General features: G+C 66.2%; 209 protein-coding genes and 2 tRNA genes (2 of these 211 cut by a window edge). 117 read left to right on the forward strand and 94 right to left on the reverse strand.

The window, feature by feature from the left end; genetic code table 11:
- The 7 genes from ACQR0W_RS08825 to ACQR0W_RS08855 form a co-directional block, all read right to left on the reverse strand.
- Positions 1-330, reverse strand: partial view of an HlyD family secretion protein gene (locus ACQR0W_RS08825; protein ID WP_316186534.1) — the 5' end (the start) only. It extends 768 nt beyond the left edge of the window; 330 of the gene's 1098 nt are visible here — the first part of the coding sequence; the start codon lies at positions 328-330; the stop codon falls past the left edge of the window.
- Positions 331-482: 152 nt separating this feature from the next.
- On the reverse strand, positions 483-2429 hold the full coding sequence (locus ACQR0W_RS08830) for a tetratricopeptide repeat protein (protein WP_316186533.1): 1947 nt from the start codon (positions 2427-2429) through the stop codon (positions 483-485).
- Positions 2430-2498: 69 nt separating this feature from the next.
- On the reverse strand, positions 2499-3242 hold the full coding sequence (locus tag ACQR0W_RS08835) for a di-trans,poly-cis-decaprenylcistransferase (protein WP_315751826.1): 744 nt from the start codon (positions 3240-3242) through the stop codon (positions 2499-2501).
- Positions 3243-3278: 36 nt separating this feature from the next.
- Positions 3279-3659, reverse strand: a complete 381-nt coding sequence (locus ACQR0W_RS08840) for a winged helix-turn-helix domain-containing protein (RefSeq protein ID WP_315715043.1) — start codon at positions 3657-3659, stop codon at positions 3279-3281.
- A complete protein-coding gene (locus ACQR0W_RS08845) occupies positions 3646-4263 on the reverse strand; it encodes a hypothetical protein (RefSeq protein WP_315715042.1) in 618 nt (205 codons plus the stop codon). Before ACQR0W_RS08845 ends, ACQR0W_RS08840 begins: the two co-directional genes overlap by 14 nt.
- Before the next feature lie 144 nt (positions 4264-4407).
- Positions 4408-4701, reverse strand: a complete 294-nt coding sequence (locus tag ACQR0W_RS08850; RefSeq protein ID WP_315715041.1) for a DUF3551 domain-containing protein — start codon at positions 4699-4701, stop codon at positions 4408-4410.
- A 208-nt stretch (positions 4702-4909) separates the two neighbouring features.
- Entirely contained in the window at positions 4910-5884 is a 975-nt protein-coding gene (locus ACQR0W_RS08855) for a Bug family tripartite tricarboxylate transporter substrate binding protein (protein WP_315715040.1), read from the reverse strand.
- A 112-nt stretch (positions 5885-5996) separates the two neighbouring features.
- Between ACQR0W_RS08855 and ACQR0W_RS08860 the strand changes: the two genes are divergently transcribed.
- Complete coding sequence (locus ACQR0W_RS08860) at positions 5997-6407, forward strand: VOC family protein (protein ID WP_315751825.1); 411 nt, start codon at positions 5997-5999, stop codon at positions 6405-6407.
- A gap of 18 nt (positions 6408-6425) precedes the next feature.
- Here ACQR0W_RS08860 and ACQR0W_RS08865 read toward each other — a convergent pair whose 3' ends face one another.
- Positions 6426-7751 (reverse strand): DUF2330 domain-containing protein, encoded by a 1326-nt coding sequence (locus ACQR0W_RS08865; protein WP_316170059.1) that lies wholly within the window; start codon positions 7749-7751, stop codon positions 6426-6428.
- Entirely contained in the window at positions 7748-8572 is an 825-nt protein-coding gene (locus ACQR0W_RS08870; protein WP_316186532.1) for an RnfABCDGE type electron transport complex subunit D, read from the reverse strand. Before ACQR0W_RS08870 ends, ACQR0W_RS08865 begins: the two co-directional genes overlap by 4 nt.
- A gap of 155 nt (positions 8573-8727) precedes the next feature.
- Here ACQR0W_RS08870 and ACQR0W_RS08875 point away from each other — a divergent pair, with 155 nt between their 5' ends.
- Positions 8728-10302, forward strand: a complete 1575-nt coding sequence (locus ACQR0W_RS08875) for an AMP-binding protein (RefSeq protein WP_316186530.1) — start codon at positions 8728-8730, stop codon at positions 10300-10302.
- An 8-nt stretch (positions 10303-10310) separates the two neighbouring features.
- On the opposite strand, the gene ACQR0W_RS08880 is transcribed toward ACQR0W_RS08875, so the two are convergent.
- The 4 genes from ACQR0W_RS08880 to ACQR0W_RS08895 form a co-directional block, all read right to left on the reverse strand.
- Entirely contained in the window at positions 10311-11612 is a 1302-nt protein-coding gene (locus tag ACQR0W_RS08880; protein ID WP_316186529.1) for a cytochrome P450, read from the reverse strand.
- A gap of 112 nt (positions 11613-11724) precedes the next feature.
- A complete protein-coding gene (locus tag ACQR0W_RS08885; protein ID WP_315715034.1) occupies positions 11725-12834 on the reverse strand; it encodes an HD-GYP domain-containing protein in 1110 nt (369 codons plus the stop codon).
- Between the two features lie 218 nt (positions 12835-13052).
- Positions 13053-15335, reverse strand: coding sequence for a xanthine dehydrogenase family protein molybdopterin-binding subunit (locus ACQR0W_RS08890; RefSeq protein WP_316166332.1), 2283 nt, complete (start codon positions 15333-15335; stop codon positions 13053-13055).
- On the reverse strand, positions 15332-15820 hold the full coding sequence (locus ACQR0W_RS08895) for a (2Fe-2S)-binding protein (RefSeq protein ID WP_315715032.1): 489 nt from the start codon (positions 15818-15820) through the stop codon (positions 15332-15334). Before ACQR0W_RS08895 ends, ACQR0W_RS08890 begins: the two co-directional genes overlap by 4 nt.
- Before the next feature lie 298 nt (positions 15821-16118).
- Here ACQR0W_RS08895 and ACQR0W_RS08900 point away from each other — a divergent pair, with 298 nt between their 5' ends.
- Positions 16119-16433 (forward strand): hypothetical protein, encoded by a 315-nt coding sequence (locus ACQR0W_RS08900; protein WP_410051220.1) that lies wholly within the window; start codon positions 16119-16121, stop codon positions 16431-16433.
- A 31-nt stretch (positions 16434-16464) separates the two neighbouring features.
- A complete protein-coding gene (locus ACQR0W_RS08905) occupies positions 16465-17136 on the forward strand; it encodes a dienelactone hydrolase family protein (protein WP_316186526.1) in 672 nt (223 codons plus the stop codon).
- A 99-nt stretch (positions 17137-17235) separates the two neighbouring features.
- Here the strand turns inward: ACQR0W_RS08905 and ACQR0W_RS08910 are convergent, their stop codons facing one another.
- The 3 genes from ACQR0W_RS08910 to ACQR0W_RS08920 form a co-directional block, all read right to left on the reverse strand.
- Positions 17236-17952, reverse strand: coding sequence for a polysaccharide biosynthesis/export family protein (locus tag ACQR0W_RS08910; protein ID WP_315715029.1), 717 nt, complete (start codon positions 17950-17952; stop codon positions 17236-17238).
- 177 nt (positions 17953-18129) lie between these two features.
- Positions 18130-18786, reverse strand: a complete 657-nt coding sequence (msrA, locus tag ACQR0W_RS08915) for a peptide-methionine (S)-S-oxide reductase MsrA (protein ID WP_315751818.1) — start codon at positions 18784-18786, stop codon at positions 18130-18132.
- 184 nt (positions 18787-18970) lie between these two features.
- A complete protein-coding gene (locus ACQR0W_RS08920; RefSeq protein ID WP_315715027.1) occupies positions 18971-19288 on the reverse strand; it encodes a hypothetical protein in 318 nt (105 codons plus the stop codon).
- 358 nt (positions 19289-19646) lie between these two features.
- Between ACQR0W_RS08920 and rpsT the strand changes: the two genes are divergently transcribed.
- On the forward strand, positions 19647-19913 hold the full coding sequence (rpsT, locus tag ACQR0W_RS08925; RefSeq protein ID WP_315715026.1) for a 30S ribosomal protein S20: 267 nt from the start codon (positions 19647-19649) through the stop codon (positions 19911-19913).
- Between the two features lie 539 nt (positions 19914-20452).
- Here rpsT and ACQR0W_RS08930 read toward each other — a convergent pair.
- Positions 20453-20773 carry a hypothetical protein gene (locus ACQR0W_RS08930; protein WP_315715025.1) on the reverse strand — a complete coding sequence of 107 codons (321 nt, stop codon included), beginning with the start codon at positions 20771-20773 and terminating at the stop codon, positions 20453-20455.
- Between the two features lie 490 nt (positions 20774-21263).
- Between ACQR0W_RS08930 and dnaA the strand changes: the two genes are divergently transcribed.
- From dnaA to ACQR0W_RS08975, 9 genes are all read left to right on the forward strand, one after another.
- The gene (dnaA, locus tag ACQR0W_RS08935) at positions 21264-22703 is read left to right on the forward strand and encodes a chromosomal replication initiator protein DnaA (protein WP_315715023.1); all 1440 of its coding nucleotides are present in this window, start codon (positions 21264-21266) and stop codon (positions 22701-22703) included.
- 311 nt (positions 22704-23014) lie between these two features.
- Positions 23015-24133, forward strand: coding sequence for a DNA polymerase III subunit beta (gene dnaN / locus ACQR0W_RS08940; RefSeq protein ID WP_315751817.1), 1119 nt, complete (start codon positions 23015-23017; stop codon positions 24131-24133).
- Between the two features lie 69 nt (positions 24134-24202).
- Entirely contained in the window at positions 24203-24490 is a 288-nt protein-coding gene (locus ACQR0W_RS08945; RefSeq protein WP_316170053.1) for a GIY-YIG nuclease family protein, read from the forward strand.
- A 63-nt stretch (positions 24491-24553) separates the two neighbouring features.
- The gene (gene recF / locus ACQR0W_RS08950) at positions 24554-25690 is read left to right on the forward strand and encodes a DNA replication/repair protein RecF (protein ID WP_316170052.1); all 1137 of its coding nucleotides are present in this window, start codon (positions 24554-24556) and stop codon (positions 25688-25690) included.
- A gap of 131 nt (positions 25691-25821) precedes the next feature.
- On the forward strand, positions 25822-27963 hold the full coding sequence (locus ACQR0W_RS08955) for a hypothetical protein (protein ID WP_434840626.1): 2142 nt from the start codon (positions 25822-25824) through the stop codon (positions 27961-27963).
- Positions 27964-28245: 282 nt separating this feature from the next.
- Entirely contained in the window at positions 28246-30681 is a 2436-nt protein-coding gene (gene gyrB, locus ACQR0W_RS08960) for a DNA topoisomerase (ATP-hydrolyzing) subunit B (RefSeq protein ID WP_315751813.1), read from the forward strand.
- A 173-nt stretch (positions 30682-30854) separates the two neighbouring features.
- Positions 30855-32150 (forward strand): UDP-N-acetylglucosamine 1-carboxyvinyltransferase, encoded by a 1296-nt coding sequence (gene murA / locus ACQR0W_RS08965; RefSeq protein ID WP_316170050.1) that lies wholly within the window; start codon positions 30855-30857, stop codon positions 32148-32150.
- A 142-nt stretch (positions 32151-32292) separates the two neighbouring features.
- Positions 32293-32772 (forward strand): DUF2867 domain-containing protein, encoded by a 480-nt coding sequence (locus ACQR0W_RS08970; protein ID WP_315751811.1) that lies wholly within the window; start codon positions 32293-32295, stop codon positions 32770-32772.
- A gap of 767 nt (positions 32773-33539) precedes the next feature.
- Positions 33540-34925 carry an MATE family efflux transporter gene (locus ACQR0W_RS08975; protein WP_316170049.1) on the forward strand — a complete coding sequence of 462 codons (1386 nt, stop codon included), beginning with the start codon at positions 33540-33542 and terminating at the stop codon, positions 34923-34925.
- 5 nt (positions 34926-34930) lie between these two features.
- Here ACQR0W_RS08975 and ACQR0W_RS08980 read toward each other — a convergent pair whose 3' ends face one another.
- On the reverse strand, positions 34931-36073 hold the full coding sequence (locus ACQR0W_RS08980; RefSeq protein ID WP_315751809.1) for an FUSC family protein: 1143 nt from the start codon (positions 36071-36073) through the stop codon (positions 34931-34933).
- A 121-nt stretch (positions 36074-36194) separates the two neighbouring features.
- Here ACQR0W_RS08980 and ACQR0W_RS08985 point away from each other — a divergent pair, with 121 nt between their 5' ends.
- Positions 36195-37565 carry an MmgE/PrpD family protein gene (locus tag ACQR0W_RS08985; protein WP_315825638.1) on the forward strand — a complete coding sequence of 457 codons (1371 nt, stop codon included), beginning with the start codon at positions 36195-36197 and terminating at the stop codon, positions 37563-37565.
- 8 nt (positions 37566-37573) lie between these two features.
- Here the strand turns inward: ACQR0W_RS08985 and ACQR0W_RS08990 are convergent, their stop codons facing one another.
- Positions 37574-38980 carry a serine hydrolase domain-containing protein gene (locus tag ACQR0W_RS08990; RefSeq protein WP_316170048.1) on the reverse strand — a complete coding sequence of 469 codons (1407 nt, stop codon included), beginning with the start codon at positions 38978-38980 and terminating at the stop codon, positions 37574-37576.
- 141 nt (positions 38981-39121) lie between these two features.
- Positions 39122-40174 carry a helix-turn-helix domain-containing protein gene (locus ACQR0W_RS08995; RefSeq protein WP_316170047.1) on the reverse strand — a complete coding sequence of 351 codons (1053 nt, stop codon included), beginning with the start codon at positions 40172-40174 and terminating at the stop codon, positions 39122-39124.
- A gap of 140 nt (positions 40175-40314) precedes the next feature.
- On the opposite strand from ACQR0W_RS08995, the gene ACQR0W_RS09000 reads away from it, so the two are divergent.
- Together ACQR0W_RS09000 and ACQR0W_RS09005 are read left to right on the forward strand one after the other, a co-directional pair.
- A complete protein-coding gene (locus ACQR0W_RS09000; RefSeq protein WP_315715008.1) occupies positions 40315-41232 on the forward strand; it encodes a pirin family protein in 918 nt (305 codons plus the stop codon).
- A 42-nt stretch (positions 41233-41274) separates the two neighbouring features.
- On the forward strand, positions 41275-42189 hold the full coding sequence (locus ACQR0W_RS09005) for a phosphoribosylaminoimidazolesuccinocarboxamide synthase (RefSeq protein WP_315715007.1): 915 nt from the start codon (positions 41275-41277) through the stop codon (positions 42187-42189).
- 1177 nt (positions 42190-43366) lie between these two features.
- Here ACQR0W_RS09005 and ACQR0W_RS09010 read toward each other — a convergent pair.
- The 4 genes from ACQR0W_RS09010 to ACQR0W_RS09025 form a co-directional block, all read right to left on the reverse strand.
- Positions 43367-44044 carry a nitroreductase gene (locus tag ACQR0W_RS09010; RefSeq protein WP_315751798.1) on the reverse strand — a complete coding sequence of 226 codons (678 nt, stop codon included), beginning with the start codon at positions 44042-44044 and terminating at the stop codon, positions 43367-43369.
- 121 nt (positions 44045-44165) lie between these two features.
- Positions 44166-44834, reverse strand: a complete 669-nt coding sequence (locus tag ACQR0W_RS09015) for an HAD hydrolase-like protein (protein ID WP_316166344.1) — start codon at positions 44832-44834, stop codon at positions 44166-44168.
- Positions 44835-44838: 4 nt separating this feature from the next.
- Complete coding sequence (locus ACQR0W_RS09020) at positions 44839-45468, reverse strand: glutathione S-transferase family protein (RefSeq protein WP_316170046.1); 630 nt, start codon at positions 45466-45468, stop codon at positions 44839-44841.
- 58 nt (positions 45469-45526) lie between these two features.
- Positions 45527-46210, reverse strand: a complete 684-nt coding sequence (locus ACQR0W_RS09025) for a phytanoyl-CoA dioxygenase family protein (protein ID WP_315825642.1) — start codon at positions 46208-46210, stop codon at positions 45527-45529.
- A 298-nt stretch (positions 46211-46508) separates the two neighbouring features.
- Between ACQR0W_RS09025 and ACQR0W_RS09030 the strand changes: the two genes are divergently transcribed.
- Entirely contained in the window at positions 46509-47111 is a 603-nt protein-coding gene (locus tag ACQR0W_RS09030) for a hypothetical protein (protein WP_315751795.1), read from the forward strand.
- A gap of 28 nt (positions 47112-47139) precedes the next feature.
- Here the strand turns inward: ACQR0W_RS09030 and ACQR0W_RS09035 are convergent, their stop codons facing one another.
- Together ACQR0W_RS09035 and ACQR0W_RS09040 are read right to left on the reverse strand one after the other, a co-directional pair.
- Positions 47140-48633 (reverse strand): NAD-dependent succinate-semialdehyde dehydrogenase, encoded by a 1494-nt coding sequence (locus ACQR0W_RS09035; RefSeq protein WP_316170045.1) that lies wholly within the window; start codon positions 48631-48633, stop codon positions 47140-47142.
- A gap of 152 nt (positions 48634-48785) precedes the next feature.
- Positions 48786-49106: a hypothetical protein gene (locus ACQR0W_RS09040; RefSeq protein WP_011942561.1), complete on the reverse strand. Its 321-nt coding sequence runs from the start codon at positions 49104-49106 to the stop codon at positions 48786-48788.
- A gap of 340 nt (positions 49107-49446) precedes the next feature.
- Between ACQR0W_RS09040 and ACQR0W_RS09045 the strand changes: the two genes are divergently transcribed.
- Positions 49447-50640: a serine hydrolase domain-containing protein gene (locus tag ACQR0W_RS09045; RefSeq protein WP_316170044.1), complete on the forward strand. Its 1194-nt coding sequence runs from the start codon at positions 49447-49449 to the stop codon at positions 50638-50640.
- Between the two features lie 210 nt (positions 50641-50850).
- Here the strand turns inward: ACQR0W_RS09045 and ACQR0W_RS09050 are convergent, their stop codons facing one another.
- On the reverse strand, positions 50851-51852 hold the full coding sequence (locus tag ACQR0W_RS09050) for an adenosine kinase (protein ID WP_315751792.1): 1002 nt from the start codon (positions 51850-51852) through the stop codon (positions 50851-50853).
- Positions 51853-51922: 70 nt separating this feature from the next.
- On the opposite strand from ACQR0W_RS09050, the gene murJ reads away from it, so the two are divergent.
- From murJ to ACQR0W_RS09130, 16 genes are all read left to right on the forward strand, one after another.
- On the forward strand, positions 51923-53485 hold the full coding sequence (gene murJ / locus ACQR0W_RS09055; RefSeq protein ID WP_316170043.1) for a murein biosynthesis integral membrane protein MurJ: 1563 nt from the start codon (positions 51923-51925) through the stop codon (positions 53483-53485).
- A gap of 48 nt (positions 53486-53533) precedes the next feature.
- Positions 53534-54586, forward strand: coding sequence for a tryptophan--tRNA ligase (trpS, locus tag ACQR0W_RS09060; protein WP_315716942.1), 1053 nt, complete (start codon positions 53534-53536; stop codon positions 54584-54586).
- Between the two features lie 190 nt (positions 54587-54776).
- Positions 54777-55271 carry a universal stress protein gene (locus ACQR0W_RS09065; protein ID WP_315716941.1) on the forward strand — a complete coding sequence of 165 codons (495 nt, stop codon included), beginning with the start codon at positions 54777-54779 and terminating at the stop codon, positions 55269-55271.
- 108 nt (positions 55272-55379) lie between these two features.
- A complete protein-coding gene (locus ACQR0W_RS09070) occupies positions 55380-55949 on the forward strand; it encodes a NifU family protein (RefSeq protein ID WP_315716940.1) in 570 nt (189 codons plus the stop codon).
- Between the two features lie 575 nt (positions 55950-56524).
- Positions 56525-57226, forward strand: coding sequence for a tRNA (adenosine(37)-N6)-threonylcarbamoyltransferase complex dimerization subunit type 1 TsaB (gene tsaB / locus ACQR0W_RS09075; protein WP_315716939.1), 702 nt, complete (start codon positions 56525-56527; stop codon positions 57224-57226).
- The gene (rimI, locus tag ACQR0W_RS09080) at positions 57223-57705 is read left to right on the forward strand and encodes a ribosomal protein S18-alanine N-acetyltransferase (protein ID WP_316166350.1); all 483 of its coding nucleotides are present in this window, start codon (positions 57223-57225) and stop codon (positions 57703-57705) included. Before tsaB ends, rimI begins: the two co-directional genes overlap by 4 nt.
- A 43-nt stretch (positions 57706-57748) precedes the next feature.
- Complete coding sequence (locus ACQR0W_RS09085; RefSeq protein ID WP_315716937.1) at positions 57749-58201, forward strand: Fur family transcriptional regulator; 453 nt, start codon at positions 57749-57751, stop codon at positions 58199-58201.
- A complete protein-coding gene (locus ACQR0W_RS09090) occupies positions 58194-58913 on the forward strand; it encodes an HAD family hydrolase (RefSeq protein WP_315716936.1) in 720 nt (239 codons plus the stop codon). Before ACQR0W_RS09085 ends, ACQR0W_RS09090 begins: the two co-directional genes overlap by 8 nt.
- A 56-nt stretch (positions 58914-58969) precedes the next feature.
- A complete protein-coding gene (gene miaB, locus ACQR0W_RS09095) occupies positions 58970-60367 on the forward strand; it encodes a tRNA (N6-isopentenyl adenosine(37)-C2)-methylthiotransferase MiaB (protein ID WP_315751787.1) in 1398 nt (465 codons plus the stop codon).
- A 64-nt stretch (positions 60368-60431) separates the two neighbouring features.
- Positions 60432-61409, forward strand: a complete 978-nt coding sequence (locus tag ACQR0W_RS09100) for a PhoH family protein (protein WP_315716934.1) — start codon at positions 60432-60434, stop codon at positions 61407-61409.
- 63 nt (positions 61410-61472) lie between these two features.
- A complete protein-coding gene (gene ybeY, locus ACQR0W_RS09105) occupies positions 61473-61982 on the forward strand; it encodes an rRNA maturation RNase YbeY (RefSeq protein WP_316170042.1) in 510 nt (169 codons plus the stop codon).
- A gap of 2 nt (positions 61983-61984) precedes the next feature.
- Positions 61985-63154, forward strand: a complete 1170-nt coding sequence (locus tag ACQR0W_RS09110; protein WP_315716932.1) for a hemolysin family protein — start codon at positions 61985-61987, stop codon at positions 63152-63154.
- On the forward strand, positions 63151-64761 hold the full coding sequence (gene lnt / locus ACQR0W_RS09115; RefSeq protein WP_315751784.1) for an apolipoprotein N-acyltransferase: 1611 nt from the start codon (positions 63151-63153) through the stop codon (positions 64759-64761). Before ACQR0W_RS09110 ends, lnt begins: the two co-directional genes overlap by 4 nt.
- A gap of 232 nt (positions 64762-64993) precedes the next feature.
- The gene (locus ACQR0W_RS09120) at positions 64994-65410 is read left to right on the forward strand and encodes a helix-turn-helix domain-containing protein (RefSeq protein WP_006615449.1); all 417 of its coding nucleotides are present in this window, start codon (positions 64994-64996) and stop codon (positions 65408-65410) included.
- 323 nt (positions 65411-65733) lie between these two features.
- A complete protein-coding gene (locus tag ACQR0W_RS09125; RefSeq protein WP_315716930.1) occupies positions 65734-66864 on the forward strand; it encodes a M20 family metallopeptidase in 1131 nt (376 codons plus the stop codon).
- A complete protein-coding gene (locus ACQR0W_RS09130; RefSeq protein WP_316186525.1) occupies positions 66861-67595 on the forward strand; it encodes a tRNA (guanine(46)-N(7))-methyltransferase TrmB in 735 nt (244 codons plus the stop codon). Before ACQR0W_RS09125 ends, ACQR0W_RS09130 begins: the two co-directional genes overlap by 4 nt.
- 21 nt (positions 67596-67616) lie before the next feature.
- Here ACQR0W_RS09130 and ACQR0W_RS09135 read toward each other — a convergent pair whose 3' ends face one another.
- Positions 67617-68693, reverse strand: a complete 1077-nt coding sequence (locus ACQR0W_RS09135) for a DUF2336 domain-containing protein (protein ID WP_316186524.1) — start codon at positions 68691-68693, stop codon at positions 67617-67619.
- A gap of 424 nt (positions 68694-69117) precedes the next feature.
- On the opposite strand from ACQR0W_RS09135, the gene rimP reads away from it, so the two are divergent.
- From rimP to ACQR0W_RS09190, 11 genes are all read left to right on the forward strand, one after another.
- Positions 69118-69885, forward strand: a complete 768-nt coding sequence (rimP, locus tag ACQR0W_RS09140) for a ribosome maturation factor RimP (protein WP_316186523.1) — start codon at positions 69118-69120, stop codon at positions 69883-69885.
- A gap of 14 nt (positions 69886-69899) precedes the next feature.
- Positions 69900-71522: a transcription termination factor NusA gene (nusA, locus tag ACQR0W_RS09145; RefSeq protein ID WP_315716926.1), complete on the forward strand. Its 1623-nt coding sequence runs from the start codon at positions 69900-69902 to the stop codon at positions 71520-71522.
- Positions 71523-71602: 80 nt separating this feature from the next.
- Positions 71603-72316: an RNA-binding protein gene (locus ACQR0W_RS09150; protein WP_315751781.1), complete on the forward strand. Its 714-nt coding sequence runs from the start codon at positions 71603-71605 to the stop codon at positions 72314-72316.
- Between the two features lie 94 nt (positions 72317-72410).
- Positions 72411-75170, forward strand: a complete 2760-nt coding sequence (infB, locus tag ACQR0W_RS09155; RefSeq protein ID WP_315716924.1) for a translation initiation factor IF-2 — start codon at positions 72411-72413, stop codon at positions 75168-75170.
- Positions 75171-75330: 160 nt separating this feature from the next.
- Positions 75331-75747: a 30S ribosome-binding factor RbfA gene (gene rbfA / locus ACQR0W_RS09160; RefSeq protein WP_315716923.1), complete on the forward strand. Its 417-nt coding sequence runs from the start codon at positions 75331-75333 to the stop codon at positions 75745-75747.
- Complete coding sequence (gene truB, locus ACQR0W_RS09165) at positions 75747-76853, forward strand: tRNA pseudouridine(55) synthase TruB (protein ID WP_316186522.1); 1107 nt, start codon at positions 75747-75749, stop codon at positions 76851-76853. Before rbfA ends, truB begins: the two co-directional genes overlap by 1 nt.
- Positions 76854-76855: 2 nt before the next feature.
- A complete protein-coding gene (gene rpsO / locus ACQR0W_RS09170; protein ID WP_009025947.1) occupies positions 76856-77125 on the forward strand; it encodes a 30S ribosomal protein S15 in 270 nt (89 codons plus the stop codon).
- A 362-nt stretch (positions 77126-77487) separates the two neighbouring features.
- Positions 77488-79644, forward strand: coding sequence for a polyribonucleotide nucleotidyltransferase (gene pnp / locus ACQR0W_RS09175; protein WP_316186520.1), 2157 nt, complete (start codon positions 77488-77490; stop codon positions 79642-79644).
- A 140-nt stretch (positions 79645-79784) separates the two neighbouring features.
- Positions 79785-80255, forward strand: coding sequence for a GNAT family N-acetyltransferase (locus tag ACQR0W_RS09180; RefSeq protein ID WP_315716920.1), 471 nt, complete (start codon positions 79785-79787; stop codon positions 80253-80255).
- 114 nt (positions 80256-80369) lie between these two features.
- Positions 80370-81206 (forward strand): hypothetical protein, encoded by an 837-nt coding sequence (locus ACQR0W_RS09185; protein WP_434840625.1) that lies wholly within the window; start codon positions 80370-80372, stop codon positions 81204-81206.
- A gap of 259 nt (positions 81207-81465) precedes the next feature.
- The gene (locus ACQR0W_RS09190; protein ID WP_316170038.1) at positions 81466-82098 is read left to right on the forward strand and encodes a hypothetical protein; all 633 of its coding nucleotides are present in this window, start codon (positions 81466-81468) and stop codon (positions 82096-82098) included.
- 18 nt (positions 82099-82116) lie between these two features.
- On the opposite strand, the gene ACQR0W_RS09195 is transcribed toward ACQR0W_RS09190, so the two are convergent.
- From ACQR0W_RS09195 to fabA, 4 genes are all read right to left on the reverse strand, one after another.
- Positions 82117-84102 carry an autotransporter outer membrane beta-barrel domain-containing protein gene (locus ACQR0W_RS09195; RefSeq protein ID WP_316170037.1) on the reverse strand — a complete coding sequence of 662 codons (1986 nt, stop codon included), beginning with the start codon at positions 84100-84102 and terminating at the stop codon, positions 82117-82119.
- Positions 84103-84326: 224 nt separating this feature from the next.
- On the reverse strand, positions 84327-85127 hold the full coding sequence (gene fabI / locus ACQR0W_RS09200; RefSeq protein ID WP_315716916.1) for an enoyl-ACP reductase FabI: 801 nt from the start codon (positions 85125-85127) through the stop codon (positions 84327-84329).
- A gap of 147 nt (positions 85128-85274) precedes the next feature.
- Positions 85275-86498: a beta-ketoacyl-ACP synthase I gene (gene fabB, locus ACQR0W_RS09205; RefSeq protein WP_315716915.1), complete on the reverse strand. Its 1224-nt coding sequence runs from the start codon at positions 86496-86498 to the stop codon at positions 85275-85277.
- Between the two features lie 76 nt (positions 86499-86574).
- Positions 86575-87096, reverse strand: coding sequence for a 3-hydroxyacyl-[acyl-carrier-protein] dehydratase FabA (gene fabA, locus ACQR0W_RS09210; RefSeq protein WP_315716914.1), 522 nt, complete (start codon positions 87094-87096; stop codon positions 86575-86577).
- Positions 87097-87552: 456 nt separating this feature from the next.
- On the opposite strand from fabA, the gene irrA reads away from it, so the two are divergent.
- Positions 87553-88023, forward strand: a complete 471-nt coding sequence (gene irrA / locus ACQR0W_RS09215) for an iron response transcriptional regulator IrrA (RefSeq protein ID WP_315716966.1) — start codon at positions 87553-87555, stop codon at positions 88021-88023.
- A 107-nt stretch (positions 88024-88130) separates the two neighbouring features.
- On the opposite strand, the gene ACQR0W_RS09220 is transcribed toward irrA, so the two are convergent.
- On the reverse strand, positions 88131-88616 hold the full coding sequence (locus tag ACQR0W_RS09220; RefSeq protein ID WP_409977910.1) for an SH3 domain-containing protein: 486 nt from the start codon (positions 88614-88616) through the stop codon (positions 88131-88133).
- A gap of 413 nt (positions 88617-89029) precedes the next feature.
- Here ACQR0W_RS09220 and ACQR0W_RS09225 point away from each other — a divergent pair, with 413 nt between their 5' ends.
- Positions 89030-90031, forward strand: coding sequence for a 2-hydroxyacid dehydrogenase (locus tag ACQR0W_RS09225; protein ID WP_315716913.1), 1002 nt, complete (start codon positions 89030-89032; stop codon positions 90029-90031).
- A gap of 111 nt (positions 90032-90142) precedes the next feature.
- Here the strand turns inward: ACQR0W_RS09225 and ACQR0W_RS09230 are convergent, their stop codons facing one another.
- The gene (locus ACQR0W_RS09230; protein WP_316170036.1) at positions 90143-91087 is read right to left on the reverse strand and encodes a LysR family transcriptional regulator; all 945 of its coding nucleotides are present in this window, start codon (positions 91085-91087) and stop codon (positions 90143-90145) included.
- Positions 91088-91209: 122 nt separating this feature from the next.
- On the opposite strand from ACQR0W_RS09230, the gene ACQR0W_RS09235 reads away from it, so the two are divergent.
- Positions 91210-92214: an aldo/keto reductase gene (locus ACQR0W_RS09235; protein WP_315716911.1), complete on the forward strand. Its 1005-nt coding sequence runs from the start codon at positions 91210-91212 to the stop codon at positions 92212-92214.
- A 218-nt stretch (positions 92215-92432) separates the two neighbouring features.
- Here the strand turns inward: ACQR0W_RS09235 and ACQR0W_RS09240 are convergent, their stop codons facing one another.
- Positions 92433-93236: a HesA/MoeB/ThiF family protein gene (locus ACQR0W_RS09240; RefSeq protein ID WP_316170093.1), complete on the reverse strand. Its 804-nt coding sequence runs from the start codon at positions 93234-93236 to the stop codon at positions 92433-92435.
- 153 nt (positions 93237-93389) lie between these two features.
- Between ACQR0W_RS09240 and ACQR0W_RS09245 the strand changes: the two genes are divergently transcribed.
- The gene (locus ACQR0W_RS09245; RefSeq protein WP_315751769.1) at positions 93390-94748 is read left to right on the forward strand and encodes a peptidoglycan-binding protein; all 1359 of its coding nucleotides are present in this window, start codon (positions 93390-93392) and stop codon (positions 94746-94748) included.
- 451 nt (positions 94749-95199) lie between these two features.
- Positions 95200-96003 carry a ParA family protein gene (locus tag ACQR0W_RS09250; protein ID WP_316170035.1) on the forward strand — a complete coding sequence of 268 codons (804 nt, stop codon included), beginning with the start codon at positions 95200-95202 and terminating at the stop codon, positions 96001-96003.
- A 122-nt stretch (positions 96004-96125) separates the two neighbouring features.
- Here ACQR0W_RS09250 and ACQR0W_RS09255 read toward each other — a convergent pair whose 3' ends face one another.
- On the reverse strand, positions 96126-96608 hold the full coding sequence (locus tag ACQR0W_RS09255; RefSeq protein WP_316170034.1) for a Crp/Fnr family transcriptional regulator: 483 nt from the start codon (positions 96606-96608) through the stop codon (positions 96126-96128).
- Between the two features lie 78 nt (positions 96609-96686).
- Positions 96687-97568: a bifunctional DNA-formamidopyrimidine glycosylase/DNA-(apurinic or apyrimidinic site) lyase gene (gene mutM, locus ACQR0W_RS09260; protein WP_316170033.1), complete on the reverse strand. Its 882-nt coding sequence runs from the start codon at positions 97566-97568 to the stop codon at positions 96687-96689.
- Positions 97569-97673: 105 nt separating this feature from the next.
- Here mutM and ubiE point away from each other — a divergent pair, with 105 nt between their 5' ends.
- The 12 genes from ubiE (at position 97674) to ACQR0W_RS09320 (ending at position 116891) form a co-directional block, all read left to right on the forward strand.
- Positions 97674-98435 (forward strand): bifunctional demethylmenaquinone methyltransferase/2-methoxy-6-polyprenyl-1,4-benzoquinol methylase UbiE, encoded by a 762-nt coding sequence (gene ubiE, locus ACQR0W_RS09265; protein WP_315716905.1) that lies wholly within the window; start codon positions 97674-97676, stop codon positions 98433-98435.
- A complete protein-coding gene (gene ubiB, locus ACQR0W_RS09270) occupies positions 98432-100006 on the forward strand; it encodes a 2-polyprenylphenol 6-hydroxylase (protein ID WP_316170032.1) in 1575 nt (524 codons plus the stop codon). Before ubiE ends, ubiB begins: the two co-directional genes overlap by 4 nt.
- A 168-nt stretch (positions 100007-100174) precedes the next feature.
- Complete coding sequence (coaBC, locus tag ACQR0W_RS09275; RefSeq protein WP_316170031.1) at positions 100175-101602, forward strand: bifunctional phosphopantothenoylcysteine decarboxylase/phosphopantothenate--cysteine ligase CoaBC; 1428 nt, start codon at positions 100175-100177, stop codon at positions 101600-101602.
- Positions 101599-102057 carry a dUTP diphosphatase gene (gene dut / locus ACQR0W_RS09280; protein ID WP_316170030.1) on the forward strand — a complete coding sequence of 153 codons (459 nt, stop codon included), beginning with the start codon at positions 101599-101601 and terminating at the stop codon, positions 102055-102057. Before coaBC ends, dut begins: the two co-directional genes overlap by 4 nt.
- A 189-nt stretch (positions 102058-102246) precedes the next feature.
- Positions 102247-104754 carry a sensor histidine kinase gene (locus ACQR0W_RS09285; protein ID WP_316170029.1) on the forward strand — a complete coding sequence of 836 codons (2508 nt, stop codon included), beginning with the start codon at positions 102247-102249 and terminating at the stop codon, positions 104752-104754.
- Positions 104751-106292 carry a tRNA (adenosine(37)-N6)-threonylcarbamoyltransferase complex ATPase subunit type 1 TsaE gene (tsaE, locus tag ACQR0W_RS09290; RefSeq protein ID WP_316170028.1) on the forward strand — a complete coding sequence of 514 codons (1542 nt, stop codon included), beginning with the start codon at positions 104751-104753 and terminating at the stop codon, positions 106290-106292. The genes ACQR0W_RS09285 and tsaE overlap by 4 nt, the downstream gene beginning before the upstream one ends.
- 335 nt (positions 106293-106627) lie before the next feature.
- Positions 106628-106933, forward strand: coding sequence for a PilZ domain-containing protein (locus tag ACQR0W_RS09295; RefSeq protein WP_315751762.1), 306 nt, complete (start codon positions 106628-106630; stop codon positions 106931-106933).
- A gap of 150 nt (positions 106934-107083) precedes the next feature.
- Complete coding sequence (locus ACQR0W_RS09300) at positions 107084-107806, forward strand: nucleotidyltransferase family protein (protein WP_315716898.1); 723 nt, start codon at positions 107084-107086, stop codon at positions 107804-107806.
- Between the two features lie 898 nt (positions 107807-108704).
- Positions 108705-111851, forward strand: coding sequence for a double-strand break repair protein AddB (addB, locus tag ACQR0W_RS09305; RefSeq protein WP_316170027.1), 3147 nt, complete (start codon positions 108705-108707; stop codon positions 111849-111851).
- Complete coding sequence (gene addA, locus ACQR0W_RS09310) at positions 111845-115318, forward strand: double-strand break repair helicase AddA (protein WP_316186519.1); 3474 nt, start codon at positions 111845-111847, stop codon at positions 115316-115318. The genes addB and addA overlap by 7 nt, the downstream gene beginning before the upstream one ends.
- Positions 115319-115417: 99 nt before the next feature.
- Positions 115418-115738 carry a thioredoxin gene (trxA, locus tag ACQR0W_RS09315; RefSeq protein ID WP_015663255.1) on the forward strand — a complete coding sequence of 107 codons (321 nt, stop codon included), beginning with the start codon at positions 115418-115420 and terminating at the stop codon, positions 115736-115738.
- 142 nt (positions 115739-115880) lie between these two features.
- Complete coding sequence (locus ACQR0W_RS09320; protein ID WP_316186623.1) at positions 115881-116891, forward strand: ATP-dependent DNA ligase; 1011 nt, start codon at positions 115881-115883, stop codon at positions 116889-116891.
- Between the two features lie 2 nt (positions 116892-116893).
- Here the strand turns inward: ACQR0W_RS09320 and ACQR0W_RS09325 are convergent, their stop codons facing one another.
- From ACQR0W_RS09325 to aroA, 12 genes are all read right to left on the reverse strand, one after another.
- On the reverse strand, positions 116894-117634 hold the full coding sequence (locus ACQR0W_RS09325) for a metallophosphoesterase family protein (protein ID WP_315750459.1): 741 nt from the start codon (positions 117632-117634) through the stop codon (positions 116894-116896).
- 12 nt (positions 117635-117646) lie between these two features.
- On the reverse strand, positions 117647-118990 hold the full coding sequence (locus ACQR0W_RS09330) for a bifunctional folylpolyglutamate synthase/dihydrofolate synthase (protein ID WP_315767629.1): 1344 nt from the start codon (positions 118988-118990) through the stop codon (positions 117647-117649).
- Complete coding sequence (gene accD / locus ACQR0W_RS09335) at positions 118987-119925, reverse strand: acetyl-CoA carboxylase, carboxyltransferase subunit beta (RefSeq protein WP_315716893.1); 939 nt, start codon at positions 119923-119925, stop codon at positions 118987-118989. The genes ACQR0W_RS09330 and accD overlap by 4 nt, the downstream gene beginning before the upstream one ends.
- Positions 119926-120019: 94 nt before the next feature.
- The gene (gene trpA, locus ACQR0W_RS09340; RefSeq protein WP_316170025.1) at positions 120020-120856 is read right to left on the reverse strand and encodes a tryptophan synthase subunit alpha; all 837 of its coding nucleotides are present in this window, start codon (positions 120854-120856) and stop codon (positions 120020-120022) included.
- Positions 120853-122076: a tryptophan synthase subunit beta gene (trpB, locus tag ACQR0W_RS09345; protein ID WP_315716891.1), complete on the reverse strand. Its 1224-nt coding sequence runs from the start codon at positions 122074-122076 to the stop codon at positions 120853-120855. Before trpB ends, trpA begins: the two co-directional genes overlap by 4 nt.
- A complete protein-coding gene (locus ACQR0W_RS09350; RefSeq protein ID WP_316170024.1) occupies positions 122073-122732 on the reverse strand; it encodes a phosphoribosylanthranilate isomerase in 660 nt (219 codons plus the stop codon). The genes trpB and ACQR0W_RS09350 overlap by 4 nt, the downstream gene beginning before the upstream one ends.
- A gap of 77 nt (positions 122733-122809) precedes the next feature.
- The gene (locus tag ACQR0W_RS09355) at positions 122810-123202 is read right to left on the reverse strand and encodes a lipopolysaccharide assembly protein LapA domain-containing protein (protein WP_315750462.1); all 393 of its coding nucleotides are present in this window, start codon (positions 123200-123202) and stop codon (positions 122810-122812) included.
- A 77-nt stretch (positions 123203-123279) separates the two neighbouring features.
- Positions 123280-123597: an integration host factor subunit beta gene (locus tag ACQR0W_RS09360; RefSeq protein WP_315716888.1), complete on the reverse strand. Its 318-nt coding sequence runs from the start codon at positions 123595-123597 to the stop codon at positions 123280-123282.
- 169 nt (positions 123598-123766) lie between these two features.
- Positions 123767-124747, reverse strand: coding sequence for a signal peptide peptidase SppA (gene sppA / locus ACQR0W_RS09365; RefSeq protein WP_315825664.1), 981 nt, complete (start codon positions 124745-124747; stop codon positions 123767-123769).
- A gap of 206 nt (positions 124748-124953) precedes the next feature.
- On the reverse strand, positions 124954-126663 hold the full coding sequence (rpsA, locus tag ACQR0W_RS09370) for a 30S ribosomal protein S1 (RefSeq protein WP_315716886.1): 1710 nt from the start codon (positions 126661-126663) through the stop codon (positions 124954-124956).
- 248 nt (positions 126664-126911) lie between these two features.
- Entirely contained in the window at positions 126912-127550 is a 639-nt protein-coding gene (gene cmk, locus ACQR0W_RS09375; protein ID WP_316166372.1) for a (d)CMP kinase, read from the reverse strand.
- On the reverse strand, positions 127547-128884 hold the full coding sequence (gene aroA, locus ACQR0W_RS09380; protein ID WP_316170023.1) for a 3-phosphoshikimate 1-carboxyvinyltransferase: 1338 nt from the start codon (positions 128882-128884) through the stop codon (positions 127547-127549). Before aroA ends, cmk begins: the two co-directional genes overlap by 4 nt.
- Before the next feature lie 151 nt (positions 128885-129035).
- Between aroA and ACQR0W_RS09385 the strand changes: the two genes are divergently transcribed.
- From ACQR0W_RS09385 to ACQR0W_RS09395, 3 genes are all read left to right on the forward strand, one after another.
- Complete coding sequence (locus ACQR0W_RS09385; protein ID WP_316170022.1) at positions 129036-129440, forward strand: TIGR02300 family protein; 405 nt, start codon at positions 129036-129038, stop codon at positions 129438-129440.
- Positions 129441-129521: 81 nt separating this feature from the next.
- Positions 129522-129597 (forward strand) — tRNA-Ala (locus ACQR0W_RS09390).
- Positions 129598-130012: 415 nt separating this feature from the next.
- Positions 130013-130249, forward strand: coding sequence for a GIY-YIG nuclease family protein (locus tag ACQR0W_RS09395; RefSeq protein WP_316166375.1), 237 nt, complete (start codon positions 130013-130015; stop codon positions 130247-130249).
- A 7-nt stretch (positions 130250-130256) separates the two neighbouring features.
- On the opposite strand, the gene ACQR0W_RS09400 is transcribed toward ACQR0W_RS09395, so the two are convergent.
- Positions 130257-130718 (reverse strand): MarR family winged helix-turn-helix transcriptional regulator, encoded by a 462-nt coding sequence (locus tag ACQR0W_RS09400; protein ID WP_315750467.1) that lies wholly within the window; start codon positions 130716-130718, stop codon positions 130257-130259.
- A gap of 169 nt (positions 130719-130887) precedes the next feature.
- On the opposite strand from ACQR0W_RS09400, the gene ACQR0W_RS09405 reads away from it, so the two are divergent.
- From ACQR0W_RS09405 to ACQR0W_RS09450, 10 genes are all read left to right on the forward strand, one after another.
- Complete coding sequence (locus tag ACQR0W_RS09405; protein ID WP_009026309.1) at positions 130888-131313, forward strand: organic hydroperoxide resistance protein; 426 nt, start codon at positions 130888-130890, stop codon at positions 131311-131313.
- A gap of 121 nt (positions 131314-131434) precedes the next feature.
- Positions 131435-132637, forward strand: coding sequence for a CaiB/BaiF CoA transferase family protein (locus tag ACQR0W_RS09410; RefSeq protein ID WP_315825665.1), 1203 nt, complete (start codon positions 131435-131437; stop codon positions 132635-132637).
- A gap of 202 nt (positions 132638-132839) precedes the next feature.
- Positions 132840-134159, forward strand: coding sequence for a sn-glycerol-3-phosphate ABC transporter substrate-binding protein UgpB (gene ugpB / locus ACQR0W_RS09415; protein WP_315716880.1), 1320 nt, complete (start codon positions 132840-132842; stop codon positions 134157-134159).
- 50 nt (positions 134160-134209) lie between these two features.
- A complete protein-coding gene (gene ugpA, locus ACQR0W_RS09420) occupies positions 134210-135091 on the forward strand; it encodes a sn-glycerol-3-phosphate ABC transporter permease UgpA (RefSeq protein WP_315716879.1) in 882 nt (293 codons plus the stop codon).
- Positions 135091-135939, forward strand: a complete 849-nt coding sequence (ugpE, locus tag ACQR0W_RS09425; RefSeq protein ID WP_315716878.1) for a sn-glycerol-3-phosphate ABC transporter permease UgpE — start codon at positions 135091-135093, stop codon at positions 135937-135939. Before ugpA ends, ugpE begins: the two co-directional genes overlap by 1 nt.
- A 113-nt stretch (positions 135940-136052) precedes the next feature.
- Positions 136053-137132, forward strand: coding sequence for a sn-glycerol-3-phosphate import ATP-binding protein UgpC (locus ACQR0W_RS09430; protein WP_315716877.1), 1080 nt, complete (start codon positions 136053-136055; stop codon positions 137130-137132).
- A 134-nt stretch (positions 137133-137266) separates the two neighbouring features.
- On the forward strand, positions 137267-137692 hold the full coding sequence (locus tag ACQR0W_RS09435) for an Hsp20 family protein (protein WP_006613108.1): 426 nt from the start codon (positions 137267-137269) through the stop codon (positions 137690-137692).
- A 57-nt stretch (positions 137693-137749) separates the two neighbouring features.
- The gene (locus tag ACQR0W_RS09440; protein WP_009026315.1) at positions 137750-138013 is read left to right on the forward strand and encodes a DUF1150 family protein; all 264 of its coding nucleotides are present in this window, start codon (positions 137750-137752) and stop codon (positions 138011-138013) included.
- Positions 138014-138174: 161 nt separating this feature from the next.
- Positions 138175-138681 (forward strand): GNAT family N-acetyltransferase, encoded by a 507-nt coding sequence (locus tag ACQR0W_RS09445; protein ID WP_315716876.1) that lies wholly within the window; start codon positions 138175-138177, stop codon positions 138679-138681.
- A 312-nt stretch (positions 138682-138993) separates the two neighbouring features.
- Positions 138994-139866: a hypothetical protein gene (locus tag ACQR0W_RS09450; RefSeq protein WP_316170021.1), complete on the forward strand. Its 873-nt coding sequence runs from the start codon at positions 138994-138996 to the stop codon at positions 139864-139866.
- On the opposite strand, the gene ptsN is transcribed toward ACQR0W_RS09450, so the two are convergent.
- The 7 genes from ptsN to ACQR0W_RS09485 form a co-directional block, all read right to left on the reverse strand.
- Positions 139827-140288: a PTS IIA-like nitrogen regulatory protein PtsN gene (gene ptsN, locus ACQR0W_RS09455; protein WP_315716874.1), complete on the reverse strand. Its 462-nt coding sequence runs from the start codon at positions 140286-140288 to the stop codon at positions 139827-139829. The two genes, ACQR0W_RS09450 and ptsN, sit on opposite strands and share 40 nt — an antisense overlap.
- Positions 140289-140615: 327 nt before the next feature.
- A complete protein-coding gene (gene hpf / locus ACQR0W_RS09460; protein ID WP_315741249.1) occupies positions 140616-141218 on the reverse strand; it encodes a ribosome hibernation-promoting factor, HPF/YfiA family in 603 nt (200 codons plus the stop codon).
- Between the two features lie 72 nt (positions 141219-141290).
- A complete protein-coding gene (gene rpoN, locus ACQR0W_RS09465) occupies positions 141291-142928 on the reverse strand; it encodes an RNA polymerase factor sigma-54 (RefSeq protein WP_315825669.1) in 1638 nt (545 codons plus the stop codon).
- 212 nt (positions 142929-143140) lie between these two features.
- Positions 143141-144154, reverse strand: a complete 1014-nt coding sequence (gene lptB, locus ACQR0W_RS09470) for an LPS export ABC transporter ATP-binding protein (RefSeq protein ID WP_315716871.1) — start codon at positions 144152-144154, stop codon at positions 143141-143143.
- Positions 144155-144506: 352 nt separating this feature from the next.
- Complete coding sequence (locus ACQR0W_RS09475; protein WP_315825671.1) at positions 144507-145199, reverse strand: LptA/OstA family protein; 693 nt, start codon at positions 145197-145199, stop codon at positions 144507-144509.
- A 4-nt stretch (positions 145200-145203) separates the two neighbouring features.
- A complete protein-coding gene (lptC, locus tag ACQR0W_RS09480; RefSeq protein ID WP_315716868.1) occupies positions 145204-145905 on the reverse strand; it encodes an LPS export ABC transporter periplasmic protein LptC in 702 nt (233 codons plus the stop codon).
- 161 nt (positions 145906-146066) lie between these two features.
- Positions 146067-146681, reverse strand: coding sequence for a ribonuclease D (locus ACQR0W_RS09485; RefSeq protein ID WP_315716867.1), 615 nt, complete (start codon positions 146679-146681; stop codon positions 146067-146069).
- 479 nt (positions 146682-147160) lie between these two features.
- Here ACQR0W_RS09485 and ACQR0W_RS09490 point away from each other — a divergent pair, with 479 nt between their 5' ends.
- From ACQR0W_RS09490 to ACQR0W_RS09500, 3 genes are all read left to right on the forward strand, one after another.
- Positions 147161-148132: a TRAP transporter substrate-binding protein gene (locus ACQR0W_RS09490; RefSeq protein ID WP_315716866.1), complete on the forward strand. Its 972-nt coding sequence runs from the start codon at positions 147161-147163 to the stop codon at positions 148130-148132.
- 110 nt (positions 148133-148242) lie between these two features.
- The gene (locus ACQR0W_RS09495) at positions 148243-148788 is read left to right on the forward strand and encodes a TRAP transporter small permease (protein WP_316170018.1); all 546 of its coding nucleotides are present in this window, start codon (positions 148243-148245) and stop codon (positions 148786-148788) included.
- Positions 148779-150071, forward strand: coding sequence for a TRAP transporter large permease (locus ACQR0W_RS09500; protein WP_315716864.1), 1293 nt, complete (start codon positions 148779-148781; stop codon positions 150069-150071). The genes ACQR0W_RS09495 and ACQR0W_RS09500 overlap by 10 nt, the downstream gene beginning before the upstream one ends.
- 226 nt (positions 150072-150297) lie before the next feature.
- Here ACQR0W_RS09500 and ACQR0W_RS09505 read toward each other — a convergent pair whose 3' ends face one another.
- From ACQR0W_RS09505 to ACQR0W_RS09520, 4 genes are all read right to left on the reverse strand, one after another.
- The gene (locus tag ACQR0W_RS09505) at positions 150298-151611 is read right to left on the reverse strand and encodes a hypothetical protein (protein ID WP_316191515.1); all 1314 of its coding nucleotides are present in this window, start codon (positions 151609-151611) and stop codon (positions 150298-150300) included.
- A 428-nt stretch (positions 151612-152039) separates the two neighbouring features.
- Positions 152040-152783: a hypothetical protein gene (locus ACQR0W_RS09510; RefSeq protein WP_316191516.1), complete on the reverse strand. Its 744-nt coding sequence runs from the start codon at positions 152781-152783 to the stop codon at positions 152040-152042.
- 9 nt (positions 152784-152792) lie between these two features.
- Entirely contained in the window at positions 152793-153293 is a 501-nt protein-coding gene (locus ACQR0W_RS09515; RefSeq protein WP_410052167.1) for a Panacea domain-containing protein, read from the reverse strand.
- 1098 nt (positions 153294-154391) lie between these two features.
- Positions 154392-154478, reverse strand: a tRNA-Leu gene (locus ACQR0W_RS09520).
- 222 nt (positions 154479-154700) lie between these two features.
- Here ACQR0W_RS09520 and ACQR0W_RS09525 point away from each other — a divergent pair.
- On the forward strand, positions 154701-155669 hold the full coding sequence (locus ACQR0W_RS09525) for a complex I NDUFA9 subunit family protein (RefSeq protein ID WP_315716856.1): 969 nt from the start codon (positions 154701-154703) through the stop codon (positions 155667-155669).
- Between the two features lie 124 nt (positions 155670-155793).
- Here the strand turns inward: ACQR0W_RS09525 and ACQR0W_RS09530 are convergent, their stop codons facing one another.
- Entirely contained in the window at positions 155794-156600 is an 807-nt protein-coding gene (locus tag ACQR0W_RS09530) for an undecaprenyl-diphosphate phosphatase (RefSeq protein WP_315750479.1), read from the reverse strand.
- A 357-nt stretch (positions 156601-156957) separates the two neighbouring features.
- On the opposite strand from ACQR0W_RS09530, the gene ACQR0W_RS09535 reads away from it, so the two are divergent.
- Together ACQR0W_RS09535 and queG are read left to right on the forward strand one after the other, a co-directional pair.
- Positions 156958-157650, forward strand: coding sequence for a glutathione S-transferase family protein (locus ACQR0W_RS09535; protein ID WP_315716854.1), 693 nt, complete (start codon positions 156958-156960; stop codon positions 157648-157650).
- On the forward strand, positions 157599-158783 hold the full coding sequence (gene queG, locus ACQR0W_RS09540; RefSeq protein ID WP_316186621.1) for a tRNA epoxyqueuosine(34) reductase QueG: 1185 nt from the start codon (positions 157599-157601) through the stop codon (positions 158781-158783). Before ACQR0W_RS09535 ends, queG begins: the two co-directional genes overlap by 52 nt.
- 11 nt (positions 158784-158794) lie before the next feature.
- Here the strand turns inward: queG and ACQR0W_RS09545 are convergent, their stop codons facing one another.
- Positions 158795-159580: an alpha/beta hydrolase gene (locus ACQR0W_RS09545; RefSeq protein ID WP_316173496.1), complete on the reverse strand. Its 786-nt coding sequence runs from the start codon at positions 159578-159580 to the stop codon at positions 158795-158797.
- 327 nt (positions 159581-159907) lie between these two features.
- Between ACQR0W_RS09545 and infC the strand changes: the two genes are divergently transcribed.
- The gene (gene infC, locus ACQR0W_RS09550; protein ID WP_315716960.1) at positions 159908-160447 is read left to right on the forward strand and encodes a translation initiation factor IF-3; all 540 of its coding nucleotides are present in this window, start codon (positions 159908-159910) and stop codon (positions 160445-160447) included.
- A 93-nt stretch (positions 160448-160540) separates the two neighbouring features.
- Here infC and ACQR0W_RS09555 read toward each other — a convergent pair whose 3' ends face one another.
- Positions 160541-160921, reverse strand: a complete 381-nt coding sequence (locus tag ACQR0W_RS09555; RefSeq protein WP_316166382.1) for a hypothetical protein — start codon at positions 160919-160921, stop codon at positions 160541-160543.
- A gap of 261 nt (positions 160922-161182) precedes the next feature.
- Here ACQR0W_RS09555 and rpmI point away from each other — a divergent pair, with 261 nt between their 5' ends.
- The 7 genes from rpmI to ACQR0W_RS09590 all read left to right on the forward strand — a co-directional run bounded on the left by rpmI (position 161183) and on the right by ACQR0W_RS09590 (position 167733).
- Positions 161183-161383, forward strand: coding sequence for a 50S ribosomal protein L35 (gene rpmI / locus ACQR0W_RS09560; protein WP_008539890.1), 201 nt, complete (start codon positions 161183-161185; stop codon positions 161381-161383).
- Positions 161384-161459: 76 nt separating this feature from the next.
- On the forward strand, positions 161460-161819 hold the full coding sequence (gene rplT / locus ACQR0W_RS09565) for a 50S ribosomal protein L20 (protein WP_012040570.1): 360 nt from the start codon (positions 161460-161462) through the stop codon (positions 161817-161819).
- Positions 161820-161962: 143 nt separating this feature from the next.
- Positions 161963-163045, forward strand: a complete 1083-nt coding sequence (gene pheS / locus ACQR0W_RS09570; protein ID WP_316186454.1) for a phenylalanine--tRNA ligase subunit alpha — start codon at positions 161963-161965, stop codon at positions 163043-163045.
- 92 nt (positions 163046-163137) lie between these two features.
- Entirely contained in the window at positions 163138-163557 is a 420-nt protein-coding gene (locus ACQR0W_RS09575) for an endonuclease domain-containing protein (RefSeq protein WP_315716850.1), read from the forward strand.
- Positions 163558-163573: 16 nt separating this feature from the next.
- Complete coding sequence (gene pheT, locus ACQR0W_RS09580) at positions 163574-165982, forward strand: phenylalanine--tRNA ligase subunit beta (protein ID WP_316166384.1); 2409 nt, start codon at positions 163574-163576, stop codon at positions 165980-165982.
- On the forward strand, positions 165979-166755 hold the full coding sequence (locus tag ACQR0W_RS09585) for a sulfite exporter TauE/SafE family protein (protein ID WP_315750483.1): 777 nt from the start codon (positions 165979-165981) through the stop codon (positions 166753-166755). Before pheT ends, ACQR0W_RS09585 begins: the two co-directional genes overlap by 4 nt.
- 33 nt (positions 166756-166788) lie before the next feature.
- Positions 166789-167733, forward strand: a complete 945-nt coding sequence (locus ACQR0W_RS09590) for an MBL fold metallo-hydrolase (RefSeq protein ID WP_315750484.1) — start codon at positions 166789-166791, stop codon at positions 167731-167733.
- Between the two features lie 137 nt (positions 167734-167870).
- On the opposite strand, the gene ACQR0W_RS09595 is transcribed toward ACQR0W_RS09590, so the two are convergent.
- Positions 167871-169283, reverse strand: a complete 1413-nt coding sequence (locus ACQR0W_RS09595) for a flavin monoamine oxidase family protein (RefSeq protein WP_316170009.1) — start codon at positions 169281-169283, stop codon at positions 167871-167873.
- Between the two features lie 192 nt (positions 169284-169475).
- Here ACQR0W_RS09595 and ACQR0W_RS09600 point away from each other — a divergent pair, with 192 nt between their 5' ends.
- A complete protein-coding gene (locus tag ACQR0W_RS09600; protein ID WP_315716844.1) occupies positions 169476-170453 on the forward strand; it encodes a YiiX/YebB-like N1pC/P60 family cysteine hydrolase in 978 nt (325 codons plus the stop codon).
- Between the two features lie 12 nt (positions 170454-170465).
- Here ACQR0W_RS09600 and ACQR0W_RS09605 read toward each other — a convergent pair whose 3' ends face one another.
- Positions 170466-170741, reverse strand: coding sequence for a metal-sensitive transcriptional regulator (locus tag ACQR0W_RS09605; RefSeq protein ID WP_315716843.1), 276 nt, complete (start codon positions 170739-170741; stop codon positions 170466-170468).
- Positions 170742-170756: 15 nt separating this feature from the next.
- Positions 170757-171014, reverse strand: coding sequence for a hypothetical protein (locus tag ACQR0W_RS09610; protein ID WP_316166386.1), 258 nt, complete (start codon positions 171012-171014; stop codon positions 170757-170759).
- Between ACQR0W_RS09610 and ACQR0W_RS09615 the strand changes: the two genes are divergently transcribed.
- The gene (locus tag ACQR0W_RS09615; protein WP_316186452.1) at positions 171013-173481 is read left to right on the forward strand and encodes a heavy metal translocating P-type ATPase; all 2469 of its coding nucleotides are present in this window, start codon (positions 171013-171015) and stop codon (positions 173479-173481) included. The two genes, ACQR0W_RS09610 and ACQR0W_RS09615, sit on opposite strands and share 2 nt — an antisense overlap.
- A 76-nt stretch (positions 173482-173557) precedes the next feature.
- A complete protein-coding gene (locus tag ACQR0W_RS09620; RefSeq protein ID WP_316186451.1) occupies positions 173558-174310 on the forward strand; it encodes a sulfate transporter family protein in 753 nt (250 codons plus the stop codon).
- Here ACQR0W_RS09620 and ACQR0W_RS09625 read toward each other — a convergent pair.
- The 4 genes from ACQR0W_RS09625 to nth all read right to left on the reverse strand — a co-directional run bounded on the left by ACQR0W_RS09625 (position 174248) and on the right by nth (position 178453).
- Positions 174248-175867: a DHA2 family efflux MFS transporter permease subunit gene (locus ACQR0W_RS09625; protein WP_316186450.1), complete on the reverse strand. Its 1620-nt coding sequence runs from the start codon at positions 175865-175867 to the stop codon at positions 174248-174250. The genes ACQR0W_RS09620 and ACQR0W_RS09625 overlap by 63 nt on opposite strands.
- Complete coding sequence (locus tag ACQR0W_RS09630; RefSeq protein ID WP_315716838.1) at positions 175864-176370, reverse strand: isoprenylcysteine carboxyl methyltransferase family protein; 507 nt, start codon at positions 176368-176370, stop codon at positions 175864-175866. Before ACQR0W_RS09630 ends, ACQR0W_RS09625 begins: the two co-directional genes overlap by 4 nt.
- Positions 176367-177419, reverse strand: coding sequence for a type III polyketide synthase (locus ACQR0W_RS09635; protein ID WP_315716837.1), 1053 nt, complete (start codon positions 177417-177419; stop codon positions 176367-176369). The genes ACQR0W_RS09630 and ACQR0W_RS09635 overlap by 4 nt, the downstream gene beginning before the upstream one ends.
- Positions 177420-177628: 209 nt before the next feature.
- On the reverse strand, positions 177629-178453 hold the full coding sequence (gene nth / locus ACQR0W_RS09640) for an endonuclease III (protein WP_315825679.1): 825 nt from the start codon (positions 178451-178453) through the stop codon (positions 177629-177631).
- A 22-nt stretch (positions 178454-178475) separates the two neighbouring features.
- On the opposite strand from nth, the gene ACQR0W_RS09645 reads away from it, so the two are divergent.
- Positions 178476-179009: a DUF2244 domain-containing protein gene (locus ACQR0W_RS09645; RefSeq protein ID WP_316186449.1), complete on the forward strand. Its 534-nt coding sequence runs from the start codon at positions 178476-178478 to the stop codon at positions 179007-179009.
- 320 nt (positions 179010-179329) lie between these two features.
- Positions 179330-180229, forward strand: a complete 900-nt coding sequence (locus ACQR0W_RS09650; protein ID WP_316186620.1) for a bifunctional helix-turn-helix domain-containing protein/methylated-DNA--[protein]-cysteine S-methyltransferase — start codon at positions 179330-179332, stop codon at positions 180227-180229.
- A 603-nt stretch (positions 180230-180832) separates the two neighbouring features.
- Here the strand turns inward: ACQR0W_RS09650 and ACQR0W_RS09655 are convergent.
- From ACQR0W_RS09655 to dnaK, 8 genes are all read right to left on the reverse strand, one after another.
- Positions 180833-181456 (reverse strand): 2,3-bisphosphoglycerate-dependent phosphoglycerate mutase, encoded by a 624-nt coding sequence (locus ACQR0W_RS09655; protein ID WP_316183676.1) that lies wholly within the window; start codon positions 181454-181456, stop codon positions 180833-180835.
- Between the two features lie 24 nt (positions 181457-181480).
- On the reverse strand, positions 181481-182299 hold the full coding sequence (gene dapB, locus ACQR0W_RS09660) for a 4-hydroxy-tetrahydrodipicolinate reductase (RefSeq protein ID WP_315716833.1): 819 nt from the start codon (positions 182297-182299) through the stop codon (positions 181481-181483).
- A 94-nt stretch (positions 182300-182393) separates the two neighbouring features.
- Positions 182394-182696: a DUF1330 domain-containing protein gene (locus ACQR0W_RS09665; protein ID WP_315716832.1), complete on the reverse strand. Its 303-nt coding sequence runs from the start codon at positions 182694-182696 to the stop codon at positions 182394-182396.
- 33 nt (positions 182697-182729) lie between these two features.
- The gene (gene pyrF / locus ACQR0W_RS09670; RefSeq protein WP_316186448.1) at positions 182730-183461 is read right to left on the reverse strand and encodes an orotidine-5'-phosphate decarboxylase; all 732 of its coding nucleotides are present in this window, start codon (positions 183459-183461) and stop codon (positions 182730-182732) included.
- 6 nt (positions 183462-183467) lie between these two features.
- Positions 183468-184046 (reverse strand): NADPH-dependent FMN reductase, encoded by a 579-nt coding sequence (locus ACQR0W_RS09675; protein WP_316186447.1) that lies wholly within the window; start codon positions 184044-184046, stop codon positions 183468-183470.
- Between the two features lie 45 nt (positions 184047-184091).
- Positions 184092-184694: a class I SAM-dependent methyltransferase gene (locus tag ACQR0W_RS09680; protein ID WP_315716829.1), complete on the reverse strand. Its 603-nt coding sequence runs from the start codon at positions 184692-184694 to the stop codon at positions 184092-184094.
- Positions 184695-184930: 236 nt separating this feature from the next.
- Positions 184931-186061: a molecular chaperone DnaJ gene (gene dnaJ / locus ACQR0W_RS09685; RefSeq protein WP_315716828.1), complete on the reverse strand. Its 1131-nt coding sequence runs from the start codon at positions 186059-186061 to the stop codon at positions 184931-184933.
- 145 nt (positions 186062-186206) lie between these two features.
- Entirely contained in the window at positions 186207-188102 is a 1896-nt protein-coding gene (dnaK, locus tag ACQR0W_RS09690; RefSeq protein ID WP_315716827.1) for a molecular chaperone DnaK, read from the reverse strand.
- Between the two features lie 420 nt (positions 188103-188522).
- Here dnaK and ACQR0W_RS09695 point away from each other — a divergent pair, with 420 nt between their 5' ends.
- Both ACQR0W_RS09695 and ACQR0W_RS09700 read left to right on the forward strand, forming a co-directional pair.
- Positions 188523-190031 carry a hypothetical protein gene (locus ACQR0W_RS09695; protein WP_316166395.1) on the forward strand — a complete coding sequence of 503 codons (1509 nt, stop codon included), beginning with the start codon at positions 188523-188525 and terminating at the stop codon, positions 190029-190031.
- 209 nt (positions 190032-190240) lie between these two features.
- Positions 190241-191176 (forward strand): hypothetical protein, encoded by a 936-nt coding sequence (locus ACQR0W_RS09700; RefSeq protein WP_315716825.1) that lies wholly within the window; start codon positions 190241-190243, stop codon positions 191174-191176.
- A 156-nt stretch (positions 191177-191332) separates the two neighbouring features.
- On the opposite strand, the gene grpE is transcribed toward ACQR0W_RS09700, so the two are convergent.
- Together grpE and hrcA are read right to left on the reverse strand one after the other, a co-directional pair.
- Positions 191333-191953 carry a nucleotide exchange factor GrpE gene (gene grpE, locus ACQR0W_RS09705; RefSeq protein WP_315716824.1) on the reverse strand — a complete coding sequence of 207 codons (621 nt, stop codon included), beginning with the start codon at positions 191951-191953 and terminating at the stop codon, positions 191333-191335.
- Between the two features lie 132 nt (positions 191954-192085).
- Positions 192086-193174 (reverse strand): heat-inducible transcriptional repressor HrcA, encoded by a 1089-nt coding sequence (gene hrcA / locus ACQR0W_RS09710; protein ID WP_315716823.1) that lies wholly within the window; start codon positions 193172-193174, stop codon positions 192086-192088.
- A gap of 164 nt (positions 193175-193338) precedes the next feature.
- Between hrcA and rph the strand changes: the two genes are divergently transcribed.
- The 3 genes from rph to hemW are packed head-to-tail and all read left to right on the forward strand — an operon-like array spanning position 193339 to position 195837.
- Complete coding sequence (gene rph / locus ACQR0W_RS09715; RefSeq protein WP_315716822.1) at positions 193339-194052, forward strand: ribonuclease PH; 714 nt, start codon at positions 193339-193341, stop codon at positions 194050-194052.
- Complete coding sequence (rdgB, locus tag ACQR0W_RS09720) at positions 194049-194693, forward strand: RdgB/HAM1 family non-canonical purine NTP pyrophosphatase (RefSeq protein WP_315825684.1); 645 nt, start codon at positions 194049-194051, stop codon at positions 194691-194693. Before rph ends, rdgB begins: the two co-directional genes overlap by 4 nt.
- On the forward strand, positions 194680-195837 hold the full coding sequence (hemW, locus tag ACQR0W_RS09725) for a radical SAM family heme chaperone HemW (protein ID WP_315825685.1): 1158 nt from the start codon (positions 194680-194682) through the stop codon (positions 195835-195837). The genes rdgB and hemW overlap by 14 nt, the downstream gene beginning before the upstream one ends.
- Positions 195838-195850: 13 nt before the next feature.
- Here hemW and ACQR0W_RS09730 read toward each other — a convergent pair whose 3' ends face one another.
- Complete coding sequence (locus ACQR0W_RS09730; protein ID WP_316170007.1) at positions 195851-197059, reverse strand: penicillin-binding protein activator; 1209 nt, start codon at positions 197057-197059, stop codon at positions 195851-195853.
- Positions 197060-197362: 303 nt separating this feature from the next.
- Here ACQR0W_RS09730 and rsmI point away from each other — a divergent pair, with 303 nt between their 5' ends.
- The 4 genes from rsmI to ACQR0W_RS09750 all read left to right on the forward strand — a co-directional run bounded on the left by rsmI (position 197363) and on the right by ACQR0W_RS09750 (position 200626).
- A complete protein-coding gene (gene rsmI, locus ACQR0W_RS09735) occupies positions 197363-198322 on the forward strand; it encodes a 16S rRNA (cytidine(1402)-2'-O)-methyltransferase (RefSeq protein WP_316170006.1) in 960 nt (319 codons plus the stop codon).
- Positions 198309-198719, forward strand: coding sequence for a YraN family protein (locus ACQR0W_RS09740; protein WP_315716817.1), 411 nt, complete (start codon positions 198309-198311; stop codon positions 198717-198719). Before rsmI ends, ACQR0W_RS09740 begins: the two co-directional genes overlap by 14 nt.
- A gap of 33 nt (positions 198720-198752) precedes the next feature.
- Positions 198753-199694: a glutathione synthase gene (gene gshB, locus ACQR0W_RS09745; RefSeq protein ID WP_315716816.1), complete on the forward strand. Its 942-nt coding sequence runs from the start codon at positions 198753-198755 to the stop codon at positions 199692-199694.
- A gap of 113 nt (positions 199695-199807) precedes the next feature.
- Positions 199808-200626 (forward strand): exodeoxyribonuclease III, encoded by an 819-nt coding sequence (locus ACQR0W_RS09750; protein ID WP_316170005.1) that lies wholly within the window; start codon positions 199808-199810, stop codon positions 200624-200626.
- A 22-nt stretch (positions 200627-200648) separates the two neighbouring features.
- Here the strand turns inward: ACQR0W_RS09750 and ACQR0W_RS09755 are convergent, their stop codons facing one another.
- The gene (locus tag ACQR0W_RS09755; protein ID WP_315716814.1) at positions 200649-201092 is read right to left on the reverse strand and encodes a cyclic nucleotide-binding domain-containing protein; all 444 of its coding nucleotides are present in this window, start codon (positions 201090-201092) and stop codon (positions 200649-200651) included.
- A 66-nt stretch (positions 201093-201158) separates the two neighbouring features.
- Positions 201159-201845, reverse strand: a complete 687-nt coding sequence (locus ACQR0W_RS09760; protein ID WP_315716813.1) for a response regulator transcription factor — start codon at positions 201843-201845, stop codon at positions 201159-201161.
- Between the two features lie 247 nt (positions 201846-202092).
- On the opposite strand from ACQR0W_RS09760, the gene ACQR0W_RS09765 reads away from it, so the two are divergent.
- Entirely contained in the window at positions 202093-202641 is a 549-nt protein-coding gene (locus tag ACQR0W_RS09765) for a L,D-transpeptidase family protein (RefSeq protein ID WP_316170004.1), read from the forward strand.
- 23 nt (positions 202642-202664) lie between these two features.
- On the forward strand, positions 202665-203450 hold the full coding sequence (locus ACQR0W_RS09770) for a 2-keto-4-pentenoate hydratase (protein ID WP_315750505.1): 786 nt from the start codon (positions 202665-202667) through the stop codon (positions 203448-203450).
- Positions 203451-203476: 26 nt separating this feature from the next.
- Here ACQR0W_RS09770 and ACQR0W_RS09775 read toward each other — a convergent pair whose 3' ends face one another.
- Positions 203477-204163, reverse strand: a complete 687-nt coding sequence (locus ACQR0W_RS09775; RefSeq protein ID WP_316166397.1) for a YggS family pyridoxal phosphate-dependent enzyme — start codon at positions 204161-204163, stop codon at positions 203477-203479.
- Between the two features lie 109 nt (positions 204164-204272).
- Here ACQR0W_RS09775 and ACQR0W_RS09780 point away from each other — a divergent pair, with 109 nt between their 5' ends.
- Positions 204273-205970, forward strand: a complete 1698-nt coding sequence (locus tag ACQR0W_RS09780) for a sensor domain-containing diguanylate cyclase (RefSeq protein ID WP_315716809.1) — start codon at positions 204273-204275, stop codon at positions 205968-205970.
- Between the two features lie 21 nt (positions 205971-205991).
- Here ACQR0W_RS09780 and ACQR0W_RS09785 read toward each other — a convergent pair whose 3' ends face one another.
- Positions 205992-206978 (reverse strand): GGDEF domain-containing protein, encoded by a 987-nt coding sequence (locus tag ACQR0W_RS09785; RefSeq protein ID WP_316170090.1) that lies wholly within the window; start codon positions 206976-206978, stop codon positions 205992-205994.
- 324 nt (positions 206979-207302) lie between these two features.
- Here ACQR0W_RS09785 and leuS point away from each other — a divergent pair, with 324 nt between their 5' ends.
- From leuS to holA, 3 genes are read left to right on the forward strand one after another with little or no spacing between them, the layout of a single operon-like run.
- Positions 207303-209927 carry a leucine--tRNA ligase gene (gene leuS, locus ACQR0W_RS09790; RefSeq protein WP_316170003.1) on the forward strand — a complete coding sequence of 875 codons (2625 nt, stop codon included), beginning with the start codon at positions 207303-207305 and terminating at the stop codon, positions 209925-209927.
- Complete coding sequence (lptE, locus tag ACQR0W_RS09795) at positions 209914-210465, forward strand: LPS assembly lipoprotein LptE (protein ID WP_315716807.1); 552 nt, start codon at positions 209914-209916, stop codon at positions 210463-210465. The genes leuS and lptE overlap by 14 nt, the downstream gene beginning before the upstream one ends.
- Positions 210466-210483: 18 nt before the next feature.
- Complete coding sequence (gene holA, locus ACQR0W_RS09800; protein ID WP_315716806.1) at positions 210484-211512, forward strand: DNA polymerase III subunit delta; 1029 nt, start codon at positions 210484-210486, stop codon at positions 211510-211512.
- 434 nt (positions 211513-211946) lie between these two features.
- Here holA and ACQR0W_RS09805 read toward each other — a convergent pair whose 3' ends face one another.
- From ACQR0W_RS09805 to hemJ, 7 genes are all read right to left on the reverse strand, one after another.
- Complete coding sequence (locus tag ACQR0W_RS09805) at positions 211947-212840, reverse strand: ParB/RepB/Spo0J family partition protein (RefSeq protein ID WP_316170089.1); 894 nt, start codon at positions 212838-212840, stop codon at positions 211947-211949.
- Positions 212841-212994: 154 nt separating this feature from the next.
- Positions 212995-213846 carry a ParA family protein gene (locus ACQR0W_RS09810; protein ID WP_315716805.1) on the reverse strand — a complete coding sequence of 284 codons (852 nt, stop codon included), beginning with the start codon at positions 213844-213846 and terminating at the stop codon, positions 212995-212997.
- 34 nt (positions 213847-213880) lie between these two features.
- Positions 213881-214549, reverse strand: coding sequence for a 16S rRNA (guanine(527)-N(7))-methyltransferase RsmG (gene rsmG, locus ACQR0W_RS09815; protein WP_410051217.1), 669 nt, complete (start codon positions 214547-214549; stop codon positions 213881-213883).
- A gap of 10 nt (positions 214550-214559) precedes the next feature.
- Positions 214560-216437 carry a tRNA uridine-5-carboxymethylaminomethyl(34) synthesis enzyme MnmG gene (gene mnmG / locus ACQR0W_RS09820; protein WP_316170002.1) on the reverse strand — a complete coding sequence of 626 codons (1878 nt, stop codon included), beginning with the start codon at positions 216435-216437 and terminating at the stop codon, positions 214560-214562.
- Positions 216438-216673: 236 nt separating this feature from the next.
- Positions 216674-218011 (reverse strand): tRNA uridine-5-carboxymethylaminomethyl(34) synthesis GTPase MnmE, encoded by a 1338-nt coding sequence (gene mnmE, locus ACQR0W_RS09825; protein WP_315750511.1) that lies wholly within the window; start codon positions 218009-218011, stop codon positions 216674-216676.
- A gap of 179 nt (positions 218012-218190) precedes the next feature.
- Entirely contained in the window at positions 218191-219456 is a 1266-nt protein-coding gene (gene rho / locus ACQR0W_RS09830) for a transcription termination factor Rho (protein ID WP_008965552.1), read from the reverse strand.
- 239 nt (positions 219457-219695) lie between these two features.
- Entirely contained in the window at positions 219696-220118 is a 423-nt protein-coding gene (hemJ, locus tag ACQR0W_RS09835) for a protoporphyrinogen oxidase HemJ (protein ID WP_315716802.1), read from the reverse strand.
- A 414-nt stretch (positions 220119-220532) separates the two neighbouring features.
- Between hemJ and ACQR0W_RS09840 the strand changes: the two genes are divergently transcribed.
- From ACQR0W_RS09840 to dnaQ, 4 genes are read left to right on the forward strand one after another with little or no spacing between them, the layout of a single operon-like run.
- Positions 220533-221372 carry a pyruvate, water dikinase regulatory protein gene (locus ACQR0W_RS09840; RefSeq protein WP_315716801.1) on the forward strand — a complete coding sequence of 280 codons (840 nt, stop codon included), beginning with the start codon at positions 220533-220535 and terminating at the stop codon, positions 221370-221372.
- Between the two features lie 11 nt (positions 221373-221383).
- Positions 221384-221992, forward strand: coding sequence for a Maf family protein (locus ACQR0W_RS09845; protein ID WP_315716800.1), 609 nt, complete (start codon positions 221384-221386; stop codon positions 221990-221992).
- A 37-nt stretch (positions 221993-222029) separates the two neighbouring features.
- Positions 222030-222629 carry a dephospho-CoA kinase gene (gene coaE, locus ACQR0W_RS09850; protein WP_316170001.1) on the forward strand — a complete coding sequence of 200 codons (600 nt, stop codon included), beginning with the start codon at positions 222030-222032 and terminating at the stop codon, positions 222627-222629.
- 42 nt (positions 222630-222671) lie between these two features.
- Complete coding sequence (gene dnaQ / locus ACQR0W_RS09855; RefSeq protein WP_315716798.1) at positions 222672-223370, forward strand: DNA polymerase III subunit epsilon; 699 nt, start codon at positions 222672-222674, stop codon at positions 223368-223370.
- A gap of 57 nt (positions 223371-223427) precedes the next feature.
- Here dnaQ and secB read toward each other — a convergent pair whose 3' ends face one another.
- A complete protein-coding gene (gene secB / locus ACQR0W_RS09860; protein WP_315716797.1) occupies positions 223428-223916 on the reverse strand; it encodes a protein-export chaperone SecB in 489 nt (162 codons plus the stop codon).
- A 384-nt stretch (positions 223917-224300) separates the two neighbouring features.
- Between secB and ACQR0W_RS09865 the strand changes: the two genes are divergently transcribed.
- The 3 genes from ACQR0W_RS09865 to ACQR0W_RS09875 form a co-directional block, all read left to right on the forward strand.
- Positions 224301-225002: a Tim44/TimA family putative adaptor protein gene (locus ACQR0W_RS09865; RefSeq protein ID WP_315716796.1), complete on the forward strand. Its 702-nt coding sequence runs from the start codon at positions 224301-224303 to the stop codon at positions 225000-225002.
- A 169-nt stretch (positions 225003-225171) separates the two neighbouring features.
- Entirely contained in the window at positions 225172-226752 is a 1581-nt protein-coding gene (gene mltA, locus ACQR0W_RS09870) for a murein transglycosylase A (RefSeq protein ID WP_316170000.1), read from the forward strand.
- Positions 226753-226764: 12 nt separating this feature from the next.
- A protein-coding gene (locus ACQR0W_RS09875) for a Smr/MutS family protein (protein WP_315716794.1) crosses the window boundary here: on the forward strand, positions 226765-226933 show its 5' portion. It continues 407 nt past the right edge of the window; the window shows 169 of its 576 coding nt (coding positions 1-169); it begins with the start codon at positions 226765-226767; its stop codon lies beyond the right edge, outside the window.

Below are 226933 nucleotides of genomic sequence, written 5' to 3' on the forward strand. Positions count from 1 at the left end.
CTCGACGCGATCGCCGATATCGGCGCGCAGCTCGGCGACGCGCCCGGCATATTTGGTCGCGATGTCGATCTCGTCAGCCTCGATGCGGCCGTTGCTCACGCTGATGCCCACCGGCAGCGGCGGATGCAGGCGCTGCCACCAGACGTAGCCGCCACCACCGGCCGCCCCGACGGCGAGCACGAGCAGCAGAAACGGCCACAACGCCCACCTGCGCCGCGGCTGATGGGACACGGGAACAGGCGCCGACGAGGGAACGACAGCGCCGGGTCCAGCATGCGTATCACGAACAGGCCGGATGTCACTGCCAAGCTCGGATTCCTGCTGATTCATTCCAAAAACGCCTTCGTCGCTGAAGCAGGCGTTCCGTGTGCCATACGCACGCAGAAATCCGTTGACGCAGCTCAATCGCCATCGGGCGGCACGCGCCGGCGGCTCAGCCAGCCGATCACGTTTCAGTTATGGCGTCGTTGATGCTCAAACGTTCAGCACACGCTGACCATCGCGAGCTGTGCGGCGAGCGCCTCGCGCACGCGCGCAACGACGTCGGCATAGTCACGTCGCGCGTCCTGGCGGAACAGCCGCACGCTCGGATACCAGGGACTGTCGTCACGACCGAGCAGCCAGCGATAGTCCGGCGTGAAGGGCAGCATGATCCAGGTCGGCTTGCCCAGCGCGCCGGCCAGATGCGCCACGCTGGTATCGACGGTGATGACCAGGTCGAGATTGTCGATCAGCGCCGCCGTATCGACGAAGTCACGGATGTCAGCGGTGAGATCGAGAATGTCGTCGCGCGCGGCGAGCGCGGCCTTGTCGGACGGCCGAGGCTCCTTCTGCAGACTAACGAACCGCGCGCCAGTCCCGAGCAGCGGCGCGAGCGTCGGCAACGGAATCGAACGGTTGTGATCATTGAGATGCGCGGGGTTGCCCGACCAGACCAGGCCCACCCGCAAGCGGTCATGCGGACCGAGTCGCTGTTCCCAGATCGCCCGGCGCGCCTCGGGAGGGCGCGGCAGATAGCACGGCGCAGCAGGGATGGTGTCGAGCCGGGTGGCGAAGGCGAGCGGCAGGCTCGACAGCGGGCAGTGATAGTCGATGGCAGGCAGCGCATCGATGCCGCGGGCAAGACACTGCGCCACGCCGTCCAGGCCGGACAGAAGCGGCTGCAGCGGCGCGTCGACCTCGAGCGCGACGCGCGCGCCCTGCGCGGCCACCAGGGTGGCGTAGCGCGAAAACTGGATCGTGTCGCCGAGCCCCTCGTCGCTATGGAGCAGGATCGTCTTGCCGGCGAGGGGCGCGTCCGCAAGCCACAGCGGCGCCTCGAAGCTGCGCTCGACGAAGCCGACGGCGCGACATTTTCGTCCCCATTCGCGCGCCGCCCAGCCGCGGGCGAAGTCGCCGGTCAGCAGCCGGAACAGCGCCGCGTTCCAATGCGCATCGGCCAGATCAGGCTTCAGCGCGACGGCGCGATCGAAGCTTTCGAACGCCTCTGCAAAGCGATGCAGCTCGGCCAGCGACGTGCCGCGATGATTGTGGAAATCCGCGGTCTGCGGCCGGAGCGCGATCGCCTTGTCGAACATGGCGACGGCGTCATCGTGACGGCCGAGGTTCTGCAGGATGCATCCATAGCCATTGGCGAAGTCGGGATTGTCGGGCGCCAGCAGCTGCGCGCGATGGCCGAGAGTCTCGGCTTCCTGGTAGCGGCGCAGCCGCCGCAGCGCGATGCCGTTCAGGTACAGCACACCCGCCTGATCCGGCATCACTGCCAGCGACTGCCCGAAGCGCGAGATGGCCTGCTCGTAATGGCCGGCATCGAAATGAAGCGCTCCGGCCTTATTGGCCGCCTCGACGTGATCTGGCTTGAGCTGCGCCACCTGATCGAAGGCCAGCGCCGCCTCGTCACGCCGGCCCTGGGCTTCGAGCACCTCGCCGAGACGAAACCACGTCGCGGCACGATCGGGCGCGAGCTGCAGCAGCCGATCACAGGCCAGCGCCGCCTCGGCGTGCCGCCCCCTCAGTTGCAGCAGTTCGCCAAGCGCATCCCAGCTCTCCACAGCATCCGTCTGAAGCTGCAGCGCGCGATCATAGGCCTTGATCGCTTCATCGACGCGGCCGGAGCCCCGCAGCGCCTGCGCCAAGCCGACGAAGGACTCCGCTGCGGACATGTCCTGCCGAACGGCGCGGGCAAACCACTCGATCGCATCATCGGCGCGCTTGAGCGCCAGGCAGACCTGTCCCATCGCACGCAGCGCGTCGAGCGAGGCCGCGTCCAGCGTCAGCGCGCGGCGGCACGCATCCTCGGCCTGCGCGAGCCGGCCGGCGCGCAGCAGCCGCAGCGCGGCGGCGCACAGCGCATCGGGCCTATCGGTGTGGCCCATCGATCCGGATCTGACCGGAGGCTTGCCGGCAGGCCGGCGCTGCTTGTGCTTCATCAGGGGATCTCTGCGCTCGTGCTGCAAGCGGTAGATGATTCCCCGATGTGCGGAAAGATTGAGCCGTCGTCAGGCGACCGGTGCCGGCGCCAGCGGCACCGCCTCGAGTCCTCCGAAGCGGCGCTCGCGGCCGCGGAACGAGGCGAGCGCCTGCGCGAGATCTGCGGCATCGAAATCGGGCCACATCCGCTGGGTGAAATGCAGCTCGGCATAGGCGCCTTCCCAGAGCAGGAAATCGGACAGCCGCTGCTCGCCGGAGGTGCGGATGATCAGATCGACGTCGCGCAAGCCGGCTTCGCCGGTCACGAGGTCGGAGAACGCCGCACGCGTCAGGCCGTCGATTTCGCGGGCCTTCGCCGCGGCCTCGAGGATCGCGTCGCGCGCCGAATAGTCGACCGCGATGCGCAGATGCAGGGTGCTGCCGTCGCGGGTTGCCGCTTCGGCCCGGCCGATCGCGTCGGCGATGCCGCCGGGCAGCCGGTCGCGACGGCCGATCACGGTGAGGCGGACGCCGTTGCGTACCAGCGACTCCACCTCGCTGGCGAGATAGACCCGCAACAGCGCCATCAAGGCGGCGACCTCGGCACGCGGGCGTCGCCAATTGTCGCTGGAGAACGCATACAGCGTCAGCGTCCCAATGCCCTGGTCGGGCGCGGCTTCGACGACGCGCCGGATCGCCTCGACCCCCGCCTCGTGCCCGCGCAGCCGCGACAGGCCCTTGCGCGTCGCCCAGCGGCCGTTCCCGTCCATGATGATGCCGACATGCAGGCCATCCACCACAGCAGGCGATTTAGGTTGCAGACTACTTTGCATTGCAAAGCTCCAGGTCGAAAAAGTGCGATGCGCGATTCAGATGCGGCCCGGGATCAGGCCGACCGACGATGGCGTATGTTCCTTGCCGGCAGCCGCCGCGGCGTCGCGGACGAGGCGCTCGAGCACGGCGAGATAATCGAGGAAGCGGCGGCGTCCCGCCTTGGTCAGCCGGCAGGTGGTATGTGGGCGATTGCCCTCATAGCCCTTGGTGACCTCGACGAGACCGGCTTCCTGCAACACCTGCAGATGGCGGGACAGATTGCCGTCCGTCAGCCCGCAGAGCTGCTTGAGGTCGGCAAAAGCGAGACCCTTCGGGTGCGCCATCAGCGAGGTGAGCAGGCCGAGCCGTGCCTTCTCGTGGATGACGCGATCGAGGCCGTCATAGGAGAACGGCGCGCTGCCGTCAGTCTTCGACATCGGACTCTCCGGTCGCAAAATACAGAATGCCCGCCATCAGCCCCTGTCCGATCGCGAACGGAAGCCCCATCGTCCATGGCGACAGCGCATGCGTGGCGCTGCCGACCAGCAGCACGGCGAAGCCGGCCATGAAATAGAACGCCCCGGCAAGCGCCACCGTGCGTGGCAGCGAGCGCACCGACGCGAACACGCCGAGCGACATCAGGATCTGCCACAGGCCCGGCAGCATCCACAGCGCCTCCGGCGCGAACTTCCACAGCAGCACCGCGAGCAGGACGCCAGCGATGCCCGCTGGCAGGAACTGCTCGACCGCCTGATGAATCATCGCGTCCGCAAGGCCGGAATGATGCCGGCGCGACCGCGCCCGCATCTCGAACCAGATCATCGTCAGCGACACGCAGGCTGCCGCCGCCCATCCGAGCAGGAACGTCCACGCGTCGGCCGTCGGGTCGCGCAGAAACAGCTGCTGAAGCAGCGCAGTGACCAGCGCTACGGCCGAGGTCGCGGCCATCGTCGCCGGCCCGTAGCCGCGAAATGCCGTGCCCGCCGCAAGCTGGCTGCGGATCGCGATGATGTCCGCCAGCGCCTTATCGAGGTCGCGCATGTCTCACCTGAGGCCCGGAACGGCTCGTTTAACTTTGCAATACAAAGTATATACGAACGCAAAGTCGATGCAAGCCCGCGCGATTCCGGAAGCGCGCCTGCGTCAGCCGCTTGGCCGCGCGTGCCGACCCGCTCCGTAGAGGCGTCAGTAATACTGATAGCGGTGCACGCGGCGCGGCGGCGGCATGTCGACATAGACCGAGGGGCCGCGGCGGGCAGGATCGAACGCGACGCGCGGATTGATGCCACAGCCTGCATTGCGCCCGGAGGCACTCGCCCGGCATTGCTCGAAGGTCTGATAGGAGCAGTCGCCGGGGTAACCGACGCCTCGGCCCTGCACACACCAGGGATAGTCGTAACCGCCTGCGGAGGCCGGCGCGATACCGCCACCAAGTGCAACGCCGACGAGGCCGGCTGCCATCATCATAACCTTGCGCATGATCTGTTCCTCTTTTGGCCGGAGGGTTGCACCACACCGGCATGGTCAAAAAACGACAAATCGGCGGAACGGATCACCAACCAAGGCCGTGACGTGTCGCATGCGCGGCACGTCACCTTCAGCCCTCGACGCCCGTCTCGCGGGCCGGCGCCTCATCGAAGACCCGTCGCGGCACGCGGCCCAGCGATTGCGGCGTCGCCAGGTCGACTCATTCGACCTTCAGGCCGGCGAACTCGACGACCTTCTTCCACTTCTCGGTCTCGGCGGCGATCTGGGCGCCGAACTGCTCCGGCGACTGGATCAGCGGCTCGCCGCCGAGATCGACCAGACGGGCCTTGATCTCGGGCTCGGCCAGGATGGTGTTGACCTGCTTGTTGAGCTTCTCGACGATCTCCTTTGGCGTGTTCTTCGGCGCGCCGATGCCGAACAGCGCGCTCGCCTCGTAACCGGGTACGGTCTCGGCGACGGCCTGGACGTCCGGCAATTGCGGCGAACGCTGCTGCGTGGTGACGCCGAGCGCTCGCAACGAGCCGGAGCGGATGTGCTGGATGATGGAGGGCATGTTGTCGAAGATGACCTGCACCTGGCCGCCGAGCATGTCGGTGATCGCGGGCGCCGCGCCGCGATAGGGCACGTGTTGCATCTTGGTTCCGGTCATCGCCATGAACATCTCACCCGACAGATGCACCGAGGTGCCGTTGCCGGACGAGGCCATGTTCACCTTGCCGGGGTTTGCCTTGAGATAGGCGATGAACTCGGCGACGTTCTTGGCCTCGATGTCCTTGTTGACGGTCATCACGTTGGGGACGCGGTTGAACGAGGCCACCGGCGCGATGTCGCGGACGAAGTTGAACTTGAGATTGGTGTAGAGGCTCGCATTGATGTAGTTGGCCGGATTGACCAGCAGCACGGTGTAGCCGTCGGCCGCCGCGTTCACGACGGCATCGGTGCCGATATTGTTGCCGGCCCCCGGCTTGTTCTCGACGATGAACTGCTGACCGAGCGTCTCGGACAGCCGCTGGCCGATCAGCCGCGCCAGGATGTCGGTCGCGCCGCCCGGAGGATAACCCACCACGAAGCGGACGGGACGGGTGGGATAGTCGGCCGCGGACGCCTTGCGAACGGCAGCGATGGACGGGACGGCGGAGGCGATCAGACCAAGCGCGGTACGACGTGAAATCATGCGTTTCCTCAGGCATTATCGTTGAGCGGCGGTTAACGAGCCGCCGGGATCGATTGTAGCAGAGTGCCGCGATTGCGGCGAGATCGATGCCCCATCAGGAGGGAAGAGCCCCATGCCGGTCAAGGTCGATGCGCTCGATCATCTGGTCATCAATGTCGCCGACGTGGACCGCACGACGGCGTGGTACCAACAGGTGCTGGGCATGACGGTCCAGGTGTTCGATCCCGGACAAGGCAAGGCGAGGCGCACGTCGCTGCTATTCGGGAACCAGAAGATCAACGTGCGACCGAAGGACGCGGACAAGGTCGATTGGTTCACGGCCGACCATGTCGCGGCCGGCAGCGACGACGTTTGCTTCCTCACCACCAGCACCCCCGACGAGGTGGTGGCGCATCTCGAGGCGCTCGGCATTGCCATCGAGGAGGGCCCGGTCGCCAAGCAGGGCGCGCGCGGCACGCTGCGCTCGGTGTATTGCCGCGATCCCGACGGCAGCCTGATCGAGATCTCCTCATATCAGGATTGAGCCGAGGCCGCCCTTAGGTCATTTCGTCACGGTCTCGCCGCTCTTGTCCATTTTCGCGATGATCTCGCTGCGCGACCATCCGGTCAGTTGCGCAAGATCCGTCGCCTGCGTGGCGAAACGTGCGGCGAGACTGTCCCGGTAGGTCTTCGCCGCGGCACAGGACGCCTCGCCGCGCCAGGGATGGTGCTGGACATAGCGGCCCTGGAAATTGCTGCGGTCCTTGGTCTCGGCGAAGACGATGTCCTCGGGGAAGGACTTCGCATCGTAGCGCACGTGCAGCCGGGTCACGAAGGCGCTGGCTCCGGCCGTGCCCCGGCGGAGACTGAAGGCGGTGTCATCGTCGCTGCCGATCCAGCGCGCGCCGAGCTCGACCAGTTCCTTGTTGCTCATGGGATCGGCGGCGCAGGGGTCGCACCATCCCATGTCCCAGGCATATTCCACGAACACCGCCTGCATGTTCTCGCGCGCGACCGCCCGCTCGAACAGCGCCTTGTAGAACGGCCCGAACTCGTCCTTCACATAGAGCGGAACATCGATATCGGATGGGATCTTCACCGTTCGATAGTTGGCCGCCTCGATGCGGCCGCTCCTGGTGAGCGCATAGATGATCAGGTCCTGCGGTCCCCTGGCGTTGACCGTGCCGAGCCGCAGCGGCACCATGAACTTGGCGCTCCGGTAGCGCACCTGCAGGGGCCGCAGGGAGCCGCCGATCCCCTTCATCCGCTCGACATTGACCTTCGCGACGAAGAACCGCATGCCCTGCCTGATGTAGCTGCCGAGCACGGCCTCGGCGCCTTGCGGGATGCGATAGTCGTTGTCGGTCAGCCAGCGCGTCAGTCCGTCGCTCTCCTGCGCCGACAGGATCAGCACGTCGTATTCGGCGACGTCGTAGCTGGCCTCGACGGTGACGCCGTAGTTCCGCCGGGTCATTTCGTAGACAGCGCCTGCCATCATCGGCGCCGCCGGCATCGCCCGCGCCGCAACGACGACCGGCGCGCATGGATCGGCATCATGATATTCGACCAGCCGCGGCGCGGTGTATTTGTCGAGATGGTCGATGGTCTTCGGCTCGACCACGCCGATCTGCTTGCGCTCGATGAAGGTCGGCACGGGGACGACCACCGCGAACTCCTTCACGTCGCCCTCGAAGTCGCTGGCCATCGTGATCGCCGTCTGCTCGCCGTCGCGGGCCAGCACGACCTTCGATGACTGGTTGAACAGCTTCGCGTCGGCCTGGGCGACATAGAAGCCGCAAAAGGCATTCGCGGGCGCCATCGCTGCGTTCGCCAGGATCGCGGCGGCCGCGACGCCGGTGCGGAAGAGCTTGCTGTAACGCAGGGTCATGTCGACACTCCTTCGGGAACGGGCGAACGCCAGGAAAAGCGGGTCTCAGGGACGAGCCGGTCGAGCAGCAGCGTGAGCGGCGACAGCGCGATCAGCGACACGTAGAGCGCCGGCCGAATCTGCATGGCGAAGGTGAGGTAGTGCGCCGCGACCGCAACGCTCAGCGCGAACAGCAGCCGGCCGACGCGCGAGTCCGGCGAGGTGCGCGGGTCGGAGATCATGAAGAAGGTGAAGATCAGCAGCGAGCCGCTCTGCAACTGATGCAGCGGAATCGCCAGGGGATCGCCGAGCCAGGCGGCGCGCAGCAGCAGCAGTGCGGCATGGCTGGCGAAAAAATAGAATGCGATGTCCGCGCGTCGAGAGGCGCCGAGCACCAGGATCGCGAAGAAGCCGGCGAGGCTCGCGAACCAGATCTCCGTCCCCCATTGGCCGGGCGAGATCCACACGCCCTTGGAGCTGAACAGCAGCGCCACGATCGCCAGCCCCGCCGGGTTGAACACGTGCTTGCCGTCGACGCGCAGCACGAATTTCGAGCCGATGGCGATCACGGCTGCCGCCGCATGCAGCCACAGCGCATCGGCGCGCAGCAGCAGGCTGAGCGACAGGCCGGTGATCAGCGGAGACTTGAGATCGAGCGGCGCGCCGGAGATGCGGCAGCAGACCACTTGCGTGAGCAGCGCCATGGCGACCGCGACCACGCTCGCTGCGGGACGCGCGCCGAAATCGATCATGGCGAAATTGATCGCCAGCAGCGTCGCCAATGCCGCGATCTGGAAATAGCGGGCATCGGGCAGCCGCCATGGTCGTGGCTCGGCCTGCATGCAAACCTCCGGGCGTGTCTTGCCGCGCCATTGGTCGCCCGCGAACGGAGACGGGTTCAATCCCGATTTGATCGCGACGGCGCAAGGTGGCAGAAGATGACGACGAGAACGAAGCGGCCGGAGACAGGCCGTACTCAAGAACGACGGGAGCGAAGATGACGGGAACGACGATGGCAGCGGGCACGGTGACGCCGTTCGACGGCATGGACGTGCCGTGGCTGTTGAAGCTGCGCAGCGAGACCCGGCGCGATCATCCGTTCCTGATCTCGGCGCCGTTCGAGGCACCGGCGCGCCGCTGGACCTATGGCGCGTTTCACGAGCGTGTCGGCGCATTGGCGGCCGGGCTGGTCAAGCGCGGCGTCCAGCCCGGCGATGCCGTGCTGATCCATCTCGACAATTGCGTCGAGGCGATGCTTGCCTGGTTTGCCTGCGTCGAGCTGGGCGCGCTCGCCGTCACGACCAACACGCGCTCGGCAGCCGCCGAGATGAGCTACTTCGCGGAGCACTGTCGCGCGGTGGCTGCGATCACGCAGCCGGCCTATGCCGAGATGATCGCAGCGCATTGCCGCGGTCTCAAATGGATCGCCGTGATCTCGCACGATCCGGGTCAGGCGGAGGCGTCGGCCGTCGAACGAGGCGAGCGCTTCGAAGCGCTGTTTGCCGACAGCGCCGATCGGCCGCGGCGGCCGGCCGATCCGCTGGCGCCGTGCAGCGTGCAATACACCTCGGGCACGACATCGCGGCCGAAGGCGGTGCTGTGGACGCATGCCAACGCGCTGTGGGGCGCCAAGGTCAACGCCGTCCATGAGGATCTGCATCAGGGCGACGTGCACCAGACCTATCTGCCGCTGTTCCACACCAACGCGCTGGCCTATTCGATGCTTGCCACACTCTGGGTCGGCGCGACCTGCGTGATCCAGCCGCGCTTCTCCGCGCGCCGGTTCTGGAGCGCGGCGCTCGAGCATGGCAGCACCTGGACCTCGACCATCCCGTTCTGCATGAAGGCGCTGCTCGACCAGGAGGTACCGAAGCATCACAAGTTCCGGCTGTGGGGCACGGCGGTGTCCGAGCCGCCCGCCTTCGCCAAGTTCGGCATCAAGATCATCGGCTGGTGGGGCATGACCGAGACCATCACCCATGGCATCGTCGGCGAGGTCGATCAGCCGAACGCGCCGATGTCGATCGGCCGCGCGGCGCCGGAATACACCATCCGCATCACCGACGATGACGGCCGGCCGACCGAGGTCGGCGCCACCGGCAATCTCGCCATCAAGGGCGTGCCCGGCCTGTCGCTGTTCGCCGAATATCTCTACAACGACGAAGCGACGCGCACGAGCTTCGATGCCGACGGCTTCTTCCTGACCGGCGACCGCGTCACGCGCCTGGCCGACGGCTTCATCAAGTTCGGCGATCGCACCAAGGACATGCTCAAGGTCGGCGGCGAGAACGTCGCGGCGTCCGAGATCGAGCAGGTGATCATCACCGTGCCCGGCGTACGCGAGACCGCCGTCGTCGCCAGGAAGCATCCGATGCTGGACGAGGTGCCGGTCGCGTTCGTGATCCCGCAGCCCGGGATCGCGCGCGACGAACTGCCCGACAAGGTGCTGGCCGCCTGCCGCGCCGGGCTCGCCGACTTCAAGGTGCCGCGCGAGGTCAAGCTGGTCGACGAGATGCCGCGCTCGACCCTCGAGAAGGTCGCAAAGGCCGAGCTGCGCAAGCTGCTGGATTGAGCGCCGCGTCAGCCCATCGTGACGCGGATCGGCAGCTTCTTCGGTCCGTTCACGAACGTTGCCCGCGTCATCAGCACCGGCCCCGCCGGCGACAGCGATGTGAGCCGCGGCAGCAGTTCCTCGAACAGGATGCGCATCTCGAGCTTGGCGAGATGCTGGCCGAGGCAGAGATGCGCGCCATAGCCGAACGCGACGTGGCGGTTCGGCTTGCGGTCACAGCGGAACGTGTCGGGCTGCTCGAACACCGCCTCGTCGCGATTGCCGGACGCGTAGCACAGCATCAGCCAGTCGCCCTTGGCGATCCTGCGTCCGCCGAGCTCGGTGTCGGCGGTGGCGCTGCGCATGAAATGCTTGACCGGCGTCATCCAGCGGATCGCCTCGTCGATGAGGCCCGGGATCAGCTCGGGATTGGCTTTGACGCGCGCGAACTGCTCGGGATCTTCCGCCAGCGCCCAGATCGCGCCTGCCGTGGACGACGACGTCGTGTCGTGACCCGCGGTCGCCACGATCATGTAGTAGCTGGTGCGGTCGTGCAGCGGCATGTCCTCGCCATTGATCCTGGCGTTGGCAATGACGGTGGCGAGATCGTCGCGCGGATGAGCCTTGCGGTCTTCGGTGATGCGCTGGAAGTAGGCGGCGAAATCGGCCACCACCGCCTGCAGCATCGCCGCGAACACCTCGGCCGACAGCGCCTCCCGCACCCGCGCCGTGTCCGGATCCTGCGGGCCGAACAGCTCCTGCGTCAGCTTGAGCATGCGCGGCTCGTCCTCCTCCGGCACGCCGAGAATCTCCATGATCACGTGCAGCGGATAATGGAGCGCGACGTCGGCGACGAAATCGCAGACGCCGCCATTCGCCGCAGCCTTCGCCGCCATGCGGCCGACGGTCGCCCGCGCGATCTCGCGAATGCGCGGCTCGAACTTGGCGATGTTGGCCGGCATGAACCAGCCCTGCGTCAGCGCGCGATATTTCGGATGGTCCGGCGCATCCATCTGCACCAGCGAACGCACGAGATTGGGCTGGCCGGTAATCTTGTGAACGCGCTCCAGCACCGCCTTGTTGGTCAGCGTGGTCGCACGGTCGGCATTGTGGAACAGATCATTCTGACGGCTGATGGCGAGAATGTCAGCGTGCCGCGTCACCACCCAGAACGGATCGAACGCATCGAGCTCGGCCCGCCCGAGCGGATTGTTGGCGCGCAGCCAGCGATAGGCATCATGGATGCGGTGGTCGGCATAACAGGCCGGATCGACCAGCGCGGCGGCGATGTGCCCGGGAATGACCTCGCCGGCCTGTTCGGCTGCGCCCATGCTGCTCCTCCCGCCTTTCACCGATTGGCGGGTAGGATAGTGCGCCTCGGCCGAGATGCACTTGCGTCGAGCGGCTACCCTCGGGCGATGGATGCGCTCTCAGGCGATCGCGTCAATGCGCGCCCATCGCGACCGGGCGGAACGCCTGTAGCAGCTGCTGGTCGAGCTTCGGGCCCATGTTCTCCATGATCTGGAACGCGCGCGCATGGGTGAAGGCCGGCCGATAGGCGCGGTGCTCGATCAGCGCGGCGTAGATGTCCACGATCGTGGTGAGGCGCACGATGTCGCTGATCTGCTCGTTGTGCAGCGCGTCGGGATAGCCGGAGCCGTCGAGGAATTCGTGGTGATGCAGGATGACGTCGAGCATCTCCGGCGGGAAGCCGCCCTGCCGCCACAGCGCCTCGTAGCCGCGGCGCGGATGCTGGCGAAGCAGCGCGATCTCCTCCGCCGTCAGCTTGCCCTGCTTGTCGAGGATCGCGACCGGGATGAACGCCTTGCCGACGTCGTGCAGCAGCGCCGCGCGGACCAGCCGGCGCTGGTCGTCGTCGCGCATGCCCAGATGAATCGAGAAGCCGACCGCAAGGCCGGTCACGAACAGGCAATGCCGATAGGTGTCGTTGTGATGACAGCCGACCACGGTCATCCATTCGCGCAGCGAGGAGTGCTTGATCGCCTTCAGGATCTTGTTCTCGGCCGCGACGATGTCCTCCATCGTCAGATGCGCGCCAGTGGGCAGCTTCTCGAAGATCTTGACCATGATGGCCTGCGCGGCCTCGACGCCGCGATTGAGCAGCTTGCCGCGATCGGTCTCGTCATAGCCGTCGTCGGCGGGAAGCGCCGAGCGGATGCGCTGCAGCACGTCGGCGGGGCTGAACGGCCGCGCGATGGTATCGGTGGCGCCGAGCGCCCATGCCTGCATGGTGGCGTGGTGCAGCGCCTCCGCGAGCACGAACAGCCGCGGCACGTCGCTATAGGCGCGCGACGACAGCTTCTTGCGCACCCGCTGCACGCTCTCGGGCGAACGCAGGTTTATGTCGACGATGACGCCGGAGAAGCGGTTGCCGGGGTTCTCGGGGATTTCGGTGGTCGGCATCATGTCGACGTCGCCGACCGAGCGCAGGATGCGCGCCAGCTCGCTGCTCTGGTCACCGCGATCCGACGCGAGCAGGAGATGGCGCCTGTTCGCGGTCTGGGTCACGGTCTGCTTGGCTGTCGCGCTCATACGTGCTCGCCCCCTGCGGTTTGCTGCCCATGCAAGTTACCGGGATACGGGTTCGTCGCGGCTTAAGCCGATCATTCAAGCTGTATCGTTTCAGGTGAGCGAGACGTTAAGAGGATCATTCAAATCGTGCCGCGCGAGAACCTGACCGCAGCGCAAAAAAGACCCGCCGGAGACGAGCTCCGGCGGTTCCCAGATACAGGAATGGTCTCGCGACGACGCTAGGCCCTCATCGCCGCCTTGACCGCTGCGGCGGTGATCGGCAGCGAGCGCAACCGCGCGCCACAGGCGTTGTAGATGGCGTTGCCGAGCGCTGGCGCGACCACGGTCACCGCGGGCTCGCCGACGCCGGTCGCCTTCTCGCCATTGGCGATCACGGCGATCGCGACCTCCGGCACCTGGCTCATCCGCAGCGGCGTGTAGCTGTCGAAGTTGGTCTGCTCGATGCCGCCGTCTTTCAGCGTCGCCTTCTCGTACATCGCCAGCGACAGCCCCCACAGCGCCGCGCCCTCGACCTGGGCGCGGATGTTGTCGGGATGCACCTGGGTGCCGACATCGGTCGCCACGGTGAGCTTCTTCACCGTGACCGCGCCCGTGGGCGCAACCGCGACATGGGCGACGCACGCCGTCCAGCTCGCCGTGGCACGCTCCTGCGATGAAACGCAGGAGACGCCCATGCCTTCGCCTTGCGGGAGCTTCCTGGCGCCGTAGCCGGACAGGCCCATCGCTGCCAGCAGCGTGTTGCGCAATCGCTGCGCGCCGCCGTCGTTCTTGCCCTTGCCGTCGAGCAGCGCAATGCGGAACTGCGCCGGGTCCTGCCCCGAGGCCACCGCGATCTCGTCGATCATGCTCTCGACCGCCCAGAACGTCCAACCCGGCGCCACCGAACGGAGTTGTCCCGATGGCGTCGCATTATGCGCGAGTTCGTTCTTGATCGCGCGCACATGATGATTGGGCACGGTGTAGAAGAAGTCGGCGCCATTGACCGTGAACGAGTCGAGCGGGCCCTTCTTGTCGACCGAGGGCGACAGGAAGTCCGGGATGCCCCAGCGCGCCGTCGGCCAGGCCGAGACGACGTCATGGCTGAGCGCGATCAGCTTGCCGTTGCTGTCGAGCCCGGCCTTGACCTTCTGGTAAGTGAGCGGCCGCGAGTAGTCCATCGTCATGTCGTTCTCGCGCGAGTAGATCACCTTGACCGGCTTGCCGACCGCCTTGGCCGCCTGCACCGCCGGCACCATCATGTCGGCATCGAGCCTGCGGCCGAAGCCGCCGCCGAGCCAGGCCTGGTGCATCACGACGTATTTCGGATCGATCCCGGCCGCAGCCGCCGCGATCGCGCCGGAACGGGTCGCGAACTGATTGCCGGTGTAGATGTGCAGGATGTCACCCTTGAACTCGGCGGTCGCGTTCATCGGCTCCAGCGGCGCATGGATGTTGATGCTGGTGGTGTACTCCGCCTCCAGCACCTTGGCCGCGCCCGACATCGCTGCAACGGGATCGCCGTCCTTGACGAAGAACTGCCCGGCATCGTCCTGCGCCTGCAGCCGCATCGCCTCGGTGATGATGGTGTCGGTGCTGACATTGGCATAGGGGCCTTTGTCATAGCTGATCTTGAGCGCGTCCGCCGCCTTCCTGGCGTTGGCATAGGTGTTGGCGACCGCCACCACCCAGCCCGAGGTCGAGCCGGTCTTGTCGTCGAGCGTCACCGCCTTGATGAAGCCCGGCACCTTCTTGGCCTCGGAGTCGTCGACCGCCGTGACCGTCGCGCCGAAGCGCACCGGCGGCGTGACGACCTTGCCGTAGACCATGCCCGGCAGCATCGTATCGATGCCATATTTCGCCGTGCCGTTGGTCTTGGAGGGAATGTCGAGCTGCGGCACCGAGACGCCGATCATCGTGTACTGATCGGGCGTCTTCAGCGTCAGCGCCTTCAATTCGTCAGGCGTGAAGCTCTTGGTGATCTTGCCGCTCCTGACGATCTCGGCGTAGCTCATCTGCTTCTTGGACTTCGGATGCATCACGACGCCGTCGCGCACCACGAGTTCGTTGGCCGGCACGCCCATCGCGGTCGCAGCGGCTTCGGTGAGCGCGATGCGGCCCGCGGCGCCGGCGCGGCTCATGGCATCGAAGTTCATCATCGTGCTCCAGCTGCCGCCCGTGATCTGGGCGCCGAGCACGGGATCGTTGAACTTCGGATCGTTGGAGGCGAGCTGGACCCGCATGTCCTTCCAGGCCGCGCCGAGCTCCTCGCAGACGATCTGCGCCATGGTGGACGCAATGTGCTGGCCCATGTCGGCCTTGCCGCAGGTCACTGTGACCAGGCCATCCGGCGCGATCGCATACCAGACGCTGGGTTCGAAATTGGCCGGCGCCGCGGCCGCCAGTGCGCTGTCGGCGAGGCCGGCATAGCCGAGCACGAGGCCGGTGGCGGCGGTGCCGACCAGGAAGGAGCGGCGGCTGAGATCGGTCGCGACCGAGGAATTGGTTTTGACGTGCTGGTTCATGTCGCTCTCCGGTCGCTCGAGTTGGACGCGGTGCGCATTTCGGACGCGGCGCGCTGGATCGCCTTCTGAATCCGCGAATAGGTCATGCAGCGGCAGAGATTGCCGTCCATATGCGCGACGATCTCCTCCTTGGTCGGGCTCGTGGTCTTGGCGAGCAGCGTGGCCGCCTGCATGATCTGGCCGGACTGGCAGTAGCCGCATTGCGGCACCTGCTCGGCGATCCACGCCTTCTGCAAGGGATGATCGCCCTTCTGCGACAGCCCCTCGATGGTCGTGATCTTCTTGTTCGCGACGTCGCCGACCATGGTCTGGCACGAGCGCACGGCCTCGCCGTTGACATGCACGGTGCAGGCGCCGCACAGCCCGGCGCCGCAGCCGAACTTGGTGCCGGTCATCTGCAACTGCTCGCGGATGACCCATAGCAGCGGCGTGTCGTGCGCCGCGTCGACGGACATGGTCCGCCCGTTGATGGTGAGATTGGGCATTTGGTTTCTTCCCCGCCCGGCGTGCGACTTCGCTTACGGCGAAGTTCGGTTTTATCGATTCGCTGGGACCCACCGGATAGATGCCAGCCATCATAAGAATGATCGCGTTGCGACGGCGACGCAACGGGATTTGAACGCCGGCCTGCCACATGAAACGGCATTTGTGTTGTGCAGCGCGAACGATGCTGGGCTGGTGACGCCGGGCACGCTAAGAAGAGATGCAGCCAACGCCGACAGCGAAAGGAGATTTCGGCCCATGAGACCATCCGTACGCATGACGCTGTGCCTGGCTGCGGCCATGCTGCCGAGCCTGTCGGCCGTAAGCCCTGCTGCGGCGGGGCAGACGCTCGGCGTCGCCGACGCGCCTTTCACAGCGATGTTATCCAACGTCACGCCGCTTGCCTTCGGCATGGATGTCGGTGAGACATCGCGCGTGCTGGAGCAGCCGTTGATCTATCTGAACGGCGCGCCCGGCAACGAGACCTTTCTGGCACTGCGTAATCTCGGCGGCAGCGGACTGGTCCCGCACCATCACCGCCTCTACCTGAAGTTCCGCAGGGGACGGCTGACCGGCTGGAAAGAGGACTACGGCACCAACTGGATGTGGCGTTGACGCGCGCCTGACGACCGCAAGAGGACAGAACGTGGGACAAGATATCAAGCTGACGGCATCCGACGGCTTCCAGCTCGGCGCCTATCGCGCCGATCCGACGGGAACTGCAAAGGGCGCGCTGGTCGTCATCCAGGAGATCTTCGGTGTCAACCATCACATCCGCAACGTCTGCGACCGCCTCGCCGCCGCGGGTTACGTTGCCATCGCGCCGGCGATCTTCGACCGCGTCGAGCCCGGCTTCACCTCAGGCTATTCGCCCGACGAGATCGCGGTCGCGCGCAAGTTCGTCGCCAATCCGGATTGGGCGGCCTTTTTGCGCGACACCCAGGCCGCAATCGACGGCGTGAAGAATGTCGGGCCGGTCGGCATCATCGGTTTCTGCCTCGGCGGCAGCATCGCCTATGCGGCTGCGACCAAGCTGTCGGGCCTCCGCGCTGCCGTCGGCTATTACGGCGGCGCTGTCGCGCGGTTCGCCGACGACAAGCCGACGGTGCCGACCCAGCTACATTTCGGCGAGAAGGACGCGGGCATCCCCTTGCGCGACGTCGAGGCCATCAAGGCCAAGCGGCCGGACGTCGAGATCTTCGTCTATCCCGGCGCACAGCACGGCTTCGGTTGCGACGAGCGCGCCAGCTACGACCAGCCGAGCGCCGATCTCGCCTGGACGCGCAGCCTGGCGTTCTTTGCGCAGCACCTGCGCTGAACGTCCAACCACCGTCATTGCGGGGAGCCTCGCGTCACTCAGCGTCGGGTCGACGCAGGTGCTCAGGTAGGCGTTGAGCCGCAATCACTCGTGCGGAGATCAGAACCAGCGCTCGCCGACCTGGATGGTGTCGCCCGGCTTGAGCGAGGTGCCGAGCGGCACCTCGTAGCGCGCGGCTCCGGAAGCATCGGTGTGGGTCAGGGTGACGACGTCGCGCCGCGCCCGAGGCGAGAAGCCGCCGGCGATCGCGATCGCGCTCTCCACCGTCATATTGGGCACGTAGGGGTATTGGCCGGGCGCCTGCACCTCGCCGAGGATGAAGAACGGGCGATAGGCTTCGATCTCGACGGCCACCGAGGGCTCGCGGATGTAGCCGTTGCGCAGCTTGGCGGTGATCTCGGCAGCGAGGCCGGCGGTGGTGCGGCCGCGCGCCGGCACGCTGCCGATCAGCGGCATCGTGATCGATCCGGACGCATCGATCGCATAGGTGTTGGTCAGGCCCTCCTGGCCGTAGACGACGACGCGCAGCTTGTCGCCAGCGTCGAGATGATAGGCGGAGTCGCGGCGCGCCGGCGCATAGCCGGCGGGAACGACATAGGCGCCTGCGCCGGTGGCGGCAGCGAACGAGTTGCGCAGCGCCGGGATCGCCCCGCCCTGCCCGGTGGCGGCAACCGGGCCGGTGGAAGGCGTTCCATAGGCCATCGCGTCGAGATCGCTCTGCGGCTGGACGGCAGCGACGGGGGAGATCGTCTGCATGCAGCCCGACAACAGGATCGCGGACAGGACGGCAATGACCGGAACAAACAACGCGCGCACTCGAACAATCCTTGAATGAGGATGTGCGCTAGTCATGCGCGGTTAAGGTTAACAAACCGTTGGCGCGTGTAGTCCCCGTCGCAAGCGGGCGACGGTCAAAGCCGCCCGAAAAAATCCCCCTCCCACGGCGTGGGAGAGGGATCCAATGTTCACCGTGATCGGGCGCGCTCAGCCTGCCTATGCGCTCACGCCGACTCCGATCGGGCACGCGACGCCCGTTCCGCCCAGGCCGCAATATCCGGCCGGATTCTTGGCCAGGTACTGCTGATGATAATCCTCGGCGAAATAGAACGGCCCTGCCGGGACGATCTCCGTCGTAATCGCTCCGAGCCCCTTGGCGCGCAGCGCCGACTCGTAGGCCGTCTTCGACGCCTCGGCCGCCTCGCGCTGCGCGTCGCTGAACGTGTAGATCGCCGAGCGATATTGCGTGCCGACGTCGTTGCCCTGACGCATGCCCTGGGTCGGGTCGTGGCTCTCCCAGAACGTCTTCAGGAGGCGCTCGTAGGACATGATCTTGGGATCGAACACCACCAGCACGACTTCCGTGTGCGCCGTCTGCCCCGAGCACACCTCCTCGTAGGTCGGGTTTGGCGTATGGCCTCCGGCATAGCCGACGGCGGTGACGTGGATGCCGTCACCGAGCTGCCAGAACTTGCGCTCCGCGCCCCAGAAGCAGCCGAGCCCGAACACGGCCTGCTCGAGGCCGTCCGGATAGGGCGGCAACAGGCGGCGACCGTTGACGAAATGCGTCGCGGCGGTGGGGATCGGCTGGGCGCGGCCGGGCAGCGCCTCGGCGGCAGACGGCATGACAGGGGCTTTGCGCATGAAGAACATGGGATGTCTCCGCTCATGGCCAGCGCCCGCGGGACGGCCCACGGCGCGATGACCTCTTGTCAGGGGAATATATAGGGCTCTACGGGTCCGGCAGTAGCGCTGTTACGCCGCGCCAGCGGTTCCCGCGCCGCGCTGCCAGCGGAATCCAAGACAGCTGCCGGCGCGGCGAGACGAACAGCCGCGCTCAGTCGCGCCCGTAGCCGATGAGCGGCTTGCGCGGCCGGAACAGCAGCATCAGCAGGATTCCGAGCAGGCCAAGCACCGCAAACACTGGCTGGTCCAAAAATACCTTGACGATCCACTCCCACAGGAACGGGGCCTTGGCCTCGATCCAGGCCTTGAAGGCGGCCTGGCTCGCCTGGTGGACGTCGTTCCAGAGCTGGCCGAAACGGGTGAACTGCAGGGTCTGGTCGGCCACCCAGCGCGCGCCGTCATAGACCAGGAAGATGAAGCTTCCGGCCAGCAGCAACAGCCCTACCAGACGGAAAAAACCGCGGATCATGCCTCACCTGCCCTCTCTCGCTCGCCCTTGCGGGCAGCAAGGCCATAGCGGGGGCCCCGCAGAAATTCAACCTCGTCAGGGGCTTAGAACCGGGTTTTGGTCGATTCCGGCCGCCGCGGGCCGCTCCGAGACCGTTGACGCTCGGCAGGGCTGCCCCTATAAGGTCGCCATTGGCGGTGGGCGCAATCCCGCCGCCGCTGTTCTTTGAGCAGCGCCGATCCGCCGAGCACCCGCTCCGGTCATGGCATTCTCAGAGAGGCGTCCGAACAACCCACCGCGTCGATGGGGCCGCGTCAAGCGGGCCGCGCGCGTACCCGCAAGAGCGGCGACTGCTCGCCGCCGAAGGATATTTGAGAGCATGGCCAACACGACTTCCGCGAAGAAGGCGACGCGCAAGATTGCCCGCCGCACCATCATCAACAAGTCGCGCCGCACCCAGATGCGCGGCGCGGTTCGCTCCGTCGAGGACGCGATCAAGAAGGGCGATCGCGACGCCGCGCTGAAGGCGATGGCCAATGCCGAGCCGCAGCTGATGCGCGCCGCGCAGCGCAACATCATTCACAAGAACAACGCGAGCCGCAAAGTGTCGCGCCTCACGCATCAGATCGCCAAGCTCGCGAAGTGACGCTGACGATCGGCTGACGAACTATCAAGATGCAAACAGCCCGGCTCGCGCCGGGCTTTTCTTTTGTACCATCTTCAATTGCGCGTTCGGCTGTCGCGCATCCCTCCATCGCTCGCCGCGCCTTCTCCATTTGATGGTCACATCTTGATGGTGATATCGCATCGCGAATACGATCTTCGCGCGTGGTGGAACCCGCGCGATGTCGTGCGCGCCTGACACATGTTCCGTCGGAACTACACGAAGTTCCGTATTTTTACGCAGTGACAATATTGTCTCATCTGAAACAGCTGCGAATCTGCGCGCCGCGCTTGCGCATCGATGTCAAGAGCGCGCGATGCGCCGCTCACTTTGCGCACCGCGCATCGCGGGAGTTACCCGCTTCGAGCAATCGCGAAAAACATCGTTTCGAAAATGACTTAAGTGCATAGCGCGACCAAGTGATTGGAAAAGCGGGTGAGGCCGGTCGAAACATAAAAAAATTATGAAGAAATTTTGGGCAGACGATGTTGTTTGTCACATCCGAGATTCCTCGCGATGATTCAAAACGTTGCTTTCTTAACGCGCAACACCGCGTCGCAACCGCTGCGAAGACTCGTAACGCGTGCTCCGATCTTATGGATTGCGAGTCCTGACGCATCGTGTATTTCTTTAATCACTCGCGGCGCCCACGATCTTGAGACCAGCGCGGTTTTAGAAACGGGGCGGACGTGCAAATCGGCGGCGGTGTGCGCGTTGGCGACGCTTTCCAAAGCGATGGCCGGATCTGTACCCATAGCAATATGGGGAACGATCGAACTTTGTCGAAATTTCTCGGGCGCAGCATCATCGTTGCGCCGCTTTGAACAAGAGAAATACGACATCGGTCGACCCGGCTGGAGCTCGTGGCGGCTTCGCTCACCGAGTGGACAAGTTGGACGGGGATGTACGGCGGTGCGGCTGAATCTTGGGGTTCGGGCGCGGCGGCATTGGGATGACAACTTGCCGTGAGCAATCACGGCAGGGCGGGGAGGTTGCATGTTTTACGGACACATTGCGAGCACACACTATAGGCTGGTTCCGGACAACGCACCCTTGGCGGTCAACACTGAAGTGATCGACATCTCCAGCCCGGCCATTGCCAGCACGGCGATCGGCCCTCCCGCGTCCATCGCGCATCTGAGTATGCGCTGACCTCGCGGAGAAGCTTCTTCCACCAGCATTGATGGCCCGACGGCGTCCACGCCGAACGGCGAGCCATGTCTGGAGTTGAGCCTCCGCTCGAGGTCTCGCTGCGGCACACGTGTCCTTTCACGGGACGTCTGCCCGGCGATCACACGACACCACCACTCAATTCGAAAAGTTGCGACTGCCATGACAAATTCGGAACAGGAACGCTGGTCTCGCGTGAAGGGTCGGCTGCGCTCGACCGTCGGCGAGGACGTCTATACGAGCTGGTTCGCGCGGATGGACCTCGAAGCCGTCCAGGACGAAAGCGTTCATCTGTCGGTGCCGACGCGTTTCCTGAAGAGCTGGATCCAGGCGCATTATGCCGAGCGCGTGCTGTCGTGCTGGCAGGCCGAGATGCCGGAGGTGCACCGTATCGATCTGTCCGTTCGCACCGCGATGCGCTGCGCGGCGCCGGTCAAGGAAGCTCCCGTCGCCGTCGAAGCCCGCCGCGCCGAACGCAACGACGCCAGGCCGGCGACCAGCGCCGACGCGCGAACGGCGTCGGCTGCGGCTTCGCTCGCCACGAGCCATGATGCGCTCGGCGGCTCGCCGCTCGATCCGCGGCTGACCTTCGCCAGCTTCGTCGTCGGCCGCGCCAACACGCTGGCCCATGCGGCGGCGCGCCAGGTCGCCGACGGTCGCCGCGGCGATCCCGTGATGTTCAACCCGCTCTACATCCATGCCGGTGTCGGGCTGGGCAAGACGCATCTGCTGCAGGCCGTGACCTGGGCCGGCAACGCCGGCGGCGAACGCAAGGTGCTGTACCTCACCGCCGAGAAATTCATGTACGGCTTCGTCGCAGCGCTGAAATCGCAGACGGCGCTGGCCTTCAAGGAGGCGCTGCGCGGCATCGACGTGCTGGTGATCGACGACCTGCAGTTCCTGCAGGGCAAATCCACCCAGGCGGAGTTCTGTCATACGCTGAATGCGCTGATCGACGCGGGGCGTCAGGTTGTGATCGCAGCCGACCGGCCGCCGTCCGACCTCGAAAGTCTCGATGATCGCGTCCGCTCGCGGCTTGCCGGCGGCCTCGTCGTCGAGATGGCAACTTTGGGCGAGGATCTGCGCCTCGGCATTCTCAAGTCGCGCGTCGCGGCGGCCCGCGCCCATCATGCGAGCTTCGACGTGCCGGAGCCGGTGCTCGACTATCTCGCCCGCTCCATCACCCATAACGGCCGCGATCTCGAGGGCGCGATCAACCGCCTGCTGGCGCATTCCAAGCTCAACAACCAGCCGGTCACGCTCGACATGGCCGAGCGCGAGGTGCGTGACCTGGTGCGGCCGCAGGAACCGAAGCGCATCAAGATCGAGGACATCCAGCGCGTCGTGGCGCGGCAGTACAACGTCAGCCGCTCCGACCTCCTGTCGTCGCGCCGCACCGCCAACGTGGTGCGCCCGCGCCAGGTCGCGATGTACCTCGCCAAGACGCTGACCCTGCGCTCGCTGCCCGAGATCGGCCGCCGCTTCGGCGGGCGCGACCACACCACCGTGCTGCATGCGGTGCGCAAGATCGAGGCGCTCGTCGGCAAGGACGTCGCGCTGAACGACGAAGTCGAGTCGCTGAAGCGCCAGTTGCAGGATTAGAGGGCACGCACGGCCAGGGGAGCGGACAGAAGGTTCGCCCCCAGCCGGGCCGTTGTCCCGGCCGTTCGACGCTGTCCTCGGACGTCATGCTCGGCCCCCGCCTCCGGGTCACGGAAGAGCCTGCCGAAACATGGGAAATCGGCTCCGCATCCCTTGCGCTTGAGCCCCATCCGCGCCACTTTACGCCTCCCCCTCACGCTCCTGGACGCTGGCCAAGCGCCGTTCGGGCGCGAGGTGCCATCGGCCGCGGCGCTGCTATAGCCCGCCGGCATTCCAGGACAAGCTCAGTTGGAACGGGCGGGTATAATACAATGAAGGTGACCGTCGAACGCGCACAGCTCCTGAAGTCGCTGGGCCACGTCCATCGTGTGGTCGAGCGCCGCAACACCATCCCGATCCTGGGCAATGTGCTGGTGCGCGCCGAGAATGCCCGGCTGTCGCTGCGCGCGACCGATCTCGATCTCGAAGTGACGGAAACCCTGGCTGCCGAGACCGCCACCGCGGGCTCGACCACAGTTCCGGCGCATATGTTCTACGACATCGTCCGCAAGCTGCCGGACGGCTCGCAGATCGTGCTGGAGAGCGACGGCGAGCGCGCGGTGCTCGCGATCCGCGCCGGCCGCTCCAAGTTCACCTTGCAGACGCTGCCGGAGAGCGACTTCCCGGATCTCGCCGCAGGCGACATGACGCATGCGTTCGGGGTTCCCGCCAAGGACATCAAGAGCCTGATCGACCGCACGCAGTTCGCGATCTCCACCGAGGAGACGCGCTATTACCTGAACGGCATCTATCTGCACGCCGGCGGCACCGCCAAGCAGCCGACGCTGCGCGCCGTCGCCACCGACGGTCACCGCCTCGCCCAGGTCGACCTGCCGCAGCCGGCCGGCGCCGCCGAGATGCCCGGCGTGATCGTGCCGCGCAAGACCGTCGGCGAGGTGCAGCGGCTGATCGAGGACAATGACAGCGAGATCAGGATCGAGCTGTCGCAGGGCAAGATCCGCTTCACCTTGGGGCAGGTGGTGCTGACTTCGAAGCTCATCGACGGCACCTTCCCGGATTACGGCCGCGTCATTCCGCAGAACAACGACAAGGAGCTGGTCGTCGACAAGGCCGATTTCGCCGCCGCCGTCGACCGCGTCTCCACCATTTCCTCCGAGCGCGGCCGCGCCGTGAAGCTGGCGCTGGCGCCCGGCAAGCTGGTGCTGTCGGTGACCAATCCGGATTCCGGCAGCGCGACCGAAGAGCTCGAGGTTGAATACGCCGCCGACGCGCTCGATATCGGCTTCAACTCGCGCTATCTGCTCGACATCGCTGCCCAGATCGAGGGCGAGGTCGCCGTGCTCCGGCTCGCCGATCCAGGCTCGCCGACATTGATCCAGGACCGCGACAACAGGAATGCGTTGTACGTGCTGATGCCGATGCGGGTGTGAGGCGAGACTTCTGCGAGATCGAGTTTAACCCGTCATGGCCGGGCTTGACCCGGCCATCCATCCTTACAAATGGCCTACTGGGTTTACATCCTCGCGAGCAAGCCGGGCGGCACGCTGTATGTCGGCGTGACCAATGATCTCGTCCGGCGCGTCTATGAGCACCGCGAAGGTCTCGCCGAGAGCTTTACGCGCCGCTATGGCATCAAGCGCCTCGTCTATTTCGGGGCGCATGAAACAATCGCGGCGGCGCTGCAACGTGAGAAGAACATCAAGCACTGGTCACGCGAATGGAAGGTCGACTTGATCGTCGCAAACTACCCGGACTGGCGCGATCTCTATGATGAAATGGTCCGCTGACGCGGACGATGGATTGCCGGGTCAAGCCCGGCAATGACAGAACTGGGCTTGCAACTCCACCCCATGACCCCCTCCCGCATCCACCGTCTCGCGCTGACGCATTTTCGCAGCTATCGCGCTGCCAGCGTCAGCGTGCAGGCGGACATGGTCGCGCTGGTCGGGGCCAACGGCGCCGGCAAGACCAATTGCCTGGAGGCGATCTCGTTCTTCGCGCCGGGCCGCGGCCTGCGCCGTGCCACCCTGGAGGACGTCGCCGACAACCAGGGCGACGGGTCGTGGGCGGTCTCGGCGGAGGTCGAGGGCGCGCTGGGGCTGACGACCTTCGGCACCGGCATCGAGCCGCCGCGCAGCGATGCGAACACAACACGCCGCTGCCGCATCGACCGCGAACCGGTCGGCTCGGCCGCCGCCTTCGGCGATCACATCCGCATGGTGTGGCTGACGCCTTCGATGGACGGCCTGTTCATGGGCGCGGCCTCCGAGCGGCGGCGCTTCTTCGACCGCCTGGTGCTCGCGATCGACAGCGAGCATTCGAGCCGGGTGTCGGCGCTGGAGCGCTCGCTGCGCTCGCGCAACCGGCTGCTCGAGGTCCGCAATTTCGACGATCATTGGTGTGACGCGATCGAGCGCGAGACCGCGGAGCTCGCGGTCGCCGTCGCCGCGAGCCGCGGCCAGACCGCGGTGAAGCTCGCCGCGATGCTGCGCCAGCGCGGACAAGCCTCGGCGTTCCCGTCCGCCGAGATCGCGCTCGACGGCTGGATGGAGAATGCGCTGCTGAGCGAGCCGGCCCTCGCCGTCGAGGACCGCTATCGCGCTGTCCTGCGCGACAATCGCGCGCGCGATGCCGCCGCCGGCCGCACGCTCGACGGTCCGCATCTCACCGATCTCCATGTCGTCTATGCGCCGAAGAGCATGCCGGCGCGCGACGCGTCGACCGGCGAGCAGAAGGCGCTGCTGATCGGCCTCATCCTTGCGCATGCGACCTTGGTCGCCGAAACCACCGGCATCGTGCCGATGCTGCTGCTCGACGAGATCGTCGCCCATCTAGATCCCGGCCGCCGCACCGCTTTGTTCGCCGAGCTCGGCACGCTCGGTGCCCAGGTATGGCTGACCGGCGCCGATCCCGCGGCGTTTGCCGAACTACGCGAGCTCGGCGAGATCTTCGACGTCGAGGCGGGGCGGATCAGCGCGCGGCGGTAGCTCATTCCGCCGTTGAACCTATCAGTTCGCCGGCTCGACTAGTTGTCGTTGGATGGCACGCCGGCGCCAACCGCTCTCCTCCAGCGCCCGAGGGCACAAGCGCCCCGAACTCGAAATCCCGGAGATCGATGATGTCAGAGCTTTGGCAGCAGGCCATCGCCGCGCCGCGGCTGCGTCGGTTTGCGTGCGGGCTGTTGCTGCTCGCGAGCTGTGCCGGACCTGCGCGCGCCGACGACGCCATCGTCGACGTCCACGCGCTGCCGCGGCTCGAGGGTGCGGTGGAAGACACGTCGCATCCCGATCGCTACCGCGCCATCTATCGTCTGCCGGCGCCTGTCGCAGCGGCCAATGCCGCCACGCAGCAGTTGCTCAGCGCCGACGGCTGGGTGCGCTATGTCAGGCCGCTCGAAGAGCGCAATCCGACGCTCAACTACAAGAAGGGCAAGCAGGGGCTCCTGGTCTTCTTCACAGGCAGCGCCGGCCGCGCCGGGCAGTCGGAGGTGACCTACTCGCCGCAGCGGATCTACGCCAATTTGCCGTTCCCCGATGGCGCTGCTGACATCGTGTTCGACGAGACGCGGCCTTATCTGTCATGCATCGCGCCGATGACGCTGGATGCGGCGCTGACCTTGTTCCGCAAGGAGATGTCCGCCCTCGGCTGGCAGCCGCTGACGGCCGAGGCCGCCGCGCGCTGGCCCAATGCCGATCTGGGCGAGACCGCGCCGGGCGGCGTGCGCGCCTTCTACGGCCATGACGACGGCGACGGTTATCGCCGGCAGAATCCGGTGATGCTGACGCTGACCCGGCGCGACGACGGCCGGACCCATGTCGAGATCCGGATCGCGCCATTCGCGCTGCCCTCCACCCTCGAAGCCGGCGACGACCACGCCGGCCTGCCGATGCCGAAGCCGACCAAGTGGTCGCAAAGCCTCGGCAGCGCGGCCTCGCCGAGCCGCCAGGCCAATGGCGCCGTCATCGCCGAGCTGCCCGCCGTGCTCGCCTTCTACACGCGGGAGATCCCTGCGCGCGGCTGGCGGATCGAGACGGCCGGTCCGGGAATGCCGGACGAGGTCACGCTCAAGGTCGTCGCGCCTGAGGACACCGGGACGCTGAAGCTGTCCCGCAAGTACGATCTCACCATGGTCGAGCTGTCGATGCGCACCACCGAAGCCGCCCTGGCCGCCCGCGCCAAGGCGAAGAAGGACGCCGACGACAGGTTCATGGCGGATACCGCCGCGATAGCCAAGCAGGTGATCGCCGCCGACGAGGCGCGCCGCGCCGTGCAGGCCGGCGCCATGTCGGATGCGCCCGTGAAGCCGCTGGCCGGCAATCCGGCGCCGATCGCGCTGCCCGAGACCGCCGAGGCCGTGAGCTTCGATGGCGACCGGGGACAGCTCGCGTTCAAGTCGGCTTCGTCGGTGAAGACACTCGCCGGCTTCTTCCGTTCCACGTTGAAGACGGCCGGCTGGAAGGAGGCGCCGACCGTGATCGACAATCCGACCATGGCGCGCCTGGAGTTCTCGGCGAAGGGCAAGTCGGTGGCGTTCACGATCATGCAGATGGGCCCCAAGGTGAACGTCACGGCCGACGGCACCGGCCTGCTCGCCGCCGCCAGGCCTTCGGCCGAGGCCCGACCGGCCAAGGACGCGACGCCGCTCGAGGCCGATCCCGACTCGGCGCTGCCGGTGCCGAAGCAGCACAGCGCGACCGCGCTGTCGCGGTCCAGGGCGCCGGGAATGGACACGCCGCTGCGGCTGGAGCTGGAGGCCAGCGTCCCGGCCGAGCTCGGTGCCGTCACGGCCTTCTACCGCGCCGAGCTGACCAGGCTCGGCTGGCGGGAGAAGCCCGAGGACGCGCAGGCCAGCCCCGATCGGGTCCGGCTCACCTTTACCTCGTCGCAGGGACCCGCCGTGCTCACGCTCGGGCGCGCCAAAGGCGAGACCTCGGTCAACCTGGTGCAAAGGAATGCAGAAGCGGCGGCCAAGGCCGGCATCCTGCCGAAGCCTGGCCGGGCCAAGCTGATGCTCGGCAATATCGGCGACACCGACGCCGTGCTGACCATCAACGGGCAGACGATCGGGATCGCGGCCGGCACCGGCAGCCCGCAATCGCCCAACGGCCCGCTGCTCGACCTGCCGCCAGGCAAGCACCGCTACGAGCTGAAGATCGCCCGCCGGCCCGCCGTGATCGACACGCTGGAGCTCGCCGCCGGCGATGCCTGGGGCCTCATGGTTGGCCCGGGTGGCACCGCCCTGCCGCTCCCGCTCTACTGAGGCGGCACCTGCCGCGTCACGCGTGACTCGTGCCCTGAATCGCACGCGAAAGCGCCCCGCCGCACGCCTCAAAACCAGCCACGGGAATGGCCTGAATCCGGCTTTCGGAGGGGACGAAAACGACCCTCGCCAGGCCTTGAAAAACCGTTAAAAAGCGCTATCTCTTCAATGTCTTACGACGGGCCACTTTGCGCTAGGCGCGTGGCTCCTTTCGTGAGAGAAAGAGCGCTCTCGGCATGCGATCTGCAATGCCGATTCGACCACCCCTTCCGAAGGCCCCACATGACCGAACCCGCCCGGCAAACCATCGCCGACAACGAGCCTGCAACCGCGAACGAATACGGCGCAGAATCGATCCGGGTGTTGAAGGGCCTGGATGCCGTGCGCAAGCGCCCGGGCATGTATATCGGCGATACCGATGACGGCTCCGGCCTGCATCACATGGTCTACGAAGTCGTCGACAACGCGATCGACGAGGCGCTGGCTGGTCACGCCACTGCGGTCGAGGTGGTGCTCAATCCGGACAATTCGGTCACCGTGCGCGACGACGGCCGCGGCATTCCCGTGGACATTCACAAGGGCGAAGGTGTGTCCGCCGCCGAGGTCATCATGACCCAGCTGCACGCCGGCGGAAAGTTCGACCAGAACTCCTACAAGGTGTCCGGCGGACTGCACGGCGTCGGCGTCTCGGTCGTCAACGCGCTGTCGAGCAAGCTGCAGCTTCGGGTCTGGCGCGACGACAAGGAGCATCTCATCGAGTTCGCCCATGGCGACGCGATTGCGCCGCTGAAAGTGGTTGGCGAGGCCAAGGGCAAGCGCGGCACCGAGGTGACGTTCCTGGCCTCGACGGAGACCTTCAAGAACGTCGAATACGACTACGCGACGCTCGAGCATCGCCTGCGCGAGCTCGCCTTCCTCAATTCCGGCGTCAACATCGTGCTCTCCGACATGCGCCACGCGGTCGAGAAGCGCGAGGAGATGCATTACGACGGCGGCGTCGAGGAGTTCGTCAAATATCTCGACCGCAACAAGAAGGCGATCGTTCCGGCGCCGATCATGGTGCGCTCGGAGGTCAACGGCATCACGGTGGAAGCTGCGCTGTGGTGGAACGACAGCTATCATGAGAACGTGCTGTGCTTCACCAACAACATCCCGCAGCGTGACGGCGGCACCCATCTCGCCGGCTTCCGCGGCGCGCTGACGCGCCAGGTCAACGGTTACGCCGAGGCCAATGCGAAGAAGGAGAAGATCGCGCTGACCGGCGACGACTGTCGCGAGGGTCTCACCGCCGTTCTTTCCGTGAAGGTGCCGGATCCGAAATTCTCGTCGCAGACCAAGGACAAGCTGGTGTCCTCGGAAGTGCGTCCCGTGGTCGAGAACGTTCTGAACGAGGCGCTCGCGGCCTGGTTCGAGGAGCATCCGGGCGAGGCCAAGACCATCGTCGGCAAGGTGATCCAGGCCGCGGCGGCACGCGAGGCCGCGCGCAAGGCGCGCGAGCTGACCCGCAAGAGCCCGCTCAGCGTCTCCTCGCTGCCCGGCAAGCTCGCCGACTGCCAGGAGAAGGATCCGGCCAAGTCCGAGCTCTTCATCGTCGAGGGTGACTCGGCCGGCGGCAGCGCCAAGCAGGGCCGCAACCGCGAGTTCCAGGCGGTGCTGCCGCTGCGCGGCAAGATCCTCAACGTCGAGCGCGTGCGCCCCGACAAGATGCTGTCGAGCGAGCAGATCGGCACCCTGATCACCGCGCTCGGCACCGGCATCAGCGACGAGTTCTCGATCGACAAGCTGCGCTATCACAAGATCATCGTGATGACGGACGCCGACGTCGACGGCGCCCACATCCGCACTCTGCTGCTGACCTTCTTCTACCGGCAGATGCGCGAGATCATCGATCGCGGCCACCTCTACATCGCCCAGCCGCCGCTCTACAAAGTCACGCGCGGCAAGTCCGAGCAGTATTTGAAGGACGAGCGCGCGCTCGAGGACTATTTGATCGGCACCGGCCTCGACGATTGCGTGTTCAAGACGGCGGAAGGCGAGGAGCGCAAGGGGCGTGACCTCCTGGCGCTGGTCGAGGAAGCGCGTCTCGTCCGCAACATCCTGCGCAACCTGCACACGCGCTACGACCGCAAGGTCGTCGAGCAGGCCGCGATCGCCGGCGTGCTGCGCCCGGACATCACCCGCGACATCCCGACGGCGGACGCCGCGGCCGCCTACATCGCAAAACGGCTCGACGTGCTGGCCGACGAGGTCGAGCGCGGCTGGATCGGCCACTTCGTCGAGGGCCAGGGCTTCACCTTCGAGCGCACCGTGCGGGGCGTCAAGGACGTCGCCGTCATCGACGACGCATTGCTCGCGTCCGTCGATGCCCGCAAGCTGGACGAATATGCGGCCCGCCTGCAAGAGGCCTATGCGAAGCCCGGCGCCTTGCGCCGTGGCGACGTCCAGACCGTGATCCATGGCCCGGTCGATTTGTTCGAGGCGGTCACCGATGCCGGCCGCAAGGGCATCAACATGCAGCGTTACAAAGGCCTCGGCGAGATGAACCCGCAACAGCTCTGGGAGACCACGCTCGACACCGAGGCCCGTACGCTGCTCCAGGTGAAGGTCAAGGAGGTCGACGAGGCCGACGACATCTTCACCAAGCTGATGGGTGACGTGGTCGAGCCGCGCCGCGAGTTCATCCAGGACAACTCGCTGTCGGCCAACGTGGACGTGTAGTCGCGACGTCCAGCCCGAGGATACTCCGCACTGGCGCGATAGACGACCAGGCGCACCCTGAGTCTGCGGAGCAGTGGCCTGCCCATCCCTTCCGTGTTAATTCCGTTGAAGATCGATGTTCCGCTTTCGCCGGTCCCCGGGCGAATCACCATCTCAGAACGGACTTTTCGCGCATGGCGCCCATTCAATACATCGTCGAGGGGGGTCACCGGCTCAAGGGCGCGATCGAGCCGTCCGGCAACAAGAACGCCGCGCTGCCGATCATCGCCGCCGCGCTGCTGACCGAGCATCCGGTCACGCTCGACAACGTGCCGCGCATCCGCGACACCGAGACGCTGGTCGAGCTGGTGCGCTCGGTCGGCGCCTCCGCCGAATGGCGCGGCCGGAACAGGCTCACGATCCATGCCAAGGAGATCCGCGCCGCGGACCTCGATCCGGACCTCTGCGCGCGCATCCGCGCGTCGATCCTGCTGGCAGGGCCCCTGCTCGCCCGCTGCGGCGAAGTGGCGCTGCCGCCGCCAGGCGGCGACGTCATCGGCCGCCGCCGCCTCGACACCCATTTCCTCGCCTTCGAGCAGCTCGGCGCCACCGTCACCGCGACCGACAGGATCGAGCTGCGCGCCTCCGGCCTCAAGGGCGCCGACGTCTTCCTGGACGAGCCCAGTGTCACCGCGACCGAGAACGCGTTGGTGGCCGCGGTGGCCGCGCATGGCACGACTTACTTGCGCAACGCCGCCTCCGAGCCGCACGTCCAGGATCTCGCCCATTTCCTGGTCGCGCTCGGGGCCAACATCGAGGGCATCGGCACCAACACGATGGTGATCCATGGCGCCAGCACGCTGGGCCAGGCGAGCTACTCGATCCAGCCCGATCACATCGAGGTCGGCTCGCTGATCGGGCTCGCCGCGGTGACGCGCTCTCCCTTACGCATCGTGCGCGCCGGCACCGAGCATCTACGCTCGATCCGCATGGGCTTCGAGCGGCTCGGCATCGTCTGCGAGGTTGCCGGCGACGATCTCATCGTGCCCTCGGAGCAGACGCTGCGGATCAAGGACGATTTCGGCGGCCACGTGCCGAAGCTGGAGGACCAGCCCTGGCCGGCCTTTCCCGCCGACCTGATGTCGATCGCACTCGTCACCGCCACGCAATGCGAGGGCGTGATCCTGATGTTCGAGAAGATGTTCGAGTCACGGATGTTCTTCGTCGACAAGCTGATCTCGATGGGCGCGCGCATCGTGCTGTGCGACCCGCACCGCGCCATCGTCGCCGGCCCGAGCCGCCTGCGCGGCGCCCGCGTCGTCTCCCCCGACATCCGCGCCGGCATGGCCATGCTGCTGGCCGCGCTGTGCGCCGAGGGGACCTCGTATATCGACAATGCCGACCAGATCGAGCGCGGCTACGAACGCATCGACGAGCGGCTGAATGCGCTGGGCGCCAAGATCACGCGCGTTCCGGAACGCGGACGGTAGCGCTATTCGCGCAGGATCTCTCCGCCGTCATTGCGAGCAGCGCTATGGCATTCGCGTGCTGGCTTCGCGGACATCCGTGTGCGATGATGCTTCGTATCGCGCACAGCGCGGGAACAACCGTGACATGTGAGGCTCATTGCACATGGCCATCAGCGAGATCACTCCCAACGTCGACCGTACCAGATGGCTCGCCGGCGCGGAGTTCGCTGATGCATTTCGCATCGCGATTGACGAGCCGGCCATCGATGCCCGCACGGCGGCCGAGCGCATGCTCGGTCACGCGCCCTGGTGGATGGCGGCGCTCCTGAAGCTCCGTAACCTGCTGGTCAGACCCTTCGGTCTGAAGACCTCGGGCGCGGACCCAGGCAACCCACGTCCTCTGATCGGGATGTTTCCTGTCGTGGACGAAACGCCGCAACGAATCGTGCTCGGCTTCGACGACAAGCATCTGGATTTTCGTGTCCTGGTCGACGTGGTCTCTCATCGCGCGACCACGCAAGTAACAGCGAGCACTCTGGTGCAGACCCACAACGCTCTCGGCCGCGTCTATCTCGCCGTGATAAAGCCGTTTCACCGCCTCGTCGTGAAGGCGATGCTCCGGCAGGTCGCAACGGCCGCCTGATTCCGCGCAAGTCTTCGACCCGCCGCCGCGCCGGCTCTCCGTCCCCGGATTGAATACTCCGCAAGCAATGACGGAGAACGCATCGAACCGCGCGGCAGCCCAGCCGAGCCACCACGTTGCGTCTTGCCGGTTTTCAGAATTTTTCGCTTGCTTCTATTTCGAAAATCAGAAACAATGCACCCGTCCCGTCCTCATGAGAGGGGCGCTTCGCGATCGTCACGGACCGTTGAGGGTGGGATGCGATGGATGCGGCGGCTCACAGCGCGCACTTGGGGTTTCCTCGAGGCTGGCGCGTGGACGAAGGGGCTGTCGCATACGGCGAAATCGTATGGTCCTGGCCTCCCGATGCTGAGGTCAAGCCGGCGGGCGATCCGCAGGTGACGGGGGCAAACAAGCCCGGTCCCCGGGGAGAGTACGTATAAGCCGTTCCAACCATGGCGCAGGGAAGGCCGGATGTGCGGCCCACCTGTGGTGACTGCCGCCTGCTACTTCTTTTGCAGGCGGGCCATGGGTGTGGTCAAGCACCCGGCCTTCCCTGCCCCTCTTCCTGTTCGAGGGGAGCAAATCGAGCATCACCCGGGCACGGCGTGCCGCGGGAACGCGTGTGGCCGTCCGATCCGATCTGGTTTGGCACGAGAGCAGTTCTCGACCTCCATCGCGAACCCAAGCTCCAACGATGACGTTGCCGCGACGCTCTCGTCTCGCACCGCCCAGGACGACGACGGCGTGATGTGCACGTCACTGCGGGGACTGCTATAGCCTCGATCATGACCTCGACAGCTGGAACCGACCACGCGCCGCCGCCGGCCGCGCCGACATCTTCTCTCGCCCTCGAACTCTGGGAGACGGTCCGCCTGGCCGCGCCGATGGCGCTGACGCAGCTGTCGCAGATCGCGATGATGTCGACCGATCTCGCCTTCATCGGCCGGCTCGGCGGCGATGCGGTTGCAGCGGCGGCGTTAGCGGGCACCGTCTACTTCGTCGGCTCCACCTTCGGCATGGGTCTGATGTCGGCGGTGGCACCGCTCGCCGCGCAGGCGTTCGGGGCGGCCGACGCCGGGCTGGTCCGGCGCGCGCTGCGTGTCGGGCTGTGGGCCGGGCTGTTCATCGCGTTGCCGATCATGCTGATCGCGCTGAACGGCGAGATCATCCTGCTCGCACTCGGACAGGCGCCGGACGTGGCGCATCTCGCGCAGGACTATCTCGCCGGTCTCGCCTGGGGGATCGCGCCGATGCTGTGGTTCCTGGCGCTGCGCAGCTTCATGGGCGCCGTCAACCGCCCCGAGCCGGTGCTTTGGATCACCCTGGCCGCGATCCCGCTCAACGCGCTGCTGGTCTATCCGCTGCTCTACGGCCACTGGGGTTTTCCGCAGCTCGGCCTGACCGGCGTCGGCCTCGCCACCTCGACCGTCAACCTCGGAACGTTTCTTGCCGGTCTGTGGTTCGCCGCGTTGCGCCCGCCGTTCCGCGACTATCATGTCCTGGCCCGGCTCGGGCGCATCGACTGGCGGCTGATGCGGCAGCTCCTGATCATCGGCGCTCCGATCTCGCTGTCGTTCCTGCTCGAATATGGCCTGTTCTCGGCGGCGGCGATCCTGATGGGGCTGATCAGCACGGCCGCTCTCGCCGCGCATCAGATCGCGCTGCAGATCACGGCGATCCTGTTCATGGTGCCGTTCGGCATCAGCATGGCTGCGACCGTGCGCGTCGGCCACGCCGCCGGACGTAACGATGCGGCCGGAGTCCGTCGCGCCGGACTGATGGCAATGTCGCTCGGCCTAGGTCTCGCAATGCTGTTCACGCTCGGCATCGTCATTGCCCGCCATGACATCGTGCAGCTGTTCCTCGGCGCCGGCCTCGCCGATGCGGAAGCGACGGCGACGCTCGCCGCCATGCTGCTTCTCATCGGCACGACCTTCTTCATCACCGATGCGTTGCAAACGATCGCGGTCGGCGCGCTGCGCGGCATCAAGGACACGCGCATCCCGCTGCTGCTCGCCGTGCTCGGCTACTGGCTGATCGGCTTTCCCGCCTCCTATGCACTCGCCTTCCACACCGCGCTCGGCGCGACCGGGATCTGGATCGGCCTGTCGATCGGCACCGCCATCTATGCAGCCCTGCTGGTGCTGCGCTTCCTGCGGTTGTCGCGATGAGGAGATCAGGCCCCCGCTGTATCCGGCGTCTCGTCGCGCTCCGGTCGATGCGGTTTCCCGGTCGACGCGCCCGCCCATTCGGCAACGACGCGCTCGAGGTCGATCAGGTTCTGGCGCATCTGCTCCAGCGAGAAGCCGAGCGCGAAGAAGCGCTCGGCGGCGTCACCCGGCAGGCCCCGCGTGAGACCGTCGCTGCGGACGGCGGCGACCTCTTCCGCATAGGCCTTCACCGCGACGTGGATCGGCCAGATCGCCGGCGGGCCGGAACCGTTGCGGATGGCTGCGGCACAGCCGCGCAGATAGCTCGCGATGGCATCGCTGACGCGCGCCACCGGTCCCGACAAGCGCGCCTGCAGCTCGGATGGCAGCGGCACCACGCTGGCACGGCCGATCATCACGACGTCGTGGCGCAGGCGCAGGATCGTCCGCAGCAGTGGGCCGGTATCGGCGCCGGAGGACAGCCGCGCCGAGCGCTCCCGCTCGGCCTCCGCTCCTGTCGCATTCAATTCGGTGAGCGCGGTACCGATGCCGTCCTGGATCCGATGCAGCGCGTCGTTGTCGCGGCCGCGCGACAGGCCGGCCAGCAGCTCGGTGAAGGCGGCTGCGATCAGTTCGAGCAGACGCCCCGCCGCGCTACGCATCTGCACATGCGCGCGCGACGGCAGCACGATGAACGAAACGGCGAGCCCGGTCAGCGCGCCGACCGCGACCTCGAACACACGGTCGATCGCCGATCCCAGCGGATCGAGATGGCCCATCGTGGGCACCAGCAGCACGATCACGGCCGTCACCGTCGCCGCGTTGAGACTTGGATTGATCGCGGCGATGAAGGCGAGCGGCGTCACCGCCAGGATCAGCATGCCGAGCAGTTGCAGCTCGCCCGAATGCGGGATGAAGACCGTGATGGCGCCGCCATAGATCGCACCGCCGATGGTACCGAACATGTAGTCGCGCGTTGCCTTCAGCGAGCGCCCGACGCTGCCTTGCGTCACAATCAGCGAGGTCAGCACCGCCCACAGCGGCAGCTTCAGGTGGAAGGCCGTGGCGATCGCGAAGGCAAGCGTCGCCGCCACCGTGCCGCGGACCGCCAGCGACATCGGCGCCTTGCGGGCGCGCAACCGGCCGAACAGCCGTTTCAAGGACACCATCAGTCGCTCACCTCGAAAAGCACCAGCGCGATCGCGGCATGGCAGCTCCCCACCGGGCCGAACCGGCTTGAAAGGCGGAATCGGCTTGCCTACGGTCATTGCAACGATGCGAGGAAACACGATGGCCCAGGAAACCGCAACGCTCGCCGCCTATGTCGCGGAGCTGAAATATGACGATATCCCGCCCGAGGTGCTCGACCGCGCCAAGGTGCTGACGCTCGACTTCCTCGGCAGCGCCATCCGGGCCCGGCGCGAGGCGGAATCGACGCCGTCGGTGGTGAAGATGCTGGCGGCGCTGAAGCTCGATGCAGCGGGCGAGGCGACCGTATTCGGCGATGACAGAACCTGGACGCCGGCGGTGGCGGCGCTGCTCAACGGCACGATGGGCCATTCGCTCGACTTCGACGATACCCACGCCGATTCCTCGCTGCATCCGAGCGCGCCGGTGGTGCCGGCCGCCTTCGCCGTCGGCGAGATGGTCGGCGCCTCGGGCCGCGAGGTCCTGACCGCGATCGTCGCCGGTTACGAGGTGTGCTGCCGGCTCGGCAACGCGCTCGATCCGACCTCGCATTATGCCCGCGGCTTCCACCCGACCGCGACCGCCGGCACCTATGGCGCGGCGGCCGCGGCCGGCAAGCTGTTCGGCCTGTCGGAGCAGCAGTTGATCTACGCCTTCGGCGTGTCCGGCAGCCAGGCCGCGGGCTCGCTGCAGTTTCTCGTCAACGGCGCCTGGAACAAGCGCTATCAGGTCGGGGCGTCGGCGATGAACGGCGTGATCGCGGCGACGCTCGCCAAGAACGACTTCGTCGGCGCGATCGAATCCGTCGAGGGCAAGCACGGCCTCCTCGTCGGCTACACCGACACGCCGCATCACGACAAGGCGGTCGCGGGGCTCGGCTCCACCTATGAGACGATGAAGATCGGCGTGAAGCCGTATCCGAGCTGCCGCTATACCCATGCTGCGATCGACGCCATCATCGCGCTCCGCCGCGAGCACAATCTGACTCCGGACCAGGTCAAGCGCGTCGAGATCGGCCTGCATCGCAACGGCATCACCCTGACGGGCGATGCCGCCACCAAGCGCCATCCGACCTCGATCGTCGGCGGCCAGTTCTCGATGTTCTTCACCGGCGCGCTCGCGCTCGACCAGGGCCGCTTCGGCTGGGACGACTACACGCGCCTTGGTGACGCCGCGATCAATGCGCTGGCCGACAAGTTCGACGTCGTGCAGGACGACAAATTGGAGATCGGCCGCAGCCATCCGTTCGGCGCGCGCGTCACCATCACCACCGCGGATGGCGTGCACGAGCGGCTGCACGACGATCCCTCCGGCGAGCCGACCTCGTTCCCGACAGCACAGGCGATGAGCGACAAGTTTCTGACGCTGGCGCGGCCAGTGCTGAGCAGCCGGGCACAGAGCTTCGCCGACGCGATCCTGTCGCTGGAGCGATTCGAACGTGTCGAGCAGGCCACCGCTTTGGGAAGAGCATAACGCATGCGTCATTCTCCCTGCGTCGCCGCGATCACGTCGCTCACGAGCTGCGCGACGCCATCGGCCTCCGGCGGCCAGTTCACGGTGCGGCCGAAACGCGTGATGACGAGACGCTCCGACGGGACGACGATGACATATTGGCCGAGCGTGCCCTTGGCGAAGAACGCGTCGCGCGGCCAGCCATGGGAGGTGCGGTAGTTGGCGCCAAAGCTGTCGCCACTGTTGGTCCAGAAGCCGGCGCCGAGGCCGACGAACGCGCCGGGCGTCGGCGCGCTGACATACGCGACCCAGCCCGCGGGCAGGATGCGCCGGCCGGCGACGACGCCGTCGTCGAGATAGAGCTGGCCGAGCCGCGCCCAGTCGCGCGCCGAGGCCAGCATCTGGCTCGATCCCTCCGGTGTGCCGGCGGCATCGAATTCGAGGGTGACGCTGGTCATGCCGAGCGGATCGAACAGCTCGCGATGCGCAAAGCGCAGCACATCCGCAGCGCTGCCGCCGACGGCGTCGCGGATGAGATGAGAGAGGATGACGGTGTTGCCGTCGTGATAATTGCTGACCGCGCCCGGCGTGGTTTCGAGCGGCATGGTTTCGGCGAAGGCGGCGCGGTCCGTTTCGACGAATTTCATGCGGTTGACAGGCTCGAGCACAGAGAACAGCGAGGCCTGCAGCGAGCTGCCGAGCGCGAGGCCTGCGGTGTGGCGCAAGAGGTGATCGACGGTGATGGCGTGGCGCGGATCTTTGTCGTCCCGCCACGCCGCGATGGGCGCGGGCGTATGCAGCGCGAGCTTGCCCTGGCGGACGAGAATGCCGATCAAGGTCGCGGTCATTGACTTGGTCGCAGAGAAGCCGAGCAGCGGCGTGTCGAGCGTGAAGCCCTGGGCGTAGCGCTCGGCGATCACCTTGCCGTCCTTCATCACCAGGACAGCATGGGTATGCCGGAACGGCGGCGAGTCCGGCTCGGCAAAGGCGCGATCCAGCGCTGCCGCGAGGGCCGGAGTGACCGGCGCGACGACGCGTGGCGGAGCGATGTCGGGCAGCAAGGCGGGGGTTGGCGCAGCGGGCCGGATGGCCGGCCAATCCGCCGCTTCGCCATGGTCCATGTGGCAGCCGAGCCCGTCGCGATACACTGCCCGGCTCTGCCCGATCCCGAGCAGCGTCACGGTGACGTCCTTGGCGGCGCGATCGACGCGGACGTCCATCGCCCAGCTCAGCAGGCCGGCGCCGGGCATCGCGGCCCGGGTCTCGGAGAGCGTGCGGTCCGGGTCGAGACCGGAGACGAAGGTCTCCGAGCACAGGAGGCTGGCGATGAAGCCGGTTGCCACCTTCGGCACATCGCGGGCGCGGGCGCCGCCGACCGCCAGGGCGGTCAGCGCGGTGGTGGCAACGAGGGCAAGCAGCAGGCGACGTCTGGTCATGAGGAGCTCCGGCAGTTGGATCTGCCGGACCAGACTGCGGCTGCGGCCCGGACGCTCGCCGATTTCGGAAATCATCCCAGCCGAGAATCGCCGGGATCTCGCCGATTCTGGAATTCCTCTGCAGTTTCAAGGCTGAACAGATCACGCCGCCGACAGCCTCATGCGCCGGTATTCGGTCGGCGTCACCCCGGTCACCGCCTTGAAGGCGCGGTTGAAGGGCCCAAGCGACTGGAACCCAGCGTCCATCGCGATGGTGATCACGGGCACCTCGGCCTGGGCGGGATCGGCGAGCGCGGCCTTGGCCTCCTCGATGCGGTGGGCGTTGAGGAAGGTGTTGAAGTTGCGGTAGCCGAGCTCGCCATTGATCAGCCGCCGCAGCCGGTATTCAGGAATGGAGAGCTTCGTCGCCAGCATGCCGATCGTGACGTTCTCCTGACGATAAACCCGCTCGTCCGCCATCAGCCGCATCAGCGCGTCCACCAACCTGCGGTCGGCGGCTTTCGGAGCCACCGCTTCGAGCGCCGCGGCCGGTGGCGCCTCCGGCGCGAGCACATCGCCGGCACCGACCTTGAGCAGCATCAGCGCAACGGCGCCGACCACGGCCAAGAACATCGCCGCGTTGACCACATTGGCGAGCTCCGACGGGCCCCGGCCGGCGGACGCCATCTGCAGCAGCGCATTGACGCCACCGTAGGACAGCGCCGCGATCACGACGAAGGCGCGGATGCGCCGCCGTCCCTCGACGAGATCCGCCGCCCAGGAACGGATGGTCTGCGCCAAGGTCAGGCCGAGGAAGCCGAGAGCCAGCACATTATTGGCGACGATCACGAGCCGTCCATGTCCGGCAGGCCCCAGCACGAGACAGCTCAGCAGGCTGAAGCCGAACACCGCGAGCCAGATCAGGCCGTGCAGCCAACGCAACGCAAAGCCGTCGTCGAACAGCGCGCGGCAGAACAGCCAGAGCACGACGATATCGGCGGTCGCCACCGCAATCAGCGGCGCGGAAGCGAGCGATGGCGCGGCCGTGCCGCCGATGTTGAAGGTCGCGGCATGCGCGGCCGAGCCCAGCGCCAGCGCGATCGCGAGCCGGCCGCGCCATTGCCTGCCGAGATCGCGTCCCAGCGCGACGGCGAGCACGGCCAGCAGCGCGATGGCGGCGGCGCGAAGCGCGAGATCGAGGCTTTCGAGCGTCATCGTCACGGGTCCGTTGTCAGCGCCGGAACTCTAGGCCGGAGCTTCGCTTCGTTCAAATCGCGCGGATGCCGCGACCTCGTGCCCTGCCCTCGCCTTCGTGAAGCTGCTAAGCTCGCGCGACCACATTGCAGGAGCGCCCCATGAGCTGGCAGCCATCGATCGATCCCGAGTTCGGCGATCCCACCTCGTGCGATGCGCTGGAGCACGTCATCGTGCCGCGCACCCGCGATCTCGGCGACGGTTTTGCGGTGCGCCGCGCGCTGCCGCACGGCCGACGCCAGATGGTCGGCCCGTTCATCTTCTTCGATCATTTCGGCCCGGTGCAGTTCATGTCCGGCAAGGGCATGGACGTGCGGCCGCATCCGCATATCGGGCTTGCCACCGTCACCTATCTGTTCGACGGCGCCATCATGCATCGCGACAGCGAGGGCAACGTGCGGGAGATCCAGCCCGGCGCGATGAACCTGATGACGGCGGGCCGCGGCATCGCCCATTCCGAGCGCACGCCCGACCTGCAGCGGCAGAACGGGCAGAAGATGCTGGGCCTGCAGAGCTGGATCGCTCTGCCGGTCGAATCGGAAGAGATCGCGCCGAGCTTCCAGCACTACGCGGCGGACGCGCTGCCGACGGTCAGCGACACCGGCTTCTCCGCGCGCGTCATTGCCGGCAAGGCGTTCGGCGCGGCCTCGCCGGTGACGATGGTCTCGCCCTGGTTCTATGTCGAGGTCACGGCGCAGGCCGGCACGGTGGTGCCGCTCGATCCCGATCACGAGGAGCGCGCCATCTACATCGTCGATGGCGAGGTCGAGATCGCGCGCGAGCGCCACGAGGGCCCGCGGCTCCTGATCTTCCGCCCGGGCGACGCCATCAGCGTGCGCACGGTGAAGCCGACCCGGATGATGTTCCTTGGCGGCGACGCCCTGGAAGGGCCGCGGCACGTGTGGTGGAATTTCGTCTCCTCCAGCAAGGAGCGCATCGAGCAGGCCAAGCAGGACTGGAAAACCGGCCGCTTCGCCGCCGTTCCGCAGGAGCACGAGTTCATTCCGCTGCCGGAATAGGCTATTGCGGTCGCAACGCTCCCGTTTCGAAGGCTCTGCACGATGACCACGCTTCTCGCCAGCAATCTGCCGCTCCCGAAGATCGGCCGCGGCAAGGTCCGCGACATCTATGCCGTCGGCGACGACCGCGTGCTGCTGCTGACCACCGACCGGATCTCGGCCTTCGACGTCGTGATGAACGAAACCATCCCGATGAAGGGCGCGGTGCTGACGCAGATCTCGGCCTACTGGTTCAACGCGCTCGAAGGCGTGGTGCATCACCACATGATCTCGGCCGACACCGACACGATCATCGCGGAGGTGCCAGCGCTGGCGCCGCATCGCGACGAGATTCTCGGGCGCGCGATGCTGTGCAAGCGCACCACCGTGTTCCCGATCGAATGCGTGATCCGCGGCTATCTCTCCGGCTCGGCCTGGAAGGAATATGCGGCCCATGGCACGCTGGCCGGCGAGCAGCTTCCCGCCGGCCTCGTCGAGAGCCAGAAGCTCGACCCCGCGATCTTCAGCCCCGCGACCAAGGCCGAGACCGGCCATGACGAGAACATCACCATTGCGCGAATGCGCGAGGTGGTCGGCGACGACACCGCGTATACGCTGGAGAGCATGACGCGCGCGGTCTACACGCTGGGTGAAAAGCTGGCGCGCGAGCAGGGCATCATCATCGCCGACACCAAGTTCGAGTTCGGCCGCGACAAGGACGGTCACATCATCCTGATCGACGAGGTGATGACGCCCGACTCGTCGCGCTTCTGGGCCGTCGATGCCTATCAGCCGGGCCAGCCGCAGCCGAGCTTCGACAAGCAGCCGCTGCGCGACTATCTCGATGCCGAGCGCCGTGCCGGCCGCTGGAACGGCGACGCCCCCCCACCGCCCTTGCCGCAGAGCGTGGTGGATGCGACCAGCCAGCGCTATCTGGAGGCGTTCCGGCGGGTGACGGGCAGCGAGCTGAAGATCTGAGCACTGCACGTCTCTCGCCGCGATGACGGAGCCGAAGGCAGTATTTTCTTCGGAGTGGGAGTCGAACTGGTACCGTATCGGCGGTGCGCTCCCCCGCCCCGCTTGCGGGGAGAGGGCTGGGGTGAGGGGGGCTCTCCATGCACACCAGACTCGCGGAGAGCCCCCGTCACCCGGATTGCATCTTCGATGCAATCCGACCTCTCCCCGCAAGCGGGACGAGGTGAGAACTGATCGTTCTGCGAGGCGCGTGCTCACATCAGCCAAGGCATCGTTGATCATCGGAGAGTTGCTAACGAGACGCGCTGCGTCGATCTCGCGGCCATGCTTGCCCGAGCTATGCTGATCGATCTCGCCCTCTGAAAATGCGAGGGCGCAGGGAAGGCCGGGAGCTGGCCGCCCCCATGGCCCGCGTGCGAAAGAAAATGCACGCGGCGGTCACCACAGGTTCAGCCGAGACATCCCGGCCCTCCCTGCGCGATGGGTTTAACGGCTGCTCCGTACTCTCCCCGGGGACCGGCTTGTTTGCCCCCGTCGCCCGCCACGACGCACGAACGTCATCGCGAGATTGGCGCCAGCATCGGGGCGCCAGGACCACACGGCTTGACCGTCCGCGCGCTGCCGTTCGTCAGCGCAAGAGCGCCTGACAGGCACGCGGCCACCGCTCCCCGCCTCTACGTATCGTGACGACGCGTACGCCCCTCTGCATGAGGACGGGATGCGCGGATAAGAACACGACTTCGGAAAAATAGCAACAACAAAATCATGCAAGAGGAATTCGACGTCAAATTTTTCGATAGCTGACGCAAAACGTGTGCTCCTCGCCCCGATCGGCAGCGCCGAATGACGCCCTGACCAGGCTCGTTTTTTGGCCGGAGTTTCTTCTGCTAGATCTCTTTGACGCGGAGCGGCACGACCATATCGGCCGAATGACCTCGTCCGGGCCAGTTTCCCCAGACGACTTCCGCGCGGAATGTCCGCCCGCGACAGTGCACGGTCAGAACCTCTCCGACGACCGGCGAGATACCTTCGCAATAATTTTCATCGCGACGGAGCTCCTTCTCGGTAACGAGCTCTCCAGACTTGAGAAGTATCCGTCTGATCCAATAAGGCATCTGTGATTTTTCGAGCTATCGAAGCCACGACGTCTGTCGTTCCCTGCGGTCCCCGAGATGCCCGTCTAGTCCTCGAACCCCACGAACACCGTCGCTTCCTTCACCGGCTTCCGCTCCGACACCACGGCATTGGCGGGGAAATCGTGATCGGGCCAGCCCAGCGCGATGCTCTTCATGATGACCTGGTCGTCGGCGATGCCGGCGTGCTCGCGCACCACGGGCGATTGCATGATGCCCTGGCTGTTGATGACGGCGCCGAGGCCGCGCGACCAGGCGGCGTTGACCAGCGCATTGGTGACGGCGCCGCAGTCGAACGGCGTGTCGTCGCTGCCATCGAGCGCACGATCATAGGTCACGATGATGCAGACCGGTGCGTCGAACTGGCGGAAGCCGCGCAGCACCCAGTCCTGTCGCTTGTCCTTGTCGTCGCGCGCGATGCCCATGGCGGAGAACAACTGCTTGGCGACCTGCACCTGGCGCTCGCGATGCGCGCCCGCGAAGGGCTGGCCGATACGGAATTCACGCGACTGCGGGACGCCGGCGACCATCCGCTCGGTATTGCCGGCGCGGATGCGGTTCAGCGGCTCGCCGGTGATGACGTAGAAATTCCAGGGCTGGCTGTTCATCGACGACGGCGCGCGCATCGCAAGCCCGATGATCTCCTCGATCAGCGCCCGCGGCACCGGATCGGGCTTGTAGCCGCGGATGCTGCGGCGGCCGAGGATGACGTCGTCGAACTGCATGTGTGTGATAGTCCCGTGATGACAACTGACCTGCCGCGAATATTCGCGGCTTTCCGGTTCCGGTGCAAGGTTGACGCGCGAACCGATCGGGGTGTCGCGAACACAGGAGGTTGTGATCGAGCTAGACCCTCAGCATCGACAGCACGGTGCGCGCGAGATCGGCCGGACATTCCACGAGGCGGTCGGCGCCGGCCAACTCGAGCTCGTCGCGGCTGCCATAGCCCCAGAGCACGCCGAGGCTGCGCATCCTGACGGCATGGGCGCCGGCAATGTCGTGGCGGCGGTCACCAACCATGATCGCGTCGGAGGGTGCGATATTCCGCTCGGTGAGAATATGCGCGAGCAGCTCCGGCTTGTGGTCCAGCAGACCTGACGGCACCGAGCCGTGGATGGCGTCGAACAGCGACGCGAGATCGAGATGCTCGAGGATGCGGCGCGCAAACACCTCCCGTTTGGATGTCGCGAGATAGAGCCGCACCCCCGCGCCATGCATCTCGTGCAGCGCGTCCCGGATGCCGGCATAGAGTTCACTGCCGAACAGTCCGCTCTCGCCGTAATGCTGGCGATAGGCGGTCACCGCTTCGTCGACCCGATCGTCGTCATACGCCTGCAGCAGCGCCCGCAACATGTCCTGCAGCGGCGGCCCGATGACACTGCGGATATCGAGCGTGTCGTCCGGTGCATGCCCGAGCGCGCGCAACGCCACTAGGGCGCTCGCGGCGATGCCGGGCTGGGAGTCGATGAGAGTGCCGTCGAGGTCGAGCAGGACGGAGTGACGACCGAGGCTCATCATATCAAGCCTTCGCACTGGGACGGCTCGAAACTACACCATACCACCGCGCGAGATGGTGGAGGTGATCCGGTGGATCGAGCTTGGCGCGGACCGCGAAATCCACCGTCACCATGGCGCTGATGTCGGCAATGGTGAAGTCGGGTCCGCCGACGAAGGCATGATCGGCCAGCCGCGCATCGAGCCACGCGAAGTAGTGCGCGGCGCGGAGACGCCCCCGCTCGGCAAGCGCCGGAATCTGCTCGAGCGGCAACGGGCCGGGCAGAGCGCGGCTCTCCAACCCTGGCGCACTGTTCCGGAACGCTTCCTGGATGGCGTAGATGCCATCCCATTCGATCCGCCGCATCCAGCATTCGATCAGCGCGCGTTCCTCCGCACTGCGCCCCATCAGGGCCGGCTCAGGATGCAGCTCCTCGAGGTAGCGGCAGATCGCGATGATGTCGGTGATCGCAGCGCCGCTGTCGAGCTGCAGGACCGGCACCGTGCATTGCGGGTTCAGCGCGCGAAATTCCGGCCGGAACTGCTCGCCGGCGCGCAGGTCGAGCTGAACGGTGGGAATCGTGAGGCCCTTCTCCGCAAGGAAGATACGTACGCGGCGCGGGCTTGGTGCCGTCGCGGAATCGTACAGCCTCATGAGCGTCCTCCTCTGCAGGATTTGGGCTGGAAGGTTGAAAGCTGCGCGGATGGCGCGGCTACTCCGCGCCGAAGATTTCGTCCTGGTCCATGCGCACCGCACGCAAGGCGCGGGTCCGTCGCCACGCGTCGAGCTGCACCGAGGTGGCGTAGGTGATCAGCAGCGAGCGGCGGCGGGCGCCGCTGCGGTTGCGGGTCGCGCCGTGCAGCAGGTTGACGTCGAACAGCAGGATGTCGCCGGCTTCGCCTGTCGTGACCAACGGGGCAGCCTGCGCATCATCCGTGTCGCGGCGATGCGTGCCCGGCGCCACCCGCGTCGCGCCGTTGTCGGGGCCGAACGGATCGAGAAAGGCGAGCGCCGAGACGGCGTCGGTACGGAACCGGTCGACGCCGTCGCGATGCAACGGCTGCTGGCCGCCATCGGCGAGCGGCTCGCGGCCCTCGACTTGGCCGAGGAAGAACGGCGCCTTGAGAATGTGAGACACGGCCGCGAGCATCACCGGCAGCCGGCAGGCGCGCTGCACCGTGGCATCGAGATCGACCATCGCGTGGCGCCAGTCGCGGCCGCGCGGCACCGGCCATTGCTCGGATGGCAGCGTGCCCGCCTCGAACGCATCGCGCAGCGGCGGGAGCCAGTCCGCCGGAATCGCGCCGCGCAGCAGCAGATAACCGTCCGCATCGAGGCGGCGCGCATCCGCGTCCGGAAGCTGGCCGACACCGACGCGCGTGAAGGCTGCGGTCATGGTGAGCTCGCACATTGAGAGGTCGTGGTTCGCCGCGTCATGGTCGACGATCCGGCGCGTCTGGGCAAGCGGCTCGCTTACGCCCGTGCAGCCCGGTGGGGCTTCGCGCCGTCGCATTCATCCGAGGGCTATTCGTCGCCACAGGAAGACGCTGAGACGATGGGCCGCAGCGCGGAACGGGCGGCTCGTAGCCGCAGTTCACCGTTCGTTAACCCCCTCGACCTACGTCTCGTTAGCAACACTCTGCAACGATCCGACACACGGGGTAAACGAGCAGTCGAGCTCCTTGGAAGCACACATGGTCGCCATCCAAAGCACCAACCAGATCTCGCCCGCCAACGAGCGGGTCTATCGCCAGAGCAACCTGCTGGGCGAGTGGAAGGGCAGTTGGACGGCCAACGGCCAGGCCGTGAGCTTCAAGGTCGTCAACATCAGAGGCGCCGCCGCCACGGTGGAATACACCCATAACGGCCGCACCGAACGCGGCATCGGCCAGGTCAACGGCTCGACCATCGACTTCGGCGCGGTCACGCTCGGCACCAAGAACGGCAAGAACGCGGTGCTGCTGTTTTCGGCCGGCGGCGGCAAGGCCACCGCGATGCTGGAGAAGCAGGCGCCTCCCGCCGACGAGAGCAATCTGGTCGGCAGCTGGGCCGGCTATAACGGCGAAAACGGCCAGAGCGCGAGCTTTCGCGTGCTGTCCGTCAGCGGCAAGGAGGCCCAGGTCAGCGTCACGACCAACGGCGTCACGCGCCAGGGCACGGGGATCGTCTACAACAACGTCATCATGTTCGGTCAGTCGCAGATCTCGACGACCGACGGCAAGAGCGGCAAGGTCATCTTCCAGGTCGGCAACAAGTCCTATCTTGTGCCAGTGGACAAGCTGCCCAAGACTGCTTGAGCTCGGCCTGAGCCCAGGCGTCCAGAGCTCAGACGCCCGCCATCATCACGTATTTGATCTCGAGGTATTCCTCGATGCCGTGATGCGAGCCTTCGCGCCCGAGGCCGCTCTCCTTCACGCCGCCGAACGGCGCGACCTCGGTGGTGATCAGACCGGTGTTGACGCCGACCATGCCTGATTCCAGCGCCTCCGCGACGCGCCAGACCCGGCCGAGATCGCGGGCATAGAAGTAGGACGCGAGGCCGAACGGCGAGGCGTTGCACATCGCGATGACATCGGCCTCGTCCTTGAAGCGAATGACGGGCGCGAGCGGGCCGAACGTCTCCTCATGCGCGACCAGCGCGTCGGCCTTGACGTCCCGAAGTACGGTCGGCTCGAAGAAGGTGCGGCCGAGCGCATGGCGCTTGCCGCCGGTGACGACCGTCGCCCCGCCTTTGACCGCGTCGGCGATGTGGCGTTCGACCTTCTCAACCGCCTCTTCGTTGATCAGCGGCCCCTGGGTCACGCCGGCCTCGGTGCCCTCGCCGATCTTCATCGCCGCGACCTTGGCGGCGAGCTTCGCGACGAAGGCGTCGTAGATGCCGTCCTGCGCATAGAGGCGATTGGCGCAGACGCAGGTCTGGCCCATGTTGCGATATTTCGAGACCATGGCGCCTTCGACAGCCGCATCGACATCGGCATCGTCGAACACCACGAACGGCGCGTTGCCACCGAGCTCGAGCCCGAGCTTCTTCACCGTGCCGGCCGACTGGCGATAGAGAATCTTGCCGACCTCGGTCGAGCCGGTGAAGCCTATGAAGCGCACCGACGGATGCTCGCACAGCACTTTGCCGATCGGCGGCGCGTCGCCGGTGACGATGTTGAGCGCGCCCGCCGGAATCCCGGCGCGTTCGGCCAGCACGGCGAGCGCCAGCGCCGACAGCGGCGTCTCGTTGGCCGGCTTCAGCACCACGGTGCAGCCGGCGGCGAGCGCAGGCGACACCTTGCGGGTGATCATCGAGTTCGGGAAATTCCATGGCGTGATGGCGCCGCAGACGCCGATCGGCTGCTTCAGCGCCAGCAGGCGCGCATCCGGCTTCTGGGTCGGGATGGTCTCGCCATAGACGCGACGCGCCTCCTCGGCGAAGAACTCGATATAGGCGGCGCCGATATCGACCTCGCCGAGCGCCTCCGCCAGCGGCTTGCCCTGCTCGGAGGTGAGGATCAGCGCGAGGTCCTCGCGGTTGGCCGTGATCAGCTCGAACCATTTGCGCAAGGTATTGGAGCGCTGCTTGGCGGTCAGCCGGGCCCAGGACGGGAACGCGCGCGCGGCGGCCTCGACGGCTTGCGTGGTCTCCGCCGCACCGAGCTGCGCGACCTTGGCGAGCTCGGCGCCGGTGGCCGGATTGTTGACCGGGAGCACCGGCGTACCGACCCACGCACCATCGATGTAGCACTGCTCACGCAGCAGCGACGGATCCTTCAGGCGGTCACGCAGTCTCGGGGCGGCAGTGGAGGCACGGGCGGCGGCGGGCGGTGTCATCGGGCTACTCCTCGAAAGCGAGCGATCGTGTCCGAATATAGCCACGCCCCGGCGGCGGCGCACGGCGCGTGCGCCTCCTCAACGGTACATTCGATCCGGCGATCCGTGCCTGTACGGCACCAAATGCTGAATGCTGACGAGCCGACCCGGGATCAGGCCGCGCCGCTCATATAGGTCTCGCGCCGGCCGATCATGCGCTCCGCCGCCGCCTTGGCGTCGGCCTTGGTCGAGGTCGCGCAGGTGCGGTATTCCAGGTCCGGCAAGGCGGCGGGATCACGGCGGCCAAACCATGATTTCTGCCCCACGGGCAGCAGCGCCAGGGCCTGCGCCACATTGTCGACCGCGCCGAACGCATACAGCGCTCCGGTCGCCGCAATGCGCACTTCGTAGATGCCGGGCGTGATCGGCGCCTCGATATTGTCGCCGCGCCCCGGGCGGGGATACCGCTTCCACTCGCTCCACGTTGAAATCATATCGCCCCCAACGGCGGACATTGCCGCCAAAGCCATGCCATCGGCTCGAAAAAGCCGGTTCTTGAACCCTTTAATGCAAAAATGGTTGCAACTCACAACAGTCGCAAGGCCGTGGTGGGAACATGGCCCCATGTGTCGGACTCGCGACTGAGTGGAACTAATCATGATTCTGGCGAGAAATTGAAGCGCTGTGGCCTCCGCAGCGCTGTTGTCCCCGCCTGCTTCGTTCGCGCCGCATCATCACGAGATCGCGACCGGCCGTAAGACCGGCGGTCCTTGCTGCCCAGGCCGGCCCGAGAAACAATCGCCTACCGTCATCAAGAACGGAACGGAGGAGACCATGCAGAACAAGACCGACATCGACGGCGTGCTGCGGCAGAAGGCGGAGGCGGGAGAGATCCCCGGCGTCGTCGCCTTTGCCGCTGACAGCAACGGCATCATCTACGAAGGCGCCTTCGGCAAGCGCGACCTCGGCCGCGACGACCCGATGACCACCGACAGCGTGTTCTGGATCGCCTCGATGACCAAGGCCATCACCTGCGCGGCCGGGATGCAGCTGGTCGAGCAGGGCCGGTTGTCGCTGGATGCGCCGATCGGCACGGTGCTGCCGGACCTCGCCGCGCCCAAGGTGCTCAACGGTTTCGACGCCAATGGCGAGCCGATCCTGCGGCCGGCGAAGACCGCGATCACGCTGCGCCATCTGATGACCCACACCGCCGGCTTCTGCTACGACATGTGGAACGGCGATATGGCCACCTATGTGCAGAAGGCCGGAACGCCCGGCATCATCACCTGCAAGAACGACGCTCTCAAATTGCCGCTCGCCTCCGATCCGGGCACGCGCTGGGAATACGGCATCAACATCGATTTCGTCGGCAAGGCGGTCGAGGCCGCCAGCGGCCAGAAGCTCGACGCGTACTTGCGCGACCATCTGTTCGCGCCGCTCGGCATGGACGATACCGGCTTCAAGCTCGGTCCGTCGCAGCGCGCACGTCTGGTCGGCATGCATGCCCGCGGCGAGGACGGCAGCCTAGCGCCGATCCCGTTCGAGCTCGAGCAGGAGCCGGAATTCCACATGGGAGGCGGCGGGCTCTACGGCACGGCCGGCGACTACATCCGCTTCACCCGGATGATCCTCAACCATGGCCGTGGCAACGGCAACCAGGTGCTCAAGCCCGAGACGGTCGCGGCGATGCGCGACAACCATATCGGCGAGCTCGAGATGACGAAGATGGCCGCGGCGGTGCCCGGCGTGACCAACGACGTCGATCTCTATCCCGACATCGTCAAGAAATGGGGCTTGAGCTTCATGATCACGACGGCGCAGACCCCGGAGGGCCGCAGTGCCGGCAGCCTCGCCTGGGCCGGCCTCGCCAACACCTACTACTGGATCGATCCTTCGCGCGACGTCACCGGCGTGATCCTGATGCAGCTCCTGCCGTTCGCCGACCGGCTGTGCCTGGAGACCTTTGCAGGCTTCGAGCGCGGAGTCTATGCCGGGCTCGATGCCGCGGGCGGACAGAAGGCGGCGTGAGCAGATTGATAGCTCAGTCCCGCCCCGAGCGGACTCGTTGTTAGTTCGACGTCATGTCCGGGCTCGGCCAGGGCATCCTCGTCTTTCACGACGACAACTCAAGAAGCGTGCATGGCCGGGTCAATCCCGGCCATGACGGTGCAGAGATATCACGGTGCAGAGAGTGGTGTCGGAAGCGCAAGAGAACGGCTGCGTGACCACAGCTTCGACCTACACCTTCAGTCCGTTCTGAGCCGCCAATTCCTTCAGCGACACCTGCGGCCTCGCGCCGATATGCTGGATCACCTCGGCCGCGGCGAGGCCGCCGAGGCGGCCGGCCATCTCATAGCCGGTCTTGCGCACCAGCCCGAACAGGAAGCCGGCGGCGAACAGATCGCCCGCGCCGGTGGTATCGACCAGGCTCTCGATCGGATGCGCCGGCACCGAGATCACGCCGTCATTCGACACCACGACGCAGCCTTGTTCGCTGCGGGTGACGATGCCGAGCGTGGCGTCCTCACGCAGCTGCTTCAGCGCGCCGTCGAAATCCGAGGTCTGGTACAGCGAATGCAGCTCGGCCTCGTTGGCGAAGACGAGATCGACGGTGCCGCCGCGCATCAGGTCGAGAAACTCCTCGCGATAGCGATCGACGCAGAACGAATCCGACAAGGTCAGCGCGACCTCGCGTCCGGCGTCATGCGCGATCGCCGCCGCCTTCACGAACGCATCCTTGGCGTCCTTCGGGTCCCACAGATAACCTTCGAGATAGATGATGCGCGCCGCCGCAATCTGCGCGGGATCGATGTCCGCGGCGGTGAGATTTTGCGCGGCGCCGAGATAGGTGTTCATGGTGCGCTCGCCGTCCGGCGTCACCAGGATGTAGCAGCAGCCGGTCGCCGGGCCGTCGGCAGCGGGCACGGTATCGAAGGTGACGCCGGCGGCGCGGATATCATGCCGGTACATCCGGCCGATCTGGTCGTCCTTGACCTTGCCCACGTAAGCGGCACGCGCGCCCAGGCTGGCGAGGCCGGCGATGGTGTTGGCTCCCGAACCGCCGGACATCTCGGTGGCCGGACCCATATCGGCATAGATCGCGGCCGCGCGGGCCTCGTCGATCAGCGCCATGCTGCCCTTGGTCATGCCGTGCCGGGTGAGAAAGGCTTCATCGGCATGCACCAGCACGTCGAAGATCGCGTTGCCGATCCCGAGAACATCGTATTTCGCGTCAGTCATCCACTGGCCCCGTTTACGGCGTTTTGCAAACGCTGCGGCCTATCACAAGCGGCGCTGCTATAGAAGCCTGATGATCCGCTCATTCGTGACTGTGTTGTCAGGAACACTGGCCTCGCGCCTGCTCGGCTTCGTCCGGGATGCGCTGATGGCCGCGCTGCTCGGCGCCGGTCCGGTCGCGGACGCATTTCTCGCGGCGTTTCAGCTCGTCAACGTCGTCAGGCGATTGCTGACGGAGGGCGCGCTCAATGCAGCCCTGGTGCCGGCCTGGCTGCGAATATACCAGCAGGCTGGTACGACGCATGCGGCAGCTTTTGCCGGCCGCGTGCTCGGCACCGTCAGCGCCGGCCTGCTCGCCGCCACCTTGGTGCTGGCGCTGCTGATGCCGTTCGTGATGACCGTGCTCGCGCCGGGCTTCGCCGGTGAAGAGACGCTCACCTTGGCCGTCAACGATGCCAGGCTGATGCTGCCCTATCTCGCCTTTGCCGGCCCCTCGACGGTGCTGCTCGCACTGTCCAGCGCGCAACGACGCTTTGCGCTCGCGGCCTTCGCCCCGCTGCTGTTCAACGTGGCATTGATCAGCGTGACCATCGTGCTGCTGATGCAACATCCGGACCCTGGAAGCGCCGCGCTGCTGCTCGCCGCCACGATCGGCGTCGCCGGGCTGCTGCAGCTCGCGATGCTCGCGCGGCGAGGCCGCGACGGCCCCCTCGCCTCGCCGGTGCGCGTCACCTTCCATGGCGAAATGCGCGGCTTCTTCGCCAGGGCGCTGCCCGGCATGGTCGCCAGCGCCGGCCCGCAATTGCTCGCGGTCGGCGGCGCGGTCATCGCCTCCACCTCGCCTTCCGCGGTGTCGTGGCTGTATTTCGCCAACCGCCTGATCGAGCTGCCGCTCGGGCTCGTCGGCGTTGCCATGGGCACGGTGCTGGTGCCGGAGCTGACGCGCGCGCTGCACGAGGGCAACAAGCAGGCTCTGGCGGAGGTGCAATCGCGCGGCCTCGAGCTGACGATCGGGCTCGCGCTGCCTGCGGCGCTCGGACTCATGATCCTGAACGAGCCGATCATTCGTTTGCTGTTCGAACATGGCGCATTCAGTCCGGACGATGCCGCCGCGACGGCGCGGGTGCTGACATGGCTCGCGGCGGCATTGCCGGCGCAGGTGCTGACCAAGGCGCTGCAGCCCGCCTTCTTCGCGCGCGAGGACACGCGGACGCCGCTGCGCGCGACATTGATCGGATGCGGTGTCGCGATCGCGCTGGCGTTCCTGCTCGCACAATTGTTTGCGGCAAGTGGCATCGCGGCAGGGCTCGCGCTCGGTGCCTGGGCCAATGCGGCGGTCCTGATCCGGCGTGGCGCCACGAGCTTTGGTTTCGCGCTTTCCCCCGCCTCGCGGCGCCGGCTGCCGCGCATCACGTTGGCTGCGGTGGTCATGGGCGCCTTGCTCTGGACGGTTGCCGGCCGCTTCGACGGCACGTGGAGCAGCAGCAGCCATCTCGGCGCGGCCGCCCTGCTCGCCGCCCTGATCAGCGGCGCCATCATCCTCTACGGCGTGCTTCTGTTGTCCCTGGGCGCCGTAAGCTGGCGCGAAACCGTCCGGGCGATCCGGCAAAAGCCCGCCGGCGACTTGCACCTTTGAGGCGCACGTGCCAAACGACCCCAAATCCATTCATCCGGAACAGTGACCATGGCCTTCGTGGAACGGGTTTTCTCGGGCGTCCAGCCGACCGGCAACCTGCATCTCGGCAACTATCTCGGCGCGATCGTCAACTTCGTGAAGATGCAGCAGACCCACAACTGCATCTATTGCGTCGTCGACATGCACGCGATCACCATGCCGATCGATGTCTGGGGCGGCCCCGCCGAACTCGCGCGCAACACCCGCGAGGTCACCGCCGCCTTCATCGCCGCCGGCATCGATCCGAAGAAGCACATCGTTTTCAACCAGAGCCAGGTCTCAGGGCACGCGGAGCTCGCCTGGATCTTCAACTGCGTTGCGCGCATCGGCTGGCTGAACCGCATGACGCAGTTCAAGGAGAAGGCCGGCAAGGACCGTGAGAACGCATCGGTCGGTCTGTACGACTATCCGGTGCTGATGGCCGCCGACATCCTGCTGTACCGCGCCACCCATGTTCCGGTCGGCGAGGACCAGAAGCAGCATCTCGAGCTCTCCCGCGACATCGCGCAGAAGTTCAACAATGACTACGGCGACTCGATCCGCAGCCACGGCTTCGGCGACGGCCTGTTCTTCCCGCTTCCGGAACCCTTCATCACCGGTCCCGCGACGCGCGTGATGTCGCTGCGCGACGGTACCAAGAAGATGTCGAAGTCCGATGCCTCGGACTATTCGCGCATCAACCTGACCGACGATGCCGATACGATCGCGCAGAAGGTCCGCAAGGCCAAGACCGATCCGGAGCCGCTGCCGACCGAGGAAAAGGGGCTGGACGCGCGTCCCGAGGCCGACAACCTCGTCGGCATCTACGCGGCGCTGTCGGACCGCAGCAAGGCCGATGTGCTCAGGGATTTCGGCGGCGGCCAGTTCTCCAGCTTCAAGAACGCGCTGGTCGAGCTGTGCGTCACCAAGCTCGGGCCGATCGCCGCGGAGATGAAGCGCCTGACCGCCGATCCCGGCTACGTCGAGTCCGTGCTGGTCGACGGCGCCGACCGCGCCCAGGCCATCGCCGCGGAGACCATGAAGACGGCCAAGGACATCGTCGGCTTCATCCGCAAGCCCTAAGCAGCACGGCGCGCGCTCCGGAGTCGGCCTTGCGGCCGTAGCCAGGATGAGCGAAGCGACATCCTCGCTACTAGAAGCCGCACCACCGCTGTCGTTGCGGGCGCGATGGAACCCGCAGCCCTCTCCCCAACGGAGATGGGCTGTGGCAGCATCGCGGCCGGATCGACTCGCAGCAGCAGGCGGGAACGCGATGGCGGCGCAGCGGCAGAGCTACCAGACCGGCCATGCGCCGAAATGCCTGGTCGTGGTCGACGACAGCGAGGAGTGGGACCGCGCGGTCCGCTATGCCGGCCGCTGGGCGGTCCGTTCCGGCGGCCGTATCGTCATGCTGCACGTCATCGAAACGGAGGACCAGAACCAGCAATGGCTGGGGGTCGCCGATCTGATGCGGGCCGAGGCGCAGGAGCAGGCGCATGCCGAGCTCGACCAGGCCGCGGCGCTGCTGTCGGCGATCGGCGTGACCGCGCCGGAACGGGTGATCCGCGAGGGTGAGCCGACGGCGCAGATCCTGGAGACGATCGAGCACGACAGCGACATCGCGCTGCTGGTGCTCGCCGCCCATTCCGGCCCCGAGGGCCCCGGCCCGCTGGTCACCCATGTCACCAAGACGAGCGGTGCCTTCCCGATCCCGCTGGTGATCGTGCCGGGCGATCTCGGTGACGCCGATCTCGACGCTCTTTCATAGGCTTAGATCGGAAACGCCGGCCATGCCCCCTTGATCGTGCGCGCGTTCGCGCCATCTGCTATGAGGACACCACAGGCCGGCCTTGAACCGGCGCTGCCGGAGAAAACCATGTTCATCCAGACCGAAGCCACCCCCAATCCCGCCACCTTGAAGTTCATCCCGGGCCGCGTCGTGTTGCCCGCGGGCACGATGGAGTTCGGCAGCCGCGACGCCGCCGCACGCTCCCCGCTGGCCGAGCGCCTGTTCGCCGTCGACGGCGTCAGCGGCGTGTTCTACGGCGCCGATTTCATCACCGTCACCAAGAGCGACGGTGAGTGGCAGCACCTCAAGCCGGCGATCCTCGGCGCGATCATGGAGCACTACATGTCGGGCGCGCCGCTGCTCGCCGACGGCAGCGCCGCCAATGACGAATCCGCCGACGAGGACGACGAGTTCTACGACGAGGCCGACACCGAGACGGTCGGCATGATCAAGGACCTGATCGAGAGCCGCGTCCGTCCGGCCGTAGCCAATGACGGCGGCGACATCACCTTCCGCGGCTTCAAGGACGGCATCGTCTATCTCAACATGAAGGGCGCCTGCTCGGGCTGCCCGTCATCGACCGCGACCCTGCAGCACGGCATCCAGAACCTGCTGAAGCACTTCGTGCCCGAGGTGGTTGAAGTCCGGCCGATGTAGGAAGGCAATGGCGAATGGGGTTGGCGAACAGATCTGCGCGCTAATCAGCATTTGCCTCTGCTCACGCTGCGCCGCCGAGGGTGGCGGCCACGGCCGCCCCCACCGCATGCTCGACGGTATCTCGCTCGTCACCGCGCTCGGCGCGCCGACCGGCTTCGCCGGCGCCGCCCAGACTTGCGCCAATCGGTACTTTCGCCGGACCTGTTCGTCGCCCCCCACTGCGCTCGAACTTGACCGAGCGGAATTGGGCGTTTGAGGCTGGTCCGGATGAGGCGGCGACCCCCATGCCATCGGTGCCGAACCCGAGCACCGGCTTGCGAGCGATTGATCGCCTCGACCCGGCCCCCTCGCGCCGGGCATCGCCTTTGCCACCGGGATGGCGCGGCGGCCTGAACGTCGAACCGAACGATCAATCCAACAGCCCGGAAAGATTTGCTTGAATGAGCGCCAATTCAGTAGTTTGCGGTCGTGCGCCGTGATGCGTTTTTCCCGATCAGGATGTAAGAAAGCGGCAACCGACTTTATCGAAGCCCCAAAAAGGTATTCGGCGCTCCTTTCAATGTGAATCTGACCGGATGTTGATCCTCGCCATCGATACTGCCCTCGACCATTGCGCGGCTGCCGTTCTGGACACTGATTCGGCCGCGATGCGCGCCGAGGAAACGCTGCCGATGAAGCGCGGCCACGCCGAGGCGCTGATGCCGCTGATCGCGCGCGTGATGCGCCAGTCGGGCGTCGGCTTCCACGAGCTCGACCGCATCGCGGTGACGACGGGTCCTGGTAGTTTCACCGGGCTGCGCGTCGGCCTCTCCGCCGCGCGCGGCATTGCCTTGGCGGCGCACAAGCCGGTCGTCGGCGTGACCACGCTGTCGGCCTACGCGGCGCCGATCGTCAGCGAGGACCGCGCCAACCCGGTGATCTCGGCGATCGATGCCCGGCACGACCATGTCTACTACCAAGTCGTGAGCGGCAGCGGCGAGGAACTGGTCGCGCCCCAGGTCGCTGCGACAGACGACGTCCTGGCGGCCGCGCGGCTCGGCGCCCCGCACCTCGTCGGCAACGCCGCGGCGCTGCTGGCCGAGCGGTGGCCCAAGGACGCAGCCGCGCCAGTTGCGGTCGACTCGCAAGACGGGCCCGACATCGGCTGGGTCGCCTGGCTCGGCGCGGCCGCCGACCCGGCGCACGCGCCGGCGCGGCCGTTCTATCTGCGCGCGCCCGACGTCAAGCCGCCCGCCGGTGCGGCGCGTCAACCGGCGCAGACGGCCGTCTCGTCATGAACATGTTCTTCCGCTGGCTCGGCAGCCCCAAACCGTTGATCGAAGCGGCCGCGCCGCGCGACGCCGCCAGGCTCGCCCAGATCCACGCCGCCTCGTTTCACCGCGGCTGGGGCGAAGGCGAGTTCGAGGCGATGCTGGCCGAGCGCAACACCATGATCCATCGGCTGCGGCTCGGGCGGAAGCTCATCGGCTTCATCGTCTCGCGAATCGGCGCGGACGAAGCGGAAATATTGTCAGTTGCACTTGACCCAAATCAGCGCGGCCGCGGATTTTCTCGTGATCTGTTGCTGCAGCATCTCGGGCACCTCGCGGGGCGCGGGGTCCGGACGGTCTTTCTCGAAGTGGAGGAAAACAACCAGCCGGCCCGCCGACTCTATGAACGCGCCGGATTTGCGACCGTGGGCCGTCGGGAACGCTATTACCTTCAGCCCGGCGGGGAACAGTTGAATGCGCTTCTGATGCGCCGGGACTTGTCGTAACCTGCGCTTGGTGGCAGAAAGCGCATCCTTGAGGCGAGACACGATGACCTCCTTGAAAACCACGCCAGCGCTCAATTCCACCGGAATCGAGGCCCGCTGTGCCGCCACCGGCATGCGCATGACCGAGCAGCGCCGGGTCATTGCCCGCGTGCTCGCGGAAGCCTGCGACCATCCCGACGTCGAGGAGTTGTACCGGCGCTGCGTCGCCGTCGACGACAAGATCTCGATCTCCACGGTCTATCGCACCGTGAAGCTGTTCGAGGATGCCGGCATCATCGAACGCCATGATTTCCGCGAGGGCCGCGCCCGCTACGAGCAGATGCGCGACAGCCATCATGATCATCTGATCAATCTGCGCGACGGCAAGGTGATCGAGTTCACCTCCGAGGAGATCGAGAAGCTGCAGGCCGAGATCGCCCGCAAGCTCGGCTACAAGCTGGTCGATCACCGGCTGGAGCTGTATTGCGTGCCGCTCGACGAAGAGACGAATGGCTGACGCGGCGCCGGCTTCGAACCTCGATCTCGTCATTTTCGATTGCGATGGCGTGCTGGTCGACAGCGAGGTGATCTCCTGTCAGACGCACGCCGACGTGCTCAGCCTGTGCGGCTATCCGATCACGACCGAGCAGGTGTTCGCGCGGTTCCTGGGCCGCTCCCTGAAACAGGCGAAGCTCGAGGTCGAGGCCGAGCTCGGTCGTTCCCTGCCCGACGATTTCAACCCGAAACTGCAGGATCGCCTGTTCCGCGCCTTCGAGCAGGACCTCGCGGCCATCGACGGGATCGCGGAGGCGCTCGACACCATCGACGTGCCGGTGTGCGTCGCCTCCTCCGGCTCGCACCAGCGCATGCGCGTCAGCCTTGGCGCCACCCGGCTCTACGATCGCCTCGCCCCGCACATCTTCTCATCCTCCCAAGTCGAGAACGGCAAGCCCGCGCCCGATCTGTTCCTGTTCGCGGCAGCGCAGATGAAGGCGCGTCCCGCGGCCTGCGTGGTGGTCGAGGACAGCACGGCCGGTATCCGGGGCGGTGTCGCGGCCGGCATGACAGTGCTCGGGTTTCACGGCGGCAGCCACTGCCGGCCCGGGCACGCCGACGACCTGCGAGCGGCCGGCGCCACCGTGGTTTTCGACGACATGCGGCAGTTGCCGGCGATTCTGAGCCGGCTGGCCGAGAAAAAGCCCGCGATCGCTGGATTTTCGGCCCCCTAGCCTATATCTGAGCGCGGCGCCGAATTGGGCGCGCCTCCGACTGCATGCAAGGGTTCATGACGCCGCCGCGCAAGCTGCACATCAAGTCCTATGGCTGCCAGATGAATGTCTACGATGCCCAGCGCATGGTGGACACGCTGGGGCCTGAGGGCTTCGTCGAGACCGCCGAGGCCGGCGACGCCGATCTCGTGATCCTCAACACCTGCCACATCCGCGAAAAGGCCTCCGAGAAGGTCTATTCGGAGCTCGGGCGGCTGCGGGTCGCGAAGGAGGACGCCGCGCGGGCCGGCCGGACGATGCAGATCGCCGTGGCCGGCTGCGTGGCGCAAGCGGAAGGCGAGGAGATCATCGCCCGCGCCCCCACCGTCGACGTCGTGGTCGGCCCGCAGAGCTACCACCATCTGCCGCAGCTCCTGGCCCAGGCCCGCCGCGGCGAGCGGGCGATCGAGACCGAATTCCCGGCCCAGGACAAGTTCGGCTTCCTGGCGAAGCCCAGCCGCGAGGCGATCCGCGCCCGCGGCGTCTCGGCCTTCGTGACCGTGCAGGAAGGCTGCGACAAGTTCTGCACCTTCTGCGTGGTGCCGTATACGCGCGGCAGCGAGATGTCGCGTGCGGTGACACGCATCGTCGACGACGTGACGCAGCTCGTCGACAATGGCGTTCGCGAGATCACCCTGATCGGCCAGAACGTCAACGCCTATCACGGCGAAGGCCCTGACGGCCGGCCCTGGACGCTGGGGCGGCTGCTCCATGGGATCGCCGAGATTCCGGGCGTGGCGCGGATCCGCTACTCGACCAGCCATCCCAACGACGTCGACGACAGCCTGATCGCGGCGCATCGCGATCTCGAAGCGGTGATGCCGTTCGTGCATCTGCCGGTTCAGTCGGGATCTGACCGCATCCTGAACGCCATGAACCGCAAACACACGGCGACTGACTATCGCAAAGTCGTCGACCGTTTTCGCGCCGCCCGTCACGACATTGCATTCTCTTCGGATTTCATCGTCGGGTTCCCGGGCGAGACCGAGGAAGATTTTCGCGCCACCCTCGCCCTGATCGACCAAATCGGCTACGCTGCGGCGTATTCGTTCAAGTATTCGCCGCGCCCGGGAACTCCGGCAGCGGACATGCCGGAGATGGTGTCAGCGACCGAGATGGACGAGCGATTGGAGCGCCTCCAGAGCTTGATCGACAGCCAGCAAGCAGCCTTCAACAAGGCCGCGATCGGCCAGGTCGTCGACGTGTTGTTCGAGCGGCCAGCGCGCAAGCCCGGGCAACTGGTCGGACGGACCGCGTATCTGCAACCGGCCCACGTCATGGCGTCCGACGACATCATCGGCCAGGTTCTGCCGGTGCGGATCGACAGTCTCGAACGCTACAGCCTGCTCGGCGAGCTCGTCACGGCCGCGCCGGCAGTGATCTCCCCCACGCCCCTCGTGTCCATCGGAGGCTGAGCACTTGCCCAAGAGCGCATCGGATCCGTCTTCCCTCGCTCCCAGCCGCAAGTACGACCGCGACATGTCCATGCCCCCCGAGACCCAGGTCGTCATCGATTTCGACGACAACCGTGCCGCCTCCGCCCTGGTTGGGCCTTACGGCCAGAATCTGGCCCTGGTCGAACGACGGCTCGGCGTCGTCGTCGATTCCCGCGGCAACCACATCACCATCGGCGGAACACGCGACGGCTGCGATGCCGCGCGGCGCGTGCTCGAATCGCTCTATGCGCAGGCCGTGAAGGGCCACGATCTGGCGCAGGGCGACGTCGAGGGCGCGATCCGCGCCGTGGTGGCGCAGGGCTCGCTGTTCGAGTTCGACGCCAAGAACGCCAAGAACGCGTTCGAGAGCATCAACCTGCGCAAGCGCCCGGTGCGCGCCCGCACCGCCGCGCAGGATTCCTACATCCGCGCGCTGAAGCGGCACGAGCTCGTGTTCGGCATCGGCCCGGCCGGCACCGGCAAGACCTGGCTTGCGGTCGCGCATGCCGCGCAGCTCTTCGAGCGGAAGGAAGTCGACCGCATCATCCTCTCACGCCCGGCGGTCGAAGCCGGCGAGCGGCTCGGCTTCCTGCCTGGCGACCTCCGTGAGAAGGTCGATCCCTATCTGCGCCCGATCTACGACGCGCTGTACGATCTGATGGACGCGCGCATCGTCGAGCGCGCGCTGCAGGCCGGCGAGATCGAGATCGCGCCGCTCGCCTTCATGCGCGGGCGCACCTTGACCAACGCCGCGATCATCCTCGACGAGGCGCAGAACACCACATCGATGCAGATGAAGATGTTCCTCACGCGTCTCGGCGAGAACAGCCGCATGATCATCACCGGCGATCCCTCGCAGGTCGATCTGCCGAACGGCCAGACCTCCGGACTCGCCGAAGCCGCGCGCCTGCTCGACGGTGTCGAGGGGATCGCACAGGTCCGGTTCACCGGCGAGGATGTCATCCGCCACGAATTGGTGGCGCGCATCGTCGCCGCCTATGAGGGGCCGAAAGCCCGCTGACGCGAGAGCAAGCACGCCGATGGTCGCGTCGTTCCAGCGCCATCCGCACAGATATCGACCAGGATGCCACAAAGTCCCATTCCAACGACCGAGGTGATCGTCGCAGCCGATTGCTGGCAGGACCAGCCTGACGCCGAGGACGTCATACAACGCGCCATTCTCGCCGCGGCCGAGACGGTCGATGCCGATGTCGGCGACGCCGAGATCGCCGTCATGCTGACGGACGACCAGGGCATCCGCACCCTGAACAGCAATTGGCGCGGCATCGACAAGCCCACCAACGTGCTGTCGTTTCCGGCGCTGCAGCCGACCGGACCGCGCGGCGAGGATGATGCCCCGCGCATGCTCGGCGACATCGCCATCGCCTATGAGACGATGCGGCGCGAGGCCGACGACGAACAGAAGCCGTTCGAGCATCATCTCAGCCATCTCACCGTGCACGGCTTCCTGCATCTGATCGGCTACGATCACGAGACCGATGACGAGGCCGAGGAGATGGAGGCGCTGGAGACCGAGATCCTGGCCCATCTCGGCATCCCCGATCCCTATGCCGATCGGGAACGGATGAACTGACCATGGCCGATTCCGAGCCCATCCATGACAATCCGCGCCAGACGCGCAATCTGCCGGCCGTGGTGCCGCCGGCCGAGCTCGGCCGCTCGCCGGGCGAGAACTGGCTGTTTCGCGCGCTGCGCAACCTGTTCGGCTGGAAAGGCGGCGGCTCGGTTCGCGACGACCTGCAGGTCGTGCTCGATGCCTCGACGCCCGATGACATCGGCTTCTCCGCGGTCGAGCGCACGCTCCTGCGCAACATCCTCGATTTGCACGAGCGGCGCATCGCCGACGTGATGGTGCATCGTGCCGACATCGTCGCCGTCCGGCGCGACATCACGCTCGGCGAACTGATGAGCCTGTTCGAGAGCGCATCGCATTCGCGCCTCGTCGTCTACAACGACACGCTCGACGACCCCGAAGGCATGGTGCACATCCGCGACCTGCTTGCCTTCACCACGGCGCAGGCCCGGGTCTCCGACGAGGTGAAGGCGCGGCGCAAGAAGCCGCTGCCCGCCGGCCTCGATCTCAAGGCCGTCGATCTGTCGATGCCGCTGTTCGAGGCCAATATCATCCGCAAGCTGCTCTACGTGCCGCCGTCGATGCGCGCGATCGACCTGCTGGCGCAAATGCAGGCCTCGCGCATCCACCTGGCGCTGGTCGTCGACGAATATGGCGGCACCGACGGGCTGGTCTCCATCGAGGACATCGTCGAGCAGATCGTCGGCGAGATCGACGACGAGCACGACAGCGACGAGCCGCCGGCGATCGTGCGGCAGGCCGACAACGCCTTCATCGCGGACGCCCGCGCCAGCCTCGACGACGTACGCCGGGTGATCGGCGAGGAGTTCGTGACGGGAGAGGCGGGCGAAGGGGTGGAGACGCTCGGCGGCTATCTCGTCAACCATGTCGGCCGGCTGCCGGTGCGCGGCGAGCTGATCTCCGGCCCCGGCAATTTCGAGGTCGAGGTGCTCGATGCCGATCCGCGCCGGGTCAAGCGCCTGCGCATCGCGCCGCGCAAGGAACGCCCGACGCCCCGCCCGCAGCGCGAAAGCCGGCGTCGAGACGTTGCGCCGGAAGTGACCCCGGCGGACACGGACGTCCCGGCCGAGCCGCCGCCGACAGAGGCCGGCCCTGCGCCGGTCCACGACGATAGCAGCCCGCCACGGGGCGATGGAGCCAGCTCACAGTGATCCGCCCATCGACGATTCGCGGCCTCGCCATTGGCGTTGTCCTGGCCTGGGGCTGGAAGCGTGCGGCGATCGCGCTCGCCGCCGGCGCGCTCTCCTCGCTCGCGATGGCCCCGTTCAACGCCTGGCCGGTGCTTGCGATCACCTTCCCGGTTCTGGTCTGGCTGATCGATGGCGCCGCGGCGGGACGGCGGCGCGGCATCCCGGCTGCCGCCTTCACCGGCTTCTGCTTCGGCATGGGCTATTTCGTCCCCGGCCTTTACTGGATCGGCAACGCGTTCCTGGTCGATGCCGACACCTTCGCCTGGCTGATGCCGTTCGCCGTGCTGGGCCTGCCGGCCTATCTCGCGCTGTTTCCGGCCCTAGGCTTCGCCTTGGCCCGGTTGATCTGGACGCGTGATGCAACCCGCATCCTGGCGCTCGCCGTCTGCCTGACCGCGAGCGAATGGCTGCGCGGCCACGCGCTCACCGGCTTCCCCTGGGACACGTTCGGCTATGCCCTGTCGCAGCCGCTCGCGCTGGCGCAGACGGCCTCGCTGATCGGGATCTGGGGCATGACGTTCCTGGCGATCGCGATCTTTGCCAGCCCCGCGGTGCTGATCGACGGCAAGACATGGCGTGAGCGCTGGCGGGCGCCGGCCGCGGCCGCCGCCCTGCTCGTGATGATGGGCGTGTTCGGCGCCATCCGGCTCGGCCTGCATCCGACGGCCTTCGTCGCCGACCTCAAGTTGCGGATCATGCAGCCGAACCTGCAGCAGGACGTGAAGTTCAACTATGGCGCCAAGGCCGATGTCATGCGCCGCTATCTGGCGCTGTCGGACCGCGCCTCCGGCCCGAACGCCACCGGCGTCCGGGACACCAACGTCCTGATCTGGCCGGAATCGGCGTTCCCGTTCTTCCTGACCCGCGAGGCGGACGCGATGGGCCAGATCGCCGACCTGCTGTCGCCGGGCACGGTGCTGATCACCGGTTCGGTCCGCGCCCCCGACGCGCCTCGCAACACCCCCATCACCCGGGCCTACAATTCGATCTACGTGATCGATCACGACGGCACCGTGCTGTCGGTCTACGACAAGCTGCATCTGGTCCCGTTCGGCGAGTTCCTGCCGTTCCAGAATCTGCTGGAGCGGATCGGGCTCGAGCAACTCACGCGGGTGCAGGGCGGCTTCATCCCCGGCACGGCGCGACGCAACCTGGACGTGCCACACGCTCCGCGTGTTCTTCCCTTGATCTGCTACGAGGCGATCTTTCCGAGTGACAGCGTGCCGACCGAAGAACGACCGGGCTGGATCGTCAACTTGACGAACGATGGCTGGTTCGGCATTTCGACTGGGCCTCATCAGCATCTACAGCAAGCGCAGTGGCGCGCGATCGAGCAAGGACTTCCATTAGTTCGATCTGCGAACACCGGCATCTCCGCAGTGATCGATCCCGTCGGCCGTATCGTTAAGCAATTGCCTCTCGGCGCAGAGGGCGTGCTGGATTCCGCGCTGCCTGTTGCGTTGCAGCCGACAGCCTATGCAAGGCTCGGCGACATTCCGGTTGCGATCCTGTTAGTGATCGCCCTGAGCACCGTCGTTCGCAGACGTGTTGCTCAAAAGCTTCCCTGACGACAGCAAGATCTCGATTCTTTCCGGGTCCGTAAGATTTTTTTTGACAAGCAAAACCCCAAGTGTTGACAGATAGCTGCTGCAATTCGCATTCTCGCGCGGCAGCATGAGCCGTCCAGTTCGTTGCTCGGCCGTCTTCGTTAGTACGACATGCGAACATAAATTGACGGTGTGAGCGCCTGAGGCATACTGCGACCGCCTCGTTCCGAGGCCCATTCTAAGGAGTTGAGAGATGTCGACGAAAGCGCCCAACCCTGTTGACAAGCATGTCGGCAGCCGGGTGCGGATGCGCCGTATCATGTTGGGCATGAGCCAGGAAAAACTTGGCGAGGCTCTCGGACTCACGTTCCAGCAGATACAGAAGTACGAAAAAGGCACCAATCGAGTCGGCGCCAGCCGGATTCAGCAGATCTCGGAGGTTCTGCAGGTCCCGGTCTCCTTCCTGTTCGAAGGGGTCCCGAGTGGCGGGACCAACGGTGAAGCTTTCGGCGAAGGCGCTTCGCCCGCCTATGTGTCTGATTTCCTGGCAACCTCCGAAGGACTGGCGTTGACCCGCGCATTCACGCGGATCCACGATTCGAAGCTTCGTCGCAGCATCGTCGACCTGGTCGAGCAGATCGCTGATCGTGAAGCTCCGGAAGAAGGCTAGCTGATGCGCCGGCGCTGACATTCCTATCGTGATCACTCTCATAGGAATGTCAGCGCCCTCGGGGGGCCATCAGCGGGGCACGTTTGCGGACGACGCGCTGGGCACGCTGCGTTCCGCCAGACGAATGAGCCGATAGACAGGTTGGATCACGACCAATAGAGCGCGATGGCTCCCCTTCGGGAAAGGCTATCGCGCTCTAAATCTTTTTATGCACATGTGGCCTGGAACTCCGGCGTCCCAGCCGCCAACCCGCCCAGCGACGCGCCAAGCGCGTCCACCGCCTGCTACCACTTCGTAACCATCGAGAACGATTTACAAAGCTCATGACCGCCAGCAGCAGCCCGTTCGATAGTCGCACAATTCTCGAAGGCATCCGCCAATGGGTCGAGATCGAGACCCCGACCGAGGCGCCTGATCAGGTCAACAAGCTGGCTTCCCTTGTCGCGGATGGCTATCGCGGGCTCGATGCCACGATCGAACGGATCGCCGGACGCGACGGCTGCGGCGACCACCTCGTCGCACGGTCGTCGTGGGGACAGGACGAGCCGGGCATCCTGGTCCTGAGCCATCTCGACACGGTACATCCGATCGGGTTCATCGCGCGGCTGCCGTTCGCAGTCGACGGCGACGTTGCGTACGGTCCCGGGATCTACGACATGAAGGGCGGCGCCTATCTCGCCTTTCACGCCTTTCGTCAGCTCTGCGCAGAGGGTCAAAAATCGCCCCTCGGCATTACTCATTTGTTCGTCTCGGATGAAGAGATCGGCAGCCCGACCTCGCGCGCGCTGATCGAGGAGGAAGGCCGCAAGGCCAAATACGTCCTCGTCACCGAGCCGGCGCGCGACGGCGGCAAGATCGTGACCGGACGCAAGGGCGTGGCGCGGTTCGACGTGGCAATCCGCGGCGTGCCCGCGCACGCCGGCGCGCGTCCACAGGATGGACGCAGTGCGATCCGCGAACTCGCCAACGTCATCCATGCGCTCGAAGCGCTCAACGACCCCGCCCGCGGCATCACCGTGAATGTCGGCGTCGTGCGTGGGGGCACCCGTCCCAACGTGATCGCTGAGGAAGCTTATGCCGAGGTCGATGCACGGCTGCCGACGCCTGCCGATGCCGAGGAAATCCTGCCCAAGATCCTAGGGCTGACCTCGCGCAGCGATGGCGTCACGGTCGAAGTGAGCGGCGAGGTGAACCGGCCGCCTTACGTCAAGGGCAACGCCGGCGCCGCCCTGTTCGAGCATGCGAAATCCCTGGCCGACGAGATCGGCTTCGAGCTGGTCGACACCTATACCGGAGGCGGTTCCGACGGCAATTTCACCGCACCGTTCACGGCGACGCTCGATGGGCTCGGCGTCGATGGCAAGGGCGCGCATACGCATTACGAGCAGATGTACATCTCCTCGATCGAGCCGCGGACAAGGCTGCTCTACCGTCTCTATCAAACCCTGCGATGAGCCCCGCGATCAACATGCCCGTCGACGACGATCACACCGGCACCGAGGCCCTGCACGGTCAGGGCTCGTTCTTCGGCCGGCGCAAGGGCCACAAGCTGCGGGCGCATCAGGCCGGCCTGGTCGACAACCTGCTGCCGCACCTCGCGCTCGATCTCGCCGCGCCCGCGGAAGCCGTGCTGCCCACGCTGTACGATCCGCCGGTCGACGCGCTGCGGCTGGAGATCGGGTTTGGCGGCGGCGAGCATCTTGCCGCCGAAGCGAAGGCGTGTCCGACCACCGGCTTCATCGGCTGCGAGCCCTATGTCAACGGCATGGCCAAGATCCTGTCGGCCATCGAGGCCGACAACATCGGCAATATCAGGCTGGTGGCGGGCGACGCCGCCGAGCTGTTGGCCTGGCTGCCGCCGCAGTCGCTGCAGCGGATCGACCTGATCCATCCCGATCCCTGGCCGAAGCGGCGGCACTGGAAGCGGCGTTTCGTGCAGGATGCGACGATCGCAGCGATGGCGCGCGTCCTAAAGCCCGGCGGCGAGTTCCGCTTCGTCAGCGACATCGCCGACTATTGCGCCTGGACGCTGTGGCATCTGCTGCGTTCGCCGGAGTTCGCCTGGACGGCCGAGCGCGCCGACGACTGGCATCTGCCCTGGCCGGGCTACACCATGACGCGCTACGGGCGGAAGGCCACGCGCGAAGGCCGCGTCGCCAACTATCTGATCTTCAGCCGGCGCTGACCGCTGCGCCGGCGAGGTCACTCAGTGTCGTGTCTTCCAGAACGCGACGACGCGTTCGGCGGTCGATGGCAGCAGGCGCGCGTAGTTGACCCTGATCGCATCGATATCGCGCTGCGCCGGCACGCGTTTCGGTCCGAGGCGCAGCAGGATCAGTGAGTGCACGGTGCGCCAATCGAGCCCGATCATGCGCCCCAGGATCAGCAGCGGATCGTGACGATCGCCCGACACCAGTCGGTCGAGCGTCGCGATCTTCAATCCCGTCATTGCGGCGAGCGCCGCGATGACCTCCTCGTATTTGTGCTCGGATGCGAAGCCGAACAACGCCGACTGGTCCAAGGCACCGGCTTCATACAGCGACAGGATGGTCCGCTGCGCCGGCACGAAATCGCGCGTGCTATGCGCTGTACGCGCCGCATCGGCGAGTTCGGCGAGAGCCTGCCTGATCCTCGCCTGCTTGTCCGGCGGCACGACATCGAACAGCCGCCGCCTGATGACATCGAGCGAGCCGGCCAGCAGTTGTTTCAGATGATCGTCGGAAACATCTGCGCGCCGGCCGACCGTGAGCGTCAGCACGCCGTCTGAACTCGCGCGGTGGATCAGCGCGGCATAGCCGCGCGGGGAAAACGCTGCGCCATCATTGGCAGCGGCCCGCCGCACCACGTCGCGATCGCCACGGCGCACCAGCACATCGGTCGTATCGGCCGATAGGCGCGTCCGCTCTGCCATCGCGAGCAAATGACCCTGGCTCTTGTCGCGCGCAATAGCGATGAGCACGGGATCGTCGAGCACGAGCGAACGGCGCAACAGCGGCCCCGCCACCGCGACCTCGTCGTCGCGCGCCAGCCGGCTGACGACGGCACGGGGCGCCTTGAGGAGCCGCGACAACCGCTCCGCCAGATCGATCCGCGTCGGCAGATCCGCGAACGGGACCAGATCGATCAGGAGACCGTCGAACAGATTGATGTGCTCGGGACGCAGCTTCGTCGCATCCTCGAAGAACAGGTCGGCGATGCGGCGCGTGGCCTCGAGGCCGCGTTCAGCATTGCCCTGCCTGACGATCCCGCCGAGGCCGGGGATCAGCGCGGTTGCCGGGGTCATGACGTCTACTCGATACGCAACGCGACACGTTTCCGTGCGCTCCACTCCGTGCGGCACGACGACGGGGGCGAAAAGCACGAACTCAGCTCATTTTTAAGCGATCTTGGTGAATGAAGGGTTAGACCCTGCGGCATTCGGCCGTTCCCGGTCGGGGAAAACGATCCGATCCGCAGTCCTGGCGCGGAGCAAATTCCCAGTTCCAGGCGCCGTTTGAGGCGACACGACCCTTGCCGTCAGGCGGCAAAGCGGCTATATGAGCGCCATCAAACATCATCTCATATACGATCGCGTAGTGAGGGTGGGCCCTTCCGGACCCGCTCTTTTTTGTTACCTGGATCGCTCCGCCACGGGCGGGATCGGTCCGGTGAGCGCGATCGAACAGGCCCGACGGCCCAACCAAGCAAGACACGCGATCGACGCCTCGATGACGGAACCTACGTTCGCAACCGCTGACACCGACCTCCTGACCGAGCCCCGCCTCGTCGTCGAGCCGGGCGTCGCGGCGCGCGTGGCGGCGGTGGCCGACCCGGTGCTGCAGGGAATGGGGTACCGCCTGGTGCGGATCCGCATTTCGGGCGAAGGTGGTTGCACGGTCCAGGTGATGGCCGAGCGTCCCGACGGCACGATGCAGATCGAGGATTGCGAGGCGGTGTCGCGGGCGCTGTCGCCGGTGCTGGACATCGCCGATCCGATCGACCGTGCCTATCGGCTCGAGATCTCCTCGCCGGGCATCGACCGGCCGCTGGTCCGCCGCTCCGATTTCGAACGTCACATCGGTCATCTCGTCAAGATCGAGATGGCGGTGGCACATCAGAACCGCAAACGCTTCCGCGGCATCATCGCCGGCGTCGAAGGCGACGGCGTGCGCATCACCCGCGATGACGTGGCCAAGGACCAGGAGCCGGATGTCGTGCTGCTGATGGCCGACATCGGCGACGCCAAGATGGTGCTGACCGACGAGCTGATCGCCGAATCCATGCGCCGCGGCAAGGCGGCCGAGCGCGAGAAGAAGCGCGAGCTTGGAATCGTCCCACCGCTGGCGCCGCACGCCAAGCCGGCGGCCCAGGCGAAGCCCAAGCCGAAGCCGAAAGCAAAAGACGACAAGCCGGCCAAGAAGCCGCTGCCGACCAATACCAAGAAACATCGCCTCGCCGCCGATCGCGCGCGCAGAGGCGAGATCGATCCTGATTAGAGGAGATTTGAGCCATGGCCGTCAGCGCCAACCGGTTGGAACTGCTGCAGATCGCCGACGCCGTCGCGCGCGAGAAGTCGATCGACCGCGGCATCGTGATCGCGGCGATGGAAGACGCGATCGCCAAGGCCGCCCGCGCCCGCTACGGCAGCGAGACCGACGTTCATGCCGAGATCGATCCGAAGAAGGGTGAGCTGCGGCTGTCGCGCCACATGCTGGTGGTCGAGAAGGTCGAGAACCCCTCCAACCAGATCTCGCTGGATGACGCGCGCCGCGCCAACCCGGGCGCGCAGATCGGCGACACCATCGCCGACACCCTGCCGCCGCTGGAATATGGCCGCATCGCCGCGCAGTCGGCCAAGCAGGTCATCGTGCAGAAGGTGCGCGAGGCCGAGCGCGACCGGCAGTACCAGGAGTTCAAGGACCGCATCGGCGACATCGTCAATGGCGTCGTCAAGCGCGTCGAATATGGCAGCGTGATCCTCGACCTCGGGCGCGGCGAGGCGATCATCCGCCGCGACGAGATGCTGCCGCGCGAGGTGTTCCGCAACGGCGACCGCGTCCGCGCCTACGTCTTCGACGTCCGCCGCGAGACCCGCGGCCCGCAGATCTTCCTGTCGCGCACCCATCCGCAGTTCATGGCCAAGCTGTTCGCGCAGGAGGTGCCGGAGATCTATGACGGCATCGTCGAGATCAAGGCGGTCGCTCGCGACCCCGGCTCGCGCGCCAAGATCGGCGTTGTCTCCCGCGACTCCTCGGTCGACCCCGTCGGCGCCTGCGTCGGCATGCGCGGCTCGCGCGTGCAGGCGGTGGTGAACGAGCTGCAGGGCGAGAAAATCGACATCATTCCGTGGTCGCCCGACATCGCGACCTTCGTGGTCAACGCGCTGGCGCCGGCCGAAGTCGCCAAGGTCGTCATCGACGAGGACCGCGAGCGCATCGAGGTCGTGGTGCCCGACACCAACAACCAGCTCTCGCTGGCGATCGGCCGCCGCGGCCAGAACGTCCGCCTCGCCTCGCAGCTGACCGGCTGGGACATCGACATCCTGACCGAGCAGGAGGAATCCGAGCGCCGCCAGGCCGATTTCGAGAATTCCACCCGCGTGTTCATGGAATCGCTGAACGTCGACGAGGTCGTCGGCCAGCTGCTGGCGTCCGAAGGCTTCACCTCGGTCGAGGAGCTCGCCTTGGTCGACCTCAAGGATCTCGCCGGCATCGAGGGCTTCGACGAGGAGACCGCGACCGAGCTGCAGACCCGCGCCCGCGAATTCCTCGAGCAGCAGGAAGCCGAGCTCGAGGCCAGGCGTAAGGAGCTCGGCGTCGAGGACGCGGTGAAGGACGTGCCCGGCGTCACCACCAAGATGCTGGTCAAGTTCGGCGAGAACGACATCAAGACAGTCGAGGACCTCGCGGGCTGCGCGACCGACGATCTGGTCGGCTGGACCGAGCGCAAGGAGGGTGGCGAAGCCACCAAATTCCCCGGCATTCTCGACGGTCTCGATATCTCCCGCGACGATGCCGAGGCCATGGTCATGCAGGCCCGCGTCAAGGCCGGCTGGGTCAGTGAGGCTGACCTCGCCAAGGCCGAAGCCGAACCCGAGAATGAGGACGAAACGACCGAAGGACAGCCCGCCTGACCCGCTTGGCTCGTCCCATGGACACCACGATGACCCCCTCCCTGACCCAGCTCGCTTGAGATGAGGAGCCGCATCACCGCATGCTCGCTTTGGCCGACCCCGAGCTCGACAATGGACCGCGGACCGAGAAGTCCGCGACCATGCGCATGTGCGCCGTCAGCCGCGAAGTGCGGCCGATCGGCGAGCTGATCCGCTTCGTCGTCGGCCCGTCGGGCGAGGTCGTGCCCGACATCAAGCGCAAGCTGCCCGGACGGGGCTTGTGGATCACCGCCTCGCGCCAGGCGGTTGCGGAGGCGGTGCGGCGTCACCATTTCAGCCGAGGCTTCAAGACCAACGTCCGCGTCCCGCCAACCCTTGCCGAAGACCTGGAAGCCTTGCTGGCCCGCAGCGCGATCGAAGCGCTGGGGATTGCCGCCAAGGCCGGTCAGGTCGTCTCCGGTTTCTCCAAGGTGGAAGCGGCGCTGTCGCAGCGGCCATCACGGTCGACATTGGCAGCCCTCGTCCATGCCGCGGACGGCGCAGCCGACGGGATCCGCAAGCTCGACGCGCTGGTGCGGCCGAACGACGGGGGTCAGGACCAAGCCCCGACAATTCCGATCATCTGCTGTCTCACTTCGGCAGAATTGGATTTGGCACTTGGGCGCTCAAATGTGATACATGCTGCCGTGCTCGCAGGCCCGGCGAGCAGGACATTCCTGTCGCGCAGCCAGACACTGGTCCGATACCGGTCGGCCGACGCTGACAAGATTGCCGGAACCGCGGCCACGAAATCTGCTTCGACTTCGAAGACATAGCACTTTGAAGCCATAGCTACGAAGACATCGCGACGATTGCACGAATGAGACGGTGCGGTAGCCCGCACGCTGGTAACGAGATTAGGACGACTGAATGGCCGACAACAACACTCCGGGCGACAAGAAACTGAGTGTCCCGAGCAAGACCTTGACGCTGAAGCCGCGCGTCGAGACCGGCACGGTACGCCAGAGCTTCCCACATGGCCGGAGCAAGCAGGTGGTGGTCGAGAAGCGCGGCAAGCGCCGCGTCGGCGATGGGGGGCCCGATGCTCCGCATGCACCGGAGCCGACCGTCGCCAAGGCGCCGCCGCCCCCGCCATCGCCGCGCTCATCCGGACCGCGCCCATCCGGCTCGTCGCAGCGCGGCGGGTCCGGCGTCGTGCTCCGCACCCTGACCGAGGACGAGCGCTCGGCGCGCGCCAGCGCGCTGGCCGATGCCCGCGTGCGCGACATCGAGGAACGCCGCCAAGCCGAAGAGGAAGCCCGCCGCCGCGCCGAGCGCGAAGCCGCCGAACGCGCCGAGCGCGAGGCTGCCGAGGCGCGCCGCAAGGCCGAGGAAGAGCGGCACCGTCACGAAGAGGAAGCCAAGCGCAAGGCCGAGCTCGAAGCTAAGAAGCGGTTCGGTGAAGGCGAGGCGCCCCGTCCGGCGACATCCGCGCCCCAGCCCGCCGCAGCCGCACCGGCCCGCTCGACGCCCGCCCCCGGCAGGCCCGTCGGCGCACCGGGCAGCCGGCCGCAGCAGATTGGTGGTCCGAGCTCGCGGCCCGGTGGCGCTCAGCCGGCCGGCGCACGCCCGGCCGGCGCACGTCCTGCCGCCGGCGGTCCGCTCGGCCGCGCGCCGGCGGCCGTTGCCGCCGGTCCGGACGAGGATGAGGGTCCGCGCCAGATCCGCAGGGGTCCCGGCGGAGCCGCACGTCCCGCGCCGCCGCCGAAGACCACGCACAAGCCGGGCCCGCAGAAGCAGCGCGGCCGCCTGACGGTGGTCACGGCGCTCACGGCCGACGATGTGCGCGAGCGCTCGATCGCGTCGTTCCGCCGCCGCACGCAGCGCCTGAAGGGCCATGCCGCCAACGAGCAGAAGGAGAAGCTCGTCCGCGAGGTGACGATTCCGGAAGCCATCACCATCCAGGAGCTGGCGAACCGCATGTCGGAGCGCGCGGTCGACGTGATCCGTCTGCTGATGCGCCAGGGCGCGATGCACAAGATCACCGACGTGATCGATGCCGACACCGCGCAGCTGATCGCGGAAGAACTCGGCCACACCGTCAAGCGCGTCGCCGCCTCGGACGTGGAGGAGGGCCTGTTCGACGTCGTCGACGATTCGACCGACACCGAGCCGCGTTCGCCGGTCGTCACCGTCATGGGCCACGTCGACCACGGCAAGACCTCGCTGCTCGACGCGCTGCGCCACGCCAATGTGGTCTCGGGTGAGGCCGGCGGCATCACCCAGCACATCGGCGCCTATCAGGTGACCGCGCCGGATTCCGGCAAGAAGATCACCTTCATCGACACGCCCGGCCACGCCGCGTTCACCGCGATGCGCGCCCGCGGAGCCAAGGTCACCGACATCGTCGTGCTGGTGGTCGCGGCCGATGACGGCGTCATGCCGCAGACGATCGAGGCGATCAACCACGCCAAGGCGGCGAAGGTGCCGATGATCGTGGCGATCAACAAGATCGACAAGCCCGACGCCCGTCCCGAACGCGTCCGCACCGAGCTGCTCCAGCACGAGGTGCAGGTCGAATCGCTGGGCGGCGAGGTCGTCGACGTCGAGGTGTCCGCCAAGAACAAGACCAATCTCGATCGTCTGCTCGAGATGATCGCGTTGCAGGCCGACATCCTCGACCTCAAGACCAATTCGGATCGCCCGGCCGAAGGGACCGTGATCGAAGCCAAGCTCGATCGCGGCCGCGGCCCGGTCGCGACCGTGCTGGTTCAGCGCGGCACCTTGCGGGTCGGCGATATCATCGTCGCCGGCGCCGAGATGGGCCGCGTCCGCGCGCTGATCTCGGACCAGGGCGAGACGTTGCAGGAGGCAGGCCCGTCGGTGCCGGTCGAGGTGCTCGGCTTCAACGGTCCGCCGGAAGCTGGCGATCGTCTCGCCGTCGTCGAGAACGAAGCCCGTGCCCGCCAGGTCACCAGCTATCGCGCGCATCAGAAGCGCGAGAACGCGGCAGCCTCGATCTCCGGCATGCGCGGTTCGCTCGAACAGATGATGTCGCAATTGAAGACTGTGGGCCGCAAGGAATTCCCGCTGATCATCAAGGCCGACGTGCAGGGCTCGCTGGAAGCCATTCTCGGCTCGCTGGAGAAGCTCGGCACCGAGGAGGTCGCCGCCCGCATCCTGCATGCCGGCGTCGGCGGCATCAGCGAGTCCGACGTCACGCTGGCCGAAGGCTTCAACGCCGCGATCATCGGCTTCTCGGTGCGAGCCAACAAGGAAGCGGCCGCACTCGCCAAGCGCAACGGCATCGAGATCCGCTACTACAACATCATCTACGACCTCGTGGATGACGTGAAGAAGGCGATGAGCGGCCTCCTGGCCCCCACGCTTCGGGAAACCATGCTCGGCAACGCGCAGATCCTGGAGGTGTTCAACATCTCCAAGGTCGGCAAGGTCGCCGGCTGCCGCGTCACCGACGGCACTGTCGAACGCGGCGCCAATGTCCGCCTGATCCGCGACAACGTCGTGGTTCACGAGGGCAAGCTGTCGACCCTGAAGCGCTTCAAGGACGAAGTGAAGGAAGTGCAGGCCGGCCAGGAATGCGGCATGGCCTTCGAGAGCTACGGCGACATGCGTGTCGGCGACGTCATCGAGTGTTATCGCGTGGAGACCATCCAGCGCTCGCTGTAAGTCCGAATCCTACAGAGCGCTGCAATTCGAGCGAGCAGCGATTCCGTGCACCTGCGGAATCGCCGCGCCTCTTGAACTTAACGAAGCGTCGTTGAACTCAATCAGAATGATCCTCTCGCCCGTGCTCACGCCGGGCGACGATCCATTGGATTTTTGAAAAATGCCTCGCCATCACCAGAGGGGAAGCGCCGCTTCCGGCGGCTCGCAGCGTCAGTTGCGCGTGGCCGAGACCGTGCGTCACGCTGTCGCCGACATTCTCAGCCACGGTGACGTGCACGACCCGGACCTGGAGGGACACATCATTACGGTGCCCGAAGTCCGCATGTCGCCCGACCTGAAGCTCGCCACGATCTACATCATGCCGCTCGGCGGACAGGATACGGACGTCGTGCTCACGGCGCTGGAGCGCAACAAGAAGTTCCTGCGCGGCGACATCGCGCGGCGCGTTAACCTGAAATTTGCACCTGACATCCGCTTCCGCGTCGACGAGCGATTCGACGAAGCGGAACGGATCGAGAAATTACTGCGAACACCCGCGGTGCAGAGAGACCTCAATTCGGATTCGGAAGAGAGCTGATGACCATTCCCCCCGAAACCGGCACTGTCGACGCGCCGAGCGCCGAACCGACCGCGGCCAAGACGATCCATTCTGCCGACGGACGCCCGCCGCGCGACAACAACGATCCGCGCAACAAGCCGCGCCAAGGGAACGGTCAGGGCAACCAGCCGCGCCGCGATCGTCGCGACGTCCATGGCTGGGTCGTGCTCGACAAGCCGATCGGCATGACCTCGACCCAGGCCGTGGCGGTGGTGAAGCGCCTGTTCCAGGCCAAGCGCGCCGGCCATGCCGGCACGCTCGATCCGCTCGCCTCCGGCGGCCTGCCGATCGCGCTGGGCGAAGCCACCAAGACGGTTCCCTTCGTGATGGACGGCCGCAAGCGCTACCGCTTCACCGTGACCTGGGGCGAGGAGCGCGATACCGACGACACCGAAGGACGGGTCGTCGAGACCAGCGACAGCCGGCCGGATGCCGCGGCGATCCGGGCGCTACTGCCGCAATTTACCGGCCGGATCGAGCAGACGCCGCCGCGCTATTCCGCGATCAAGATCCAGGGCGAGCGCGCCTATGATCTCGCCCGCGACGGCGAGGTCGTCGAGCTCCAGCCGCGCCCGGTCGAGATCCATGAACTGACCCTCGTCGACCAGCCCGACCCCGACCATTCGGTATTCGAGGCGGAATGCGGCAAGGGAACCTATGTCCGGGCGCTGGCCCGCGACATGGGCCGCCTCCTCGGCTGTTACGGCCATATCAGCGCGCTCCGGCGGACCCTGGTGGGTCCGTTTACCGAGAACGACATGATTCCGCTGGAACAGTTGGAGGCTTTGTGCAATAGAGCCGCGTCCGGTGAGGGAAGCCTCGCCGACGCACTCCTGCCCGTTGAGACCGCGCTGGACGACATCCCGGCACTGGCCGTCACTCGGGCTGATGCGGCAAGGCTCCACAGGGGCCAGGCCGTTTTGTTGCGCGGACGGGATGCGCCCAATAGTAGCGGCACAGTCTATGTCACGGTCGCAGGCCGCCTTCTGGCGCTTGCCGAAATTGGCAATGGCGAACTCATCCCCAAGCGCGTGTTCAACCTGACCGGACTGACTGCCAGCTCCGGTCGCAACGAAAGAGACTGACGATGTCGGTGACCGCAGAGCGCAAGGCGGAAATCATCAAGGCGAACGCCACCAAGGCCGGTGATACCGGTTCTCCCGAGGTGCAGGTTGCGATCCTGTCGGAACGCATCAACAACCTGACCAGCCATTTCAAGACCCACGGCAAGGACAACCACTCCCGCCGCGGCCTCCTGAAGCTGGTGTCGACCCGCCGTTCGCTGCTGGACTATCTGAAGAAGAACGACGAGGCGCGCTACAAGGCGCTGCTCGAGAAGCACAACATCCGTCGTTGAGCTTCGCGTTGGAATGAGCGCGCGCAGTCCAGCGCGCGTTGATGGCATGATGCCGAGGACGCCGCTTCGATCGCGGCGTTCGCGAGTCCGGGATCATGCGGTCCGGCCGGATCTGGAAAGAGGCAGATACGCTCTTCGCCTGATCCTTCCCGGACCATGCAGTACGCCTCAGCAGCAATCCGGCCGCTGGGCGTAACGGGCAAGGTGCCCGTTATTTACGAGAAGGATGGACGCCATCCGAAATAAGAAAACCATGGCAGGATCGCAGGGCGCTGATCGTTTTCCAGCGCCCTGCAATCTTGCGCATGGTTTTTTTGTTTCCGGGGAGTCTGCCTTCGATCATCTCATGAAAGAAGATACCCATGTTTACCAAGCATTCCGTCGAGATCGACTGGGGTGGGCGTCCGCTCAAGCTGGAAACCGGCAAGATCGCCCGTCAGGCTGACGGCGCCGTCGTCGCCACCTATGGCGAGACCGTCGTGCTCGCGACCGTCGTCGCCGCCAAGGCGCCGCGCGAGGGCGTCGACTTCCTGCCCCTGACCGTCGACTATCAGGAAAAGACCTACGCCGCGGGCCGCATTCCCGGCGGCTATTTCAAGCGCGAGGGCCGTCCGACCGAGAAGGAGACGCTGGTCTCCCGCCTGATCGACCGCCCGATCCGCCCGCTGTTCGTCGATGCCTGGCGCAACGAGACCCAGGTGATCGTGACCGTGCTGTCGCACGACATGGAGAACGATCCGGACATCGTGGCGCTGGTCGGCGCGTCGGCCGCGCTGACCTTGTCGGGCGTTCCGTTCAAGGGCCCGATCGGCGCGGCCCGCGTCGGCTTCGCCAATGACGAATACATCCTCAATCCGACCCTCGACGAGATGGCCGACACCCAGCTCGACCTGGTCGTCGCCGGCACCTCGGACGCCGTGCTGATGGTGGAATCGGAGGCCAAGGAGCTCAACGAGGACATCATGCTCGGTGCGGTGATGTTCGGTCACCGTCACTTCCAGCCGGTGATCAACGCGATCATCGAGCTCGCCGAGAAGGCCGCCAAGGAGCCGCGCGACGTCGCGATCATCGACAACGGCGCGATCGAGAAGGAGATGCTCGGGATCGCCGAGCAGGACCTGCGCAACGCCTACGCGATTCCGATCAAGCAGCAGCGCTATGCTGCCGTCGGCGCCGTCAAGGAAAAGGTGATGGCCTACTTCTTCCCCGAGGGGCAGGAGCCGAAATACGACAAGCTCCGGATCGCCGCCGTGTTCAAGGAGCTCGAGGCCAAGATCGTCCGCTGGAACATCCTGGACACCGGCAAGCGCATCGACGGCCGTGACGCCAAGACGGTGCGCAACATCGTCTGCGAGGTCGGCGTGCTGCCCCGCGCCCACGGTTCGGCGCTGTTCACCCGCGGCGAAACCCAGGCGCTGGTCGTAACCACGCTCGGCACCGGCGAGGACGAGCAGTACATCGACGCGCTGTCGGGGACGTACAAAGAGACGTTCCTGCTGCACTACAACTTCCCGCCCTACTCCGTCGGTGAGACCGGCCGTCTCGGCGGCACCAAGCGCCGTGAGATCGGCCACGGCAAGCTCGCCTGGCGCGCCATCCACCCGGTGCTGCCGCCGCATCACGAGTTCCCCTACACCACGCGCGTGGTGTCGGAGGTGACCGAGTCCAACGGTTCGTCGTCGATGGCCACCGTCTGCGGCTCCTCGCTGGCGCTGATGGATGCAGGCGTGCCGCTGAAGCGGCCGACTGCGGGCATCGCGATGGGTCTGATCCTGGAAGGCAGCCGCTTCGCCGTGCTGTCCGACATTCTCGGCGACGAGGACCATCTCGGCGACATGGACTTCAAGGTTGCGGGCACCGAGAGCGGCATCACCTCGCTGCAGATGGACATCAAGATCGAGGGCATCACCGAGGAGATCATGCGGGTTGCGCTGGGCCAGGCCCGCGAAGGCCGCATCCACATCCTGGGTGAGATGTCCAAGGCGCTGACCGCCGCGCGCGCCGAGCTCGGCGAATACGCGCCGCGCATCGAGACCTTCAAGATCCCGACCGACAAGATCCGCGAAGTGATCGGCACCGGCGGCAAGGTGATCCGCGAGATCGTCGAGAAGACCGGCGCCAAGGTCAACATCGAGGACGACGGCACCGTGAAGGTCGCCTCCAACGACGGCGAGGCGATGAAGGCCGCCATCAAGTGGATCAAGTCGATCGCCTCCGATCCGGAGGTCGGCCAGATCTATGACGGCACCGTCGTCAAGGTGATGGAGTTCGGCGCCTTCGTGAACTTCTTCGGTACCCGCGACGGCCTCGTGCACATCTCGCAGCTCGCCGACAAGCGCGTGCAGAAGACCACCGACGTCGTCAAGGAAGGCGACAAGGTCAAGGTCAAGCTGCTCGGCTTCGACGACCGCGGCAAGACCCGGCTGTCGATGAAGGCGGTCGACCAGACCACCGGCGAGGATCTCGAGGCCAAGCAGAAGGACGCGCCCGCCGAGGCGCGCGAAGCCGCCGGCGAGTAAAGCCGGGGCACCATTCGAGTGAAACACAAAGGGCGGCTTTCGAGCCGCCCTTTTTTGTTGTCCTATTGGTCGCGCACCCTCGCGCGTCCCGGGTCACGGCTGCGGATGCAGAGGCCGTCACCCCGCTTAAGGTCACCCACATGCACCATCCTATCATCCGCCCTGCCCGCCCGGACGAATACGACGCCGTCGCCAGGCTCTGGATGGAGAGCTGGTGTTCGACGGGCCTGGAAGCGCAGAGCGAGAGGCTGCTCGCGGTCCTCAGGGAGCGCGTGCCGCGTGAAGTCGCCGGCGGTTGGAGCCTGTATGTCGCCGACGACCGCGGCGGCCTCGCGGCGATGCTCGCGATCAACGTCCCCACGCTCTATCTCGACCAGCTGATGATCGCCCCGTCCCATCAGGGCCGCTCGCTCGGCCGCCGGCTGCTCGCCTTCACCCGCGAGCTGCTCCCCGACGAAGTGTGGCTGCGCTGCGCGAAGGGCAACGACAAGGCGTGGCGCTGGTACGAGCGCGAGGGCTTCGTGCTGGAAAAGGAGGAAGCTGACCCGCTGCACGGCCGGATCATGAAATATTATCGCTGGAAGCGTGACGGTCAGGCGGCAGCCTCCTGATCGCAGAGCGTGCAAGCGCAAATCTTGCGCGTGGCGACCGGAAACCGTTGCGTGCGCCTTCGCAGGCGAACTAAGTTCGAGTTCCCGACGACCTTGCATTCTCGAACCGTCCCCATGTCCGTGCCGCTCCTGCCGATCCGCCGCCTTGCGCTCGTCGTCCTCGCCGCTGCCTTCGCAACCGGGGCTTGGGCCCAGGCTCCGTCAGCAACGGCGCCCAAGGCCGCCCCCGCGGCCAAGAAACCCTCCGGAAAGACAAAGGCGATGGCGAAACCAGGCGCCATCGAAAGCGGTCCGTGCCGTCTTGGCGTCATTGCCGCACTCGGCGACCAGCTCGCCGTCAGCAAGTTCGGCCTCACCGTGTTTGAAATCGAAGAGGACGAAGTCACGTTGCCGGGATGGGGACTGGACGACCTCGCCATGGCGCGCGTGCGCGCGGCCACCGGCGGCGACCCGGCCGTGCACAGGATCGGCTATCCGAAAGGCGCGTTCGAGCCGTACTACCATCCGACGTCGCGCTTCCTGCCCGATCCGAAGGAGAGCCTGGCCTCGATCGTGCGCAACGTCACCACGAATGCCAACTGCGCACGCTACCTCGTCGTCACCAGGTTCGAGACGACCATTCCCAACACCACCCTGAGGCTCAGAGGCATCGGCGCCTACAATCAGGGGGTCGGATCGATCCTCAGGCACTCGCATCTGTTTGCGAACGTCAACGTCACGCTCATCGACGGCCAATCCTACGAGAAGATCAGCTCGTTCTCGGCGGATACCGGCGCCAGGCTGGCCGAGACCATGAGGCTCACCGAGGATCCTCTCAACAAGCTCGACAATGCCGACTTCCCCGAGCCTCTCGCGGCTGCGGCCTCCAGCACCGTCCTGCGCGAGCGGCTGCGCACCCTGGTCGCGGCGAAGCTCGATCGCGACCTGCCGAGCTATCTGAAGATCGAATGATGCCGTCGCCCGCGTTCACACGGTTCGAACGAGCTTCATTGGCCCAATCCTCTCCCCTATGCGACGAGCTCTCCCAGTGACAATCTCTCGCCGACTGGCGCCGCTGTTCATGGCCGTGATCTGGTCATGCACCGATGCCCTGGCGCAATCGGCGCCGGCGCCGCTGAATGCCAAAACAGCACCAAAGACCGCGGGCACCGCTGCCAAGGCAGCCAAGCCGACGACGGCCCTTCGCGAGGGCGGACCGTGCGAGGTCGGGGTGATCGCCGCGCTCGGCGATGCCTTCACGGTGCAGAAGAACGGCATGACCCGCCTGGGCGACGAGTACGCCGAAGTGCCGGTGTCCTGGGGTTTCGACGACATCGTCTACGCGCGTGTGAAGGCAGCCGCGGGTGATAGCGGGATCCGCCGCATCAGCGTCCCCAGGGGCGCATTCGATCCGTTCTATCAGTCGCCACCGGTCAAGGCCGAGAACGGGAAGCTCACGCCCATCGTCAGGAAGGTGGCCGGCACGGCAGGGTGCGCTCGCTACCTCGTGATCACCCGCCGGACCGACAGCGAACCCTCGACAAACGACGAGGTTACCGGCGTCGGTGTCATCAACCGGGGCGAGGGATTCGGCCGGATCAGCCACGTCTTCACCATGATCGATATCCAGCTCTATGACGGCGCGACGTTCGAGACGCGCGAGCCTGCCACGAGCTCCAGATCGCTGCTCTCACGGCTGACGTCCGGCGTCGGACCGCCGTCTCACGCCGGGGACGTCGACAACTCCGCATTCCCCGCTTCGCCGCCGGAGGCTGCGAACAACAATGTGCTGCGCGACATGGCGCGTTCGATGCTCAAATTCCGGCTCGACCAGCGCTTGCCGGCCTATTTCGGGCGCGAATAGAACGACGAGCTCGGCGCGTCACAGCCTGATCTTCAGCACCGCGTGGCCCGACTGCTGGACGAGACCGGACGATGTCGCGTTGATGCCATAGCGGATGCTGAGGTCGAGCCGGTCGTTGCCGGCGGCCACAAGACCAAGGCCCGCCGAATAGATCCATGGCGACAGGCCGAGGCCATGGGTGACAAAGCTCTCGCCGCCGCCCGAGAACGCCGCGCTGATCTGCAGCGGCTGATTCAGCGCGTTGTAGCCGACGCCGATATCGCTGGTCAGACGAATCTGCCTGGTGGGCGCGTAGACCGCTTTCAGCTGCGCCGTCGTCACGAGCTCCTGATAGATCTGAGGATCGACGTTGAGGCTGAAACCGCCGGCACCGTTCTCGCCGTAGGAATTGCTGCGAACCGTGCCGTAGTCCAGGCGCAGTGCTGGAACGAGCGCGAATCCGTCCTGCAGCGGAATGCGCGTCTTGATGCCTGCGCCGGCATGGCCGCTGTAGGAGCGATAGCTGCCGCCGGCGGATGCGCCCATGAAGCTCAGCGACCGGTTTTCGCCGTTATCGGTCGATCCGCCATCGAGCTGATAGTCGAAGAGGACATCACGGGTGATGGCGTAGGCTCCATAGAGCCCGAGCTGATAGGAGGCGAGACCGAGACGGTTCGGCACGGCGGCGTCGCTTCCCGTGATCGTGTGATGAGAATAACCGAGAACGCCGCCAATGATGGCGCGGGACGAGACTGCGACGTCGGCGCCGAACGCCAGACCGCCGCCGGAGGCGTCATAGCCGGGAACGCCATCGCGCCCCGTCTGCTGCGCGGTGCCGCCGAGAGGCTGCATCCAGACATTGCGACCAGCGGCCCAGCCGATGCTGCCGACATCGTCGAGCCTGTTGGTCATCGTCTGCCGGAACGCCTGCTGGCTGACATGGGTCGCCTGCGAGGCCGCCCCGGTCAACACCGGCAACGTCTGCTTCACGGCGGCGCTGAGAGATGGACCGCTGAGATTATCAAGCGCGGCAAAGCCCGAGACCATCGATCCGGTCCAGCCGGCCGACGTCATCGACAGCCGGTACAGTACGTCAGCCGCTTCCAAGCCGACGCGGCCGCCTGCAGACCGCAGCGTATCCGCATAAGGCCGGATCAGCGACATCGTCGCCAGTCCTCCAGTCAAATTCCCGGTAAGGTCGTAGGTCGACACCAGCATCTGCGCGCCCGCGGCGTTGCCGCTCGCCGTGCCATAGAGGCTGGTCAGGGTGCCGCGCGAGAGGGTGTTGAACAGCAGGCTGCCCTCGGGAGTCACCGAGCCGAGCAGCGTGAAGCCCGCCGCGGCGCTGCCGGGCGGTGCGACGCCCGCACCCCAGAAATAGCCGTTCTGATAGTTGGTGATGACGAAACGGCCCGGCGCCTGCGTGCCGAACAACGTCGGACTGACGATCCGCCAAGGCGTGCCGGCGGTCCACGCCCATTGCGGCACGGAGTTGGCCGGCACCGGTGCCGAGGGCGGCGGCGTGAAGGTCGCGGGATCATAGGGCAGCATGTAGGCCCAATGCGTCACCAGCAGGCTGTCGCCGGTGATCATCTGCATTTCCATGCTGGTCACGCCGTTGACGTTGCGCATATAGCCGAGTCCGACGGTCGCAGTGCCGCCGCCGGTCGGCGTGAACAGCATGGTGATCTGGCCGCTGGTGGTGACGAAGCCCTGGATGGTCGAGGTGTCCGTCAGCAGCGCCAGCCCGATCCTGAGCTGCGCGACGCTGGTGCCGGTGAAGGCGCCGTTGCTCGCGGTGCCCAAGGTCCACAACGTCTGGTCACCGATCGGGACCGGATTGGAGAAGCCCGTCTTCGGCGACATGTACGCGAGCAGCTGCGCCGTCGGCACATACCAGCTGGTGTTGGAGATCGTGGAGTCCCAGACGCTCGATTGCGCCTGCGCCGGCCCGGCGCCCCCTGCCACAAGCGCAATGCCGGTCATCGCGCAGAGAGCGATGACACGGGCCTTCGAACGCAGCATCAATCGCCCCCACGACTTGTCTTGCTGCCGGCGCGAGCGGCTGGCTGACGGCCGCGGCCGATGCACCGGTCATGATGCATCGCAGCGTCGTCGCAACAACCAACACGAGTTGCGCCAATGCTTCCTGATTAGCCGTTCAGGAACATTGTCTTCAACTGGGAAAATTTGGGTCGATCGGGGGACGGAGTCTCGCGTTCCCCTGATACCGCCGATGCGCGCGGAGGTCAGTCCGCCTTGAGATCCTCGGGGCGCGGCATCGAGATCACGTTGTAGCCGGAATCGACGTAGTGGATCTCGCCGGTGACGCCGCCGGACAGCTCCGACAGCAGATAGAGCGCCGAGCCGCCAAGCTCCTCCAGGGTCACGCCGCGACCGAGCGGCGAGTGCTTCTGCTGAAAGGCGAACATGAAGCGGGCATCGCCGATGCCCGAGCCCGCCAGCGTGCGCACCGGGCCGGCTGAGATCGCGTTGACACGGATGCTGCGGCGGCCGTAGTCGGCGGCGAGATAGCGCACCGAGGCTTCCAACGCGGCCTTGGCGACACCCATCACGTTGTAGTTCGGCATCACGCGGTTGGAGCCGTCGAAGGTCAAGGTGATCATGCTGCCGCCGCTTTCCGGCATCAGCTCGGCGGCGCGCTTGGCGATCTCGGTGAAGGAGAAGCAGGAGATCAGCATCGTGCGCGCAAAATTCTCGCGCGAGGTGTCGGCGTAGCGGCCCTTGAGCTCGTTCTTGTCGGAGAAGGCGACCGCATGGACGACGAAGTCGAGCCCGCCCCAGGCCTCGCGCAATGCGGTGAACACGCCGTCGACGCTGGCGATGTCCTCGACGTCGCAAGGCAACACGTGCTTGACGCCGAGCTCGTCGGCGAGCGGACGGACGCGCTTGCCGAGCGCGTCGCCCTGATAGGTGAAGGCCATCTCGGCACCATGCGCAGCCAGCGTCTTGGCGATGCCCCAGGCGATCGAATGGTCGTTGGCGATGCCCATGACCAGGCCGCGCTTGCCTGCCATCAGTCCCTGCATGATGTCTCTCCTTCGTCATGCCGGGATCGACCCAGCCAGGATGATCGTTCCGTCTTCGAGACGCCAATGGCCGGACATCGGTGCGAAGAATGAGCTTCGCGCTGCTGCCCGGCCATGATGCCGACGAAACCAGTGCTGTTGGAAATCTTAGGCGTCGAGCTGCTTGAACACCAGCGTCGCGTTGGTGCCGCCGAAGCCGAACGAGTTCGACAGCACGGTGCCGAGCTTGGCGTTGTCGATGCGCTTGCGCACGATCGGCATGTCGGCGAAGGCGGGATCGAGCTCGGTGATGTTGGCGCTCTCGCAGATGAAGCCGTTCTTCATCATCAGCAGCGAATAGATCGCTTCCTGGACGCCGGTGGCGCCGAGCGAGTGGCCGGTCAGCGCCTTGGTCGCCGAGATTGGCGGACATTTCTCGCCGCGGCCGAACACCTTGCGGATCGCCTCGATCTCCGGCGGATCGCCGGCCGGCGTCGAAGTCGCATGCGGATTGATGTAGTCGATCTTGGTCTTCACGGTCGACAGCGCGAGCTGCATGCAGCGCTCGGCGCCCTCGCCGGAAGGCGCAACCATGTCGTAACCGTCGGACGTCGCGCCGTAGCCCACGATCTCGCCGTAGATCTTGGCGCCGCGCGCCTTGGCGTGCTCGAGCTCTTCCAGCACGAGGACGCCGGCGCCGCCGGCGATCACGAAGCCGTCGCGCGTGACGTCATAGGGCCGCGACGCGGTGGCGGGCGTGTCGTTGTGCTTGGACGACATCGCGCCCATCGCGTCGAACAGCACCGACAGCGTCCAGTCGAGCTCTTCGCAGCCGCCGGCGAACATCACGTCCTGCTTGCCGTACTGGATCATCTCGTAGGAATTGCCGATGCAATGATTGGAGGTCGCACAGGCTGAGGAGATCGAGTAGTTGACGCCCTTGATCTTGAACCAGGTCGCCAACGTCGCCGAGGCCGTCGACGACATTGCCTTCGGCACGGCGAACGGACCGACGCGCTTCGGGCCCTTGGTGCGGGTGATGTCGGCCGCTTCCACCAGCGTGCGCGTCGATGGCCCGCCTGAGCCCATGATGATGCCGGTTCTGACGTTGGAGACGTCGGTCGGCTCCAACCCGGAATCGAGGATGGCCTGCTCCATGGCGACATGATTCCACGCCGCCCCCTCGCCGAGGAAGCGCATGGCGCGGCGGTCGACCACGTCGGCGGGATTCAGCGTCGGCGCACCTTGCACCTGCGAACGAAAACCAAGCTCGGCATATTTCTCGGCGCGGGAGATACCGGACTTCGCCTCGTACAGGCTGGCGAGCACCTCCTGGGTGTTGTTGCCGATCGATGAGACGATGCCCATGCCCGTGATGACAACCCGCCTCATGATGTCCGCCTCACCTTGCTCGTGTGTTGTGTTGCAGCCGTGCCTGCTGCACTGTCTGTGGTCGCAGCCTGCCGGTTCAAGTCGGCGCGGCGCCCTGCTTGAACAGGCCGACCTTCAGGTCCTTGGCGCGATAGATAATCTCGCCATCCATCGAAAGCCACCCGTCGGCAATACCGAGCACCAGCTTTGAGCGCATCACGCGCTTGATGTCGACGTTGTACACAACCTTGCGGGCGGTCGGCAGCACCTGGCCGGAAAACTTGAGATCGCCGAGGCCCAGCGCACGGCCGCGCCCCGCGCCGCCGGTCCAGCCGAGGTAGAAGCCGACCATCTGCCACATCGCATCGAGGCCGAGACAGCCCGGCATCACCGGATCATTCTTGAAATGGCAGCCGAAGAACCAGAGATCCGGCTTCACGTCGAGCTCGGCGCGGACGACGCCCTTGCCGAACTCGCCGCCGGTCTCGGAGATCTCGACGATCCGATCGAACATCAGCATCGGCGGCAGCGGCAGTTGTGCATTGCCGGGGCCGAACAGCTCCCCGCGGCCGCAGGCCAGCAGGTCCTCGTATTCATATGCGCTGCGCCGATCCAGCATGCTTGGTGGCCTTTCTCAACGATCCCCGGTGGAATTTGTGCCGCGCGACATGGACCCTTCCCGCGCGCCGCCCCCTTCCGCGCCGCGCTGGCCGGTCATCGCGTCGGCACGAAGGCTGGGCCATCGCACTTGGCGAACATGACCGCTGTCAGCGGCGGGCCTAACGACGCCTGGATTCGCGCACATGGCCATCACGGCCGCCGGCGCTCACCATGGCAGGGCAAATCGGGTCCGGGCGCTCTCTAACATAGAGGATTGCGGCGTCAATGCGCGTATCCAGGTAAATCGACGCAGCACCAGGGCCGGCGCCCGAACCGGGCGGCAAATGCAGTTTAGGAGCGTTCTAGATACGTTAGTTGCGATAAGCTTGCATCTGAATGGGTTTCTTCCTATATCGGTTGTGGATGAGAGCGAGATTGTGCGGTGCTTGAAGTGGATGTCAGCAACAACGCCTCGATGAGTGGTCATGACCGCGGCAACCCGGATCTCGGGAACGGCCGGCAGCCAGCACTCAATGGCTGCCCATGGCACGACGTCAACGAGATGCTGCAGGCGGCCGGGCTGCGCCCGACCCGCCAGCGCATGGCCCTCGGCTGGCTGCTGTTCGGCAAGGGCGCGCGGCATCTGACCGCCGAAATGCTCTATGAGGAAGCGACGCTGGCCAAGGTTCCGGTCTCGCTCGCCACGGTCTATAATACGCTGAACCAGCTGACCGACGCCGGCCTGCTGCGCCAGGTCAGCGTTGACGGCACGAAGACGTATTTTGACACCAACGTCACCGCCCACCATCACTTCTATCTCGAGAACAACCACGAGCTGGTCGACATCCCGGACCAGCATCTGGCGCTGTCGAAGCTGCCGGAGGCGCCCGAAGGTTACGAGATCGCCCGGATCGACATGGTCGTCCGGCTGCGCAAGAAGCGCTGAGCCTCCGGAAGGTCTTCATCGAAGCACCATGCCCGCACCCGCTGCGGGCATTTTTGTGTCGGGAGCGCGTCAGGATGGAGGTCAGCGCATTGCGCTGACCTGGGCCTTCAATTGACCTGCTCGTCGGCGTAGACGCCCCACAGCCGCTGCTGCTGGATCCAGCCTTCGAAACCATTGCCGAGCACGCGGCACCAGCCATTGCCGCATTTCTTCACCTGCGCGACAACGCCTGCCTGCAGCCGCGCTGTGACCGCGCTGGTCGCGTCGGCGCTCTCGTAGATCGGGGCGAGATCGTCCTTGTTCTTCATCGTGACCACCGCCGTGCGGCGCCCCGACAGCAACGAGTGATAGACCCACCCCTCCGAGCCTTCGGAATCGCGCACGCGGCGCCAGTTCTCATATTCCGCAGTGATCTCGACCGGCAGGCCGGAGCGCGTATAGACCCAGGCCACGTCGTTGTCCTTGGTCGGACCGGCACGAACGTTCACATGATCCGACTTCAGGCTGACATAGCGCGGCACCGGCAGGCCGCTGGTGGTGAGAACGGAGTCCTTCGCCGCAACGCCGCCCCTGCCGACGGCAACGTCGAACAGACAGACCAGCAGCACCACGACAGCACCGAAACGCCACAACGTCAATTTACTCAACTCACTCTCCCTCGAAAGGATCGACCCGCGCTCCGATCAAAGCGGATTGCGTTGCGATCCTTCGCCCGATCCCCATCGAACCGCCCGGCTGCCCCCCTTCGTGCTCGGAGAGGGCTTGCCGAAAGCGCCAGTCCCGACCTGCCGTTGGCTTCTTGTCTTGGCCGGGCCTTCTGCTAGACAGGACCGAACACAAGCGGCCAGGAAGCGCCTGAGAATCGCTCGCGAAGCCCTGTCAGGGACGGATCGGCCCACCTGCGAGATCCGACACGACCAGTCCAGGGAAGCGCCGCTCTCAGGCGACGACGGTAGTTTCGGCGAACCCGGTTAATGAGGTCTGAAGGATCTCATGAGAGCAGCACATGTCAGGTAGGAAAAAGCCCCTCGTCGTGGTGACACGCAAGCTGCCGGACTCGGTCGAGACGCGCATGCGCGAGCTGTTCGACGCCAGGCTCAATCTCGACGACGAGCCGTTGAGCCAGGAACAACTCGCCGACGCCGTGCGCACCGCCGAGGTGCTGGTTCCGACCGTCACCGACCACATCAGCGCCGACATTCTCAATCAGCCCGATTGCAAGCTGCGCATGATCGCCAACTTCGGCAACGGCGTCGACAACATCGACGTCGCGGCGGCGGTGGCGCGCGGCATCACCGTCACCAACACGCCGAAGGTCCTCACCGAGGACACCGCCGACATGACCATGGCGCTGATCCTCGCCGTGCCGCGGCGGCTGATCGAGGGCGCCTCGATCCTCACCGAGGGCAAGAACTGGGCGGGCTGGTCGCCGACCTGGATGCTCGGCCACCGCATCGGCGGCAAGCGCTTGGGCATCATCGGCATGGGCCGGATCGGCCAGGCCGTGGCGCGGCGTGCCCGCGCCTTCGGCCTGCAGATCCACTATCACAACCGCCGCCCGGTCGCTCCCGTGATCGCCGACGAGCTCGGCGCTACCTACTGGGAGAGCCTCGACCAGATGCTGGCGCGGATGGACATCATCTCGGTCAACTGCCCGCACACGCCGGCGACGTTCCATCTGCTGTCGGCGCGCCGGCTGAAGCTGATCCGCAAGGACGCCTACATCGTCAACACCGCACGCGGCGAGGTGATCGACGAGGAGACGCTGACGCGGCTGATCGAGGCCGGCGACATCGCCGGCGCCGGTCTCGACGTGTTCGAGCACGAGCCCGCGGTGAATCCGCGCCTGGTCCGGCTCGCCAAGGCCGGCAAGGTGACGCTGCTGCCGCACATGGGCTCGGCCACCATCGAAGGCCGCGTCGAAATGGGCGAGAAGGTCATCATCAACATCAAGACCTTCCTCGACAACCACCGCCCGCCGGACCGCGTGCTGCCGAGCATGTTGTAGGCCCGTCACTCGACCCCACAATCAGTGTCGTCGCTGCGAACGCAGGGACCCGTACCGCGTAATGTCCGCGTGGGACATCGCTGGTCGTCATCGTCTCGTTCACGCTGGTGGTTATGGGTCTCGGCTCAAGGCCGGGACGGCAGCTGGGTACGGGGCGCCTGCGCGCTTCCGCCACTCCCCGACGAACGCGACGAACGCCGCCAGCGCCGGCGGCGGTTGCCGGCGGCTCGGGTAATACAGATACGGTCCGGGGAACGGCGGGCACCAGTCGTCCAGCACGCTGACGAGACGGCCTGCCGCCAGCGCATCGCGCACATGTCCCTCGAATGTCGCCCAGTAGCCGACCCCATCACAGGCGGCGCGCATCGCCAATCCGAGCTGCACCGCGATCAGCCGGGCCGGCGGCGCGATCCTGATCACCTGCCCGTCCTTCTCGAACTCCCAATCCAGCATCGCGCCGGACGAGAAGCGCGTGCGAATGCAGCCTTGCTGCAGCAGGTCGCGCGGATGCGCGGGACGGCCATGCTGCGCAACATATTGCGGTGAGGCGACGATGGCGTAGCGCTGCGTTTCGCCGAGCGGCACGGCGATCATGTCCTGCGCCAGGTGCTCGCCATAGCGCACGCCGGCATCGAACCCGGCCTGCACGATGTCGACGAAGCCGCTGTCGGCGACGATCTCGAGCTCGATCAGCGGATAGGCCTGAAGGAACGGCGCGACCATCGGCGCCAGCACCAGATCGACCGCGGGCGGCGGCGCATTGATGCGCAGGCGCCCCGCCGCGACCTGCTGCTGGCCGCGCACCTGATGGATCGCCGCTTCGATCTCGGCCATCGCAGGCTCGAGCCGTGCCAGCAGCGCCTCGCCGGCCTGCGTCAGGCCGACGCTCCGCGTGGTCCGGTTGAGCAGCCGGACGCCGAGCCGCTGCTCCAGCTCCTTGAGCCGCTGGCTGAGGCTGGATGCCGCGAGTCCCTGCTCGCGCGCAGCGCGGCGGAAATTGCCGCTGCGAGCCACGGCAGCGAAGGCTTGAAGATCGCGGAGGTCCGGCTCGCTCATTGTTCGATATGCTGAACAGTCCATTCGGAATTGTCCAGCTTTTCGAGCCGCGAAAATGCGCCGATATCCGCGTTGTCCGGGCGGGCCACCAAGCCGCCTGCGCCAGCAAGAGGAGATTGATCATGCAAACCCGCCAACTCGGCTCGACCGGCCCCGACGTTTCGGTCATCGGACTAGGCTGCATGGGCATGTCGGACTTCTACGGCCCCACCGACCGGTCCGAGAGCATCGCCACCATCCACGCCGCGCTCGACGCCGGCATCACGCTGCTCGACACCGGCGACTTCTACGGGATGGGCCACAACGAGATGCTGATCCGCGAGGCGCTGGCCTCGGCCGGTCCGCGCAACGTGCAGATCTCCGTGAAGTTCGGCGCCCTGCGCGGCCCCGACAAGAGCTGGCTCGGCTATGACAGCCGGCCCGAAGCTGTCAGAACCTTCCTGTCCTATTCGCTGCAGCGGCTCGGCGTCGACGCCATCGACATCTACCGCCCGGCGCGGCTCGATCCCAAGGTGCCGATCGAGGACACGATCGGCGCGATGGCCGAGCTGAAACAGGCCGGCTACATCAGGCATATCGGGTTGTCGGAGGTCGGTTCAGAGACGATTCGCCGGGCGCACAAGGTGCACCCGATCTCGGATCTGCAAATCGAATATTCGCTGATCTCGCGCGGCATCGAGAGCGACATCCTGCAAACCTGCCGCGAGCTCGGCATCGGCATCACCGCCTATGGCGTGCTGTCGCGCGGGCTGATCAGCGGGCACTGGTCGATGGACCGCGCCAACGCTGCCGACTTCCGTGGCCATTCGCCGCGCTTCAGTGGCGACAATCTCGATCGCAATCTCAGCCTGGTCGACACGCTGCGCAGCCTGGCAGGCGAGGTCGGCGCCACGCCGGCGCAAGTCGCGATCGCCTGGGTGGCCGCGCAGGGCAACGACATCGTCCCGCTGGTCGGCGCCCGCCGCCGCGACCGTCTCGACGAGGCGCTCGGCGCGCTCTGCGTCAAGCTCACCGAGGTCCAACTCGCCGCGCTGGACAAGGCCTTCCCGATTGGTGTCGCCGCCGGAGAGCGCTATCCGGAGGCGCAGTTGGTGCATATGGACAGCGAGCGCGGTCAGCCGGGCTGAGCGTCATGCGAGTCCAGGTCGCGCAACAAACTCGGTGTCGTCCCCGCGAACGCGGGGACCCATACCGCGTGATGTCTGGAACAGGCAGATGACCCGTTCCGCGCGCCTCATTGCATTCACGGAGTATGGTCCCGGATCGGCGCCCGACGACGCGTTGCGTCGCCGGGCTTGTCCGGGACGACAGTGAATTTGTGGCGCGCCTCTCGACTCAAGCGGCATCACTTCCGATGCGCGCTCAAGTCCGCAATGACTGGCCCGTCACCATTCAGCGGATTGGCCGGATCGCGCCCATAGCGCAGGGTCTCGAACCGCATCGTGCGCGCGTCCAGCATCAAGAGCCGTCCCACCAGCCCCTCGCCGAAGCCGACGATCTCGCGGATCGCCTCCAGCGCCATCATCGAGCCGAGCATGCCGGCGAGCGCACCCATGACGCCCGCTTCGGCGCAGGCGGGCACCGTGCCCGGCGGCGGCGGCTCGGGGAACAGGCAGCGATAGGTCGGATTAAACTGGCCCTTCTCATTCCGCTCATGCGCGCGGATCGTCGTCAGCGACGCATCGAAGGTGCCGAGCGCGCCGGTGATCAGCGGCTTCTCGGCCAGAAAGCAGGCATCGGAGACGAGATAGCGGGTGTCGAAATTGTCGGAGCCGTCGAGCACGAGATCATAAGCGCCGATCAGATCGAGGGCGTTGTCGGCATTGAGCCAGGTCCGATGCGCCATGACGCTCACATGCGGATTGAGCGCGTTGATGCGCTCGGCAGCGCTCTCGACTTTGGGTCTGCCGATGTCGGGGGTCGCATGGATGACCTGGCGCTGCAGATTCGACAGCGACACGACGTCGTCGTCGACCACGCCGATCGTGCCGACGCCAGCCGCGGCGAGATACATCAGCGCCGGTGCGCCGAGGCCGCCTGCGCCGACCACCAGCACCGCAGCGCGCTTCAGCGCCGCCTGACCGGGACCACCGACATCGCGCAGCACGATGTGACGGGCATAGCGCTCCACTTCTTCGTCGCTCAGCATCGTTCCACCACGCCCTTCCGCTGCCGCACCGCTGTCAGCCCATTGCCGGCCCATGGCGAAGACGGCGGATCTCCGCACTGAACCCTCGCCGGATTGTGACCGACCAAGCAGATGTGCTTATTTAGCGGCGCGGCAAGAGCATCGGGATTTGTCATGAGACGGCTGGCCACGGCAACCTTCATCTGCGGGATCGCCGCATGCGCGTCGGCGCAGGCACAGACGCCGCAGGGCGCGTCGCCGGGCGCCAAGCCCAAGCCCGTCGCGACCCAGCCGGCGCGCCCGGGCGTGCAGGCTCCCGCCGACACCGCCAATGCGATGAGCCAGGCCGAGCGGCTCGCGCTGCAATCCGATCTCGCCTGGGTCGGCCAGTACAATGGCGCGATCACCGGCGACGTCAGCGAGCGCATGGTCAACGCGATCAAGGAATACCAGAAGCTCGTCGGCGGCAAGCCGACCGGCGTGCTGAACCCGCAGGAGCGCGCCGTGCTCGCCGACACCGCGCGCCGCAAGCAGGAGGGCGTCGGCTGGAAGCTCGTGACCGAGCCGGTCAGCGGCGCACGGCTCGGCATTCCCGCAAAGCTGGTGCCGCAACAGACCAGCGACGGCACCGGCTCGAAATGGACCTCGCCCACCGGCACCGTGCAGGTCGTGCTGTCACGCCGCAAGGAGGCGAACCCGACCACCGCGGCGCTCGCCGACCGCGAGAAGAAGGAGCCCGGCCGCACCGTCGACTACAGCGTGGTGAAGCCCGACTTCTTCGTGCTCTCGGGCCTGCAGAACCTGAAGAAGTTCTACATCCGCGGCACCTTTCGGGGCGACGAGGTGCGTATCCTGACCATCCTCTACGATCAGGCCACCGAGAACACGGTCGAGCCGGTCGTGATCGCGATGTCGAGCGCTTTCACCGCGTTTCCGTCGACATTGGCCGCGCAGCCCGCGCCACGGCGCCGCGTCGATTACGGCACCGGCATCATCGCTACCCAGGACGGCGCCATCATCGCCGATCGCGAGGTGACCGATGCCTGCGTGGCGATCACCATTCCCGGTTTCGGCCATGCCGAGCGCGTGGCCGAGGACAAGGAGCGCGGCCTGGCGCTGCTGCGCATCTACGGCGCGCGCGGCCTGAAGCCGCTGGCGCTGTCGGGCGGCAGTGCGAAATCGTCGGTCGACATCGTCGGCATCGCCGATCCGCAGAGCCAGGGCGGCGGTGCCGCGATCAGCACCGTCAAGGCGCAGCTCGCCGGCAATGGCGCCGGCGACGCCTCGCTGGCGCCGGCGCCCGGGCTCGGCTTTTCCGGAGCGGCGGCGCTCGACGGCGACGGCAAGTTCGCCGGCGTCACCTTGCTCAAGCCCGGCGTCCTCGCCGGCACGGCGCTGATCCCATCGACGCAGGTCGTGATGGTCAGCGCCGATGCGACGCGCGCCTTTCTCGCCACGCATGGCGTCAAGCCCGACGGAACCTCGCTCGACGCCAAGGCGGCGACGGTGCGCGTGATCTGCGTGCGGAAGTAGCGCCTGCGCCAAACCGGTCCGGCATCGCGATCATGCCGCCGCGCCCTGCGGCGCGGCGGCGTTTACGCAATGTTAAGCATGTCGTTTTAGAAAAAATTAAGGGCCCAACGGCGGCCGGCGGGGATCGGACGTGCAGCATCGCGACTGCATGGGATGATGCTCGGCGATGCCGATCGCTCGCCCGCGGCTCGCTGCCACTCAACTTCCTAGCACCTTGCTATCAACTCGGAACGGCTCCCGCCGTAGTCAACCGGTCTGTGCAGGCACAGGCCGAGCGTGAAATAGTTCGAACAGTTTTGTCGGCGTGCTGATTCGGACCACCGCGATCGCTCTTCATGAGTTGGATCGGGCCGGGACTGTCCTGAGCGAGAATAGCTCTGCACCGCGATCGCGATGCGCTCAGCTTTGGCGTTCTCATAAGTTCCGTCAACATCCGAAGGACTGTCTCCCGATGTACACGATCGTTTTGGCCACGCAGAAGGGCGGCAGCGGCAAGAGCACGCTGGCGATTGGTCTGGCCGTGGCGGCCCAGCAGGCCGGCCACAAGGTGCGCGTGATCGAGACCGACCGTCAGGGCACGCTGACCAAATGGCAGGCGCGCCGCGCCGCGAGCGAGCCGATCGTCGAAGCCGTCTACGATGCCAAGACGATCGAGCCTCGCCTCGAAGCGCTGGCCCGCGACGGCGTCACCCTCTGCGTGATCGACACCGGGGCCGGCATCACGGCATCCACGACGGCCGCGATCCGCCACTGCGATCTGTGCCTCATTCCGGCGCGTCCGAGCGTCGCCGACATCGAAGCGACGGCACCGACCTTGAGCGTCGTGCGCGCCTGGCGCAAGCCGTTTGCCTTCGTGCTCAACCAGGCCCCGATCCGCGGCGGCCATCGCGTCACCGATGCGACGACTGCGCTCGACGCCGACGCGCCGCGCGACATCGCAGAGGTGCTGGCGCAGCCCTTCATCATGATGCGCAACGACCACCAGGACGCGCTCGCCGCCGGTCTCGGCGTCAGCGAGTTCGATGCGGCCGGCAAGTCGGCGCAGGAGATTCGCAGCCTGTGGCGCTGGACCGCGGGCAAGCTCGCCGGCGACCACGTCATGCATGACGCTGACGAGCTGAAGGACGCGAGCGAGCACGCCGAGGTCGAATTCCCAATCATGCTGACGCCGCCCGCCGAGGAAGCGAAGCTGCCGGTGACGCGGGCCTACCCGACCTGGGCCGACAATGGCATCAACTGGAAGGCGGGGCTGTAAAGGCGGGCTGTGTTCGTCATCGGATACGAACTATCGCAAATGCGGTGTGCTCCCTCGCCCCGCAAGCGGAGCGAGGGAAACATCACCGACCGCGGGATCGAGTCCACCGAATCCAACCGTGCCTAGCGCTCTCCTGCCTCGCGCATCTCCAGCTGCTTGATCCGCGCATCGGCGCGACGCAGGCGGCGGCATAGCTCGCGATTGATGTTCTGCAGCACGATCACATAGGCGTGGATGTCAGCCTTGTAGAAGGCATACAGCTTTTGCGCCGTCAGCTCGTACAATACGGTCGGCGCTTCCGCGACGACGGTGGCCGATCTGTTTTGCATGTCGAGCAGGGTCATCTCGCCGAAGAAATCGCCGGGCTCGAGACGCGACATATGGATCGCAACGCCCGTCTCCAGGCGCTCGCTCACCTCCAGCGTGCCGCTGTGCACGACGAACATCGAACGACCCGCCTCGCCTTCGGCGACGACCACGGCGCCGCTCTCGAACTCACGCGTGACCAGCATCGAGACCAGCAGATCGAGGCTCGCATCGGGCAGGCCGCCGAAGAACGGCGTCGCGAGCAGGAATGCTTTCAGATCGGGCGAGCTGACAGCCATGGCGGCAGTATACCCCCACCCCCGTCCGTCACAAGCAGACCGGGGCAAGCCGGCCATGCCAGCTCGTCCGCCGCTGCATCACTTCTGGCACTTCGGGCACCAGAACGTCGACCGCCCGTTCTGCACGAAACGCTTCACCACGCCCTCGCAGCCATCCGTCCGGCACGGCTCGCCCTCGCGGTCATAGACCTGGAACGAATGCTGGAAATAGCCGAGTTCGCCCGAAGTCTGGCGGTGATCGCGCAGCGACGATCCGCCGGCGCGGATGGCCTCGTTGAGCACGGTGTGGATCGCTTCCACCAGACGCCTGGCGTGATCCGTGGGCTCGCCCTTCTTCGTTGCCAGCGTTGCCGCCAGCCGTCGCGGCGACAGATGGGCGCGGAACAGCGCCTCGCAGACATAGATGTTGCCGAGCCCGGCGACGACGCGCTGGTCGAGCAGCGCCGCCTTGAGGCTGGTCTTCTTGCCGGCACAGGCGCGCGCCAGCATGGCGGCATCGAATTCGTTGCCGAGCGGCTCGGGCCCGAGATCCTTCAGGTGCGGCTCGGTCTCGATCTCGCCGCGGCCGATGATCTTCATGAAGCCGAAGCGGCGCGGATCGTTGAACACGATGTCGGCGCCAGACGACATGTGAAACACGACATGGTCGTGCACGCTGTCCTTGCCGCGCGGATAGTGAAACTCGCCCGGCGTCTCCTCGTGCTCCGGCTTGATCACCCGGAACGAGCCGGACATGCCCAGATGCATCAGCAGCACGTCGCCGGAGCCGAGGTCGGCCAGCAGATATTTGGCGCGCCGGCCGAGTCCCCTGACGGTCTGGCCCTGCAGGCGCTTCGCAAAATCGGGCTGGAACGGAAACCTGAGATCGCCGCGCCGGGCCTCGGCCTTGACGATGACGGCGCCTTCCATGACGGGCTGCAGCCCGCGCCGGACGGTCTCGACTTCGGGCAGCTCAGGCATGCCGGCTCATTTCACCTTTTGCATCCGCGACCATTCACCTTGTCCGGCTGACGTGATAGCGCCTTGGCCGCATCAGCGCTATGGTGCCGTATCGGAGTAAGGGTGATGGATCAGCCGGACCAAACCACTCATTTCGGCTTCAGGGACGTGCCTCTGGGCGAGAAGCAGACGCTGGTGAACGACGTGTTTCACAGCGTGGCACAGCGCTACGACCTGATGAACGACCTGATGTCGGGCGGACTGCACCGCGTCTGGAAGGACATCATGATCAACACGCTGAACCCGCCGAAGAGCGACGCGCCGTTTGCGCTGCTCGACGTGGCCGGCGGCACCGGCGACATCTCCTTCCGCGCCGCCAGGAAGGCCGGCGCCGGCTTCCATGCCACCGTGTGCGACATCAACAGCGACATGCTCGAGGTCGGGCGCCAGCGGGCGCTGAAGCAATATCTCGACGACAAGGTCTCGTTCGTCGAGGGCAATGCCGAAAAGCTCGCCTTTCCCGACCGCTCCTTCGACGCCTATACGATCGCCTTCGGCATCCGCAACGTGCCGCAGATCGAGCTCGCGCTCGCCGAGGCCTTCCGCGTGCTCAAGCATGGCGGCCGATTCCTGTGCCTGGAATTCTCCACCGTCGAGATGCCCGGGCTCGACAAGCTCTACGACCTGTTCTCCTTCAACGTGATCCCGCAGCTCGGCCGCGCCGTCACCGGCGATGCCGAGTCCTACCGCTACCTCGTCGAATCGATCCGCCAGTTTCCGCGTCCCAGCGCCTTCGCCGAGATGATCTCGGCGGCCGGCTTCTCCCGCGTGTCCTGGCAGACTCTCTCCGGCGGCATCGTCGCGCTTCATTCCGGCTGGCGTTTGTGATCTCCGCACTCACCCACATTACGCGGCTCGCCCGGGCCGCCTTCGTGTTCGCGCGCGAGGGCGTGTTCGGCGCCGTCGATCCGAGCCTGGCGCCGCCGCCGGGCCAGCTCGCGCTGAAGCTGGCGCGCCTCGTCGAGCGCCCCGGCGCCAAGTCCGGGCCAAGATTGTCGCGGGCGCTGGAGCGCATGGGCCCGGCCTATCTCAAGCTCGGCCAGTTCCTGGCGACGCGGCCCGACGTCGTCGGCGTCATCATGGCGCGCGACCTCGAATCGCTGCAGGACCGGCTGCCGCCATTCCCGCAGGCCGAGGCCGAGGCGGTCATCGCCACCGCGCTCGAGCGCCCGATCAGCCAGCTGTTCACGCATCTCGGTCCTCCGGTCGCCGCCGCCTCGATCGCGCAGGTGCATCGCGGCGAGGTCGAGCGCGACGGCATTCGTCGTCCGGTCGCGGTGAAGGTGCTTCGGCCGAACGTCGCCTCGCGCTTCCGCCGCGACCTCTCCGATTTCTTCTTCGTCGCCGAAAAGGCCGAGGCGCATTCGTCGGAGGCGCGGCGGCTGCGGCTGGTCGAGGTCATCAACACGATGTCGCGCTCGGTCGCGATGGAGATGGACCTTCGCCTGGAGGCCGCTGCGCTCTCCGAGATGGCGGAAAACATCAAGGACGATCCGGACTTCCGCGTACCCACGGTCGACTGGGATCGCACCGCCAACACCGTGCTGACGATGGAGTGGATCGACGGCATCGCGCTGAACGATCACGCCCGGCTCGCAGAGGCCAATGTCGATCTGCCCGACGTCGGCCGCAAGGTGATCCAGAGCTTTCTGCGCCACGCGCTGCGCGACGGCTTCTTCCACGCCGACATGCACCCGGGCAACCTGTTCCTGGACCAGCAGGGACGGCTGGTCGCGGTGGATTTCGGCATCATGGGCCGGCTCGGCATGAAGGAGCGGCGCTTCCTCGCCGAGATCCTGCTCGGCTTCATCACCCGCGACTACCGCCGCGTCGCCGAAGTGCATTTCGAGGCCGGCTACGTGCCGCCGCATCATTCGGTGGAGAATTTCGCACAGGCCATCCGCGCCATTGGCGAGCCGATCCACAACCGCACGGCCGAAGAAATCTCGATGGCCAAGCTGCTGACCCTGCTGCTCGAGGTCACCGGCCTGTTCGACATGCGCACCCGGCCGGAGCTGATCCTGCTGCAGAAGACCATGGTGGTGGTCGAGGGCGTCGCGCGCGGCTTCGATCCCAAGCTCGACATCTGGAAGGTCGCCGATCCCGTGGTGCGCGAATGGATCGAGCGCAATCTCGGCCCGCTCGGCCGCATCGAAGGCGCCGTGTCCGGCGTCGGCGACCTGGTCCGGCTCAGCGCGACCCTGCCCGTGCTCGCCGCCCGCGCCGCCGCCGTGCTGGAGCACATGGAGACCATGAGCCGCGACGGCTTGCGCCTGTCGCCGGAAACCATCGCCGCCATGGGCCGCACCGAAGGCAAGAAGAGCCGCTGGCGCGCCATCGCGCTGTGGGTCATCGCGCTGACTTTCATCGGCATTCTGTTCGCGGTGCTCAGGCTGTGACCTGAGAGCCCCGCTCTCTCCACTCGTCATTCCGGGGCGCGCGAAGCGCGAGCCCGGAATGACGGCGGCAAATAGCTAGGCTCACCAATCGGCATTACGTCTACTGATTGCACTGCTGTCATTTTCTGCTAGCATTGCCTTCACAAGGGCAATGCTGGGGAGGCGGTCATGGCGAGCCTGACCATCCGCAAGCTGGACGACTCTCTCAAGACTTATCTGCGACTGCGCTCGGCGCAGAACGGGCGCTCCGTCGAAGAGGAAGTCCGGGTCATCCTGCGCGCGCTGATCGAGCCTGCCGATCCATCCGAGCCGCCTATGGCGCCGCCAGCTCCAGCCAACCTCTCCGCCCCGCTCGTCCCCCAGCCCGGCCAGACGCGCGAGGCCCGCGTCACCCTGATCATCGGCGGCGGCATCGCCGCCTACAAATCGCTCGACCTGATCCGGCGGCTCAAGGAGCGCCACATCCAGGTCCGCTGCGTGCTGACCAAGGCGGCGACGCAATTCGTGACCGAGCTCGCCGCATCGGCGCTGTCGGGAGATCGTGTCTTCACCGATCTGTTCGACGCGCGCAGCGAGTTCGACGTCGGCCACATCCGGCTCGCACGCGACTGCGATCTCATCGTGGTGGCACCGGCGACCGCCGACCTGATGTCGAAGATGGCGCACGGCGCCGCCGACGACCTCGCCAGCGCCATCCTGCTCGCGGCGAGCCGGCCGATCCTGCTGGCGCCGGCGATGAACCCGATGATGTGGAGCAATCCGGCGACGCGCCGCAACGCCGCGACCCTGCAGCGCGACGGCGTCCAGATGATCGGGCCGAACGCCGGCGAGATGGCGGAGAAGGGCGAGGCCGGTGTCGGCCGCATGGCCGAGCCGACCGAGATTGCGGACGCCGTCGTCGCCATGCTCAAGCCGCCTGTGCCGCGCCCGCTCGCCGGCCGCCGCGTGCTGATCACCGCGGGCCCGACCCACGAGCCGATCGACCCGGTGCGCTACATCGCCAACCGCTCCTCCGGCAAGCAGGGCTTTGCGATCGCCGCCGCCGCGCAGGCCGCCGGCGCCGACGTGCGGCTGATCGCAGGACCGGTGGAGCTTGCCGACCCCAAGGGCGTCAGCGTCACCCACGTCGAATCGGCGCGGCAGATGCTCGACGCCGTCGAGGCCGAGCTGCCCGCCGACGTCGCGATCTTCGCCGCGGCGGTGGCCGACTGGCGCGTCGCCAATGAGGGCGGCCAGAAGCTGAAGAAGACGGACAAGGCGATCCCGCCGCTGACGCTGGTCGAGAACCCCGACATCCTTGCCACGATCTCGAAGCTGAAGGAGAAGCGGCCTGGCCTCGTCATCGGCTTCGCCGCCGAGACCGAGCACCTGATCGACAACGCGAAGGCAAAGTTCGCCCGCAAGGGCTGCGACTGGATCGTCGCCAACGACGTCTCGCCCGCGACCGGCGTGATGGGCGGCGACCGCAACACCGTACATCTCTTGACGAAGGACGCCGATGGCGTCCATGTCGCGTCCTGGCCGATCATGACCAAGGACGAGGTCGCGACTGCGCTCGTCGCCGAGATCGCCAGAACCATGGGACCCGTTGCGTGACACAGACGATCTCGATCGACGTGCAGATCCTGCCGCATGGCGAGGGCCTGCCGCTGCCGGCCTATCAGACCGCACATGCCGCGGGGCTCGATCTGCTCGCCGCGGTTCCGCCCGATGCGCCGCTCGTCCTTGCGTCGGGCGGCCATGCGATGGTGCCGACGGGATTGTCGATCGCGCTGCCCGACGGCTACGAGGCCCAGGTGCGGCCGCGTTCGGGGCTCGCTGCGCGGCACGGCGTCACGGTGCTGAACTCACCGGGCACGGTGGACGCGGACTACCGCGGCGAGATCTGCGTGCTGCTGATCAACCACGGCAAGGAACCGTTTACGATCCGCCGCGGCGAGCGCATCGCGCAGATGGTGATCGCCGCCGTCGCGCGCGCCGAGCTCAGCCTCGCGACAACCTTGACGACGACCGCGCGCGGCAGCGGCGGCTTCGGGTCGACGGGCCGTTGAACTACGGGCTTGCCACTGTTCCGACTCGAAAGAGTCGATCGGCGGACGCATTTTCCTCAGGCGCAACCATCGTTCACGGTCTGGACTCTTACCGCTGGAGTCCCGAAGCGGTTATGGTTGATTGATTCGTGAGACGGCGCGGTCGACGCGATCGGCGCCGCGCGGAACTTCGTGCGGTTTGGGGCAAATATGTCGGGCGTGATCGTGGTGATGCGTCAGACGCTGCTGTCGTGCACGTCACTTGCGCGCAAGGGCCTGATGGGTCTCGCTGCGACTGCGCTTGCGCCGGCGACACCGGGCTTCGCAGGCGATGGCGTGGCGCCGGATGCGATCACGACGCTGTTCGAGCTGAGCCGTCCTGATATCGCCGAGGTCACGGCGATGCTGGCGCTGCTCGGCTTCTCCGTCGTCGCCGCGGTCGCGCTGGTGCGCACGCGTCTGGCGGCCGGCCGGAAGGAAGCACGGCTGCGCGCCGACGTCGCCGGGCTGCAATTGCAGGCCGATCGCTACCGTGCGCTGCTGTTCGCCGAGCCGCAGATCCTGATCGCCTGGCCGGCCGGCGGCCACCGTCCGCAGATCTCCGGCGACACCTCGATGCTGGTGCCGCAGGATCAGCCGCAGCGCATTCTCGCCTTTGGAACCTGGCTGCCGCCGGAGCCCGCGCTGCAGCTCGACCGCGCCGTCGACGCGCTGCGCGAGGCGGGCGAAGGCTTCATGCTCAATCTCACCACCTCGCACGGCCATGCGATCGAGGCGATGGGCCGCGCCATCGGCGGCCAGGCCATCGTGCGCATCCGCGAATTGTCCGGCCTGCGCCGCGAGCTCGCCGAGACGCAGCTCCGCTTCAAGGCGCTCGGCGAGGAGACGGAGTCGCTGCGCGCGCTGGCAGCGGCGCTGCCGTGGCCGATCTGGGCACGGCAGGCCAATGGCGCTCTCGCTTACGTCAACGCCGCCTATGCCCGTGCCGCCGATGCCCGCGACGTGCCGGACGCGATCGGCCGCAACATCGAGCTGCTCGACTCGGCCGACCGTATCGACCTGCAGCGCGCGCTCGCCACCAACGGCCGTTTCGAGGGCCGGCTGCCGATCGTGACCGGCGGCGAGCGCCGCATGTACGACGTGCGCGCCTTCATGCTGGGAAACGGCAGCGCTGGCGTCGCCATCGACGCCAGCGAGGCGGCGGCCCTGGACGCGGCCGTGGTGCGGATGCGGGAAGCACACCGGCGCACGCTCGATCAGTTGTCCTCGGGCGTAGCCGTGTTCGACGGCCAGCGCCGGCTCGCCTTCTACAACGACTCCTATCGCCGGCTGTGGCGTCTCGATCCCGCCTTCCTGGACAGCCAGCCGGATGACTCGTCGGTGCTCGACCGTCTTCGCGCCGCGCGCAAGTTGCCCGAGCAGGCCGACTTCCGGGCCTGGAAGGCCAAGCTTCACGAGGCCTATCGCGCCGTCGAGGCCGCCAAGGACACCTGGTTCCTGCCCGACGGCCGCGCGCTGTCGGTCGTCACCACGCCGAACCCGGAAGGCGGCGTCACCTATCTGTTCGACGACGTCACCGAGAGCTTCGCGCTTGCCCGCCGCTTCGACGGCTTGATCCGGGTCCAGCGCGAGACCCTCGACAGCCTTGCCGAGGGCGTCGCGGTGTTCGGCTCGAACGGCCGGGTCGAGCTGTTCAATCCGGCCTTCGCCAAGATGTGGCGGCTGTCGCCGGATCAGTTGCGCGAGCATCCGCACATCGACACCGTGGAATCCTGGTGCCATCAGCTCTATGACGATGCGGTCGCCTGGCGCACCGTCCGCGAGGCGATCACGTCGATCGAGAACCGGCTCGACGTTGCGCTGAAGCTCGAGCGCAAGGACGGCAGCGTGCTCGACTGCATGAGCCGCCCGCTGCCCGACGGCGCGACCATGCTGACCTTCCAGGACATCACCGACACCGAGAATGTCGAGCGAGCCCTGCGCGAGAGCAACGAGGCGCTCGAAGCCGCCGGCCAGATGAAGATCGACTTCGTCCACCACGTATCCTACGAGCTGCGCGCGCCGCTGACGACGATCATCGGCTTCGCGCATTTCCTGTCCGATCCGTCGACCGGGCCGCTGACCCCGAAGCAGGCCGAGTATCTCGACTACGTCACCAAATCCACCAACGCGCTGCTGGCGCTGACCAACAACATTCTCGACCTCGCCACCATCGATGCCGGCGCCATGAAGCTCGAGCTCGGGCCGGTCGACGCCGCCAAGGCGATCGAGGCCGCCGCCGAGGGCGTGCAGGACCGGCTTGCCACGGATCGCATCCGATTGACGATCGCGGTGGACCCTGATGTCGGCTCTTTCGTCGGCGACGAGCGCCGCGTCGTGCAGGTGCTCTACAATCTGCTCGCCAATGCCGTCGGCTTCTCGCCGCCGGATTCGAGCGTCGTCGTCAGCGCCCGCCGCACCGACCACAGCGTCGTCTTCGCGGTCACCGATTCCGGCCCCGGCATTCCGCCCGAGGTGAAGGACAAGGTGTTCGAATGGTTCGAGAGCCATTCGCAGGGCTCGCGCCATCGCGGCGCCGGCCTCGGACTGTCGCTGGTGCGCTCCTTCGTCGAGCTGCATGGCGGCAGGGTGCGGATGGATTCGGTGGTCGGCAAGGGCACCACGGTCACCTGTGACTTCCCGACCGACCACGTCGCGCAACGCAACGCCGCGGAATGACGGACCAGCTGACATTCACCACCACGCTGGCGGACGAGACCGCCACCGCCGCCCTGATGGCCGATCTCGCGCTGCTGATCGGCCCGGGTGCACTGATCACGCTCACGGGCGATCTCGGCGCCGGCAAGACGGCGGCGGCGCGGGCGATGATCCGCTATCTCGCCGGCGACGACGAGCTGGAGGTGCCGAGTCCGACCTTCACTCTGGCGCAGAGCTACGACCTGCCGAGCTTCCCGCTGGTGCATGCCGATCTCTATCGCATCAGCGATGCATCGGAGCTAGAGGAGATCGGCCTGTCGCCGCTGCCGGAGGCGACCGTCGTGCTGATCGAATGGCCGGAGCGCGCCGGCGGCACTCTCCCGCTGGATCGCGTCGACATCGCGCTGCGCCACGATCCATCGCAGGGCGACACCGCCCGCAGCGCCGAGATCACCGGCAGCGGCAAGGCGGCCGCGGTGGTTGCACGGCTGAAAGCCTTGCGCGAATTCCTCGCCGAGGCCGGGCACGCCAAATCGCGCCGCGAGCGCATGGCCGGCGATGCCTCGACCCGCTCCTATGCGCGGCTCCACAAGGGCGAGCGCGTCTCCATCCTGATGAACTCGCCGAAGCGGCCCGACGGCCCGGCGATCTACAACGGCAAGCCCTATAGCGGCGCCGTGCATCTCGCCGAGGACGTCCGCCCATTCGTCGCGATCGCCGCCGCCTTGCGCGGGCGCGGCATCTCGGCGCCGAAGATCAACGACGCCGATCTCGGCCACGGCTTTCTCATCACCGAGGATCTCGGACGCGAGGGCGTGATCGAGGGCGACCCGCCACGACCGGTCGTGGAGCGCTACGAGGCCGCGACCGATCTGTTGGCCGCGCTGCACGGGCAGGACGTCCCCTCGGTGCTGCCGCTGGCGCCGCAGGTGACCTACGAGGTCCCGACCTTCGACGTCGAAGCCATGCTGATCGAGATCGGCCTGATGCTCGAATGGTACCTGCCCGACCGTGGCGTGGAGCTGTCGCAGGTGCTGCGCGCCGAATTCCTGGAAATATGGCGCGAGTTGCTGGAGGCGCCGCTCGCGGCCAAGCCGACATCTAAGCCGACCTGGGTGATCCGCGACTACCACTCGCCCAACCTGCTCTGGCTGCCCGCGCGCGAAGGCATCGCCCGCGTGGGCGTGATCGACTTCCAGGACGCGGTGATGGGACCGCCGGCCTACGACGTGGTCTCGCTGGCGCAGGACGCCCGGATCGACGTGTCGGCAGAGCTCGAGCGGGCGCTCCGAGAGCGCTACATCGCCGCGCGCCAAGCGGCGTCGACGGACTTCGACGCCGACGAATTCGGCGCGCACTACGCGATCATGTCCGTCCAGCGCAACACCCGCCTGCTGGGTACCTTCGCCCGCCTCAACCGCCGCGACGGCAAGCCGCAGTACCTCAAGCACCAGCCTCGCATCTGGGACTATCTCCACCGGTCGCTGGCGCACGCGGCGCTCGACCCAGTCCGCGACTGGTACGCGGCCAACGTGCCGCCTCCAGCCGGCGTGGCTTGAGGCACCCTCTCACGGCGCCAGCGGCGTACCCCCTCCCCCTTGCGGGGAGGGGTCGGGGGTGGGGGTCTCCGGGCGACACTGTGAGCGATGGGCTTAGAACCTGACAATCAGCAGCTGAATAGCTGTGAGCTGCTAGACCCACTAACTCAACGACATTCCGCATCCGCGGACCCCCACCCCCAACCCCTCCCCGCAAGGGGGAGGGGAGCCGACCGCCGCCGTGGCGACACTCGGGCTTCAAGCATCTCTCCCCGTGGCTTTACCGGTTCTTAGCCATCCCCCTTTACCTTGCGCCCGTGGCGCCGGTTGCGCGCCGCGCGTGAATGGAGGTTGCGATGGCAGAGCGGATGAAGGGCGAACGCGTCGTCTTCGAGCGCGGCATCCCGGCTTTCATGATGGGCATCGACGGCACCTGGCGGCGCAACTGCACCATCGAGGACGTCTCGGAGACCGGGGCGAAGCTGACGGTCGAAGGCTCGGTCGAAGGCCTTCACCTGAAGGAGTTCTTCCTGCTGTTGTCGTCGACCGGCCTGGCCTACCGGCGCTGCGAGCTGGCCTGGGTCAATGGCGACCAGATCGGCGTCACCTTCCTGAAGCAAGGCAAGAAGAAGACCAACAAGCGCGCCTCGGCCGAAGCCTGACCGAGCCACGACTGCGGCATCTTGCATCACGATGGCCGGGCAGCCGTCGCATATTCGTCATCGGCACGGGCTATCGCAACCGGCCGAGACGATAGATGTTTTTGCGTGGTATGATTCGCACATGCCACCGTTGATCGAGATGCCCTGAAGATGCCCGTCAAGCCGCACAAAGCCATGGTCCTCGCCGCCGGTCTCGGATTGCGCATGCGCCCACTGACGGAGACGATGCCCAAACCACTGGTGCGCGTCGCCGGTCGCCCGCTGCTCGACCATGTGCTCGACCGCCTCGCCGAAGCCGGCGTCACCGAAGCCGTCGTCAACGTCCATTATCTCGCCGACCAGATCATCGCGCACACGGCGGCGCGCAGCACGCCCCGCGTGATCATCTCCGACGAGCGCGACCAGGTGCTCGGCACCGGCGGCGGCGTCGTCAAGGCGCTGCCGCTGCTCGGCCACGAGCCGTTCTTCCACGTCAACTCCGACACGATGTGGATCGAGGGCGTGCGCCAGAACCTGTCCCGGCTCGCCGACGCGTTCGATCCCGAACGCATGGACATCATGCTGCTGATGGCGCCGACCGCGACCTCGATCGGCTACGCGGGTCAAGGCGACTACGCGATGCTCGCCGACGGTACCTTGCGCAAGCGGCGGGAGCATCAGGTGGTGCCGTTCGTCTACGCGGGCGCCGCGATCATCTCGCCATCGATCTTCGACGGCGCGCCGAACGGCGAGTTCTCGCTGACGAAGATGTTCGACAAGGCGAACGAGCAGGACCGCCTGTTCGGCCTCCGCCTCGAAGGCGTCTGGATGCATGTCGGCACGCCGGCCGCGGTGGCGGAAGCGGAAGAGGCTCTGATGGAGAGTGCGGCGTAGCGGACTGCCCGACGGGCGAATCAGGTCGGCGCGTTGCGCGATTTGCTCCGCCTCGTCGGCGCCGACCCTGCGCTGGGATCACTCAAATCATCTGCGTCGAGAAACGATTTTCGTCCGCACATTCAACCCGATCCCGCTCGTCGCGTCCGACGCGCACAAAATTCTTCTTTCGCTTTTACAGAATTCATGTTCTCTCATGCGCATCCCGCCTCGTTGCGAGGGGCGTATCGCGGTCGTCACGGACGTTGAGCGCGGGATGCGATGGCCTGTCAGGATTGCAGCGTGCTTTCGGGTGCGCGGACGAACGGTTCGGGCAGGACGGCGAAATCGTAAGGTCCCGGCATCCCGATGCTGATGCCAAGCTCGCGCCGCTGCTGACGCCGCGCGCGGGCGACGGTGGCTACAAGCCGGCACACCGAGGAGAGGACGTATAAGCCGTAACACCGTCGCGCAGGGAAGGCCGGGTCGTTCCGGCTGAACCTGTGGTTCCTGCCCCGTGCACTCTTTCACGCACGGGGGCCACGGGCCTCAGCCGAGGCCCGGCCTTCCCTGCGCCCTTGCTTCGGATGAGGGCGAGAGCTTCGCATGACTCGGGCGCGATGGCGTCGCGAGGGCATAGGGGTTTGTCTCCGGCGCGAGATCTGTACCCACAATGGAGGACGATGCTGCGTGTCCCCGTCATTGCGAGCGGGTGGGCAGCTTGGCTTTCCAGACTCAGTCGTCCCGCGAAAGCGGGCGATGACGGCGGGGGTGAATGGGTCCAGCTGGGCTCATCCGCGCGGCGCGCTCTGAGCCCGCGACAATGGTCACGCACCTATCAACACCCGTCCACACCCCGGATATGACCTCCGCCCGATCGGTCCCTATATAGACAGCACAGCAACCCGAATCGCAGGCCATGCGCGTCTTCACCGTTCCCATCTCGGCGCCGTTCCTGCGCAGCGTGATCGCCGCGCTGGTCGACGGCCGGCTGGTCGACGGCTTCGAGGCACGCAGCGATCCCGCCCGGCTCGCGACCGCGACGCTGTATCTGCCGACGCGGCGCGCCCTGCGGGTGGCGCGCGAGATGTTCCTCGACGAGCTGAAGACCGATGCCGCGGTGCTGCCGCGCCTGGTCGCGCTCGGCGACATCGACGAGGACGAGCTCGCCTTCGCGGAGGACCGCGACGCGTTCCTCGGGCCGGCGCCGCTGGAGATTCCGGAACGGCTCGACGACCTGCAGCGCCGGCTCACGCTGGCGCGGCTGGTCGCGGCCTGGGCCAAGACGCCGGTGTCGGCGCCGCTCGTGATCGGCGGGCCCGCCTCGACGCTTGCGCTGGCCGGCGACCTCGCGCGGCTGATCGACGACATGGTGACGCGCGGCGTGTCGTGGGATGCGCTCGATGCGCTGGTGCCGGATCAGCTCGACAAATACTGGCAGTATTCGCTCGAGTTCCTGCGCATCGCGCGGACCGCGTGGCCGGCCTATCTGCAGGAGATCGAGCGCATCGAGCCGGCGGCGCGGCGCGATCTGCTGATCGCGGCCGAAGCGGCGCGGCTGTCGGCGCATCCCGATGGTCCCGTCATTGCCGCAGGCTCCACCGGCTCGATGCCGGCGACGGCAAAATTCCTGCTCGCCGTCGCCAAGCTGCCGCATGGCGCGGTGGTGCTGCCTGGGCTCGACACCGATCTCGACGAAGCCGCGTGGAATTCGATCGGCGGTGCCAAGGACCGCGCCGGCCGCGCGTTGACGCCGCCCGCGGTCAATCATCCGCAATATGCCATGCACCTGCTGCTCAAGCGCTTCGGCCTGGAGCGGCGCGACGTGATCCGCCTCGCACCACCCGGCCGTGGCGGCCGCGAGGTGCTGATCTCAGAAGCGATGCGGCCGTCGGAAGCCACCGCCGTCTGGCACGAGCGCCTGCGCCAGTTCGACATCGCCGCCAACATTGCCGAAGCGATGGACAATCTCGCCGTCGTCGCCGCGCCCAATCCGGAAATGGAGGCGCTGGCGATTGCCATCGCGATGCGCGAGGCGCGCCATCTCGGCAAGTCCGCTGCGCTGGTGACGCCGGACCGCGCGCTGGCGCGCCGCGTGATGGCGGCGCTGACGCGCTGGCACCTGACGTTCGACGATTCCGGCGGTGACGCGCTGTTGGAGACGCCGGCCGGCATCTTCGCGCGCCTCGCCGCCGAAGCCGCCGCGCGCGGACTGGAGCCACCGACTTTGCTGGCGCTGCTCAAGCATCCGCTGTGCCGGCTCGGCCGCGCCGCGAATGGCTGGAAGAGTGCCATCGAGACGCTGGAGCTCGCGGTGCTGCGCGGCACGCGGCCACAAGCCGGAAGCAGCGGGCTTGCGCGCGACTTCGCGCGCTTCCGCGACGAGCACACCAAGCTGCACCAGGGCGAAACATCATCGCTGCACAAGGCCGAGCCGCGCGCGCGTCTCAGTCCCGAGCAGCTCGACCGCGCCGGCGCGCTGATCGCGCAATTGCAGACGGCCCTGGCGCCGCTGGAAAACCTTGCCTCGCCGCGCCCGCAGGATTTCGCCGAGCTCGCCGCGCGGCATCGTGAGGTGTTGATCGCACTCTCGACAGACGATGTCGGTCTCAGCACCGCGTTCACCGATCGCGACGGCGCGGCGCTGGCGCGCTGCTTCGACGACCTGCTCGCGTCCGGCGAGCGTTGCGGCCTGATGGCGCCGCTGTCGGACTATCCGGATCTGTTCCATACCGCCTTCTCCGATCGCGCGGTGCGCCGGCCCGAGCGCCACGGCGCGCAGCTGCAGATCTACGGTCCGCTCGAAGCGCGACTGATGCAGGCCGACCGCATGATCGTCGGCGGCCTGATCGAGGGCATATGGCCGCCGGCGCCGCGCATCGATCCCTGGCTCAGCCGCCCGATGCGGCATCAGCTCGGCCTCGACCTGCCCGAGCGCCGCATCGGACTATCAGCACACGATTTCGCACAACTGCTCGGCGCGCCCGAGGTGATCCTGACGCACGCCGCAAAGTCGGGCGGCGCGCCAGCCGTGGCCTCGCGCTTCCTGCACCGTCTCGAAGCCGTCGCCGGCGCCGAGCGCTGGAAGGCGGCGACCGCGCGCGGCGAGACTTACGTCCGCTATGCCGAGGTGCTCGACCAGCCGGCCGCGGTGAAGCCGGTCGAACAGCCGGCGCCGAAGCCGCCGCTGGCAGCACGGCCGCTGCGCATGTCGGTGACCGCCATCGAGGACTGGCTGCGCGATCCCTACACCATCTTCGCGCGCTACATCCTGCGGCTCGATCCGCTCGATCCCGTCGACATGCCGCTGTCGGCCGCCGATCGCGGCTCGGCGATTCACGAAGCGATCGGCGAATTCACGCAGACCTATGCCGATGCCCTGCCGCTGCATCCGGCGCATGCGCTGCGCGTGATCGGCGAGAAGCACTTTGCGCCGCTGATGGAGCGGCCCGAGGCGCGGGCGCTGTGGTGGCCGCGTTTCCAGCGCATCGCCGGCTGGTTCGCGGCGTGGGAGACCGCGCGACGCGAGCAGATCGGCGCCATCACCGCGGAGATCCGCGGCGAGATCGGCATTCCCTTGGATCAGGGCCGCACCTTCATGCTGTCGGCGCGCGCCGACCGCATCGAACAGCGTGCCGAGGGCACCTACGCCATTCTCGACTACAAGACCGGCCAGCCGCCGACGGCCAAGCAGGTGCGCATGGGCCTGTCGCCGCAGCTGACGCTTGAGGCGGCAATCCTGCGCGAGGGCGGCTTCGAGGGCATCCCGGCCGGCAGCATGATCAGTCAGCTCGTTTATGTCAGGCTGTCCGGCAACAATCCGCCAGGCGAAGAGCGCATCCTCGAGCTGAAGATCAACAAGAGCGACACGCCGCAGCACCCGGACCAGGCCGCGCAGGAGGCGCGCGCCAAGCTCGAAGCGCTGATCCGCAGCTTCGAGGATGTCAATCAAGGCTACACCTCACTGAACCTGTCGATGTGGGCGAACCGCTACGGCAGCTATGACGACCTCGCCCGCATCAAGGAATGGTCGGCGGCCGGCGGACTGGGAGTCGAAGAATGGTGAAGGCGCCCCGCCCCATTCCGCAGGCCGTGCGCGAGGCGCAGACGCGCGCATCGAACCCGGCTGCCTCCGCGTTCGTGTCGGCCAATGCCGGCTCGGGCAAGACGCATGTGCTGGTCCAGCGCGTGATCCGGCTGCTGCTCGACGGCGTGCCGCCGGAGAAGATCCTCTGCATCACCTTCACCAAGGCCGCGGCCGCCAATATGGCCGAGCGCGTGTTCTCGACGCTCGGCCATTGGGTGACGCTCGACGACGACGCGCTCGACAGCGCGATCCAGTCCACCGGCATTCCCAATCCCGACAAGAAGCTGCGGGCCTCGGCGCGAAAACTGTTCGCCAGCGCGCTGGAGACGCCGGGCGGATTGAAGGTGCAGACTATTCACGCGCTGTGCACGCGGCTGCTGCAGCAGTTCCCGTTCGAAGCCAACGTGCCGGCGCGGTTCTCGGTGCTCGACGAGCGCGACCAGACCGAGATGATGGAGCGCGCCAATCTCAAGGTGCTGCTCGACGCCGCCCGCGCGCCCGACAGCGCGGTCGGCCGCGCGCTGCAGGTGGCGATGGCCAATGCGGCGGATTCGACCTTCAAGGACGTCGTCCGCGAGGCCTGTCTGAGCCGCGATCACTTCATGGCCTGGACCGATGGCGCCGGCCGCGTCGAGGTTGCCGCGCAACATCTCGGCGAGGTGCTCGGCATCAGCGCCAGCGAGACGCTGGAAGCCATCGAGCGCGACATTGTCGACGGCCCCAATCTGCCACTGAGGGATTGGACCGATATCGCCGCGCGGCTCGACGGCGGCGCCAAGACCGACCAGAAGCAGGCGGAGCAACTCCGCGCCGCACTGGCGTTCTCGGGCGCCGATCAGGTCGATGAATATCTCCGCGTATTCCTGACCGAGGACAAGGAGCCGCGGAAGTCCCTGCTCACCAAGAAGTTCGCCGACGCCAATCCCGGCATCGCCGGCCTGTTCGAATCGGAGGCGCGCCGGCTCGATCGCCTGATCGAAAAGCGCCGCGCGGCGGTCGTGCGCGACCGCACCGAGGCGCTGTTGCAGATCGCGACCGCCGCCGCCGCGAACTATCGCCGCGAAAAAGAAGAGCGCGGCCTGCTCGACTATGACGACCTGATCGACAAGACGCTGGCGATGCTGAACCGCGTCTCCGCCGGCTGGGTGCACTACAAGCTCGACCGCGGCGTCGATCACGTGCTGATCGACGAGGCGCAGGACACGAGCCCACGGCAATGGGACATCGTCGCCCACATCATCGAAGAGTTCACCGCCGGCGCCGGGGCGCGCGACGGACTCACGCGCACGATCTTCGCGGTCGGCGACGAGAAGCAGTCGATCTTCTCGTTCCAGGGCGCCGACCCGCACGAGTTCGATGCGCGCAGGCGCCAGTTGCAGAAGCGCTTCGCCGACGCCGGGCTGCTGTTCGATCCTGTGTCGTTCACCTATTCGTTCCGCTCCGGGCCGACGGTGCTGCACGCGGTCGACCACGTGTTCCGCGAGCGCGACGTCTACAGCAGCATCCACTCGCCTGACATCGGCCATCCCATCCACAACGCGCTGACCGATGCCGGACCGAGCATGGTCGAGCTCTGGAGCCTGTGCGAACGCGACGACCGCAAGGAGATCGAGGGCTGGCGCGCGCCGTTCGACGGCGTCTCCGTCACCAGCCCCGAGGTGAAGCTTTCCAGGCGCATCCAGGCAGAGATCAAGCGGCTGATCCAGACGGGCACGATGACCGGCCATGACGGCGCGCGGCGGCGGCTGAGCTATGGCGACATGCTGATCCTGGTGCGCCGGCGCGGCAACGCCTTCGATGCTGTCATCCAGGCGCTCAAGCACGCGGGCATCCCCGTGGCCGGCGCCGACCGGCTGAAGCTGACCGAGCACATCGCGATCATCGACCTGATGAACCTCGCCGACGCGCTGCTGCTGCCGCAGGACGATCTGGCGCTGGCGACCGCGCTGAAGAGCCCGCTGTTCGGGCTCGACGACGACGATCTGTTCAAGCTGGCGTGGCAGCGTCGCGGCTCGCTACGCGACGCACTGACGGCGCACGCCGCTGACGACGCGCGGCTGCAGGCGGTCGTACGGCGCTTGCAACAATGCGAGCGCCGCGCCGCGGAGGACACGCCATTCGCCTTCTATGCCTGGCTGCTCGGCGGCGATGGCGGCCGGCGCCGCATCCTGGCGCGGCTCGGCCACGAGGCCAATGATGCGCTCGACGAGTTCCTCGAGCTCGCGCTGTCCTACGAGCGCAAGGCGCCGGCCTCGCTGCAGGGCTTCGTCGCCTGGCTGCGCGCCGCCGACACCGAGGTGAAGCGCGACATGGAGATCTCGCGCGACGAGATCAGGGTGATGACCGTGCATGGCGCCAAGGGCCTCGAGGCGTCCGTCGTCTTCCTGGTCGACACCACCTCGTCGCCGGCGGATTCGCAGCGGCTGCGGCTGATCCACGTGCCGCATGGCGAGCAGGAGATCGTGGTCTGGGCCGGGCGCAAGGCCGACGATCCGCAGCCCGTCGCGGCGGCACGCGTGGCGATGCTCAAGGAGACCGAGGACGAGTATCGCCGGCTGCTCTATGTCGCGATGACCCGCGCCGCGGATCGGCTGATCATCGGCGGCTGCATGCCGGGCAACATGAACAACGTCCGCGGCGGCAGCTGGTACGATCTGATGGCGCGCGGATTGGACGCCGCCGGCCTGCAGGTCGAGGTGATCGAAACCGAGGACGGGCCGGTCAAGCGCTATGCGCGGGCCGAGGACATCGCGGAAACCGCTGCTGACAAAACGCGGCCAATGGTCGAGACGGCCGTCGAACTGCCGGCGTGGCTGCGCACGGCGGCGGTGGAGGCGCCCGGCGAGGTCGCTGTGCTCCGGCCGTCCGATCCATCCGCCGACGAGCGGCCGGTGCGCACGGGCGAATCGCTGGCGGCGCGCAGCCTCGCGATGCAGCGCGGCACGCTGGTGCATCGCCTGCTGCAGTCGCTGCCCGACGTGGCGCCGGAGCGGCGGCGCGATGCCGCGCTGCGATATTTGATTCGCAACGCCGCCGACTGGCCGGAGGACGAGCGCGTGGGGCTTGCGGAACGCGTGCTCGCCGTGGTCGAAGACCCGCGCTTTGCCGCGGTGTTCGCGGCCGGGAGCCGGGCGGAAGTCTCGATCGTGGGCCGCCTCGCACTGGCCGGCCAGCCTCCGGCACTGGTCTCCGGCCAGATCGACCGACTGGTGGTCACCGGGACCGAGGTGCTGATCGTCGACTTCAAGACCAACCAGCAGCCGCCCTCGGGACTCGCCGACGTGCCCCCGGCCTATGTCCGGCAGCTCGCGCTGTACCGCGCAGTGCTTGGCCAATTGTACCCCGGCCGCGTCGTCCGCGCCGCGCTGCTCTGGACCGAAGCCGCTGAATTCATGGAGCTTCCCGCCTCCGCGCTGGACGCCATGCTGCCATCCCAGCACGTCTGAGTGAGCCCGCTTGACCCGGGATCACGCCATTCCTACTTTGACGTCCACGCTGAGGCGGCCCGTCCGTGCCGCTCCCTCCAACCGAACGAGGTAATTTCCATGGCCGTTGGCAAGGTTTCCGACGCCGATTTCGAAAGCGAAGTGCTCAAGGCCGACGGCCCGGTCGTGGTCGACTTCTGGGCCGAGTGGTGCGGCCCGTGCCGCATGATCGCGCCCGCCCTCGACGAGATCTCGAGCGCGATGGGCGACAAGGTCAAGATCGTCAAGCTGAACGTCGACGAGAGCCCGAAGACGGCCTCGAAGTACGGCGTGATGTCGATCCCCACCCTGATGGTGTTCAAGGGCGGCGAGATGGCCTCGCGCCAGGTCGGCGCCGCGCCGAAGGCGAAGCTGCAGCAGTGGATCTCGTCGGCGGTGTGACGCTTGCGGAACAATGATTTTTGTCGAACGGCCGGCGGAATCGCCGGCCGTTTGCGTTGAGGGGTGTGATCCAGCGTTTTCGGATGTCGCCATGCCCGCCCGCGCCCATCGCTCGCCCTCCCGCAAATCCGGCCTGCTGGCCATGGAGGCGCGCTCGGTGGATGCAATCCCGCGCGGCGAGGACTGGCAATACGAACCGAAATGGGACGGCTTCCGTTGCCTGCTGACGCGCGACGGCGCAACGGTGACGATGCAGTCGAAGGCCGGCGAGGACCTCGCGCGCTACTTCCCCGAGGTCGTCGCTGCGGCGCGCGAGCTCGAGGCGACGAGCTTCATCCTCGACGGCGAGCTGGTGGTGCCGCAGGCGAAGTCGTTCTCGTTCGATGCATTGCTGCAGCGGATTCATCCCGCCGCCAGCCGGGTGAAGAGGCTATCGGTGGAGACGCCGGCGCTGTTCCTGGCGTTCGACCTGCTGGCGAGTGGCAAGAAGGAGCTAGTGACGCACACGCTGCACGAGCGGCGGCCGGCGCTGGACGCGTTCGCGAAAGCGAACTTCGCGGATCATCCGACGTTCCGGCTGTCGCCAGCGACGACGCGCTTCGCGACCGCGCAAGACTGGCTTGCGCATTCCGGCGGCGGCTCGGACGGGGTGATCGCCAAGCGGATCGACCTGCCCTACCAGGCCGGCAACCGCGACGGCATGCAGAAGATCAAGCGCTATCGCTCAGCCGATTGCGTCATCGGCGGCTTCCGCTACGCCACCAACAGCGGCGCGAATGGACGCAAGCTGGTCGGCTCGCTGCTGCTCGGGCTCTACGACGATGACGGTCTGCTGCATCACGTCGGCTTCACCTCCGCGCTCAAGAAGGACGAGAAGCCCGCACTGACCGACAAGCTCGAGCCGCTCATCTCGCCACCCGGCTTCACCGGCAATGCGCCGGGCGGGCCGAGCCGGTGGTCGACCGAGCGCTCGGCGGAATGGTGTCCGCTGAAGCCGAAGCTGGTGATCGAGGTCTGCTACGACCATTTCTCCGGCGAGCGCTTTCGCCACGGCACCTCGATCCTGCGCTGGCGCCCCGACAAATCGCCGAAGCAATGCACCTTCGAGCAGCTCAAGCAGAAGGTCGCCGATCCCTTGAAGCTGCTCGCGTGAGGTCAGCGAATCCAGCCCGTCGCGAGCGCTGAAGCGAACTCGGCGTCCCCGTTGGCGCGCGCGAGCGCCGCCATGGTTTGGTGGTCATAGGGCACGTGGCGGAAGCTCACGCTCCAGCCGGACGACGTCAGCTCAACGATCGCGTAGCGGGCGTCGGGCGTGCCGGCCTGCACGACATGCGGATGCGGGACGTTGTAGGAATAGCCGGGGCTGCCGACGCTGCCGGGATTGACGATCAGACGACCGTCACGCAGGCGCACCGCGCGGGCCGTATGCGTATGGCCGCACAGGATCAGCGGCTGCGCGATATCAGCGGCAAGTTTCTCGATCGCATCGAGCGGCGCGCATGTGACCGCGCCATCCGGCGCGACGCTCTCGAGCCAGTAGACGTTATCGTCCTCAGGCGTGGCGTGACAAAGGAAGACCTCGTCGCGATAGATGGCCGTCGGCGGGATCGTGCCGAGCCAGTCGAGATGCTTGGCTACGAGCTGCGCGTAGGCCGGCCGCTCCCAGGCGCCCATCCTCTCCGGCGGCCGATCGATCAGCCAGCGGTCGTGATTGCCGCGCACATGGACGGCATCGAGCGGCATCAGCAAGTCCATCGTCTTGCGCGCATCGAGCGGGCCGCTCGCCATATCGCCGAGATTGACAATGTCATCGACGCCTTGCGCGCGGATGTCGGCCAGCACGGCTTCGAGCGCGAGGTGGTTGCCGTGGACGTCTGCGATCGCGGCAAAGCGCATGCGCTATTCCCCTCAGGTCGGCGGCGTGCCGTTGAGGTCGAGCACGTGGCCCGCGAGATAGAGCGACCCCGTGATCAGGATACGCGGCGGGACCTCATAGGCAAGCCGCGCGATGCCGGCGAGCGCCGACGCGACGCCATCGGCGATCTCGACGCGCATGCCGAGCGTGCGCGCGGCGGCGGCCAGATCAGCCGGTGCCATCGCCTTGCTCTCGTTCGGAATCGGCACGACGATGATGTGGCGCGTCAGGCCGGCGAAGTTGGCCAGGAAGCCCGCGGCATCCTTGTTGCCCATCATGCCGACGATGACGACGAGCTGCCGCGACACGCGCTCCTCGAGGTCGCCGATCGCGGCCGCGACGACGCGACCGCCCTCGGCGTTGTGGCCGCCGTCGAGCCAGATCTCCGCGCCTTGCGGCGCGATCGCGGTGAGCGCGCCGTTCGACAGCCGCTGCATGCGCGCCGGCCATTCGGCGCCGACGATGCCGTCCTCGAACGCCTTGGTGGTGAGCTTGAAATGATCGACCGCCCGCAAGGTCGCGATCGCCAGGCCCGCATTGTCGAACTGATGCCGGCCGAACAGTTTGGGTGCCGGAAGATCGAGGAGACCGCGATCGTCCTGATAGACCAGCCGGTTGCGCTCGACATTGACGTGCCAGCTCTCACCGGCCGCAAACAGCGGCGCGCGCTGGCGCCTGGCCTCGCGCTCGATCACGGCCATGGCATCGGGCTCCTGCGCCGCCGAGATCACCGGGCAGCCACGCTTGATGATGGCGGCCTTCTCGGCCGCGATCAGCGCGCGGGTGTCGCCGAGGAACTCCATGTGGTCCATGCTGATCGGCGTCAGCACGGAGGCCGCGACCTGCTCGACAACATTGGTGGAATCGAGCCGGCCGCCGAGACCGACTTCGAGCAGCACCACATCGGCTGGATGCCTTGCGAACAGCACGAAGGCCGCGACGGTCTTGACCTCGAAGAAGGTGATCGGCGCGCCGGCGTTGACCCGCTCGCACTCCAAGAGCGCGGAGATCAGCTCATCGTCCTCGACCAGGACACCACCGCCGACCTGGCCGAGCCGATAGCTCTCGTTGATGCGCACCAGCCAGGGCGAGGTGAAGACGTGGACGCGCAGCCCCGCGGCCTCGAGCATCGCGCGCAAATATGCGACCGTGGAGCCCTTGCCGTTGGTGCCCGCGACATGGATGACCGGCGGCAGCTTGCGCTCGGGATGACCGAGCTGCGCCAGCAGCCGGTGCATGCGCTCCAGCCCGAGCGAGATCCGGCTCGAATGCAACACAGAAAGCCGCGTGATCAGCTCGTCGAGCGACGGTCTTGGCTGGGCGGCAGAATCGTTCACGCGCTCGTTGCGACCGCCGGCGCTTCCGCGGTTTCGGCGGGCTTGGCCGGCGGCGGCAGCTGCGGCGCGGGCTTGGCGTGTTCAACGGCCGGCGCCTTGGTCAGCAATCGGCACAGCCGCGCCAGCGTCGGGCGCAGGTCATGACGGTGCACGACCATGTCGACCATGCCGTGGTCGAGCAGGTATTCAGCGCGCTGGAAACCTTCGGGCAGCTTCTCGCGAATGGTCTGCTCGATCACCCGGGCGCCGGCGAACCCGATCAGAGCGCCGGGCTCGGCAATGTGGACGTCGCCGAGCATCGCGTAGGACGCGGTGACGCCGCCGGTGGTCGGATTGGTCTGCACGACGATGTAGGGCAGCTTGGCCTCGCGCAGCATCTGCACGGCCACGGTCGTGCGCGGCATCTGCATCAGGGACAGGATGCCTTCCTGCATGCGCGCGCCACCGGAGGCCGCGAATACGATGAACGGCGACTTCTTCTCGACCGCGAGTTCGAGCCCGCGCACGATGGCTTCACCCGCGGCCATGCCGAGCGAACCGCCCATGAAATCGAAATCCTGCACGGCGATGACGACGCCCATGCCTTCCAGCTTGCCGAAGCCGACCTTCACCGCATCGTTCATGCCGGTCCGCGCCCGCGCATCCTTGATGCGGTCGGCATAGCGGCGCTCGTCACGGAATTTCAGCGGGTCGGGTGTGACCTCGGGCAGCGCGACGTCGAACCAGGTCTCGTTGTCGAACATCGACTTCAGCCGCGCCACGGCGCCCATGCGCATGTGGTAATTGGAGCCCGGAATGACGAACTGGTTGGCCTCGACGTCCTTGTAGAACACGAGCTGTCCGGAATCCGGACACTTAATCCAAAGGTTCTCCGGCGTCTCACGGCGCAGGATGTTGCGGATCTTCGGCCGGACCACATTGGTAAGCCAGTTCATGTGTCGCTCCGTGTTGCGGTCGCCCGGATATATGGCGGGACGGCGGGGTCACGGCAAGACGGCCGCGACGTCCGGTCGAATAGTGGTTGACGGCCTATTCCGCGGCCTGTTGCGCCCCGTGCACGCCCCTTGCCAGCGCAGCGGCCAGGTCGGAAACGGCGCTCACGGTCTTGGCCGTCGCGCGTCCCTCGGCATCGAGGCTGGCGCGGAGCGCGTCGACCAGGGCGGTGCCGACCACGGCACCGTCGGCATGGGCGGCGATGGCGCGGGCGGTCTCCGGTGTCCGGATGCCGAAGCCGACGCAGACAGGCAGCGCCGTATGCCGCTTGATCCGGGCCACGGCGGCACCGACGGCGGACGAATCCGCCGCCGCCGCGCCGGTGATGCCGGTGATCGAGACGTAGTAGACGAAGCCGGAGGTGTTCGCGAGCACCGCCGGCAGCCGCTTGTCATCGGTCGTCGGCGTCGCCAGCCGGATGAAGTTGAGCCCGGCCTTCAGCGCTGGGATACACAGCTCGTCGTCCTCTTCCGGCGGCAGGTCGACGATGATCAGGCCATCGACGCCGGCGCTCTTCGCATCATCGAGGAACTTGTCGACGCCGTAGATGTAGATCGGGTTGTAGTAGCCCATCAGCACGATCGGCGTCGCCGCGTCGCCCTCGCGGAAGCTGCGCACGAGCTGCAGCGTCTTCCTCAAGGTCATGCCGGCCTTGAGCGCGCGCAGACCCGCCGCCTGGATCGACGGACCATCGGCCATCGGATCGGTGAACGGCATGCCGATCTCGATGATGTCAGCGCCAGCCTGCGGCAGCGACTTGACGATCGCGAGCGAGGTTTCAGGATCAGGGTCGCCTGACATCACGAAGGTGACGAACGCCGAGCGGCCTTCTTGCTTCAATTGCGCGAAGCGCGCATCCATCCGGCTGGTCACGATGCCTTCGCCCTTCCTCGCAAGATGTCGCCCACCTGCGGCACGTCCTTGTCGCCGCGGCCGGACATGTTGACCACCATCAGATGGTCCTTCGACTTCTTCGGCGCGAGCTCCATCACCTTGGCGATCGCGTGCGCGGGCTCCAGCGCGGGAATGATGCCCTCGAGCCGCGACAGCAGCTGGAACGCCGCCAGCGCTTCCTCATCGGTCGCCGACAAATAGTTCACGCGACCGACCTCGTGCAGCCAGGAATGCTCCGGCCCGATGCCGGGATAATCGAGACCGGCCGAGATCGAATGCGCCTCCTCGATCTGCCCGTCCTCGTCCATGAGCAGATAGGTGCGGTTGCCGTGCAGCACGCCGGGGCGGCCGCCGGCGATCGAGGCGGCGTGCAGATGCGTCAGGCCATGGCCCGCCGCTTCCACGCCATAGATCTCGACCGAGGGATCATCGAGGAACGGATGGAACAGGCCCATCGCATTGGAGCCGCCGCCGATGCACGCGATCAGCGAGTCCGGCAGCCGGCCCTCGGCCTCCTGCATCTGCGTGCGGGTCTCGTTGCCGATCACCGACTGGAAGTCGCGCACCATCATCGGATAGGGGTGCGGACCGGCGACCGTGCCGATGCAGTAGAACGTGTTGTGGACGTTGGTGACCCAGTCACGCAGCGCCTCGTTCATCGCATCCTTCAGGGTCTTGGCGCCGGACTGCACCGGCACCACCTTGGCGCCGAGCATCTCCATGCGGATCACGTTGGGCTGCTGCCGCTCGACGTCGACCGCGCCCATGTAGACGACGCAATCGAGCCCGAAACGCGCGCACAGCGTCGCGGTCGCCACGCCGTGCTGGCCCGCGCCGGTCTCGGCGATGATGCGCTTCTTGCCCATGCGGCGCGCGACCATGATCTGGCCAAGCACGTTGTTGACCTTGTGCGAGCCGGTGTGGTTGAGCTCCTCGCGCTTGAAGTAGATCTTGGCGCCGCCGAGATGCTCGGTCAGGCGCTCCGCGTAGTACAGCGGCGAGGGCCGGCCGACATAGTTCTTCAGGTAGCCGTTCATCTCGGCATGGAACGCCGGATCGGCCTTGGCCTCCGCATAGGCCTTTTCCAGATCGAGGATCAGCGGCATCAGGGTTTCGGCGACGAAGCGGCCGCCGAAGATGCCGAAATGACCGCGGTCGTCCGGACCGCTGCGGTAGGAATTGGGAATGGCTGTCGTCATTGAACGCTCAACTCTTCAGCGGCCCGCGCCGCGCGAATGAAATCCCGGATCATGTCGCAATCCTTCACACCCGGCGCCCGTTCGACGCCAGATGACACGTCGACGCCGCCCGCGCGGGTGATCCGCACGGCCTCCGCGACGTTGTCGGCGCTCAGACCGCCGGAGACCATGAACGGGCGATCGAGCTTCACGCCCTGTAGCAGACGCCAATCGAAGGTGGCACCGAGGCCGCCGGGACGGGTCGCATCCTTGGGCGCCCGCGCATCGAACAGGATGCGGTCGCACACGTCGGCATAGCCCGCCAACGGCGCGAGATCGGCGTCGGTCGCGACCGGAATGGCCTTCATGATGGGTAGGCCGAAGCGCTGCTTGAGGTCGCGGACGCGCGCGATGCTTTCGCGGCCATGCAGCTGCAGGAGATCAGGCCGCAGCGTCTCGACGATGTTTTCGATCATCGCGTCGTCGGCATCGACGGTCAGCGCCACCTTGAGCGCGCGCCCCCTGACGTCACGACCCAGCTCACGCGCGGCCGTCAGGCCGACATGGCGTGGGGACGGCGGAAAGAACACGAAGCCCACCATGTCGGCGCCCGCGTCGAGCGCCGCAGCGAGGGTGTCGGGCGTGGTCAGGCCGCAGATTTTGACGAGCAGGGACATCAATGAACAACGCACGTCCGGGCGGAAAGGATCACCAGAAGCCGGCGGCTTCCAGGGCCGCCGAGCTTTCGCGCCTTCTACAACGCGGCGCCCTGCTTGTCTCGCCCATAAGGGGCGAAAAGCCGCGCCGGCGCAGCCGGAACCAGAGATTGCGCAGAGCCCTGTTTTGCACGCGCCGCGGCGCTCAACTGCGCCACCTGCGCGCGGGCCGCTTCGGCATCGGCCTGATGGCGGCGCGCGGCCCGCCGCCAGCGGCGCTGGCCGATCCAGGTGGCACAGCCACCCGCGATCACGCCCAGGATCGCGACGGCGATGATCAAGGCGAACAGCGGGACCGACGCCGAGAGCGCCGGATCAGTCGCGTTGAAGGGATCAAACGACACGGTAACGAAATGCCGATTGGCGACCGCGAAGATGACGAACAGCACCAGCAGCGGAAGGACGACCACGACAGTGAAGAATTTTCGCATGCGCTCGCTCGTGTCAGTCAGGCCGGATTCACCTCGAAATCAGCCGCAGACGATTAGCACGGCCGGCGCGAGATGCTTCAATCGTCGGCGTCGTCAGCCGCGGCGCCGGCGGGATTGTCCCGGTTCAGCCGCTCGCGCATTTCCTTGCCCGTTTTGAAGAACGGGACGCTTTTCTGGTCCACCGGGACATGAGCTCCGGTCCGTGGGTTGCGCCCGGCGCGGGCCGGCCGATGCTTGACCGAGAAGGCGCCGAAGCCGCGCAACTCGACGCGGTCACCGCGGGCGAGCGCCGCGACGATCTCATCGAGGATCGCATTGACGATGTTCTCGACATCCCGCTGGTAGAGATGCGGGTTGTGCTCGGCGATACGCTGAACAAGCTCGGATTTGATCATCGAGAAAATGTACCCGGGGAGACAGGTCCCATTTCCGTGAAAATATGCTGGACTGTCAAGACGCTAAATCATTCATCGCGGCCGTGAATCGGGGTGCGAGGCACGGTACGGGGTCTCGCCACGGCACACGCGAAGCGGGAAGATTGCCCTGGGAATGGTCTTTGCGGGTTCAATTGCCCGGCGCGGGCGTCCAGAGCGCGAGCATGCCGTCGAGACCGATCCGGTCCACCGCCTGGACCACGCCGGTGCGCTCGATCTGGCGGGCGATTCCGGAGAGGCCGACGGCGTCGAGCGCGATCGAGGTGGCCGTTCGCAGGAAGGTGAGATCGCCGAACCGCGGCGTGAGCTTGTAGTCGCGCACCGGAAGGTCCTTCTTGACGTTCTTGTTGGCGACGAGCCAAGCGACCGCGGTCTTCTCGTCGCCGAGCTCGTCGATCAGCTTCAGCTCGATCGCCTGCCTGCCGGTGAAGACGCGGCCATCGGCCACCTTCTCCAACTGCTCATCGTTCATGGCGCGGCGGTCCTTCACCAGTCCGCGGAACCAGGCATAGGAATCCTTGACCAGGGCGTCGAGCGCCGCACGCGCTTCCGGGCTGGTCGGCTCGTAGCCGTTGGGGGCGGCCTTCAGCGGCGAGGATTTGACCTCCTCGATCTTCACGCCGACCGTCTTCAACAGCTCGCCGACATTGGGATATTGAAACAGCACGCCGATCGAGCCGACCAGCGAACTCTGCTGCGCGACGATGTGGTCGGCAGCGATCGCGCCGATGTAGCCGCCGGACGCCGCGAGGCCTTCCACGACGACGACCAGCGGCTTCTTCGCCTTCAGCCGGACCAGCGAATCGTAGAGCTGCTCGGAGCCGGCGGTGGTGCCGCCCGGCGAATTGATGTGAACGATGACAGCTTCGGCCGAGGAGTTTTCGAGCCGCTCCAGCGCCTCGACGCGCTCATGGTCGCTGCGGATCAGGCCCTCGATATTGACGCGGGCGATCGAGCCGGAGGTCGAGAGCACGGTGCGGCCGCGCGGCGACATGGCGAGACCGATGGCGGACAGAGCCGCAATCGCAATCAGCACCGCGACGACGCGCCAGAACGTCAGCTTGCGGCGCAGCCTGCGGCGATCGACGATCACATCCGAATCAAGCGACATGGACAGCTCCTGGAAGTCTCGGCGCGTTTTGCATCCGCAGCCTGAATATCTCGTTATCCGATTACATCAATCGCGGCGCAATTTGAAGAAAGGAAGGCCCGCGGCGAGGCCGGATCCGCGCGGCCGGCACGCGCATCCTTGCCTCGCTGGAACAAAAAAGCCCCGGCTTGCGCCGGGGCTTTGATCTGATCGCAGGACGCGAAGGCTTACTTCGAGTCGCGGTTCTTGAGCGCGGTGCCGAGAATGTCGCCCAGCGTGGCGCCCGAATCGGACGAGCCGTACTGCGCGATGGCTTCCTTCTCTTCGGCGACTTCCAGCGCCTTGATCGACACCTGCACCTTGCGGGCCTTCTTGTCGAACTGGATCACGCGGGCATCGACCTTCTCACCGACGGCGAACCGCTCGGTGCGCTGGTCGTTGCGATCGCGCGCCAGCTCGGAGCGCTTGATGAAGGTGGTGAAGTCGGTGCCGGTGATCTTGACGTCGATGCCGCCGTCCTTGACGTCGAGCACCTCGCAAGTGACGACCGCGCCCTTCTTGACATCGCCCGGCTCGGCGAAGGGATCGCCTTCGAGCTGCTTGATGCCGAGCGAGATGCGCTCCTTCTCCACATCGACGTCGAGCACCACGGCCTTGACCATGTCGCCCTTCTTGTAGTTGTCGATGACCTGCTCGCCCGGCAGCTTCCAGTCGAGATCCGACAGATGGACCATGCCGTCGACGTCGCCTTCGAGACCCAGGAACAGGCCGAACTCGGTCTTGTTCTTGACCTCGCCCTCGACCACCGAACCCGTCGGGTGCTTCTCGACGAAGACCTCCCACGGATTGCGCATGGTCTGCTTGAGGCCGAGCGAGATGCGGCGCTTGACGCTGTCGACCTCGAGCACCTGCACTTCGACCTCCTGCGAGGTCGACACGATCTTGCCGGGGTGCATGTTCTTCTTGGTCCACGACATCTCGGAGACGTGGATCAGGCCTTCGATGCCCGGCTCGAGCTCGACGAACGCGCCGTAGTCGGTGATGTTGGTGACGCGGCCGTGGAAGCGGGCCTGCAGCGGGTACTTGGCCTCGATGCCCTGCCACGGATCGTCCAAGAGCTGCTTCATGCCCAGCGAGATGCGGTGCGTCTCGTGGTTGATCTTGATGATCTTGACCTTGACCGTCTGACCGATGCTGAGCACCTCGGTCGGATGGTTGACACGGCGCCAGGCGATGTCGGTGACGTGCAGCAGGCCGTCGATGCCGCCGAGGTCGACGAACGCACCGTAATCGGTGATGTTCTTGACGACGCCGTCGATGACCTGACCCTCTTCGAGGTTCTGCACCAGCTCCTGGCGCTGCTCGGCGCGGGTCTCTTCCAGCACGGTGCGGCGCGACACGACGATGTTGCCGCGGCGGCGGTCCATCTTGAGGATCTGGAACGGCTGCGAGTTGTTCATCAGCGGCGCGACGTCGCGGATCGGACGGATGTCGACCTGCGAGCGCGGCAGGAAGGCCACGGCACCGTCGAGGTCGACGGTGAAGCCGCCCTTGACCTGGTTGAAGATGACGCCGTTGACCTTTTCGTTGTTCTGGAACGCCTTCTCGAGCTTGCCCCAGCTCTCTTCGCGGCGCGCCTTGTCGCGCGACAGCACCGCTTCGCCGAGTGCGTTCTCGATGCGATCGAGGAACACTTCGACCTCGTCGCCGACTTTCAATTCACTGTCACGGCCGGGCCCGGCGAATTCGCGCAGCGCCACGCGGCCTTCGGTCTTCAGGCCGACGTCGATGACGGCCATGTCCTTCTCGATCGCAACAACCTTGCCCTTGACGACAGAGCTTTCCTGCAGGTTGCCCTTCGTGAAGGACTCGTCCAGCATCGCGGCGAAATCATCGCGGCTGGGATTGTAGGAAGAAGCAGAGGTACTCGAAGCCATTTGTTCTCCAGATGCGGACATTCTCGCCAGCTTGGGTTGATCGGCGCATCGAATGGACAGTGCCTGGAGGTCCACAAATCCCCAGACGTCCGCGCGCCGCGCTATAAGCGCAAACGACGCGGGCCGGCAGTGCCTGCACATGCGATACGTATGAAGTGCGTCCGGATGATCGGACTCGATTGAACCGCAATCGAGCTATCGACGGTCAAGGGCGGGAGCGGGCATTCCTCCAATGACGCCGGCGGAAATCAAACCCGCTGGCGGCCCGCTCGAACGGCCTCGACGATATCGATGGCGGCCCGGACGCCGCCTTCTATATCCAAATGGGAGTTGTCAAGCAAGTAAGCATCCGGGGCTTGTTTTAAAGGCGCGACGGCCCGGTTCTGGTCACGCTCGTCGCGCGCCAGGATGTCGGCCAGAATGGCAGCCTCATCGGCCGGTTCCCCACGTGAAAGCGCCTCGAGGGTGCGACGATGCGCCCGGATGCGGGGATCGGCGACGACGTAGATCTTCACCTCGGCGTCCGGGCAGATCACGGTTCCGATGTCGCGGCCGTCGAGCACGGCACCGGGCGGCCGGCTTGCGAACTGGCGCTGGAAAGCCACCAGCGCTTCGCGCACTTTCGGCAACGCCGATACCACCGAGGCCGCGGACCCGACCTGGTGCGACCTCAGCGCCGGATTGTCGAAGCTCGAGGGATCCAGGCTCATGGCGACGTCCGCCGCCCGCGCCTCGTCCTTGAGGTCGATGCCGGCGGTCAGTAGCGCATGCGCGACCGCCCGGTAGATCACGCCCGTATCCAGATGCCTGAGGCCGTAATGCGCCGCGAGACGCTTGGCCAGGGTGCCCTTGCCCGAGGCCGCCGGGCCGTCGATGGCGATGATCATGCGAAATCCGCGCCCGCCTTGCACATCAGCGGGATGAAATCGGGGAAGCTGGTGGCGATGAAGGCGGTGTCGTCGACCCTGACCGGCTTGTCGGAGGCGAGACCCATCACCAGGGCGGACATCGCGATGCGGTGGTCCATGTGGGTCGCGACGATGCCGCCGCCCGGCACGTGACCGCGGCCCTCGACGATCAGATCGTCGCCGGTGATCTCGACCTTGACGCCGTTGACACGCAGCATCGCCGCGGTGGCCTCCAGCCGGTCGGATTCCTTGACGCGCAGCTCATGCAGGCCGCGCATGATGGTCGTGCCCTCGGCATAGGCGGCGGCGACGGCCAAGACGAGATATTCGTCGATCATCGACGGCGCCCGCTCGGGCGGCACCACGACGCCGCGCAGCTTCGAGGCGCGCACGCGCAGGCGGGCCATCGGCTCGCCGGCATCGCCGCGGACGTCGTCCTCCTCGATCGAGGCGCCCATCTCGCGCAAGGTCGTGAACAGGCCGGTGCGCAGCGGGTTGGTCATCACGTCCGACAGCACGAGGTCCGAGCCGTCGACGATCAGCGCGGCGACCAGCGGGAACGCGGCCGAGGACGGGTCGGCGGGAACGATCACTGGCGCACCACGCAGCTCCGGCTGGCCGGTCAGTGCGACGCGGCGGCCATGAGACCCTTCCGGCGTGGTCACGATCTCCGCGCCGAAATGCTTCAGCATCAGCTCGGTGTGGTCGCGGCTGGCCTCCTGCTCGATCACGGTGGTCACACCGGGCGCGGCGAGGCCCGCGAGCAGCACCGCCGACTTGATCTGGGCCGAAGCCACCGGCGTACGGTACTCGATCGGCACCGGGTTGCCGGCGCCCTGCAGGGTTAACGGAAGCTTGCCGCCCTCGGCGCTGGCGGTCACCTTCGCCCCCATCAGCACCAGCGGGTCGAGGATGCGCCGCATCGGACGGCTGCGCAGCGAGGCATCACCGTCGAAAACGGCCGTGATCGGGCAACCGGCCACGGCGCCCATCACCAGCCTGCAGCCGGTGCCGGAGTTGCCGAAATCCAGCGGCGCGCTCGGCTGGGCGAAGCCGCCCACCCCGACGCCACGGACGGTCCACGCGAAATCGCCGGTGCGCTCGACCTTGGCACCCAGGGATCGCATCGATTTGGCGGTGTTGAGGACGTCCTCGCCCTCGAGCAGGCCGGAAATCCGGGTCTCACCGACCGACAGCGCCCCCAGGATCAGCGCCCGGTGCGAGATCGACTTGTCGCCAGGCACGCGAATCGTGCCCGAGAGGGGCCCTGAGGCGCGTGATTCCAGGGGAGTCGGGGCGATTGACGTGCTCACGGCGGGATCCTCGTGTTTCGGACGCGGCAGGTATCACAGCCCCCGCCCTCCGTCACGAGCGGTGATTTTCCCGTTGACAGCGCTATTGACAGCGGCGCGGCAACTAGCCAAGTGAGACACCGCTTTTCAGACATTGCCAGGACGCCTGCACGTGGCCAAATCCGAGCTCGGAACCAAACGCATTTGCCCGACGACGGGCAAAAAGTTCTACGACCTCAACAAGAACCCGGTGATTTCGCCCTACACCGGCGAGGTCGTGCCGATTGCGCCGATCGCGCCCACCCGCGCCATGCGCGGCGAGGCTGCGCGCGCTGCTGCGGCGGCCGACGTGGTCGAGCCCGCGGAGGCCGAGGAGCTGGTGCCGCTCGAGGAGGCCGACGCCGAGGAGAGCTCCGGCAAGGTCAAGGCCGTCGTTCCCGAATCGGAGGACGACATCGAGATCGACGAGACGCTCGACGACGACGAGGATGACGACTCGACCTTCATCGCCGACGAGGAAGAAGGCGACGAGGACGTGACCGACATCATCGGTGATGTCGGCGGCGACGAAGAATAATCGTCGAAGACACTTGAGATCAGCCGCGAACTGTGGTTCACGGTGCTCCCCGGCGGTCACCCAGACCGCCGGCTCGGTTCAGGGGCCATAGCTCAGCTGGGAGAGCGCTTGCATGGCATGCAAGAGGTCGGCGGTTCGATCCCGCCTGGCTCCACCAGCCTTCGCTCGCTTCGCGAGCTTCGGCTCGGCAAGCCACCCCAATCTGCCAGTTGCGCGAAGTGAGCGAAGGCTGTCGCGCCGTAGTCTGGACGCCGAAGCCCCCTTGGGCGGAGGCGGGAAGACGAAGGCGGACTTGGGCTCCGGGCGATAATGCTCTCTCCCCATCGCTTCGCGAGCTTCGGCTCGGCAAGCCACCCCAAACTCTCAGTTGCGCGAAGCGAGTGAAGGCTGTCGCGCCGTAGCCTGGACGCCGTAGCCCTCTTGGGCGGAGGCGGGAAGGCGAAGGCGGACTAGGCTCCGGGCCATGATGCCCCTTCATCAGTCGACTGAGCAGTTCAGCCCATCCAAGCTCTGGACGCCACGCAGCACGACCTGCCACATTCGCGCCCGTGAAGGGTCGAGGGCGGCCTGCGATGAAGTTCGTTTACATCCTGGAAAGTCTCAACGGCGAGCATTTCTACGCAGGCATCACCGACGACGTTCCGGCCCGCGTCACGAAGCACAATGCCGGTGAAGTCCCGCACACATCGAAGTTTCGGCCTTGGCGGCTCAAGACCTACGTTGCCTTCAGCGATGTGAAGCAGGCATTTGCCTTCGAGAAATATCTCAAGTCGGGTTCAGGCCGGGCTTTCGCGAAGAAGCGCCTTTAGAGCCCCCTCACCCCTCCACAACCGCATCGAGCCGCTCCCGCAGCCGCACCAGCTTGCCGTGCAGGTCGGCCAGCTCGGCGATCGAGCAGCCCGTCGCATCCAGGATCGCGGGCGGCACGATCGACCTTGCCTTGTCGCGCAGGCCCGCGCCCTGGGCGGTGAGGGTGACGATCACCTGACGCTCGTCCTCCGCCGACCGGGTCCGCTTGATCAGGTGCGTAGCCTCCATCCGCTTCAGCAGCGGCGTCAGCGTGCCAGAGTCGAGGAACAGCCGCGCGCCGATGTCCTTCACCGTCAAGCCGTCCTGCTCCCACAGCACCAGCATGACCAGATATTGCGGATAGGTCAGGCCAAGGCGGTCGAGCAGGGGCTTGTAGACGCGGTTGAAGGCGTGCGCGGTCGAATAGACTGCGAAGCAGAGCTGGTTGCCGAGCTGGAGCGGCAGGTCTGCCGCGGACTTCTTTCGCATCGAGGTCACCACAGGTCGATCCTATCGGCATCTTGAGCCCGCACGCCTCGGATCGACAACGGGCCCGGCGCACCGATCACGAATTTTCTACCGAACAATTATATTGTACACAATCTAATTGTGTGCAATATGGCCGCGCTGAATTCGTCCATCCAACCAGGAGACACCCATGTCCGTGAACGTGCTCTACAAGACCAGCGCCAAGGCCACCGGCGGCCGCGACGGCGAAGCCGCTACCCTCGACGGCTCGCTCAAGGTCAAGCTTTCCACCCCGAAGGAGCTCGGCGGCGGCGGCGGTGCCGGCAACAATCCGGAGCAGTTGTTTGCGGCCGGCTACGCAGCCTGCTTCATCGGCGCGATGAAGTTCGTCGGCTCGCAGGGCGGCCCCAAGGTTCCCGCCGACACGTCGGTGACCTCGACGGTCGGCATCGGCCCGCGCTCCGAAGGCGGCTTCGGCATCACCGTCGAGCTCGCAGTGTCGCTGCCCGGACTCGCCAAGGCCGACGCCGAAGCGCTGGTCGCCAAGGCGCACGAGGTGTGCCCCTATTCCAACGCCACGCGCGGCAATGTCGACGTCAAGCTGAGCGTCGTCTGAGCTTCAATTCCGTCATGCGGCAGGACGGCCTCCGTTGTCCTGCCGCATGGCAGCCCCCGTTTGCGCCGCCGCCGCAGCAATGCTTAATGATCGCGAGCTGAAACCAACCTCGCGACATCCGATGACACCCCAATTTGCTCCCGGCGCCATGGCCGGCCTGCGCGTGATCGATCTGACGCGCGTGCTCGGCGGCCCCTATTGCACGCAGATCCTGGCCGATCACGGCGCCGACGTGATCAAGGTCGAGCCGCCGGCCGGCGACGAGGTGCGTGACTGGGGTCCGCCCTTCCACGATGAGGACGCCGCCTATTTCGTCGGGATCAACCGCAACAAGCGCTCGATCGGCCTCGATCTCGCCTCAGAGGGCGGCCGCGCCGTGCTGATGCGGATGCTCGAGACGGCCGACGTGCTGATCGAGAACTTCAAGCCTGGCACCTTGGAGAAATGGGGCATCGGCAGCGACACGCTGCGCGAGACATTCCCCAAGCTGGTGCACTGCCGCATCTGCGGCTTCGGCGCGGATGGCCCGCGCGGCGGCAATCCCGGCTACGACGCGATCATCCAGGCGATGACCGGCATGATCGCGGCGACCGGTTCGCCGCAGAGCGGACCGATGCGGATCGGCGTGCCGCTGGTCGACATCACCACCGGACTCTATGCCGCGATCGGCATCCTGATGGCGCTGTCGGAGCGGCAGCGCTCGGGCATCGGTCAGTTCCTCGAGGTCACGCTGTATGAGACCGGTCTCGCGATCATGCATCCGCATACCGCAAACTACTTCATGCATGGCAAGCCGCCGTCGCTGACCGGCAACGAGCACCCGAACCTCGTTCCGTATGCGATCTTCGCGACCAAGACCGACGATATCTTCATCGGCGTCGGCAATGACGGCACCTTCCGCAAGCTCGCCAAGGAGATCGGCCGCCCCGAACTCGGCACCGATCCGCGCTTCGCCCGCAACAAGGATCGCGTCGCCAATCGCGAGGCGCTGCGCGCCGAGCTTGCCGCCGTGTTCAGCCAGTTCGAGGCGGAGCCGCTGTGCGACCGGCTGCTCGCGGCCGGTCTGCCGGCAGGACCCGTGCAGAAGATCGACCAGGCGCTGACCAATCCGCACACGATCTACCGCGGCGATGTCATCGAGAAGGACTGGTACAAGGGCGTCGCGTCGCCGATCCGGCTCGAACGCACCAAGCCGAGCCTGCGCTCCACCCCGCCGAAGTTCAGTCAGCACGCGCAGGAGGTGCTGACCGAGTTCGGTTACACGCCGAGCGAGATCGAGGCGCTGCTGTCCCAGGGCACGGTGTGCGCCGAGCGCAAGCGCTGAGGCGCCATCAGCCTGTCGTCTCTCACCGCCAGCGCCGGCCGGGGCATCGCCCCGGCGCGGCACCGTCTCCCGCAAGTCGCTGCGTTCCGCCGCGATGAACGCGCTTTCCGCTGACGATCCAACCGGTTATACATTCACGAAACTGTCATCTCGCGCTGCTACGGCCGCGACGCCGATGACGTTTCACGGGAGGTATTCTTTAATGTCACTTCGCCAATTCTGGACGGCCGCGACTGCGGCAGTCACGCTGGTCCTGAGCGCCGCAGCACCTGCGCATGCCGTGACCGAAATCCAGTGGTGGCATGCGATGACCGGCGCCAACAACGACGTCATCGTCAAGCTCGCCAACGATTTCAACGCCTCGCAGTCCGACTACAAGGTCGTCCCGACCTACAAGGGCAACTACGCCGACACGATGAATGCCGGCATCGCCGCCTTCCGCGCGGGCAATGCGCCCCACATCATGCAGGTGTTCGAGGTCGGCACCGCCACCATGATGGCCGCCACCGGCGCCGTGAAGCCGGTCTACAAGCTGATGCAGGACGCCGGCGAGACGTTCGACCCGAAGAGCTATCTGCCTGCGATCACGGGCTACTACTCGACCTCCAAGGGTGAGATGCTGTCGTTCCCCTTCAACTCGTCCTCCACGGTGATGTGGGTCAATCTCGACGAGCTGAAGAAGGTCAACGCCGAGATCCCGAAGACCTGGCCCGAACTGTTCGAGACCGCCAAGAAGCTGAAGGCGGCCGGCCATGCGACCTGCGGCTTCTCGGGCTCGTGGGTCACCTGGGTCAATCTCGAGCAGCTCTCCGCCTGGCACAACGTGCCGCTGGCCAGCAAGGCGAACGGTCTCGACGGCTTCGACACCGTGCTGGAGTTCAACGGTCCGCTGCAGGTCAAGCATCTCGAAAACCTGGTCGAGCTGCAGAAGGACAAGACCTACGACTATGCCGGCCGCACCAACACCGGTGAGGGCCGCTTCACCTCGGGCGAATGCCCGATCTACCTGACCTCGTCGGCGTTCTTCGGCAACGTCAAGGCCCAGGCCAAGTTCGCCTTCACCGCCGCGCCGATGCCGTATTATCCGGACGCCAAGGGCGCGCCGCAGAACTCGATCATCGGCGGCGCCTCGCTCTGGGTGATGGGCGGCAAGAGCGCGGACGAATACAAGGGCGTGGCGAAGTTCCTGACCTTCCTCTCGGACACCGATCGTCAGGTCTACATCCACAAGGCCTCGGGCTATCTGCCGATCACCAAGGCGGCCTACGCCAAGGCCAAGGCCGAGGGCTTCTACAAGGATCAGCCCTATCTGGAGACGCCCCTGCTCGAACTGACCAACAAGGAACCGACGGAGAATTCCCGCGGCCTGCGTCTGGGCAACATGGTGCAGCTGCGTGACGTCTGGTCGGAGGAAATCGAGCAGGCCCTGGCCGGCAAGAAGACCGCCAAGCAGGCGCTGGACGCCGCCGTCGAGCGCGGCAACCAGATGCTGCGCCAGTTCGAAAAGACGGCCGTGAAGTGAGGCCATGAGCCGGCAGGCCGCCCCGCGGCCTGCCGGTTCGCCGACCGACCATGCAGAAGAACGCCATCTTTCAGTCAAAACTGCTGCCGTTCGTGCTGGTCGCTCCCCAGCTCGCGATCGTGCTGATCTTCTTCTATTGGCCCGCGATCCAGGCCGTCATCCAGTCGTTCCTGCTGCAGGACGCGTTCGGCCTGTCCACGAGCTTCGTCTGGTTCGAGAACTACGCCGACCTGCTCAGCCAGCCGGACTATTTCCAGGCCATTCTCCGCACCTTCGGCTTCTCCTTCGCGATCGCGCTCTCGTCGCTGTCGGTCGCACTGCTGCTCGCGGTCATGGCGGATAAGCCGTTGCGCGGCGTCACGCTGTACCGGACGCTGCTGATCTGGCCCTATGCCGTGGCGCCGCCGGTGGTGGGCGTGCTCTGGATCTTCATGCTCCACCCGTCGCTCGGCGTGATCTCGCGCTATCTGCGCGCTGTTGGCATCGACTGGAATCCGCTGCTCGACGGCGACCAGGCGGCGCTGCAGATCATCCTCGCGGCCGCCTGGAAGCAGATCTCCTACAACTTCCTGTTCTTCCTCGCCGGGCTGCAGAGCATCCCCCGGAGCGTGCTCGAGGCGGCCGCGATCGACGGCGCGCGGCCGATGCGGCGGTTCTGGACCGTGACCTTCCCGCTGCTGTCACCGACCATCTTCTTCCTGCTGGTCATCAACATCGTCTACGCCTTCTTCGAGACCTTCGGCATCATCGACACGATGACCCGCGGTGGTCCTGGCAAATCCACCGAGACGCTGGTCTACAAGGTCTATACCGATGGCCTGCTCGGCGGCAATCTCGGCTCGTCGGCCGCACAATCCGTCGTTCTGATGGTCATCGTCATCGTGCTGACGGCGATCCAGTTCCGCTTCGTCGAGCGCAAGGTGACCTACTGATGGTCGAGCAAGAAGGCATTCGACGCTACGTCGCGCACGCCATCCTGTGGATCGGAATCGCGATCGTCGCGTTCCCGGTCTATCTCGCATTCGTCGCCTCGACGCAGGACAATGCGGTGATCGCCAACGGGCAGATGTCGCTGCTGCCTGGCGGGCACTTCCTGTCGACCTACTATCAGACGATCTTCGTTGGCACGAGCGGCTCGACCCGCGAGCCGGTTGCGACCATGCTTTTGAACTCGCTGGTCATGGCGCTGCTGATCGCCGTCGGCAAGATCGCGATCTCGATCATCTCGGCCTATGCGGTCGTCTACTTCCGCTTCCCGTTCCGCATGGCGATCTTCTGGCTCATCTTCATCACCCTCATGCTGCCGGTCGAGGTGCGCATCTATCCGACCTACAAGATCGTCGCCGACCTCCACATGCTCGACAGTTATGCCGGGCTCGCGCTGCCGCTGATCGCGTCCGCCACCGCCACGCTGCTGTTCCGCCAGTTCTTCATGACGGTGCCGGACGAGCTGCTGGAGGCGTCCCGCATCGACGGCGCCGGGCCGTTCCGCTTCTTCTGGGACACCCTGCTGCCGCTGTCGCGCACCAACATGGCGGCGCTGTTCGTGATCCTGTTCATCCTCGGCTGGAACCAATATCTCTGGCCGCTGCTGATCACGACGCGCGACGACATGCAGACCATCCAGATCGGCATCCGCAAGATGATCACGACGACCGACGCGCTGACCGAGTGGCCGATCGTGATGGCGACGGCCGTGCTCGCGATGCTGCCGCCGGTGTTCGTCGTCGTCGTCATGCAGCGCCTGTTCGTCAAGGGGCTGGTGGAGACGGAAAAGTGACGAAGGGGCGAATAGCGAATGGCGAGTGGCGAATAGGGATGTTCGCGCAACGGCTCGCTTCGTCCCCTTCCCTATTCGCCACTCCCCATTCGCTATTCGCTAGGTAACCACCAATGGCCAACGTCACCCTCCGCAACGTCCGCAAGGTCTACCAGGGCGGCTTCGAAGCCATCAAAGGCGTCGATGTCGATGTCGGCGACGGTCAGTTCTGCGTGCTAGTCGGGCCGTCGGGCTGCGGCAAATCCACCCTGCTGCGGATGGTCGCGGGGCTCGAGACGATCACCTCGGGCGAGATCGACATCGGCGGCCGCATCGTCAATGCGATCGAGCCGGCGGATCGCGACATCGCGATGGTGTTCCAGAACTACGCGCTCTATCCGCACATGACCGTCTACAACAACATGGCCTACGGCCTGCGCAATCGCGGCATGGCGGAAAAGGAGATCAGGACGCGGGTCGAGGACGCCGCACGCATCCTCGAGCTCGGCACCATGCTCGAGCGGAAGCCGCGCCAGCTCTCCGGCGGCCAGCGCCAGCGCGTGGCGATGGGCCGCGCCATCGTGCGCCAGCCCAAGGTGTTCCTGTTCGACGAGCCGCTCTCGAACCTCGACGCCAAGCTGCGCATCGCGATGCGGGTCGAGATCCGCAAGCTGCAGCGCCGGCTCAACACCACCGCGATCTACGTCACCCACGACCAGCTCGAGGCGATGACGCTCGCCGACATCCTGGTGGTGATGAACGGCGGGAAGGTCGAGCAGATCGGCAATCCGCTCGAGATCTATCAGCGTCCAGCCACCACCTTCGTCGCGTCCTTCATCGGCGCGCCGCCGATGAACCTGATGCCGACCGATGGCGTGCGCGCCCAGTTGCTCGGCGCCGACGCGGTTCCCCAAGAAGCGGGCCAGCTCGGCATCCGGCCTGAGGATTTCCAGCTTGGCGACACCGTTCCGGCGGGCGGGATCGGGCTCGACCTCCGCGTCGAGGCGATCGAGCATGTCGGCGCCGAGACCTATGTCTACGGCGCACGCCAGGACGCGGGCAGCGATGACCGGCTCTCCGCGACCGCCAACGACATCATCGTGCGGCTGCCGGGTACCGCCGCGCCGGAGATCGGCGCACGGATTCGCGCCGTGGCACCGCGGGCCAAGCTGCATCTGTTCTCGGCCGACGGCCGTCAGCGGCTGTCCGTTTAAACCCTTCCACAGACAGGCTGTTCCGGCGCATTCGGGGTGCTTGAACGCGCCCCGGATCGTGCCCATATTGCTGCTCAAGGGGTGCCGTCAGGGCCCTGATACATCAAAGTCGCTTCGAGAGGACTTTGTAAACCATGTCTCGTGTTCCTTCGCTCTCCAGCCCTTTCCTGCTGGGCTTCGACGAGATCGAGCGCGTCCTCGACCGCGTCGTCAAAGGTGCCGACGGCTATCCGCCCTACAATATCGAGCGGTTCGAACGCACCAATGGCCAGCCCGAGCGTCTGCGGATCACGCTGGCGGTGGCGGGTTTCACCCGCGACCAACTCGATGTCACCATTGAGGAAAACCAGCTCGTCATCCGCGGCCGGCAACAGGACGACAAGACCAGGCAATACATTCATCGCGGCATCGCCGCGCGCCACTTCCAGCGCACCTTCGTGCTGGCGGAGGGAATGCATGTGCTTGGTGCGGACCTGAAGAACGGGCTGTTGTCAGTCGATCTGGCCAGGCCAGAGCCTGAGCGGATCGTTAAGACAATAGCGATCAATGAACACGAATAATGGTTGATGGAACGAGTAGCGGACTCGACCGCTTGAGTCTCAGAAGGAGTCGAGACCATGACTGAAGGTAATGTTGCGTCGGAATCCCCCGTCTCCCTGGAGTCGCTGGCGACCTTGGGCGAGGGCCACATCGCTTACGTGAAGCAGATCCGCTCCGAGGACGTACCGGGACTGTTTCCGCAGGCGCCGCACATCGCGCCGGGACTGAAGCTGTTCGCCTTGCATGCCGCCGACGGCACGCCGATCATGCTCACCGACAGCCGCGAAGCGGCGATTGCGAATGCGTGGAGTCACGAACTCCAGGCCGTGAGCGTCCACTGACGCAAAGGCCGAGCCGCAGCGCTGACAACGGCCGCTTCTCGTGAGACTCAACGCTCATTGAGACGCGATGCTCATGAGGAGCATGCAGCTCAAGGACTCACACGAGGGCGGTCCACGGAAACGGGGACGGCCCTTTTTTCTGCTCGTAGCGATGGCCGCGCATGACCTTGATGACGACACCCATGAGCCCGGCCGGACTGCGTGCAGATCCTGCGCTCGCGGACGCACTGCTCGCGCTCAACAATGCGCATGCCTCCGAGCTGTCGTGGCTCACGCCCGAAACGCTCCTGCAACTGCTCGATCGGGCATGGCTGGCCTGGCGAATTGGCAGGGCCGACGCGCTGATGATCGCGCTCGACCATGCCGCCGTCTACGATAATCCCAATCACCGCTGGTTTCGCGCGCGCTACGATCGGTTCGTCTATGTCGACCGCATCGTGGTGGCGCCGGCCGCCCGCGGCCGGGGCCTGGCGCGGCAGCTCTATGAGGAGCTGATTCGGGAGGCGACCGCGGCGGGCCACGACCGCATCGTCTGCGAGGTCAATCTGGATCCGCCCAATCCGCAGTCGGACGCGTTTCATGCTGCGCTCGGCTTCGCGCCGCTGGCGACGGCCGGCATCCATGGCGGCGCCAAAACGGTGCGCTACATGGCGAGATCATTGCGATAGCCGGCCAAGGACGAAGCGGCTGCTGAAGTGCGTTTGAGAAATTTGTTTCCGTCGATGTCCGGAACGGTCGATTTGACAACCAGATACAATCCGACCCGGTTTAAGGCGAAGGTGTCCAATCCTTAAGTTGTCCCTGTTGCGGCACGCGCTAGTCCGATGTGTGACGAGCATGTGTAGGGATGGCAGATGCATGGATCACGGCTTGATGCAGGCGTCTTTCGAGAGCTTGCGCTCGGGACCCTACCCAACCGGCACGTCTTTCTTGACAGTCCTCCGCCTGGGCCCAGCCCTTACTACGTCATCTGCAACAGCGTGCCGAAAGCGGGGACGTACCTGCTGGTCGAACTCGTCAGAGCGCTGGGCGGTCATGTCGATGTCGGCTATCACACCTACACGTCATCGATCAGCAAGCTGAATCCCGACGGTTCGCTCGACTACGGACGCGCGCTTCCGGCCCCGCTCTGGGCGTCGGCCCTGCGCTCCGGCTACTCCTGCGCCTCGCACACCGAGTATTGTCCGTATCTCGAGCAATACCTCCTGGGCAGACCGGAACACAAGATGCTGTTCATCGTCCGCGATCCCCGCGACATCGTCGTGAGCTGGGTCGACTTCGTCTACCACTCGGCGGCCTATCCGAAGATGCGGAAGTGGAACGCCTATCTGCGGTCGGCCGGATCGGCCGCTCACCCCGATGACGCCTCCCGAATCACATCGACCCTCCTCTCCTTGCCCCGATCGGGCATCAAGAAGTTCATGAGCTGGCTGGACTCGCCAGCCTGCCTGACCGTGAAGTTCGAAGAGCTCTATTCAGAGCTCGCGATCGACGATGTGGCGCGGTCGTCGTTTCCTGTCCTCAACCGCATCTGCGACTACCTGGGACTTCCGCGCAAGACGGCCGCGGAGCTCGATGTGCTCGGCCGCGGCCTGACGTCGTCGGGACGCGGCCGGAAGGTCGGCATCTACAGGGAGCGAATGACGCCGCATCATTTCGACCTGCTCCGCAGCGAGGCATTCCAGGAGCTCGTCGTCGAGTTCGGCTACGAGCCGACGCCGTTGCACACGCCCGCGCGGACGAACGGGTTCGGGGCCGCGCGGAGGCTCGCCAGCAGGCTTTGTCGGTCCTTGCGGGGCGGCGCGATACGACGTCAGGCGGCGGAAGCGGGCGGCAGCGCCAACACCGAATAGATCGCCTGGGCGTCGCGCGAGGCACGGAGCTTCTTGGCGACATCCTGGTCGCGGAGCAGCCGGGCGATCCGCGCCAGGGCCTTCAGATGGTCGGCGCCGGCGCCTTCCGGCGCCAGCAGCAGGAACACCAGATCGACCGGCTGGCCGTCCATGGCCTCAAAATCGATCGGCCGCTCCAGCCGGGCGAACAGGCCGAACAGCTTCTCCAGCTTCGGCAGCTTGCCGTGGGGAATCGCGACGCCATACCCGACGGCCGTGGTTCCGAGCTTCTCCCGCTGCAGCAGCACTTCGAACACGTTGCGCTCGTTCTGCCCGGTCAGCGCGGCCGCGCGCGCGGCGAGCTCCTGCAGCGCCTGCTTCTTACTGATGACCTTCAAAGCCGGCACGATCGCCTCGGGTGCGACCAGATCGGTAATCGGCATAGGGCGTTCCGAGGTGATTGAACCGTCAGGGTGCGAAATAGGTCGGGACAGACCGGCGTCAAGAAGCTGAGGCGGCAGGCGGGCTTAACCCGTGTCCGATGGGTGGGCTTCTACCCCAACGCAACGGCCGTGCCAACACCCGCAAGCGCGTTCCCGCAGCCTATCCTTAAAGATCGCCGGAGCGTGGCGGCCTGAAGGCGCCAGCGCCCCAACCTCTTGATCGCATCCCTTCATTGCCGTGGCGTGACGTCGCAACCGGTCCGCCAACCACCTGATCGGGAACCGGTTTTCACGCCGCCGGGAGATCCCTGGAAGGCGTCCGCGCGGCTACGGTTTCACCGCCGGCGGATCGACCCAGCCGATATTGCCGTCGGCGCGGCGGTAGATGATGTTCACCCGGCCGCTGGAACCGTGCTGAAACACCATGCAGGGCGCGCCCGAAAGATCGAGCTCCATCACGGCTTCGGACACCGACAGGCGCTTCAACGCCGTGGTGTTCTCGGCAATGATCACCGGGCTGTAGCCGGTGATCTCCTCGTCGCCCTCGGCCGGCGCCTCGATCACGTAGCTCGGCGCATCCAGTACCGCGCCGTCGAGATTGGCGAGCGCCGCATTGGCGGCATGGGATTTGCGCCCCGAGCGGTCCTTCAGCCGGCTCTTGTAGCGGCGCAGGCGCTTCTCGATCATCAGGAGCGCCTGGTCGGCGCTGGCATAGGCGTCCGGCGCGTTCGATTCGGCCTCGAGGGTGATGCCCGAATCGAGGTGCAGCGCGCAATCGGTCTTAAATCCGAAACCGTCCTTGGAGAGCGTGACATGGCCGGAATAGTTGCCGTCGAAGTATTTTCGCAAGACTTCGTCGGTGCGCTCGCTGACGCGCCCACGCAGCGCTTCGCTGACGCTGATGCTCTTTCCGGAAATCCGCAGGGTCATGTGTCGCCTCGATTCATGTGAACCAAGTATGACACTAAGCCTATTTGGTTAAGGCGCAATCTTGCGCAGCGGTCAAACTGACGCGGCATCCCGGGTGCGGTCGGCGCTGGCGGGAGCCGAGAGGGCATGCGCCAGCATGCTCTGCTTGTCGCGGCGGCGCTGCACCGAGGACGGGATCCGCATCGCCTCCCGGTATTTCGCGACCGTGCGGCGGGCGATGTCGATGCCGGCGGTCCGCAGCTTCTCGACGATGGTGTCATCGGAGAGAATTGCGGAGGGATCTTCCGCATCGATCAATTGCTTGATGTGATGCCGCACGGCTTCCGCCGAGTGCGCCTCGCCGCCATCAGCCGATGCGATCGAGGCGGTGAAGAAATATTTCAGCTCGAACGTGCCGCGATTCGTCGCCATGTATTTGTTGGCGGTGACGCGCGACACGGTTGATTCATGCATCTGGATCGCATCCGCAACGGCCTTCAAGTTGAGCGGCCGCAGATGCGCGACACCGTGGGTGAAGAAGCCGTCCTGCTGGCGCACGATTTCGGTCGCCACCTTCAGGATCGTGCGGGCGCGCTGATCGAGCGCGCGCACCAGCCACGTCGCATTCTGCAGGCAGTCGGTGAAGTAGGACTTGTCGCCGTCCTTGCGGATCGTCTTCGACAGCTCGGAGTAATAGTGCTGGTTCACCAGGACGCGCGGCAGCGTGTCGCTGTTGAGCTCGACCAGCCAGCCGCCGTCGGGACCCGGGCGCACGTAGACGTCGGGCACCATGGTCTGTGTGCGCGTGGTGCCGAACTTCAGCCCCGGCTTCGGGTCGAGCCTGCGGATCTCGCCGATCATGTCGACGAGGTCCTCGTCGTCGACGCCGCACAGCTTGCGAAGAGCGACGAAGTCGCGCTTGGCCAGGAGATCGAGGTGCTCGACCAGCGCCTGCATCGCCGGATCGTAGCGGTCGAGCTCGCGCAGCTGGATCGCGAGACATTCGCTCAAATTGCGGGCGCAGATGCCGGGCGGATCGAAGGTCTGCAGCACGCCGAGCACCGCATCGACGTCGGCCTGCTCGGCGCCGAGGCGGTCGGCGGCCTGGCCGAGATCGGCGGGCAGATAGCCGGCCTCGTCCACGAGATCGATCAGGTACTGGCCGATCATGCGGTCGGCCGGCGCGGTGAAGGCCACCGCCGCCTGCTCGGCGAGATGATCCGACAGCGTGGTCTCGGCCGCGACAAAGGCTTCGAGATTGTAGTCCTCGTCGCCCGAGGCGCCACCGCCCCATTCGGTGTAGGTGGTCGGCGCGGCGTCCTGCGCATTGCGCGCGGCGGCCTCCGCCGGCTCCTCGGAGAACACGTTGTCGAGTCCGGTGTCGAGCGTCTGTTCGATCTCCGTACGGGTGCCGAGATCGCGGCTCATCCAGTCTTCCTGGGCGCCCTCGAAGCTGTCGCCGCCGCTGCCGCCGGCCTCGCCGAAATCGTCGCCGCCGGTCTCGCCACCTTCCGAGAACTCGGCGCGCTCGGACATCTGCTGCTCGCCCGCGACCGGCGCTTCCGGACCGTCGCTGGCCCGCTCCAGCAGCGGATTGCGCTCCAGCTCCTCTTCGACGAACGTGGAGAGGTCGAGATTGGACAGTTGCAGCAGCTTGATCGCCTGCATCAGCTGCGGCGTCATCACCAGCGACTGCGACTGGCGGAATTCTAATCTCTGCGTCAACGCCATGGGAGCAAGAACATTCCCTTACTGGTCCAATTCTTGCTTATCCTAATCCGCGCGCGATGTACACGGCTTGACGAATAAGAAAAACGGAGTATGGCGCGCGCGGAAGACGCAGTTACCGGCCCGCGAGGACTCGCTGGAAACAGCATTGATCGTAGTGGTTGCGTCGCTTGTCGCGGTCGCGACAAAAGCCTGCGAATACCGCGTCGGCAATCCTACAGCCGGAATTCCTCACCGAGATACAGCCGGCGCACGTCGGGATCGGCGACGATCTCCTCCGGGCTGCCTTCGGTGAGAATCTGCCCAGCGTACACAATGTAGGCGCGGTCGGTGAGGCCGAGCGTCTCGCGGACGTTATGGTCGGTGATGAGCACGCCGATGCCGCGGTTGGTGAGATGGCGCACCAGCTGCTGGATGTCGCCGACCGCGATCGGATCGATGCCGGCGAACGGCTCGTCGAGCAGCATGTAGTTCGGGCGCGTCGCCAGCGCGCGGGCGATCTCGACGCGGCGACGCTCGCCGCCGGACAGTGCGATCGACGGCGACTTGCGCAGCCGCGTGATGGTGAATTCTTCCAGCAGCGCGTCGAGCTCGCGCTCGCGCTTCTTGCGCGACGGCTCGACCACTTCGAGCACGGCGCGGATGTTCTGCTCGACGGTGAGGCCGCGGAAGATCGAGGCCTCCTGCGGCAGGTAGCCGATGCCGAGCCGCGCGCGCTGATACATCGGCAGCCGCGTGACGTCATGGCCATCGAGCTCGATGGCGCCGCGATCGGCCTTGATCAGGCCGGTGATCATGTAGAACACGGTGGTCTTGCCGGCGCCGTTCGGCCCGAGCAGGCCGACGGCCTCGCCGCGGCGGACATAGATCGAGACGCCGCGCACGACCTGGCGGCTGCCAAAGCTCTTCTCGATCGAATGCACGGCGAGGAAGCCCGGCCGGCGCAGCAGTTGCGGACCGCCCCCCGCGCCATTGTTGCGCGGCCTGGCTGGCATCGGCTGCGAGGCCGGCCGCTTGCGCTGGATCTGCTCGGTGTTCTGCGGCGAGCGCGGATTGATGCGCGGCACCGTTTCATCGCGCACGGAGTCGGCGAGCGCGGCGAGCGGATCATCGCTGTAGGAATTGCCGAACGGATCGTCCATGGCCGTGATGTCGTCGCGCCGGCGCGAGGAGCCTCGCTGGCCGCGCTTGGCGGGACGCCCACGAAACATGCCGAGTAGATCCACCATCCCCGCTTCGCTTACGCCCTTCGAGGCTGCCCGTCATCGACCGCAGCGCTGGCTCGCCCGCTCACCGCGAGCGAACGCATCTCACCTCTCGCGGATCACAGGGAGCGCGAGGCCGGCCAAAGCGCGGCAGGCCGCGCTTCGGAGTTTGTCGTCTGACGGCGAAGTCGCGGTCGCCACGCAGGCGACCGATCGCAAGATCGCAATCGTGTCCGGCATCACTCTTTCGCAGCCACGCAATGGGTTCCACGGCCTCCCGTTGCATCGGCCCTGCGACAGAACCGCCCGCTCGCTAGATAGAGGCAGCAGCGGCGCGGTTCAACTGGGCCGCCGGCGTTTTGCTAAATAATTGAAGTCACTTCGATTTGCCTGGACCGAGCTGCAGCGGCGCGGCGCTGCCTGGAGCCGAGGCCGTCGACGAACCGCAGCCGCCGCCGGCGCCCGCGCCCGCGCCCGCCTGCGGCAGCAGCACCTGGACGCCGCGCCCGCTGTCGGATTCGACGCGCGACACGCCGGTGGTCATGTCCACCGTCAGCCGGTCGCCGCGCATCACGTTCTTGCACTGGGTCAGCACCACGCCGCCCTGCATCGAGATCATGTTGGTCTTGGTGTCGTAGACCGCGGTCTCGCCGGTCACGACCTGGTCCTTCTGGGTCACCTTGACGTCGCCGCGCGCCTCGAGACGGCGGATCGCCGAGCTGCCGTCCGGCCCAGGCGTCGCCGCCGGCGTGGCCTTGGTCGCCTTGGCGCCGCCCGGCTGGGCGCCGCCGTCGTAGAACACCACCAGCGACTTCGAGGTCATGGTGGTGTCGCCCTGCACGACCTTGACGTTGCCGGTGAAGGTCGCCTCCTTCTTCTTGTCGCGCATCTCGAGCGCGGCGGCCTCGATCTGGATCGGCTGGTCGCGATTCTGCGAGAACCCCTGCAGCGCGTTGGGCACGCCGGTGGTCGCGCTCTGCGCCTGCGATGAGTCGGCAAGCGCGAGCAACGCCAGCGCGGCGAAGCCGGCGCCGCGAATCGCTACGGGAATGAAACGGCACGTGGTCATGAGGTCACTTCACGTTGCGGGCCGGACGGCCGGGATCGGCGCTCGCCGTCGTGGCCGGAGCGGCATTCATGTTGTCGAGGTTCATCATCACATTGCCCTCGAAGCGGATGACCTCGCCATTGTCGGTGATGCGCAGGCGGTCGGCGGAGAGCGTACCGTTGGTGAGCTTGACGTCGACGCGCTCGTCCGAGCTCACGGTGCCCTTGGCCATGTCGACCGAGGCCCGGCTCAGCCGCGCCTCGTAGCCCGTCGACGTCGTCAGCAGGATATCCTTCGTCAGCTCGAGCTGCTGCTGCTTGGTGTCGAACACGCCGGTATTCGCCTTCAAGGTCACCGTCGACTGATCCTCCATCAGCACCTTGGCGCGGAGGATGTTGAGCTCGACGTGATCGGGATCGGTGAGGTCCTGCACCGCGCTCCGGGCGACGAGATCATACGGCCGCTGGTCCGGCGTGAAGCCGGTGAGATGCGGCGTCTCCATCGTGATCTTGCGGCCGGAGATGACGAGGTTGCCGGTGAGATTCGGGGTGTTGATCTCCATGTGGAACGGATTGAACAGCGCGATGCCGATCACGACCGCCATCGCCAGTCCCACCGCCGCCGGCACCGCGACCCGCAGCACGCGCACGAAGCGGCTGTGGCGCGCCGCGACAGCGAAGCGCGCCTGCAGGGTGGGGTCATAGGCGGGGTTGTGGACCGAGTTCACCAGGGCTCCGACGGACACGGGGAGGCGCGCGAAACAGCGCCCATCCTACCATGGACGCCTTCACCATTGCAGCCTGGAACTGGCGCGAAATCGCGACGCGGGGCAACTTGCGATCATTACGAGACATTAATGATCGTGAACGCGCCCGCGATTCGCCGGCTTCAGGAATGCGCGAAGATGTCCTCGGCCTCGAATCCGCCCAGATCGAGCGTCGCGCGGTGGGGCAGGAACGCGAAACAGGCCTGCGCCAGCGCCAACCGCCCTTCGCGCGCCAGCATCCCGTCGAGCTTTTCGCGCAGCGCATGCAGATGCAGCACGTCGGAGGCGGCATACGCGAGCTGCGGCTCGCTGAGCTGCTCGGCGCCCCAGTCGCTCGACTGCTGCTGCTTGGAGAGATCGACGTTGAGCAGCTCGCGCACGAGATCCTTCAGGCCATGGCGGTCGGTATAGGTGCGCGCCAGCCGCGAGGCGATCTTGGTGCAATAGACCGGCTGCGGCATCACCCCGAACGCGTGAAACAGCGCCGCGACATCGAAGCGCGCGAAGTGGAAGATTTTGGTGATGTCCGGGTTGCCGAGCAGCGCCTTCAGGTTCGGCGCGTCGGTGTGCCCCTTGGGAATCTGCACCACGTCGGCCGAGCCGTCGCCGGGCGACAGCTGCACCACGCACAGCCGGTCGCGGTGCGGATTGAGCCCCATCGTCTCGGTGTCGATCGCGACCGACGAGGTATAGCGGGAAAGATCAGGCAGGTCGCCGCGGTGCAGGCGTACGGTCATGGCTCTCAAAACCTCGTCGAATCGAAATCGGACGCGACGGGCCGGAGCAACGCCGCGGGAAGCGCTCGGGAACCGGCTGTAGCCCGGCGCTGGTAACCAACCGGCAAACGCGCCGGGCCGGTCCGGAGATCAGCCGTGGGAATGCCAGCCCCGCCGCCCGGGCGCAAGGGCCGGACAGGGCCAAGTGATCGCATCTCAAGTGATCGCATCTGAGGTGGCGCCGGCAGTGTCTCCGCGGCCGTTCGAGGCGGCGCCGTCGTCATTGAGGGCGGTCGACCCGCTGGTTGCATCGCGCCAGATCGCACCCGATCGATCGATGCAACTCTTGCATTGATCGATGCCGCCTTTGGCTTGGACAGAAATAGCCACTGGCCCTACGCGTGATATTGTCGCAGGACTTCGCATCTGGAGCGCAGCGACCCAAGGCGGTCTGCAGCATCTGCCCAACAACGACATAATCAATTGAGGAGGAAGCCAAGATGAAGGCACTTACAGGTATCATTGCGGCCGCTGTGCTGGCGGTCTCGTCGCCGCTGGCGACCGCGCGCGATTTCCGCTCCGCCGACGTGCACCCCGCCGATTATCCGACCGTCGAAGCCGTCAAGTTCATGGGCAAGCAGCTCGCTGCCGCGAGCGGCGGCAAGCTCGGCGTCAAGGTGTTTCCGAACGGCGCCCTCGGCTCCGAGAAGGACACGATCGAGCAGCTCAAGATCGGCGCGCTCGACATGATGCGGATCAACTCCTCGCCGCTCAACAATTTCGTGCCGGAGACCGTCGCGCTGTGCCTGCCCTTCGTGTTCCGCGACACGCAGCACATGCGCAACGTCCTGGACGGGCCGATCGGCGACGAGATCCTGGCGGCCATGGAGCCCGCCGGCCTGGTCGGCCTGGCTTATTATGACAGCGGCGCGCGCTCGATCTACACGGTCAAGGCGCCGGTGAAGTCGCTCGCCGACCTCAAGGGCCTGAAGATCCGCGTCCAGCAGTCCGACCTCTGGGTCGGCATGATCCAGAGCCTCGGCGCCAACCCGACCCCGATGCCCTATGGCGAGGTCTACACCGCGCTCAAGACCGGCCTCGTCGACGCCGCCGAGAACAACTGGCCGTCCTATGAATCCTCGCGCCACTTCGAGGCCGCCAAGTTCTACAACGTCACCGAGCACTCGCTGGCGCCCGAAGTCCTCGTGATGTCCAAGAAGGTCTGGGACACGCTGAGCAAAGAGGATCAGGCGATGATCCGCAAGGCGGCAAAGGAATCCGTGCCGGTCATGCGCAAGCTCTGGGACGAGCGCGAGCAGACCTCCCGCAAGACCGTCGAGGCCGCTGGCGTCCAGGTCGTGACGATCGCCAACAAGCAGGAATTCGTCGACGCGATGAAGCCGGTGTACCAGAAGTTCGCTGGCGACGAGAAGCTCTCGAGCCTCGTCAAGCGCATCCAGGACACCAAATAAGAGTAGCGACGCAAAAATCGCGACTTCAAAGACATCTACCAAGAACAACAATCATACGGTCCGGCGTCGCCATCAGGCGGCGCCGCAGGAAAGCCAGGGGAGGGACGGGAATGACAGATCCACATGTCGGAGACCACGAGCAGCAGGAGGGACGTCCGTCGACCGGCCTGCTCTCGCGGATCAACGCCGTCATCGCGCGCGTCGGCATGTATCTGTCCGTCGCCGGCCTGCTCGTCATCGTCACCATCGTCTTCTACCAGGTGTTCGGACGCTACGTTCTCAACTCCAGCCCGACCTGGACCGAGAACCTGGCGCTGGTCCTGATCCTCTATGTCACGCTGATCGGCGCCGCCGTCGGCGTTCGCGACGCCGGCCATATCGGCATGGACAGCCTCCTCGTGATGCTGCCGGATCATCTGCGGGAAAAGATCGAGCTCGTCATCCACGTGCTGGTCGCGATGTTCGGCGTCGCGATGGCCTACAACGGCTGGATCCTCGGCGCCTCCGTGGGCACCGTGAAGATCGCCAATCTCGGCCTGCCCGAAGTCGTCCGCTACGTGCCGCTGATCGCTTCGGGAATCCTGATCGTCATGTTTTCCATCGAGCACATCATTGCTCTCTTGCGCGGCGAAGAGGTCGTCCCCTCATGGAACTGATTATTCTCGGCGTCACCTTCTTCGGCTTCCTGGTCCTCGGCGTTCCCGTTGCGTTTGCGATCGGCCTCTCGGCGATCTGCACCATCCTCTATGAAGGCCTGCCGGTTGCCGTCATCTTCCAGCAGATGATGTCGGGGATGAACATCTTCTCGTTCCTCGCCATCCCGTTCTTCGTCTTCAGCGGCGAGCTGATGCTGCATGGCGGCGTCGCGGACAAGATCGTGCAGCTCGCCAAGAATCTCGTCGGTCACATCCGCGGCGGGCTCGGCATGTCGAACGTCGTCGCCTGCACGCTGTTCGGCGGCGTCTCCGGCTCTCCCGTGGCCGACGTGTCGGCGATGGGCGCGGTGATGATCCCGATGATGAAGAAGGAAGGGTTCGACACCGACTACGCCGTCAACGTCACCACCCACGCCTCGCTGGTCGGCGCGTTGATGCCGACCAGCCACAACATGATCATCTATGCGCTCGCCGCCGGCGGCAAGGTGTCGATCGGCGCGCTGATCGCCGCGGGTCTTCTTCCGGCGCTCGTGCTGATGGTCTGCATGCTGGTCGCCGCCTACGCGGTCGCCGTGAAGCGCGGCTATCCCGCGGGCAAGTTTCCCGGCTGGGCGGAGGTGTTCCGCTCGTTCGCCGCGGCGCTGCCCGGCCTCTTGATCGTCGGCATCATCCTGGCGGGCATCCTGTCCGGCGTGTTCACGGCCACCGAGTCCGCGGCCGTCGCGGTCACCTACACGATCCTGCTGACGTTCTTCATCTACCGCACGATGACCTTGCAGAACTTCCTGCGGGCCGCCGCCAAGGCGGTCAAGACGACCGGCGTGGTGCTGCTGCTGATCGGCGTCTCCACCATGTTCCAGTACCTGATGGGATTGTACGAGGTCGCCGATTTCGCCGGCGACCTGATGAGCAAGGTGTCGACGCAGCCCTGGATGATCTTCCTGCTGATCAACGTCATCCTGTTCCTGCTCGGCACGTTCATGGACATGGCGGCGACCATCCTGATCTGCACCCCGATCTTCCTGCCGATCGCGATGAAGGCGGGCATGGATCCGGTGCAGTTCGGCATGCTGATGCTGATCAACTGCGCGCTGGGCCTCAACACCCCGCCGGTCGGCACCACGCAGTTCGTCGGCTGCGCCATCGGCGGCATCTCGGTCGGCGCGGTCATGCGCACCATCCTGCCGTTCTACGCCGCGCTGATCGCCGCCCTGATGTTCGTGACCTACGTGCCGGCCTTCTCGCTGTGGCTGCCGCGGCTGCTGATGGGGTATAAGGGATAGGTCGTCCGAGCGTTCGCCGGTCTTGGCCGGCGAACCGCGCCTGCGGTGGTTTGCGCCACGGCAGCGGAAAGACTCCGCTTGCGACCGACGACCGCAGGCTTTTTCGAAATAGCTCAGTCGTTTCAATCACGTCGGATGGCGCTTCGCATCAGTGGCAGCATAGCCACCCGAGTGTCGGCAACCTGCAGGCGGACCGAAAGAGGGCCGCACAAGGCGAACGGCTCTACTAGAACGGAAGATCATCATCGACCGATGTCAGCCTGTCGGCCTCCCTTGAAAGACCGCCCTCCCTCAGCAGTTCTAAAAGCCGATCTTTCGGCATGAGTTCGTGGTCGTAAACATATTGCAAGAAGGCATTGAAACTGTGGGAGCCTCTCAGGTCAGCCCCATTCCACGAAGCACGAACTATCATTTCGACATCTCCGGCAGTGAACGAAGCGAGAAGCGGTTCCACCACTAGCCCGTAGATCGAATTTGCATCTGGCCAATTCCGCGCGGAGCTGTACAGCCGAACTGCCTGCGCAACGATGACACGGTCTTTTGACTGCAGAACCTGCTTTAATTCCTCTGCTGAAAAGCTACTCAATCGAGACTCGGCCGTGTCTCTAAGACCTGGGAGGCTCAACGACGCCCCAATAACTGCCTGGATCCGAGCGACAGGAGCTCTTCGAAGGAAATCATTAAACTTCCTTCTATTGTCCTCGTCGAGGAAGCTCCAAGATTGCGGCACGTGGCGCAGGATTGCGAAGGTCAAAGGAAATTCCGTGTCTGAGATTTGCCTGCAAATCTTGTTTATTGCGCTTGCAATGCGGGGCTCAGCAAAAGAGGGAAAGCCGTCGCAGCAAGCGCGGAGAGCTACAAGCGTTTGGCGGCGTTCCTTCAATTGCTCAGGCCCATCGAAGAAGCCGAACAACAATTTGTCGGTGAAGGTCTTCACAAGAACGTCCTTCGGTCTACCTAGGCCCGCCGCCTTGAGTGCCGAAAGCGCCTGCTTGTAATCGGATGGAAACAGATTTGAGCCAACCACCGACACCAAACTTTGAACCGCTGCCTTGCCTTGCACGGGTGGTTGGGAGAGAACAAATTCAACGGCGTTGCGAAGGTGCAGCCGAGCGAGCTCTGCTGATGGTTGATAGTGCGCGTCCTGCCTTTGATACGTCGGATGGGCACAGCGATTCCGATCTTCCCGCAACCTTTGCAAATCTATGAGTTGCTGATGTTCAAAGAACTCGAACTTGGAATATGTTTGGTCGATGATGCTGCGTTCGAATTCTAGGCTCTTCTTTAAAGCTTCGGCATCTCCTCGTTCGACCCCCACCCGCCATCGTTCGTACGTGTCAATGAGCAATTTTGCCTCTGGATCACCTGACAGCGCTAGCTCGCGAACTTTCTCGATAAGGTCAAAAACGACAGCTATCCACACGGATACAATGCAGGCTCTGTTTGCCCCCGCCTTGTAGCTGGCGACTGCTTCGCGCAGGTAATTGCGGGCTTCTTCTCCCCTGCATTTGAGAACCAACTCGTCGAGATCAGTGATCACGCTATGCTCCTGCACGGGCTAATACTGTAGGAGTACATCGGAAGTTGTATGGCGGCTACCGACCAAACATTGATTGAGTGGATGAATCGCCGCCACGTCCTGCTACCGGTGTCTGTTGAGGTATAAAAATACGGACATCAGTGGATCGGCAAGCGTCCTGATGCACCGGAACGGAAGTACCTCGGGCCTAAGCCCGGCTTCAACCGTCAGCAATTCGGGACGGTCTGCAACATGCTTGCACAAAGGAAATAGCGAGATCGCCGACGCCACCGGCCTGACCCGCCAGACCATCTACCACATCCGAGTTGATCGCGCAGCGGCTGAAGCGGCTTTGGCAAGTTGGGCAGCCTAAGAGAAGGTCAAACCTAAGCGCATCGGTCCGCCCCGATCAGTGTCTTTCCAAGCACGACACGGCAATCACCCGCCAATCAGGGATTTGGCGGGTCTTTATCAAAGAAGTCGCCCTGCCTTGGATCGGGCCGTTCGCGCTCCTCGGAAGGGGCCGCCGGACGTCGGGCAAGCTCGGCTTCGGCCATGAAATATCCATCGGCGAAGACCCTAAGCATCTCTATTTTTCTGTCTTCGCTGACGCGCGGAATGTCGCCGGCCTCAATGACCCGCAATTCCCTCAGAGGCTCACGCCCCTTCACTCTTGGAACACTGAAATCCAGAATCTGGAATTTTGCTGCGGCGAGATCAGGATCGTCCGCCAGCAACTCGTCGACGAGCGTCACGAAAAGCGACAACCGCTCTCTGGCAAGCGGATTCTGGCGCCAGAAACTGAACCAAGGAAAGGTAAGCTGGCCACCTACTCCGTACAGAAGCGGAGGATCGAACGGCACCATGAGCCCACGGCCGATCGAATAGTATCGACGGTCGATCGACTGAACAAAATCCGGCGTCACATCAGCGAAATGGTCCCGGATGAGCGGAAGAACCTCAAGAAAATTCTTCCGAACATCGGCACGCTTCACAGCCCGCTTGATGCCTTCAACGATCTCGTCATAGGGCTGGTTGAAAACCAGCATATCGCGAGCGGCCAAGAACAGAGCGTTGTAATTGAACGTAGGTGGATTGTTTACCAGACGGACGAGCGTCTTGCAGGTACGCTCAGGCGTGTCCTGCCAATTTCGCGCGAGATGCTGAACTGATGGCACTTTCGGTTTGGCCACGGTTACCTCTCATTGCAGCGTGTATGGCGCTATGTGCTTCGAGTAGAAACTAACTATATCCTCGTCTGCGATCTTCATACCCGGGTTGACAGAACCTGAGTGATTCCAAACCTTATACCACGGACCACCCTTGACATGGGTTAGTTCCACCAAATCACCAGGGCGGAGTCGGGAGTAAAAGGCAACAATTTTCCTGAGTATATCTGTAGTTGACGCATCGAATTTGTATTGAACAACTTGACTCTGTCCGGTTGCTGGATCGATTCGGCACGCTCTTCCTCGAATGGGCGATCTGTCGTTGCCCTTGAACTCTCGGTAAAGATACGGAAGCACCGGCCCGAGCTCCCACGCCTCAAATCTATGGGCGATCAGAGGGGCCTTAAGCTCGATCAACGACCAAGCATGACAAAAGTATACAATCTTCTGGAGCGAGAGGTTTGTTACTTCGACTCCTCGCTTTTCACATTCATCTAGGACGAAGTTCGCGATCGCGCGGCCATCGTGAGCCATCTTTTGGCGCTCCGCTGTCCCCAACGCTTTTGGCACACAGTTGCGGCAGCAACCGCGGCTTGTTCATTGGATACTGATTATATCGTTTTCCCGGCTCTTGCCCCAACACCTTTCTAAGCGATGTAGAGTGGACATGCAGCAACGCTATGCGGCCATATTGATCGCCCCGTCGCATACCACCCATCTCCAAACTGCCCGTCGTGCCAGTCTGTCGCAGCATTTCGGCTTGCGCCGTCGGGCAAATCACCTGCACATTTCCGCGCGTCCCTGCTGCCGCATGAGGGGCGTGTCGCGACCGTCACGAGACGTTGGCAGTGGGATGCGATGGGCGTGTGTCGTTGCAGCGTGATTGAGTTCGCGCGGACGAACAAGGATGCACGCACGGTCAAGTCGCGCGGTCCTGATATCCCGACGCTGATATCAACTCATGACGAAGCTTTCGCTTCGCGTGGGGATGGTGGCCACCAAGCCCGGCGCACCAGGGAGAACGCGAAGCAGCCGTTAAAACCAATCGCGCAGGGAGGGCCGGATGATCCGGCGCGTACCTGTGGTTCCTGCCGCCAGCATTTTCCTTCGCTGGCGGGCCATGGGTGCGGTCGGCACCCGGCTCTCCCTGCGCCCTCATGATTTCGAGGGCGAGACGATCGGCATGGCTCGGGCGCAAAGCGCGCCACGAGGCTGATAGGTCTTGCCCTAAACGAGAAAGACCACGGCGGTCATGGTGATCACTCAACACGAAGGCGGTGCCCACCCTCCCCTGGAGGGGGAGGGTCGCCTCACGGAGAGCGCAGCGAAACGTGAGGCGGGGTGGGGTGATCTCTCCTCCGGCGCTGGCGTGCGTGGAGAGATCACCCCCCCCCGCTCGCCCGCTTCGCGTGCGATCGACCCTCCCCCTCCAGGGGAGGGTGGAGGCTCGCAGCCGGCAGCAGCGGCATCACGGATGCCCGAAGCAAAATCGTTCGCAATCTCGGTGAAACGCGTGAGGCCGACGTGTCGAAGACATCGGCCCAATCGACACCGACCTCTATTCGACCGCAACGCGCATCAGCGCGCTCGTCCGTCGCAGATCTCTTGTGCGGGGGAGGTCACCACCAAAAATGGTGCCCAGGAAAGGACTCGAACCTTCACGGCCGTTAAGCCACTGGCACCTGAAGCCAGCGCGTCTACCAATTCCGCCACCTGGGCATGGGGGCGCTGTGTACGGATCGAACGGGCGCTTGTCAAACCGCTGAACGCCCAAGATGACAATTTTTCTCACCCCATGCGCAAAAACACGGCTCCCTTTTCCGCGGTGCGGGCGATGGGCTATACAGCGGCCCAGGATGGCGGGCCGCGGGGTGCGAATCGCCGCTGACAGCTATCTCGTCCGGGGCGGACCGACCGCCCGGCAATCCCAGGACTCATTCCATGGCATCGAATCTGGACACATTGGTTACCGTCTTCGGCGGCTCCGGCTTCGTCGGGCGCAACGTGGTCCGGGCGCTGGCCAAGCGCGACTACCGCATCCGCGTCGCGGTGCGTCGGCCGGAGCTGGCCGGCCATCTGCAGCCGCTCGGCCGGGTCGGCCAGATCCACGCCGTACAGGCCAATCTGCGCTATCCCGACTCGGTCGCATCGGCGCTGCGTGACAGCCATGTCGCGATCAACCTCGTCGGCGTCCTGACCGAGAGCGGCGCGCAGACCTTCGAGGCCGTGCAGGCCGAGGGCGCCGCCACCGTCGCCAAGGCGGCGGCCGCCGCCGGCGCCCGCATGGTGCACGTCTCGGCGATCGGCGCCGACGCAGAGTCGGCGTCGAGCTATGCCCGCGCCAAGGCGGCCGGCGAGGCCGCCGTGCTGGCCGCGGTGCCCGAGGCCGTGATCATGCGCCCCTCGGTCGTGTTCGGCCCCGAGGACCAGTTCACCAACCGCTTTGCGGGGCTCGCCCGGATCTCGCCGTTCCTGCCGCTGATCGGCGGCGGCGAGACGAAGATGCAGCCGGTCTATGTCGGCGACGTCGCCACCGCGGTGGCCGATGCGGTCGACGGCAAGGCGCAGCCGGGCGCGACCTACGAGCTCGGCGGGCCCGAGGTGCTGAGCTTCCGGGAAATCCTGAAAATCATCCTCGACATCACCGACCGCGACCGCGCGCTGCTGCCGTTGCCGTTCGGGCTCGCCAAACTGCAGGCCGCAATCCTGCAGTTCGCGCCGGGGCCGCTGAAGCTGACGCCGGACCAGGTCGAGCTGTTGCGCCACGACAACGTGGTGTCGGAGGCGGCGAAGGCGGCGGGGCTGACGCTGCAGGGCCTCGGCATCACGCCGGATTCGCTCGAGGCGGTCGCTCCGCAATATCTCTGGCGCTTCCGTCCCTCAGGACAGTTCCAGCGTAAGAACGCGTGAGGGGCCACCGGCCTCTCCACGTCATTGCGAGGAGCGAAGCGACGAAGCAATCTAGAGTCCCGGACACCACACTGGATTGCTTCGCTTACGCTCGCAATGACGGTGGATGGAGCTGGGGCTCAGCTCATTTCCCCAGCGCCAGTGCGATCAGGCCGAGGGTGCCGACGATGACGCGCCACCAGGCGAACAGCACGAAGCCGTGGCGGGTGACGTAGCCGAGGAAGGCCTTCACCACGATCATCGCAGTGATGAAGGAGACGACGAAGCCGATGGCGATCAGGCCGAGATGGTCCGCCGTCATCTCGGCGCGGCTCTTGTAGAAGTCGTAGACGAAGGCGCCGACCATGGTCGGGATCGCCAGGAAGAAGGAGAACTCCGCGGCCGAGCGCTTGTCGCCGCCGAGCAGCATCGCCGCCACGATGGTGGCGCCGGAGCGCGACACGCCGGGGATCATGGCCAGGCACTGCGCGACGCCGATCCACAGATACATCATCAGCGGATAGCGCGTGGCGTCGTGCTCCCGCGGCTTGAGATCGATCTGATCGACCCACAGCAGGATGGCGCCGCCGACGATCAGCGAGAAGCACACGACCCAGGGATCGAACAGGAGCGCCTTGATGTACTTGCCGGCGATGAGGCCGACGATGACGGCGGGCAGGAAGGCGATCAGCACGCCGATGATGAAGCGGCGGTCGTCAGGGTTCGTCAGCGCGCCGATCGCGACGCGGTACAGCTTGAAGAAGTACAGCGCGACGATGGCGAGGATGGCGCCGAGCTGGATCAGGATCGCAAAGCTCTTCCAGAACCCCTCGTCGCCGAGCCCGAAAAAGCGCTCGGCGAGCAACAGATGGCCCGTCGAGGATACGGGAAGAAACTCGGTGACGCCCTCGACGATGCCGAGAAGCACCGCCCGCAGCGTATCTGACATCATTGATCGGATCCTGGATGGCCGGCAAAACGCCGCCCTTCTCGCCTATTCGGCCCCCGCCCGCAATTGCAAAAAGCGCTCGAACCGGCCACATCCGATGAATGAACCGGCGTGTGATCGGCCATGCGAATCAGAACGAGGCAATGCCGGACGGCGGATCGGGCGCGCCGATCGCTGTTCCCGAAAGCGTCGTTTCCCGCATGACCGCCCGTTGCCCTACTGCTTACACTTTCGCCGACCATGCGCTAATGGTCCGATTCGCGAGCGCACCCGCGCGCCGGTATCGGGACGAGGCGTCGGTGCGAACCGATGGTTGATTGTTCGTTAAGCGCCGTAGCCGCGGAATCGTCGAAAGGCTCCATGTACACGCTCTACCACCATCCCTTCTGCCCGCATTCACGCTTCGTCCGGCTGGTGCTCGGCGAATACGGGCTCGATCTGCGCCTGGTGGAGGAACGCGCCTGGGAGCGCCGCGAGGCGTTTCTCGTGCTCAACCCCGCGGCCACCACGCCGGTGCTGTCGGTCGAAGGCCTGCCGCCGGTGCCCGGTGTCGGCGTGATCGCCGAATTCATCGACGAGACCTGCGGGCCCGAGATGGGTGATCGCCGGCTGATGCCGGCCTCGGCGGCCGAGCGCATCGAGGTGCGCCGACTGATGGACTGGTTCAACACCAAGTTCTTCGAGGAGGCCTCGAACCTGCTGGTCACCGAGCGCATCTACAAGCGCTTCATGAGCGAGGAGGATGGCGGCGGGCCGCCGTCGACCGACGTGATTCGCGCCGCCAAGACCAATGTGCGCTATCATCTCGCCTATATCGGCTGGCTGGCGCAGCGGCGCAATTTCCTGGCTGGCGACCGCCTGACCTATGCCGACCTCGCCGCCGCCGCGCATCTGTCGGCGATCGACTATCTGGGCGACGTGCCATGGATCGAGGACGACGCAGCGAAGGCGTGGTACGCGCGGGTGAAGTCGCGGCCGTCGTTCCGGCCGCTGCTCTCCGACTGGCTGGCGGGCGTGCCGGCGTCGCGCACCTATGTGGATCTGGACTTCTGAGCGCCGCTAGGCCCACGCCGGTGACGTTGAAGGCGGCGCTGGCCGCCGAGGCGCAACGGCTGGGCTTCGATGTCGTCGGTATCACCGCCCCGGTCGTGAGTGCCGAACGGGCCGCTGCGTTCGAACGCTTCCTCGCCGCCGGCCAGCACGGCGACATGGACTGGCTGGCGCGCGAGCCGTCCCGCCGCACCGATCCCACCACGCTGTGGCGCGAGGTCCGCAGCATCATCATGCTCGGCGTCAATTACGGCCCCGACGAGGACCCTCGCGCGGTCCTGTCCCGGCGCAGCAATGCTGCGATTTCGGTCTATGCCCGCGGGGACGATTATCACGACGTCATCAAGAAGAACCTCAAGGCGCTCGCTCGCTGGCTGGTCGCGCAGGCCGGCTGTGATGTGAAGGTGTTCGTCGACACCGCGGCCGTGATGGAGAAGCCGCTGGCCGAAGCGGCCGGGCTCGGCTGGCAGGGCAAGCACACCAACCTGGTGTCGCGCGACTTCGGCTCCTGGCTGTTCCTCGGCGCCATCTACACCACGCTGGCGCTGCCGGCGGACGCGCCGGAGCGGGATCATTGCGGCTCGTGCCGGGCCTGCCTCGACAGCTGCCCGACCGCGGCGTTTCCGGAGCCTTACAGCCTCGATGCACGGCGCTGCATCTCGTATCTGACGATCGAGAACAAGGGGCCGATCCCGCGCGAGTTCCGCAAGGCGCTGGGCAACCGCATCTATGGCTGCGACGACTGCCTCGCCGCCTGCCCCTGGAACAAGTTCGCGCAGGCGGGACGCGAGGCGAAGCTGGCGGCGCGCGACGCGTTGCGCGCGCCTTCGCTGGCGGAGCTGGCGGCGCTCGACGATGCCGCGTTCCGCGCACTGTTCGCGAAATCGCCGATCAAGCGCATCGGCCGCGACCGCTTCCTGCGCAACGTGCTGATCGCGATCGGCAACTCCGGCGATGCGGCGCTGACGCCGTCAGCCGAGCGGCTGGCCGCCGATCCGAGTCCGCTGGTGCGCGGTGCCGCCGCCTGGGCGCTCGCTGGGCTGCTCGACGAGGCTGCTTACGCGCGGCGTGCGGAGGCCGCGCTGACGTCAGAGACCGACGAGAGCGTCCGCGCGGAATGGCAGGCGCGATGCTGAAGCGGGCCGCGTCAGCCCATCTCGCCGACGGCGGCCAGCATGCGCGTGATGTCCTGCGGACGCGACAGCCGGTGGTCACCGTCCTGGATCATGGTCAGCACCACGTCTTCGGCCGGCAGGCGGTGGGTCAGTGCGAACGCATGCTGCCAGGGAACGTCGCGGTCCTGCGCGCCCTGCAGGATGCGCACCGGACAGCCGACCTTGATGGCACCGCCGAGCAGGAGATGGTTGCGCCCGTCCTCGATCAACGCCCTGGTGATGGGATAGGGCTCGCCGTACTCCGACGGACGCATCCAGACGCCGTTGGTCTCGATCTCGGTCCGGACCGCCGGCGCAAAGCCCTTCCACATCAGCTCCTCGGTGAAATCGGGCGCCGGGGCGATCAGGACCAGGCCCGCCAGCGTTGCTTCGGCCGGCTCCTTGAGCAGCTCGCGCGCCAGCAGCAGCGCCATCCAGCCGCCCATCGAGGAACCGATCACGACCTGGGGTCCGCGGCAGAATTGCCGGAACACCGCGACGCTCTCCTCGAGCCAGCGGCTGATGGTGCCGTCGACGAAGCGTCCGCCGGATTCGCCGTGCCCGGAATAGTCGAAGCGAACGCAGGCGCGGCCGCGCTCGGCGGCCCAGGCGTCGAGGGCCAGGGCCTTGGTGCCCTTCATGTCGGAATTGAAGCCACCGAGCCAGAACAGCCCGGGCGGACGGCCTGGCCGCGCCCGCACCGCGATCCGGCGCGACGATTCGCCCGCGCCGACGGTGACGAAGACGGGCGGATCGGCATTTTCTGCAGCAGGGTTCATGGATCGTTACTCGCTGTCGGGTGTTGTGTGGGCGAACCGGCCGTTTCCGTCAATCGGCGCGGCCCGACGCAGCCGCTTGCGAAAGCGCGCCGCGCACTCTATGTCCCCCGGCGGAACCACGAGGGCCCGAAAAAGCGCGAGTTTGATCGCAATTCTCGGCCGTGTGGCTTCCTTGGGGGAATGCATCGACGCGCAAGTCTCGCGCATGCGACGCAGGAGCCGCGACGACCGGGCGGAATTTCGACGCACCGGACCGTTGCGACCTTGCCCGCGAAAGCATCTTCCTTCAAACTAGCCGCCTTCTTCCACAACCTTGGAGCACTACCCATTCGCCGCCCCAATCGAGCCCCGCCCGCTGCCGTCAAAGACGGGCCGCGTACCAATGATGAGATTCGCAATGCGCAGATCCAGCTGATCGATGCCGAAGGCACCAACCGTGGTGTCGTCGAGACCGTTGTCGCGATCAAGATGGCCGCTGATGCCGGCATGGATCTGGTCGAGATTTCGCCGAACAACTCGCCTCCCGTCTGTAAGATCATGGACTACGGGAAGTACAAATATTCGGCGCAGAAGAAGGCCGCCGAGGCCCGCAAGAAGCAGAAGGTCGTCGAGATCAAGGAGATCAAGCTCCGCCCAATGATCGACGACCACGACTACGACGTGAAGATGCGTGCGATGCAGCGGTTCTTCGAAGAGGGCGACAAGGTCAAGATCACGCTGCGCTATCGCGGCCGCGAAATGGCGCACCAGGAGATCGGCACCAAGCTGCTCGACAAGGTGAAGTCCGACGTGGCGGCGTTCGCCAAGGTCGAGCAGGACGCCAGGTTCGAGGGACGTCAGGTGGTCATGGTTCTGGCGCCGCGCTAGGTCCAGCACGCCGACACCTGAAGCCGGGCCCGCCACGCGTTTGGCGGGCTTTTCTCTTGGGGCGCCCGTCAGGACCGCTTTTGCGGGCCCGGGTCAGGACCGCGTCGCCTGCCACCGCCCCCTGCAGGTCCCGGACGAGCCTTTGCCGCTCCAGCGGCCGACGCCGGACGTGGCGCCAAGCCGGCCGGTGCCGCTGGCCGAGGCACCACCCTGGGATACCCGCACAGTGACGGCGCCGCCGCGGCCAACCGAGCCGGTAATGTTGGCGGTGCTGTTCGAGAGGACCCGGCCGCCGCTGATCCGGATCGGGAAGCTGTAACCCTGGTCGCAACTGCCGGCCTCGGTGATGATGAGCACGGTCCAGGCGCCATCGAAGCCGGCAGCGTGCGCCGGCCTTGCCGTCAGGCCCGCGAGGCCCGTCAGCAGCGCGGTCGTGAAGGCGACGGAGATGGCGCGGCGAATGAGGCGGGTCATGGTCGATCCTCGACTGTCATGGTCGGCTGATCATGGGTCGGAATAGCTGATTCCGTGGTTCGACGTTGCCAACAGGCTTTGTCTCTGGCATAAGCGCGGCCTTCGTCGCCCGGCTGATCAAGGGCTGCCGTGGCGATGTTTCTGTGCGGGTGGGTCCTCGTTTGGACCCGAAACCTGAGCACAACCAACGCTCTAACGAGCATTTTCGCCAGATGGCGCCGCTCTAGCGGGCGGCTTGCCGTTGGCATCAAGGAGAGCCAAATGCCCAAGCTGAAGACCAAATCCGGCGCCAAAAAGCGCTTCAAGGTGACTGCCACCGGCAAAGTGATGCACGCCCAGCGCGGCAAGCGCCACGGCATGATCAAGCGGACGAAGAAGCAGATCCGGCAGCTGCGCGGCACCCGCGTGCTGTTCAAGACCGACGGCGACAACGTCAAGAAGTACTTCTTGCCGAACGCCTGACCGGCCTCTCGCTTCCGAACCCTGGCCGCCTCAAAGCCGCGGCTGATCGTCATCTCTGAATCCAAGGATTTCCGGCATGTCTCGCGTCAAACGCGGTGTGACCGCCCACGCCAAGCACAAGAAAGTCTTCAAGGCCGCCAAGGGCTATTACGGCCGCCGCAAGAACACGATCCGTACCGCCAAGCAGGCCGTCGAGAAGGCCGGCCAGTATGCGTTCCGCGATCGCAAGCGCAAGAAGCGCACCTTCCGCGCGCTCTGGATCCAGCGCCTGAACGCCGCCGTGCGTCCGTTCGAGCTCACCTACAGCCGATTTATCGACGGCCTGTCGAAGTCCGGCATCACCGTCGACCGCAAGGTGCTGTCGGATCTCGCGATCAACGAGCCCGCCGCGTTCCAGGCGATCGTTGAGAAGGCCAAGGCGGCGCTCGCCGCCTGATCGCCTCCGCATCGTGAGGATTTCAAAAGCGGCCGATGCTCTCGGCCGCTTTTTGCTATCCGGCAACATGCCTGCTTTCGCTTGACCCGTGTCGCCCGCGCGGCGACAACCCAGCCGCCTTTTGTCCCGCGGAGATTTTGACCGTGTCCGACCTCGCCTCGCTCGAAACCTCGATCCTCGACCAGATCGCCGCCGCCGGCGATGAGGCCGCACTGGAAGCCGTCCGCGTCTCGGCGCTCGGCAAGAAGGGCTCGATCTCGGCGCTGCTGGCGACGCTCGGCAAGATGTCGCCGGACGAGCGCAAGACGCAAGGCGCCGCGATCAACCTCGCCAAGGACAAGGTCACGCAGGCGCTGGCCGCGCGGCGCGACGTCCTCAAGGCCGCCGCGCTCGACGCCCGTCTCGCCGCCGAGACCATCGACGTCACCCTGCCGCTGCAGGATTCGCCGGCCGAGACCGGCCGCATCCATCCGCTCAGCCAGGTGATGGACGAGCTGACCACGATCTTCGCCGATATGGGCTTTTCGATCGCGGAAGGTCCCGACGTCGAGACCGACGACTACAACTTCACCAAGCTGAACTTCCCGGAAGGCCATCCGGCGCGGGAGATGCACGACACGTTCTTCTTCAATCCGAAGCCGGACGGCTCGCGCATGCTGCTGCGAACCCACACCTCGCCGGTGCAGGTGCGGACCATGCTCAGCCAGAAGCCGCCGATCCGCGTGATCTGCCCGGGCCGCACCTATCGCATCGATTCGGACGCGACCCACACGCCGCAATTCCACCAGGTCGAGGGCCTCGTCATCGACAAGGGCTCGCATCTCGGTCACCTCAAATGGATCCTGCATGAGTTCTGCAAGGCGTTCTTCGAGGTCGACCACATCAACATGAAATTCCGGCCGTCGTTCTTCCCGTTCACCGAGCCGTCTCTTGAGGTCGACATCCAGTGCCGCCGCGACAAGGGCGAGATCCGCTTCGGCGAGGGCGAGGACTGGCTGGAGATTCTCGGCTGCGGTATGGTGCACCCGAACGTGCTGCGCGCCTGCGGCATCGATCCCGACGAATACCAGGGCTTTGCCTGGGGCATGGGCATCGACCGCATCGCGATGCTGAAATACGGCATGAGCGACCTGCGCCAGCTGTTCGACGGCGACGTCCGCTGGCTGTCGCATTACGGCTTCAAGCCGTTGGAGGTCCCGACCTTGGCCGGAGGGCTGAGTTCGTGATGAGCCTCGCCCTCTCTCAGCAAACGCTCGAACTCCCTCTCCCGCTTGCGGGGGAGGGCTGGGGTGGGGGTCTCTCCGCGCAGGAGGTGTCGATGGACGACGAGAAGCCCATCTGGACAGTCTCGCCGAAGCTTCGAACGAATGCGCGCGCCCTCCGCCAAAACTCGACGGATGCCGAGAGAATATTATGGTCCGAGCTGCGCGGCCATCGCCTGCTCGGCGCGGGCTTTCGCCGTCAGGTCCCGATCGACCGCTACATCGTCGACTTCGTCTGCCACACCGCACGTCTCGTCATCGAGCTCGATGGCGGACAGCACTTCTCAACTGAAGGCGAACAGCGCGACGCTTCACGCTCAGCTGCGATCGAAGCCAAAGGATTTCACATCCTGCGCTTTGCCAATAACGACGTCCTGGCCAATCGCGCCGGCGTTCTTGAAACCATTGCCGCTGCCATTGCGGCGAGAGCCCCCACCCTGACCCTCCCCCGCAAGCGGGGGAGGGAACGGGACTGAATCAGCGGAAAGAGCCATGAAATTCACGCTGTCCTGGCTGAAGGACCATCTCGACACCGACGAGTCGGTCGAGACGCTCGCCAACAAGCTCACGATGATCGGCCTCGAGGTCGAGCATCTCGAGGACAAGGCGAAGCTGCTCGCGCCGTACAAAATCGCGCGCGTCGTCTCCGCCGAGCAGCATCCGAATGCGGACCGGCTGCGGGTCTGCATGGTCGACACCGGCGACGGTGGCGCGCCGGTGCAGGTGGTGTGCGGCGCGCCGAATGCGCGCGCGGGACTGGTGTCGGTGTTCTCGCCGCCGGGCACCTACATCCCCGGCAAGAACATCACGCTGTCGGTCGGCACGATCCGCGGCGTCGAGAGCCGCGGCATGCTGTGCTCGGCGGCCGAGCTGCAGATCTCCGACGATCACGACGGCATCATGGAGCTGCCGGCGGATGCGCCGATCGGCACCCCCTACGCCGAATGGGCTGGGCTCGGCGATCCCCAATTCGAGATCAACCTGACGCCGAACCGCCAGGACTGCACCGGCGTGCACGGCATCGCCCGCGACCTCGCCGCCGCCGACATGGGCAAGCTGAAAGATCCCGGCATCAAGCCGGTGAAGGGCGAGCTCCCCTGCCCGGTGAAGGTCACGGTCGAGGACGAGAAGCTGTGTCCGGGCTTCGCGCTGCGGCTGGTGCGCGGCGTCAAGAACGGCCCGTCGCCGAAGTGGCTGCAGCAGCGCCTCACATCGATCGGCCTACGCCCGATCAACGCGCTGGTCGACATCACCAACTACATGACCTTCGACCGCGCGCGTCCGCTGCATGTGTTCGACGCCAAGAAGGTGAAGGGCAATCTGGTCGTCCGCCGCGCGCGTGACGGCGAGACCCTGCTCGCGCTCGACGGCCGTACCTACACGCTCGACCATTCGATGTGCGTCATCGCCGACGATTCCGGCGTCGAATCGCTCGCCGGCATCATGGGCGGCGAGGCTTCGGGCTGCGATGAAGGCACCACCGACGTGCTGATCGAATCGGCGCTGTGGAACGAGATCAACATCGCCCAGACCGGCCGCAAGCTCGGCATCAATTCCGACGCGCGCTACCGCTTCGAGCGCGGCGTCGATCCGGCCTTCATGGTGCCGGGCCTGGAGATGGCGACCAAGCTCGTGCTCGACCTGTGTGGCGGCACGCCGTCGGAGACTGTCGTCGTCGGCAATCCGTTCGGCGATGACCGCATCGTCGACTTCCCGTTGACCGAGGTGAAGCGGCTGGCGGGCATCGAGGTGCCGCTGACCGAGATGCGGCGGATCCTGACGCATCTCGGCTTCGTGGTCGCCGGCAACGGCCCCATCGTGAAGGTCGCGGTGCCGTCCTGGCGCAGCGACGTGCACGGCAAGGCCGATATCGTCGAGGAAGTCGTGCGCATCGTCGGCGTCGACAAGGTGCCTATGACGCCGTTCGAGCGCGGCGACGCCCCGCGCAAGCCGGTGCTGACGCCGCTGCAATTGCGCACGCGGCGCGCCAAGCGCGCGCTGGCCGCGCGCGGCATGGTCGAAGCCGTGACGTGGTCATTCATCTCCAAGCCGGCCGCCGAATTGTTCGGCGGCGGCAAGGCCGAGCTCGCTCTCGCCAATCCGATCGCGGCCGATCTCTCGGACATGCGCCCGAGCCTGTTGCCGGGCCTGACCGCGACGGTGCAGGCCAATGCCGATCGCGGCTTCGGCGATGCCGCGATCTTCGAGGTCGGGCAGGTCTTCAAGGGCGATGGCCCCACGGATCAGTTCGTGGCCGCGAGCGGCATCCGCCGCGGCATCGCGCCGGCGAAGGGACTCGGCCGGCATTGGACGGGATCGCAGCCGGCCAACGCGTATGACGCCAAGGCCGATGCGCTCGCGGTGCTCGCGGCGGCCGGCGCGCCGATGGCCTCGCTGCAGATCGTCGCCGGCGGGCCGGCCTGGATGCATCCGGGGCGCTCCGGCACGATCCAGATGGGCCCGCAGAACGTGCTCGGGCATTTCGGCGAGCTGCATCCGCGCACGCTGGAGGCGCTGAAGGCGGACGGGCCACTGGTCGCCTTCGAGGTGATCCTGGATCGCATTCCGGCGGCCAAGGCGAAGCCGACCCGCGCCAAGCCGGTGCTGGAGCTCTCGGCATTCCAGCCGGTGTCGCGCGACTTCGCCTTCATCGTCGATCGCAAGGTCAAGGCCGGCGACATCGTCCGCGCCGCGCAGGGCGTCGACAAGAAGCTGATCACCGATGTCACCGTGTTCGACGTCTACGAGGGCAAGGGCATCGAGGACGGCAAGAAGTCGATCGCGATCGCCGTGACCCTGCAGCCACGCGACAAGACCATGACCGACGAGGAGATCGACGCGGTCGCGGCGAAGATCACGGCCGACGTAGCCAAGAAGACCGGCGGCACGTTGCGCGGATGAGCCTCTCCGGGCTCATCCCTGCCGATCTCAGCCTGTTCGCGACGATCGCGCTGGCGATCGTCGCCTTCATTGCCGCAACCGCGCGCGGCTTCTCCGGCTTCGGCGCAGCACTGATCTTCATGCCGCTCGCGAGCAGCTTTGCGACGCCCCGTCTGGTCGCGCCGCTGCTGCTGGTGATCGATTTCGTCTCGATGGCCCCGATGGTGGCGCCGGCCTGGCGCGAGGCCGACCGCAAGGCCACCGCGGTGATCGTCGCGGGTGCGCTGGTCGGCGTGCCCGTGGGCACCTATTTCCTCAGCCGGCTGGACCCGGTCACCGTCCGCTGGATCATCACCGGTTTCGTGATCGGGCTGCTTGCGCTGCTGCTGTCCGGCTGGCGCTATCGCGGCAGGGAGTACACCGCGCTGTCGGTCGTTGTCGGCTGCATCTCCGGATTCTGCAGCGGACTGGCGCAGACCGGGGGCCCGCCGATCGTCGGCTACTGGCTGGGACGCCCGATCCCGCCAAAGATCGCACGGGCGAACATCGTGCTGTTCTTCGGCGCATCGGACTTCTTCGCGATGGTGAGCTACGCAATGAGCGGGCTGATCACCTGGGATTCGCTGAAGCTTTCGCTGCTGATCGGGCCGGTCTACGCGCTCGGTGTCGCGTTCGGCGCGTCGCTGTTCGGCCGCGCCAGCGAGCAGGTGTTCCGCGCCATCTGCTATGCGCTGATCGCAATCGCCGTGATCGCCGGCCTGCCGGCCCTCGACGGCGTGCTCGGGCGGGGTTAGCCTTCCTGCAACGAAGCAGACTGGGAGGCCACCGTGATCCATCGGCGAACAATGCTCAAGCTCGCGCTGGGAACGGCCGGCGCCATCGCGGCGCCCGCGGCGTTCGCGCAAGGCGCGAAGACCGGCACGCGGATGGTCTTCCTCGGCACCAAGGGCGGCCCGCGCGTCGGCGTCGGCGCTTCGAATCCGGCCAATCTCGTCGTCGTCAACGGCACGCCGTTCGTGATCGATTGCGGCATGGGCGTCAGCCGTCAGCTCGTCAGCGCTGGGGTTCCGATCCCATCGATCAAGTACATCCTGATCAGCCATCACCATTCCGATCACAATCTCGAATACGGCAATCTGTTCTACAACGCCTGGGCCGCAGGATTGTCGACGCCGATCCAGTCGTTCGGACCGAAGGGCCTGGAGGCGATGACCAGGAGCTTCTGGGAAACCAACAAGTTCGACGTCGACACCCGCATCGCGGATGAAGGCCGGCCAGATCCGCGGCCACTCCTGGTCGCGAAGGATATCGACGCGGACGGCGTCGTGCTGAAGACGGCGGACGTGACGGTGACCGCGTTCCGCACGCCACATCCGCCGATCACCGACAACTTCGCGTACAAGTTCGAGACGCCCGAGGGCACGATCGTGTTCTCGAGCGACACGGCCTATAACCCGAAGCTTGCAGAGTTTGCCAAGGGCGCAGACGTTCTCGTGCATGAATGCCTCTATGTGCCCGCGGTCGATCGGCTGGTCGCCAAGACGAAGAACGGCTCGACGCTGAAGAAGCACCTGCTCGACAGTCACACGACCACGGAAGACGTCGGACGCATCGCCGCGGCTGCAGGCGTGAAGGTGCTGGTGCTCAGCCACTTCGTGCCCGGTGATGACCCCGAAGTGACGGACGAGGACTGGACGCGGGACGTGAAGAAGAACTACACGGGCCGCATCGTGGTCGCGAAAGACCTGATGGAATTGAAGCTGCCGGTGTAGCCAAGGCTGGGCGTGCTTCAATCGGCAACTCGCCTGCATCAGCCGTAGGGTGGGCAAAGGCGCAGCCGTGCCATTCACGCTTGAGATCGCAGTTGCGCCGTACCCACCCTCTTGCTGATGAGCTTGCGGATCGACGGTCAATCCTCCGGCGAGGCCGAGCGCACCTTGCCACGACGGCGCGGTCGTTGCCGCTCACTGCTCGGCTCCGGTTCGGCGTCCTTGATCGCGCCGATCCGGCGCAGCGCGGCTTCCGCGGCGCGCTCGCCGGAGTCCCAGGCGCCGTCGACCGTGCCCCACAGCGCTTCGTGCGTGGCCTCTCCCGCAAGAAACAGCGGACCCAAGGGCTCGCCCAATATTTTGCGGGCGCCCTGGCTGCCGGGCGTGGCCGCCGACATCGCGCCGAGCACGCCCGGCGCCAGGTTCCAGCGCGTCGCTGCGGACGACTTCACCGCTGCGGCGGCCTCGCTTCCAAACAGCTTGCCTATCCACTCCCTGGCGAAGTCGACCATCGCCGCCTCGCCCTGCGCTGATAGTTCGCGGCCGAAGGCGCCGGCAACATCGACGGTACAAAGCGACGATCCGCCGATATTGGCAAGCAGCAGACCTGTGCGACTGGAATTGCTCTGCTCGATGATGACCTCGTCCCGCGACAGGCCGAGCGGATTGCCCGCGAGCATCAGCGCAATGTGATCATAGCTGCCGAGGCTGAGCTTCGCGGCGGCGTCGAGCTGCCGCTTGGGCAGCTCGGGCGCGAACTTGATGGCGCCTGATGTCAGCACGTTGGTCGACACCGTGAGGATGACGGCGCGCGCCGCGATTCGCCCCGCCGGCGTTTCCACCGCGACGTCGCGGTTGGCCCACACGACGCGCGTTGCTGGAGTCGACAGCGACAACGGCAACGATTCGCCGAGCCTGGCGATGAACGTGCCCAGCCCCTGGCGGCAGGCCAGCGGCGCGCTGCGATCCTGCGCACGCGCCTTGTCCATCGCGGAGAGATCGGCGAGATCCTTCCCGGTCGCGCTGGCGCCGAGCACGAATGCCGTGGTGCTGGTCCAGTCGCCCAGATCTTTCGGCAGCGCCGCGGCGCAGGACGTATCGAGCTTGCCGCGCGCCGCCTCGTCGATGGCGCGATTGGCGCGCACCAGCCCCGCCAGGAACTGCTCGGTCTCGCCGGGCCGCGCATTGCGCCGGCCGACGCGGATCTTCTGCCCGACGGGAGCCGCGACGAGATCGAGTCCGAGACCGCGCGCGAGCCTGCTGATGGGATTGCCGTCGGCGTTGAGCAGCCAGCGGGCGCCGCGATCGAACGGCACGCCGAAGGTGGCTGCATCCGTGCGGCAACGGCCGCCGAGCTGCGGCGCGGCCTCCAGCACCACGACCTTGCGATTGGCCGCGACGATGCGGCGGGCCGCGGCGATTCCCGCCGCACCCGCCCCGATCACGACAATGTCAGCCTCGCGTGGAACAGCCGCCTGCGCGGCGCGGCCGGCGATGGGCAGCACGGCCAGCGCCGCGGAAGCGGAGAGGAAGCCGCGGCGCGTGACATTCATGACATGGTTTCCGAAAGCTTTGAACCAAACGAATACCCGCGAATTTGCCGCATCTACCGCGCTGCGGCAACCGGGATGGTAAACGTGATACCGTGCAGAACGCGTCCACTATGAACCAAATTGCAACCGCAATCGACCATCATGGAAGAAGGGAAAAAACCGGCGACCGGCCAAGGTCGCCCGGGGAGCGTTATGGGTATCGTGCTTGATCAGATCGGCAAGCTGATTGCCGCCTATCTCCAGAAGGAGATCCCCGGCTATGAGCCGTTCACGCCGAGCGATCCGGACTATCTGCGCAAGGACGTCCAGCCCGGCGACGTGCTGCTCGTCGAGGGCAACAGCCGCATCTCCGGCATCATCAAATACCTCACGCAGTCGACCTGGTCGCACGCCGCGCTCTATGTCGGACCGATCGATGGCGCCGTCGAGCCCGACGGCGAGCCGCATGTGCTGGTCGAGGCCTATGTCGGCGACGGCGTGATCTCGGCGCCGCTGTCGAAATATTTCGCCTATCACACCCGTGTGTGCCGTCCGGTCGGCCTGACCTATGAGGACCGGCACACGGTGTGCCGCTACGCCATCAATCGCATCGGCTTCGGCTACGACACCAAGAACATCATCGACCTGATGCGCTATCTGATCCCGATGCCGATTCCGCAACGCTGGCGGCGGCGCATGATCGCGCTGGGCTCGGGTGATCCGACCAAGATGATCTGCTCGGCGCTGATCGCGCAGGCCTTCGATGCGGTGCGCTACCCGATCCTGCCCAAGATCACGCGGGCGCCATCGCGGCGCGCCAAGCGCGAGATCCTGCACATCCGCGATTCCTCGCTCTACATGCCGCGCGACTTCGACATCTCGCCCTATTTCGAGATCGTCAAGCCGACCATCGTCAATGGATTCGACTACACGACCCTGCACTGGGCCGACAAGCAGAAGCCGCTCGCGGAGGTAGCGGGCGAGTTCGCCGTGTTTCCAGGAGCCATCACAGCGCCGCCGCTCGTTCCTGAGACGGCTGACGAAGAGGCGACGCAGCAGGCTGCGGCTGAGGAAATAGTTGCGAAGCTCGGCGAACGGCTCGTGGTCAACGAGCATTTTCTCGTCGCCGAGCCGGTACGAAACGTCGCGCCACGTCCGACCGCGCGCCGCCGCAACAAGGTGGCGGTCTGAGCTGGGCTGACCTCAGCGATCCGACCGGCCGATCACATCCATCAACTCCGCGATCTTCTGCCGTTGATCGGCCTTGTCGCCCGATGCGATGGCGTGCTCGACGCAATGCGCGACGTGGTCGCGCAAGATCTCCTCCTCGACCCGGCGCAACGCCGCCCGCACAGCGGAGATCTGGGTGACGATGTCGATGCAGTAGCGGTTGTCCTCGACCATTTTCGACAGGCCCCTGACCTGCCCTTCGATCCGACTCAAACGTTTCTGACAGGATGTCTTGATGTCCTCGCGCATGGAGCCTATATACCCCTACAGGGTATAGGTTTCAAGAGGCTGAGCGATGTCGGAAACCAGACACGAGCATGGCGTCGCGGCGGGCGGCGAGGGCGGATGCGGCTGTGGATCGCGCGCGCGCGCGGTGGAAACCGGACACGAACAGGCATCCGCGGACAGTTGTTGCAGCGATCGTGCCGGCGCGGCGCCCGCCAGCGCTTCGGGCGGCTGCTGCGGCGGCTCGGACCCCGCCGCGCCTGAACCAGCGAAGGCAACGGATCCGGTCTGCGGCATGTCGGTCGATCCCCTGACCTCGAAGCATCGCTTCGAGCATCAGGGGCAGACCTTCCATTTCTGCTCGGCAGGCTGCCGCACCAAGTTCGCCGCCGATCCCGCCAAGTATCTCGCGACGGCCGCAGCGCCTGCAGCCGCTCGGTCATGCTGTGGCGGTCATGACCACCATGAGCATGACCCGGCAACGGTCATCGATCCCGTCTGCGGCATGAGCGTCGATCCTGCGACCTCGACACATCGTTTCGACCATCAGGGTCACACCTTCCATTTCTGCTCGGCCGGCTGCCGCACCAAGTTCGCGGCCGAGCCGGACAAATATCTCGGCGAACGCGAGCCGCCGCCGGAGATGCCGGCAGGCACGATCTACACCTGCCCGATGCATCCCGAGATCCGCCAGGAAGGCCCAGGCACCTGCCCGATCTGCGGCATGGCGCTGGAGCCCGACGTCGTCAGCCTCGACGATGCGCCCAATCCCGAGCTCGCCGACATGAGCAGGCGGTTCTGGATCGGCACTGTGCTGTCGGCACCCGTTGTCGTGCTGGAGATGGGCGGACATCTCGTCGGCGGCCATGGCCTGCTCGATCCCGTGCTGTCGAACTGGATCCAGTTCGCGCTGGCGACGCCGGTCGTGCTGTGGGCCGGCTGGCCGTTCTTCGTGCGCGGCTGGCAATCGGTCCAGACCCGCAATCTCAACATGTTCACCTTGATCGCAATGGGCACGGGCGTCGCCTATGTCTACAGCGTGATCGCGACCGTCGCGCCGCAGGCGTTTCCGCCGGCGTTCCGCGGCCATGGCGGCGCGGTGGCGGTGTATTTCGAGGCGGCCTCGGTCATCACCATTCTCGTCCTGCTCGGCCAGGTGCTGGAGCTGCGCGCACGCGAAGCAACGTCGGGAGCGATCAAGGCGCTGTTGCAGCTGGCGCCGAAGACGGCGCGGCGGCTCGACACCGACGGCAACGATCATGAGGTGGAGATCGCCGAGCTCGCGGTCGGCGATCGCCTGCGTGTGCGCCCGGGCGAGAAGGTGCCGGTCGACGGCATCATTCTCGAAGGCCGCTCGTCGCTCGACGAATCGCTTGTCACCGGCGAGTCGATGCCGGTGACCAAGGACGAGGGCGAGCGCGTCATCGCGGGCACCTTGAACCAGACCGGCAGCTTCGTGATGCGCGCCGACAAGGTCGGACGCGAGACCCTGCTGTCGCAGATCGTGCAGATGGTCGCCGACGCGCAGCGCTCGCGCGCGCCGATCCAGCGCCTCGCCGACCAGGTCGCGGGCTGGTTCGTGCCGATGGTGATCGCTGCTGCCATTGCCGCCTTCGTCGCGTGGTACGCGTTCGGTCCCGAGCCGCGCTTCGCCTTCGGCCTCGTCGCCGCCGTGAGCGTGCTGATCATCGCCTGTCCCTGCGCGCTCGGTCTTGCGACGCCGATGTCGATCATGGTCGGGGTCGGCCGCGGCGCCCAGGCCGGCGTGCTGATCAAGAGCGCCGAGGCGCTGGAGCGGATGGAGAAGGTCGATACGCTGGTCGTCGACAAGACCGGCACCCTGACCGAGGGCAAGCCGAAGGTGACCAGCATCGTCACCGCTCAGGGCTTCGACGAGGCCGACGCGCTGCGGCTGGCCGCCAGCGTCGAGCGCGCCAGCGAGCATCCGCTGGCCGAGGCCATCGTCCGGCATGCCGCGGAGCGCAACATCAAGCTCGCCGACGTCAAGAACTTCGACGCGCCGACCGGCAAGGGCGCGCGCGGCGAGGTCGACGGCAAGGCCATCGTACTCGGCAATGCGACCTATCTCGCCTCGCTCGGCATCATCACCGATACGCTCGGCGTCGAGAGCAAGCGGCTGCGCGAAGAGGGCGCCACCGTGATCACGATGGCCGTCGACGGCAAGCCGTCTGCGCTGTTTGCGGTCGCCGATCCGGTCAAGGCGTCGACGCCGGAGGCGCTGAAGGCACTCGCGGCCGACGGCGTCAAGGTGATCATGCTGACCGGCGACAACCGCACCACCGCCACCGCGGTCGCGCGCAAGATCGGCATCACCGAGGTCGAGGCCGAGGTGCTGCCCGAGCAGAAGAGCGCCGTGGTCGCGCGTCTGCGCGCCAGCGGCAAGATCGTCGCGATGGCCGGCGACGGCGTCAACGATGCGCCGGCGCTCGCCGCGGCCGACGTCGGCATCGCCATGGGCACCGGCACCGACGTGGCGATGGAGAGCGCCGGCATCACGCTGCTGCAGGGCGACCTCGGCGGTATCGCGCGGGCGCGAAAACTGTCGGCGGCGACGATGCGCAACATCCGCCAGAACCTGTTCTTCGCGTTCATCTACAACGCCGCCGGCATCCCGATCGCCGCCGGCATCCTCTACCCCGTGTTCGGCATCCTGCTGTCGCCGATCATCGCAGCCGCCGCGATGTCGCTGTCGTCGGTCAGCGTGGTCGGCAACGCGCTGCGGCTGCGGGCGACCGATCTTTGATACGATGCCGGCGGACTTGCCGAAGCCCGCCGGCATGTCTACCTCTGCCGCGGGCTTTGCAGCGAGGGACCCCGCCATGATCGACGCCGCCATCAAGGCGATTTCGCAAATTCTGTCGCCGCCGATGCGCTCGATCCTGTGGCGCTCGATCGGGCTGGCGCTGGTGCTGGTCACGGTGCTCGCGATCGGGCTGCAGCGGCTCCTGACCTGGCTCGCGACTGCCGGCGAGGGCTGGGCGGAGGCCATGCTCGGGCCGAACTCGCACGGCACGCTCGAGGTGCTGACCTGGATCATCTCGATCGCCGCCGGCTTCGGCGTCGTGTTCGGCGGCATCATGCTGATGCCGGCAATCACCTCGGTGATCGCGAGCCTGTTCGTCGACGACGTCGCGGACCTTGTCGAGCGCGAGCATTATCCGGCCGAGCGCCCCGGCGTCGCCCTGCCATTCGGCGTCGCCACCATCGAGGGCCTCAAGGCCGCCGGCCTCACCATCCTGGTCTATCTGGTCGCCCTGCCCTTCGTGTTCCTGGCCGGCGCCGGCTTCGTGATCTTCTTCCTCGCCACCGCGTGGCTGCTCGGCCGCGAATATTTCGAGCTCGCCGCGATGCGCTTCCGGCCGCCGGCGGAGGCCAAGGCGATGCGGCGCGACAATGCGATCACGGTGTTCACCGCGGGGCTGATCATCGCGGCCTTCGTCACCATCCCGATCGTGAACCTGGCGACGCCGCTGTTCGGCACGGCCTTCATGGTCCACCTGCACAAGCGCCTATCCGGACCGCGGCCCGAGCTGATCGAGCCGTCGCCGGAGCGCCGGCTGCGCAGCCTCTAGCGCCATCATCCGCGGCGACAGGCTCGCCGCCTTGCTGCGGGCGAAGGGGATCAGCAGGAAGCCGAGCAGCGCGACACCAGCGAGCAGCGACCAGGCCTCGTTGACGCACAGCGCCAGCGAGGCCTTCTCCACCAGCGGCCGGACATAGGCGATCGCCTGCTCCTCCGAGATGCCGCGCGGCCGGTTGCGCAGCAGCTCCGGCGCGAGCCCGATCGCCTTGGCCGCCGCGGTATCGCCGGCCAGCAGGCGGTCGCGAAACGCCTGGGCATGCATGGCGACGCGGCCATAGAGGATGGTGTCGATCAGCGCGATGCCGATGGCGCCGCCGAGATTGCGCATCAGGTTGAACAGCCCGCTGGCGTCGGCGACCTCGGCCTGCGGCAGGTCGCCGAGCGCGATCCGCGTCGGCGGCAGCAGGCAGAACATGATGCCGACGCCGCGCACCACCTGCGGCCAGAACATCTCCTGATAGTCGGCGGTCGGCGGCTGGAACGCGCTCGCGGCCAGACCGGAGCCGAACAGCACGAAACCGAACGCCGTCAGGAGACGCGCGTCGACCTTGCCGTCCAGCGCCGTCACCAGCGGAGCGGCGATCAGTTGCGCCACGCCGGTGACCAGCATGATCTTGCCGATCTCGAACGCATCGTGGCCGCGCACGAAGGCGAGGAACACCGGCATCAGATACACCGAGCCGAACAGCCCGATGCCCAGACAGAAGCTCGACAGGCAGCCGAGCGTGAACGACCGCCGCTGAAAGCTGCCGAGCCGCAGGATCGGCTGCGGTGAGGTCAGCAGGCGCTGGACGAGCAAGGTGAGGCACGACGCGCTCAGCACCAGGAACGCGATGCAGTTCGACGACAGCCAGCCGCCCTTCGGCGCCTCCTTCAGCCCGAGCTCGAGGCTGGCCAGGGACACTGCGAGCAGCAGCAGCGCAAACAGGTCGAGCTTGTCGAGCTCCGCGAGGTCCATGCGCTGCTTCGGCAGCAGGCCGGGCGTCGCCAGCGCGGCGACGAGGCCGGGCGCGATGTTGATCAGGAACAGCCAGGGCCACGACCAGGTGTTGGTGATGAAGCCGCCGACGACCGGGCCGATGGTCGGCGCGAGCACCGCGACCACGCCGCCGATCGTCGTCGCGACCGCGTGCAGGCGCGGTGGAAACAGCAGGAACACGGCGGAGAACACCACGGGAATCAAGAGACCACCGAAGAAGCCCTGCAGCACGCGGAACGCCAGCAGCGTGTGAAAATCGCCGCTGAACGCGCAACCGAGCGAGGCGGCGGTGAAGATGCCGACGGCGCCGACGAACAGCCAGCGCAACGTGAACACCCGCGTGAGCAACCCGGTCAGCGGAATGGCGATGATCTCGGCGATCAGATACGCCGTCTGGATCCAGCTCATCGCCTCCGGCGTGATGCCGAGCGCCTCCTGGATGGTCGGCAGCGACGTCGCCACCACCTGGATGTCCAGGATCGCCATGAACATGCCGACGCACATCAGGATGAAGCCGAGCCAGGTGGCGAGGCTCGGACGATCCTGCGGCGCGGCCGATGCGCTCATGCGGTCTGGCCGCCGCCGATGCCGGTGAGTGCTTCCGATTCGGCGCGGATGCGGATGAACAGCACCGCCGCATTCAGGCCGGAGAAGATCAGGGCGATCAGTGGCAGATGCAGCGCCAGCGGCAGCAGCGCGATCTCGGCTGCGACCACCAGATAGTTCGGATGCGAGATGTAACGATAGGGACCATCGGTGACGAGGGGCGCCCCCGGCAGGATGATGATGCGCGTCGTCCAGCGCGGACCGAGCGTCGCCAGCACCCACCAGCGCAGCCCCTGCAGCAGCACGAAGCCGCTCAAGAGCCACGGGTCGACCTCCTGGTCGGCGCCGAGCAGCCACAGCGATACCAGCCAGGCCGCATGCATCGAGATCATCAGCGGATAATGATCCGCCCCGACCTCAACCGCGCCCATGGCGCGCAGGCGCTTGGTGTTGTGGCGGGCGAGCACGAGCTCGCCGAGCCGCTGCATGGTGACGAGGGCGAGGACGAAGGCGGCGAAGGTCATGCGGCGTGCCTCAATGAAACGCAGCTTGCGGTGAACCCAGGTCCGAGCGCAGTGAGCACCGAGCGCGGCGGCAAGCCCCGGGCGCGGGCGCGCTCCAGCACGAACAGCACCGTCGGCGCGGACATGTTGCCGTAGTCGGCGATGATCTCGCGCTCATGATCCAGCGTGCCCTGATCCAGCGACAGCGCGCGCTCCAGCGCCGTGATCACCTTGGCGCCGCCGGGATGGCAGACGAAGCGGTCGACGTCGGCAGGCGCGAGCTTCATCCGGTCCAGGATCTCGTTGACCGCGGGGCCCATGTTCTCGGTGACGAAGTCCGGAATGGTGCGCTGGAAGATCACGCCAAAACCTTCGGGATCGACGCTCCAGCCCATGATGTCGAGCGTATCGGGCCACAGCTTCTCGCCGGTCGCCTCGACGCGGATAGCGCCGCCATCGCCGGCGCGCAGGATCGCGGCCGCCGCGCCATCGCCGAACAGGCTCAGCGCGACGATGTTGGCCTTCGTCAACTCATCATGGCGGACAGCCAGTGTGCACAGTTCGAAGGTCACCAGCAGCACGTTGGTGCCGGGCCGGGCCTGCGCCAGGCGCGCGGCGATCGACAGGCCCGAGACGCCGCCGGCGCAGCCGAGCCCGAACACCGGCACGCGCGACACGTCCGCGCGAAAACCCAGGCGGCCGGCGACGCGCGCTTCCAAGGTCGGCGTCGCGATCCCCGTCGAGCTCACGGTGACGATGGTGTCGATGTCGGCGGCGTTGAGATCGGCCTGCGCAAGCGCCTTGTTCGCCGCGTCGACGAACAGCGCCTCGGCGCCTTCGAGATAGGCTTCGGTGCGCTCCGGCCAGCCGCGCCGCTCCATGTACCATTCGATCGGCTTGACGCCGTAGCGCTGGCGGATGCCGGTGTTGGCGAACAGGCTCGCCATCGTGTCGAACTGCGGAAAGCGCGGCGCCAGCACCACGCGGGCGGCCTCCATCACTTCGTTCTGGCGAAACTGATGCGGTGGCACCGAGGTCGCGAGCGACACGAGTGCGGCAGTGTTGTCCATGCGGCTGATCCTTCAACGTCCCGGCGCAGAAAGGTCCGAGAACGCGGGAATCGTCACGCGCCACTCACATCGCCCCGGATTACGGGTGTCATCTTATGTCCAATGCGGGCGGCGATGTGGCCCGGCCATGGTGAGACGGCGTCGCGCCGTGACACAATAGTGACTGTCAAACGCGTTCTCAGGCGAAACCGTTCGTCACACACAACGTATCAGGCGGTCTTCTCCGGCCAGCGGCAGAGGTCCTTGATCAGGCACAGCTCGCAGCGCGGCTTGCGCGCCAGGCACGTGTAGCGGCCGTGCAGGATCAGCCAGTGATGGGCATGCAGCATGAACTCGGCCGGGATCGCCTTCTCCAGCCCGAGCTCGACCTCGAGCGGCGTCTTGCCGGGTGCCAGCCCGGTGCGGTTGCCGACGCGAAACACATGGGTGTCGACCGCCATCGTGTGCTCGCCGAACGCCATGTTGAGCACGACGTTCGCGGTCTTGCGGCCGGCACCGGGCAGCGACTCGAGCTCGGCGCGCGTGCGCGGCACCTCGCCGCCGAATTCGCTGATCAGCTTCTGCGACAGCGCGATCACGTTCCTGGCCTTGGTGCGGTAGAGGCCGACGGTCTTGATGTAGTCGCGGAGCTTGTCCTCGCCGAGCGCGATCATCTTCTGCGGCGTGTCGGCGACGGCGAACAGCGGCCGCGTCGCCTTGTTGACGCCGGCGTCGGTCGCCTGCGCCGACAGCACCACGGCCACCAGCAAGGTGTAGGGGTTGAGGTGCTCGAGCTCGCCCTTCGGCTCCGGATTGGCCTGTGCGAAGCGGCTGAAGGCCTCGCGGATCTCGGCCGGGGTCCAGGGCCTGGCCGCCTTCGACGCTGTCTTGACCGGCCGGGCAGGGCTCTTCGGCTTGGCCGTCGGAGCCTTCTTGGCGGCCCGTTTCGAGGCGGCCTTGGGGGCTGACTTGGGCCCGGCCTTGGGAGCGGCCTTCTTCAAGGGGCTGCGAACCGGCGCCGGCTTGGCGCGTTGGGGGCGGGTGATTTTGGCCATGATCCGGGTATACTGAGGCCCCATGACGCCAGGCAACGCTTTTGCGTATCAGGAGACCGGCACCGACGCCGCTGATCCCGAGCTGTTTTCGGCCCGGCTGACGCCGCATCGCTCGCTCAGCCGCACCGGCTTTCTGGTGCTGATGGCGGTGGTCTGCGCCATCAGCTTCATCGGCGGCATCGCCTCGCTCATGATGGGCGCCTGGCCGGTGCTCGGCTTCTTCGGCCTGGATGCGCTCGCGATCTACTGGGCCTTCAAGGTCAACTTCCGCCGCGCCAACGCCTATGAGGACGTCTCGATCACCCTGACCGAGCTGCGCCTGCGCCGCGTCAGCCACAAGGGCCACGTCATGGAATGGCGCTTCAACCCGCTCTGGGTGCGGCTCGACCAGGAGACCCACGAGGAGTTCGGTATCGAGCGCCTCTACCTGGTGGCGCGCGGCCAGCGCGTCGCCATCGCGAGCTTTTTGGGCCCGGAGGAGAAAGCCAGTTTTGCGAAGGCCCTCACGGCCGGGCTGCAGGCCGCGAAGCGCGGGCCGGTGTACAACCCGCTGTAGCGCGTCCAAGGGCACTGACTGCGGGCAGCTCTACCCAGGCGAAAGCGCCGCTAACACCCTCCGGCGTCGTTCCGGGGCGCGCGCAGCGCGAGCCCGGAACCCATACCCACAGGACCTTGTGTGGGGCACGCGGGTAGTGGGCATCTCGCCTCACACGTCTTCTCGTGGTTATGGATTCCGGGCTCATCGCTGCGCGATGCCCCGGAATGACGGAGCAAGCCGGGAAACTCCTGTTTCAAGCCGAAGCCGATCGCAACGCCCCTAGCCTCCCGATCGGAAATCGGGTGGAGTCCGCGCCCCGGCCGCCCTACATCCGGATCATGATGACCCTCGCCATTCACGATTCCGCCCTGGCCAAGCCGGGCCCGCAACAATCGGCCGCGCTGCGCGACTACGATGCGGTGCGCCGCGCGATCGCGTTCATCTCCGAGCACTGGCGCCGGCAGCCGACCATCGAGGACATGGCCGACGCCGCCAGCCTCACGCCCGACGAGTTGCACCATCTGTTCCGGCGCTGGGCCGGGCTGACGCCGAAGGCGTTCATGCAGGCACTGACGCTCGATCACGCCAAGGGCCTGCTGAAGAGCTCAGCCAGCGTGCTCGACGCCGCGCTCGACTCGGGGCTTTCAGGCCCCGGCCGGCTGCACGATCTGTTCGTCACCCATGAAGCGATGTCGCCCGGCGAATGGAAGACCGGCGGCGCCGGCACCACGCTTCGTTACGGCTTCCACCCCTGCCCGTTCGGCATCGCGCTGGTGATGGCCACCCCGCGTGGCCTCGCCGGCCTCGCCTTCGCCGACCCCGGCGAGGAGGCTGGCGCGCTCGCCGACATGAAGAGCCGCTGGCCCCGCGCCACCTATATCGAAGACGTCCCCGGCACCGCCGGCCTCGCCCAGCGCATCTTCGACAAGACCCTGTGGCGGCCCGACCAGCCCTTGCGCGTCGTCCTGATCGGCACCGACTTCGAGGTCCGCGTCTGGGAAACCCTGCTCAAGATCCCCATGGGCCGCGCCGTCTGCTACTCGGACATCGCGACACGGCTGGAGTCGCCGAAAGCCTCGCGCGCGGTGGGCGCGGCGGTGGGAAAGAACCCGATCTCGTTCGTGGTGCCGTGCCATCGCGCGCTCGGCAAGAGCGGCGCGCTGACGGGCTATCATTGGGGGCTGACCCGGAAGCAGGCGATGATCGGGTGGGAGGCCGGGCAGGTGGGGATGGGGTAGAGCGGCGAGGCCGCTGCTACTCTCGCTGTCACCGTCCGCGAACGCTGACGATCCAGTAAACACCGACGTCTCGAGTCTCGCGACCGTCACGGCGTACTGGATGCCCCGCCTTCGCGGGGCATGACGACTGAGAAACTACGCAGCTTTTCGTACGACACGAATTCCAGTCAGGCGCCACTCTCTCCGCTGTCATTCCGGGGCGTGCGCAACACGAGCCCGGAATCCATCGCATGGCAGATCGTGGCGGTTGCGCTGCGCGAACGTCGCCAACTTTCGATGATGCCGACGGCAGGCGCCGCGATCTCAGTCTCACCCTCCCCTGGAGGGGGAGGGTCGATCGCGCGCGAAGCGGGCGAGCGGGGTGGGGTGAGCCGCGGAAACCGGTGCGAGTGGAGAGATCACCCCACCCCGGCTCACATGCGCTCCGCGCATCTGAGCCGACCCTCCCCCTCCAGGGGAGGGTGACAGCGGGGCTCACCTCGGCTGCTCTCAATTCTCTGCCCTTGAGAACGGGCAGAGGGAGCGCAGCGTCGATACGGCGGGGGCTGGGCTTCAACTCATGGGGATGCGATCACCCATGAGCAGTGGAATCTTGCGACGGTCCTAGCCCGCCAGATCCAGCTTCGACTCCACGGTCGAATCCGCATTCAACCGGTAGATGATCGGCACGCCAGTCGCCAGCTCGCGTTTCAGGATGCCTTCCGGCGTCAGCTTCTCCAGCACCATGATCAGGGCGCGCAGCGAGTTGCCGTGGGCGGCGACCAGGGTGCGCTGGCCGCGGAGGACGCCGGGGAGGATCTCCTGGACGTAGTAGGGCAGCGCGCGGGCGAGCGTGTCCTTGAGGCTCTCGCCGCCGGGCGGCGGGACGTCGTAGGAGCGGCGCCAGATGTGGACCTGCTCCTCGCCCCATCTGGCGCGGGCGTCGTCCTTGTTGAGGCCCGAGAGGTCACCATAGTCGCGCTCGTTGAGCGCGAGGTTCTTGGCTGTCGGCAGGCCGGTCTGGCCGAGCTCGGTCAGGATCAGGTCGAGCGTGTGCTGGGCGCGCGTCAGCACCGAGGTGAAGGCGACGTCGAAGACCAGTCCCTGCGCCTTCAGCTTGCGCCCGGCCTCCCTGGCCTCGGCCACGCCCTGCTCGGTCAGGTCCGGATCCTTCCAGCCGGTGAACAGGTTCTTCAGATTCCACTCGCTCTGGCCGTGGCGCACCAGCACCAGGAGACGTTCGCTCATCAGTTCGCTTCCATCGACGTTGAACTAGAACAGGTCCTTGAGGCCGAGCACGTCGTCCATCGTGTAGTAGCCCGGCGGCTTGCCATGGGCCCACAGCGCCGCCTTCAGCGCGCCATGGGCGAAGATCATGCGGTCCTCGGCCTGGTGCGACAGCACCAGCCGCTCCGAGGGACCGGCGAAGATGACGCTGTGATCGCCCGCCGCCGTGCCGCCGCGCAGCGAGGCGAAGCCGATGTCGCCGCTGCGGCGCTCGCCGGTGATGCCGTCGCGGCCGCGCGCGGAATGCTCGTCGAGCGCGATGCCGCGGCCCTCGGCGGCGGCGCGTCCGAGCATCAGCGCGGTGCCGGAGGGCGCGTCGACCTTGTGCTTGTGATGCATCTCGAGGATCTCGATGTCGAAGCCGGCATCGAGCGACTTCGCCACCTGCTTGACCAGCGCCGCCAGCAGGTTGACGCCGAGGCTCATGTTGCCGGACTGCACGACGATGGCGCGCTTGGTGACGCTCCTGATGACGGCGTCGTCCGACGCGGACAGGCCGGTGGTGCCGACGACGTGGACGATGCCGCGCTGGGCGGCGATGGCGACATTGGCGATGGTCGCGGCCGGGACGGTGAAATCGAGGATGCCGTCGGCCTCGGCGGACATGCTCCAGAGGTCGCCCGACAGCTTGATGCCGTTGGCGGGCAGGCCGGCGAGGGCGCCGGAGTCCTTGCCGATCAGCTCCGAGCCGGGGGCTTCGAGCGCGCCCGCCAGCACGGCGCCGTCGGTCTCGGCGATCGCGCGCACCAGGGCGCGGCCCATGCGGCCGCCGGCTCCGGCAACGATCAAGCGCATCTTGGACATGTCAACTCCTCTGCCCCTTCAAGGGCTATAGCCGGGGCTGATAGCGGCGGCAACCGAGCGAGGCCACGTCGACGGTGGCCGGGGCGGGCGGCGATCAGGGCTGCGGGCCGTCATAGCCCTCGATGATCACCAGATCGCCTTGCGAATGCGGCGCGCGCATCGCCACCAGCCGCTGGTATTCAGGGGAATTGTAGCACGCCAGCGCGGTCGCGTAGTCCTTGAACTCGATCACGACGTTGCGCGAGCGCGAGGTGCCTTCCTTGGTCTCGTACTGGCCGCCACGGACCAGGAATTTGGCGCCGTACTGGTGGAACACGGCGCCGTTCTGCGCGACGTAGTCCTTGTAGCCGTCCATGTTGTGTACGTCGATCCGCGCGATCCAATAGGCCTTGGGCATCCCTGTCGTCTCCTTGCACTCTGGCGCGCTTGCTCAAGCTCGGTTGGTCTTGCCGACCAGCGCGACGGCGCTGGCGATGTCGGCGACGATGCTCTCGGCGGCCGCTGCCGGATCGGCGGCGCCGGTGACGGGACGGCCGACGACGAGGCGGTCGGCGCCGCCGGCGATCGCCAGCGCCGGGGTCATGATGCGCTTCTGGTCGCCAACGTCCGATCCCGCCGGGCGGATCCCGGGGGTCACGAGCTGCATATCAGGGCCGACCAGCGGGCGGATGAGCTGGGTCTCCTCCGGCGACAGGATCAGGCCGTGGATGCCGATCTCCTTGGCCTGCCTGGCGCGGTGCGCCACGAGTTCCTTGACACCCATGGCGTAGCCGGCGGCGGCGAGGTCAGCATCGTCGTAGGAGGTCATGACGGTGACGGCGAGCAGCTCGAGGCTGGAGCCGGCAGCGCCGGCGAGCGCCGCCTTCATGCTCTGGGAGAAGCCGTGCACGGTGAGGAAGCGCGCGCCGAGCCTGGCGATCTGCCGGGTGGCGCGCTCGACGGTGTTCGGGATGTCGTGCAGCTTGAGGTCCATGAACACGTGCTTGCCCTCGGCCGCGAGCCGTTCGGCGAGACCGAGGCCGCCGGCATAGGTCAGCTCCATGCCGATCTTGTAGAACGTCACGGCGTCGCCGAGCTGTGCGATCATGGCTTCGGCCTCCGCCACGCTCGGCAAATCGAGCGCCACGATCAGGCGGTCGCGGGGAGCAATCTCGGTCGGCATGTCACCTCACATCGTATGTTGCGCTGTTGCGACCAGCTCCCGCACCAGCGCGTCGAGCGCCGTGATGTCGGCGGGCAGTTTGAGCCGGTCCATGTCGTTGTAGGCCTTGTCGGCGAAGGCCAGCGCAAGCTGGCTCGGGATCACCGTCGCGTTGCAGGCCGTCAGCATCAGACGCAACGCGGCAAGGGCGCGGATGCCGCCAAAGCGGTTCTCGGAGGCGGCGGCGATCGCAAACGGCCTGTTGCGGAACACCGCGCCGCGGCTGCCCGGCGGCTCGTCGACGCGCGAGATCCAGGTGATGGCGTTGGTCAGCAGCGGCGGCACCGAGGCGTTGTATTCCGGCGTCACCAGCAGCACGGCATGATGGACGCCGATCATGCGCGTCAGATTCACGGCGTGAAGTGGAATGCCCGATTGCGCCTCGAGGTCGGCGTCGTAGATCGGCAGCGGAAAGTCGGCGAGCGAGATGCGGGTGATGTCGGCGCCGGCCTGCACGAACTGATAGGCGGCGGCCGCGGCGAGCTTCGCGTTGTGCGAGCCGGCTCGGGTCGAACCGGGGATGATGAGCATCTTCAGCGCTGACATCGTGAGGTCGGTCAACGACCCGCCACGAAGGATCGCGGCCGCCGGTCAGGGCTTGCGATACACCCAGACGCGCGCTGGCGGAAGATTCATCCAGATGCGCTCGGAGGCCTGCGTGGTAACGCCAGGCAGCGACTTCGGAATCGGCGGCACGACGGAATAGGTGAACTGCACGAACGGCGCATTCGGCGACATCGCCGCGAACGCATCGCGGATCAGCTTCATGCGGGTCAGCATCGGCTTGGTCACGAGCGGCAGGCCGGAGACGACGGCCGAGGCCGGGGCGCCGAGCACGTTCCAGAGCGTGTCGCGAAGGCGATAGGCGTCGCCCTGGACCACCTTGGCCTGCGGGTAGCGGTCGCGCAGCAGGGCGCAGAAGCCCGGATTGTACTCGACCAGCACCAGCCGCTTCTGATCGACGCCATGTTCGACCAGCGCATTGGTGATCGCGCCGGTGCCCGGTCCGAGCTCGATGACGGGGCCTGTCCCGTGCGGATCGACGTACTGCGCCATGGTGCGGGCCAGCAGTCGGCCCGACGGCATGACGGCGCCCATGTGCAGCGGCTTTTCGATCCATGAGCGGAGGAAGCGCACTTCGTCGTCCAGACGGAGAGGCTTTTTCGACGCACGCACGGACGTTTGCAGGGGCATCTCAGTACCAGACGGGACCGTCTTCACGGCGATGTCAGAAAAGAGTCACAAAGACGTATAGGGCGCAGGCGGGGCGGTCAAGCCGAACCGTAACGTACGATTAAGGCTGGCGGGTCCGCGCTCTTACAGTTGCATTCGATAATTTTTTGCATGTGCGGAGCAGCAAATTCGCTCGACATCGACATTCCGATGCCGTTCAGCGAAAGCATGCGGCCCCGCGGTTCTGCACTCACGGCTCAGCTCGCCGCCTTGCCGAAGAAGTCCTTGACCTTGGTGAAGAAGCCGGCGGCCTCGGGCTGGGTTGCTCCCGAGGACAGCTTCTCGAACTCGGCCAGCAATTCCTGCTGCTTCTTGGTCAGGTTCTGCGGCGTCTCGACAACGATCTGGACATACATGTCGCCGGTCTGGCGCGAGCGCAGCACCGGCATGCCCTTGGCCGCGATCCGGAACCGGCGCCCGGACTGCGCACCGGCGGGAATCTTCACCTTGGTCTTGCCCTTGTCGATCGTGGGCACCTCGAACTCGCCGCCGAGCGCCGCGGTCACCATCGAGATCGGCACCCGGCAGTGTAGGTCGGCGCCGTCGCGCTGGAAGAACTCGTGAGCAGTCAACGACAGGAAGATGTAGAGATCGCCCGGCGGCCCGCCGCGCAGGCCCGCCTCGCCCTCGCCGGCGAGACGGATGCGGGTGCCGTCCTCGACGCCCTGGGGAATGTTGACGGACAGCGTGCGGTCACGGGTGACGCGGCCGGAGCCGGAGCATGACGGACAGGGGTCCTCGATCATCTGGCCGCGGCCGTGACAGCCGGGGCAGGTCCGCTCCAGGGTGAAGAAGCCTTGCGCCTGCCGCACGCGGCCGGCGCCGCCGCACATCGCGCAGGTCTTCGGCTTGGTGCCGGCCTTGGCGCCGGTGCCGGAGCAGGATTCGCAGGTCACCGAGACCGGAATTTCGATCTGTGCGGTCTTGCCCTGGAACGCCTCTTCCAAGGTGATTTCCATGTTGTAGCGCAGATCGGCACCGCGCTCGCGTCCGGTGCCGCCACGGCGCTGCCCGGCCATGCCGAACAGGTCTTCGAAGATGTCGGAGAACGAGGAGGCGAAGCCGGCGCCGAAGCCGTGCGCCCCGCCCATGCCGCCCTGCTCGAAGGCGGCGTGGCCATAGCGGTCGTAGGCGGCGCGCTTGTCGGCGTCGCGCAGCACCTCATAGGCCTCGTTGATTTCCTTGAATTTCACTTCGCTGGAGGCATCGCCCGGATTCTTGTCCGGGTGCCACTTCATGGCCAGCTTGCGGAAGGCGGCCTTGAGCTTGCTCTCGTCGGCGTCGCGCTCGACTTCCAGGGTCTCGTAGTAGCAGCGCTTGGTGGACATCAATCAAACCCGCCCGAACTTCGCCCAACAGGAACGGCTGGCGCGATCGCCGCGCGCGTTCCGGGTCAATGAAAATGACCCCCATCCAACGAGCCGCTGAAAGCGCTCTTTGGCATGGGGGTCATGGTCACTACCTCTGCCTCAGTTAAGCAGATTTCTTCTTGTCGTCGTCGACCTCGGTGAACTCCGCGTCGACCACGTCATCCTTGGCGGCGTCGCGGGCCGCATCGCTCTCGGCCTGCTGCTTGTACATGGCCTCGCCGAGCTTCATCGACGCCTGGGCCAGCGTATTGGTCTTGGCCTTGATCGCCTCGGCATCGTCGCCCTTCAGCGCTTCCTTGAGATCGCTGACGGCATCCTCGATGGCACGGCGCTCGGTGTCGGCGACCTTCGAGCCATGCTCGGCCAGAGCCTTCTCGGTCGAGTGCACCAGCGCGTCGGCATGGTTCTTGGCGTCGACCGCCTCGCGGCGCTTCTTGTCCGCCACGGCGTTGGCCTCGGCGTCCTTGACCATCTTGTCGATATCGGCCTCCGACAGACCACCCGAGGCCTGGATGCGGATCTGCTGCTCCTTGCCGGTGGCCTTGTCCTTGGCCGACACGTTGACGATGCCGTTGGCGTCGATGTCGAACGTCACCTCGATCTGCGGCATGCCGCGCGGGGACGGCGGAATGCCCATCAGGTCGAACTGGCCGAGCATCTTGTTGTCGGCCGCCATTTCGCGCTCACCCTGGAAGACCCGGATGGTGACCGCGTTCTGATTGTCCTCGGCGGTCGAGAACACCTGGCTCTTCTTGGTGGGGATCGTGGTGTTGCGGTCGATGATGCGGGTGAACACGCCGCCCAAGGTCTCGATGCCCAGGGACAGCGGGGTCACGTCGAGCAGCAGCACGTCCTTGACGTCGCCCTGCAGCACGCCGGCCTGAATGGCCGCGCCGATCGCCACCACCTCGTCGGGGTTGACGCCCTTGTGCGGCTCCTTGCCGAAGAACTGCTTCACCATCTCCTGGATCTTCGGCATGCGGGTCATGCCGCCGACCAGCACCACTTCACCGATCTCGCCGGCGGTGAGGCCGGCATCCTTCAGCGCCTTGCGGCACGGCTCGATGGTCTTCTCGACGAGGTCGGCCACCAGCGCCTCGAACTTGGCGCGGGTCAGCTTCATCGTCAGATGCTTCGGACCGGACTGGTCCGCGGTGATGAAGGGCAGGTTGATCTCGGTCTGGGTGGTCGACGACAGCTCGATCTTGGCCTTCTCGGCAGCTTCCTTGAGGCGCTGCAAAGCGAGCTTGTCGTTGCGCAGGTTGATGCCCTGCTCCTTCTGGAATTCGTCGGCGAGGTAGCTGACCAGACGCATGTCGAAGTCTTCACCGCCGAGGAAGGTGTCGCCATTGGTCGACTTCACCTCGAACACGCCGTCGCCGATCTCCAGGATCGAGACGTCGAAGGTGCCGCCGCCGAGGTCGTACACCGCGATGGTGCCGGCCTTGGTCTTGTCGAGGCCGTAGGCGAGCGCGGCCGCGGTCGGCTCGTTGATGATGCGCAGCACCTCGAGGCCCGCGATCTTGCCGGCGTCCTTGGTGGCCTGACGCTGGGCGTCGTTGAAATAGGCGGGGACGGTGATGACGGCCTGGTCGACCTTCTGGCCGAGATGGGCTTCCGCGGTCTCCTTCATCTTCTGCAGGATGAAGGCGGAGACCTGCGAGGGCGAATAGGTCTTGCCGTCGGCCTCGACCCAGGCGTCGCCGTTGCCGGCCTTGACGATCTTGTAGGGGACGAGCTTCTTGTCCTTCTCGACCATCGGGTCGTCGTAGCGGCGGCCGATGAGGCGCTTGACCGCAAAGAAGGTGCGCTCGGGGTTGGTCACGGCCTGGCGCTTGGCCGGCTGACCGACCAGACGTTCGCCGTCGTCACTGAAGGCGACGATCGACGGCGTGGTGCGCATGCCCTCGGCGTTCTCGATGACTTTCGACGATTTGCCGTCCATGACGGCCACGCACGAATTCGTGGTGCCGAGATCGATCCCGATGACCTTTCCCATGGTCTCATATCCTTCTTTTTGCGGCAGGTTGGGTGGGGCCCTGACGGCGCCCCCATCCAAAACCCCCTCAGATCAAATGCTCGCGATATTGCGACGATGAGCGTCATATAGGAGGGGGGGAGTGGCCCGCAAGGACCGGACCAGGGGTTCGACCCCACGAAAATCACGGCCGCCGCCCAAGGTCATCATGGAGACATCAGAGCGGCCCATCGGGCCCGGCGGCGACGCGGAACGGCGGCTCGGACCGGAGGCGACTGCGCGGGTCCACCTGTCGGCACATCGAACGGCTGGTGCGAAATGCAGGGTGTGCGATCGCCGGCAAGTGCGACAGACCCGGTACCGCTGATCTGCCCCAACGACCGAAATGCGTTGTTAACCCACGGGCCCTAGCCTGCCGCACTCCTGGGACGGGAATGAGGCATGGTCATCGACACCGATTGGGGCTTTCCGCAACGCGCGCGTGAAGCCGGCCAGGCCACGTTCCCGAGACTGCTGATCTGCGCCATCGTGGTTGCAGCCGCGTGGCTGCGGTACGTCCTTCCCCTCAATGTCGACGTCAGCTGGTGGCTCCTCGTCAGCGAGCGCATGCTCGATGGCCAGCGACTCTACGTCGACATCCTCGAGACGAATCCGCCCATGGCGGGATCGGTCTATCTTCTGGCGGTCGCACTGGCGCGTGCGATCCATCTCAGGCCCGAGCTGGCGACGAATATCCTGATCTTCGCACTGACCGCGGCATCCCTGACGCTGGTGTGGCTGGTGCTGCGGACATCGGCCCTGCGCCATCGGCTCGCGGACGGCCGGCTGGCGGCGTGGACGACCGCCCTGCTCCTGATCGCGCCGATGTATGATTTCGGCCAGCGGGAACATCTGGCCCTGATCACGATATTGCCGGCGATCGCGGTGTATATCCTGCGCGCCGAGGGCGAGCGGGTAGCCCCGACGGCCATCCTCATCGCCGGGCTCAGCGCCGGCCTCACGATGAGCTTCAAGCCCTATTTCGCCTTCAGCGTCGGCTTCTGCATTCTCGCCGCCGCCGCGCAGGCGCGCGACTGGCGCGTGCTGCTCGCGCTGGAGAACTGGATCGCCGCGGCCCTGGTGCTGCTCAACGCGGCGTGCATCTACCTGTTCTTTCCCGAATATTTCACGGTCATCTATCCGCTGGTCCGCGACGTCTATCTGCTTCTGAAGGCGCCCGTACCGACCATCCTCGTCACTCTGCCGATGGGCCTGTGGCTCGCCGCGGCAATCATCGTCCTCCTCCTGCAGCGCCGGCAATACGAGCGCGACGCGGCGTCCTTCACCACGCTGGCCGGATCGCTCGGCTTCCTGGTGTCGTTCGTCGCGCAGCAGAAAGGCTGGGGCTATCACGCCTACCCCATGGTCGCGCTGGCGCTGCTTGCCGCCGGCCTTGCGGTGTCGGCGATCGACAGCAGCCGCGACGCGCGACGCTGGCCGCGTGCCGCCACCGCTCTCGCCGGCGCCGTGCTGTTCGTGCAGACCTGCTTCTGGTTCAATGGCAGCGTCGACGTCCGGCAGATCGAAGCCCAGGTGGCGCGGCTCGGTCCGCACCCGAGCATGCTGGTGCTCAGCGCGGCTGCGGTCATCGGCCACCCCATGGTGCGGACCCTCGATGGCACCTGGATCTCGCGCCAGGAGGCGTTCTGGGTCCGGGAAATCGTTCGCCGCTCGCAACAGGACGGAACCATCGATTCACAGACGGCGCAGAGGCTCGCGCCCTACGTGGAACGCGAACGCGCCGGGATCGTCGCCGACTTCCGGAAACAGCCGCCCGACGTCGTCCTGATCGACAATCAGAACAGCGACTGGGGCGATTGGGCGCGTTCCGACCCCGAACTCAGGGCTCTGCTGGAGCCCTATGTGCTGGTACAGACCGTCGACGGCGTCGAAATCCTGAAGCGCAGCTAGCGCTGGACCATCCTGAATCCGCCTTTCGAGGCGAATTATCCGCGAAATGCGCCCCCGCGGGGGTCCCGCCAATCGCCGCAGGCGATCAAAACCGCGCGCCCGGCCTGTTGCGGGGGGCGTAAAGCCGCTAAAAGCGTGCCCGCCGAAGACCACGCTGGCGAGGATCCCGACCGCCTCGGCACGAGGCCTCGGTCAACGAGGCAATGTTGATGATGATCGTTCGATTTTTCGCCGCGGCCACCCTGCTGATGTCGCTGCTGCACCCCGCATTGGCCGCCGACGCCATATTTCCGCCCGGCGTCCGCATCGGGCTCGCGCCCCTGGTGGGGCTCGCCAAGGCCAAGACGTTCTCCGGCTTCGAAACCGAGGACCAGAGCGTCAAGGTGCTGCTGACCGAACTGCCGGCGGCCGCCTATGGCGAGGTGAAGAATGCGTTTACCGCCAATCCCGCCGGGACCGGCAGCGTCAAGCCGGAGAGCATCGAGACCGCTGCCGGCACCGCCTACTACACGGTGGAGAACGGCCGGGATGGCGCCACGCCAGTGCGGCGCTACTCGATGATCCTGCCCGGCAACGGCTTCTCCGGCTACGTGGCCGTGCAGATCCCGGAGACCGCGAGCCGGATCTATACCGACGATGCCGTGCGCCAGATGTTCGCCTCCGCCGTCGTCCGCAAGGACGTTCCGGTCGACGAGCAGCTCGCGATGATGCCGTTCAAGGTCACCGACCTCTCCGGGTTCAAGACCATCCGCACGCTCGGGCCGGGCGCCCTGATCCTGGCCGATGGCGAAGAGGACAAGGGCTTCGAGGCCGCGCCCTTCGTGGTGATCGGGCTGGTGGCCGGCGTCGCCCCGGAGGCAGGCGACCGCGCGCGCGTCGCGCAGCAGGCGGCCACCACCATTCCGGGCGTCCGCGAAGCGCGCATCACGATGTCCGAGCCGATCCGCATCGACGGCCAGCCGGCCTATGAGACCCGGATCGACGCCACCAGCGGCAAGGACAATACGCCGGTGACGGTGGTGCAGTGGCTGCGCTTCGGCGGGCCGAACACGTTGCGGATCATCGGCAGCGCGCCGCGCGACCAGTGGTCGGCGGCCTTCCCGCGCTTCCGCGCCGTCCGCGACGGCATCCAGCCGAGAGGCTGAGACCAGCCCGGCATCGGACGTCGTGATCACGTTGGCCACTCGCCGTGAGACGGACTACAAAGTCGCGCCGACAAACAAGAAGCCACGGGCATCGTTGCCCGTGGCTTGTTCATTCGATCGACAGGACGGCAGCGGGACGCCTGCCTAGGCTCGCCGTCAGGCGGCGCTGTTCGACTGATCGTTGCTCGCCGCCGGCGCCGCCTTCGCGCCACCCTTGGACACGCCGACCAGCGCGGGGCGCAGCACGCGCTCGCCGATCATGAAGCCGGCCTGCACGACCTGCACCACGGTACCGGACGGCACCGACGGATCCGGGACCTCGTACATCGCCTGCTGGAAGTTGGGGTCGAACTTCTGTCCCGTCGGATCGAACTTCTTGACGCCGTTCTTCTCCAGCGTGTTGAGCAGCGAGCGCTCGGTGAGCTCGACGCCCTCGATCAGCGACTTCAGGCCCGCATCGGCATTGGCGCGTGTCTCGGCCGGCACGGCATCGAGCGCGCGCTGCAGATTGTCGGCGATATCGAGCACGTCACGGGCGAAGCCGGTGATGCCGTACATGCGCGCATCGGCGACTTCACGGGCCGTCCGCTTGCGCAGGTTCTCCATCTCCGCGAGCGTGCGCAGCATCTTGTCGCGCGCGTCGGCCGCCTCCTTGGCAAGGGCCTCGGCCGAGCCGGCCTCAGGATCATCGGGCATGATGTAGGGCTTGGAGACGACGGGTTCGCTGGCCTGCGCCGGGTTTTCCGGATCATTCTTATGCAGGTCGGGATCGGTCATGGACAGACTCGCAAGTTCGGCTGACGGGTTTGGGGGATATGGGGCGGGATATCGTGCTTTGGGCGTCGAAAATCAAGCGCAGCCTGACCATTGCGCCCGGAGGCGCTGTCCGCGGGTGAACCAAGTCACGCGTCAGCCACCCAGCAGCCGGCTGACCAGACGCGCGGCATAATCGACCGTCGGAATCACCCGGGCATAGTTGAGCCGGGTCGGACCGATGACGCCGAGCACGCCGACGATGCGCCCCGTGGCGTCGGAATAGGGCGACACGATCGTCGACGAGCCCGACAGCGAGAACAGCTTGTTCTCCGAGCCGATGAAGATGCGGACACCTTCCGCGCTCTCCGCCCGTCCGAGCAGATCGACGACGCCGCGCTTGGTCTCGAGATCGTCGAACAGCCGCCGGACACGCTCGAGATCTTCGAGCGCATGCAGGTCCTCGAGCAGGTTGGCGTGGCCGCGCACGATGAGCTGCCGCTCGTCGCTGTCCCCTCCGGACCAGCTCGCGACTCCGGCGGCGATCACCTTCTGCGTCAACTGATCGAGCTCAGCACGGTCATGCGCCAGCGCGGTCTCGAGCTCGAGCCGCGCTTCCGCCAGCGTCCGTCCTCTGATGCGGGCATTGAGGAAATTGGACGCCTCGGTCAGCGCCGACGACGGCACGCCCGGCGGCAGGGTCAGGACCCGGTTCTCGACCTGTCCGTCTTCACCGACCAGAACGACGAGCGCGCGCTCGGGCTCGAGCCTGACGAACTCGATGTGCTTCAGGCGGGTGTTGGATTTGGCGGTGAGAACCACGGCAGCGGCACGGGTCAGACCCGACAGCCGGGTCAGCGCTTCGTCCAGCGCCGCTTCGACCGACTGCGCCTGGCCGACGGCCGCGAGCTGGCTCTGGATCGACTGCCGCTCGGCCTCCGTCATGTCACCGACCTGCATCAGGGCGTCGACGAAGAAGCGCAGGCCAGCCTCGGTCGGCAACCGGCCGGCCGAGGTGTGCGGCGCGTAGATCAGGCCGAGCTGCTCGAGATCGGCCATGACGTTGCGCACCGAGGCCGGCGACAGCGGAACCGCGATCAGCCGCGAAATGTTGCGCGAGCCGACCGGTTCGCCGGTCGCCAGATAGCTTTCGACGATCTGCCGGAAGATCTCGCGCGAGCGCTCGTTCAGATGCGCCAGACCGGCCGGCGGTGTCATCAGGTTGATCGGATCGTGGTGGGCCACCAGATGCACTCCTCCCAGCTGCCTATAATGTGTCCATGCGGCGGCTCGGTGGCAAGCCGGTCGGCGCTCGCGGGCGAAGCCATGATAAACCCTTGCCGCTGCCGTTCCCGGCTCCTACAAGGCCGGTCAAAGTCGGTCTTTCGCGCGCTTTCACGGAGAGAATCATGCGGCCGAGCCGCCGTGCACCGGATGAACTGCGGGCTGTGAGCCTGGAACGCGGCGTCGTCAAATACGCCGAGGGCTCCTGCCTGGTGAAGTTCGGCGACACCCATGTCCTGGTCACCGCCACGCTCGAGGACCGGCTGCCGCCCTGGCTCAAGGGCCAGGGACGCGGCTGGATCACCGCCGAATACGGCATGCTGCCGCGCGCCACGCTGGAACGGACCCGGCGCGAGGCCTCCGCCGGCAAGCAGACCGGCCGCACCGTCGAGATCCAGCGCCTGATCGGCCGCTCGCTGCGCACCGCGATCGACCTGGAAGCGCTCGGCGAGCGCCAGATCACGGTCGATTGCGACGTGCTGCAGGCCGATGGCGGCACGCGCACGGCGTCGATCACCGGCGCCTGGGTGGCGCTGGCCGACTGCATCAAGTGGATGAAATCGCGCAACATGATCAAGACCGAGGTGCTGCGCGCCAACGTCGCCGCAATCTCCTGCGGCATCTACAACGGCACGCCGGTGCTGGATCTCGACTACGCCGAGGACTCCGAGGCCGAGACCGACGCCAATTTCGTCATGACCGGCGACGGCCGCATCATCGAGGTGCAGGGCACGGCGGAGAAGACGCCGTTCACCGAGGCCGAATTCCTGGCGCTGATGGCGCTCGCCCGCAAGGGCGTCGCGCGGCTGGTCGACCTGCAGAAGATGGCGGTCGCGTGAACAGCCCGCACCGCAAGCTCACCGGTCGCATCATCATTGCGACCCACAATCCCGGCAAGCTTGCCGAGATGCGCGAGCTGCTCGCCCCCCATGGCGTCGAGGCGGTGTCGGCCGGCGATCTCGGCCTGGACGAGCCGGATGAGACCGGCGAGACCTTCCAGGCCAACGCCCGCATCAAGGCGGTCGCCGCGGCCAGAGCCGCGCAGCTTCCTGCCTTTGCCGACGATTCCGGCATCGTGGTTCATGCGCTCGATGGGGCGCCGGGGATCTATTCGGCGCGCTGGGCAGGACCGGACAAGGATTTCGGCGGCGCGATGACGCGCATCGAGCGCCTCCTGCAGGAGCGGGACGCGACTGGTGCCGACAAGCGTAGCGCCCATTTCGTCTCGGCGCTGTGCGTGGCGTGGCCGGACGGTCACGTCGAGGAGGTCGAGGCGCGGGTCGACGGCACCCTGGTCTGGCCGCCGCGTGGCACGGCGGGCTTCGGCTACGACCCGATGTTCCTGCCAGAGGGCTACGACCGGACCTTCGGCGAGATGACCAGCATCGAGAAACATGGCCTGCCGCCGCTCGGGCTCGGCCTGTCGCACCGGGCGCGCGCCTTCGTGAAACTCGCGGAGATCTGTCTTGAGCAGCGCTGACAGCGAAGCGTTCGGCGTCTATGTGCACTGGCCGTTCTGCCTGTCGAAATGTCCGTATTGCGACTTCAACAGCCACGTCCGGCATGCCGCCATCGATCAGGACCGCTTCGCCCGCGCCTTTGCGCAGGAGATCGCGACCACGGCCGCCCGCATTGGGCCGCGCACCGTCACGTCGATCTTTCTCGGCGGCGGCACCCCGTCGCTGATGCAGCCGCAGACGGTCGGCGCCATTCTCGACGCGATCGGCCGGCACTGGCACGTCGCTGGCGATGTCGAGGTGTCGCTCGAAGCCAACCCGACCAGCGTCGAGGCGACCCGCTTTGCCGGCTATCGCGCCGCCGGCGTCAACCGGGTCTCGCTCGGCGTCCAGGCGATGGACGATGCGTCGCTCAAGATGCTCGGCCGCCTGCACACCGCTGAAGAGGCGATGAAGGCGGTGGCGATCGCGCGCCATGCATTCGAGCGCTATTCGTTCGATCTGATCTACGCGCGGCCCGACCAGACGCCGGCGATGTGGACCGAAGAGCTGACGCGGGCGATCGGCGAGGCGGCTGAGCATTTGTCGCTGTATCAACTGACCATCGAGGAAGGCACGCCGTTCTTCGGCCTGCACGCCGCAGGCAAGCTGAAGACGCCGGACGAAGGCCTGGCGCGCACCTTGTACGACGTCACGCAGGAGATCTGTGGCCGTCACGGACTGCCGGCCTATGAGATTTCCAATCACGCCCGGCCCGGCGCGGAGTGCCGGCACAACCTCGTCTACTGGCGCGGCCACGAATATGCCGGCATCGGCCCGGGCGCCCATGGCCGCCTCGACATCGGCGGCATCAGGCACGCGACCGCGACCGACAAGCGGCCGGAAGCCTGGCTGATGCGGGTCGAATCCAACGGTCATGGTGTCATGACCGACGACGAGCTCAACCGCGAGGAGCGCGCCGACGAATTCCTGCTGATGGGGCTGCGACTGGCCGAGGGCATCGACCCGCAGCGCTACGCAAGGATCTCCGGCCGCAGGCTCGATCCGCGCCGCATCGCGCTGCTGCGCGAGGAGGGCGCGATCGCGGTCGATCCGGACGGGCGGCTACGGGTAACCCAGGACGGCTTTCCGGTGCTCGACGCGGTCGTCGCCGACCTCGCCGCCTGAGAAGTGCTGCGACTCACGTCGCGCTGAAGCTCTTCGGCGCGCCGGCGACCGCCTGTCCGCCACCAGAACCGACGCGCATCACCGCAAGCCCGCGCTCATTGGTGCCGTCGCTGCGGAACCGGAACAGCCCGTCGATGCCGGCGAAGCCGGATGCATTGGTAAGGACATCGGGCGCGAAACGCTGGTTGCCCTGGGTGCGCGCCAACGCGGCCACGAGCGCCACCGCATCATAGGCGAGGGTCGCCGTACGTACGGGATCGCCGCCGAATCGCGTCCGGTAGCGGCCGGCAAAGGCGCGGAAGCCGGAGGGATCCGGCGCGGCATAGAGGCCGCCCTGCAGGCTGGCGCTGGCATAGACGCGCGGATTGTCCCACAGCCCTGTGCCGAGCAACTGGATGTTGCGCAGATTGGCGCCGGCAGCGGTCAGCGCATCGGCCGTCGCCGCGACCGATTCGCCGTCATCGGCCAGCAGCAGCGCATCGGCGCCGCCGAGCGCCTGCGCCACCGTGCGCGCAGGCCCGTTGCGGTCGCCGGAATATTTCTCGAATGCCACGATGCGTCCGCCGCGGCGGCTGACCGCGGTCTTGAACGCCCCCTCGACGACGGTGCCGTAGGCATTGTCGGGCAGCAGCGCCGCGAACGAGCGTTTGCCGACGCTGGCGGAATATTCGACGATGCGGCTGGCATCGGACTCCGGCAGGAAGCTGAGCAGATAGACGCCGCGCCCCGCCACGCTCGAATCGGTCGAGAAGGCGATGACCGAGATGTTGCGCGCGCGCGCCACCTGGGCCGTCGCCGGCACCGAGCCCGCGAACAGGGGGCCGAGGATGATCTCGGCGCCTTCGTCGCAGGCCTGTTGCGCGCCCTGCTGCGCCCCTTGCGGGCTGCCGGCGTCGTCCTTGATCAGGAGCTGGATGTTGGGGTTCTGAAACTCGGCCAGCGCCATCTCGGCGGCGTTCTTCATCGATTGCGCGGCGACGCCGGCATTGCCCGACGCCGACAGCGGCAGAATCAGCCCGACCTTGACCTGGCCGTTGCCGGCCACCGCCGGTTGCTGCGGCGGTCCCGCCGGCGCGGTCGGCTGCTCGAACGGATTGAAGCCCTGCTGGACGTTGGAGCACGCCGACAGCAGCGGCGCGCCGACGATCAGGCCCAGCGCCGTTCGCCGGGCGACCCCATGGGGTCCCGGACCGAGAGAGTTGGGATGACGCGGGCCCACCATGGCATCTCTTCGTTCGGCCGAGTCCGGCCAGAAGTTCCCCAAACGCACGTCCGCAGGTCGTGCAGATTCGCTCATATTGTCGACGAATAGTTAAGCAAAACAAAAGGCTGTCAGCGCCACACAGCCGATCAATTCGACGTTTTGCACGGCCTTTCCCCTGCTCGTACACACCCTCATCGAGGTGCAGCTTCGAACTTGAAGCTGCGATGAACGGCACCCCCCCCCATGCCGATCGGCACTTCAAAATCGCTGCGCGGCTGTTCCCCTGTGGCAATCCCGCGGCAGGCCCTTTAAATTACCTCGATGGGCGCGAAGGCAATCCCCAAGACGTCGCCGGACGACGGCAAATCTTCCACCACGTCGACCTATCTGGTGGCGGGGCAGATCGTTGCGGCGCCCAAGGCGCGGCCTGGATTGCATCTGGTGGCGACGCCGATCGGCAATCTCGGCGACATCACGCTGCGCGCGCTGGAAACCCTGGCCGGCGCCGACCTCATCTTGTGCGAGGACACGCGAATCACGCGGCGCCTGACCGAGCGCTACGGCCTCAGCGCGGAACTCGCAGCCTATCATGAGCACAATGCCGAAGCCGTCAGACCCAGGATCCTGCAGCGCCTCGCCGAAGGCGCGGCCATCGCGCTGGTGTCGGACGCCGGCACGCCGCTGATCTCCGATCCCGGCTACAAGCTGGTGCGCGAGGCGTGTGAGGCCGGGCATGCCGTCACCGCGCTGCCGGGACCTTCCGCCGTGCTCGCGGCGCTGAGCGTGGCCGCGCTGCCGACCGACCGCTTCTTCTTCGAGGGGTTCCTGCCGGCCAGGCAGCAGGCGCGGCGTACGCGGCTGTCCGAGCTCGCGCGGATCGACGCGACGCTGGTCCTGTTCGAAGCCGGCAACCGGGTGCAGGAGACGCTGGCCGACCTCGCCGATGCCATGGCGGGACGCCAGGCCGCGATCTGCCGCGAGCTCACCAAGCTGCACGAGGAGGTGCTGCGCGGCGCCATCGGCGATCTCGCTGCGGAGGCCGGCGATCTCGAAACGCGCGGCGAGTTCGTGCTGGTGATCGGTCCGCCGCCGCGCGGCGCCGGGGTGCTGACGCCGGATGCGCTCGACGCCGTGTTGAAGGATCTGCTGCAGCGATCGAGCGTCAAGGATGCCGTGATGCATGCCGTCGAGCTGTCCGGCCGGCCGCGCCGCGAAGTCTATGCGCGCGCGCTCGAGCTGGTGAAGGACGCGCGGTCAGGGTCGGCCGATGGCGAAGACTGAGCGCGTCTCCCCTGACAAGCCGGCGAAGACGGCGGCACCCGAACGCGTCGCCGCCTTCCGCACCGGATTATCGGCGGAAGCCCGCGCCGCAGCGCTGCTGATCGCCAAGGGCTATCGCATCCTCGCCAAACGCTTCCGCACGCCCCAAGGCGAGATCGACATCATCGCGCGCAGGCGCGGCCTGGTTGCCTTCGTCGAGGTCAAGGCGCGTGCCTCGCTCGACGATGCCGCCTATGCGGTGACGCCGCGCCAGCAGCAGCGCATCATCGATGCCGCGCAGGCCTGGTTGATGGCGCATCCCGACCATGCCGAATTGGAGCTGCGCTTCGACGCGATTCTGGTTGCGCCGCGCAGCCTGCCGCGCCATCTGGTAGCGGCGTTCGACGCCAGCACCTGACATGAACTGATTGCAGAGAGCAGGGACCTGCCCATGAAACTGAACGTCGCCGTCCAGATGGACCCGATCGCGCGCATCAACATCCGCGGCGACTCGACCTTCGCGATGCTGCTCGAAGCGCAGCGGCGCGGCCATGGCCTGTGTTACTATACGCCCGACAAGCTGTCGCTGCGCGGCGGCGAGCTCTATGCGCCGGTGCAGGCGCTGACGGTGCGCGACCAGGTCGGCGACCATTTCACGCTCGGCGAACCGAAACCGACCGCGCTGACATCCTTTGATGTCGTGCTGCTGCGGCAGGATCCGCCGTTCGATCTCGCCTACATCACCTCGACGCATTTCCTCGAGCGCATCCATCCGAAGACGCTGGTGGTCAATGATCCCGCAAGCGTCCGCAACGCGCCGGAAAAGCTGTTCGTGATGAACTTCCCGCAACTGATGCCGCCGACCTTGATCTCGCGCGATCTCGACGAGATCAACGCCTTCCGCGATCAGCACGGCGCTGTCGTGATGAAGCCGCTGCATGGCCATGGTGGCGCGGCGGTGTTTCGGGTGATGCCGCAGGATATGAATTTCGGCTCGCTGTTCGACATGTTCTCGGTGACGTTCAAGGAGCCCTGGGTGATCCAGCGCTTCCTCCCCGAGGTGAAGCACGGCGACAAGCGCATCATCCTGGTCGACGGCGAGTTCGCCGGCGCCGTCAACCGCGTGCCGGCAGCAGACGATCTGCGCTCCAACATGGTGCGCGGCGGCGCAGCGCAGGCCACCGATCTCAGCGCACGCGAGCGCGAGATCTGCGACACGCTCGGTCCGGAATTGCGCGCGCGCGGCCTGCTGCTGGTCGGCATCGACGTGATCGACGGCAACCTCACCGAGATCAACGTGACGTCGCCGACCGGCATCCGCGCGATCTCGCGGCTCGGCGGACCCGACATCGCCGCCCGCGTATGGGACGTCATCGAGAGCAAACGGCGCTGATCAGGCGCCGTCACATGGCTGGGGATAACGCCAACCAACGCGCTCAGTCCGGTGCGTCGGAGGCGAGGCGGAGTCGCTGACATCGCCGCAATTCATGATATGACGCGGGTCTCATGCGTCTCATCCTGACCACCTGGAACATCAACTCGGTGCGCCTGCGCATCGACCTCGTCGCCAAGCTCATCAAGCAGGTCAGGCCCGATGTGCTGTGCCTGCAGGAGACCAAGTGCATCGACGACGCCTTTCCGCTGAAGCGCTTCAAGCGGCTCGGCTATGAGCACGTCGCGCTGAACGGGCAGAAGGGCTATCACGGCGTCGCCGTGATCTCGAAATGGCCGTTCGAGGAGACCAACGTCCGCACCTTCTGCGACAAGGTGGATTCGCGCCACATCACGGTGGCGTTCGGCGAAAAGGCGCAGCTCGCGCAGCCGCTGGTGCTGCACAATTTCTATGTGCCCGCAGGCGGCGACATTCCCGACCCCGCGCTCAATCCGAAATTCGAGCACAAGCTGCAATTCCTCGACGAAATGAAGGCGTGCGAGCCGCTGCATCCACGCGGCGACGACCGGCATATCCTGGTCGGCGATCTCAACGTCGCGCCGCATGAGCACGATGTCTGGTCGCACAAGCAGCTCCTGAAGGTGGTGTCGCACACGCCGATCGAATGTGAAAAGCTGTTGGCGGCGCAGACCCATGGCGAATGGGTCGACGTCGCTCGCGAGCGCATCCCGATGTCGGAGAAGGTCTACACCTGGTGGAGCTACCGCGCGGCCGACTGGACCGTCGGCGATCGCGGCCGAAGGCTCGACCACATCTGGGTGTCACGCGCACTGAAGGACCGGGTCAGCGACTTCAGGATCCTGCGCGACGCCCGCAGCTGGGAGCGGCCGTCGGATCACGTGCCGGTCACGGTGACGCTGGACGTGTCGTAGCAGACCCGCGCGGTCACGAAGATCACGACGTGAGCTTGGCCCCGGCCGCCATGATGTCATTGGCGATTCGGCTGGCGCGGTGGGCGAACTCGTCGCGCAGCCGGCGCGCCGCCTTGGCGTCGCTCTCCAGCACACGCTGAAACAGGCTGCGCGAGATCCGCACCACGGTCGAATATTCCAGGGCCGTCGCGGTCGCCGGGCGCCGCATCTCGACCAGCAGCGCCAGCTCGCCGATCAGCATGGTCGGCGTGGCGACGATCTCGGCACCGACCTCATCGCTGATGCGCAACGATCCGCGCTGCACGACATAGCCGCAATCGGCGGTGTCCCCCTCGCGGAACAGGGTCTCTCCGCTCTGGATGTTACGCTGCTCGGAGCCGATGGCGATCATGCGCAGCGAGTCGCTTCCCAGCAGGCGCAATGTTGGGACGCGCTCCAATAGCGCAATATCGTCTTCGATCGACATCAAGGGCCCGGGGAAGGCTGAATGGAACCAATATCATAAATGGCGAAACCGCCATCCCCGAACCTATCACGGTACCAACTTGTAGCCACCGGCCTCCGTCACCAGAATCTCTGGATTCGCGGCATCTTTCTCGATCTTCTGCCGCAGACGGTAAATGTGCGTTTCCAGCGTGTGGGTGGTGACGCCGGAATTGTAGCCCCAGACCTCCTGCAACAGCGTCTCGCGCGACACCGGCTGCTGGCCGGCGCGGTACAGGAAGCGCAGGATCGCCGTTTCCTTCTCCGTCAGGCGGACCTTGCGGGCGTTGGCGCCGGTCAGCATCTTCGAGCCCGGCCGGAAGCTGTAGGGGCCGACCGAGAACACCGCGTCCTCGCTGGCCTCGTGCTGGCGAAGCTGGGCCCGGATGCGGGCCAGCAGCACGGCGAAGCGGAAGGGCTTGGCGACATAGTCGTTGGCGCCGGATTCGAGCCCGAGAATCGTGTCCGAATCGGTATCGTGCCCGGTCAGCATGATGATCGGCGCCTTGAAGCCGCCCTTGCGCAGGGACCGCACCACTTCGCGGCCATCGGTGTCGGGCAGGCCGACGTCCATCAGAACCAGGTCGGGTGAATTGGCCTTTGCGGCGGTGGCGCCTTTGGCGCCGGTATCGACGGCCTGGGCTTCGAACTCGTCATGCAGCGAGAGCTGCTCCATCAGGGCATCGCGCAGATCGGTGTCGTCATCCACGATCAGGATCTTGCGGGCATTGGCCATTGTACAATCCTCTAGGTGGCGCCGGCGGGATCGAATGGGTGGCGCCGTCAACGGTGGGCAAACAGGCTCATCAGCCCTGTTCCGTCTTGAAGTAGGGGGCTGTTACCGATTCACAAGCGCCCGGGACTCTACTCCAGAATTGAGCAGGGATTGAGATGATTGTCCTGTTCGACCCTCGCGGCGGACCATTTGCCGACATTAAGGCAATTACCGGGCAATCCATGGCAATGAAAAGGCAGGTTGTTTCATGTCGTTAGCGAAGGTGAAGCCTGGCATACCAGCATCGCGGATCTCGATTCGCACCAAAGCCGGGTCGCGGCAGCGCGGCTGGCTCCATGTCTGGGGCCATGTCATCCCGGTGGCGCTCGGCCGCGGCGGCGTCCTGGCCAACAAGCGCGAGGGCGATGGTGGCACCCCCAGGGGGACCTTCCGGCCCCGGCGGCTGTGGTGGCGGGCCGATCGTCATTCGCGTCCGCGCACCTTTCTGCCGGTCCGGCCGATTGGCCCGGAGGATGCGTGGTGCGAGGACCCGGCCGACCGGCGTTACAACCAGGCGATCCGGCTGCACGGCGACCATCCCGGAGACCGGCTGGCGCGCCAGGACCATCTGTACGATTTCATCATCGAGATCGACCACAACACGCGGCCGCGGATCGCCAGCCGCGGCAGCGCCGTGTTCCTGCATCTGGCGCGGCCGAATTTCGGCCCGACCGCAGGCTGCGTGGCCATGACCCGGCCGGCGATGCTGCGTCTGTTGCAAAGAATCGGTCCGCGCACCAGAATCGTCATCGAATGAGAAGCGAGTTGGGGGAGGACGTCATGCGCGCACCGGATCAGCCAGCCAGCGCCGCGGGCATCCTGCGCCAGCATTGGAGCGAAGGCAGCAAGCTGGCAGAGCTGCCGCCGGAGCTGCGTCCGAGAGACCGCGCCGAAGGCTATGCCATCCAGGCCGAGCTCGAGCGCCACTCGCCCAAGCCATTATTTGGCTGGAAGATTGCGGCGACCAGCGAGGCCGGCCAGCGCCATATCAATGTCGCCGGTCCGATGGCCGGGCGGATCCTGGCCGAAACGGTGCTGCCGGTCGGCGGCACCGCGTCGATGGCCGGCAACGCGATGCGGGTCGCCGAGCCGGAATTCGCGTTCCGCCTCGGACGCGATCTGCCGCCCAGACCGACACCTTATGATGTCGCGGAGGTGCTGGCCGCGGTCGACACGCTGCACCCCGCGATCGAAATTCCCGATTCGCGGTTCGCCGACTTCGTCAGCGCCGGCGAGGCGCAACTGATCGCCGACAATGCCTGCGCGCATCTGTTCGTGCTGGGCGAGGCCAGCACCGCCGACTGGCGCAGCCGCGACCTGATCGCGGAGCGGCCGCGCATCGCGCTGCGTGGCGAGACCTTCATCGGCCACGGCCGCAACGTGCTCGGTGATCCGCTGATAGCGCTGGCCTGGCTGGTCAACGAGCTCAGCGCGCTCGGCGTGCCCGCGCGGGCAGGGCAGGTGGTCACGACCGGCACCTGTCATCCGCCGCTGCCGATCGGCAGCGGGGACCACATGGAGGCCGATTTCGGCGATCTGGGGCAGGTATCGGTGCGGTTCGAGTAGGGACCGGCCGCGACCGCGCCCCTCCTTCAGCGATGCCCGAAGATCGCCGAGCCGACCCGGACATGCGTGGCGCCGAACTGGATGGCGGTGGCGAAATCGGCGCTCATGCCCATCGACAGATGCGCGAGGCCGTTGCGGGCGGCGATCTTGGCAGTCAGCGCGAAATGCGGCCCCGGTGCTTCGTCGACCGGCGGAATGCACATCAGCCCTGAAATCGCGAGCCCGTAATCCGTGCGGCAGGCGGCGATGAAGGCGTCGGCGTCGCCGGGCGCGATGCCCGCCTTCTGCGGCTCCTCGCCGGTATTGATCTGGACGAACAGCTGCGGATGCCGGCCCTGGGCGGAAATCTCCTTGGCAAGCGCCACGCACAGGCTTGGCCGGTCCACCGAATGGATGGCGTCGAACAGCGCGACCGCCTCCTTGGCCTTGTTGGATTGCAGCGGCCCGATCAGGTGCAGTGCGAGCCCCGGATGCGCGGCCATCAGCGGCGGCCACTTGGCTTTGGCTTCCTGAACGCGATTTTCACCGAACGCGCGCTGTCCGGCCGCGATCACCGGCTCGATCGCGTCGGCATCGAAGGTCTTCGACACAGCGATCAGCGTGACCGAGCCGCGATCGCGTTTGGCGTCGCGGCAGGCGCGCAGAATCTCCTGCTCGACGGCGGCGAGCGCGGACGGCGAGGACGAGGTTGAGGCGTTCGATTCATCAGGCACGATGGCGTCCGTCGGTAGATTTACGGGTTTGACTGCAATTTTACAGAGTTCGAGAAAGGGTTCTTGAGCCCTTCTCCTTACCCTTCACGGCCGGGGGTAGGGGGAAGAAATGCCAAGCATCCGGTTCAATCGCAATAGAGTGAAGCTGAACCGGCTGATGGGGATCCGCGCCCGGCTGGCGCTGCTCGCCCTGATCCTGGTCGCGCCGCTGATGCTGGAACGCGCGCGCTCGCTGGAAAGCGCCAGGACAAGGCAGATCGCACTCGCATCGGAGGAATTCTCCGGCCTCGCCCGGCAAAGCGCCGACATGCAGCGCGAGGTCATCATGTCGGTGGAGACGGTACTGAAGTCGACGGCCTATGTCCGGGCGTCGAGCACCGGCGTGAGCCGCAGCTGCGACATGATGCGCGCCAGCCTGCCGGCGACCCTGCCGTGGATCCGCACCCTGATGATCGCCGGCCGCGACGGCCGCATCCAGTGCTCGACCAACAACCAATATGTCGGGCTCGATTTCAGCGACCGGCCGTATTTCCGTGGCGCCCAGGAATCACGTGATTTCGTGTTCAGCGACTACCTGCTGTCGAAGCCGTCGCACGTGCCGATCGTCATGGCCGCCTATCCGGTCGGCGCGATCACCGGCGAGCCGGACGCGGTGATGCTGGCGAGCGTGAACCTGGAATGGATGTCCAAGATCATGAACAATCTTGGCGGCCGCCCCGGCATCACGGCGGTGCTGGTCGACAGCGAAGGAACCGTGCTGGCGGCGCCCGCCGACCGCAACGAGCTGATCGGCCGGCCGCTCGACAGCGTGCCGTTGTTGTCGGCCGTTGCCGAGACCGCCCTGAGTTCGGGGAAGCCGACCGAGACGATGAGTTTCACGGCGGCGGATGGCTCCAAGCGCGCGATCACCTTCACTCGGATCGCCGACACCGGATCGCGGCTGATCGTCAGCATCGATGAGACCCGCGTCACCGCCGCCATCGACCGCGAGATCCGCAACGCCTATCTGCAGGCTGGCCTCGTCTGCCTGATCGTGCTGCTCGGCGCGCTGATCGCCGCCGAGAAGCTGATCGTGAAGCCCGTCAGCATGCTCGCGGCGACCGCCAAGCGCTTCGGCCACGGCCACTGGTCGGCGCGCGTCACCACCAAGCATCTGCCGTCGGAGTTCGTTCCGCTGGCAAAGTCCTTCAATGCGATGGCCGCCAAGCTCGGCCAGCGCGAGCGCGAGCTGGTCGCCGCCAATGACCGGCTGACGGTGATGGCGTCGATCGACATGCTCTCGGGCCTCGCCAACCGCCGCGGCTTCCAGAACCGCATCGACGTCGAATGGAGCCGCGCGCAGCAGGCCGGCACCGAGCTGTCGCTGCTGATGATCGACGTCGACCACTTCAAGCTCTACAACGACACGTATGGGCACCCTGAGGGTGACGCCTGCCTGTCACGTCTCGGCGAGACGCTGTCGCAGATCGCCGGCGCAATGACGGCTTTCGCCGGCCGCTATGGCGGTGAGGAGTTCTGCCTGTTGTTACCGGGCATGGGCGCCAGAGAGGCGCTCGCGGTCGGCGAGCAGGTACGCGCCACGGTTCTCGAGCTCGAGCTGCCGCACGCGACGTCGGCGCATCGGTGCGTCACCGTGAGCGTCGGTGTCGCCTCGACCCGGCCGAACGAGTCGCTGACGCCCTCCGACCTGATCGAAGCCGCCGATGCCGCGCTCTATGCGGCCAAGCATCGCGGCCGCAACACGGTCATCGCGCATGGCTTCGCGGATGTCGCGGATGACAGGAGCGGCGTGGCACGCGCAGGATAGGGCTGCGGCGGCGGCCTGCGATCAGCCGACCGCGAGCTTCTGGTCGAGCTCGAGCTCGCTGACCACGCGGTTGCGGCCGAGCTTCTTGGCGAGATACAACGAGCGGTCGCAACGGTCGATCAGATCAGCCATCGATTCGCCGAACTGGAACTGGGCGACGCCGATTGACACCGTGATCTGCGGCAGCACCTCGCCGGTCGAGCGCCGCGTGAACTGACAATCGGCGATGGTGCGCCGGATGCGCTCGGCGATGACGGTGCAACCTTCGAGGTCGGTCTGCGGAAGCACCGCGATCAGTTCCTCGCCGCCGTAGCGTGCGGGAAGATCCTTGTCGCGAACGCGCTCGCGCAATGCCTTGGCGACAAGGCGCAGCACCTGATCGCCGACGCCATGGCCGTAATTGTCGTTGAACTTCTTGAAGTGGTCGACGTCGATCAGGAGGACGCTGAGCGGTTCGTCGCGCTCCATCGCCTCGACCTGCGCATGGCGGAAGAACTCTTCGAGCGCGCGCCGGTTCGGCAATCCGGTCAGCGTGTCCGTGCGTGCGCGCTGCTCCGACTTGTTGAGCGAGTCTCGGATGGTGTCGAGCTCGCGTGACTTCTCGGCAAAGCTCGCTTCGAGTTTCGCCGCACGCGCGGTCGCCTGGGCGAGCTCGCTGACCAGGTTCTCGATCAGGATCTTCGGATCGACGCCCTGCTCGCTGCGTTCGGCGACGCCATCGATCGCCGCCATGTGTGTGCGGTTGTCGGCGATCGCGGCCGTCAGATACTGCTTGGCGGAGTCCATCACGCCATGCAACTGCTGCGAGACTTTGTGGACGACAGCCGCTTCCGTACCCTGCTGGCCGATGTACGTGTCGAACAGCGCCTGGTTGGTGGTCTTGTCGAATTTGCGCTTGTTGCTGACCAGGATGTCGACGGCGCGCTTGAGATCCGACGCCGAGCCCAGTGAGTACTTGAACCACAGATGGAAGTTGTTAGGCGTCGGTGGCACGCGCTGTTGAGCCATGGATTTCATGGCCTTTTCCGCGACCGTCGTCGCGTACTCGAAGTCAAGCTCGTCGAACGTAGCGCCGGACACGATGTGGAGTGATCCCAGATGCGGGCTGATGCCTGGATGTATGCACTCAGTCTCCCATTCAAGTCTTAACCGTGCCTCAATCGGACCTTCGACACTGCCGGCAGAGGCTGCAAAAAAACTCACGATTACCGTCGCTTAGCGGATGCCCAAAATGGTATCATCATCTGTCGCCCCATTGACCGGGCTGCCGCTTTTGTGGCCTAGTCCGCCGTCTTCAAACGACGCGAATCCTCGAAAATTACAAGCGATTCCATGACATCCGAACGCTACAACGCCCGTGAAGCCGAGCCACGCTGGCAGCGCCAGTGGGACGAAAAGGCGATCTTCGCCACCAGGAACGACGATCCGCGTCCGAAATACTACGTACTCGAGATGTTTCCCTATCCGTCGGGACGCATCCATATCGGCCATGTCCGTAATTATACGCTGGGCGACGTGCTGGCGCGCTTCATGCGTGCCAAGGGCTTCAACGTGCTGCATCCGATGGGTTGGGACGCGTTCGGCCTGCCGGCGGAGAACGCAGCGATCGAGCGCAAGGTCGCGCCGAAGGCGTGGACCTACGACAATATCGCGGCGATGAAGAAGCAGCTGCGCTCGATCGGCCTGTCGCTCGACTGGGCGCGCGAGTTCGCGACCTGCGATCCATCCTACTACAAGCACCAGCAGAAGATGTTCCTCGACTTCATGCAAGCAGGGCTGGTCGAGCGCGAGAAGCGCAAGGTGAACTGGGATCCGGTCGACATGACCGTGCTCGCCAACGAGCAGGTCATCGACGGTCGCGGCTGGCGCTCCGGTGCGGTGGTCGAACAGCGTGAGATGAACCAATGGGTGTTCAAGATCACGAAGTACTCGCAGGAGCTGCTGGACGCGCTCGATGGTCTCGACCGCTGGCCCGACAAGGTGCGGCTGATGCAGCGCAACTGGATCGGCCGCTCCGAAGGCCTGCTGATCCGCTTCGCGCTGGATCCCAAGACGACGCCGGCGGGCGAGACCGAATTGAAGATCTTCACGACGCGGCCGGACACGCTGTTCGGCGCCAGGTTCATGGCGATCTCGGCGGACCATCCGCTGGCGCAAGCCGCGGCCGCCAAGAACCCGGAGCTCGCCGCGTTCATCGCCGAGATCAAGCGGATCGGCACCGCGCAGGAGGCGATCGACACCGCGGAGAAGCAGGGCTTCGACACCGGCATCCGCGCCGTGCATCCGTTCGATCCGAGCTGGACCCTGCCGGTCTATGTCGCGAACTTCGTGCTGATGGAATACGGCACCGGCGCCATCTTCGGCTGTCCGGCGCATGACCAGCGCGACCTCGACTTCGTCAACAAATACAATCTCGGCAACACGCCGGTGGTCTGCCCCGAGGGTCAAGACCCGGCGAGCTTCGTCATCACCGACACCGCGTTCGACGGCGACGGCCGCCTGATCAATTCGCGCTTCCTCGACGGCATGACGATCGCGCAGGCCAAGGACGAGGTCGCCAAGCGGCTGGAGACCGAGCAGCGCGCTGGCGCCGCCGTCGGCGAGCGCCAGGTCAATTTCCGGCTACGCGATTGGGGCATCTCGCGCCAGCGCTATTGGGGCTGCCCGATCCCGGTGATCCACTGCCCGACCTGCGATGTCGTGCCGGTGCCGGCCAAGGACCTGCCCGTGGTGCTGCCGGACGACGTCACCTTCGACAAGCCGGGCAATGCGCTCGACCACCATCCGACCTGGAAGCACGTCACCTGCCCCGCATGCGGGGGCAAGGCGCAGCGTGAGACCGATACCATGGACACCTTCGTGGATTCGTCCTGGTACTTCGCGCGCTTCACCGATCCATGGAACGAGACCGCGCCGACGACGCCGGCCGTGGCCAACCGGATGATGCCGGTCGACCAGTATATCGGCGGCGTCGAGCACGCGATTCTGCATCTGCTCTACAGCCGGTTCTTCACCCGCGCGATGAAAGCCACCGGCCACGTCGCGATGGACGAGCCGTTCGCCGGCATGTTCACACAGGGCATGGTGGTCCACGAGACCTATCAGAAAGCCGACGGCACCTACGTCAACCCGGCGGAGGTCAAGATCGAGATCGGCGGCAACGGCCGCCGCGCCGTGCTGGCCGCCACCGGCGAGGACATCACGATCGGCCCGATCGAGAAGATGTCGAAGTCGAAGAAGAACACCGTCGACCCCGACGACATCATCGAGAGCTACGGCGCCGACGTCGCGCGCTGGTTCATGCTGTCGGACTCGCCGCCGGACCGCGACGTGATCTGGAGCGACGAGCGGGTGCAGGGCGCGGCGCGCTTCGTCCAGCGGCTGTGGCGGCTGGTCAACGAATCGGTCGCGGCAGCGGCCGAGGCCCCCTCGTCCCGCCCGGCCGCGTTCGGCCCCGACGCGCTGGCGCTGCGCAAGGCTGCCCACGGCGCCCTGGACAAGGTGACCGGTGGCATCGAGCGGTTGCACTTCAACGTCTGCCTGGCGCATATCCGCGAGTTCGCCAATGCGCTGGCCGACGTCCTGGCGCGGCCGGCCAAGCCGGCGGCCGACCTGGCCTGGGCGATTCGCGAGGCCGCCGGGATCCTGGTGCAGCTGTTCTCGCCGATGATGCCGCATCTGGCCGAAGAATGCTGGCAGGTGCTGGGCCAGACCGGGCTGATCTCGGAGGCCTCCTGGCCGCAAATCGAACGAGATTTGCTGGTTGAGGACAGCATGACCCTGGTCGTCCAGGTCAACGGCAAGAAGCGCGGAGAAGTCACAGTCGCCAGCAACGCGCAGAATCCGGAAATTGAGGCTGCCGTTTTGGCCCTCGATGCAGTAAAACTGGCGCTGGATGGCAGACCCGTCCGCAAGGTGATCATTGTTCCCAAGAGGATCGTGAATGTCGTCGGCTAGGTTTCGGATCGCTGCTCGGCTTGTTGCCGTGGCCGCTTTGGCCGCGCTGACGGCAGGCTGCTTCCAGCCGATGTATGCAGAGCATACCGACGGCACGCCCGGCCTGCGCGAAAAGCTGATGGGCATCGAGCTGCCGCCGGTCGACAAGCCGAACGCCTCGCCCGAGGCGCGCATCGGCGTCGGCATCCGCAACGCGCTCGCCTTCAAGCTGTACGGCACCGCAACCGGCACGGCGCCGACCCACAAGCTGGTCCTGCGATTGCAGACCAGCCGGTCCTCGCTGATCGTCTCGCAGACCACCGGCCTGCCGACCACCGAGAATGTCGGCCTCGACGTGCAGTACAATCTGGTCGAGCTGGCGACCAACAAATCGGTCATGACCGGAACGACCTTCGCACGCACCTCCTATGACATCCCCGGCTCGTACCAGCGCTTCGCCCGGCAGCGGGCCTTCCGTGACGCCGAGGATCGCGCCTCCGAGGAGGTCGCCGAGAAGATCAAAACGCGGCTCGCGGCCTATTTCACCGCGGGCACCTGACGCACGGCTGACATCGCCGTGGTCGCGCTGCGCGGACGAGACATCGATGCCTTCCTGGCCAAACCGGACGCCGCTCGTCCGCTGATCCTGTTGTACGGTCCGGATACCGGCCTGGTTCGCGAGCGCGCCGAGGCCCTCATCGCTTCGGCCGTCGACAACCCCGATGATCCCTTCTCCGTGGTCAGGCTCGACGGTGACGAGCTCTCCGCGGAGCCGTCGCGCCTCGTCGACGAAGCCATGACCGTGCCGCTGTTCGGCGGCCGCCGGGCCATCCGGGTGCGCGCCGGCTCGCGCAATTTCGCCAGCGGCGTCGAGACGCTCAGCGAGATGAACGTGCGGGACTGCCGCGTCGTGATCGAGGCCGGCGACATCCGCCCCGATTCGCCACTGCGCAAGATTTGCGAGAAGGCCAGAACGGCGGTGGCGATCGGCTGCTACCCGGACACCGAGCGCGATCTCGCCAAGCTGATCGACGACGAATTGCGCTTGGCCTCGCTGCGCATCTCTCCGGAGGCCCGCGCCTATCTGATGGCGCTGCTCGGCGGCGACCGCCAGGCCTCCCGCAACGAGCTGCGCAAGCTGACCCTGTTCGCCCACGGCGAAGGCGAGGTGACGCTCGACCACGTGATGGCCGTGGTCGCCGACGCCTCGGAGATGAAGCTCGATCCGATCGTCGACGGCGCCTTCGGCGGCAAGCCGGAAATGGTCGAGACCGAGTTCGGCAAGGCGATGATCGCGGGCACCTATCCCGGCGTCATCATCTCCGCCGCGCAGCGACATGCCGCATGGCTGCACAAATCGGCGCTCGCCGTCGCTTCCGGCACGCCAGTCTCGTCCATCCTCGAAGGCGGCTTCCCCCGGCTGCACTTCTCGCGCAAGCCGAGCGCCGAGACGGCGCTGCGCAATTTCTCCCCTGCCCGCCTGCTGCCGATCATCGACCAGCTGGCGACAGCCGCGCTCGACATGCGCAAGCAGCCGGGATTGGCGGCAGCGATCGCGCAGCGGACGCTGCTGTCGATCGCGGTCGCGGCACGGCGCAAGGGGTGATGGTCAGTGCGCCGGCTCCCTGAAGACGGCGTCGAGGACTCCAGCCCGAGTGGACCCGAGATCGCTCTCCAACCTCGGCCGTCATTCCGGGGCGCCCGAAGGGCGAGCCCGGAATCCATCGGGCTACAGGATCTGCCGAGAGATGGATTCCGGGTTCGTGCTGCGCACGCCCCGGAATGACGGAGGAGAGAGTCGTGTGTTCGCTTTGGCAATCGCGACGAAAAACACAGCCGTAGACGCCGTTGTCAGGCGAGTAACTCTTCCAAATTGTTAGCTCGTCATGCCCGGGCTTGACCCGGGCATCCATCCGCTTCGTCCCAAAAAATGGATGGCCGGGTCAAGCCCGGCCGTGACGAAGGTGAGAGCGGAGCAACGAACTCTTGGAAGCCCGAGGCGCAGCCGCGGCGGCGCAATGAGCGCCACCAACTAACAGCCTAGCCCTGCTCCAGCCGGCGCATCACCTCGTCGAGCTGCTCGAGGCTGCGGTAGGTGATCTGCACCGTGCCGCCGGGGTCGCAGTGGCTGATCGACACCGAAAGACCGAGCGCATCGCCGACGCGCTTCTCCAACGCGATGGTGTCGGCGTCCTTCTTCTCCGCCGGCGCGCTGCCGCTGCTGCGCGGCTTCTGCGGCTTGCGTTCCGGCACGCCCTCCTCATGCGCCAGCGCCTCGGTCTGCCGGACGTTCAGCCCTTCCGCGATGATCTTCTTCGCCGCCGACATCGGATCCGGCAGGTTGATCAGCGCTCGCGCATGGCCGGCCGAGATCTGCCCGGTCGCGATGAAGCCCTGCACCTCGGCCGGCAGCTTGGTCAGCCGCATCATGTTGGCGACGTGGCTGCGGCTCTTGCCGACGATCTTGGCGATGTCTTCCTGGTTGCGTTTGAACTCGTTGGCGAGCGCGTGATAGCCCTGCGCCTCCTCCATCGGATTGAGATCCTCGCGCTGCACGTTCTCGATGATCGCGAGCTCCAGCGCATCGCTGTCGCTGACATCGACCGGAACGATCGGCACCTCGTGCAGACCGGCGGCCTGCGAGGCGCGCCAGCGCCGCTCGCCGGCGATGATCTCGTAGCGGTCGTGCTGGCCCTTCACCGGACGCACCACGATCGGCTGGATCACGCCATGCTGCTTGATCGAGGCCGAGAGCTCGGCGAGCTCGCCGTCGGAAAATGTCTTACGCGGGTTGCGCGGGTTCGGCTTGAGGAATTCGATCGGCACCTTGCGCTGATTGCGCGGCCGCTCCGGCGGCGCGCCGGCCTCGCGGCCGACGTCACCGATCAGACTTGCGAGACCCCGGCCCAATCGCGATCGCGACTCGTCGGCCATCGCCTTCTCCTTTGGATTCACGTCACGCTCCGCTTGCGTCTGCTGCCGATCGGGTCCCGCCGGCACAATGAACGAGGGAGCGGATTCATTTCGGAATCCGCTGCCGTCCTCGAATGAGATCCGGGCGACGAGGTCCCCCGGAGCAGAGGCAAAGTCAGTTCGTGCGCAGGTCACGCTCGCGCTGAATGACTTCGGTCGCGAGCTTGAGATAGGCCTCGCTGCCGACGCACTTCAAGTCGTAGACCAGCACCGGCTTGCCGTAGGACGGCGCTTCCGAGATGCGCACGTTGCGCGGGATCATCGTGTTGTAGACCTTCGATCCCATGAACTGGCGGACGTCGGCGACCACCTGGTTCGACAGGTTGTTGCGCGAGTCGAACATCGTCAGCACGATGCCGTGGATCGAGAGGTTCGGGTTCAAGGTCGAGCGCACCTGCTCCACGGTCTGCAACAGCTGCGACAGACCTTCGAGCGCGAAGAACTCGCACTGCAGCGGCACCAGGATCGCGTCGGACGCGGCCATCGCATTGACCGTCAGCAGGTTCAGCGACGGCGGACAATCGACCAGCACGTAGGTGTAGTCGTTCTCCGGCGAGACGTTGTTGTTGAGGCCGGCGATCGCATCGCGCAGACGGAAGGCGCGGTTGGCGGTGGAGCCGAGCTCGAGCTCGAGCCCCGACAGGTCCATCGTCGAGGAGGCGATGTGCAGCCGCGGCACGGCCGTCGCAACGACGGCGTCGCGCAGCGAGGCCTCGCCGATCAGCACGTCATAGGTCGAGCAGTTGCGGCTGCCACGGTCGATGCCGAGGCCGGTCGAGGCGTTGCCCTGCGGATCGAGATCGACGATCAGCACCCGCTCGCCGATCGCGGCCAGCGCCGTACCGAGGTTGATCGCGGTCGTGGTCTTGCCGACCCCGCCCTTCTGATTGGCGAGCGCCAGGATGCGCGGATGCCCCTCCGGGTGAGGAGCCCTATCTTCTTGATAAATCTGATCAATTACGGCCATGCGCGATCGCCATTGGTTGTCGTCTTGACGGAATTCAGCTCTGTCGCTCGATGCAATCGATTGCGACGATCCAGCCCTGCCCGCCCGTCCGGCTGGAGTGAAGTTTCGACTCAATTTTCCAATACTTAGTAGATTCGGTCAATTCCGCTTCTACATCTTGACCCTTGAGAAACAGCGCTTTCGCGCCTTTTTTCACCAGGGGCTCCGCAAAGCCGATGAGCTGATGTAGCGGAGCAAGCGCGCGTGCGGTCACGCAATCGACTCGCCCGCCCCACTTCTCCACGATATCCCCGATCTCTGACAAATGCACGATCCCCGGAGCGCCGGTGACGCGAATTGCTTCGCGCAGGAAGGCGGCCTTCTTGGCATTGCGCTCGACCAGATAGACCTGGGCACCATCCCGCTCGGCCAGGGCGCAGGCGAGGACGACGCCCGGGAAGCCGCCGCCGCTGCCGAGATCAATCCAGATCCGGGCGTCGGGCGCGAGGTCCAGGAGCTGAAGCGAGTCGGCGATGTGGCGCGTCCAGAGATGCGGCAAGGTCGACGGCGCGATCAAATTGGTCTTCGCCTGCCACTCCAGCAGCAGTGCGACGTAGCGATCGAGACGCTGCTCCGTTTCACGTGAAACGGGAGTCAGCGCGAGCGCTGCCGCCTTGTCCGATTCGATCATCTTGGATGCCACCGCTGGCGATGCCTGTTTCACGTGAAACGCCTCAGCCGGTGGTCTTGCTAAGACGCGCTTCGCGGCGGAGATAGGCCGCAAGGATCCCGAGCGCCGCCGGCGTCATGCCATCGATCCGGCCGGCCTGCCCGATCGTCCACGGCCTGGCCGCCGTCAGCTTCGCTCGCGCCTCATTGGAGAGACCTGGGACGAGCGCATAGTCGACGTCACCGAGCACCAGGCTTTCGTCGCGCCGGAAGGCGTCGACGTCCTGGCTCTGCCGGCGGACATAGACATCATATTTGGCATCGATCTCGAGATGGATGACGATGGCGGGATCGATCGCGCCGAGCTCCGGCCAGATCGCCCTCACCTCGGAGAAACCGATCTCCGGATAGGCCATCAGTTCGAAGGCCGAGCGGCGCTGGCCATCCTTGTTGAGCGTGAAGCCATGCTTCGCCGCCTCGTTGGGCGTGATCGTCAGCGACCTCGCCATCGCGCGGGCAGCTTCCAACGCGCCCATCTTGCTCCGATGGAAACGCGCACGATCATTGCCGACACAGCCGAGCGCCATGCCCTTGTCGGTCAGCCGCTGGTCGGCATTGTCCGCCCGCAGCGTCAGTCGATACTCGGCGCGCGAGGTGAACATCCGATACGGCTCGGTGATCCCCCGCGTGACGAGGTCGTCGATCATCACCCCCAGATAGCCATCGGCGCGATCGAATACGACCGGCCCGCCGCCGCCCGCGGCCAGCGCGGCATTGAGACCCGCGACCAGACCTTGAGCTGCGGCCTCCTCATACCCGGTCGTGCCGTTGATCTGGCCAGCGAGGAACAGACCCTTCATCCGCTTGGTCTGCAGGGTCGGCTCGAGCTCACGCGGATCGACGTGGTCGTACTCGATGGCATAGCCCGGCCGGATCATCCGGACCCGTTCGAGACCCGGGATGGTCGGCAGCAGCGCGAGCTGGACCTCCTCCGGTAGCGAGGTCGAGATGCCGTTCGGGTAGACCGTCGTATCGTCGAGCCCTTCGGGCTCCAGGAAGATCTGGTGACCGTCGCGGTCACCGAAGCGGACGATCTTGTCCTCGACCGAGGGACAGTAACGCGGCCCGGTCGACTTGATCTGCCCGGAGTACATCGGCGAGCGATGGACGTTGGCGCGGATCACCTCGTGGGTTGCGGTCGTCGTCCGGGTGATGCCGCATTGGATCTGCGGGGTGGTGATCCTGTCGGTCAGAACGGAGAACGGCTCCGGCGGATCGTCGCCGGGCTGCATCTCGACCGCGCTCCAGTCGATCGTCGATCCATCCAGGCGCGGCGGCGTGCCGGTCTTGAGGCGGCCGAGCCGAAATCCGATGGCTTCGAGAGACTGGGACAGCCCCAGCGCCGGCGCTTCGCCGACCCGGCCGGCCGGCCAGGTCCTCTCACCCAGGTGGATCAGACCACGCAGGAACGTGCCGGTCGTGATGACGACAGCGCCACAGATGAAGGTCCGGCCGTCAGCCAACCGCACCCCTGCCACCCGTCCGCCGGTAGCGATCAGTTCGTCCGCCTCGCCTTCAATGACGGTGAGGTTCGGGGTCTCCCGGATCGCCGACTGCATCGCCGCGGCGTAGAGCTTGCGGTCGGCCTGGGCGCGTGGACCTCGAACGGCCGGTCCCTTGCGGCGATTCAGAACGCGAAACTGGATGCCGCCGGCGTCGGCGACGCGACCCATCAAGCCGTCGAGAGCGTCGACCTCGCGAACCAGATGTCCTTTCCCCAATCCTCCGATGGCCGGATTGCAGGACATGGCCCCGATCGTCGCGAACTGATGGGTGATCAGCGCGGTTCGGGCGCCCATGCGCGCCGCGCCCGCCGCGGCTTCACAGCCGGCGTGGCCGCCACCGATGACGACGACGTCGTAGGATGTCAGATGCTGGATCATGGGGCTTATCTAACGCCTGCAGACAATGCTCGGAAGACGTTTCACGTGAAACATTCGCCGACGTCGAATCCTCGTTGTTTCACGTGAAACATGACCAACTCCGCGGTCCCATCGTGTTTCACGTGAAACATCCCTGACGGCGTCCGTACATCTTGTTTCACGTGAAACAATTGACGATCGATTAACCAAGCAACGCTTCATTAAGTATATCCGACCCGGTTCGTCGGGAACCGCGGCTACTTGCCGATGCAGAACTCGCGAAAGATCACGTCGAGCAGGTCTTCGACATCCACTCGTCCCAAAAGACGCCCTAGCGCAAGCGCGGCGATCCGCAGCTCCTCCGCAGCAAGCTCCTCGCCCAGGTCGATCGCCGAGATGCTACGCTGAAGCGCAGCGGCGGTGTCGGCGAGCAGAGTCCGCTGCCGCTGCCGTGTGATCAGGCCGCTCTCAGTTGATCCAAAATAGTCCCGGGCAAAGCCAACCAGCGCATCCAGCAGCTCGACCAGCCCTGCCCCGCTTCGCGCGGAGATCTGAAAGACCGGGTTATCTCCGCTGGACGATGGACGACTCCCCTCCCGACCTCTGCTCAGATCGATCTTGTTACGAACGAGCCAGACGGGAGCCTCGCTTTGGCGCTCAACCTCGGCCTGCTCATCCTCCGACAGCCACAGCACCAGATCCGCCTGCGCCGCTCGGTCTCGCGCGCGCCGAACACCCTCCTGCTCGACCGGATCGTCCGTCTCGCGAATGCCCGCGGTGTCGATCACCGTCACTGGATAGCCGTCGAGATCGAGCTGAACCTCGATGAGATCGCGCGTGGTGCCGGCCTGCGGAGAGACGATCGCGACCTCGCGACGCGCAAGCTGGTTCATCAAGGTCGACTTGCCCGCGTTCGGCGGTCCGGCAATGACGACCGTCAGGCCGTCGCGCAGACGTTCGGCCCGGCCCTCGGCCGACAGCACCGACTCGATCTCGGTCAACAGCTGGCCGATCCGGGCGAGCGCGGGCGCCATCAGCTCGGTTGGCACGTCGCCTTCATCGGCAAAGTCGATCCCGGCCTCGATCAGCGCCGCCGCCTCGATGATCTGCTCACGCCAGCTCCGCGCCTTGTCGCCCAACAGGCCCTTCAGCTGCCGCAACGCCTGGCGCCGCTGGCGGTCCGTGTCGGCGTGGATGAGGTCGTCGAGACCTTCGGCCTCGGTCAGATCGATCTTGCCATTCTCGAACGCGCGCCGCGTGAACTCGCCCGGCTCAGCAGGGCGCATCTGCGGCATCGTCGACAGCACCGAGAACATTGTCGCCAGGACGGCTCGACTGCCGTGCACATGCAGCTCGGCAACATCTTCGCCGGTGGCGCTTGCGGGTCCGGGAAACCACAGCACGACGGCATCGTCGATCGGCTCGCCATTACCATCCCGCAGCAAGGCGCGCGTCGCCATCCTCGGCAGCGGCAGTTTCCCCGCAAGCATCTGAAGGGCGATGCCGGCGTGAGGCCCGGAGAGTCTGACGATCGCAATCGCACTCGGCAGGCGTCCGGAGGACAGCGCGAAGATGGTCTGGTCGTGAGGATGCATGATCCTCAGTTGGGCTCACCGGCAGCGAAAGACAATCGGTTTGCAGCGGCATGCTTTACGCCGGCGAACCATGGCGGGCGGATAAGCATCGAGGTCTTCACGCGGGGCGCAGCGACAAACACGTCAAACAAAAAGGGCGCTCCGGAGAGCGCCCTTTGCAGATTGAAGCAGTGCCTCGATCAGGTGTTCATCGACTCGAAGAACTCGGCATTGCTCTTGGTGCTGCGGAGCTTGTCGAGCAGGAAGTCGATCGCGTCCATGGTGCCCATCGGATTGAGGATGCGGCGGAGCACGTACATCTTCTTGAGGTTCTGCGGCTCGGTGATGAGCTCTTCCTTGCGGGTGCCGGAGCGGGCGATGTCGATCGCCGGGAAGGTCCGCTTGTCCGCGACCTTGCGGTCGAGGATGAGCTCGGAGTTGCCGGTGCCCTTGAACTCCTCGAAGATGACCTCGTCCATGCGGCTGCCGGTGTCGACCAGCGCGGTCGCGATGATCGTGAGCGAGCCGCCTTCCTCGATGTTGCGGGCGGCGCCGAAGAAGCGTTTCGGACGCTGCAGCGCGTTGGCGTCGACACCGCCGGTCAGCACCTTGCCGGAGGACGGCACGACGGTGTTGTAGGCGCGGCCAAGGCGGGTGATCGAGTCCAGGAGAATGACGACGTCGCGGCCGTGCTCGACGAGGCGCTTGGCCTTCTCGATCACCATCTCCGCGACCTGGACGTGACGGGCGGCCGGCTCGTCGAAGGTCGAGGACACGACCTCGCCCTTCACCGAGCGCTGCATGTCCGTGACTTCCTCGGGGCGCTCGTCGATCAGCAGCACAATCAGATAGCACTCGGGATGATTGGCGGTGATCGAGTGCGCGATGTTCTGCATCAGCACCGTCTTGCCGGTGCGCGGCGGCGCCACGATCAGCGCGCGCTGTCCCTTGCCGATCGGCGCGACGATGTCGATGACGCGTGGCGACAGATCCTTGCGGGTCGGATCCTCCAGCTCGAGCCGGAAGCGCTCGTCCGGAAACAGCGGCGTGAGATTGTCGAAATTGACCTTGTGCTTGGACTTCTCGGGATCCTCGAAGTTCAGCGTGTTGACCTTGAGCAGCGCGAAATAGCGTTCGCCTTCTTTCGGGCTGCGGATATGCCCTTCGATCGTGTCACCGGTGCGCAGGCCGAAGCGTCGGATCTGCGACGGCGAGACATAGATGTCGTCGGGACCGGGCAGGTAGTTCGCATCCGGCGAGCGCAGGAAGCCGAAGCCGTCGGAGAGCACCTCGACGACGCCCTCACCGATGATGTCGGTTTCCTGGATCGCGAGCTGCTTGAGGATGGCGAACATCAGCTCCTGCTTGCGCATCGTGCTGGCGTTCTCGACCCCGTTTTCCTCCGCGAAGGAGACGAGCTCGGCCGGCGTCTTTGACTTGAGGTCCTGTAGTTTGATTTCCCGCATTGGGGTGGTCCTGTGGAAGCGACTTGGGAGGGATGCGAGGTGGCTGTGGGAAGGCGGACGAAATGAGGTCCGCAGGTCTGAGCAAGGTTGGCGCCGATGAGGCACCAGACCTGATGCGGCGGCCGGTCAAGCCGGAACGCAACCACATCCGCCTGCGTGGGGTGGGATATCGATAATATAGAAAATCGCGCCGTCGTCTGCAAGGCATCTGCAGCGGAGCGGTATTCCGTGGGAAGCGGTCAGAACGGCTTGACGATGACGAGAATCACGATGCCGATCATCAGCACCGTTGGTACCTCATTGATATACCGGTAGAATTTCTGGCTGCGGGTGTTCTTGTCGGCGCCAAATTCCCTGACCCAGCGGGTGAACAGTCCGTGGACCCCGGACATGATCAGGACCAGCAGAAATTTCGCATGAAACCAACCGCTGGTATACCAGTGGCCGGCCCAGGCCAGATAGAGTCCGGCAAGCCACGTCACGGTGATCGCCGGATTGATGATCGCCTTGAGCAGGCGCCGTTCCATGACCTTGAACGTCTCGGATTGCTTCGAGCCGATCTCGGCGTCGCAATGATAGACGAACAGCCGCGGCAGATACAGCATGCCGGCCATCCACGCGATGACAGCGATGACGTGAAGGGCCTTGATCCACTCATACATCGGAAACGCGTGATCCTCTCGGCTGGCGATCAGCTTGCGTGTCGAGACATATCCGCTCGCTCAGTCCCCTCCAAACCAAATAATTTTTGAATCTTAAGGTTTGAGTCTAGGTAGCGGTGGATTGGACTCATGCAATGTCATCCGCAGTCTGCCCGCAGCTTGTTCACATCCCTCAACATGCGAGCTGCGCACGCCGGATCGCCCCAGAGTCTGATGTGATTCAGACGCTTGTCGAAATCCTTCGACAGCTTATCCAGAGACAAATGGGCCTCGTCCCGATATCATCGCGCTGCTGCCTGACGTTGTCCCGGACGGCGACCATGTGCAGAACAATCGGGGTTATACAAAGGGAGCGGTCCGAGGCGGCTTTTTGGCCCCATCCTTCACAGGGATTCACAGATCGTTAAGGATTTGATGCCCACCACCGGCAACTACTTTCACCTCCATCTGGTTTCCGATTCGACGGGCGAAACCCTGATCACGGTCGCGCGTGCGGTCGCCGCGCAATACACCAACGTGACCCCGGTCGAGCACGTGTACCCGCTGGTGCGGAGCCAGAAGCAGCTCGACCGCGTGCTCGACGAGATCGAGGAAGCGCCCGGCATCGTGCTGTTCACGCTGCTCGAGAAGGATCTGGTCAGCCGGCTCGAAGCCAAGTGCCAGCAGATCAACATCCCGAGCCTGTCGATCATCGGTCCGGTGATGCAGCTGTTCGAGGCCTATCTCGGCGCATCGACCGCCGGCCGCGTCGGTGCGCAGCACGTGCTCAATGCCGAATATTTCGCCCGCATCGATGCGCTGAACTACACGATGCTCCACGATGACGGGCAGATGGTCGACGGCCTCGAAGACGCCGAAGTGGTGCTGGTGGGCGTCAGCCGGACGTCGAAGACTCCGACATCGATCTATCTCGCCAACCGCGGCGTGCGCACAGCCAACGTGCCGCTGGTCCCGGGCATTCCAATCCCGCATCAGCTCGAGACATTGAAGAAGCCGCTGGTGGTCAGCCTGCATGCGACCCCGGAGCGGCTGATCCAGGTGCGGCAGAATCGCCTGCTCAGCATGGGTGCGGAATCCGGCAATGAGAACTATGTAGACAAGCAGTCGGTGACGGACGAGGTCGCCTATGCACGCAAGCTGAGTGCGAAGTTCAACTGGGTCATGCTCGACGTGACGCGGCGCTCGATCGAGGAGACGGCTGCCGCGATCCTAAAACTCTATACCGACCGGCAGCGGCAGCGGCTTCCGGACTAGTGAGCGGATCAATGTCCATCTGGTGCAGTGACGAGCCTCTGATTCTGGCATCGCAGAGCCGCGCGCGGCGAATGCTGCTCGCAAACGCAGGACTCGCGTGCGAGGCGCTTCCCGCCGATATCGACGAACGCGCGGTGCAGGCCGAAGCCGGCCTGGTCGCGCCCTACGAGATTGCGTTGCACCTTGCCAACGCGAAGGCCGCAGCGGTCTCGGCAAACAGGCCCAATTCATATGTGGTGGGCGCGGATCAGACGCTGGCATTGGGTGAGCGCATGTTCAACAAGCCGGCCGGCCGCCAGCATGCCATGCAGCAACTGTTGGCGCTGGGCGGACGCACCCATGCGCTGCACTCGGCCATCGCCGTGGTCCGCAATGGCGAGGTGCTGTTCTCGCACGTCGCCGTCGCCTGGATGACGATGCGGGCCCTCACCGAAACCGAGATCGCAGCCTATCTCGATGCCGCCGGCGAAACCGTCACATCCAGCGTCGGCGCCTACCAGCTGGAAGGGCTCGGCGTGCACCTGTTCGACCGCATCGACGGCGATCACTTCACCATCCTCGGCCTGCCGCTGCTGCCGCTGCTCGCCTATTTTCGCGAAGCGAAGCTGCTCAGGATCTGAGACCGACCGCAGCAGCGCATAGGGGGATTGACCGCGGATGAGAGTGCTGGGTCTGACCGGCTCGATGGGCATGGGCAAGTCGACGACCGCAAAGCTGTTCGCCGAAGCCGGCGTCCCGGTCTATGACGCCGACGCGACCGTTCATAAGGTCTATGAGGGCGAAGCCGCGCCGGCGATCGAAGCCGAATTTCCCGGGACCACGGTGGACGGCAAGGTGGATCGGGCCAGGCTCTCCGCCAAGGTCGTCGGCGATCCCGACGCGATCCGCAGGCTCGAAGCGATCGTGCACCCGATGCTGCGCTCCTATCATCAGAAGTTTCTCGACGACGCCGAGCAGTCCGGCGTGCCCGTTGCCGTCGTCGATGTCCCCTTGCTGTTCGAGACCGGCAGCGACAAGCGCGTCGATGCCGTGGTGGTGGTATCGACCGCGCCCGAGATCCAGCGTCAGCGCATTCTGGCGCGCGGCACGATGACGGAAGAAGCGCTCGATGCGCTGCTCGCACGGCAGATGCCGGATGCCGAGAAGCGCAAGCGCGCCGATTTCGTCGTGGATACCTCGCACGGGCTCGATCCGGTGCGGGCACGCATCCGCGACATCCTGGCGGAGGTCGTTAGAATGCCACAGCGCCGGGGCTGATTCGCGAACGCCGGCCGCGCGGAATCCGACGGATCAAATCAGATGCGTGAGATCGTTCTCGACACCGAAACCACCGGCCTCGACGCCTTGCGCGGCGACCGCTTGGTCGAGATCGGCTGCGTCGAGATCATCAACCGCATGCCCACCGGCCAAGTCTACCACCGCTACATCAATCCCGAACGTGACATGCCGGCGGAAGCGTTCGCGGTTCACGGACTGTCGAGCGAGTTCCTCGCGGACAAGCCGCTGTTTCACGAGATCGTGGAGGAGTTCCTGGAATTCATCGGCGATGCCCCGCTGGTGATCCACAACGCCTCGTTCGACATCGGCTTCATCAATGCCGAGCTCGACCGGGTCAAGCGCGCGGCCATTCCGAGGGACCGTCTGGTCGACACGCTGCTGCTGGCACGTCGCAAGCATCCCGGCGTGTCGAACCGCCTCGACGACCTGTGCTCACGCTATGCGATCGACAACTCACGCCGCACCAAGCACGGCGCGTTGCTCGACGCCGAGCTGCTGGCGGAGGTCTATGTCGATCTGGTCGGGGCGCGGCAGTCGCAGCTGATCCTGACCCAGGACAGCCAGGAGATCCGCATCGGATCTGCCGGCGAGACGCCGCGCCGTCAGCGCGAGCAGCCGCTGTTGCCGCGGGTCACGGATGCGGAGCGAGAGGCGCATCGCGCCTTCATCGCCACGCTCGGCGACAAGCCGATCTGGACGGAGTTTCTCGCCGGCACGTGATCCGCCTGATCGGCAGCGGATCACGCCCGGCAAACATCAATCGTAAGCAGAACCGGATCAGCTCGACAGCACCTGGCCGCCCTGGGCCGCCGCCTGGCGCTCCATGTTCTGGCGGTACAGGCCGACGAAATCGACCGGGTCCAGCATCAGCGGCGGGAAGCCGCCGTCGCGCACCGAATTGGCGACGATCTCGCGGGCGAACGGGAACAGCAGGCGCGGGCATTCGATCAGCAGCATCGGCGACAGGTTCTCGCGCGGAATGTTGACCAGCCGGAACACGCCGCCATAGACCAACTCGAAGCTGAACATCACCTGGCTGCCGCTCTCGGCCTTGCCCTCGATCGTCAGCGTCACCTCGTATTCGGTGTCATTCAGAGCATTGGCGCCGACATTGATCTGGATGTTGATCTGCGGCGGCTGGCCCTGCGGCGCCAGGGACTGCGGAGCGTTCGGATTCTCGAACGAGAGATCCTTGATGTATTGCGCCAGCACGTTCAGTTGAGGAGGAGGAGCCGCCTCGGGAGTGGCGCCGTTACCGTTGGTCATCGCAGTGTTCTCCAGGCAAAAAGGGCGGGTCGTTGCGGCGCGTGGCTACCATAGGGCCGGCTTGTTCCACAAGGACGAGGCACGGACGCCGCAAAAGGCCGAGGCAGAGGGTTGATCCGGCCGGCATGCCTCTATTTGTCGCATCGGCCCGGGGGCGGAACCAGCGACCGTCTACTCTGTTCCAATCCAAGGTCGATCGGATTTCCCCTTGAGAGGGAAAAGGGTTAGGATCACCGGGCCACAATGTGCCATTGGCCGGGCCCAATTCGATGACTACATCCGGGTCGACCGAGGGATTCACGGGTCTTTACCCGGATCCTGTAGAACGGGTGCCCGGTGGCCGGGCTCCGCGTTCGGCTCGACAAGTCAGAAAGCGAACACGAAGTGGACATTTATACCATCATCTTCCTGGCGCTGGCGGTCTTCATCTTCATCCGCCTGCGCGCCGTGCTCGGGCAGCGCACCGGGAGCGAGCGGACGCCGTTCGATCATGCCGCCCGAAACGCGGTCCAGGGCGCGCCGGACAACCACGTCATGCCGGTTCCCAACAAGCCCATCGATCCCTCGGCTGCGGTCCCCGGCGGCGAGATGCCGGCGCCGGGCGATCGCTGGCGCGGCCTGGCCGAGCCGGGCACACCGCTCGCCCGTGGCCTCGACGCGATCGTCGCCGACGACTCGTCGTTCGATCCGCGCCATTTCCTGACCGGCGCGCGCAGTGCCTACGAGATGATCGTGCTGGCGTTCGCCAATGGCGATCGCCGCGCATTGCGCGACCTGTTGTCGTCCGAGGTCTATGAGAGTTTCGACGCCGTCATCAAGGAGCGTGAGAAGCAGGAGCAGAAGACCGAAACCCGCTTCGTCTCCATCGATACCGCCGAACTGGTCGGTGCCGAGCTGCGCGACCGCACCGCGCAGGTGACGGTGCGCTTCGTCTCGCAAATGATCTCGGTGACACGCGACAAGGGGGGCAACATCGTCGACGGCAATCCGGACAAGGTGGCCGACATCACCGACATCTGGACTTTCGCCCGCGATACCGGCTCGCGCGATCCCAATTGGAAGCTGGTCGGCACCGGCAGCCATTGATGGAATAGGTTGCCGCCGCCGGCGTTACATCGGGAGATCGCCCGCTCTCGATGTCGCCCCAGTTCTGCAAGGAGGACGACGAGGTCCATCCTCGGCTTTTTGACCCGGATCTTTTCAGCATCCCGTTTTCTCTGAATTTCGCGTTGAGTGGTACTTTGATGGTGCAAGCATGGTTCGCGAAATTTGGAAGCGGGGTTTCACCGCTCATCGCCTGAAATACTGGACGCCGGCGCTCGCCCTGAGCGTCGCCGCCGTGGCGCTCGCCCCTTATGCGGCCGAGGCGGTGCGCTCGCGCCACCGGGCGGCGACGCCCCCGGTGCGCCACCTGCCCTACCCGCAACTCGACTGGCCGCTCGAGATCAGCAACAGCCAGTACCTGCCATTGGCCTGGAACGACGTGCCCGGCTGGAACGACGACGACCAGCTTGCGGCCTATCGGACGTTCCGCGCCAGCTGCAAGCCGATCGCCGCAAAGACGGATGCAGCGCCGGATGCCAAGGCGGATGGCAAGCCGCTGGGCGATTCCCTGCGCGATCCCTGTCGCGACGCTCGGGCCACCGATCTCGCCGACAATGCTGCGGCAAGGGCCTTTTTCGAACGGCACTTCGAGCCGCTGAAGATCTCCAAGCTCGGCGATGCCGATGGCTTCGTCACCGGCTACTACGAACCCGTCATCGAGGGCTCGCGGACCCAGAACGAGGTCTACAACGTTCCGGTCTATCGTCGCCCCTCCAATCTGTTCGTCCGTGGCTTCAAGCAGGACGCGACGAGTCTGCCCAACAAGGGTCCCGTCTATCGGAAGATCGGACGGCGCAAGCTGGTCCCCTATTACGACCGCGCGGAGATCGAGGACGGCGCCATCGAGGGCCGTGGCCTGGAGATCGCGTGGCTCAGGAATCAGACCGACCTGCTGTTTGCCCAGATCCAGGGATCGGCGCGCATCAGTCTCGACGACGGCTCGACCATCCGCATCAACTACGATGCCTATAATGGCCTTCCCTACACACCGGTCGGCCGCATCCTGATCGAACGCGGCATCATTCCGCGCGAGCAGATGTCGATGCAGCGTATCCGCGACTGGATGGAGCAGAATCCGGAAGGTGCCAACGACCTGCGGCGGATGAACCGCTCCTACATCTTCTTCCGCGAGGTGCAGCTGTCGGAGAAGGATGAGGCGGTCGGCGCGCAGGGCATCCCGCTGACGCCCGGCCGTTCGATCGCCGTCGACAAGTCGCTGCACGTCTATGGCACGCCGTTTTTCATCACCGGCGAGCTGCCGATCGAATCCGAGAAGTCGAAGAGCCCGTTTCACCGGCTGATGATTGCGCAGGATACAGGCTCGGCGATCGTCGGACCTGCGCGCGCCGATCTCTATTTCGGCGCCGGCCAGGACGCCGGCAAGGTTTCCGGCCGTCTCAAGCACAGCATCCAGTTCGTGATGCTGGTGCCGAAGAGCCTCGATCCGGTCGCGCGTGGCCGCAAGATGCCGCTGCCGGATGCACGCCCGTCGGAGAAGATCGCAAAACTGTTTCCGCAGGTGCTGCCGAAGGAGGCCGCCAAAGCCGCCGCCTCCCCGGTCAACGATGCGAAGGCCCCTGCTTCCGCCGCGAGCGCAATCCCGGCGACCACGGTGGCGCAGAACGTTGTGGCGCCGCAGCCCGTGCCCCTGCCCGAGGCCCGCCCCCGTATCGAAAGTGATCGCAATATCCGCCGATTGCGTTATGGCAGGCGCCATCGCAACCGCCGATGACAAGCCGTCTCCATGTCTGAAGATCCCGAGCCGCCGCGCGGCCGTCGCAAGCGTGGCCTCTCCGAGGACGAGCGTACGCTGTGGGAGACGGTGGCGCGCCAGGTCAAGCCGCTGCGCAAGACGCACCGTCCAGTGCGGCCGCATCCGCCGATGGTGACGGCCGAGCCGCAGCCGGACAAGC

It is taken from the genome of Bradyrhizobium sp. HKCCYLRH1034 (assembly GCF_051168375.1).
Classification (GTDB): domain Bacteria; phylum Pseudomonadota; class Alphaproteobacteria; order Rhizobiales; family Xanthobacteraceae; genus Bradyrhizobium.

Bases quoted from the DNA above. Each gene is read 5' to 3' on its own strand.
- mutM (WP_316170033.1), bottom strand. From the start codon at position 97,568: ATGCCTGAGCTGCCCGAAGTCGAGACCGTCCGGCGCGGGCTGCAGCCC.
- ACQR0W_RS09135 (WP_316186524.1), bottom strand. From the start codon at position 68,693: ATGACCCCGGCAACCGCGCTGATCCCCGGCCTCGGCGGGATCGTCAGG.
- ACQR0W_RS09445 (WP_315716876.1), top strand. From the start codon at position 138,175: ATGACCTTGATGACGACACCCATGAGCCCGGCCGGACTGCGTGCAGAT.
- dnaQ (WP_315716798.1), top strand. From the start codon at position 222,672: ATGCGTGAGATCGTTCTCGACACCGAAACCACCGGCCTCGACGCCTTG.
- nusA (WP_315716926.1), top strand. From the start codon at position 69,900: ATGGCCGTCAGCGCCAACCGGTTGGAACTGCTGCAGATCGCCGACGCC.
- ACQR0W_RS09065 (WP_315716941.1), top strand. From the start codon at position 54,777: ATGGCGGCGCAGCGGCAGAGCTACCAGACCGGCCATGCGCCGAAATGC.
- ACQR0W_RS09545 (WP_316173496.1), bottom strand. From the start codon at position 159,580: ATGAACCCTGCTGCAGAAAATGCCGATCCGCCCGTCTTCGTCACCGTC.
- ACQR0W_RS09195 (WP_316170037.1), bottom strand. From the start codon at position 84,102: ATGCTGCGTTCGAAGGCCCGTGTCATCGCTCTCTGCGCGATGACCGGC.
- gyrB (WP_315751813.1), top strand. From the start codon at position 28,246: ATGACCGAACCCGCCCGGCAAACCATCGCCGACAACGAGCCTGCAACC.
- ACQR0W_RS09615 (WP_316186452.1), top strand. From the start codon at position 171,013: ATGTCGGTCGATCCCCTGACCTCGAAGCATCGCTTCGAGCATCAGGGG.
- ACQR0W_RS09620 (WP_316186451.1), top strand. From the start codon at position 173,558: ATGATCGACGCCGCCATCAAGGCGATTTCGCAAATTCTGTCGCCGCCG.
- addB (WP_316170027.1), top strand. From the start codon at position 108,705: ATGCGCGTCTTCACCGTTCCCATCTCGGCGCCGTTCCTGCGCAGCGTG.
- ACQR0W_RS09535 (WP_315716854.1), top strand. From the start codon at position 156,958: ATGTACACGCTCTACCACCATCCCTTCTGCCCGCATTCACGCTTCGTC.
- ACQR0W_RS09360 (WP_315716888.1), bottom strand. From the start codon at position 123,597: ATGATCAAATCCGAGCTTGTTCAGCGTATCGCCGAGCACAACCCGCAT.
- ACQR0W_RS09395 (WP_316166375.1), top strand. From the start codon at position 130,013: ATGAAGTTCGTTTACATCCTGGAAAGTCTCAACGGCGAGCATTTCTAC.
- ACQR0W_RS09000 (WP_315715008.1), top strand. From the start codon at position 40,315: ATGAGCTGGCAGCCATCGATCGATCCCGAGTTCGGCGATCCCACCTCG.
- rimI (WP_316166350.1), top strand. From the start codon at position 57,223: ATGAACATGTTCTTCCGCTGGCTCGGCAGCCCCAAACCGTTGATCGAA.
- ACQR0W_RS09020 (WP_316170046.1), bottom strand. From the start codon at position 45,468: ATGAGGCTGTACGATTCCGCGACGGCACCAAGCCCGCGCCGCGTACGT.
- ACQR0W_RS09295 (WP_315751762.1), top strand. From the start codon at position 106,628: ATGGCAGAGCGGATGAAGGGCGAACGCGTCGTCTTCGAGCGCGGCATC.
- accD (WP_315716893.1), bottom strand. From the start codon at position 119,925: ATGAACTGGCTTACCAATGTGGTCCGGCCGAAGATCCGCAACATCCTG.
- ACQR0W_RS09630 (WP_315716838.1), bottom strand. From the start codon at position 176,370: ATGACCTTCGCCGCCTTCGTCCTCGCCCTCGTCACCATGCAGCGGCTC.
- rpsA (WP_315716886.1), bottom strand. From the start codon at position 126,663: ATGGCTTCGAGTACCTCTGCTTCTTCCTACAATCCCAGCCGCGATGAT.
- ACQR0W_RS08885 (WP_315715034.1), bottom strand. From the start codon at position 12,834: ATGAGCGCGACAGCCAAGCAGACCGTGACCCAGACCGCGAACAGGCGC.
- addA (WP_316186519.1), top strand. From the start codon at position 111,845: ATGGTGAAGGCGCCCCGCCCCATTCCGCAGGCCGTGCGCGAGGCGCAG.
- ACQR0W_RS09010 (WP_315751798.1), bottom strand. From the start codon at position 44,044: ATGCAGTTCGACGACGTCATCCTCGGCCGCCGCAGCATCCGCGGCTAC.
- ACQR0W_RS09255 (WP_316170034.1), bottom strand. From the start codon at position 96,608: ATGGCTGTCAGCTCGCCCGATCTGAAAGCATTCCTGCTCGCGACGCCG.
- rsmI (WP_316170006.1), top strand. From the start codon at position 197,363: ATGGGCGCGAAGGCAATCCCCAAGACGTCGCCGGACGACGGCAAATCT.
- ACQR0W_RS09485 (WP_315716867.1), bottom strand. From the start codon at position 146,681: ATGACCGTACGCCTGCACCGCGGCGACCTGCCTGATCTTTCCCGCTAT.
- ACQR0W_RS09240 (WP_316170093.1), bottom strand. From the start codon at position 93,236: ATGCTGAGCGACGAAGAAGTGGAGCGCTATGCCCGTCACATCGTGCTG.
- secB (WP_315716797.1), bottom strand. From the start codon at position 223,916: ATGACCAACGGTAACGGCGCCACTCCCGAGGCGGCTCCTCCTCCTCAA.
- hpf (WP_315741249.1), bottom strand. From the start codon at position 141,218: ATGACCCTGCGGATTTCCGGAAAGAGCATCAGCGTCAGCGAAGCGCTG.
- lptE (WP_315716807.1), top strand. From the start codon at position 209,914: ATGTCGTCGGCTAGGTTTCGGATCGCTGCTCGGCTTGTTGCCGTGGCC.
- ACQR0W_RS08980 (WP_315751809.1), bottom strand. From the start codon at position 36,073: ATGGTGTCCTTGAAACGGCTGTTCGGCCGGTTGCGCGCCCGCAAGGCG.
- trpS (WP_315716942.1), top strand. From the start codon at position 53,534: ATGGCCTTCGTGGAACGGGTTTTCTCGGGCGTCCAGCCGACCGGCAAC.
- ACQR0W_RS09320 (WP_316186623.1), top strand. From the start codon at position 115,881: ATGGAGGCGCGCTCGGTGGATGCAATCCCGCGCGGCGAGGACTGGCAA.
- rbfA (WP_315716923.1), top strand. From the start codon at position 75,331: ATGCCTCGCCATCACCAGAGGGGAAGCGCCGCTTCCGGCGGCTCGCAG.
- grpE (WP_315716824.1), bottom strand. From the start codon at position 191,953: ATGACCGATCCCGACCTGCATAAGAATGATCCGGAAAACCCGGCGCAG.
- ACQR0W_RS08845 (WP_315715042.1), bottom strand. From the start codon at position 4,263: ATGCGCGACCTCGATAAGGCGCTGGCGGACATCATCGCGATCCGCAGC.
- ACQR0W_RS08840 (WP_315715043.1), bottom strand. From the start codon at position 3,659: ATGTCGAAGACTGACGGCAGCGCGCCGTTCTCCTATGACGGCCTCGAT.
- ACQR0W_RS09665 (WP_315716832.1), bottom strand. From the start codon at position 182,696: ATGCCCAAGGCCTATTGGATCGCGCGGATCGACGTACACAACATGGAC.
- nth (WP_315825679.1), bottom strand. From the start codon at position 178,453: ATGGCCAAAATCACCCGCCCCCAACGCGCCAAGCCGGCGCCGGTTCGC.
- miaB (WP_315751787.1), top strand. From the start codon at position 58,970: ATGACGCCGCCGCGCAAGCTGCACATCAAGTCCTATGGCTGCCAGATG.
- ugpE (WP_315716878.1), top strand. From the start codon at position 135,091: ATGGTCGAGCAAGAAGGCATTCGACGCTACGTCGCGCACGCCATCCTG.
- murA (WP_316170050.1), top strand. From the start codon at position 30,855: ATGGCGCCCATTCAATACATCGTCGAGGGGGGTCACCGGCTCAAGGGC.
- ugpA (WP_315716879.1), top strand. From the start codon at position 134,210: ATGCAGAAGAACGCCATCTTTCAGTCAAAACTGCTGCCGTTCGTGCTG.
- ACQR0W_RS09225 (WP_315716913.1), top strand. From the start codon at position 89,030: ATGTCAGGTAGGAAAAAGCCCCTCGTCGTGGTGACACGCAAGCTGCCG.
- ACQR0W_RS09840 (WP_315716801.1), top strand. From the start codon at position 220,533: ATGCCCACCACCGGCAACTACTTTCACCTCCATCTGGTTTCCGATTCG.
- ACQR0W_RS09130 (WP_316186525.1), top strand. From the start codon at position 66,861: ATGAGCCCCGCGATCAACATGCCCGTCGACGACGATCACACCGGCACC.
- mltA (WP_316170000.1), top strand. From the start codon at position 225,172: ATGGTTCGCGAAATTTGGAAGCGGGGTTTCACCGCTCATCGCCTGAAA.
- ACQR0W_RS09400 (WP_315750467.1), bottom strand. From the start codon at position 130,718: ATGCGAAAGAAGTCCGCGGCAGACCTGCCGCTCCAGCTCGGCAACCAG.
- ACQR0W_RS09430 (WP_315716877.1), top strand. From the start codon at position 136,053: ATGGCCAACGTCACCCTCCGCAACGTCCGCAAGGTCTACCAGGGCGGC.
- ACQR0W_RS09575 (WP_315716850.1), top strand. From the start codon at position 163,138: ATGGACGACGAGAAGCCCATCTGGACAGTCTCGCCGAAGCTTCGAACG.
- ACQR0W_RS09675 (WP_316186447.1), bottom strand. From the start codon at position 184,046: ATGTCAGCGCTGAAGATGCTCATCATCCCCGGTTCGACCCGAGCCGGC.
- ACQR0W_RS08920 (WP_315715027.1), bottom strand. From the start codon at position 19,288: ATGATCCGCGGTTTTTTCCGTCTGGTAGGGCTGTTGCTGCTGGCCGGA.
- dapB (WP_315716833.1), bottom strand. From the start codon at position 182,299: ATGTCCAAGATGCGCTTGATCGTTGCCGGAGCCGGCGGCCGCATGGGC.
- ACQR0W_RS09805 (WP_316170089.1), bottom strand. From the start codon at position 212,840: ATGGCCGACGAGTCGCGATCGCGATTGGGCCGGGGTCTCGCAAGTCTG.
- pnp (WP_316186520.1), top strand. From the start codon at position 77,488: ATGTTTACCAAGCATTCCGTCGAGATCGACTGGGGTGGGCGTCCGCTC.
- rpoN (WP_315825669.1), bottom strand. From the start codon at position 142,928: ATGGCGTTGACGCAGAGATTAGAATTCCGCCAGTCGCAGTCGCTGGTG.
- ACQR0W_RS09180 (WP_315716920.1), top strand. From the start codon at position 79,785: ATGCACCATCCTATCATCCGCCCTGCCCGCCCGGACGAATACGACGCC.
- ugpB (WP_315716880.1), top strand. From the start codon at position 132,840: ATGTCACTTCGCCAATTCTGGACGGCCGCGACTGCGGCAGTCACGCTG.
- trpB (WP_315716891.1), bottom strand. From the start codon at position 122,076: ATGACGACAGCCATTCCCAATTCCTACCGCAGCGGTCCGGACGACCGC.
- ACQR0W_RS08880 (WP_316186529.1), bottom strand. From the start codon at position 11,612: ATGGGCGCAGCCGAACAGGCCGGCGAGGTCATTCCCGGGCACATCGCC.
- ACQR0W_RS09555 (WP_316166382.1), bottom strand. From the start codon at position 160,921: ATGACCCGCCTCATTCGCCGCGCCATCTCCGTCGCCTTCACGACCGCG.
- ACQR0W_RS09015 (WP_316166344.1), bottom strand. From the start codon at position 44,834: ATGAGCCTCGGTCGTCACTCCGTCCTGCTCGACCTCGACGGCACTCTC.
- ACQR0W_RS08955 (WP_434840626.1), top strand. From the start codon at position 25,822: ATGTCAGAGCTTTGGCAGCAGGCCATCGCCGCGCCGCGGCTGCGTCGG.
- rpsO (WP_009025947.1), top strand. From the start codon at position 76,856: ATGTCGGTGACCGCAGAGCGCAAGGCGGAAATCATCAAGGCGAACGCC.
- ACQR0W_RS08835 (WP_315751826.1), bottom strand. From the start codon at position 3,242: ATGCAAAGTAGTCTGCAACCTAAATCGCCTGCTGTGGTGGATGGCCTG.
- gshB (WP_315716816.1), top strand. From the start codon at position 198,753: ATGAAACTGAACGTCGCCGTCCAGATGGACCCGATCGCGCGCATCAAC.
- mnmE (WP_315750511.1), bottom strand. From the start codon at position 218,011: ATGCATCCTCACGACCAGACCATCTTCGCGCTGTCCTCCGGACGCCTG.
- ACQR0W_RS09525 (WP_315716856.1), top strand. From the start codon at position 154,701: ATGGCATCGAATCTGGACACATTGGTTACCGTCTTCGGCGGCTCCGGC.
- ACQR0W_RS09490 (WP_315716866.1), top strand. From the start codon at position 147,161: ATGAAGGCACTTACAGGTATCATTGCGGCCGCTGTGCTGGCGGTCTCG.
- ACQR0W_RS09325 (WP_315750459.1), bottom strand. From the start codon at position 117,634: ATGCGCTTTGCCGCGATCGCAGACGTCCACGGCAACCACCTCGCGCTC.
- ACQR0W_RS08985 (WP_315825638.1), top strand. From the start codon at position 36,195: ATGGCCCAGGAAACCGCAACGCTCGCCGCCTATGTCGCGGAGCTGAAA.
- leuS (WP_316170003.1), top strand. From the start codon at position 207,303: ATGACATCCGAACGCTACAACGCCCGTGAAGCCGAGCCACGCTGGCAG.
- ACQR0W_RS09125 (WP_315716930.1), top strand. From the start codon at position 65,734: ATGACCGCCAGCAGCAGCCCGTTCGATAGTCGCACAATTCTCGAAGGC.
- ACQR0W_RS09605 (WP_315716843.1), bottom strand. From the start codon at position 170,741: ATGCGCGAGGACATCAAGACATCCTGTCAGAAACGTTTGAGTCGGATC.
- ACQR0W_RS09750 (WP_316170005.1), top strand. From the start codon at position 199,808: ATGCGTCTCATCCTGACCACCTGGAACATCAACTCGGTGCGCCTGCGC.
- ACQR0W_RS09405 (WP_009026309.1), top strand. From the start codon at position 130,888: ATGTCCGTGAACGTGCTCTACAAGACCAGCGCCAAGGCCACCGGCGGC.
- rho (WP_008965552.1), bottom strand. From the start codon at position 219,456: ATGCGGGAAATCAAACTACAGGACCTCAAGTCAAAGACGCCGGCCGAG.
- ACQR0W_RS09645 (WP_316186449.1), top strand. From the start codon at position 178,476: ATGACGCCAGGCAACGCTTTTGCGTATCAGGAGACCGGCACCGACGCC.
- ACQR0W_RS09770 (WP_315750505.1), top strand. From the start codon at position 202,665: ATGCGCGCACCGGATCAGCCAGCCAGCGCCGCGGGCATCCTGCGCCAG.
- ACQR0W_RS09740 (WP_315716817.1), top strand. From the start codon at position 198,309: ATGGCGAAGACTGAGCGCGTCTCCCCTGACAAGCCGGCGAAGACGGCG.
- ACQR0W_RS08975 (WP_316170049.1), top strand. From the start codon at position 33,540: ATGACCTCGACAGCTGGAACCGACCACGCGCCGCCGCCGGCCGCGCCG.
- ACQR0W_RS08860 (WP_315751825.1), top strand. From the start codon at position 5,997: ATGCCGGTCAAGGTCGATGCGCTCGATCATCTGGTCATCAATGTCGCC.
- truB (WP_316186522.1), top strand. From the start codon at position 75,747: ATGACCATTCCCCCCGAAACCGGCACTGTCGACGCGCCGAGCGCCGAA.
- ACQR0W_RS09785 (WP_316170090.1), bottom strand. From the start codon at position 206,978: ATGGCTCAACAGCGCGTGCCACCGACGCCTAACAACTTCCATCTGTGG.
- ptsN (WP_315716874.1), bottom strand. From the start codon at position 140,288: ATGCCGATTACCGATCTGGTCGCACCCGAGGCGATCGTGCCGGCTTTG.
- ACQR0W_RS09595 (WP_316170009.1), bottom strand. From the start codon at position 169,283: ATGAATGTCACGCGCCGCGGCTTCCTCTCCGCTTCCGCGGCGCTGGCC.
- fabA (WP_315716914.1), bottom strand. From the start codon at position 87,096: ATGCTGGATCGGCGCAGCGCATATGAATACGAGGACCTGCTGGCCTGC.
- ACQR0W_RS09040 (WP_011942561.1), bottom strand. From the start codon at position 49,106: ATGATTTCAACGTGGAGCGAGTGGAAGCGGTATCCCCGCCCGGGGCGC.
- ACQR0W_RS09515 (WP_410052167.1), bottom strand. From the start codon at position 153,293: ATGGCTCACGATGGCCGCGCGATCGCGAACTTCGTCCTAGATGAATGT.
- ACQR0W_RS09150 (WP_315751781.1), top strand. From the start codon at position 71,603: ATGCTCGCTTTGGCCGACCCCGAGCTCGACAATGGACCGCGGACCGAG.
- ACQR0W_RS09350 (WP_316170024.1), bottom strand. From the start codon at position 122,732: ATGTCCCTGCTCGTCAAAATCTGCGGCCTGACCACGCCCGACACCCTC.
- ACQR0W_RS09730 (WP_316170007.1), bottom strand. From the start codon at position 197,059: ATGGTGGGCCCGCGTCATCCCAACTCTCTCGGTCCGGGACCCCATGGG.
- ACQR0W_RS09100 (WP_315716934.1), top strand. From the start codon at position 60,432: ATGTCCATGCCCCCCGAGACCCAGGTCGTCATCGATTTCGACGACAAC.
- ACQR0W_RS09755 (WP_315716814.1), bottom strand. From the start codon at position 201,092: ATGTCGATCGAAGACGATATTGCGCTATTGGAGCGCGTCCCAACATTG.
- ACQR0W_RS09765 (WP_316170004.1), top strand. From the start codon at position 202,093: ATGTCGTTAGCGAAGGTGAAGCCTGGCATACCAGCATCGCGGATCTCG.
- dnaJ (WP_315716828.1), bottom strand. From the start codon at position 186,061: ATGTCCACCAAGCGCTGCTACTACGAGACCCTGGAAGTCGAGCGCGAC.
- rpsT (WP_315715026.1), top strand. From the start codon at position 19,647: ATGGCCAACACGACTTCCGCGAAGAAGGCGACGCGCAAGATTGCCCGC.
- ACQR0W_RS08945 (WP_316170053.1), top strand. From the start codon at position 24,203: ATGGCCTACTGGGTTTACATCCTCGCGAGCAAGCCGGGCGGCACGCTG.
- ACQR0W_RS09655 (WP_316183676.1), bottom strand. From the start codon at position 181,456: ATGAGCGAACGTCTCCTGGTGCTGGTGCGCCACGGCCAGAGCGAGTGG.
- ACQR0W_RS09185 (WP_434840625.1), top strand. From the start codon at position 80,370: ATGTCCGTGCCGCTCCTGCCGATCCGCCGCCTTGCGCTCGTCGTCCTC.
- ACQR0W_RS09845 (WP_315716800.1), top strand. From the start codon at position 221,384: ATGTCCATCTGGTGCAGTGACGAGCCTCTGATTCTGGCATCGCAGAGC.
- irrA (WP_315716966.1), top strand. From the start codon at position 87,553: ATGAGTGGTCATGACCGCGGCAACCCGGATCTCGGGAACGGCCGGCAG.
- ACQR0W_RS08900 (WP_410051220.1), top strand. From the start codon at position 16,119: ATGCTGCCGAGCCTGTCGGCCGTAAGCCCTGCTGCGGCGGGGCAGACG.
- ACQR0W_RS08865 (WP_316170059.1), bottom strand. From the start codon at position 7,751: ATGACCCTGCGTTACAGCAAGCTCTTCCGCACCGGCGTCGCGGCCGCC.
- ACQR0W_RS09355 (WP_315750462.1), bottom strand. From the start codon at position 123,202: ATGCGAAAATTCTTCACTGTCGTGGTCGTCCTTCCGCTGCTGGTGCTG.
- ACQR0W_RS08970 (WP_315751811.1), top strand. From the start codon at position 32,293: ATGGCCATCAGCGAGATCACTCCCAACGTCGACCGTACCAGATGGCTC.
- ACQR0W_RS09600 (WP_315716844.1), top strand. From the start codon at position 169,476: ATGGGTATCGTGCTTGATCAGATCGGCAAGCTGATTGCCGCCTATCTC.
- msrA (WP_315751818.1), bottom strand. From the start codon at position 18,786: ATGTTCTTCATGCGCAAAGCCCCTGTCATGCCGTCTGCCGCCGAGGCG.
- ACQR0W_RS09045 (WP_316170044.1), top strand. From the start codon at position 49,447: ATGCAGAACAAGACCGACATCGACGGCGTGCTGCGGCAGAAGGCGGAG.
- ACQR0W_RS09695 (WP_316166395.1), top strand. From the start codon at position 188,523: ATGGTCATCGACACCGATTGGGGCTTTCCGCAACGCGCGCGTGAAGCC.
- ACQR0W_RS09810 (WP_315716805.1), bottom strand. From the start codon at position 213,846: ATGGCCGTAATTGATCAGATTTATCAAGAAGATAGGGCTCCTCACCCG.
- ACQR0W_RS09250 (WP_316170035.1), top strand. From the start codon at position 95,200: ATGTACACGATCGTTTTGGCCACGCAGAAGGGCGGCAGCGGCAAGAGC.
- ACQR0W_RS09475 (WP_315825671.1), bottom strand. From the start codon at position 145,199: ATGACCACGTGCCGTTTCATTCCCGTAGCGATTCGCGGCGCCGGCTTC.
- ACQR0W_RS08855 (WP_315715040.1), bottom strand. From the start codon at position 5,884: ATGATTTCACGTCGTACCGCGCTTGGTCTGATCGCCTCCGCCGTCCCG.
- ACQR0W_RS09235 (WP_315716911.1), top strand. From the start codon at position 91,210: ATGCAAACCCGCCAACTCGGCTCGACCGGCCCCGACGTTTCGGTCATC.
- cmk (WP_316166372.1), bottom strand. From the start codon at position 127,550: ATGATCATCGCCATCGACGGCCCGGCGGCCTCGGGCAAGGGCACCCTG.
- ACQR0W_RS09110 (WP_315716932.1), top strand. From the start codon at position 61,985: ATGGCCGATTCCGAGCCCATCCATGACAATCCGCGCCAGACGCGCAAT.
- ACQR0W_RS09585 (WP_315750483.1), top strand. From the start codon at position 165,979: ATGAGCCTCTCCGGGCTCATCCCTGCCGATCTCAGCCTGTTCGCGACG.
- ACQR0W_RS09070 (WP_315716940.1), top strand. From the start codon at position 55,380: ATGTTCATCCAGACCGAAGCCACCCCCAATCCCGCCACCTTGAAGTTC.
- rplT (WP_012040570.1), top strand. From the start codon at position 161,460: ATGTCTCGCGTCAAACGCGGTGTGACCGCCCACGCCAAGCACAAGAAA.
- ACQR0W_RS09440 (WP_009026315.1), top strand. From the start codon at position 137,750: ATGACTGAAGGTAATGTTGCGTCGGAATCCCCCGTCTCCCTGGAGTCG.
- ACQR0W_RS09035 (WP_316170045.1), bottom strand. From the start codon at position 48,633: ATGACACCGCCCGCCGCCGCCCGTGCCTCCACTGCCGCCCCGAGACTG.
- ACQR0W_RS09625 (WP_316186450.1), bottom strand. From the start codon at position 175,867: ATGAGCGCATCGGCCGCGCCGCAGGATCGTCCGAGCCTCGCCACCTGG.
- ACQR0W_RS08870 (WP_316186532.1), bottom strand. From the start codon at position 8,572: ATGCAGGCCGAGCCACGACCATGGCGGCTGCCCGATGCCCGCTATTTC.
- pheT (WP_316166384.1), top strand. From the start codon at position 163,574: ATGAAATTCACGCTGTCCTGGCTGAAGGACCATCTCGACACCGACGAG.
- ACQR0W_RS09230 (WP_316170036.1), bottom strand. From the start codon at position 91,087: ATGAGCGAGCCGGACCTCCGCGATCTTCAAGCCTTCGCTGCCGTGGCT.
- ACQR0W_RS08890 (WP_316166332.1), bottom strand. From the start codon at position 15,335: ATGAACCAGCACGTCAAAACCAATTCCTCGGTCGCGACCGATCTCAGC.
- ACQR0W_RS08895 (WP_315715032.1), bottom strand. From the start codon at position 15,820: ATGCCCAATCTCACCATCAACGGGCGGACCATGTCCGTCGACGCGGCG.
- coaBC (WP_316170031.1), top strand. From the start codon at position 100,175: ATGGCGAGCCTGACCATCCGCAAGCTGGACGACTCTCTCAAGACTTAT.
- rph (WP_315716822.1), top strand. From the start codon at position 193,339: ATGCGGCCGAGCCGCCGTGCACCGGATGAACTGCGGGCTGTGAGCCTG.
- ACQR0W_RS09050 (WP_315751792.1), bottom strand. From the start codon at position 51,852: ATGACTGACGCGAAATACGATGTTCTCGGGATCGGCAACGCGATCTTC.
- trxA (WP_015663255.1), top strand. From the start codon at position 115,418: ATGGCCGTTGGCAAGGTTTCCGACGCCGATTTCGAAAGCGAAGTGCTC.
- recF (WP_316170052.1), top strand. From the start codon at position 24,554: ATGACCCCCTCCCGCATCCACCGTCTCGCGCTGACGCATTTTCGCAGC.
- hemJ (WP_315716802.1), bottom strand. From the start codon at position 220,118: ATGTATGAGTGGATCAAGGCCCTTCACGTCATCGCTGTCATCGCGTGG.
- ACQR0W_RS09120 (WP_006615449.1), top strand. From the start codon at position 64,994: ATGTCGACGAAAGCGCCCAACCCTGTTGACAAGCATGTCGGCAGCCGG.
- ACQR0W_RS09610 (WP_316166386.1), bottom strand. From the start codon at position 171,014: ATGCCGCAGACCGGATCCGTTGCCTTCGCTGGTTCAGGCGCGGCGGGG.
- dnaN (WP_315751817.1), top strand. From the start codon at position 23,015: ATGAAGGTGACCGTCGAACGCGCACAGCTCCTGAAGTCGCTGGGCCAC.
- ACQR0W_RS09090 (WP_315716936.1), top strand. From the start codon at position 58,194: ATGGCTGACGCGGCGCCGGCTTCGAACCTCGATCTCGTCATTTTCGAT.
- ACQR0W_RS08850 (WP_315715041.1), bottom strand. From the start codon at position 4,701: ATGCGCAAGGTTATGATGATGGCAGCCGGCCTCGTCGGCGTTGCACTT.
- ybeY (WP_316170042.1), top strand. From the start codon at position 61,473: ATGCCACAAAGTCCCATTCCAACGACCGAGGTGATCGTCGCAGCCGAT.
- dnaA (WP_315715023.1), top strand. From the start codon at position 21,264: ATGACAAATTCGGAACAGGAACGCTGGTCTCGCGTGAAGGGTCGGCTG.
- ACQR0W_RS09005 (WP_315715007.1), top strand. From the start codon at position 41,275: ATGACCACGCTTCTCGCCAGCAATCTGCCGCTCCCGAAGATCGGCCGC.
- ACQR0W_RS09650 (WP_316186620.1), top strand. From the start codon at position 179,330: ATGATGACCCTCGCCATTCACGATTCCGCCCTGGCCAAGCCGGGCCCG.
- ACQR0W_RS09435 (WP_006613108.1), top strand. From the start codon at position 137,267: ATGTCTCGTGTTCCTTCGCTCTCCAGCCCTTTCCTGCTGGGCTTCGAC.
- ACQR0W_RS09760 (WP_315716813.1), bottom strand. From the start codon at position 201,845: ATGGCCAATGCCCGCAAGATCCTGATCGTGGATGACGACACCGATCTG.
- ACQR0W_RS09495 (WP_316170018.1), top strand. From the start codon at position 148,243: ATGACAGATCCACATGTCGGAGACCACGAGCAGCAGGAGGGACGTCCG.
- ubiE (WP_315716905.1), top strand. From the start codon at position 97,674: ATGGATCAGCCGGACCAAACCACTCATTTCGGCTTCAGGGACGTGCCT.
- fabB (WP_315716915.1), bottom strand. From the start codon at position 86,498: ATGAGGCGGGTTGTCATCACGGGCATGGGCATCGTCTCATCGATCGGC.
- ACQR0W_RS08990 (WP_316170048.1), bottom strand. From the start codon at position 38,980: ATGACCAGACGTCGCCTGCTGCTTGCCCTCGTTGCCACCACCGCGCTG.
- coaE (WP_316170001.1), top strand. From the start codon at position 222,030: ATGAGAGTGCTGGGTCTGACCGGCTCGATGGGCATGGGCAAGTCGACG.
- fabI (WP_315716916.1), bottom strand. From the start codon at position 85,127: ATGCAGGGACTGATGGCAGGCAAGCGCGGCCTGGTCATGGGCATCGCC.
- tsaB (WP_315716939.1), top strand. From the start codon at position 56,525: ATGTTGATCCTCGCCATCGATACTGCCCTCGACCATTGCGCGGCTGCC.
- lptB (WP_315716871.1), bottom strand. From the start codon at position 144,154: ATGGTGGATCTACTCGGCATGTTTCGTGGGCGTCCCGCCAAGCGCGGC.
- ACQR0W_RS09300 (WP_315716898.1), top strand. From the start codon at position 107,084: ATGCCCGTCAAGCCGCACAAAGCCATGGTCCTCGCCGCCGGTCTCGGA.
- tsaE (WP_316170028.1), top strand. From the start codon at position 104,751: ATGACGGACCAGCTGACATTCACCACCACGCTGGCGGACGAGACCGCC.
- mnmG (WP_316170002.1), bottom strand. From the start codon at position 216,437: ATGATCCAGCATCTGACATCCTACGACGTCGTCGTCATCGGTGGCGGC.
- ACQR0W_RS09500 (WP_315716864.1), top strand. From the start codon at position 148,779: ATGGAACTGATTATTCTCGGCGTCACCTTCTTCGGCTTCCTGGTCCTC.
- ACQR0W_RS09680 (WP_315716829.1), bottom strand. From the start codon at position 184,694: ATGCCCCTGCAAACGTCCGTGCGTGCGTCGAAAAAGCCTCTCCGTCTG.
- ACQR0W_RS09700 (WP_315716825.1), top strand. From the start codon at position 190,241: ATGATGATCGTTCGATTTTTCGCCGCGGCCACCCTGCTGATGTCGCTG.
- ACQR0W_RS09025 (WP_315825642.1), bottom strand. From the start codon at position 46,210: ATGACCGCAGCCTTCACGCGCGTCGGTGTCGGCCAGCTTCCGGACGCG.
- ACQR0W_RS09030 (WP_315751795.1), top strand. From the start codon at position 46,509: ATGGTCGCCATCCAAAGCACCAACCAGATCTCGCCCGCCAACGAGCGG.
- ACQR0W_RS08875 (WP_316186530.1), top strand. From the start codon at position 8,728: ATGACGGGAACGACGATGGCAGCGGGCACGGTGACGCCGTTCGACGGC.
- pyrF (WP_316186448.1), bottom strand. From the start codon at position 183,461: ATGCCGACCGAGATTGCTCCCCGCGACCGCCTGATCGTGGCGCTCGAT.
- ACQR0W_RS09635 (WP_315716837.1), bottom strand. From the start codon at position 177,419: ATGGACAACACTGCCGCACTCGTGTCGCTCGCGACCTCGGTGCCACCG.
- ACQR0W_RS09285 (WP_316170029.1), top strand. From the start codon at position 102,247: ATGTCGGGCGTGATCGTGGTGATGCGTCAGACGCTGCTGTCGTGCACG.
- rpmI (WP_008539890.1), top strand. From the start codon at position 161,183: ATGCCCAAGCTGAAGACCAAATCCGGCGCCAAAAAGCGCTTCAAGGTG.
- ACQR0W_RS08995 (WP_316170047.1), bottom strand. From the start codon at position 40,174: ATGACGCTCGAAAGCCTCGATCTCGCGCTTCGCGCCGCCGCCATCGCG.
- ACQR0W_RS08830 (WP_316186533.1), bottom strand. From the start codon at position 2,429: ATGAAGCACAAGCAGCGCCGGCCTGCCGGCAAGCCTCCGGTCAGATCC.
- ACQR0W_RS09245 (WP_315751769.1), top strand. From the start codon at position 93,390: ATGAGACGGCTGGCCACGGCAACCTTCATCTGCGGGATCGCCGCATGC.
- ACQR0W_RS08930 (WP_315715025.1), bottom strand. From the start codon at position 20,773: ATGTCGTATTTCTCTTGTTCAAAGCGGCGCAACGATGATGCTGCGCCC.
- infB (WP_315716924.1), top strand. From the start codon at position 72,411: ATGGCCGACAACAACACTCCGGGCGACAAGAAACTGAGTGTCCCGAGC.
- sppA (WP_315825664.1), bottom strand. From the start codon at position 124,747: ATGTCGCTTGATTCGGATGTGATCGTCGATCGCCGCAGGCTGCGCCGC.
- ACQR0W_RS09530 (WP_315750479.1), bottom strand. From the start codon at position 156,600: ATGATGTCAGATACGCTGCGGGCGGTGCTTCTCGGCATCGTCGAGGGC.
- murJ (WP_316170043.1), top strand. From the start codon at position 51,923: ATGATCCGCTCATTCGTGACTGTGTTGTCAGGAACACTGGCCTCGCGC.
- ACQR0W_RS09085 (WP_315716937.1), top strand. From the start codon at position 57,749: ATGACCTCCTTGAAAACCACGCCAGCGCTCAATTCCACCGGAATCGAG.
- rimP (WP_316186523.1), top strand. From the start codon at position 69,118: ATGACGGAACCTACGTTCGCAACCGCTGACACCGACCTCCTGACCGAG.
- ACQR0W_RS09410 (WP_315825665.1), top strand. From the start codon at position 131,435: ATGACACCCCAATTTGCTCCCGGCGCCATGGCCGGCCTGCGCGTGATC.
- dnaK (WP_315716827.1), bottom strand. From the start codon at position 188,102: ATGGGAAAGGTCATCGGGATCGATCTCGGCACCACGAATTCGTGCGTG.
- ACQR0W_RS09780 (WP_315716809.1), top strand. From the start codon at position 204,273: ATGCCAAGCATCCGGTTCAATCGCAATAGAGTGAAGCTGAACCGGCTG.